This window comes from Nocardia sp. NPDC005825, assembly GCF_040630175.1.
Taxonomy (GTDB): domain Bacteria; phylum Actinomycetota; class Actinomycetes; order Mycobacteriales; family Mycobacteriaceae; genus Nocardia.
This window is the reverse complement of sequence record NZ_JBEXXC010000002.1, coordinates 519044-749729: the sequence shown is the minus strand read 5'-3', so window position 1 is coordinate 749729 and position 230686 is coordinate 519044. Positions and strand designations below refer to the sequence as shown.

The window sequence follows — 230686 nt, the reverse complement described above, 5'->3', positions numbered from 1 at the left end:
CGCCAGCGTGCCGACGACGCCGGGACATCCCCAGGCGAAGTTGAACTCGATCGGCAACGCCGCGAGATAGGTGTCGTGGCTGGTGACTCCGCACAGCTCGGTCGTCCGGTCCAGCTGGTAGGCGTAGTCGTCGTGGGTGCGTGGCACCAGCTTCGGCAAGGCCGTGGTGCCTCCCGAGAGGAGGAAGAAGGCGATGTCCGAGGGGTCGGCCGGGGGCGGTGTCCAGTTCTCGTCGATGCCGAGGTCGTCGACCGCGACCATGCCTTCGACGGACTCACCGGCCACGAAAAGCGTTTTGAGCGAAGGGTTCTCGCTCTGAACGCGCAGGGCGAGGTCCCGATGGTCGAAGGTGCGGTGGACATCGGGAAGCACGTAGTGAGTCGCTCCGGACAGCCGCATCAGGTGGGTGATCTCCGTATGCCGGTGGGCGATGAGCGAGAACACCGGCTTCGCGCCGAGCCGCAGCAGCGCGAAGACGATCGCGACGAATTCGGGCACGTTCGGCAGCTGCACCAGGACACGCTCGCCCGCGACCACGCCCCGGTGAGCGAAACCGGAAGCCAGCCGGAAGACCCACTCCTCGAGTTCCCCATAGGTATAGCGGCGATCGCCGTGAACCAGTGCGATGGCCTCGGAGTCGCGTTCGGCGGCTCGGGTGAGCAGGGCGTCGAGCGGCTCACCTCGCCAGATTCCCAATCGGCGGTACCGGGAGGCGGTGTCCGCGGGCCACGGGGTGCATCCGGTCAGCATGGCGATCCCCTAGGCGGCCGGAGCCGGGGCGAGGATCTCGACGACGGCCGCGCCGGCCTCCATGCCGACCGCCGTCGCGATCAGCAGCACATGATCACCGGGTCCGACCTGGCCCGACGCCCAGACGTGCTCGAGTCCGAGGAACAGATCCGCGGTCCCGGTGTGCCCGATGGTCCGGACGAAATCCCAGACCTCCTGCCGCTCCTCGATCTCCAGCGGCAACAGGAACATGGCCTCGAGGGAGTCACGGGCGAAGCCGAGGTGGCACACCTTCACGATCTTGTCCATGCCGATCCCGGCCTCGTCCAGCGTGCGCTGGGCGATCTCGGCCACGCGCAGGCCGAAGTTGCGGATCGGCGGAGCCTGACCCGCGGCCCACTGCTCGCGCACCTTCATGGCACGGTCGTCGAAGTTCAGACCGACGCCACGGGTGACGCCGGGCGGGAACAGCTCCTCACCGGCGCGGTGCAGCACCTCCATCGAGGAGTCCGACAGCGAGCCGACCGCGAGGACTTTCGCGAACCCGCCACGGCGCGACACGACCGCCGCCGATCCGGCGTCGGCGAGCACGAACAGCTTCGAGGCCCGCCACCGGTCGACCAGCGGAGTCGAGAAGTTGTCACCGGTCGTGATGAGCACCGCGTCGTGAGACGGGTTGGCCGCCAGCCGATTCGCCGCGGCCTCCAGGCCGGCCAGCATGCCGAGGCAGCCCTGTTTGATCTCGAGGGCCGGAACGGGACGGTCCAGGGTGTTGTTCAGGATGTAGTGGGCCGACGACCAGCCGTCGGGTCCCTGGTGATGGGTGTAGCTGTGCATCAGGGCGCCGATATCGTCCGCCTGGTGCCCGCTCGCCGCGAGCGCCTTCCGGGCGGCCGCGATCGCGAGTTCGGGCGCCGGGGTGCTCGCGCTCACCGCGATCGACTCCAGGCCCGATGCGGCCAGGGCCGCCTCGTCGTACCAGCCCGCCGCGACCGCCGACGCCGTCGGAATCAGTTCCGGCACTTCACTTCCGATGCCCGCCAGATACAGGTCTTGGGTCCGCATGGCGACAATCCGACCATCTCGGACGCCGGATCTCATGAGTAGTCGGTACTCAATTTTGTTGGCGTGGACAACTCCTCGCAAATTTGAGTAGCCGTCGTCCAACTTTGAGTAGCCTCACCTCTGGCACCGCCGTCGCCGACCACGGTAGTCATGAATACGTTCCGCCCGAGGAGTACTCATGACACAGGTTTCGACCGATCCCGCGCCGACCCGCCGCCCGGAGCTGGGCGACTGGTCGAGCTTCGACGAGCTCGCCGCGCTACAACGGGCCCGGCTGCCCGAGCTGTTCGAACGCGCAGCCAGATCCCCCTTCTACGGCAACCGATACGCCGACGGCGGCGCTCCGGTGGACGCCGCGGACTTCGATTCCCTCCCGCTGACCACCAAACAGGACCTGCGGGACTGCTATCCGTTCGGACTGCTGGCGACGGACCGCCGGGAGCTGGCCACCTACCACGAGTCCAGTGGCACCTCGGGCCGGCCCACCGCGTCGTACTACACCGACGAGGACTGGGTCGACCTCGCGGAGCGATACGCCCGCAAATGGGTGGGAATCACCCCCGACGACACGTTTCTGGTTCGGACCCCGTACGCGCTCGTGATCACCGGCCACCTCGCCCAGGCGGCCGGGCGGCTGCGCGGTGCGACGGTGGTGCCCGGAGACGCCCGGTCACTGGCCCTGCCGCTGGCACGGATCGTGCGGCTGCTCGTCGCGTTGGACGTGACCCTCACCTGGTGCAATCCCACCGAGGCCGTGATGATCGCGGCGGCGGCGCGGGCGGCCGGCCTGCGCCCCGACACCGACTTCCCTTCGCTCCGAGCGATGTTCGTGGCCGCCGAGCCCATGACCGCCGCGCGGAAGCGCCGGCTCAGCGAGATCTGGGGTGGCGTCGAGATCGTCGAGGAGTACGGCTCGACCGAGACCGGCACCGTCGCCGGTGAATGCCCGGACGGCCGTCTGCACCTGTGGGCGGACCGGGCGATCTTCGAGGTGTACTCCCCCGAGACCGGGCGGATCTGCACCGCGGGCCGCGGCCAGCTGGTGGTGACGCCGTTGTATCGCGAGGCCATGCCCTTGCTGCGCTACAACCTCGCCGACGACGTCGAGGTGAGCTACGACCGGTGTCCCTGCGGATGGGTGCTGCCGACCGTGCGGGTCCTGGGGCGCGCGGGCTTCGGCTATCCGGTCGCCGGTCGGACGGTCACCCAGAATCAGCTCGAGGAGCTGGTCTTCTCCCTGCCGCGCGAGTTCGACGTGATGTTCTGGCGCGCGCAGGCGACCCCGGAAGCCCTGCTGCTGGAGTTCGAAGCGCCCGACGACGTCCGCGAGTGCGCCGCACGCGAATTGGGCGACGCGATCGATGCGGCCCTCGGCATCCCGCACCGGATCTCGCCGCTGCCGCCGGGCACGCTCGTGCCGGCCGAGGCGCTCACCGCGCAGCGCGACATCCTCAAGGCCCGCTATCTGTTCGGCCCGGACGAATCCTGGGACAAAGCCCTGATGTACCAGTGACCCGCCGCGAATCGGCTGGGCCACAGTGAGAGAACGACGGAGAAGGCACGTGACCACAACAGAGTTTGCCGCCACCGACACTGTCGCGGACCCGGTGGCCGCGGTCAGCCGGCTGGCACGATCGGAACTGTTCGGCGACTACGTCGTCTACGAGCGCCCGGACGCGTGGGTCTTCGCGGCCGACCCGCTGGCGATCATCGAACTGGACACCGCCAAGGTCCGGGTCACCGCGAGCGGAACGACCACCGAGGAATCGTGGACCGGCCGCCCGGTGACCGCCCTCGAGCAGGCGATCGACCGCGCGCGTCTGAGCGATCCCACCGCCGCGACCGGCTCCGCCTACGGCTGGATCGGTTTCGAGTTCTGCGCCCACGCGCTGGCCGCCGAGCACCACCTCGCGCCTGGCATCACACTGGCGCACCTGATGATTCCCCGACTGGAGATCACCATCACCGCGGGCGAGGTGACGGTGTGGGGGGCGACCGCCGAGGAGGCCGCGCACATCGACGAGATCCTCGCCGCGCCGGTGGATCCGCTGCCGGTGGCCGACGCGGTCGACATCACCGCCGACACGACCGGCTACCGTCGGCGAGTCGCGACCGCCATCAAGGAAATCCGCTCGGGCCACTACGACAAGGTCATCCTGTCCCGCCGGGTCGACCTGCCCTTCCCGGTCGACATCGCCGAGACCTACCGCCTCGGCCGTGCCCACAACACCCCCGCGCGATCGTTCCTCCTCCGCCTCGGCGATCTCGAAGCGGCGGGCTTCAGCCCCGAACTGGTGGTGTCGGTCGACGTCGACGGCGTCGTGACCACCGAGCCGCTCGCCGGCACCCGCGCCTTCGGCCGCGGTCCCTCCGCCGACCGGGACGCGTGCGCGGACCTCCAGAACGACCCGAAAGAGATTGTCGAACACGCGGTGTCGGTCCGGGCCTCCTGCGCGGAGGTCGCCACGATCGCCGACCCGGGCACCCTCGCCGTCACCGACTTCATGTCCGTGCGCGAACGAGGCAGCGTCCAGCACCTCGCCTCGACGGTCCAGGGCCGCCTCGCCGCCCACCGCACCTCCTGGGACGCCCTCGAAGTCCTCTTCCCGTCGGTCACCGCCTCCGGCATCCCCAAACGCCCCTGCGTCGATGCCATCTTCCGCATCGACGGCTCCGCCCGCGGTCTGTATTCCGGTGCGGTCGTGACCCTCTCCCCCACTGGCGCCCTCGAAGCCACCCTCGTGCTGCGAGCGGTCTACCAGTCCGCGGGCGCCGCCTGGCTCCGCGCCGGCGCGGGCATCATCGCCCAATCCAACCCGGAGCGCGAGTTCGAGGAGACCTGCGAGAAGCTCGGCAGCGTCGCTCCCTACCTCATCGCACGGAGCTGAACCGCGCCGTTCCCGCCCCGCCCGTCCGAACCGACCTTTCGTCGGCGGGCGGGGTGGGACGGCTCAGCGCCCCGCGACGGTCAGCTGGTAGTCCGCCTCCAACAGCATCCATCCGCTCAGCTGTACCGACAGGTCGGGACTCAGGTTCTGCGCGGACGAGTGGGTGAGCTGGGCCAGGGCTTCCGGGTGTTCCGGCGCCGCGACCGCGCGGCGCCAGTCCATGCCGAACAGCGGCAGGCCGTGGACCTCCGCGCGATTGTCCCAGGCCGCACGCGCCGAGGCGTGCACGATCGACGCCGCGGTGGTATCGCCCAGTGCCAGTGCGGCATTCGCGAGGTACCGGGCGAGGATGCCCATGAACAGCCCGGAGTCGTCCTCGGCGGCGCCGGCGATCACCCCCGTCGGCGCGAGCCTGTTCCCGGTCGCGGCGATGAGCGCGGTCGCGCGGTCGTGGTGGACCGATTCGCCGGTGCGCACGGCCAATTCGGTTTCCAGCCCGATGGCCACACCCTGGCAGTAGGTCAGCAGGGTACGGTCCACTCGCCCATCGGACTCGTGGATGCCGTCGTAGATGAGGCCGCTGTCGGGATCGCGCAGCCGGGTGTGCAGGAAGTCGGCGAGCTGCCGGGCGCGCGGCAACTCGCCCAGCCGTGCCATGGCGATTCCGGTAGGACCGATCGCGGGGGTGTTGAAGTACTCGTCGCCGACGCGCCAGGGCACCGCGCCGACGGCCGGATTCCAGCCGCCGATCAATGCGGCCCGTAGGTCCCCGGCGGCGTCGCCGAACCGGACATCGAGTAGCCGATCGGCACGTTCGAGCGCCAATACCAGCCACGCCATATCGTCGTAGTACCGGTTGGTCCAGCCGGTCAGGTTGCGTGTCCGGATGCCCTGCGCGATGGCGGAGACCCGGTCCATCCGTTCGGGGGTGCGTGCGCGGGACGCGGCGTCGATCGCGCAGTCGAGCAGGTGGGCCTGCCACCAATAACACCACTTCACCAATGATCGATCGAACAACGACGACGGCCACGCCAGGGCGCCCAGTCGCGCGCCCGGCTGTCCCCACAGCGTGCGCACATGCCTGCCGACGATCGCCGCTTCCGCCAGCTCCGCCCGCTGCGCGCTCGCGGCGAGACCCGCCGAGTAGGGGGTCGCGTTCCGCGTGAGCGTCACCGCCTCGGTCGGCTGTGTCAGTGCGATGAGGGCGGTCGAGGCCCCGGCCGCGAAGAGCCGGCGTCGACTGATCCCTGTGTACCGGCGATCCATCCGCCTGATTCCTCTTGTCGGATCAACGATGTCCGGAGCCGGAGACCGTCCAGCAACAACCTGTCCAGTCCGTACGGTAGCCCGGCGGCAGACAACCGGCACTCCGGCCGGGAGGCCGGAGTGCCGGGGCAAGGTCGGCGGCCGGAGCCTCGTGCTCAGGTCAGTGACCAGGTACGAGCTCGGTCGCGCTGTGTCCAGAACCGGGTGTACCGGCCGCCGGCGGCCAGAAGTTCGTCGTGAGTTCCGCGTTCGGCTATGGAGCCGTCATCCAGGAAGAGGATCTGGTCCGCGTGCATGACGGTGTGCAGGCGGTGGGCGATGACCAGTACGGTGCGGTCCGCGGTGAGGGCGGCCAGCGCGTCGTGGACCGCTCGCTCGTTCTCGGGGTCGAGGGCGGCGGTCGCCTCGTCGAGCAGGACGACGGGCGCGTTCTTCAGGATCGCGCGGGCGATGGAAACACGTTGCCGCTCACCGCCGGACAGGGTCGCACCGCCTTCGCCGACCCGGGTCGCCCAGCCATCGGGCAGGCGATCGACGATCTCGGTGACCCGCGCCGCCTCGGCCGCGGCCCGTACCTGCGCGGCGCTCGCACCGGCGCGACCCAGGCGGATGTTCTCCTCGATGGTGTCCTCGAACAGGTAGACGTCCTGGAATACCACCGAGATTCGCGACATCAGATCGACCCCGGCGATGGATCGGATATCGGCTCCCCCGAGCGTCACGCGGCCCGCGTCGACGTCCCAGAAGCGTCCGATCAGGCGGCTGACCGTGGTCTTCCCGGAACCGGAGGGGCCGACCAGCGCGGTCGTGGTGCCCTCGGGAATGGTGAACGACACGTCCTGCAGGACGGGCTTGTCGCCGTAGCCGAATTCGACGGACTCGAACCGGATCTCGTTGCCCGCGGGCGTCGCCGGAGAGAGCGGTTCGGGCAGGACGGGTTCGGCCAGCAGCGCCACGACGCGATCCAATGCGCCGCCCGCGGACTTCAATGTGGAGCCCAGCACCGCCAGTTCCGCGATGGGCTCGGTGAATCGGGCGGCGAGCACCAGCACGGCCAGCAGGGTGGCGACATCGAGGCCGCGGTCGAGCACGAGGTAGGCGCCGAGCGCGATGACGGTGGTGAAGGTCGCCTGCACGGCCACGCTCAGCCCGACCAATCCCGGTACCGCGGTGGCCAATACCCGCCGCGCCGCACGGTGATCGGTCTGGAGCGCGTCCTCGAGCAGCCCGTCGCCGGCGCCGCGTCCGAACACTCGGATCACCGGCTGCAATTGCGCGAATTCGACCACGCGGCCACCGGTCTCCGCGCGGGACGCGGCACGCGCGGCATCGGCACGGCCGCTGAGCGTGACGCTCCAGCGGTAGACGAGGACGATCAGCGGAACCGTCACAGTGACTGCGACGGCCAGACGCCAGTCGAATACATACAGCGCCACCACCACGGTCGCAGGAGTGACGACGGTGTTGACCAAGGGGCGCAACAGGTGCGCGGGCACGCCCATGATGTCCATGACGCTCTTGGTGGCCAGCTGACCGACCATCCCGACGCGGTCGGCGCCGAACCAGCCCAGGGGCAGCGAGGCCACCTTGTCGCCCAGGCGCGCGTGCAGGCCGCGCGACAACGCCGCACCCACCCGGACACCGAGCTGCAGACTCACGTAGTACTCGAACGCGTAGAGCACGAGAACGACCAGCAGGACGTACATCCACGGCCACAACACCGAGCCGGGATCCGATCCGAAGAGAGTCTTCAGGATCGGCACCAGCAGCGCGAACGCGATGCCCTGCAACACCGCGCCGATCACCAGCGCGGCGAGCATATGCCGCAGGGCCCCGCGGTGTTCGGGTCCGACGACCGTCAGCAGTTTCCGGATCATGCCCCGGTCCTCTCCTCGATGCGCTGGTACTCGGCCCACATGCGGGCGTATCGCCCACCGGCGTCGACCAATTCGGTGTGACGGCCGCGCTCGGCGATCGCGCCGTCCGCGAGCACGACGATCTGGTCGGCCCCGGTCACGGTGGACAGCCGATGCGCGATCATCAGCACGGTCTTGTCCGCGGTGAGGCGCGACATGGCGTCCTGCACGGCGGCCTCGGACTCCGGATCGGCGTAGGCGGCCGCCTCGTCCAGGACGACGATGGGGCTGTCCGCGAGCAGCGCCCGGGCGATCGAAATCCGTTGTGCCTGACCGCCCGACAGCCGGGCGTCCAGTCCGATGACCGAGTCGTATCCGCGCGGCAGCGCCTCGATCTCCTCGTGCATCGCGGCCGCCTTCGCCATGGCGATGACCTCGTCGCGGCTCGCGCCGGGCCGGGCCATGGCGATGTTCGCCGCGACGGTGTCACGCAGCAGGCGGACGTCCTGGAACACGAAGGCCACGCGCCGATAGAGCTCCTCGGCCGCGATCTCCCGCACGTCCACGCCGCCGATCGTGACCGTGCCCGCGCTCACGTCCCGGAACCGCGGCACCAGGGTCGCGAGCGTGCTCTTGCCCGCACCCGACGGTCCGACCAGCGCCGTCGTCGTGCCCGCGCGAAGCTCCAGATCGATACCGGCGAGCACCTCGACCTCACCGTCGTAGGAACAGCGCACACCCTCGAGCCGAACCGTGTTGTCCTCCGGCACACGGGGACTCGCCGGCACCGGCAGGACGTCGGCCTCGAGCGTCGCCCGGACCTGCTCGGCGGCCGTCTTCGCCAGACTCAGCTCATAGCTCGCGTAGAACAGCGACAGCACCGGAGCGGTCAGGCCGACGCCCAGCAGCGTGAACGGCAGCAGGTCGACCGCTGCGAGCCAGCCCCGGGTCACGAACACCGCGCCGCCGCCGAGCACCACCGTCAGCACCACCACCGGTGACAGCACCACCTCGGCAATGGTTTTCGACGTCAGCGTCGACCGCACCCACGCGGTGAAGAACGCGGCGAACTCCTCGGCCGCCCGGGCGTACCGCTCGTGGGCGCGACGGGTCTGTCCGAAGATCTTGACCACCGCGATCCCCTGGACGAATTCCACTGCCCGGCCGTTGATCTCACCCATGGCCCGCCCGTACTCGGGCATGCTCTTGCCGATCGCGGCCGCGGTGACCGAATACAGACCCAGCCCGATCGCCAGCGGCAGGACGGTCACCACCGTCATCCGCCAGTCGACCCAGATCAGGTAGGCCAGCGAGGTCACCGGAACCACCACGGCGGAGGTGATCTCGAGCATGGAGTGGGCCACCAGGTGGTGCATCGCCTCCACGTCGTCGGTGACGACCTTCTTCACGGTGCCCGAATTGCGCTCGGAGAACCAGGCCAGCGGCACCTCGCCGAGCCGCCGTACCAGACGCCGCCGAATGTCCAGCTGCAATTCGTTGTCGGCGAAATGGGTGATGCCGCCGGCGGTGAGCAGCAGGACGGTTCGAACCAGCAGCGCGACCACGGCGACCACCACCCATCGCCAGGCGTCGTGGGAGCGGTCCGCTCCGGTTCCCACCAGCACGCGCCCCAGCTCCGCGATCGCGATGAAGGGCACGACCCCGGCGGCGGCGCCGAGTCCCTGCGCCAGCACCGCGGTGCGCAACCGCCATCGGATCGGTCGCAGGAGCTCACTCAATGTCGAACTGTTCTGTGCCATCACCATTCCCTGTTCAGACGGCGGCGCGCATGCGCTCCGCGGCGTCGCAGAGCTCGTGCCGACTGTGAATGCCGAGCTTGTGGTAACTGCGCTGCAGGTGATTTTCGACGGTCCGGATGGAGATGAACAGTCGCTCGGCGATATCCCGGTTCGACATCCCCTGTGCCGCCAGGGCCACGATCCCACGCTCGCGGCGGGTGAGCGTCGCGGAATGATTGCTGTGAGTGGCGAACGATACGGTGGTCATCGAACTCTCCTGCTGCTCTGGGTCTTACGGCGCGGGCAGGAACCCGCGGCGGACGAAATAGTCCGTGTAGGTGGCGAACAACGTCGCGTCGATGGGCGGGCACGTGATGTCGGCGCCGTCGGGCCCCGCGCCGCGCAGGAATCCCCGCGTGATCTCGTCGGTGAACGGCGGCTGCTCTTCCTGCTCCATCAGCATGGTGGTGCGGATGAGCGGGAACATGGCATTGTCGACGTCGGCCGAGATCGCCTTCAGCCATTTGATGATGCTGACCTCCGCGAGGTCGTAGCCCGCCGCGGCGATGAAGCCCTGGATGGTGGCCGAGTCGATGGCCTCCGGACCGATCGCGTGGTAGCTGCCGCCCACCGCCTCGTCGCGCCGTGACACGGCCACGATGGCCGAGCACACGTAGTCGACGGGGACGAGGTTCATCTTCAGCCGGAACCTGCGCGGGTAGACCCCCGCCTGGATGGAGCCGATGACGAAGCGCCACACGAAGTCGTTGCGCTGGCACGCGCCCGACCGCGAATCGCCCCACACCTGGGTGGGCCGGTGCACCGTGACCGGGACGCCACGCTCGCGGGCGGCTTCGATCAGCTGCTCGGCGACCCACTTGCTCTTGGTGTACCCCAGCGGCATCCCCTCGGCGGGCCCGGTGGGGTGGGTCTCGCCGCGCGGAGTCACATTGTCCCCGGTCTGACCGCTGAAGACGCCGGTGGTCGAAACATGGTGCAGCGGAGCGCAAGCCGCACCCGCGAAACGCAGCACCTCGTGGATCCCGGTGACCGTCGACTTGCGCAGCCACTTGTAGGGCGTGAGGAAGTTGACCTTGGCCGCGGTGTGGTAGATCGCGTCCACCCGTCCGGCGAGATCCAGGTAGTCCGCCTCGGACAGCCCCAGCCGCGGCAGCGTGATGTCGCCGGGCACGAGCTCGACGCGAGTCAGGTCGACCTGGTCGGTCAGGTCGTAGGACGCCAGGTTGGCGCGCAGCCGCTCCCGGGCTTTGTCCACCGAGTCGGCCCGCACCAGGCAGTGCACCGTCAGGTCGGCCGCGACCAGTTCGCGCAGCAGGAACACGCCGAGGAAACCGGTGGCCCCGGTGAGCAATACCGACTTCGTCTGCGCTGCCGGGGTCTTCGCGGTGAAGCCCTGAATGTCGTCCGCGAGCACGGTGTCCTCGGCGAACTGCGCGGCGTCGCCTTCGATTTCGAGCGATGTCATGTCCATGCCTTCCCGTTGTGATGGCTACGCGACGGCGGCGCGCGCCTGTTCGATCGATCCGCGCAGCAGGAACAGCGCCTCGGCGATGTCCTCGGAGCTGGCCACGATCGGCGGAATGAGACGCAAGACCTCGGGACGGCTCAGGCAGGTCGAGACGATCAGCCCGCGCTGGGCCAGACCGACCTGCACCTCACCGACGAACTCGGCGGAGTGGAAGTCCATGCCCCACAACAGGCCTTGGCCGCGCACCTCGGTGACGACCTCGGAATGGTCGGCGGCGATCGCCGCCAGCCCGGCGGCCATCTCGGCACTGATCCGCACGCCGTCCTCGACGTGCTCCTCGATCGTCGCGAGGGCGGGAGCGATCGCCGCGGTGCACAGGGGATGTCCGGAGAACGTGGCCGTGTGCAGCACCGGATCGGCAGCGAGCGGCGCGTACAGCTCCTGCGAGCACACCAGAGCCGACACCGGCACGACACCGCCGCCGAGCGCCTTGCCGAGCAGGACCGCGTCGACCGGCAGCCCCGCCGCCATGGCGAGCGAACGTTCACCGCAGCGACGCAGCCCGACCTGGATCTCGTCGGCGATCACGAAGGCGCCGGCCGCTTTCGCGTCCGCGCACCACCGCGCGAGGATCTCCGGGTCGAGCGCGGTCACACCGTTCTCGCCCTGCACCGGTTCGAAGATCAGCGCCGCGACATCGGTCTCGGCGACGACGCGGGCGACCGCGTCGGCATCGGCCGGATCCACGTGGACCGACCCGATCAGCAGCGGGCCCAGGGTGCCCCGGAACCGTTCGTGGTGCGTCAGCGCCAGCGCGCCGAGGGTCTTGCCGTGATAGGAACCCCGCACGGCGATAACGGTTTTCCGGCCCGTGGCCAGGCGGGCGAGTTTCACCGCCGCCTCCACCGCGTCCGCGCCGCTACCGCCGAGGTACACCTTCGGCAGCGTGCCGCCGAGGTGCTCGACGATCGTCTCCGCGGCCTGTCCGGGCAGGGGGTTGAGCACCGAACGGGTGGAGGTGGGCATCAGGTCCAGCTGCCGGCGGACCGCGTCGACCACCGCGGCATTGCGGTGACCGAGCAGGGCGACCGCGTAGGAGCCGAAGTCCAGTGCCTCACGCCCGTCCGAGAGGGCGACCCGGCAGCCGTGGGCGGACGCCTCGACGGCGCCCTGCCCGGTGAACTTGCCGGCCAGCGCCATGGAGGGTGAGAAGTGCCGCTTCACCCGCTTGAAGGTGGCCTTGGCGTCACCGTTGGTGATGTCGCTCATCGCATGTCCCCTACTGCTCGGCGCGAGCCACGATGGACCCGGCGTAGCCTTCGAGCGCCTTGGCGATGGCGGGGTGGATCATCTCGGCCACCAGCGGCATCCCGATGTCGAACTCCACGCTCAGTTCCAGCTCGTTCGGGTGGACCTGCCAGTAGCCCTGGTATTCCGCGAGATCGCCGTCGAGCTGGCGGAATTCGATGCGGCGCTGGTCGGCGGAGATCACGTCCTCCTGCTCCCATTCCATTTCCGAGCCCTTGAGCTCGACCACCCAGCTGCTGGTGCGGCGCTCGCCTTCGTCGTCGAGGATCTCCACCTCGTTGACGCCGGTCATGTAGGCGGGGTAGGAGGCGCAATCGAGCAGCACGTCCCACAGCCGCTCGGGCCGGCACGACAGGGCGTGCCGTGAGGTCATCGAGTACACGTGTTCGTTCCGTTCATTCGTCGGATCCGGCTTCGCCGGATGCCTGGAGCTGGATCTGCCAGTGCGAGAAGAGCTTTCGCTCGCCGTGCAAGCGCAGGAGCACCTCGGTGACGTGATCGATCTCGTCCACGTCGGTGCAGGTCTCGGTGGGGTGGAAGGTGCGCCAGACCCGTTCCAGGCACAGCAGCAGAACCGCGCCGTCGGGGAACGGGTCCGCCAGCACCGCACCGGAATTGACGGTCAGGTGGATGATGGCCGCGGCGGCGTGCAGCGCGCAGTACTGCTCGGCCAGGCGGTACAGCTCGGCGGAGGGCCCGTAGGCGCGACCCAGTCGCTGTTGCAGCTCACGCTGGTCGGTGGCCAGCCGGTCGACCTCACCCAACAGCAGAGCGGCCAGGTCGGCGGACTGCTCGAACCACGCGCGCTGTTCGCCCTCGCGGGTCGCGGCCAGCGCGTTCAACTTCTCGATCGCCGCCGGCAGGGCCAGCAGCACGAGGTCACCGTCGCGGCAGAACAGCTGCTGCTGCGCGGGAACCCATTCGTCGAGCTTGGCGTCGATGTCGAACATGAGCGCGACCTTGGCCTCGGCGGCCGCGCGCTGTGCCGGTGTCGCGGTCGCGGCCCGGGTCAGGATCGTCTCCAGCTGCGCGCCGACGCTCTTGAGGTTCACCACGGTATTGCCGTCGGCGAACACCGAGACCAGGATGTCGCGCAGCATCTTCTGGAAGATGCCGTAGTGCGGGTGCTCACGCAGGTACAGGCGTGCGCCCAGCACCAGGGACAGTTGCGACAGGGTGCGTTCCAGCGAGGTCGGCACGAAGTACTTGACGATCGCGGAGAAGATGCCCGCTTGTTCCGGGCATGCCTGCAGGCCGCGCACGCCGCCCGTCGCGACAGCTTCGGCCAGCAGCAGGTCGGCGAAGCTCTCGGCGATCTGGCGGCGGGTGTAGGGAATCTGGGCGACCTTCTGCCCGAAGATCTCCCGGGTGACGATGAAGTCGCAGGTCACCCGGAGCGCGGTGTCCGCCGCGCCGAGGGCGATGCCGCTGATGGTGGTGCGGGCGACCTGAGCGCTCTTGAGCACCAGTTCCAGGCCCTGGCCTTCCGCGCCGATCCGGTGGCTCTCGGGCACGAACACCCCGTCGAGCTGGATCCCGCTGAGGTCCAGCGCACGCAATCCGTGCAGTCGCTCGTTGGGCACTTCCCGTACGGATCCGGCCGGGCACAAACGCTTTTCGACCGCGAACACCGACCAGTCGCCGGGCCCGCCGCGGGCACCGGTCCGGGCGTGCACGGTGACCACGTCGGCGAGGGTCGCCACGCCGATCAGCCACTTCTCGCCGGTGAGCAGATATCCGCCGTCGGTCTTGTCGGCCCGCATGTCGTTGGACAGCACGTCGCTGCCGTGATGCCGCTCGGACAGGCCCCAGGCCATCTTCGCGCCATTGTTGATCATCGAGACGAAGCGGGTGCGCTGGTCGTCGCTGCCGCCGATCCAGGTGGGCATGAACGCGAGGTCGGTCAGCATGAGCGCGCTGGCCGTGGTGGGGTCCCGGCGCGCGACCAGGCGCAGCAGCAGGAAGCCGGTCTCGACATCGCCTGCGCGCCCGCCCCATTCGGCGGGCAGGCAGTACTCGTGGACGGCCTGCCGCTGCAGTTCGCCGACCAGTTCGTGCGGGAACTCCTCGAGCTCGTCGTACCGCAGAATCCGCCGGAACGACAGCAGGGTCGCCGGGTCGTGAGGATCGCCGAGATGACGTTCGAGTCCCTCGGCGAGCGCGATATTGTGCTGAACGGTCATGCCAGCATCCGTCCTTTCTCGTCTTCCGGGCACGGACGGGGTCCGGCCAGCTGAATCGGCGCCACGGAGAACAGCCGCTGCTCGCGCCACAACCGCGATACCGTGCGGAACGCGCTGTCCGCCAAGGGCATCGGGAGCCGGGCCGAACGCTCCGAGGCCCGGTCCAGCAGCAGAGCCAGCGCGGCCGTCAGCCAGCCGACAGCTCCCGGTGGGCAGCCGTAGAGCGAGCGGTGGCGGTTGAACCACCACAGATGCACGCAGGACGCGCCCGCGTGCAGATAGGCGATCCGGGCGGCCAGATCCAGCTGTGCCGCACCGCGTTGGGCGGAGGGCTGCGCGGCGATCTGCCGAATGTCGGCCGTCGCCGAACGCAGGGCGGCCTCGAGCTGTTCGAGCTTCTCGAGCAGCAGTGCCGCATCGGCTTCGAGCACGCCGCGATCGAGCACGACGGGGTCGAGACCCGCCCGGACCTCGGCGAGGACGCGCGCCAGGTCGCCGGTCACCACATCGCGCCCCCGGGTATTGAGCGCCAGCCGCTCGAACTCCAGGGGCGGCAGCTCGCGGCCCAGATCGAAGGTGGCCGCGAGCAATTCGGGATCGCGGGCGACGTCCTTCGCGTCCGCGAAGCAGTTCAGCTGCATCGACACCAGGCGCAGGTTCGCCGAGGGGCTGGTGTCGAAGAACCGGACGGCGGCATTGTCGGCGCGCAGCACGTCGAAGGCCCCCGCGGGGCCTTCGCGCAGCACGCTGCGGGTGCCGAGGACGTCGGCGCACCGCGCGAACACCTCCTCGGACAGTCCGGTGAGGACCGTCTTCAGCGTCCCCGACCACAGGCTCTGTGTCTCCGGGAAGGTGTGCATCGCGCGCACGCACGCCACCGCGGCGGCGTCGCAGGCGATCAGGGCGGCGGCCGCCGTCCCGAGGTCGCGGCGGTTGGCGGGGTGATGATCGACCGGGCGATTCGCGACCACGTGGCCGCGGGCGAATCCGAGCGTGAGCCGCAGCGCGCTGTCGGCCCCCGCCAGATTGGCGGCCGTACTGGTGGCCCGGACGATCTGCATCGCCTTCATCGCCGTTTCCATTCCGCGGCCGAGCTGTCCGACCAGCGCGTCGGCGGCCACCGGCACCCGCACGAAATGGAATTCGGCGAAGTGCGCGCCGCGCATACCCGCGACGCGCTGGAAGCGGATCGAGGTGGTGGAATCCTGTTCCGGCGAGGGCAAGTCGAGTGGGTGCTCGAGCAGCACGGCGCTGAACGCCGCCGGACCGCGTCCTCCGGTGTGGCCGATCACCAGCGCCGCCTCGGCGCGGCGGCCGAAGCCGGTGAGCCACTTCGTGCCGTCCAGGCGCCACCCGGTGTCCGACGGCGTCAACGCGCAGGTATTGGCGAGCAGGTCGCTGCCGTGGTCGGGCTCGGAGAACGCGAATCCGATGGAGCCGCCGCCACGCAGGAGTTCGACCACCCGGGTCCGCTGCGCTGCCGAGCCGGCCAGGAGAACGCAGGTGGCAGCGGTGATATCGATCATCGTGGCGGGCATGATGGTCAGGTCGCGGCGGGCGGCCACCCGCACCAGCGCGAACATCTCGTCGTAGCGCACCAGGTCGCCGCCCGCCTCCGCCGGGACGTAGGCCAGCCGCAGGGCCGGTCCCGCCGCCTCGGTCAGCGCGTCGGGAAACGAACCCTGCTCGGCCCGGGCGACCATCGCGGCGAATCCGCACGCGTTGTCCGGGTCGGCCGGATCCCCGAGCGCGGCGTCCAGTTCCGCCGCGGCCGAATACAGCTGGGCGGGTGTGTGATCCGCGACCGCGGTCACAGCTCGCTCCCGCTCTGTTCGGCCGGCGCGGGACGGAAGTCGCCGCACCCGCGCGGCATCCGGACGCCGGCCAGCGCCAGCTGGTGCACCCGGGAGGTGAAGGCGGCGCCGTCCATCAGGTTGCGCGCGACATCGGCGACGCGGCGGTTCTCGGCGGCGGCCAGGTAGGAGCCGCGGACCCATTCGTTGAAGCTGCCCATCGCCGGTCCGCACCAGATCTGGTAGTCCAGGGCGCGATCGGCCTCGCCCACGACCGCCCAGCGCGAGGCCATGCCCAGATACCACCGGAAGATCAACGCCATCTTCCGCTTCGGGTCGTCGGCGGCCCGCGTCAACTGGTCGGGGTCACGCCGGGTGAAGTACTCGACGACGTCCTGCCACACCTCCTCGACGGTGCGGCGCAGGATCTGTCCCTCGAGCCGAGCCAGCTCGGTGGCGGGCAGGGCGTCCAGACCCGGATAGGCGCAATAGATCTCGTAGAGGCGCTTGGCCCGCATCGCGAACATGGTGCCCTTCTTCAGCACCTGCAGCTCGACGCCGAGTTCGAACATGTCCGCGGCCGGGGCCATGTCGACATCGGCGACCCCGGCCTGCGCGAGCACGTGCCGAACCTCGCTGGAGGTGCCCGCCTCCAGGCAGGACTGGTTCACCGAGCCGGTGACGATGTAGTCGGCGCCCATCGCGAAGGCCGCGGCCGCGGCGATTGGCGTCCCGATGCCACCGGCGGCCCCGATCCGGACATCCAGGGGCAGGCCCAGTTCGTGACGCAGCTGGTCGCGACGGCGAACCAGCGACGGGAACAGGGTGGTCAGCGGCCGGCGGTCGGTGTGGCCGCCGGAGTCGGCCTCGGCGGTGATGTCGTCGGCCAGCGGGACCAGCCGGGCCAGCTCGGCCTGTTCGGCGGTCACCAGACCGGCGGCGACCAGCTCGGCGATCATGGCCTCGGGGGCCGGGCGCATGAACTTCTCGGCGACCTCGGCGCGAGACACCTTGGCGATCACCCGATTTCCGGTGATCACCCAGCCGCCGGCGGCGCGCGACAGCCCGGCCACCCGGTAGCGGACGATGTTCGGGGTGATGTCCATGAAGGCCGACGCCTCGACGCAGCGGACTCCGTAGCGCAGGAACAGCTCCACCGCGGCGCGCTCGAGTTCGGCTTCGCTGGGGCTGTGAATCAGGTTGGCGGCGTAGGGAAGTCCCGGGATCTCCGCCGCGAAGCGCTGCAGGGCTTCCTCGACGCGCGAGGGCAGCAGACCGGCCGCGCCGAAGGAGCCGAGGTATCCGGCCCGCGCCAGGGCGATCACGTAGTCCTCGGAGGCGATGCCACCGGCCATCGCGCCGCCCATGTAGGCGTACCGCACGCCGTGGTGCGCCCGGAAGGACTGCGACCCGAGGCTTTCGGGAACCATCGGCCCGACGGCCGCGACGACGGCCGCGTCGTCGAGGGGACGGTGCGTGCTGAGCCCGACGCCCTCGGGCGTGCGGACCACGTAGACGGGCGACTCGAGGTCGGTGAGGGTGTCGTAGCAGCCCTCGACGGTGGTGTGGACAATCGGCTCGACGAAGTCGTCGGTTCCGAGGGTGATGCTCATCGTTCGTCCTCTCGACGGTTGTGCACCTCAACGGCGATGTCTGTGATCTCGTAGATGCGCATGCCCGGCTTCCAGACATTGGCGTCGGCGATGACCAGCGCCCGGCCGTCCTCGCGCCGGATTTCCTTGATGTGCAGGTCGAAGGTCATCGGACCCTCGGTCCGCAGGATCTGCCCGCGGTACTTCCAGGTCATCGGCACCCCGACCGGCATGGCGAAGACCGGGTCGTCGAACTCTCCGCCGAGCCCCGCCTCGATGGCGTAGACCTGCAGCGCCTGGATCAGCGCCTCCACGCCCAGCGAACCGGGCATGACCGGGTCGCGGTAGAAGTGGCACTCGAAATACCAGTCGTCGTGGTCGATGTCGCGGTGGCCGCGCAGGTACCCCTGCTCGTACTTGCCGCCGCTGGCGACGATGTCCACGGTGTCGACCATGCGCAGGTGGCCGTCGGCCAGCCGCAGGCCCGGCCGCGAGAACCAGTCGTCGGCGCCGCGCACCGCGAGGGTGCGAATCGCGCTGGGCGGCAGGCTGTCCTGCTGATCCAGCCAGGGTGCGACGTACTTGCCGCCGTCGAGGCCGATCTGGTTGGCCAGGGCGTCAGCGGTGTGATAGCCGAACATGGACTCGCCCTGGTAGAAGAGCTCGCCGTCGGCGAACAACTCGTAGCTGAACTTCTGCAGCGAGGTGCCGGGCATGATCTGGTTGAAGGTCATGCGGGTGTGCTGGCGAATCGTCTTGCCGCGCAGGTCGATCTGCTTGACGACACCGGCGGTGCCGTCCAGGTTGCGGATATTGAGCTCCTGCTCGGGCGTGGCCAGGGTGGCGCCCAGGTAGTAGCCGAGCAGAATGGCCGCCTGCAGCGAGGACTCCATGTACACGCAGTTCGGCATGCCGGGGAAGGCGTTCTCGTGGAAGTACCACGCTTCCGGCGGGCAGTCGTACTCGGTCTCCATGGTGGCCCCGGACTTCAAGTGGCCACGGACGCCGCCGAATCGCATGATCCGGTCCACGAAGCGGAAGTCCCCGTTGGGGATGTAGGGCGCCTTGCGGTCGGCGTAGATCTCGAATTCCGGCCCCATGGCCGTGGCCAGATCGCCCTTGGCGGCGTGGGCCAGGTGCAGCTCGTTGATGAACGCGGGTTCGCCGTGGGCGTTGCGCCGGCCGAGGAAGGCCGGGATGCCGCCGGTTTCGGGCCGGTAGGGGGTGCCGGGCTTCTCGCGGACCTGCACGCCGAAGTTCTGCATGCTGATCATGGCCTTGTCGCCGTCGTAGACGACGATGTCGGCGATGACGGTGGGGCGCGGCAGCATCGACAGCTTGGTGATCTCGACGTGATACCGGAGGCTGCGCTGGCGGGGCGTGATCTGCCCGCGCACCTTGACCTGCGTCTTCAGGCCCGGCACGGACTGGAACTCGCCGTCGGGGACCACCAGGTGCATGCCCAGGTACATGGCGTAGACCTGCAGCAGCTGCACGCCGCCCTCGGCGACCAGGGAACCGGCCAGCACCGGGTCACCCGGGAAGTGGCACTGGAAGTACCAGCCGTCGGGGTCGAGGTGCTTGACCGCACTCAGCTCACCGATGCCGCACGGGCCGCCGAGCCGGTCGATCACGGTGATCTCGTCGATCATGCGCAGCATCGAATCCGGCAGGCGCAGTGAGCGATTGCTGCCGTCGGCGGTCTGGTCCCACGCCGGGCCGAAGACCTCGGCGGGGCGGCCCTGGGCGAGCAGTTCCAGATCGGCGCCCGACAGCGCGGTCCGGTCGGTGCGCTCCAGCGGCTTGAACCAGGTGCGGCTCATCGCTTCTCGCCGCTTGCGGTCGGCCGCGCTTGTCACCACGCCGAGGGAGTTCTCCAGCTCCGCGGTGGAGAAGAAGCCCGCGCAGGCGTTGAGCAGCTCGAGGATGAGCACGCCGTCGGCGTAGCAGCGGTAGTTGAAGAAGAACAGCAGGCTGTCGCCGTTCCAGACGAAGCGCGCGATATTGATCTCGTAGCGCAGCGTCTGCCCCTCGCGCGGGAGGCCCCCGTGGAAGACCAGCTCACTGTCGAGCAGGCGGTAGACGCGCTCGCCCTTGTTCCGGAAGTCGATGCCCAGGTAGCTGATCAGCAGCAGGTCGCACTGGCCGGCTTCGATGGTGACCGCGCACGGCACCAGACCGTCCACCGAGTACCAGGCGCCGACCGGCACGTCGTATTCGGTGGTGATCGACGCGGGCTCGTAGACGCCCGGCGTGCCGTTGATCTCGGTGACGCGGGTGACGAAGTGGTAGGGCGGCTCGGGCAGTCGCACCCGCACCGGGTAGGTGTCGTACTCGGCGAAGTCGGGACCGAAGACGTTCACCACCTTGCCGGAGGCGAACTCCAGCAACTGCGCCTCGTCCCACACCACCGGTCGGGCGGGCACATCCGGCACAGGCGGAAGGGGCGCGTCCGGCACGGCCGGAGGCACCGGTCCGCGGCTCGCCTCGAGGGCGTCGAGACTGGCCAGCGCCAGGGCGTTCTGCAGGCGCAGGAAGGATTCGTGCGCGTCGGAGACGCTGACCCGCATGGGCGCGATTACTCGGCTGCGCGCGGCGACCGCCTGCGGGGCGGCGATGGCCGGCTGCGGACGGCCGGTCGCCGGCTGCGGCTCGATCATGGCCGGCTGGACCTGGATCGCCGGGGCGGCAGGGGTCGCGGCGAGCTCGGCGGGACGACGGGACGGTAGATACACGAACGGTTCTCCCTCGATGACGATGGCATCCGGTTCGACGGTGATCGGAAGCAGAATCTGGACCTCGGCCTCGAAGGCGCGACGTGTGTTCGCCTCGGCCAGAACGGGTTCGGCCCGCTCGCGGACCCGCTGGACCAGCGATTCGCCGCCGCAGGTGACCGCGGCGCGGAAGGCGGGCCGGGCCGGGGCGGACTCGGCGGGGAACAGGCGGTCGAGGCGCACCTCGACCCCGTGGCTCACCAGCCGGGCCAGGGCGGCGCACACCGACTGCCCGGTGGACATGCCGCGGCGGTCCACCGAGACGGCGACGTGCGGACGGTCCCCGAGGGTGTCGCCGATCCAGCGGGTGCACGTCGCTCCCGGGCCGACCTCGATGAACACCCGGAAGCCGCGGTCGTAGGCGGTGTCGGTGAGGCGGGCGAAATCGACGGTGGTGCACAGGGTGTCGGCGATGCGGCGGGAGATGGTCGCGCGGTCCGACACCTCGACCAGTCCGTAGTCGAAGCTCGACAGCAACTCCAGGTCCGGTCCGGGCGCGCCCAGCGGGTGGTCGTTGAGGGAGGCGAACTCGGCGAACTCGGATTCCACCACGGCGCAGTGCATGACGTGGTTCGCGGGCGCTTTGGCGGACTTGCAGTCCAGCCGGGCGATGAGCTCGCGGACCTGCTCGGGGAAACCCGCCACGACCACTTCGCGCGGAGTGTTGATGTGGGTCAGGTGGACCCGGTCCAGGCCCGCCATCGCCGCACGCACCCGCTCGGCGTCGGCGAGCAGCACCTGGGTGGTCCATACTTCGCGGTCGGGCATGGAATCCGGCAGCTCCCACGCCGACCGGATGAGGCGTTTGGGTCCGCGCAGCTGGTCGATGAACAACGGCGAGCGGGTCAGCGCGACGTCGTCGCGGACGGCGGCGTCCCACACGTCCATGGCGAAGAGCATGCTGCTCTCCCCCAGGCTGTAGCCGAAGCCGCCGTGCGGGCGAATGCCCAAGGCGTCGCGCAACATCCGAGTAGCCAGTACGGCGGCGTTGGTGCCCAGGGCGAGCATGGTCGGGATCGACTCGATGAGTTCGCCCTCGTGCCGCATCAGGGCGGCGCGGTCGACACCGAGCGGGGCGGTCGGGAACAGCGCGGCATGCTTGTACTCGGCCCAGGGTGTGCGGGCGTCGCGCTCGAACTCCGAGAGCAGGCCCGGGAAGAGGGTGAACAGCTCGCGGCCCGCGCCGGGGTAGGCGGTGAAGGCGCCCGGGTAGACGAAGGCGATCCGGCCATCGGCCCCGGCCGGGCGCGGCGTGCAGTAGCTGCCCGCGGGCGTCGTCCAATCCCGCTCTGCCGCGATCGTTTCCGGCAGGTGCTTGACGGCCGCCGACAGCTCGCGGCGCAGCGCCGTCGCATCCGCGGCGACGATGGCCGCGACATAGCGTCCGCGACGGTCGGCCGTCGCCTGCTGCCGGGCCAGGTCCAGCGGGGTGGTCCCGGCGTCGAGCGCGTCCAGGCACGCCTGGGCGGCCGTGGCCAGGTCCCGGCCGCTGTCGCCGGACAGCCGCACCAGCAGTGGCGCGACCGAACCCGACCAGTCGAGGGTGTCGACCGGGGGGCGAGCGGGCGCGGCGGACAGGATGATGTGCGCGGCGGCCGCGCCGTCGACCGCGTGCACGGCGGCGACCAGGCGGTCCTCGACCCGGCGGCCCAGCCACGGGACGGGCCCGTCGAGCAGCCGCAGTGCGGAACCGGTGAATCCCGCTGTCGCGTCGGCCGTCTCGCCGATTCCGGCGGCGGCGGGCGGCAGCTCGCGGTGCCGCAGGCTCAGCGCCGCGGCGACCACGCCCACCAGCACGCTCGCCTGCTGGGTGTCGCCCACCAGCGGCGGGTGACCGGCCAGTGCGCAGCCGGGGACCTCGGCGCCCCGGTCGGGGTAGAGCCGGGCGAGCTCGCCGAGCCGTTCGGCATCGAGGTCGGCGGCCAGTTCCAGATAGCCGATGTCGTCCAGCGTCAGGTCGTGGGCGGTGAGCGCCGAGCGCACCTTGTCGGCCAGCGATTCCGGACCGGCGGCATCGGTCACCACCGCGTCGATGGTGAGCGGGGAGTCCGCCGCCGCCCGGGTGAGTACCACGGCCGCCGCGCCATCGCCCAGCACCGGGCGGACGCCGTCGGCGAGAGCCGTTCGCACGAGGGTGTTCTCGTAGCCGGCGGCCAGCTCGACACCGCCGACGAGCACGGCCTCCACGCTCGGATCGAGCAGCAGCAGGGACGCGATCTCGAGCGCGCGGGCGCCGCCGGTGGCATCGGCCGACACCGTGAAGGCCGGACCGGTGAAGTCGTGCGCGGAGGCGATGCGCGCCGCCATGACATTGCCGATGTAGCTCAGCACCTCGTTGGCGCCGATCGGGTCGTGCACGCCGGCGCGGACCGCGGCCTCGAGCCGGTCGAGCTCGTCGGCGGTGAGATCCAGTCCGGTGCGGGCGCATTCGGACCGCACGTGCGCGCCGATGTCGAAGCGGGCGCGGTGCGCGTGCGAACGCGGCTCCATCTCCATGGCGATCACCACGCCGATGCGGCGTTCGGTGCGGTCCTTGGCGGAGGTGGCGGCGAGTCCGGCCTCGGCCAGCGCCTCGTCGGCGGCCTCGAACAGCAGCAGGTGCTGCGGGTTGGCCTGGGCGAGTTCGGCGGGCGGCATGCGGTAGCCCCGCACGTCCACCTCGACGGAGTCGACGTACCCGGCGTCGGAGTCCGCGTCGAGTTCGGTGATCCGGAGCGATTCCGCTCCGTACCAGCGGGTTTCGGGGCGCGTCAGGAGCGCGGTACGTCCCGCGCGGCGGGCCCGGCGCAGGGCGGGCACACCGGCGACCTCGCCCACCCGGACGCCGAGGCCGCTGATCGCCATCCGGATCGGCTGCGGCGTGGCGCTGTCCGAGGCGGTGATCTCCGAGGCGGCGGACACCGCGTCGGTCAGCACCAGGTGAGCGTTGGTGCCGCCGAAGCCGAAGGCGGACACACCCGCTCGGCGCCCTCGCTCACCGGTGCCGGGCCACGGCTGGTTGGCCGTCACGAGCCGGTCGGCCGCGTGCTCCGCGCCGGTGGGCCGGATCGGCTCGGTGGCGGTCGGCGTGGCGGGAATGACGCCGTGCCGCATGGCCAGGATCGCCTTGAGGACACTGGTGAATCCGGCGACGGTGAGCAGGTGGCCCACATTGCCCTTCACCGATCCGAGTAGCGGCACCCGGTCCGCGCCGAAGAATTCGGTGAGCCCGCGCAGTTCGATCGGATCGCCGACCGGGGTGCCGGTCGCGTGACATTCGATGTAGTCGACGGTCTCGGGGTCCACGCCCGCGCCGTACGCCTGCCGGTAGGTGGCGAGTTGGCCGGAGATATTGGGCACCAGCGGATGTGCGCCGGCGCCGTCGTTGCCGAGGGCGATGGATTCCACCACCGCGTGGACGCGGTCGCCGTCGCGCACCGCGTCGGCGAGCCGCTTGAGCACCAGCACGCCCGCGCCCTGGCCGGTGACGATGCCGGTGGACGCCGAATCGAAGGGCTGGCTGACACCATTGCCCGGGTAGGCGTGCAGGTCGCTGAAGGACAGGTGGATCAGCAGCGGATCCGGGGCGCACACCGCGCCGGCGAGGACCACGTCGGCCGCGCCGGTGGCCAGGTAGTCGCGGGCCAGGCTCATGCTGTACAGCGCGGAGGAGCAGGCGGCGTCCAGCGCCAGGCGCGGACCGCCCAGGCCGAGCGCGTCGCTCAGCACGGTGGCGGGCAGCCCGGACGGCCACAGCGACCGCACCGGCGCGTCGGGCTGCCACGCCCGGGACTCGCTGTCCGGCAAGGGAAGTCCGGCCAGTCGCAGTCCCCGGCTGACGCCGGTGCGGAACATCGGCAGGCACAGCCCGACCGATTGCTCCGTGGGGAAGGAGTAGTTGCCGAGGACGAGTCCGGTGCGGGCGAGCGCCGGATCGTCCTCGGCGATCCCGGCATCGGCCAGAGCCTGCCGGATCGCATACAGCGGCCATCGGACCACCGCGCCGAGGCCCTCGAGGGTCTGCGCGTCGATGCGCAGGCCGTCGTGGTCCATTTCGGGTTCGGTCACGAAACCACCACGCACGGAGGTGATTCCGTGGGTCTCGTCACCCCACGCGCCCGGCGTGGCCGGGTCCGCGCCGAAGGTGTCGGCGGTGCCCGCCCGGCGCAGGTCGGCGCCGGCGAGCAGGTTGTCCCAGAACTGCTGGGGCGTGTTCGCGCCCGGGAGCAGGCAGCCGATGCCGACGATGGCGATCGGCGTACCGCTGTATGTGTCCGACATGGATGTCACACTGTCCGATCCGATTGATCCGTCAGGAATGGAATTTCGCGCCCAGAGCGGCGTCCGCCACCAACTGCACCGCCTCGAAGCGCAACAGCACGCGGCCGTCGCGAGCGCAGGCGGTGACCGTGCCTCTGGCCACTGAACCGCTCATCTGGAGGGCATCCACGACCACCAGGAATTCACCCGTCCCGGGCAGGGCGTCGTACACCTCGATCGCGCCGATCGCCGTCGGCAGGCTGTTCAGCCCGACGGTCCGATGCACCTGCACCAGTGCCGCTTGCAGCAGCAGATCGGCCGATTCCGGGGAGTACTGCCCCGCGGCGAATTCGCCTGCGCCGAGCCGCGACTCGACCGCACGGCACACCGCCACCAACCGCCCGTCCGCCGCCGCCACCGTGCCGGTGATCGCGGCCAGGGCCGGCCCGTGGAACAGCACGCCGTCGGTGTAGGCCGTGACCGGTTCGACGACGCTCAGATCGGGCAGGGTGAGAACCGGTGCGGCGCCGGCCGGTTCCGCCGGCGCCTGGGCGCGGAAGCGCGGGCGGCCGGTCGAGTCGGTGACCAGCACCTGCTCTCCCGTGACCGCCAGGTCCAGGTGCCGCGGCGCGTCCTCGTCGAGTACCACGCCCTTCAGGACCGAGAAGTCGGTCAGGCGGGTGGCCGGGACGCCGCGCAGACGCTGCGCCGCGCCCAGGATCGCACCCACCGCCGCAGTCGCCGGCAGCACCGGGATGCCGCCGATGGCGTGGTCGGCCAGCACCTCGTCGCCCGCCAGACCGGTCAGCGGCAACCGCAGTACCGTTGTCCCACTCGCGATCTCCCGCGGCGGCTTCGCCGACAGCGGCTGATTCGGCCCGACCACGACCACCACGTCGTGGGAGCGGGCCGCGCTGAACTGCTCGGCGAAGAAGTCCACGCCTGTCGGCAGCGGAATCAATGTGACACCGCGTTCGGCGAACATCCGCTCCAGCTCCGGAGTCACCATGCCGCCCGCCCAGGCGCCCCAGTTCACCGAGGTGACGCGGGTGGCCGGAAGGCGGTTGCGCAGGGCGGCGGCGACGCGGTTGAGCGCCTCGTTCGCACTGGCGTAGCTGGACTGCCCACGGTTGCCGAAGAATCCGGCGATCGAGGAGAACAGCACCACATGGTTCAGGCGGTCGGTACCGATGGCGTCCAGCACCGAGCGCAACCCGGCCAGTTTGGTCGCCAGCACCGGGCCGACGTCAGCGCTGCGCTGATCGACGATCGCCTTGTCCGCGAGCACGCCCGCACCGTGCACCAGGCCGGTGATCCGGTCCCGGTGCGGCGCCAGCGCGGCCGCGGTCGCCGCGGGGTCGGTCACGTCCACGGCCAGGTACTCCGCGGTCGCGCCGGTCGCCCGGACGGCCGCGAGGGTTTCCCGGATCTCCCGGCCCGCGATGAGCCCGCGGTAGACCCGCTCCACGTCGCGCGGCGTCGGCTTGGCGCCCGCCGCCCGCAGCTCGCCCACGATGGCGCCCTTGAGCGCGCCCTCGGGAACGCCTGCGGCCCAAGCGGGTTCGTCGTCGAGGGCACTGCGGCCCAGCAGCAGCAGACCGCTGCGGTAGCGCCGGGCCAGGCCGATGGCGCACGCCGCGGTGACGCCGCGGCCACCACCGGTGACCACCAGCAGATCCGCCGCCGTGGGCTCGGCGACCGAATCACCCTGCGGGAGCAGGGGGTCGGTGCCGTCCTCGACGGTCGCGGCCAGCGTGCGGCGGCTCAGGTCCGCCGCCACGCCGACCTCGACGGCCGAGGTGTCCGCGTCGGTGATCTCCGCGATCAGCTGGGCCACCGCCTGCGCGCCGGTGAGTTCCGGGCTCAGGTCGACGGCGCGGCAGAACAGCGAAGGCGCTTCGATCGCCAGGGTTTTCACCAGGCCCGGCAGTCCGCCGAGGAGTCCGGCGGCATCGCTGCCGCCGGACAGGCCCAGCAGTCCATCGATCCGGCTGACCGTCACGAAGGCCGCGCGTCCGTGTGCCGCGGTCCGTTCCAGCGGGCGCTGCACGGAAGCCGCCGTCAACAGCGCGGATTCGAGGGTCACGATGGACTCCGACCATCCGGCCGGGGCATCCGGAGCCAGGAACAGCACCAGATCCACCCGATCCGCCGGCGCCTCCGTGCCACGCTGCACGGTCCAGCCCGCCGCCTCGAGGGCGGCGGAGATCGGTGCGGTCAGGGCGCTGCCGTCGCCGGCGACCAGCGCCACCGGCTGCTCGGCGTACGCCCCGACCAGAGTGAGGACAGAAGGAATCTCGACAAGGCGCGCCTGCATCCGGCCAATCCGGGACGCGCCGTCAGCTTTTGGGAGAACCGCCTCCGCCCCGTTGGCACCGGCGAGCGCGCCGCTGATGAAGGTGACGATGCCACCCAGGGTCCGCAGCTCACCCATCTGCTCGGGTCCGGCCTGCGGGCTGTCGGGGAAGCGCTCCTGCAGCGCGCCCATGATCTCGACTCGCTTGATGGAGTCGATGCCGAGGTCGGCCTCGACGTCCATGTCCATGTCGAGCATGTCGGTCGGGTAACCGGTCTTCTCGGCCACGACCTCCAGCAGGGCCTGCTGGACGACCTCGGTGGGGTCACCGGCGGGGGCGGCGGCCGGGGCGGGCGCCGGAGCGACGGCGACGGGAGCGGGGGCCGGGGCGGCCGGAACCGCCGGAGCGGCAACCGGAGCGGCGGGGGCAGCGACCGGAGCGGCCGGGGCGACGACGGCGACCGGCTGCGCGACGGCGACCGGCTGCGCGACCGGGGCGGGCGCGGGAGCGGCGATGGCCTGGGTGTGGGCGGACTGACCCACGTTCAGCTCGGGACGCGGCAGGCGCTCGACCGGGCGGCGCACGGCCGGGGCGACACCGCCCATGCCGGCCTCGAGGTACGCGAAGCCCAGCAGCACCTCGCTGGCCTGGCTGTGCGCCTGGCCGATCGCGACGCTGTGGTCGCTGACCGAGGCCAGACCGGCGACGGTGCGGTCGGTCAGGTTGCCCTGCAGCGCGTCGTATTCCAGGATGCCGCTGAGCCTTTCGGCCACCCGCAGCTGGCTGCTCAGGTACTCGCGGTGCAGCGCGAGGTGGTCGCCCGCCATGGTGTCGGATCCAGTCGCCACCGGCGCCGCGGCCGGAGCCGGGGTGCCGCGGCCATTCCCGTTGCCGTTCCCCGGGGCCGGGGCCGGAGCGGCCTCCGGCCGGGGCACCTGATAGCCGTTCTCGAGAGCGTCCCGATAAGCGCCGCGGCGCTCCTCGGAGACGTAGTTGATGCCGTTCAACGGAATCCTCATTCCTTTGGTTTCGAGTACATCGGGGGCTGTGACGCTGTAGCGGTTGAATCCGGCCAGCGGCAGGCCCAGGACCGCGAGGCGGGCCGCGAGCTGCTTGAGCGAGCGGTCGCCGTCGCTGGCGGGGCCGGCGTCCGCGGCCAGCACCACGACGTCGTCGCGGTCGGCCAGGATCTTGCGCACCAGTCCGGAAAGCACTGACTTGGGACCGAATTCGACGAACACCCGGTACCCGGCCTCGTACATCTCGAGCACGCGCGGCGCGAACGAGACCGGCTGCGACAGCTGCTCGACCAGGACCGATCGGTTGCGGTCGAGATCGGCGCCGTACTCCGCGCCGGCGGTATTCGCGAACACCGGGATCGAGGGGGCGGCGCAGACCGCCTGGGCCACCGCGGCGCGGAAGGCCGAGACGCCGTGTGCGACATAGGAGGTGTGGAACGCCGCCGACACCGGCAGCAGGCTCGCGCCCAGGCCGAGCCGGTCGGCCTCCTCGGCGAAGGCGCGCACCGCGTCGGTGCCGCCGCCCACGACGGTCTGCTCGGGGGCATTGAGGTTGCAGATCACCACATCCGGGTGGGCCGCCAGCAGCTCGGTGAGCTGTTCGGCGCCACAGCGCAGCGCCGCCATGGCGCCCCGGTCGGACGCGCCCTCGGGCAGCTGGGCCATGGCCAGGCCGCGAGCCCGGGCCAGGCGGTGGAAGGTGTCCTCGTCCAGCGCGCCGGCCGCCCACAGGGCGGTGAGCTCACCGAAGCTGTGTCCCAGGGTGCCTTCGGCGTCGAAACCCAGTTCCAGCAGGTACCGGTACTGGCCGGAGGACAGCGCGCCGATCGCGGGCTGGGCGAAGTCCGTGCGGCGCAACGCCTCTTCCTGGCCCGCGGCCGTCTCGGGGTCGAAGGGCTGCGGCGGGTAGATCACCCGGCTCAGCGGCTCGGCGGGCTCCGAGATCCGGCTGGCGGCGTCGAGGGTGGCACGCACCGGCGGCACGGCCAGCGCGGTCCGCGCGCCCATGCCGACGTACTGACTGCCCTGACCGGCGAACAGCGCGGCGACCTTGCCGGGCACCGCGGCCCGGCGGCGGTACCAGGCGCCGCCCGGCAGCTCGAAGGCGTCGGCGTCGGGCTCGGTGCGCAACCGCTCGATCGCCTTGTCCCGCAGCGTGTTCAGCTCGGCCCGGTCACGCGCGACCACCGCCAGGCGGGCCTGCCCGGCCTCGATCGGCGCTTCCGGATCGCCACCCGACGGCTGCGCCGCGACCGCGGCCAGCAGTGCCTCGGCGTCGGCGCCCTGCCACACGTGCACCCGGTAGTCGCGGTGCAGCGCACGGGCATCCGCACCGGCCGGGTCGTATTCCTCGAGCACGCAGTGGAAATTGGTGCCACCGAAGCCGAACGACGAGATCGCCGCCCGGCGCAGGTCGCGATTCGGCTCGAGCAGCCAGGGCCGGGTCGAGGTGTTCACCCAGAACGGCGAGTTCGGGAAGTCGACGGACTCCTTGGGCTGCTCGACATTGATCGTCGGCGGCAGCACCTTCTGGTGCAGCGCCATCGAGAGCTTGATCAGCCCCGCCGCGCCGGCCGCGGCCTTGGTGTGGCCGATCTGCGATTTGACGCTGCCGACCGCGCAGAACTGCTTGTCGTCGCTCGCGTCGACGAAAACCTCACGCAGCGCCGACAATTCGGTCACATCGCCGACCGCGGTGCCGGTGCCGTGGCATTCCACCAGACCGACCTGCTCCGGGCCGAATCCGGCGTCGTCGTACGCGCGCTTCAGCGCGACGATCTGGCCTTCCTTGCGCGGGGCGTAGATGCTCTTGAAACGCCCGTCGCTGGAACTGCCGATCCCGCGCAGCACCGAATAGACGCGGTCGCCGTCGCGTTCGGCGTCTTCGAGCCGCTTGAGGGCCAGCATGCCCATGCCCTCGCCGATCATGGTGCCGTCCGACTTCTCGTCGAACGGGCGGATCATGCCGGACTTGGACAGCGCGGGGGTCTTGCTGAAGCACAGGTACATCAGGATGGTGTTCTCGGCGTCACAGCCACCGCTGATCATCAGATCGGCACGGCCGGACACCAATTCGGCCGCCGCCATGTGCACGGCGGCCAGCGAACTCGCGCACGCCGCGTCGACGGTGCAGTTGGTGCCACCGAGGTCGAAACGGTTGGCGATGCGGCCGGCGACGACATTGCCGAGCATGCCCGGGAAGGAGTTCTCCTCCCAAGGCGCGAAGGCCTTCACGAACTTCGCGGAGATCTCCTCGGCGTCCTGGTCGCTGAGCCCGCAGCTGCGCACGACCTCTTTCAGGACCGGCGTCTGCAGGCGCGTGGCCAGCGGCTGGGTGAGCGAATTCGCGCCGGTGATACCGAGAATCACGCCGGTGCGGCTCGGGTCGTACCAGGTCGAGTCGGTGGCGCCGGCGTCGGCGAGGGTCTGCTTGGCGACGACCAGGCTCAGCAGCTGCAGGACGTCGGTGACCTCCAGCTGGTTCGGCGGCAGGCCGAATTCGAGCGGGTTGAAGTCGATCGTCGGAATGAATCCGCCGCGCTTGACGTAGGTCTTGTCCGGCGCGCTGGGATCCGGGTCGTAGTAGTCCTCGATCCGCCAATGCGATTCCGGCACATCCTCGATGCAGTCTGCGGCCTCGACCACATTCGACCAGAATTCCGAGAGGTCGGCGGAACGCGGATACAACGCGCCCAGGCCGACGATGGCGATCGGCGTATCGCCGAGCTTCGTCCGATTGTCCATTGCACTATTCCTTGGCTGGAGCGTCGGTCAGGCCGCCGCGAGGCGGTCCTTCTCGGCGACGATGTAGCGGGCGAGTTCGGCGATGGTCGGGTGGTACCACAGCGCGGTGGTCTCCAGCTCGAAACCGAGCCAGGACTCCAGCTCGTTGCCCAGCACCAGGGCCTCGGTCGAATCCAGGCCGAAGGAATCGAAGAAATCGTCGAAGGAGATCTCGGACGGCTCTGCCTGCAATTTGAAGGCAATCTTCTCGGCCAGCCAGTCCTGAACCTGCTCGACGGTGAGATCGGGGGTGTCAACCTTGTCGGTCATGATCAAACTCCAACAAACTGTAGGTGATTCGGATCAGCGAGCGTTCTCGACGGAGAGGCTGCGTACGACCGCATCGGCGGCGGCCGCACCGGAATCGAAGCCGGACTCGTGGCTGCCCACGATGTCGATGCCCATCTTCCGCGAGTGGAAATACGAGCCGGCGAACTTCACGCGGGAATCACCGGCATTGATGGTGTGAATCTTGGACTGGAGAGCGCGCGCCTCGACCGTGAACACCGGGTGCCGATAGTCGAATTCGCGGATCATCCGCTCCGGAGCGACCTCGAACGGATAGTCGAGCGTCAGGAAGTAGTCGGTCTCACTGGTGAAGTCGTGCAACTGGTTCAGGTAATAGACGACCCAGGTGCTCATCTCGTCATTGCCGCCCGACCGCGCGTAATTCCAGCTGCGCCACTTCTCCCGGTCGGCCGGCATGCACGCGGCATCGGTGTGCAGGGCGGCGCGGGTGTGGTTGTAGCGGATCGCCGCCAGCATGCGCTGCGCCGGCGTCGGCTCGGCCAGCATGGCCAGCGCGTCATCGGCGTGCGCGGCGATGATCACCTCGTCGAAGCGCTCGGTCCCGGCCTCGGTGGAGACGAGCACGCCCTCCGCGTCCTCGGCCACCCGGTCGACGCCGGTGCCCAGCCGGAGCTGCTGACCGGCTTCGGCCAGGCGTTCCAGCGCGGCACGCACATAGTTGATGCTGCCGCCGGTCACCGTCCGCCACGGCGCGGTCCGCCCGCCCAGGCCCTCCCGGCCGTGGCCGAGGAAGAAGGCGATCACGGTGGCGGCGGGCATGTCCCAGATGCGGTCCGCGGGCACCGACCAGGCGGCGGTCGCCACCAGCACCACGAACCCGTACCGGAAGGTGTCGCTGTAGCCGTTGGCGGTCAGGTACTCGCCGAGCGGCATCTCGGCCTGCTTCCGGATGAAGTGCTTGGGCGACTCCTCGTAGAAGCGCTCGGCCTCCGCCCACAGCTGCACGAAGTCCTCGGGGTACTTCGCGCGAATCGCGGCCTCGTCCAGTTCGAAATCATCCGACACATAGCAGATTCCGGTGTCGGCATTGTTGAAACTGAAGCGGCCCGGGTGATCCTGGCCGGCTACTCCGAGATCGGCGAAGAACTTCGTGATCTTCTGGTAGTGCGGTTCGTTGTAGACGATGAATGCGGTGTCCAGCCCGAGGGTCCGGCCGGCGTCGGTCACCTCGACCGAATTGGCATGCCCACCGGCATTCGATTCCTTCTCGAATACGGTCACATCGGCGTGCCCACGCAGATGATAAGCGGCCGAGATACCTGCTATCCCAGCGCCGATCACAGCAACCTTTGCCATGCCCATCCCTTCACGGTTGATCACGATCGGGTATCACCATAAGCAGGAGGGTGGTCGGTGCAGAACGCCACAAAGGGAGCACCGAGCATGTATCCAAAGAGGCATTCGAGGCGAGACGGCAGTCTGCGAGACTGCGACCATGGCGATCCAAAGAACGACGTCTGTACGCCATTGGAAAACCGAAGCCTATCAAATAATTAACCTCGCGCGAACTATCCGCCTCTGTCTCGCGGAAGCGCGGCCATCCGTTCAATTCATGTTCGCATTACGTTTTGCCGCCGCATCGGCACTCGCCGCCCCGGCGTTCTCCTCGATACCGCTCAGCGCCTGGATCGACTACTCCTGTGCGATCACGGCGTGGTTTCTCGCAACGGTGTGCGTCTATCTGATGAACGGCATCGCCGACGGAGTAAACGATCGGATCAACGGAGTCGGGCGGCCGATCGGCCGCGGCGACCTGCACCCGGGCGACGCGGGCGCGGTCACCCAGCTGGCCGCGATCGTCGCGCTCCTGCTCGCCGTGCACGTCGGAATCGCCATGGCCGCCCTGGTTTCGGCGTTCCTCGTGCTCGGCTACCTCTACTCGACGCCCCCGATCCAGCTCAGCCGCACCTGGGGCGGCTCGAGCGCGATCGTCACCCTCGGCGGGCTGTGCACCTATCTCGCGGGAGGCGTGGCCATCCGCGCCCAGCTCACACCCGACCTGGTGGTGTTCGCGGTCGTGATGTCGTTGTGGATGGGATTGATCGGCGCGGTGGTCAAGGACTTCTCCGACGTCGCCGGTGATCGCGCGGCACAGCGGCGGGTGCTGACCCTGCTGGTCGGCGAGACGCCCCTGCGGAGGTGGGTGTCACTCGCCGCTGTCGGCGTCGCGACCGGCTTGGCGGTCGGCGCTTCCCGGCTGCCGAACCTCGAATGCCCCTGTGTCCCCATGGCGTTCGGCGCGGCGCTGGTGGTGGGCCACACGCTCACCACCAGCTATCGCGATCCACGGCCGGTGAGCCGGCGACCCTACCGCGCCTTCATGTTCACCCAGCTGACCACCAATCTCGGTGCGCTGATCAACGGCATCGCGGTGTGATCACCGCGGCGGGTACGGCGATCACTCCGATGGATACGACGCCGCCTCCGCCGGGTACGGAGCGATCAGTTTGGCCGCCGTCGCGCGATTGACCATGTCCAATCGCGAGACGGCCCCGAGCTTCCGGAAGATATTGCGCAGGTGCCGCTTCACGGTGCCCTCGGTGATACCGAGGGCATTGGCGATCTGCCGGTTGCTCAGCGCGCCCGCGACCTGTTCGACCACCTCGAGCTCCCGGTCGGTGAGCGTCTGATCCGGCTGCGGATCCCGCTCGGCGGCAACGGATCTCTTGTCCTCCTGCCACGACACGTAGACGACCATCTCGCCGCCCGCGTCAGCGGCGCGAATCGCCGACAGCAGCGTCTCCCGCTTGGCGCTCTTGTGCAGGTAGCCGGCGATGCCGTATTCGACGAGATCGCGGATCAGCGCCATGTCCTGATGCATGCTCACGATCAGCACCCGCGACTCGGGGCTGACCTTGCGCAGGGCGAGCAAGTTCTGCACGACGTCGCCCCCGGGGATCTCGACATCGAGGATCACGACCTTCGGGCGCAGGCGGGCCGCGTATTCCGCGCCCGCGTGGCCGTCGGCGGCCTGGGCCACCACGGTGATATCGCCTTCGCGGTCGAGGATCTCGCACAGCGCACCGCGCAGCATATTGTGGTCGTCGATCACCAGCACCGTAATCATCGCGCCCTCACCCCACGTCGATCAGCAGCGGGATCCACAGCGCGACGCGTGTTCCCATGCCGGGAGACGAACTGTGGGTGACCGATCCGGACAGCAACTCGGCCCGCTCCCGCATCGACTGCAACCCGTTCGCCCGCCGCGTCAGTGCCGGATCGAATCCGACCCCGTCGTCGACCACCCGGGCCCAGATCTCGTGGGGCGCTATATCGATTTCGACGGTGACCCGGGTGGCGCACGCGTGGGTGAAGACATTGCGCAGCGCCTCGCGCAGCACGAGGAACGTCTCGTCCATGATCTCGGCCGTGACCCACGACTGCGAGCCGTTGACCCGGATGTCGACCATCGGGGTCGTCCGCCCGACCGAACGCACGAAGGCCGTCAGCGCGTCCCGCAGGGAGTTTCCGCCCGCGTCGGTCCGCAAACCCGTGGTGATGGCCGACAGTTCCGCGATCGCGCCCGACAGCACGTCCACCGCGGCGTTGATTCCCGTGCAGCCCTTGGGATCTCCGGCAGCGATGATCTCCATCCGGTGCATCGCCAGGCTCAATGTGTTCCCCAGCCGGTCGTGCACCTCCCGCGCGAGCTTGCGCCGATCGGCGTCGTTGACGATGCGGATCTGGTCCAGCAGGAAGGCGTCATAGCCTTTTGCGCCGGCCTCCAGCCGAGCGAACAGGCTGCGGCTGAGCGTCGTCGCGACCGTGACGACCTGATCGCGCTCCCCCGATCCCGGCCCCAGCGCCTCGGCCACTTCGGCCATCACCAGCTCGTACATGATCATGGCCGCGCGCACCGAGCAGTCCGGACGGATTCCGCGGATACCTCGCCGCTCGGCCATTTTCACGAATCGCTCGACGGGGATCGCGGCCGCGCCCGCTTGGCCGGTCGCCAGCGACTCCGCGCACTCGTCGATGATCTGGCGCGCCTGCACGAGACATTCTTCCCAGACCGCGCTATCGGTGATCAGCGCGCTCCCAGCATGTTCCAACTCCAGGCGATAGCGATCGATCAGATACTGCCGTCGATCCTTCAAACGTGCGGCTGCAGACTCCGGCAGATTCGGCCTCATACATCAGCCCCGCCATGCTTCCCCACTTCAGCTAATCTTGCGCTATTGCTATCTCGCCGAAAAGTCCAGTGCCAACGCCATGTTTGCGCCACGATCACCATCGCCGATATCCCTCACGATTCCCACACACGAAGCACCGGGTTATCTCTCGGAGACATTCCCGAGTCAGCCAGTACTGTACCCAAGCATCCCCCGGTCATCGACCGATCCAGTAGCCCTCACCGGGCTACCGATGAGTTCGAGAATCGGGCAAAACACCTGGTCAGTTGCCCATTTCGAAGGGGTTCACACCGCGTTCACCCCAGCCCCCTCGATTTCACCGGGCACCCGGCACCGAACCCGCCCTCTCGGGGGCGCCCGGCCGACCGACAGGGTCCGCCGGGGCGCTCGTATTACGGCATCCTGAACACCGGAAAGCCGTTGCGGGAAAAGGAACATTCGCCATCCGCACGCGAGAATTGAGTAGTGGCGGATCAGGCTCCGGCCGATACGCTCAGTGCGTGTTCAGCCGCGGCAAGCTCGGAATACTCGCGATCGGTGTGGTGGCCGCACTCGGGTCGGCCGCGTGCACGGCCACCGACACCGGCGACGACGCAACAAAGGGCAATGTCACAGCTACGCTCGGGGACGCCAATCCGCAACCGATAGCATCGGACCCGCACCCGACGCTCCCGGTGACCGCTCACGGTTTCGACGGCACCGACGTCACGATCCGGGACGCGAGTCGCATCATCGCCGTCGACCGGTTCGGCACCCTCGCGCAGACCGTCTACGCGCTCGGCCTCGGCGGCCGGCTCGTCGGGCGCAGCATGTCCGCCAAGATCCCCGCGCTCGCCGGCCTGCCCAACGTCACCCCCGACGGCGAGTCCATGAGTGTCGAAGCCATTCTGGCCCTGAACCCGACCGTGCTGCTGACCGACGCCACGACCGCGACCCCCGCGGTGTTCGAACAACTGCGCGCCACCGGGGTGCCGATCGTCTTCTTCGACCCCGCCCGCACGGTGAACGGCACCGGCCCCCAGATCCAGGCGGTCGCCGACGCGCTGGGCGTCCACGATCAAGGCGTCGCCCTCGCCCAGCGCACGACCACCGAAATCAGCGCCGCGACCACGAATCTCCCCGCGACCGATCCGCGCGTGCGTATCGCGTTCGTCTATCTGCGCGGCACGGCCCTCACCATGCTCGCCGGCCCCGGCTCCGGCGCGGACGCGCTGATCACCGGCCTCGGCGCGGAAGACGCGGGAACCGCGGTCGGGCTGAGTGAACCCTTCGTCGCCATCACCAGCGAGGCGATGATCGCGGCCCGCCCGGACGTCCTCCTGGTCATGACCGACGGGCTCGAGTCGATCGGCGGCGCAGCGGGATTGCTCCGGCTCCCCGGTATCGCGCAAACCCCGGCCGGGCACGCGCACCGCATCGTCGACATGTCCGACAGCGTCCTGCTGAGTTTCGGCCCCAACACCGGAAGGGTGCTGGCGGCCCTGCGCCCGGCCGTGTACCGCTGACCGACCGAGATTCGGAGCTGGAATGGATCACCGCAGGCTGCACTACCTGGTCGTGGTCGCCGAGGAAGGCCAGCTCACCCGCGCGGCACACAGATTGCGGATGAGCCAATCCGCGCTGTCGAAGGTGATGCAGGGTTTGGAGAACGAGCTCGGCACCCAGCTCTTCCATCGAACTCGCCACGGCGTCGAGCTGACCGCCAGCGGAGTGGTCTTCCTCCCCCACGCCCAGCGCGCACTCGACGAACTGAATTCCGGCAGAGAAGCCGTGCGCGCCGTCCTGCAGGACGGCTACGGCACTGTGCGCGTGGGCATCGCCGACACACTGGGACTTCCCGCGGGCCTCGACGACGCGCTCGTAAAGATGCGCGACCGCCACCCCGCCTCGGTCCAGACCGTGGCCACCACCCCCGCGGAGGTGACCACGATGCTCCAGGACGGGCGGCTCGACCTCGCTCTCGTATCCGTTCCCGCCGAGCAGATGCCGGAACTGGAACTCGAACCCCTCGATATGGCACGGCTCAACCTGCTCTGCTCCGCCGATCACCGCCTGGCCCACCGACGCTCGGTTCGCATCGCCGACGTCGAGAACGAATCGTTCGCCGAGCTGTCACCGGAGTCCAGCGTTCGGCAGTGGGTCGACCGCCTCTATGCGCGCACCGGCGCCCGCCGCCGGATCTCCTTCTCCGACCTCGACGCGTTCACCGCCATCGACGCGGTGGCGAACGATCTCGCCGTGACCATCGCCCCGCACTCTCCGCTCTCCGAACGCCCCGACCTCGCCGTGATCCCACTCCGCGAGACCGAGGCGTACCTCGTGACCTACCTCGCCTGGCATCCGGACGCGCGCCTGGGAACCGCCGCCGAAATCTTCCGGGAGACACTGCGGGAATGCGCCTCCCGATGCGGCCGACCGGACCACATCTCTTCCTCTCGGCGAAGCGAATTCGATGCGGACCCCGTGTTCGCGCACGGACGCGGACCAGGGTGACCCACGGGTGCGATGGGCACTGCCGGAGCGGGACTGTTGCAGTACGGCAGTCACCGAGAGGAGCAGTTCCATGACAACCACCACGAGCACGTCGATCGAGCCGCGGTACCGCACGATCGACGGGTTGAAGATCCGCTACGCCGAGAGCGCGCCGCGCGAGAACCACGCGTTGCTGCTGAGCCCTTGGCCGGAGAGCATCCGAGCCTTCGACCAGATGTGGGGTCGCCTCGCCGAAGACGTGCATCTCGTCGCCGTCGACCTGCCCGGGTTCGGGCACTCCGAGGGCCGGGAGTCGCTGATGTCGCCGCGGGCGATGGGCGAGTTCGTCATCCGGCTCGCCGATGAGTTCGGGCTCGAGAATCCGCACGCCGTGGGCCCGGATGTCGGCACGGGCGCGCTGCTCTTCGCCGCGGCCGACCACCCCGGGCGCCTGCGCAGCATCGTCGTCGGCAGTGGCGGTGCGTCGTACCCGCTGGAGCTGGGCGGCATTCTCAACGACTGGGTGGTCGCACCGGACGTCGAGGGCTTCCGCGCGGTCGACCCGCGGATGATCGTCGAGGGCGCGGTCAGCGGCATCGAGCGCTACCGGCTGCCCGAGGATGTCCGGGAGGACTACCTGAGCTCCTACGACGGCGACCGGTTCGTGAAGTCGATGGCTTATGTCCGCGCCTATCCGACCGAGCTGCCGATCCTCGGCGAGTTGCTCGGGCAGATTCAAACCCCGGTCCAGATCATCAGCGGATTGTGGGACTGGGCTGTGCCGCCGAGCAATCACCGGTACCTGGATCAGCGGCTGCCCAAGAGCAAGCTGGACCTCATCGACGCCGGGCATTTCACCTGGGAGGACGCGCCGGACGTGTACGCCGACCTCGTGACGTCCTGGTGGCGCACGGGGCGCACAGGCGTGAGAGGACGGCCCGCGGGCGCTCGGACCACCGCTTCACCCCGAGCGTCGGTGTCGGTCCGGGGCAATTCCCTTGTCCGGGTGATTGTTTCGTGACGCCCGCAGTGGACCGGACCCGAATATGGATCCGGTCCACTGTCATCGACGAGTGAGGAGTGCGCCGCCGAGTTCACGCCGGGAACCGATGCCCAGCTTCCCGAACACCTTGCGCAGATGCCACTCGACGGTTCGCGCGCTGATGTAGAGCTCGGCCCCGATCTCCGGGTTGGTCTTGCCGTCGCGGGCCATGCGGGCGATCTGCTCCTCCTGCGGGGTGAGCTCGTCGACGGTGTCCACGGTGCGTTTGCGGACCTTCTCACCGGTGGCCAGCAGTTCGTGGCGAGTGCGTTCGGCGAACCCGTCCGCACCCATCGCGACGAACTCCTCGAACGCGGCCTTCAGCTGGTCACGGGCGTCGGCACGGCGACGCTCGCGGCGCAGCCACTCGCCGTACAGCAGCCGGGCGCGGGCCAGTTCGAAACGCAATCGGGTGTGCCCCAGCCGTTCCACGGCCTCCGCGTAGTCCTCCTCGCGACCGCCGACCAGCGCTCGTGACCGTGCGAGAAGTCCTGCTGCCCAGTCGGAATCGGGCACGGCGGCATAGCCGGCGAGCCGATCCAGCGCGCTCCGCGCCAGCTCGCGACGGTCGCTGCGAGCCGCGGCCTCGACCAGATCCGGGAGCGCCTGCGCGGTGAACGGCCCGAGATTCCCGCCGGCGGCGCGCTCCGCTGCTGCCGTCGCCTCGGCGTAATGCCCGAGCCCCAGGTGCAGCAGCGCCGTGGCACGCTGGGTGATCTGCTGCCCGAGTCCCTCCCCGCGGGCCGTGGCCTCGGCGGCGGCCGCCTCGAACACGGGGATCGCCTCGGAGGCATCGCCTCGATAGGCGAGCAGGAACAGGTCGCCGTACGAGGCGCGACGAGTGCCGGTGACCTCCTTGACGGTTTGCTCCTCCAGGCCGAGCTCGCGCGCCCGGTCGATGTCGCCGCGCCACAACGCGATCACGCGGCTCGCGTTGAGGGCGACCGCCAGTGGCGCGAGGGCGCCCGCGGCTCGCGACAGGCGAACGTGCCTGCCGCTGGCCATGTCCCAGGCTTCGAAATCCCACAGCGCCAGTGCGGCGTTCGCGACCAGAATGCCGCCGCGCAGGTATGTCTCGACCGGGAACTCGGGGTCGAGAAACGCGGTGACCGCGCTGCGCAGCATCGGGTGGGCGGTCGACGCGCCGTCGGTGACCAGCCGGGACAGACCCTCGATGAGATCATCGCCCGCCTCCGGGCCGGCCGGGTCGCGCGGTGCTGCGCACGCCGCCTTGGCGACCTCCTCCAGGCCGCCACCCGGATCCGCGAATGCGCCGGCCACCAGCGCCGCACCCCAGGCGTCGAGGTAGGTCTGCCGGGCCAACCGAATGTCGAGCGGTTCGAGCCGGCGGGCGGCGCGCAGCAGCGCCACCGGCGCCTCGCGGCCCGACCTGGCCGCGCGCTCGGCCAGCCCGCGCAACAGCTCGGCGCGGGCGGATTGCAGATCGTCGACCGCCGCGGCCTCGGCTTCGGCGAGCAGGGTGAGCGCGGCCTCGAACGACCCGGCATCCAGATGGGCCCGCGCCGCCGCCAAGGCTCGCTCCGCGCGGGGGCCGCGTTCGGCGGTCAGCGCCACCGACCGTTGCAACAGCGCGGCCCCGGCCGCCGCACCGCCCCGGATCTCGACGCGGGCCGCCGCCCGCTCCAGCGCGGCGGCGACCGCCTCGTCCGGTCCGACGGTCGCCGCGGCCCGGTGCCAGACGCGACGTTCGGCATCGGCGTGCTCGTCGGTCGCGTCGGCCAGCGCCAGATGCGCGGTGCGGCGTTCCTGCGCCGATCCGGCCGCATAGGCCGCCCATCGAATCAACGGATGCCGGAACCTGATCAGCGCGCCGATCTCGATGAACTGTTCCTGCTCGGCCGGCTCGGCGGCATCGGCCCCCAGGCCCAGCGACTGCGCGGCCCGCCACAGTAGGGTGGCGTCACCGGTCGGGTCGGCCGCCGCGAGCAGCAGCAACAGGCGGGTCGCCTCCGGAAGGCCGCGGATCCGACGCAGATACAGGTCCTCGAGCTCACCGACCCGGATACTCGGCAACGCGAATCCACCCATCAACCCGGCACGGCCGCCCCGGGACAACTCGACCAGCGCGAGCGGATTGCCGCGGGTCTCGGCGATGACGCGATCGCGCACGAGCTCGTCGATCCGGCCCGGCAACAACGATGCGAGCAGTGTTCGAGCGTCCTTGTCCGCCAAGCCGTTCAGAGTCAGCGTGGGCATCCCGGCCAGTGCCTTCGGTGCGGCGGGTTCGCGGACCGCGAAAACCATCAGCACCGACTCCGCGACGAGCCGCCGGGCGACGAAACCCAGAATCTGACCGGAGGTCTCGTCGAGCCACTGCGCGTCGTCGATCAGGCACACCAGCGGTTGCGCCGCGGCCGCCTCGGCGAGCAGGCCCAGCACGGCCAGACCGGTCACGAACTTGTCGGGTGCGGGTCCAGCGGTGTGCCCGAACGCCACTCGCAGAGCTTGGGACTGGGGCTCGGGCAGTGCGGACGCCAGCTCCAGCAGTGGCGCGCAGAGCTGGTGGAGGGCGGCGAACGGCAACTCCAGCTCGGATTCGATCCCGGCGATCCGGTCCACGCGACACCCGGAGGCGGTGTCGGCCAGGTAGCCGAGCAAGGTCGTCTTGCCCATTCCGGCCTCGCCGCGCAGCACCAGCGCCCGGCTCTCGCCGGTACGGATCGCGCGCACCGCGCGGTCCAGTTCGTCCAGTTCGCGCTCGCGCCCGCGGGGGGCGGTCGTCGGCCCTACAGTCGCCACATCGGCAACAGTAGGGCCGACGTCCGGGCTGACGCTACCGTCCGGCACGAGTCGCGTTCCGCTCCTCTATCGCCTTGACAGAGCTCCGGAATGCCTTCGGCAGCACGCCGCGTCCGACCGTGCCGAGGACGGCCCCCAGCAGCAGCCCCCGCAGGTTCTTGCCCTCCCGGACCACCGTGTAGTCGATGTCGGTGGTTCCGTCCGGGCGTGGGGTCAGGTCGTAGGTGTGCCCCGAATGACGGCCCCACGCATTGGATTCGGTGGTGGTGAGCACCACGTGCGCCGGGTTGGACCAGTCGTAGTGCAGCCGTTCCCAGGCGCCGCCGGAGCCTTCGGTCACGTCGGCGTAGTCCCGGCCCTCATCGTGGACCCGCAGCTGGTCGTCGGCGCTGTTGCCGAACAGCTCGGCCCGGCCGGGCCCGAAGTCGGTGAGACCCGCGATGAACTGCTGGGGTGTCACGGTGGTGGTCGCGTGCAGGTGCTGGGTAGTCATGTCGGTGTTGTCCTTTCACTCGGGGAGTTGGTCTCCGTGGGCTTCGGCGACCATGTACGCCGCGTACCACTCGGGCCATTTCTCGTCGTACTGCCCGCCGTTGCGGGCTTCGTGCTGACCGTGGGCGAGGGAGGCTCGGATGAGGGCCGCGGTCAGATCCGCGACCGACGCGTACTCGGTCGTGGTGGTCGCTACGCGTCCGGCGAACCGGCTGGTGACTTCTTGCAGCAGGTACCGGTTGCCGTCCGGGTCCCGGAATGTCGCGAACGAGCCGTAGCTGGCGTGGGCGTCCGCGGGTCCGGCCAGCCGAGCCTCCGAGCCCAGGTAGCCGAACTGCGCTCCGGGAGCGCCCGGATGGAAGACGTCGCTCACCTCGGCGCCCAGCGAGACGAGGGCGTCGTGTGCGGCCTGGATGTCGGAGACCACCAGATAGATGCCCTCGGCGGTGCCCGGGGTCTGCGCATTCACTTTGGCGCCGAACTGGATCGACGCGGGCGACCCGGGCGGCGTGAACTGCACGACCCGGAAGCTCCCGTCCGCGGATCCGAAGTCGGCGTCGAGCCGCCAACCCAGGTCCAGATAGAACTTCTTGGATTTGTCGACGTCCGAGACCGGGATCGTCACGGCCTCGAGCTTGAGATCCACCTTCGTGGTGTTCATGGTTTCCTCCTTGCTTCGGCGGCGACATCGCCGCGTCTGTCCTGACTTTCGCGCGCCTGCGAATCGATCGCACCAGGCAGGGACCCTGGTCCCTACCCGGCGAGGAACTCGTCGACGAGTCCCGCGAATTGCGGCGGGTACTGGAACAGGAAGCCGTGCGCCGCGTCGGGGAAGATCCGCAGGCGCGCGTCGGGCAGGATCACTTCCCGGTGTTCGGCGAGCTGGTCAACCAGGACGGGGTCCCAATTGTCGAGGGTGCCGCGGAAGTGCTGCAGGAACACCAGCGGGGGCCGATCGATCGCCGCGTGGCCGAATCGGCGGTAGGCGTAGCGGACTCCGTTGGCGGCCTCGATCGACAGGATCGGCGCGGTGAGCTGCGTGAGCTGGTGGTTTTCGGTGACGGTCATCGACATTGCTCCGTTCGGATGCGGTGGAGAGTTCGTCTGCCGATACCCACCATCGTCCGCCCGCGGTCCCTTGGCACCAGGGTGCGCCCCTGGTGTGCGCCCTGGCCGGTGTCAACCGAGCGCGAAGCCCGGGCCGGTGCTCTCCTGATCATCTGCCGGGACCCACGGCCGCGCGTGATCGGGCAATGGGATCCGCCAGCTCAGCTCGTCCGCGGTGCGCTCCGCGGTCGCGAGGAAGTCGCGGACGGCGCGGGTATTCGGCTCGTCCCGCCAGGCGATCGACCACGGGTAATAGGGCTGGATGTCAGCGGGGCGGTGGATGGCGATGCCAGCGTCGGCGTATCGCGTTGCGTAACTGGAGAATTCGAACAGATAGCCGCCCGCGGGAGCGCGGCGCCAGGCGGCCAGGCAGTTTCCGAAGGTGCCGGGATTGCCCAGCCAGTGCAGGGTGAGGTCGGTGTGGGCTTCGAAGGCGCGCAGGTATTGGCCGTGGGCGTTGAACAGGCCGGAGCCGGGCGGATCGCCGAACGCGTCGAGGCGGCGGTCGTGCAGGGATGCCGTGCCGGAGTCGACGTCCGCGCCGGGGCGGTCGACGAGGTACATCGGTTCGAGCCGCAGTGGCCGGTGTGACCAGCCGGTGGGGCGCTGGGCGACCATCGCCGCGGTGACGCGCAGGATGGCCACGTCGAGCCGGTTGTCGAGCAGGGCGTCGAGTTGACGGATGCTGTCGAGCGACGTTTCGACCAGCCGGACCTGGGGATGGCGGGCGCTGAAGGCGTCGGCGACCACGCGGCTGGTCTGCAATTCGAAAATGTGCGCGATGCGAACGAGATCGGTGTCGACCGGCGGCCGGCAGATGCGTTCGGCGAGGACCAGCAGATCCTGCGCGTCCACCAGGACCTTGCGGCCGTGTCTGGTCAGCGTGACGTGCCGGGAATCGCGTTCGAGCAACGTGAACCCGAGCTGATCCTCGAGCCTGCGGATCTGTTTCGACAGGGCCGGCTGGCTGATGTAGAGGCGGGCGGCGGCGCGACCGAAGTGCAGTTCGTCGGCCACGGCGACGAAGTAGCGGAGCGAGCGCAGATCCAGATCCATCGAAGCATCCACTCTGTCGGCTCGAACCGACGTCGCGTCCAAGGATGCCATATCGGTTATCGATCCGGGCCGAACCGGTCTTGGACGGTGACCGCCGGGCGGTGCTTGACTACGTGCACTGACGCTTGGGAGGAATCCATGCCGACACCGTCCCGCCCCGTTCTCTTCATTCACGGCCTGTGGCTGCACGCGAGCAGCTGGCAGCCGTGGATCGAATACTTCCGCGCCGCCGGGTACGACCCGATCGCACCCGGCTGGCCCAACGAACCCGACACCGTCGACGCCGCCCGCAAGGACCCGGATGCGGTGGCGGACATCAGCATCGAGCAGGCGACGGCCCATTTCCGTTCCGTCATCGACGATCTGGGCGCCCCGCCGATCATCATCGGGCACTCCTTCGGCGGACTGATCACCGAGAAGCTGCTCGGCGAGGGCCGGGGCGCCGCCGGCGTCGCCATCGATCCCGCGCAGATGAAGGGCGTGCTCCCGCTGCCCCTCGCACAACTGCGCGCCGGACTGCCCGCGCTGGGCAATCCCGCCAACCTGCATCGCGCGATCAGCCTGACCGCCAAGGAATTCCGATTCGGTTTCGGCAATGCGCTGACCGAGGAGGAATCCAACGAGCTGTACGAGCGCTGGACCATCCCCTCACCGGCACGCCCGCTGTTTCAGGCCGCCTCGGCGAATTTCGTCCTGCATTCCGAGGCGGCGGTGAACACCGCGAACTCCGATCGTGGCCCGCTGCTGCTGATCTCCGGGCTCGAGGACCACACGGTTCCCGACGTGGTGACGCGGTCGAGTCTGAAGCAGTACCGTGATTCCACCGCGGTCACCGAGTTGCGGCAGTTCCAGGGCCGAGGGCATTCGCTGACCGTGGACAGCGGGTGGCGCGACGTCGCGGACGCGGTCCTCGAATGGTTGTCCGGTCACGGTCTCTAACAGTCGTTCTGGATGGGAGCCGATATGAATCTGGGAATCGATGGCGCGCTGGCGGTGGTCACCGGCGCGGGCCGCGGTATCGGGCTGGCCGTGACCACGGCGCTGCTCGAGCAAGGAGCACGGGTGGTCGCCGGGTCCCGGTCGACCACCGAGGGTCTGCGAAAACTGCTCGACACCGGACGGCTGCACGTCGTCGAGGTCGACCTGTCCACGGCGGCCGGAGCCCGGGAACTGGGCGCCGCGGCAGCGGATCTCGGGTCGGTCGACATCCTGGTCAACAATGTGGGTGCGGTCACGCCCCGGCTGGACGGCTTTCTCGCGATCACCGACGAGCAATGGCTCGCGACCCTGACCCTCGATCTGATGTCGGCGGTGCGGGCCACCCGCGCGGTGCTGCCCGGCATGCTCGCCGCGCGGCGCGGTTCGATCGTCACGGTGAGCTCGGTGAACGCCACGCTGGCCGACCCCGGCGTCATGGACTACAGCGCCGCCAAGGCCGCCCTGACCAACTTCAGCAAATCGCTGTCCAAAGAGGTTGGGCCACAGGGCATCCGAGTGAACACGGTCAGCCCCGGCCCCGTCGCCACCGACCTGTGGCTGGGGGCCGAGGGCGTCGCCGCCGCCGTGGCCGCGTCCAACGGCGGCAGCGCCACGGCGGTCGCGGATTCCGTGGCCGCGCAGTCGGTCACCGGGCGCTTCACGCGGCCGGACGAGATCGCGGACCTGGTGTTGTTCCTGGCCAGCCCGCGCGCGGCCAATATCACCGGCACCGACGTCGTCATCGACGGCGGTCTCATCACGACCACCTGACCGCCGGGCCGGTTTCGACGGTCGACCGCTGCGCGCCGACCCGAGGCCGGGCCCTGGTCAACCGCTCGGGACGGTCCGCTCGAATTCCGCCAGCACCTGACGCAGGAACAGGCGCACCGATTCCGGGGTGGATACCGTTGCACCGGTGAGTGTTTCGATGACCGGGCGCAGTTGCGGGCCGGCGTCGACCACCAGGCGGACCAGTCCGAGTTCGGCGGCGCGGGTCAAGGCCGGGGCGAGCTGCTGTGCCGCCTGTGCCGAGCGGCCGGCGGCGGCCAGGCAACACCCGTACAGCAATTCGGCGTTCAGCAGCGCGTGGGGGCGATCCTGTGCGCGGATTCCGTTCACCATCTGCTCGGCGCGGCGACAGGCCTGCTCGGCCGCCGCGTCGGTCCCTTCGGCCAGCAGGAGCCGGATGGCCGAATCATGGGACAGCTCAGCGGTGATCGCGGCGCGGGCATCCGGCTGTGGCACATACGGCGCGAGGCGCTGCAGCCGGTCACGGTCCTCATCGGAGATCGGCAGCCCCAGGCGGACACGCTCGTTGAGCACCCGCGCCGCGAGCCGATCCAGGGCCAGATTCGTCGCGAGTTCGGCGCCCTGGTCCAAACGCTCACACACCGCGTCGAGATCTCCGCGGACGGCGGCCAACCGCGCGCCCGTTCCGCAGCTGGCGGTGAGGAACTCGATCGCGCCGGCCTCGAGGGTCGACCCGGCCGACAGCAGCTCCCGCGCCTCCACGAATTGTCCCTTCTCGTACAGCAATTCGCCCAGCAGGGCGCTGGCCAGCCGGGTCACGTACGACTCGGCCCCGGAGGAGAGAGCAAAGCGCAGGGCCGTCCGGTAGGCAGTTTCGGCCGCGGCGATATCGAGCTGCTCATACGCGGCGCTCCCGGCAATGCAATCGCAGTACACCGGCCCGAACGGCCCGCGCGCCCGATCCCGGATCGGTTCGATCCATCGATACCAGCGCCGCACGTCCGGGTAGTCGAAACGGTAGAGCGCGGACACCATCGCCACCACGGCGAGCGCGTGCGCCAGGAACGGGCGCACCGAATCGCGCACCTGCGCGAGCAACTCCTCCGGAACGGTGACCGGCCGGTCCGTGATCAACTCGGTGGCGGCGTGCGCCAGCCGCACCTCGAAGGCGACCTCGGCCGACCGGTCTTCGGCCCCCGGCTCGGCGGCCAAGGCCATATCGACGCGGTCGAGGGCGGCGAGCGCCGCGGGGGCGCGCTGCACGGCGATATTCGCCCAGGCGATGTGGAGCTGCAGACGCGGGTCCGCGGTGATCAGCGCGCTCGGCAACTTCGCCACCAGCCCCAGGAAAGTCGCCATTCGTGACTGTTCCATCAGCAGTTCCGCGTGATCGGCCACCACCGCGACCGCGAACTCGGGCGCTCCCGCCGCGAGCGCGTGATCGACTGCCTCGATGAGCATGTCGTGCGCGGCGAACCACTCCGCCGCTTTCCGGTGCAGTTCCTCGAGCAGCCCCGGTTGCAGGCGGGTCAGGCGATCGTGCAGGAAATCCGCGAACAGCCGGTCGTAACGGAACCATCGGAGATCATCGTCGATGCCGCGCAGGAACAGATCCCGCTGGCGCACCCGCTCGAGCATGTCCTGACCGGACCCGACCCCGGTCAACGCGACCGCCAAGTCCGCGTTGACCCGCTCCGGCACCGAGGTGCGCAAGACGAAATCGAGCAGATCGGGCTCGAGTCCGTCGATCACGTTCTCGATCAGATACTCGCCGATGGCATAGTGCCGCCCGGAGATCTGGTCAATGTACGCGCCCGGATCGTCGCGCCCGCGCAGTGACAGCGACGCCAGTTGCAGTGCGGCCGCCCACCCTTCGGTCGACTCGCGCAGCCGGCCGACTTCGGCATCCGAGAGGCACAGTTCGCCGAGATTCGACAGGAACGCCGCGGTTTCCTTTTCGTCGAATCGCAGATCCGATTCATCGATCTCGACCAGTTCGTCATGAACGCGCAGGCGCCCCAACGGAAGTCCGGTGCGACTGCGGCTGGTCACGACCACGATCAGGTGGTGACAGCCGTGATCGAGCAGGAATTCCATCGCGGCCACGGTGGCCGGGCTCGTCACCCGATGCCAATCGTCGATGATCAGCGCGACCGATTCACCACTGCTGTGCAGCTCGTCGATGAGCGTGGTCATCACGTGCCGCGCGGCATCGGTGCCGTATTGCTCGAGTTGACGCTCCAGATCCGTTGCCACGCCGGGATGTACGGAACGGATGGCGTCGATCACGTGCGAGAGGAACCACACCACGTTGTCGTCGTCGGTGTCGACGCCGAGCCAGGCGGTCCGCACGCCGTCCGCGGCGAGCAGGTCGACCACCTGTCCGGCCAGCGTGCTCTTGCCGAAGCCGGCGGGTCCGTGAATGAGCGTCAGGCGCCGCGTGCGGCCCGCTCGCAGGCGTCCGAGCAAGCGCTCGCGCGGAATCGGCGCGCGCGGCGAGCTCGGGGGCCGGTAACGCGTGGACGGCGTAGGAGACGTCCGGACCGATCGGGGCGCCGCGACCGGATCGGGTGCGGCGGCGACGGCCTCCGTCGCCGGTAGCGCGCCCTCGGCCGGCAGGGCCATCGAATCCACCGCGAGCCGGGACGAGAATTGGATGTTGCGCAGTCGATCACCGAATTCGTGCGCGTCGGCGGGCCGATCCTCCGGATTGTGCGCCATCGCCGATTCGAGCGCCGAGCACAGCGGTGCGGGGACTCCCCCGCGACGCAGATCGGGCACCGGTTCGGAGGTGATCCGCAGGAACTGCGCGACCATCGACTCGCCTTGGCGGCGTTGGAAGGCAGCGTGCCCGGTGAGCAGGCAGAACAGTGTCGCGGCCAGCCCGTAGACGTCGGCGGCCACCGTCGGTTCCGCGCCGCGCAGGACCTCGGGGGCGGTGAAGGCCGGAGTCCCCGCGATCATCCCGGTGCCGGTCTCGAACGCGCCGGCCACCCGGGCGATACCGAAATCGCTGAGCTGCGGTTCCCCGTAGTCGGAGAGCAGGATGTTCGCGGGATTGACGTCGCGGTGCACGATGCCGTGGGTGTGCGCGGCCGCCAGCGCCCCGGCCATCTTGACCCCGACCGACAACACCTCCTGCCACGGCATCGGCCCCCGGTCCCGGATCCGGGCCTGCAGCGAACCGAACCGATGGAACGGCATCACCAGGTAGGGGCGGCCGGAGACGGTGATATCGGCGGAGAGCACCTGCACGATGTGGGGGTGCCCGCCGAACCGGGCGAGGGCTCGCTGCTCGCGCAGAAAACGCGTTCGCTCGTCCGCGCCGGTCGTGGCGTCGAGCACCTTCACCGCGACCAACCGGTCCAGGGCCTCCTCGACACAGCGATACACGACGCCGAATCCGCCGCGGCCGATCTCCTGGGCGTCGTCGAGCCCCGCTGCGGCCAGTTCCTCGGCCACACCGATCCGCATATCGCGTTGCGTGCCCCCGGCCTCCGTGTCCCGCATGGCTCACACCGCCGTGACAGGGCTCTGCGAAGGGCTCTCCACGCGAGAACCGGCCCCGACACCTCGATCGTAACGCCGCGCTCGCCCGCGGCGGTGACGCTCAGCGTGTTCGCCGTGCCGCTCCGGTGATATTGCGGACCATGCCGCCGAAGATCAGGGCGTGGAACGGGGCGATGGCATGCCAGTAGAGGTGACCGGCGAGGCCGTGGGGTTCGAACAGGGCGCGCTGGCGGTAGTGCGCGCCGCCTCCGGAGGCCGGGGAGACCGACAGTTCCAGCCAGGCGCGGCCGGGGACCCGCATCTCCGCGCGGAGCAGGATCCGGTGGTCGCGCTCGAGGCGTTCGACCCGCCACCAATCCAGGGCGTCACCTTCACGCAGCCGGTGGGGATGGCGGCGGCCTCGGCGCAGGCCGGCGCCGCCCATCAGGCGGTCGATCCAGCCGCGCAGCGCCCAGGCCGGTGGGAAGGAGTACCAGCCGTTGGCGCCGCCGATCGCCTCCAGCACCGACCACACCGCTTCCGGGGTGGCGGACGTATCCTGTTCTCGCACATCGCAATACATCGAGCCGCCGGACCATTCGGGGTCGGTGGGCAGCGGGTTGGCCGGAGCGTGGGGCGGATTCGCGTCCGACCAGCGGGTGGGCACGTCCAGAGCTCGGACCCGCTGCAGGGCGAGGGCCACCGCGCGGCGATACGGCGTCGGCCCGCCCGGCGGGTCGGCGATGACCGTGGCGATCCGGTGGTCGGCGCAGATCACGTCGTTGACCAGTGATTCCATCAGCGGCACCGCGATCGCGCGCGGCACCGGGGTCACCAGGTTCACCCACTGGGCCGACAGCCAGGGTGTGAGAACCGGGACCGGCACGATCAGCCGGCGGGGTAGCTCGGCGACGGCGGCGTAGCCGCGCATCATGCCGAGATAGGTGAGTACGTCGGGGCCGCCGATGTCGAACGCGTCGTTCACGTCGTCCGGTAGGCCCGCGGCGGCGACGAGGTAGTAGAGCACGTCGCGCACCGCGATGGGCTGGATGCGGTTGCGCACCCAGCGCGGAGTCACCATCACCGGCAGCCGTTCGGTGAGGTAGCGCAGCATCTCGAAACTCGCGGAGCCCGAACCGATGATGACGGCGGCCCGCAGCACCACCGTGGGCGTCGTCGCCCGCACCAGGATCTCGCCGACCTCGGCGCGCGACGCGAGATGGCGTGAGAGTTCCTGATCGGCGGGCGTGATGCCGCCCAGGTAGACGATCCGCCGCAGTCCCGCACGGTCGGCCGCCGCGGCGACCGTGCGGGCCGCTTCCCGATCGACATGCTCGAAATCGGTGCGCGCCAAGGAATGCACCAGGTAGTAGAGGACGTCCTGCCCGGCCAGGGCGCCGCGGACGTCGTCGGGTCGGGTCACGTCGCCGCGCACCACGTCCACCCGATCGCGCCAGGGCACATCGTCGAGTTTTCCGACGTCGCGGGCGAGGACGCGCACACTGTGCCCGGCCGCCAGCAGTTCCGGCACCAGGCGGCCACCGATATAGCCGGTGGCTCCGAACACCACACACCGCACCGTAATCACTCCTTCCGATCATGAACAGGCACAATCAAGGCATGTCGCAGCGCCCGATATCCGCCCCCGAACAGACCGGTTTCTCGGTCCGCGCGGCGGCCGAACGGCTCGGCATCCCGACCGCGACCCTGCGCAGCTGGAACCGCCGCTACGGCATCGGCCCCGCCCAGGATCGACCCGGCCGCCACCGGCTCTACACCGAAGGCGATATCGCGCTGCTGACGCGGATGGTCGATCTGATCCGCGCCGGATCCACGCCCGCGGGCGCGGCGGCGGCCGCCCGCGGTTCCGCCCTGTCGCATGGTGATGCGGCCGCGCTGGTGTCGGCGGCCTTCGATCTCGACACCGACGTGGTCTGCGACCTGGTCGAGAAGCATCTGCGCATGTACGGGGTGATCGACACCTGGGATGGATTGTGCCGTCCGGCTTTCGCGAACATCGTCGGCCGCCAGCTCGCGGGCGAGGGCTGCGTCGATGTGGAACATCTGCTGTCGTGGGGCATCGTCGCGGCCCTGCACCGGACCGTGCCGCCCGCCACCGCCCGCCTGTCCGCACCGCTGATCCTCGCCTGCACCGGCGGTGAAACCCATTCCCTGCCATTGGAAGTGCTGCGCGCCGCGCTCGCCGAACGAGAGGTGGGAGCGCGCATGCTCGGGCCGGATGTCCCGACCGCGGCCCTGGCCGACACGCTGGCCCGCGTCCCGGCGCCCGCCACGGTGGTGCTGTGGTCGCAGCAAGAGGCGACGGCCCTCACCTCCGCGATCCGCGCCTGTGCCGACGCCCAGGCAATGGTCTATGTGGGCGGTCCCGGCTGGGACACCCTCATCCTGCCCGATTCCGCGCGGCGGCTCGCCGACCTCACCGAAGCGGTCGAACAGCTCAGCGCGTCCGCGGCGCGGTAAGCGCATCGAGCGCCTCCTCCAACGAGCGCAATCGCGAGACGCCGGTCTCGCTGCCGATGTGTTCCCAGCCCGGCCCGGCGACGAACACCGACCCGGCCCCGGCGGCGGCCACCCGGAGCGATTCGAGCGACGCGGTGCCCGGCGATTGCGACCACAGCACGACCGCTCCCGGGCGGTCCCGCCGGGACAGCGCGCGCTCGAGAGCCTGCGGCGGAACCGCCGCACCGAGCAGGAGCGCCGCGGTTCCGCCTTCGGCCAAGGCCGCGCGCAGGACTTCGAGTGGCAGCACATGCTGCTCTCCGGCGGTGCAGGCCAACACGATTCGCGGTTCCCCCGCCGCGTCCGCCACCGCCGGAACCGCCCGGTGCAGGCTCGTCGTGGACGCCCAGGACAGCAGGTGCTCGACCTCGATATAGCCTTCGCCGCGGCGCTGGCGATCGACGATCTCCGCGAAGGCGGGGCGGCACAACAGATTCCAGGTGTCGCCCACCCCGTGATGGGCCACATGGGCCGACAGCAGCGTCAGCAACCGGGCGACGTCCATGCCCTCCGCCGCGGCCAGCACCGGCCTGACATCGCCGCGGCGCGGGGCGGGTTCGGCGACGGCCCGAGCGGCCCGCGCGGCACTGCCGGGACTCGCGCCGGCCCGCACCAACTCGACCATGCGGGTGACCATCGCCAGGTCCGTCGAGGTGTAGGACCGGTGCTCGCCGGGCCGATGCCGCTGCGGGCCGATGCCGTACCGCCGATTCCAGCTGCGCAGGGTCGCCACGGGCACACCCACCCGCCGCGCGACCGCGCCCACGGTGAACTCGGCCACCGCGCCCGGCTGCGTCCCGCCCGGCCCGGATGTCACGTCCGCACCGCACCGCGCTGCCCGGCGGGATCGGCAGCGGTGCGCTCGCACAGCACGAGGTGCACGACATCGAGGTAGTCCGAACGGAATCCGGCCTCGGAGTACGCCAGGTACAACCGCCACATCCGTTGGAAGACCTCGTCGAATCCCAGCTCGGCGACGTGGTCGGCGGCGGCGGTGAATCGATCCAGCCACAGCCGCAGCGTGTGCTCGTAGTGGTGGCCCAGACTGCGGCGATGCGTGATCCGCAGGCCGGTGTGCGCCGAAAGGAGCTGGGCCAGCAGGGTTTCCGAGGGCAGGAATCCGCCCGGGAAGATGTACTCCTGGATCCAGGTGTGCGTTCGCCGCGCGGCCCGCAGGCGGTCGTGCGGCATGGTGATGACCTGCAGGGCGATGCGCCCGCCGGGTGCGAGCACCCGTTCGAGGGTGGCCAGGTAGCCGGGCAGGTAGTCGTATCCGACCGCCTCGATCATCTCCACCGAGACGACGGCGTCGTAGCGCCCGTCGACGCGACGGTAGTCGAGCAGCTCGATCGATACCCGGTCGGTCAGCCCGGCGGCCGCGATCCGCTGCCGGGCGTGACGCTGTTGCTCGGAGGACAGGGTGAGCGACCGGACCGTCGCGCCCCTGCGGGCCGCCCGCAACGCCAATTCGCCCCAGCCGGTGCCGATTTCGAGTACGGCGCTGCCCGGCCCGACCTCGGCGTCGTCCAGCAGCCGATCGATCTTGCGATGCTGCGCCGCGGCGAGATCGTCCCAGGTCGGCGCTGGTTCCAGGCGTTCGAACAGCGCCGCCGAATAGGTCCGGGTCTGGTCCAGGAAGGCCGCGAAGAAGTCGTTGGACAGGTCGTAATGGTGCGCGGCGTTGCGGCGGGCGCCGGCGGCGGTCGCCCTGGTGGCCCGCGGGTGTCGCGGGAGCAGCAGCGGCCGGAACATCTGCAGCGGCCGGGGTACCAGGGCGCGGATGTCGGCGGCCAGCACGGTCAGCACCGCGGGCAGATCCGGGGCGCTCCACTCACCGGCCATGTAGGCCTCCCCGAACCCGATGAGACCGGAGACCGCGATCCGCCGGGCGAAGGCGTCGGGATCGTGGAGCACCAGCCGGGGCGCGGCGGGATCGTCGAGCGCGCCGCCCCACAAGTCGCCACCGGGCAGCTCGATCCGCAGCGGAAGGCGTTGCGCCGCACGCTCGAACAGGGCCAGGACGACCGGGCGGCCGAGTGCGGACCGCACCCCGATCGGCACCGGCGGCGGTGCGATTCGGTGCGCGCCGGAGACGATGGGCGGCGGCGCGAACGAGGATCGTCTCATGTCAGAACCTCCCGGGAGACAGCCGACGGGCGGGGAGTGATGGGCAGGCCCCGGCGCCACAGCCGCAGGCCTTGCCAGCGGATGAGGGCGGTCACCCGCAGCGTTTCGAGCGGGTGCGCCGCCAGCACCCGAGTCAGGTTGCGCCGGTTCGCGGGAACCACCGGCCCGCTGACGGTCCCGGCGAATACGGCGCGACCGTCGGTTCCTTCCAGCGTGATCGCCACCCGGACCCGATCCGTGGGTTCCGGAGCCCGCAGCCGGTACCGGCCGGCGGCCGGAGTGAACGGGGACACGGGGAACTCCTTGGCCACCATCGCTTCCGGCCGCGCGGGCACCAGGTAGCGGTGCCGCTGGCCGTAGGTGTTGTGGACCTCGGCGATCACCCAGCGCAGCGTGCCGGTCGCGTCCTGGCACCAGTAGACGGTGAGGGGATTGAAGACGTATCCGAGTACTCGGGCGTTGGCGAGCATGAGGATGCGTCCGTCACCCGGTTCGATCCCGGCGGCGGCCAGGAAGTCGATCACGTTCGCGCGCAGGGTGGCATCGGGGTCGCCGAGGTGGTCGCGAGCCCGGAAGCTCGCGAACCACCGCCACGGCCACGACAGTGCGGGCAGCTCGTCCAGGTCGACCAGCCAGCTGTAACTGCGATAGGTGAACGCGTGCCGCACCGGTTCCAGTCGCGTGTGGTGAATGACGGTGCGCACCAGCCGCGCCCGGGTCATGACGGCTCCCGGATGACGGAAGCCGCGGTCGCCGGGCTCGCGTGCCACCGGCCGCCGATTCGTTCGGCGGCGCGCAGGCCCGACAGCGCGCCGTCCTCGTGGAATCCCCAGCCGTGGTAGGCCCCGGCGAAAGCCACGGTGTGGTCCCCGATTTCGGTGAGTCGGCGGCGCGCGATCATGGATTCGGGTGTGTACTGAGGGTGTTCGTAGTCCATGGTCGCGAGCACGGTCTCGGGCGCCACCCGGCCGTCGTCGCCGAGGGTGGCCAGGAACCGCCGATCACCTGGACCGTCGGGCAGGCGTTGCAGCCGGGTCAGGTCGTAGCTGACCTGGACCCGCTCCGGGGTGGCCGTGCAGTGCGGCAGGCGATAGTTCCAGGAGGCGCGCGCACCGGACCGCCGGGGCAGCACCGAATCATCGGTGTGCAGCAGCACTCGATTGACCGTATAGGGCAGCCCTGCGAGGATGTGCGACTCGGCGATGGTCGGCGAATCCAGCAGGCGCAGTGCCTGTTCCGGGTGGGTGGCGATGACCGCGGCGTCGAAGAACTCCACCTCGTCGGCGTCGTCGCGCACACCGACCGTGTGCGCGCCACGGTGCACCGAACGGACCGGAACCCCGGCGCGCACCTCGTGCAGGCGGGCGGCCACGGCCCGCACATAGCTCGCCGATCCGCCGGTGACGGTGCGCCAGGTCGGCGATCCGAACACGGTGAGCATGCCGTGATGGTCGAGGAAGGTGAACAGATAGCGGGCGGGGTAGCGCAAGGCGAGCCGTGGCGGACAGGACCAGACCGCCGCCACCAGCGGCACCATGAAATGGGCCGTGAAGTAGGGCGTGAAGGCACAGTCCGCGAGGAACTCGCCCAGGGTGCGCGGTTCGTCGGTGCCGGTGGCCAATTCAGCCCGCGCCAGCCGGTGGAAGCGGATGATCTCACCGAGCATGCGCAGATAGGGCCGCCGCAGCAGGGCGGCGGGTTCCGGGATCAGTCCGCGCGGCCCCTTCGCGCCGGCGTACTCCAGGCCACAGCCGTCGCAGCGCACCGACATCGACATGTCGGATTCCTGGGTGCGCACGCCCAGTTCGCCGAACAACCGCAGCAACGTGGGGTAGGTGCGGTCGTTGTGCACGATGAACCCCGAGTCCACGCCGAGGTCATCGCCGGAGCCGTCCGCGCGCCCGGGCAACCGATGGGTGTGGGCATGGCCACCGAGCCGCGAATCCGCCTCGTACAGCACCACTTCGCAGTCGCGGGCCAGCACCCAGGCGGCGGTGAGGCCGGACACTCCGCTGCCGATCACCGCGACGCGGCGGCGCGCCGCCCCGGTCAGCGCGCGCACAGCGGCTCGATTCGGTCGAAACCGCCGGTGACCGGCGAGGTCAGGAACAGACAGGGATCCATGCCGGCGGCGTCGATGCCCGCGCGGATGGCGCTCCACTGCCCGGCGTCGGGTACGGGCACGCGGGAGAGCACGAAACCGGCTGTGCGGCCGGGGTTCACGACGACCGACCAGCGGTAGTCGGGATCCAAGGCGGTGACGATGTAGTTGGTCGCCGGATCGGATTCGCCGCGGAAGCTCACTCCCAGTTGCGCATTGGTGGCCGGATCGGTGATGCGCGCGGTGCCGGTGATCTCGTCGCGGGTGCCGAGCCAGGTGGTGCAGGAGTTCCGCACGATCAGCCCGTCCGGCGTGGGGGTGTAGTCGGCCTGGGTGTCGCGCGCGCAGGCCAGGTTGAACGGCTGTGGGATCGCCGCGAGCTGCAGCCAGGTTCCGGTGTACCGGGACACCTCCAGCGTCGGCACCGGCGCCGGAGGTGCGGCGGCGGCCCGGGTGGCGAGCGGCCAGCAGGCGGGCAGGATCGCGGCCACGGCCGCGGCGCGCAGCCATCGGCGGCCGCGCAATGGACTGGTGTGCATGGTTCCTCCGCCGGTTCGGGCGTTGGCCGGTCGGTTGTTCCCGGCTCCAGGCTGTCGATGCTAGCATTCAATCGATGCAAAACCGATTCATCAACGGGAATCGACGCGAGGATCTAGCGGCGCGAGCGAGAGGCGAGACGACGGCATGAGCGCACACGACGTGTTCGACGACCTCCTGGACCGCTCGGTCCTGCTCGGTTACGGCCGCCTCGGCCACCGGCTCCGGAGCGGGTCATGGCCGCCCGTCCCCACCGACGCGCTCGGGGGCCGCACCGCCCTGGTCACCGGCGCGAACTCCGGGATCGGCAAGGTCATCGCGACCGGGCTGGCGGAGATCGGCGCGGCGGTCACCCTGGTCGTGCGCGACCACGCGCACGGCGTCGCCGCGGCGGCCGAGATCACCGCGGCCGTACCCGGCGCGGCGGTCACGGTCGCACACTGCGATGTCTCCGACCTGGCCGCCGTCCGTGATTTCGCGGCCGAGATGGTCCGGCAGGTCGATCGCGTCGACGTGCTGATCCACAACGCCGGAGTGCTGCCGCCGCGGCGCATCGAGAACCCCCAGGGCCATGAACTCTGCCTGGCGACCCACGTGCTCGGCCCTCTGCTGATGACCGAGGCGCTCACACCACTGCTGACCCGCTCGGCGGCGGCGCGGGTGATCCTGATGTCCTCCGGCGGCATGTACACCCAGGCCCTGCACCCCGGCGACATCGAGTACCGGGCCACTCCCTATCGCGGCGCGATTGCCTACGCACGTTCGAAGCGCATCCAGGTGGACCTCACCCCGATACTCGCCGATCGGTTTGCACCACAGGGCATTTCCGTGCATTGCATGCACCCGGGCTGGGTGGACACCCCCGGTATCTCGGCGGCGCTGCCCCGCTTCCGACGGCTGGCCGGACCGCTGCTGCGCACGCCCGAGCAAGGCGCGGACACCGCGGTCTGGCTGGCGGCCACCGACGTGCAGTCCGGGCGGTTCTGGCACGATCGCCGCGCCCGGCCGGAGCACTACCGGGCGCGGACCCGCACGTCGGCCGCCGACCGGGAACGGGTGTGGCAGTACTGCGCCGCGGCGGCGGGCCTACCCGCTCGGTGAACCCATCGAGGCTATCGATGCATAAACAGTGCAGTCGGCGGCCCCCGCCACGTCCAGTGGCCTTGCCGCGCGGGGTCGGCGGAGTCTACGGTCGAGGAACCCGGGCCGCAGGGAGTCAGCCGTGGCGTCGACAGTGCAGCGACGTGGCCCGATCGGCTTTCTGACCGATCGGTTCACCATCACCAGGCAGGAATGGCTCCGCCTGGCCGGGATCGTCGCGGTGGTCGTCGGGTTGCACGTGATCGGCTGGGGCACGCTGATCGGACTCGTAGCCCCGCAACACTTCAGCGTCGGCGACCGGACGCTCGGGTTCGGGGTCGGGCTCACCGCCTACGTGCTGGGCCTGCGGCACGCCTTCGACGCCGACCACATCGCCGCCATCGACAACACCACCCGAAAACTCATGCACGACGGGCAGCGGCCGCTGTCGGTCGGGCTGTACTTCTCGCTCGGGCACTCCGCCGTGGTGTTCGGGCTGGCGCTGCTGCTGTCGGTGGGCGTGAAGGCGGTGGCCGGGCCGGTGGCCGACGATTCCTCGGCGCTGCACCACTACTCCGGCGTGATCGGCGCCGTGGTGGTGGGCGGCTTCCTCTACCTCATCGCGATCATCAATCTCGTTGTGCTGGCCGGAATTCTGCGATCGGTGCGCGGGCTGCGGTCGGGCCGGTTCGACGAGGCCGAACTGGAGGACCGGCTCGCCGGACGCGGATTCGTGACCCGGCTGCTGGGCCCGGTGATGAAGTCGATCTCCCGCCCGTGGCAGCTGTTCCCGATCGGCCTGCTGTTCGGCCTGGGCTTCGACACCGCCACCGAGGTCGCGCTGCTGGTGCTGGCCGGGACCAGCGCGGCGGCCGGGCTGCCCTGGTACGCCATCCTGTGCCTGCCGGTGCTGTTCGCGGCGGGGATGAGCCTGCTCGACACCATCGACGGCACCTTCATGAACTTCGCCTACGGCTGGGCGTTCGCGCAGCCGCTGCGCAAGGTCTACTACAACCTCACCGTGACGGCGCTCTCGGTGGCGGTCGCCCTGATCGTGGGCACGGTCGAGCTGCTGAGCCTGCGCGGCGCGCCGTCCGACCCCGGCGGGATCGATTCGACGCTGCTCGGCTGCCTGGTCGTGGGGGTTTTCGTCGGCGCCTGGGTGATCGCGCTGGCCGGGTGGCGCTTCGGCCGCATCGAGCAGCGGTGGGCCGGTGCGCCCCGCGGGGAGACAACCGCCCGCGCACCCGAGGCCGGGGAGTAGCGTGGGTCTTCTCCGATCGTCGAATCGAGGCCTGTGTGCACGAGATGGCGATAACCTGCAGCCTGGTCGAGGCCGTGTGTGAACACGCGGCCGGTCGGCGGGTGCACGGTGTGACCGTCGAGGTCGGGGCGCTGTGCGCGGTGATCCCCGCCGCGATGGAGTTCTGTTTCGAGATCGCCGCGGAGGGAACCGTGGCCGAGGGCGCGCGACTCGAGATCGCCGTGATCGCGGGCAGTGCGTCGTGTCGATCCTGCGGCAACCGTTTCGAGGTCGCCGATCCGATCCTGTTGTGTCCCTGCGGCAGCGCCGACGTGGAAGTCACCGCGGGGCGCGAGCTGCGTATCCGGTCCCTGGAGGTGAGTCGGGAATGTGCGCCACCTGCGGCTGCGGTGATGACGGATCAGCCGTGATCACCGTTGTCCCCCACCATCGTTCACCCGAGCACGATCACGATCACGATCATCCGCACCGGCACGACGGCGACGCGGGGGACCATGTGCACGGGCACGGCCCCGGGCAGCACGTGCACCTCGCGCCGACCGAGACGATCACCCTCGAACAGAAGGTGCTGGCGAAGAACGACGCACTGGCCCAGGCGGTCCGGCGCCGGCTGGCCGAGCAGGCCATCCTGGCGATCAATCTGACCAGTTCCCCCGGCTCGGGCAAGACGACCCTGCTCGAGCGGACGCTGCGCGACCTCGCCGACACCTCGATCGCGGTGATCGAGGGCGATCAGGAGACCATGCTCGACGGCGAGCGCATCCGCGCGACCGGGCGTCCGGTGGTCCAGGTCAATACCGGCGCCGGATGCCATCTGGACGCCGCCATGATGGACAGCGCGCTCACGGCGCTCACCCCGGCCCCCGGCACGCTGCTGTTCATCGAGAATGTCGGGAATCTGGTCTGCCCCGCCCTTTTCGACCTGGGCGAGCACGCGAAAGTCGTCGTGATCTCGGTGACCGAGGGCACCGACAAACCGCTGAAATACCCCCACATGTTCGCCGCCGCCTCGCTGGTGCTTGTCAACAAAATGGACCTGCTGCCCTACGTGGATTTCGATGTGGAGCGGTGCCGCGAGTACGCGAATTCCATCCATCCCGGCATCGATGTGCTGCCGGTGTCGGCGACCACCGGAATGGGCCTGGACAGGTGGTACGAATGGCTGTTCGAACAGACATCCGCGCTGCTCAGCGATCTTGAGGAAGGTCTGCGCCGAGAATAGACTGGCGTGATCAGGGTCACATTTCGACGCGATTCCGTGCTGTATGGGAACCACGCAGGTGGCCACCAGCTTCTGAAGGGCGGCATTCATGCCAACTGGCGAAGCAGTCAAAGCCGAAGAGACGCTGATCCACGTCTTGTGGATCAACGCAGGCCTCAGTTGTGACGGTGACTCGGTGGCGTTGACTGCCGCCACCCAACCCAGTGTCGAGGAGATCGCTCTCGGATCCCTTCCGGGACTGCCGAAGGTCGCCGTCCACTGGCCGTTGATCGATTTCGAATGTGGCCCCGCCGGGGGCGCCGATGACTTCCTGGAATGGTTCTTCAAGGCCGACCGCGGTGAAATCGAGCCGTTCGTGCTGGTCGTGGAGGGCTCCATTCCCAACGAGCAGCTGCACACCGAAGGCTACTGGTGCGGGTTCGGCAACAACCCCGAGACCGGTCAGCCCATGACCACCAGCGAATGGCTGGATCGCTTGACGCCCAAGGCAACCGCGGTCGTCGCGGTGGGCACCTGCGCCACCTACGGCGGCATCCACGCCATGGCGGGCAATCCGACCGGAGCCATGGGCGTCCCGGACTATCTGGGCTGGGACTGGAAGAGCAAGGCCGGGATCCCGATCGTGTGCGTGCCGGGCTGCCCGATCCAGCCGGACAATCTCTCCGAGACCCTGACCTACCTGCTGTACATGGCGACCGGCCAGGCGCCGATGATTCCGCTCGACGAAGCGCTGCGCCCGAAATGGCTGTTCGGCGCGACCGTGCACGAGGGTTGCGACCGAGCCGGCTATTACGAGCAGGGCGATTTCGCGCACGAATACGGTTCGCCGAAGTGCATCGTCAAACTCGGCTGCTGGGGTCCGGTCGTGAAATGCAATGTCCCCAAGCGCGGTTGGCTCAACGGCGTGGGCGGGTGCCCGAATGTGGGCGGTATCTGCATCGGCTGCACCATGCCCGGTTTCCCGGACAAGTTCATGCCGTTCATGGACGAACCACCGGGCGGAAAGCTGTCCTCCGCCGCCTCCGGGCTGTACGGATCGGTGATCCGCAGCCTGCGCCACATCACAGAGCGCACCGTGGACAAGGAGCCGCACTGGCGGCATCGGGGCACCGAGCTCGAGACGGGTGCGCGACGCACCTGGTAGGAGAATTCCGATGACTCAGATCATTCCGGAACCCTCGCATCGCCTCATCGAGCCCGATTCGCTCGTGGAAATGGCGTGGGATCCGATCACCCGCATCGTCGGCAGTCTGGGCATTTACACCAAAATCGATTTCGCGAATCGCGAAGTGGTCGAATGCCACAGCACGTCGTCGATCTTCCGCGGCTACTCCATCTTCATGCGCGGCAAGGATCCGCGTGACGCGCACTTCATCACCAGCCGCATCTGCGGCATCTGCGGGGACAATCACGCCACCTGCTCGTGCTACTGCCAGAACATGGCCTACGGCGTGAAGCCACCGCACCTCGGCGAATGGATCGTCAATCTCGGCGAGGCCGCCGAATACATGTTCGACCACAATATCTTCCAGGAGAATCTCGTCGGCGTGGACTTCTGCGAGAAGATGGTCTCCGAGACCAATCCCGGCGTGCTCACGCTGGCGGAGAAGACCGCCGCCCCGCACGCCGACGCGCACGGCTATCGCACGATCGCCGACATCATGCGCGCGCTCAATCCCTTCACCGGCGAGTTCTATCGCGAGGCGCTGCAGGTCAGCCGGTACACGCGAGAGATGTTCTGCCTCATGGAGGGCCGCCACGTCCACCCGTCGACGCTGTATCCCGGCGGCGTGGGCACCGTGGCCACGATCCAGCTGATGACCGACTACATGTCACGGCTGATGCGGTACGTGGAGTTCATGAAGAAGGTCGTGCCCATGCACGACGACCTGTTCGACTTCTTCTACGAGGCCCTGCCCGGCTACGACCAGGTCGGTCTGCGGCGCACCCTGCTCGGCTGCTGGGGCTCGTTCCAGGATCCCGAGTTCTGCAATTTCGCCTACCGCGACATGGAGGACTGGGGACGGCACATGTTCGTCTCCCCTGGCATCGTCGTGGACGGCAAGCTGATCACCACCTCGCTGGTCGACATCAATCTCGGCATCCGAATCCTGTTGGGCAGTTCGTATTACGAGGACTGGACCGATCAGGAGATGTTCGTGACGCAGGATCCGCTGGGCAATCCGGTGGACCGGCGGCACCCGTGGAACCAGCACACCAACCCCAAGCCGCAGAAACGCGATCTCGAGGACAAGTACAGCTGGGTGATGTCGCCGCGCTGGTTCGACGGCACCGACCATCTGGCCCTCGACACCGGCGGCGGACCGCTGGCCCGCTTGTGGGCCACCGCGCTGGCCGGGCTGGTCGATATCGGCTACGTGAAGTCCACCGGCCACAGCGTGCAGATCAACCTGCCCAAGACCGCCCTGCGCGGGCCGGTCGAATTCGAGTGGAAGATACCGGCTTTCGGCTCGAACACCATCGAGCGGAACCGGGCCCGCACCTACTTCCAGGCCTACGCGGCGGCCTGCGCGCTGCATTTCGCGGAGCAGGCGCTCGGCGAGATCCGGGCCGGCCGCACCAAGACCTGGGAGGCGTTCGAGGTCCCCGACGAGGGCATCGGATGCGGATTCACCGAAGCGGTCCGCGGGGTGCTGTCGCATCACATGGTGATTCGCGACGGCAAGATCGCCAACTATCACCCGTACCCGCCGACGCCCTGGAACGCGAACCCGCGCGACAGCTTCGGCACGCCGGGTCCCTACGAGGACGCGGTGCAAGGTCAGCCCATCTTCGAGGAGAACGACCGGGAGCACTTCAAGGGGATCGACATCATGCGCACCGTGCGCAGCTTCGATCCGTGCCTGCCGTGTGGCGTGCACATGTATCTGGGCGGTGGCAAGTCGCTGAACCTGCTGCACTCCCCCACCCAGACGCCCGTCACCGAGTGACGAGGACCCCGACCGTGAGGAGGGACATCGATGGGAGACGATCGTCCGGCGGCGCGCGACGACCATTGGCGGCACGCCGGCGACCGGATCGAAGACCTCCTCGACGCGAGCTCCGCGGGCGGGCCGATCGCCCGCGAGCGCGCCGAACAACTCGTCGGTGAACTCGTCGAGTTGTACGGCGCCGGGCTGCACCGGATCGTCGAATTGCTCGCCGACGACGCGGTGCAGCGGCTGGCCGCGGACGAACTGGTGGCCAGTCTGCTGATCGTGCACGGGCTGCACCCCGACGACGTCCCCACCCGGGTGCGCGCCGCGCTCGACAGCGTCCGCCCCTATCTCGGCTCCCACGGCGGCGACGTCAGCCTGGTCCGGGTCGAGGACGGTGTGGTGTGGCTGGAGCTCTCGGGCAGTTGCCGCGGCTGCCCGTCGTCCTCGGTGACCCTGGAACTGGCGGTCGAGGAAGCCGTCCGTGCCGCGGCGCCGGAGATCGAGCGCATCGAAGTCGTTGCCGCGCAGACCGATTCGACCGCGGCCGTGATTCCGGCCGAGTCCCTGTTCACCCGGGTGCACGCCGCGCCCGCCGCCGACTGGGTCGCGGTGCCCGAGCTGGCGGAACTGAGTCCGGGCGAGGTCGCCGGATACGAGGTCGCCGGGCAGGCCCTGCTGGCCTGCCGCGTCGGCGACAACCTGCTGGTGTACCGCGATGCCTGCCCGGCGTGCGGCGGCTCGCTCACCGGCGCGCAGCTGCATCGGCGGCCCGGGTATCCGGTCGGCGACGCCGTGCTGCGCTGCCCGTCCTGCCGGGCGCACTACGACGCCGTGCACGCCGGGGACCGGCTGGACGGCGAGGGCCACCTGGGGCCCCTGCCGGTGCTGCTGCGCGACGGCGTGCCCACCGTGGCGGTGCCCGCGCTGGAGCCCACCGCATGAGCGCCTCGTTCTCGGTGCTGCGCCGACTCGCGAACCGGCCCGATCCCGGACCGGCCGGTGAGCGCTGCGAGATGTGCGCCGAGCTCATCGGCGCGCCGCACCGCCATGTGGTCGATGTGGAGAGCCGCCACCTGCAATGTGTCTGTACCAGTTGCTATCTGCTGTTCACCGAGCCGGCGGCGGCGCTGCGCTACCGCGCGGTCCCGGACCGGTATCTGGCGTTCGGGCAGACCGCGATCACGGCCGCCGAGTGGGACACACTCGAGATTCCGGTCGGTCTGGCGTTCCTGTTCGCGAATTCCGCACAGGGCCGGACGGTCGCGTTCTATCCGGGCCCGGCCGGCGCGACCGAGTCGGAATTGCCGCCCGAGCACTGGCGGGACCTGCTGCGCAACCACCCCGAACTCGACGTGCTCGCCGACGATGTCGAAGCGCTGCTGATCCGGATGCCCGGCAGCGCCGGGCGCGAGAGCCCCGGCGACTGCCTGCTGCTGCCCATCGACACCTGCTACGAGTTCGTCGGTCGAATGCGGTTGCTGTGGAAGGGATTCGACGGCGGCTCCGAGGCCCGCCACTACATCGACGAGTTCTTCGCGACCATGAACGCCCGTGCGGTCGCCCGAGGTGGTGGGCGGCCGTGAGCCCCGCCTACTCGATCACCTTCGCGGTGCTCGACATCAAACCCGAGCCCTACGCCATCGGGCCGGCGCTGTCGGCGCGCGTCGGGATCGCGGCGCTCGGCGAGGAACCGGTGCACGCCATCGCCTTACGGGCCCAGGTCCGCATCGAACCCAATCGGCGCGCCTACACCGACGCCGAGGGCAGCGGGCTGCTCGATCTGTTCGGCACCCGCGACCGCTGGCACGACACCCAGCGAACGTTCCTGTGGATGCACACCACGACCACGGTGCCCGGTTTCGCCGGCGGCGCCGAGGTGGACCTGCCGCTGCCGTGCACCTACGACCTCGAGGTGACCGGATCGAAGTACCTGCACGCCCTGCGGGACGGGACGGTGCCGCTGTTGTTCCTGTTCAGCGGGACCGTGTTCTTCAAAGGGGCGTCGGGTTTCTCGGTGCAGCAGATCCCGTGGGATCGCGACGACCGCTTCGACATGCCCGTGTCGGTGTGGCGGCAACTGATGGACACCCACTACCCCGACACCGGCTGGGTGCGGATGCGGCGGGAGACCGTCGACGCCCTCACCGCCTACAAGTCCGGGCACGGCTTTCTCGACTACGACCAGGCGGTCACCGAACTGCTGTCGGCCCCGTCGCGGGAGCAATCGTGAGCGGGCACCAGCCCGGCGACGTCCGCGACCAGGCGCGCGCGGTCGCCGATGCCGTGCTGTACGAGGGCTACCTGCTGTACCCGTACCACGCCAACGCGCGAAAGAACCAGTCCCGCTGGCAATTCGGGGTCCTGGGTCCCGAGGGCGCGGACGCGGCGGGCTTCGGCGAGGAGTCCGCGCTCGCCGCGCAATTCCTGGTCGACGCCGGCCCCGCCGCGACCCTGCGCCTGACGGTCCGGTTCCTGCAACTGCAACGCCGCACCGTCGAGGACGTCACCGGGCAGACGGTGCCGGAACTGCGCGCGGGCGCGCGAGCCTGGACCGGCTGGGACGAGGCCGTCGAGCAGGAGATCGACTCGGGGCCGAGACCGTTGTCGGACACCACGTTCCGCATCGACATCGACGGCGGGGTGGACATCGAGGACTTCGCCGACGACGACGGCACCCCCTTCGGCAGCCTCGTGCGCACCCGCCGCACCCTGACCGGCCTGGCCCAGACCGTCGTCGAGCCGGCCGGCCGCTATCAGCGGATCAGTGTCACCGTCCGCAATCTCGGTGTCCCCGCGATCGACAAGGACGATGCCGTCACCCGATCCTTCCTCGGCGCGCACGTGCTCTGCGAGCTGCGCGACGGCGTCTTCCTCTCGCTCATCGACCCGCCAGAGGACGCCGTCGACGCGGCCGAGGCCTGCACCCAGCGCCGCTGCTTTCCCGTGCTCGCGGGTCCCGAGGGCACCGAGGACCTGCTGCTGATCTCACCGATCATTCTCTACGACCATCCCCGCATCGCCGAGCAGAGCGCCGGTCCGCTGTTCGATTCCACCGAGATCGACGAGATCCTGACGCTGCGCGTACTCACCCTCACCGACGAGGAGAAGGATCAGGCCCGGGCCACCGATCCGCGCGCCGCCGAACTGATCGACCGCTGCGAGGCCATGACACCTGAGAGCATGCGGGGACTGCACGGACTGCTGCGCGACGACAGCCTGCCGCGCGACGACAACAAGTTCCTGGACGCCGCACCGGGCTCGCCGCGCGTCCTGCCCGCCCTCGACCCGGACACCCCGTGGTGGGATCCGTTGTCCGACACCGCCGTCGACCCCGACTCCGACACCGTCGTGATCGGCGGCACGCCCGTCGCCCGGGGCAGCCGGGTGCGGTTGCACCCCTCCCGCCGAGCCGACGCGCAGGACCTGTTCTACGCGGGCCGCACCGCACGCGTCGCCTCGGTGCACGAGGACGTCGACGGGCAGCTCCACCTGGCGGTGGTCGTCGAGGACGATCCCGCCGCCGAGATGCACGAATGGTACGGCCGCTACCTGTATTTCGCGCCCGACGAAGTCGAACCGATCGAGAAAGGAATCCCGCCATGGAAATCGTAGGTGTGATCGCCGTCGTGCTCGTGGCCCTGGCAGCGCTGCTGGTGGCAGCGGTCGGCATCCGGTCGATACCGGATGTGCGCCGATACATACGAATCCGGCACATGTAGCGGGGTGAGTCCCACGACGAGAGTGCTGGTCGCCGGCATCGGCAACATCTTCCTCGGAGACGACGGGTTCGGCTCCGAGGTGGTGCGGCGCATGCCGGCGAGCACCGAACCCGAGGTGCGCGTGACCGATTACGGCATCCGCGGCCTGCACCTGGCCTACGACCTGCTCGACGGCTGGGACGCGCTGGTGCTCGTCGACGCGCTGCCCGACCGCGGCGCGCCCGGTCAGGTCGATGTGTTCCACGCCGATCCGGGTGGCGACGCCGCCGGTCTCGACGCGCACGCCATGCACCCCGACGCGGTCTTCGCCGTGGTGCGGGCGATGGGCGGGACCATTCCGCCGACGGTGATCGTGGGCTGCCAGATCAGCTCGGTCGCCGACCGCATCGGCCTGACCGACCCCGTGGCCGCCGCGGTCGACCCCGCGCTGGCCGCCGTCGAATCCGTGGTGACCGCGCTGCGGCACCCGCAGGAGGTGTGAACGATGTGCCTGGGCATCCCCGGCCGCGTCGTCGGACCGGTCGAGGGCTATCACGGTCAGATCGCGCTGGTCGACGTCTCCGGCGAGCAGCGGACCGTGAATGTCGGCCTGCTGGAGGACGATCCGGCCGGGCCCGGCGACTGGGTGATCATCCACATGGGCTTCGCGGTCGAGAAGACCGACGCGGCCGGGGCCGCCGCCGCGCTGGCGGGGCTACGGCTGATGGGGTCGGGTGAGGAGCCGTGACCGGGGCCCGGGTCCGGCGGCGGATCATCGTCGGCGGCGTGGTGCAGGGCGTCGGGTTCCGGCCCTTCGTGTACACCACGGCGGCCGAGCTGGCGCTGAGCGGATCGGTGTGCAACGACAGCGCGGGAGTGGTCATCGAGATCGAGGGCGCGGCCGACGGCGTGGACGCCTTCGTCGCGCGTCTGCGGGACCGCCCGCCGCCGCTGGCGGTCGTCGAGACCGTCGAGCAGACCGCGATCCCGCTCCGCGGCGGAACCGGATTCCACATCGCCGGCACCACCCGGGGCGAGGGGCGCACCCTCGCGTCGCCCGATGTCGCGATCTGCGCGGAATGCGCCGCCGAACTCCAGGATCCGGGCAACCGGCGCTACCGGCACCCGTTCATCACCTGCACCAACTGCGGCCCGCGGTTCACCATCATCGCCGCGCTGCCCTACGACCGCCCGCAGACCTCGATGGCCGGGTTCGCCATGTGCGAGACCTGCGCGCGCGAGTACGCCGATCCCGGCGACCGCCGCTTCCACGCGCAGCCCATCGCCTGCAACGAGTGCGGGCCGACCCTGACCTTCTCCGACCCCGAGGCCGCGGAGCCGTTGCGCGCGGCACGGAATATGCTGCGCGACGGCGGAATCCTGGCCGTCAAGGGCATCGGCGGCTATCACCTGGCCTGCGATGCCGCCGACAGTGCCGCGGTGACGGAGCTGCGGCGCCGGAAACGCCGGGGCGACAAGCCGTTCGCGGTCATGGTGCCCGATCTGGCGACCGCCGCGGCCATCGCCGAGGTGGATGCGACGGCCGCCGCCCTGCTCACCGGCCCGGCCCGTCCCATCGTGCTGCTGCCGCGCCGGACGTCCACGTCCGAGGACCCCGACGCGCCGCCGCTGCCCGTGGACGCGGTCGCGCCGCACAACCGCGATCTCGGAGTGATGATCGCCTACACGCCGCTGCATCTGCTGCTGTTCGGACTGCCCGGCGATGCCCCCGGCCCGCGCGTGCTGGTCATGACGTCGGGCAACCTCGGCGGAGAACCTATCTGCCACACCGACTCCGACGCCCGGGAACGACTGTCCGGGCTCGCCGACGCCGTCCTGTCCCACAATCGCCCGATCCTGGTGCCGTGCGACGACTCGGTGGTCAAGGTGGTCGACGGCGTCGAGGTGCCGTTCCGGCGCTCGCGCGGCTACGCGCCGCTGCCGCTCGCGCTGCCGATGCCCGCCGCGCCGACCCTCGCCGTGGGCGCGGACCTCAAGAACACCTGCGCCGTCGCCGACGGCCGCTACGCCTGGCTGAGCCAGCACATCGGCGACATGGACGACGTCGCGACCCTGCGCGCCTTCACCTCCGCCGAAAGGCATCTGGAGAAACTCACCGGCGTCGCCCCGCAGCAACTGGCCGCCGACGCTCATCCCCGCTACCGGTCCACCGCCTGGGCCGCCGAACACGCGGGCCCCCGGCCGATCCGGCTGGTGCAGCACCATCACGCGCACGTGGCGGCCGTCATGGGTGAGCACGGCCTGGACGCGAGCGCGACCGTGCTCGGATTCGCCTTCGACGGCACCGGTTACGGGCCCGATCGCGCCATCTGGGGCGGGGAGGTGCTCGCCGCGAGCTACAAGGGGTTCCGGCGTCTGGCGCACCTGCGCTACGTGCCGCTGGCGGGCGGCGACCTCAGCGTGCAGCGGCCGTATCGAATGGCGCTGGCGCACTTGCGGTCCGCGAACCTCGGCTGGTCGCCGGATCTGCCGTGCGTGCGCGCCTGCCCGCCGCGCGAGCGGCAGGTGCTGGCGCATCAGCTCGACACCGGGCTGGGCTGTGTGCCCACCTCCAGCATGGGCCGGTTGTTCGATGCCGTCGCCTCGCTGTGCGGGGTGCGGCACGAGGTCGACTACGAGGCGCAGGCCGCTATCGAGTGGGAAGGCCTGTCCCGTGACGCCGACCCGGGCGAGGTCGCCTATCGGTTCGCCCTGCCCGGCAACCCCGTCGACGAGACGGCCGCCATCGATCCGGCGCCCGTGCTCGCCGCGGTGATCGCCGATGTGCGCGGCGGAGAGCCCGCCGGTGTCGTCGGCGCGCGGTTCCACGCGGGCGTCGCGCGTCTGGTGCTGGATCTGGCGTTACGCTACGGCGATCCGGAGCAACCGGTCGCATTGTCCGGCGGCGTGTTCCAGAACGCGCTGCTGCTCACGACCGTGCTGCGGCTGCTGCGCGAGCACGATTTCCATGTCCTCACCCACCATCGCGTGCCACCCAACGACGGTGGGATCGCGTTCGGCCAGTTACTCGCCGTCGCGGCGAGCTGAGCGGAAGGAGAACAGCGATGTGCCTGGCAGTCCCCGGCAAAGTACTCAGCGTCCACGAGCGGGACGGCACGCGGATGTCGGTGGTCGACTTCGGCGGCGTCCAGAAGGACGTCTGCCTGCAGTACATCCCGGACATCGCCGTCGGCGACTACGTGATCGTGCACGTCGGCTTCGCCATCCAGCGGCTCGACGAGGAGTCGGCCATGCAGACGCTCGCCGAGTTCGAACACCTCGGCGTGCTGAAGGAGGAATTCGGCGACGGATTCGCGATCGCCGCAGCCCAGGCCGGAGTGGCCAACCCGGAAACCACCCCGACCGCCGATCCGGAGGTGACACCATGAAATACCTCGACGAATTCAGTAATCCGGAACTGGCGAAGCTGCTGCTGGATCGGATCCGCTCCACCACCACGCGGCGCTGGTCGATCATGGAAGTCTGTGGCGGGCAGACGCATTCGATCATCCGCCACGGCATCGACCAATTGCTGCCGGACCAGATCGAGATGATCCACGGCCCCGGCTGCCCGGTCTGCGTGACCCCGCTGGAGTTGATCGACAAGGCGCTGGCCATCGCCGCCCAGCCGAATGTCATCTTCTGCTCGTTCGGCGACATGCTGCGCGTGCCGGGCAGTTCCAAGGATCTGTTCCGGATCAAGAGCGAGGGCGGCGACGTCCGCGTCGTCTACTCACCGCTCGACGCGCTCGAACTCGCCCGCGCCAACCCCGACCGCCAGGTCGTGTTCTTCGGCATCGGGTTCGAGACCACCGCCCCGGCCAACGCCATGACCGTCTACCAGGCGCAGAAGCTCGGCGTGCGCAACTTCTCGCTGCTCGTCTCGCATGTGCTGGTGCCCCCGGCGATCGCCGCCATCATGGAATCGCCGAGCTGCCGGGTCCAGGCCTTCCTGGCCGCCGGGCACGTGTGCACAGTGATGGGCACCGCCGAATATCCGCCGCTGGCCGAGAAGTACCGGGTTCCGGTGGTGGTCACCGGATTCGAGCCGCTCGACATTCTCGAGGGCATCCGGCGCACCGTGGACCAGCTCGAACACGGCCGCCACGAGGTGGAGAACGCCTACCGGCGCGCGGTCACCGCCGAGGGCAATCCGGCCGCCAAGGCCATGCTCGAGGACGTCTTCGAGATCACCGACCGCGGCTGGCGCGGCATCGGGGTGATCCCGCAGAGCGGCTGGCGGCTCTCGCCGCGCTACCGCGAGTTCGACGCCGAACACCGGTTCGCGGTCAGCGATCTGCACACCGAGGAGTCGCCGATCTGCCGGTCGGGCGAGGTGCTGCAGGGCCTGATCAAACCGCACGAGTGCGCGGCCTTCGGCAAGGAGTGCACACCGCGTAATCCGCTCGGCGCCACCATGGTGTCCTCCGAGGGCGCCTGCGCGGCCTACTACCTGTACCGGCGGCTGGACCTGCCCGCGGAGGTGGCTCATGCCTGACGTGGTCGGAACCGGCAATGGCGCCGTCGATTTCGAGAACTGGGTGTGCCCGATGCCGTTGCGGGACTCACCCACCATCGTGATGGGGCACGGTGGTGGCGGCGCGATGTCCGGCGAGCTGATCGAGCATCTGTTCCTGCCCGCGTTCGGGGCGGCGGCGCAGGCCGGGCTCGGCGACTCGGCGGTCGTGACGGTCGGCGAGACCCGGCTGGCGTTCAGCACCGACTCGTTCGTGGTGAAGCCGTTGACGTTTCCCGGCGGATCCATCGGTGATCTGGCCGTCAACGGCACGGTCAACGATCTGGCGATGTCGGGGGCGCGGCCGCTGGTCCTGTCGACGGCGTTCATCCTCGAAGAAGGCACGCCGCTGGTGCGGATCGCGGAAGTGGCCTCCGCCATGGGCACCGCGGCGCTGGGGGCCGGGGTCGCGCTCGTCACCGGCGACACCAAGGTCGTCGACGCCGGCCACGGGGACGGCATCTACGTCAATACCGCGGGCATCGGCGTGCTCGATCCCGGCGTCGACATCCGGCCCGAACTCGCCGCGCCCGGCGATGTGGTGATGGTCAGCGGGGAGATCGGATTGCACGGTGTCGCGGTATTGTCCTGCCGCGAGGGACTCGAATTCGGGACCACCGTGTGCAGCGACACCGCTCCCCTGCACGGTCTGGTCGCGGCGATGCTGGCCACCGGCGCGACCGTGCACACCATGCGCGACCCGACGCGCGGCGGACTGGCCGCCAGCTTGAACGAGATCGCGCGCGCCGCGGGCGTGGGAATCGCGTTGGACGAGAACACGATTCCGATCCCGCCCGGGGTCCGCGACGCGTGCGGGCTGCTCGGCCTGGACCCGCTGTACGTGGCCAACGAGGGCAAGCTGGTGGCCTTCGTGCCCGCCGCGGACGCGGATCGAGTGCTCGCCGCCCTGCGCGCCCACCCGCTCGGGGTGCACGCCGCGATCATCGGCCGCTGTGTGGCCGAGCATCCCGGCATGGTGACCGCGCACACCGCGCTCGGCGGTACGCGAGTCGTCGATCTGCCCGCCGGAGAACAGCTTCCCCGCATCTGCTGACCGCGCCACCCCACCCACGGAGGCCCGCCATCACCGTCCCCCGCCCGGATGCCACGCTCTCCCGGCCGCCCGATCCGGCGGCCGGGGAGCTGATGTTCGCGCGCTACGCCTACGCCCCGAACGCGCTGGGCTACTGCGGACCACCCGATACGACGGCGCTGCGCGACGGATCACCCGCGCTCATCCGGGCCGCCGCCCGGCGCTTCACCGGCGCCTGGCCCTACCTGCGGGTCATGTCCGCCATGACCGGCATCGCCGACCCCCTCGACCTGCGTCTGGTCGAATCCTATTGGCACGGCGGCGGAATCGGCTCGACCCTCGACACGGACGCCTTCTACGACGCACTGCTGGCCATCCTGGGCCCGGCCGCAGGCCACTACTGGAGTCACCTGACCCCGCGGCTCGCCCCCGAGGCCGCCCCCAACCACTGCTTCCACGTCTTCGGCGTCTACCCGTGGAGCCGGATGCTCGCGACCGCGGCCGCCCCCACCGCCCTGGACATCCTCGACAAGTGCCGCATCACCCCGGCTCTCGTGGTGGCCCGTGACGGCTCCCGGGTCCGGCTGGAGGCTCGCGGCCTGACCTGGGACGGCCACCACCTCGACCTGGGCCCACCCGCCGCACGAACCGTGACCCTCGCTCTCGACGGCCGCCTGACGATGGACCCGCGACACGGGGATCTCGTCGCGCTCCACTGGGATCGAGTGACCGCGCCCCTGAACGGGACTCGCGCCGCGGACCTGAACGACAGCACCCTCCGACAGCTGGCCGCGACCAACCATCGCCTCGACATCGACAAGTAGCCGGGTCGGTGCCGCCGACCGTTTTCGAAACATCCGGGAGCAATACGACAATGGGAGAATCAGTGGTGTACTTCAAGCGATCCGCCACCGTCATCAGCTGCGTGATGGCCGGGGCGGCGCTTTCCCAGGCCGCTGCATTGTCGGACCCTCCCGGATGGATCGGAACCGGCTCGTCCCAGGGACCGGGCGTCGGTTCGGCGCAGCCGCCTGCTTCCGATCCGCAGAGCGATGCGGCGCGATCCGGTGTACTCGAACTCGTGAACGGCGAACGCGCGCAGCATGGATGCGGCGCACTACGGCCCGACGCGCGTCTGCAGAACGCGGCACAGCGCCACACCGACGACATGGCCGATCGCGTCTACTTCGATCATCGCGACCCCGACGGGTGGATGCCGAACCAGCGAGTCGTGGCCGCAGGCTATCTGTGGCGCACCGTCGGCGAGAACATCGCCCGGGGCCAGGTCGACGCCGCCGAGGTGATGGCCGAGTGGATGTCGAGCCCCGGCCACCGCGCCAATATCCTCAATTGCGCCTACACCGATATCGGCGTGGGAGTCCACTTCGGCGCCGATGGACCGTTGTGGACACAGAATTTCGGCGCGCCGCTCCTATGATCCGCGAACAGTCCTCGGCGACACCGACGAACGCGGGCGGCTGATGGCGTCGATGCGGGCGTGGCGGGTGACGCATCCGGGTCCGATCGACGGGGAGCCCCTGTCGTCGGAACGCGTCGACGTGCCCGAGCCCGGGCCGGGCGAACTGCTCGTCCGGGTGCTCGCCTGCGGGGTCTGCCGCACCGACCTGCATGTCACCGAGGGCGACCTGGCGGTCCACCGGCCCCACGTGGTGCCCGGCCACCAGGTGGTCGGGACGGTGACCGCGCTCGGCCCGGACACCGGGTCCGAGTTCGCCGTCGATGACCGGGTCGGCATCGCCTGGTTGCGGCACACCTGCGGCGCGTGCCGGTTCTGCCGCCGCGGCGACGAGAACCTGTGCCCGCGTTCGCGATACACCGGCTGGGATGCCGACGGCGGCTACGCCGAGTACGCGGTGGTTCCGGCCGACTACGCCTTGCCGCTGCCCTCGGGCTACGGCGATATCGAGCTCGCGCCCCTGCTGTGCGCGGGGATCATCGGCTATCGGGCGCTGCGGCGCGCCGCGCTGCCGCCGGGCGGGCGGCTGGGGATCTACGGGTTCGGCGGCAGCGCGCACCTCGCGGTGCAGGTGGCACTCGCCCAGGGCGCGCAGGTGCACGTCATGACCCGCGACTTCGCCGGCCAGCGCCTCGCCCGGGAACTCGGTGCCGCGTCGGCGCAAGGGGCGGTGGAACCGCCTCCGGAACAGCTGGATTCGGCGATCCTCTTCGCACCGGTCGGCGAGCTGGTGTTGCCCGCGTTGGAGGCCCTGGATCGCGGCGGCGTCCTGTCCATCGCGGGTATCCACCTCACCGACATCCCGGCGCTGAACTATCAGCGACATCTGTTCCAGGAACGCGAGATCCGCTCGGTCACCGCGAACACTCGCGCGGATGCGCGCGAGTTCCTGACCTTCGCGGGCGCGCATCACCTCGAGGTCATCGCGCACCCGTACCCGCTCGCGGAAGCCGATCGCGCACTGCGGGATCTGGCGCACGGGCGGTTCGCGGGCGCGGCCGTCCTGGTTCCCTGAACCGGCGCGTTTGCTGCCACACTGCACGGGTGACCCTGTTGCGCCGCGTCATTCGCGTCCTGTCGGCCTTCCTGCTGGTGACAGCCGTCGGCACCACGGGGTACCGGTTACTGGGGTTCGGGTACCTCGACGCGCTGTATCAGACCGTCACCACGATCACGACGGTCGGTTTCCGCGAGGTCCATCCGCTCGGTCCGGTCGGCCAGGTATTCACCATGGCGCTCATCCTGTTCGGCGCGGGCACCGTGTTCTATATGTTCGGTGTCCTGCTCGAGGCACTCATCGAAGGTCATGTACACCAACATCTGGAACGGCGGCGCATGAACAACCGGATCGAACGACTGCGCGGACACGTCATCGTGTGCGGCTGGGGCCGCGTCGGGCATTCGACAGCGCAATACCTCAGCGGTCTCGGCAAGGAGATCGTGGTGGTGGATCGTGACCCGCAACGCCTGGAGAACCTCGAATTCCCCTACATCCTGGGCGATGTCACCGACGACGCCGTCCTCGAGGCCGCGGGCATCGGGCACGCCCAGGCCCTCATCGCCGCCTTGGACAGCGACGCCGACAACGTCTACGTCACCCTGTCGAGCCGGGCCCTGCGCGGCGATCTCATCATCATCGCCCGCGCCCGCACCGAGAGCTCCAAATCCAAACTGCTGCGCGCCGGCGCCAACCGCGCGGTCAACCCGCAGCTCATCGGCGGCCGGCGCATGGCCGCCTTCGCCCTGCAACCGAATGTCGCCGAATTCCTCGATGTGGTCATGCACGACGAGAATCTCGAATTCCGTATCGAGGAAATCGAGATCGGCCCCGACTCGCCGCTGCTGGACCGCACCGTCGCCGATGCCGTGCCCCGCCACGCCGGCAGCGCGCTCGTCCTGGCGGTCCGCACCGACGACGGCCGATTCCTGGCGAACCCCGACGGCGACACCCGGCTCCGGACCGGAACCGTTCTCATCGCGCTCGGCACCCAGCCGCAACTGGATTCGATCCGCGCCGTCACATGTCGGCGGTATGCCGTCTGACACCATCGATCTCACGCGGGCCCGAGCCGGCCGCGCGGCTCACCGATCCGCCGGTCCGCGTCACGCGCCGCGCGTGATGACGATCGGGCACTCGACACTGTGCAGCAGGGCGTTGCTGGTGGAGCCCAGCAGCATGCCGGTGAAGCCACCGCGGCCGTGGCTGCCGACGACCACCAGCTGCGCGTGCTCGGATTCGTGCACCAGGGATCGAACCGGCCTGTCCTTCACCAGGATTCGCCGAATCGGCACATCGGGGTAGCGTTCGGCGTATCCGGCCATCTCGGCGGCGAAGGTCGCGTGCTCGTGCTCCTCCTGGAGCTCCCAGCCGGGGATCGGCATATCGGGTCCGCTGACGTCGGTCCAGGCGTGCAGGGCCGTCACGCCGGTCTTGCGCAGTGACGCCTCCTCGAACGCGAGCTCCAGCGCGGGGACGCTGTTCGCGGTGCCGTCCACGCCGACCAGCACCGGCTGGCGGGCCGAGACCGGGTCCGCGGCGGCGGTCGCGTGGATCACGGCGACCGGGCAGTGCGCGTGGTGGGTCACCGCGGAGGTGACCGATCCGAGCAACCCGCGGCGCAACGCGCCCAGCCCGCGGCTGCCGAGCACCACCATCCGGGCGTGGCGCGACAGCTCGATCAGGTGCGGGATGATCGGCTCGGCGGTGACCTCCGACGACATCGGGACGCCCTCGCCGGACAGCGTCTCGGACGCGATCCGGGTCGCCTCACCCACGATCCGCTCGCCCTCCAACTCCAGGCCCGCCATGGCCGAGGCGTCGAGCGCCGCGGTCGGCGGGAGCCCGGCCGCCGCGCCGAGCGAGGTGACGATCCGCAGCGGGCACCCGTGACGGGCCGCGTCGAGCGCCGCCCATGCCACGGCCTGATACGAGACGGCCGATCCGTCCACCGCGACGACGATCGCGGGATTGGGATCCGCCTGCGGGACGCTGTTCTCGGTCATGTTCGACTCCCCTGTTCCGATACCTTCGCCGTTGTTCTCCGACCGGTTTCACCGGGCCCACGGGCCACCATCGAAGGGGCCCGCGCCGCCTGTCCGGGCAATACCCACGCCCGCTCGTCCCAAGCCCCACTCCGCGCGCTCCACGCCGGGCCACCCAGGTGACGAACGTCCCTGATCAGCGGGCGGAAAGCCCGTATGTTCCGCGTCGGCGGGCGAGAACACTCGGAGCATGACCACGATGAACGCCATCCCGCGCGCCGTCCCCGACCATCGCACCCTGCTGTCGGCGATGCGCCTGGCGTCGCGCGCGCCCTCGGTGCACAACACCCAGCCCTGGCGGTGGCGCTTCGACGGCGAGCGCCTGCGCCTGCACACCGACCCGGACCGGGTGCTCGCCGCCGCGGACCCGCAGGGCCGGCAGCAGGTGATCAGCTGCGGCGCCATGCTGCACCACGTCCGCACCGCCTTCGGCGCGTGGGGCTGGCACACCGACACCACACGCTTGCCCGACCCGTCCGATCCGGGCCGGCTCGCCGAGATCGGCTTCCGGCCCTGGCCGGATCCCCCGGCCGGACTGGTCGCGCGAGCGGGGGCCATCGATCATCGCCGCACCGACCGCCTGCCCATGGACCCGCCCGCGCACTGGGAGGACATCGCTCCCCGGCTGCGCATGCTGGCGTCCCCGCACTACGTCGACGTCGACGTGCTCGACGAATCGGTGCGGCCCCGACTGACCGCGGTCTCCGAGCAGGCGGCGGCCCTGCGCCGGCACGACCAGATGTATCAGGCCGAAATCGGCTGGTGGTCAGGACATTCCGGATTCCCCGAGGGGGTCCCCGCCGATGCGCTGATCTCCGACGCGGAACGCGCTCGGGTCCGGGTGGGCCGGGACTTCCCGTCCGTTCCGCACTCCGCCCGCCGCCCCGCCCTCGAGGATCACGCCCGGCTGGTCGTTCTCAGCACCCCCGACGATTCGGCCGCGGGCTGGCTGGCGACCGGCGAGGCCCTCTCCGCGATCCTGCTCGAATGCACCGTGGCCGGACTGGCGACCTGCGCCCTCACCCACATCACCGAATTGCCCACGGGGCGCAACATTCTCACCGGATTCCTGTCCCGGCCGGGCAAGCCCCAGCTGGTGATTCGCATCGGAACGGCCCCGGCCGACGAGCCCGAACACCCGCCGACGCCACGCCGCTCCCTGACCGACACCCTCACCCTCGACCGACACTGACCGGCATGCCGAGCCGGAGGAAACCGGCGACGGCGAGGAAGGCGCGGGCCGTGGTCAAGGGCATCAGCCTGTCGGGACATCCAGTCCGGCAACGATTCCCAGATCTCCGTCATAGCGCCGGTAGAGCAGGCGGCCGCGCCGGTCGGACGGATCGGTGAAGAACAGGAACGGCAGTCCGTGACCGCACAGCCGCGCGGTCGCCTCGGCCTCGGTGAGATCCCTGGTCGGGCGGGAATTCAGGGTGAGCGGCCGCCAGGCCGCGGACGCCGGCGGCCGCATCCGGCGCTGGCGCGCCATCCGCACCCCCACCGGCCCGGCCCAGTACACGACCGAGTCCTCGCCGGTCTCGGCATCGGTGAACAGATGCGCGTCGAAGTCCAGGGCATCCATGGCCGCGACCGCGGTGACCGGATCCAGCACCTCGAGGCGGCAGGACTTCCGCCGGGCGATGGGACGCGCCTCGCTCACCGTCGCCAGCAGCGCGCGCCCCGGGTCGGGAGTCCAGCGCGGGTCGGAATTTCCGGTGAGCCGGTCGAGTTGGCGGTCGAGCCGCTCGGCGGCGAAGGTCAGCGCGAAGCCGCCGGGGCCCTCGGCCTGCACGCGTATCTCGGTGCCCGCGAACCGCGCGTTCACCTGCGCGACGGTCGAACCGCCGAAACTTCCACTCCTGGTGAGCCGGACGCTCGCGGGCGACTCGATATGGTGTCGCCGCAACACACCCCGGATCATCCGATCGGCCCGGTTCTTCTCCGTGGCGGTGATCGGGCCACGCGCCATCACCGCGACCCCTGGACCAGCCGCCGCCGCCCGTTGCGTATTCATCGATGACGCCCCTGTTCCCTACCACTTGCGCCGAATCCCAACGCCCCCATGCCACCATCCGGCGATCACCCCGGAACAGGGTCCAAGGTCCCCCCGCGAGTCACTTCCCTTCGATCTCGGTGGCCGGGTCCGGCCAGCGCCAGTCCGCGATCTCGGGCGGGTCGATGCCGTACCGGCGGGCGTAGAGGTCGGCGGCGTCGCCCCGCTCGATCAGCCATTCGGTCAGCGGCGCGCATTGTTCGGCCAGGCGGGGCACCTCGGCGAGGGCGGCTGCCGCGAGGGTGAAACGGTCGATGCCGTTCATCGCGCACATGCTGAACGGTGTTGTGGTGGTGCCGTTGTCGGTGAAGCCGTGGACGTGCATGCGGTCGTGGCCCGGGCGGCGGTAGGCGATGCGATGAATGAGCCAGGGGTAGCCGTGGAAGGCGAAGATCACCGGCGCGTCGGTGAAGACGGCGCGGTAGTCGTCGTCGGAGATGCCGTGCGGGTGGCGGTCCGGCGGGAACAGGCGCGCCAGGTCCACCACATTGACCACGCGGACCGCGAGGTCCGGCACCAGGTCCCGCAGCAGCGCCGCCGCGGCGAGGGTCTCCTGGGTGGGGACGTCGCCGGCACAGGCGAGCACGACCTCGGCCGGGCGATCGGAATCGGTGCCGGCCCAACGCCACACGCCCAGTCCGCGTTCGCAATGCAGCCGAGCCGCGGTGTCGTCGAGGTATTGCAGCGCGGGCTGCTTGCCCGCGACGACGACATTGACCCGGCCCCGGCTCCGCAGGCAGTGGTCGAACACGTGCAGCAGGCAGTTGGCGTCCGGCGGCAGGTACACCCGGCTGACCTCGGGGCGTTTACTGAGGACGTGATCGATGAAGCCGGGGTCCTGATGGGAGGCCCCATTGTGGTCCTGCCGCCACACGTGCGAGGTGATCAGGTAGTTGAGGCTGGGAATCGGCTCGCGCCAGGCGAATTCGGCCGCCATGCGCAGCCATTTGGCATGCTGCACCACCATCGAGTCGATGACGTGCGCGAACGCCTCGTAGGTGGAGAAGACCCCGTGGCGGCCGGTGAGCAGGTACCCCTCGAGCCAGCCCTGGCACAGGTGTTCCGACAGCACCTCGAAGACGCGGCCGTCCGGGGACAACCGGTCGTCGCCCACCAGACGCCGCCCGCGCCAGCGCCGTCCGGTGACTTCGAGGATGGCGTCGAGTCGGTTGGAGGTGTGCTCGTCCGGGGAGAAGAACAGCAGATTGCGGGGATTCTCGACCAGCGCGTCCCGCAGATAGCGGCCGAGCACACGCGTCGACTCCGCCGATTCGGTTCCCGGCGTGGCGAATCCGACGCTGTAGTCGGCCGGGGACGGCAGCCGCAGATCGACGCTGTCGTGGCCGTGCGCGGCGCGGTTCGCGCTCATGCGCAGCCGTCCCGGGTGCAGGCCCGCGATCCGGTCCACCGGATGGCCGTCGGCGTCGAAGAGTTCCTCGGGGCGGTACGAGCGCAGCCAGTCCTCCAGTTGCGCCAGGTGTTCCGGGTTCTCCCGGACTCCGGCCAGTGGGACCTGGTGGGCCCGGAAGGTGCCCTCGACGGGGACGCCGTCGACCGTCGCCGGGCCGGTCCAGCCCTTCGGGGTGCGCAGCACGATCATCGGGCGGCACGGGTCGCGCGGCCCGAGCCCGCGTGCGGCGTCGTCGCGGATCTCGCGGATTCGTTCCATCGCCTCGTCGAGCACGATCGCGTACCGGTCGTGGACCTCGGCCGGATCGGAGCCCTCCACGTGCATGGGCTCCCAGCCCTGCGCGGTGAGCATGGCGTCCAGTTCGCTGCGCGACATGCGTGCCAGCAGAGTCGGATTCGCGATCTTGTAGCCATTGAGGTGCAGGATCGGCAGCACGGTCCCGTCGGTGACGCGATCCAGGAACAGTGATCCGTGCCAGCTGGCGGCCAGCGCGGCGGTCTCGGCCTCGCCGTCGCCGATCACGCAGGCCACCACCAGATTCGGTTGATCCAGGGCCGCACCGGTGGCGTGGGCGAGCGAGTAGCCCAGTTCCCCGCCCTCGTGGATGGAGCCCGGCAGGTGCGGCGAGGCATGACTGGGCACCCCGCCCGGGAACGAGAACTGCCGGAACAGTTCCCGCATCCCGGCCAGGTTCTGCCCCACCTCCGGATGCCGCGCCGAATAGGTGCCCTCGAGCCAGGTCGCGGCGGTGAGGGCCGCCGCGCCGTGCCCCGGGCCGAGGACGAACAGCATCTCCTGCCCGGTGCGCATGATGACGCGATTGAGGTGGGCGTAGGTCAGGGTCACCCCGGGCACGGTGCCCCAGTGCCCGATCAGCCGCCGCTTGATGTGTTCGGGCCGTAGCCTTTCCGACAACAGCGGGTTGTCCGTGAGATAGATCTGACCGGCGGCCAGGTAGTTCGCCGCCCGCCACCACGCGTCGAGATCGACCAGGTCGTCCCGGACCGCGGCGCCCGCGGCGGGCATGGTCCGCGTCATCGCTTCGCCTCCGTATCCTCGGCGTGCACCACCATCACCGGGCAGTGCGCGCGCTGAACCAGGCTGTGCGCGGTGGATCCGAGCAGCAGGCCCACGAATCCGCCACGGCCCCGATTGCCGACCACGACCAGTTGCGCGGTCTTCGACAGTTCCCGCAGCCGGTCGGCGGGCCCGGCCAGACACACCTCGCGGGTCACCGCGACATCGGGGTACTTCTCCTGCCAGCCCGCCAGCCGCTCGGCCAGCACCGCCGTTTCGACGCCCTCCAGATCACCGGTCACCGCGAGCATCGCCTCGCCCGCGAATTGTCCGGTGTCCCAATCACTCCAGGCGTGCACGGCGACCAGGCCCGTGCCCCGCTCGGAGGCCTCGGCGAACGCGGCGCCGAGGGCGGCATCGCCGATCCGGCTGCCGTCCACCCCGACCACCACCGGACCGGAGCCACGGACCGCGTCGCCGAGTTCGGGATCGGGCCGCACCACGACGACCGGGCCGCGCGCGTGGCTGGTCACCGCGAACAGGGTGGACCCCAGGTGCGCGAGTGTTCCCGCGGTGCCGGACGCCCCGATCACCACCGCGAACGCGTCGGCACTGTGGTCGATCAGCAGTTGCGCGGCGGTGTCGCCCGCCATCGACGACGAGACCGGGACCCGCGGGTCGTACTCGCCCGCGGCGATCACCGCGCGCACGAGCAGCGCCTTGCCCGCGGCTTCCACACTGTCGATCAGCGGCTGCGTCACGACCGCGTACGCGCCGATGCCGCCGGTGAGGCCCACCAGGTCCAGCCCGTGGACGATGTGCAGGCGGCGGCCGTGCCGGGCGGCGTACTCGGTCGCCCAGCGCAGGGCCCGTGCCGCGCCCGGCGATTCGTCCACGCCGACGACGACGGGCGCCGTGGCCAGGCGATGCGGATCGTCGTAGTGCTGCTGTGCCATCGTGACCTCCTGGGTGAGGTGGATCCGTCGGCGCCCGGACCGGGCCCGTCTCCCCCACGGTAGGAACATGGCGGCCCCGCTGACTGCGGGCGATCGTCCTCGAACCAGGGACCAAAGGCCCTGCTGCCCGCCGCGTCCCGCAACGAGGCTGATCACCATGGCTTCCATCTCCTCGCACGCCGTGGCGACCGTGACCCTGGTCCTCGGTTCGCTCATGGTCGTCGCGATCCCGGCGGCCACCGATTACCTCTCCTACTGGGCGCGGCTCTACGGCGCGGTGCTGGTCTACCTCGCGTTCGTGGAATACCTGGCGGTCGCGATCGGGCTGGTCCGATGGGGCGTAGGTCACTTGCGGTCCCGATCGAACGAGGACCAACGGCCCCTGCGGCCGTGACCTCCCGCGTCCTAGCGTGAGTTCATGAGTCCACTACCCAGCGGCGACACGATCGAGCAGGCCGTCCGGCTGTCCGGTCGAGCGCCCTCGCTGCACAACAGCCAGCCGTGGCACTGGGTCTTCGACGGCGCCGCCCTGCACCTGTATTCGGTGCGCGAGCGCCTGCTGCCCGCCACCGACGCCTCCGGACGGCAACTGCTGATCAGCTGCGGTCTCGCCCTGGGTCACCTGCGGGCCGCGCTCGCGGCGACCGGGTGGCAGACCCGGGTCGCCTACTTCCCCGATCCCACCCGCCACGATCACCTGGCGACGGTCACCTTCGAGCCGGCGCGCATCGTCACCGACGCCGACCTGGATCGTGCGGCCGCCATCGAGATCCGGCACACCGACCGGCTCCCGTTCACCGCCCCGGAGAACTGGCGGGACTTCGAACCCGTCCTGCCGGTCCTGGTGGATCCGCATGACGCCGTCGTCACCGTCCTGCCGCCGGAGGCCCGCACCGAGCTGGCGCGGGCCTCGCGGCTCACCGCGGCCATCCGCCGCTACGACTCCGGCTATCAGGCCGAATTGCAGTGGTGGGCAGGGCATTCGCTGGCAGCCGAGGGCATTCCCCCGACGGCCCGGGTGTCCGCCGAGGAGCGGGCGCGCGTCGAGGTGCACCGGGTCCTGCCCGCCGTCGACGGCGAACCCCGTCGCCCCGAGATCGACGAGGACCGTGCCATCGTGGTCGTGCTGTCCGGCCGCGACGACTCCATCGGGCTGGTGCGCGGCGGCGAGGCGCTGTCGACGATCCTGCTCGAATGCACGGTCGCGGGCTACGCCACCTGCCCGCTGACCCATGTCACCGAGGTGCCGCGCGCTCGCGCCATGATCCGGGAGCTCACCGGCCTCGACCAGCCGCCCCAGGTGCTGATCCGCATCGGCGGCGTGCCCGCTCCGGAACGGCGGCAGCCCCGCACGCCACGGCTGCCGCTGGCGCGGATCCTGGACGTCACCGCGGAATCTGCGAGCTATCGTCGACAGTGACACCCGAAGGAGCTGAGAACCGGTCATGATCACCGTCTTTCTCGTGGACGACCACGAGATCGTCCGCCGCGGGCTCGTCGATCTGCTCGACAGCGACCCGGACCTCACCGTCGTCGGCGAGGCGGCCGACGCCGCCCAGGCGCTGGCCCGGATCCCCGCTCTGCAGCCCGACGTCGCGGTCCTCGACGTGCGGCTGCCCGACGGCAACGGGATCGAACTGTGCCGGGATCTGCTGTCCCGCCTGGACACCCTGCGCTGCCTCATCCTCACCTCGTTCACCGACGAACAGGCCATGATGGACGCCATCCTGGCCGGGGCCAGCGGCTACGTCGTGAAGGACATCAAGGGGATGGAACTGGCCAAGGCGATCAAGGAGATCGGGGCCGGCCGCTCACTGCTGGACAACCGGGCGGCCGCCGCGCTCATGGACCGCTTGCGCCGCAGCACCCAGGCCGACGGCCCGTTGGCGGGGCTCACCGAGCAGGAGCGCAAACTCCTCGATCTGCTCGGCGACGGGCTCACCAACCGGCAGATCGCGGAACGCATGTTCCTCGCCGAGAAGACGGTCAAGAACTACGTGTCCCGGCTGCTCGCCAAACTGGGGATGGAACGCCGGACCCAGGCCGCCGTCTACGCCTCGAAGCTGCGCGGTGACCATCCCCGTCCGCTGTAGACGTCCTCCGAAACGCCGGTGGCGCTCGGGTTATCCCGCCTTCTTCGCCACCAGCCGCACCCCGGTCACCAGGGTCGGCTCGATGGCGACGATCGAGTCCATCACCCCGTCCACCCACGGGTGCAGCAGGGCCTCGTAGCGCGCGACGCGTTCCGGATCGGTCACCGTGCGGGCGATGCCCGTCACCACCACCGACCACCCCAGCTGGGCGACCGGATCGATGTCGTCGGCCTCGTAGGCGACCACCACATTCGCGTCGGCGCGCACCGTCGAGGTCAGCCGTGAGGTGAGCCGGGTCCGCACGACGACGATCTCGCCCTCGTCGACCAGATGATTCACCGGCCGGACGGCGGGCAACGCGTCACGGGTGAAGACGACGCGCCCGATCGGCACGCTCGCCAGCAGACGCAGCGCCTCCTCGCGGCCCATGGCCACGGTGGCGCGGGTTTCGTGGACGCGCATGAAACTGACAACACCTTTCCTACCGGTCTCCCCGCCTGATGCGTTTCCCCTGACCAATGTCAGCATCGCGACACGCGGTACCCACAGGGCCGAAGGTCCCGTCTCGGACGTCCTTCCGGCACCCGCGCTCGCCTTGGGCCCACACCGCCGGGACCTTCTCCTCTGTGGCCCGGCCGCTTCCGTGCGCAGGCTGGTGGGACGAACTATTCGGAGGAGGCCGCGATGGAATACCGGGTCAACGTGTGCGAGACGCCACCGCAGGCGGTCCTCCGGATGCCGTTGGAGATCCGTCCGAACCTGTTGAGCGAGGGCATCATCGGCGGCATGGGCCGGCTCACCGAGGTCGCGGAGAAGGCGGGCCTCACCGCGAACGGCGCACCGACCATCACCTTCCATCGGGAACTACCCGCCGTCGGCGGCATCGTCGTCGACTTCGGGCTCCCGATCGAGGCGGCCCCGGCACTCGGACCGAGTTCCGGTGCACAGCTGGTCATCCAGTCCCCCACGCTGGTGGCCCGCACCAGTCACCGGGGCAGCTATCGCGACATCGACGCGGCCTATCGCGCGCTCCGGGAGTGGTTGCGGCAGGCCGGGTATCGCGCCGTCGGCCCGCCGACCGAGGCCTACCTGATCGGACCCGACGAGGTGAGCGATCCCCGGCGGCTCATCACCGAGATCCGGATACCGGTCGCCCCGGCCCCCGCCATCGCCGTGCACCTGGCGACCGGGTTCCCCGACGCCGTGGAGCTGACCCGGACGGCGTTGCGCGAGCGGGGATTCGGCGTCGTCACCGAATTCGACGTGCAGGCGGCACTGCGGGACCGGACCGGCGAGCACATCGAGGAATACCTGATCCTGGGCGTCTGCAACCCGCACCTCACCAGCCTCGCCCTGGCGACCGACCGCGAAGCCGGACTGCTCATGCCCTGCACGGTGGTGGTGCGGGCCGACGAGACCGGCGTGCTGGTCGAGGCCGTCGATCCCACCCTGCTCGCCCAGGTCCTGGCCCGGCCGGAACTGGCCGCCTCGGCCGAGGAGATGCGACGGATGCTCGCGGGCGCACTGGCGGGTCTGGCCCATCCCGCCGCCGCGGCGGGCTGACCCCGCCGATCGGTGATCACTACCGCGCGAACGCCCGGCTAGGATCGGGTTACATCGCGCGCGGATCCCCCATGTACAGGAAGACGATATGACCGTTGAGCCTCAGGACGGCTCCTACTCGGTACGCGACACCCTCTCCCAGCTCCGCCTCCGGGAACTACTCGTCGAGGTCAAGGACCGGGTCGAGAAGATCATCGACGCGCGTGACCGCATGGACGGCCTGGTCGAGGCCATGCTCGCGGTGACCTCCGGACTGGACCTGGACCAGACCCTGCGCACCATCGTGCACACCGCCATCAGCCTGGTCGACGCCCGCTACGGCGCCCTGGGCGTGCGCGGGCAGGATCAGCACGGGCAGGATCCACTCGAACAGTTCATCTACGAGGGCATCGACGAGGAGACGCGCGCCCGGATCGGCGAATTGCCCGAGGGCCGTGGCGTTCTCGGGCTGCTGATCACCCAGCCCAAGACCATCCGCCTGGACAACATCGCCGACCATCCGTCGTCCGTGGGCTTTCCCGCCAACCATCCGGCCATGCGCACCTTCCTCGGCGTCCCGGTCCGCATCCGCGACGAGGTGTTCGGCAACCTCTATCTGACCGAGAAGGCCGGCGGGCAGCTGTTCACCGAGGACGACGAGGTGATCGTGCAGGCGCTCGCCGCGGCCGCGGGCACCGCGATCGACAATGCTCGGCTCTACCAGTCCAGCCGCACCCGGCAAGCCTGGATCGAGGCGACCCGCGATATCGCCACCGAATTCCTGGCCGGAACCGATCCGGCGGAAGTGCTCGCACACGTCGTGGCGCGCGCCCGCACGCTCACCGACTCGGCCTGGGCATTCCTGGCCCTCGACGACGACCCCGACCGCGACCTCGACGAGGTCGACGGACTGCGCATCAGCCAGTGTTCGGGCCCCGACGGGCGGACGTACAGCGGGTTCGTCCGCACCGACGGGACCACGGTGGGGCGCGCGTATCGCCAGGGTCTGCCCCAAAGTCTCGACGACAGTGACGATCTCGGCCTCGACACCGCGCTCGACGCCGGACCGTCGCTGGTGCTGCCGCTCAACGCGCAGGACTCGACCTTCGGTGTACTGGTCCTGGTCCGCCCGGCCGGCGCCGTCCGGTTCTCGGACGAATTGCAGGATCTCGCAGCGGCATTCACCGGTCAGGCGGCCCTGGCCATCCAGCTGTCCGAGGCGCAGCAGCGGATGCGGGAACTCGACGTGCTCACCGATCGCGACCGGATCGCCCGGGATCTGCACGATCACGTCATCCAGCGACTGTTCGCGGCGGGGCTGAGTCTGCAGGGCACCGTCGCCCGCGCCCGCTCGGCCGAGATCCGGGGCCGCATCTCCGATGTCATCAACGACCTGCAGGACGTGGTGCAGGAGATTCGGACCTCCATCTTCGACCTGCACGGCGGCTCCGACACCAGCACCCGGCTGCGGCAGCGGATCGAGGAGGTCATCCGCAAGCACACCGCCGACACCGGGCTGCGGACCTCGCTGCGGATCTCGGGGCCGCTGTCGGTGGTGGGCGCCGACCTGGCCGACCACGCCGAAGCCGTGGTGCGCGAAGCGGTCTCCAACGCGGTCCGCCACGCGAAGGCCGACACCGTCACGGTGACCATCGACGTCTCCGACGACCTGACCGTGCTGATCGCCGACGACGGCCGCGGCATCCCGGCGAACGTCACCGCCAGCGGCCTGCAGAACCTGGCCTGGCGGGCTGAACAGATGGGCGGCACGTTCGCCTTCGGCGGCAACCCCGACGGTCCGGGGACCCTGCTGCGGTGGGCGGTGCCGTTGCGGTGACGCTCACCGCTCCACCGACGTCACGGGCTCCAGCGGCCGCACGACCTCGTCCAGGGGCAGCCGGGGTGCGGCCGGGACCGGGTGCGCGCTGGTCGCCGCCCAGCCCATGCGGATGATCAACTGCGGATAGCCGAAGTCGCGCAACAACTCCCGGCGGATCCGGGTCCGCACGCCGGCGATCTCCAGCGGTTCGCTCAGCGCGCAGGTGGCCAGCCCGCGCGCCGTGGCTTCCAGCAGCACCGCGCTCGCCGCCTCACCGGCGCGGAGCCAGCCGTCCCGGTCGTCGGCGGCGGTGCACACCAGCACCATCCGGGCCGCCTCCTCACGGTCGCGGACGACCGCCTCGGGCAGGCGCGGATCGCCGAAGGGCCGCACTGTCGGGTCGGCCGACACCACCGCGTTGCGTGCGGGCACACCGTGCGGGCTCGCGTGATGTCCACTCCACCGCGCCAATTCGGCGCCGTAGGCCGCATCGCCCCGGTGCGCGATCGCCGCGTCCACGAAGGCGCGCAGCAGGCGCGCGTGCTCACCGGTCGCATCGACCTCACGGACCTGGACGCCCGACACCACGCCACCGGCGGCGGCGATCGCCGAGACCTGCGCGGACGGCACCTCCCAGGAGGTGAAGCGCCGACGGTCGCTGCGCCGCTGCGCGATCGCCCGGGCGGCGCGCACGGCCGTGTCGTCGGCGGCGACGGGGTGCATGTCCAGCGACGCGAGATGCCGCGGCTCCGCGGGGTTCGGGAACCGGTGCACCTCCGTCTGCCAGCCGAACGCGCGCAACGCGACCCGCAGATGATGCAGCGCCGCACCGCAACTCACCATCAGTTCCCGGCCGTCGGGGTCGGTGTGGGGCAGCCGGCGGCTGTCGTCGGCGTACAGGTGCACCGTGGTGTCCCCGATCCGCCACAGCCACGGCTGAGTGTTGTGCACCGATGGGGCCCGCACCGCCAGCGCCAGGGCGGCACGGACGGTATCGAGATCGGGGTGTGCCGACATCGCCTGTCCTTCCTAGGAATTCGCGTACCTATGCATTCAGGATGGCCCGATATCGGGCCGTCGGTGACGGCCGAAAGTCACTGTCGTCCGGGGTCTTCGGCCCGGATTCGCTCAGACCCGCGCGGCCTCGCGCGCGAGTGCGCGGTCGCGCTGTTCCTCGAAACGCGGAATCTGATTCCGGGCGAGGTGCTCGAGGAATCCCGCCAGGCGTTCCCGGGCCTGCTCGCCGCGCGGCCCGAAGTCGTCGCGATCGAAGATGTTCCACTGCCGCATGACCGGCTGCAGCACCTCCTCCAGATGCTGGCGCAGATCGTAGATGCCGTGCTTGGCCATGAGCACGCCGTGGCGGCGGAAGTTGGGCATTCCGGCGCCCGGCATCCGGAAGTTCTCCACGATCAGATCGATGGCCTCCATCGCCTGATCGGGCACCAGATCCAGGGCCGCGCCGCACAGGGTGCGGTAGAAGATCATGTGCAGGTTCTCGTCGAGGGCGACGCGCTGCAACATCCGATCGGCGATCGGGTCGTCGCACACCGCGGCGGTATTGCGGTGACTGATCCGCGTCGCCAGCTCCTGGAACGACACGTAGGCCACCGAATACAGAAATCCCGCCTGCCCCTGCGCGGTGACCTGATCGACGGGCGGGGCGAAGCCGTTCGTCATGTGCGCCATCCGGTCGTTCTCGAGCGCGACGGGATCGACGCCCCGCGTGACCACCAGGTAGTCGCGCAGCACGATGCTGTGCCGGGCTTCCTCGGCGGTCCAGCGACCCACCCAGGAACCCCACGCGCCGTCCCGGGAGAAGTTGTCCGCGATCTCCCGGTGGTAGGAGGGGAGATTGTCCTCGGTGAGCAGATTGGTGATCAGTGCCGCCTTGGCCACCTCCGACAGCTGCGATTGCTCGGGCTCCCAGTCGATTCCGCCCAATTGCGCGAAGTTGCGGCCCTCGTCCCAGGGGACGTAGTCGTGGGGATGCCAGTCCTTGGCCATCGACAGGTGCCGGTTCAGCGCTGCCGCCGCCTCGGATTCGAGCTCGGTGAGGATCTCCAGCTGGGTCAGATCACGCGCCAACGGATTGTCCGCCTTTCTTTCCGGGGAAGAGAACGTGTGACGAGGGTTCGAAAATGCGACTACTCGACGTCCGCGGCGACGAGGCCGAGGTCGGCGTCGTAGCGGCGGTACAGCAGCCGCCCGCGGCCGGTGTCCGGATCGACGTGGAACAGGAACGACGATCCGATCTCGCAGACCCGGTGAACCGCTTCGTTTTCGGTGATCACCGGTGCCGGGCGTGGGTTCACGACGAACGGCACGTCCGTGCCGATGGTCGTGCGAGGAGGGTGGACGCTCCGTGTGCGCGCGAGTCGCAGCCCTGACGGACCGGCCCGGTAGACGACGGCGTCCTCGCCGGTCTCGATGTCGATGAAAAGATGCGCGTCGTAGTCCATCGCATCCATCACCATGACCGCGTGCAGCGGTGAGAGGGTCTGCAGCGGAACCGGTTTACGCCGCACGATCGAGCCCGGCAGCGGCGCGTCCAGCGGCCTGCGCGCGGGGTCCGGCCAGGGTCGCGGCTGCCACGCCTTCCGCGAGGCCAGAATCTGATGCTCCAGCCGCACGACCACGGGCAGGGCGTCTCCGCGCCCGTGGGTCAACGTCTGCACCCGCACCGCGGCGCCGTCCACCGTCAGGTTCACCTGCGCCAGGAACGGCCCGATATCGCAGTTCGGCGCTGTGATCCGCAGCCGCGCACCGTCTCCCACCCGCATCCGCCGCAGCTGACGTCCCACCGCCCCGGCGAACCGCTCCGCTTCGAGCACCGGCACCCGGCCGCGAGCGACGACGACCACCTCGGGGAACGCCATCGACGTCCACGCCTCCGACGCACGTAGCATCGCACCACCTCCACGTTCCCGACACCCGGATGATCACCGTCCACGCCGAGATTGCCGCTCCGCGTGCGGCTTCGAGAAGAGCCGAAGGTCCCGCGATGTGCGGACCTTCAGCAGACCCACCGGCAGCGAACGGACCCGGCGGCGACGGAAGTTGGGCATTTGCGAAGGGCTCCCGCCGCCGCGGGTCGAGACCGCCCCGAAGCCGGGCTCAGCGACCCGGGGCGACTACGGGCCCGAAGACGACCCGCAGATCACGCGCGCACGGTGCCGATTCGGTCCTGTTGCATCACAACCGAATCGGTACGCGTCGCACGATCGCGACGTTAGCTGACCGGCGGCTGACTCACCCCGACGATGCAGCCGATCGAGGACTTCTCGGGACTTTGGTCCCTAGGTCGTCAGGCGAGGTTGCGCCGCCCGGCCTCCTGGTGCGTCGATGACGTAATTCGGGTCCAGCTACTCCGGCGGGGCGGTGCGGGTGCGGCCGTCATCGGTGCGGTAGCCCAGGGCGTAGCCCGGGCAGCGGTCGATCACCTCGACGATGTCGTCGACCGTGCCGGCGAACGGGTCGATCCAGGGGCGGCGATCGCGGTCGAGGTTGCCCCGGGGTGGCGCGACGCGGGCACAAAAAAGCCCGCGCGGTGATGCGCGGGCTTCCTCGTGGTCGACGACTTAGATGGCGCGGACCTGCTGGGCCTGCGGGCCCTTCTGGCCTTCGCCGATTTCGAACTCGACGCGCTGACCCTCATCGAGCGACTTGAACCCGGAGCCGGTAATCGCGGAGTAGTGGACGAAGACATCGGCGCCGCCACCGTCCTGGGCGATGAAGCCGAATCCCTTTTCGCCGTTAAACCACTTCACAGTGCCTTGCGTCATTACTGAATGCGTTCTTTCTGTAGCGAGCCGGGCGATCAGTTCGACAGCCCGTTCTCAGCCTTAAAGAATGCCACCTTTCGGAAATAATCTCTAACAATCGTGCCTGAGCACACACTCAGGCCAGTGCGGTATGCATCTCCCAGATCAGCACCTCGGCAGGCTCGAGCGCGGTCACAGAGTGCCCGCCACCTGCGGATATGCGCACCGCGTCGCCCTGAGACAGCCTGCCGGAGCCCTCGAAATCCACCGATCCGCGGGCCACGAAGACATGGCCGTACGGCGCGTCGGGGACCTGGATGGCGTGGCCGGGGTCGAGCCTCGCCACGTGGAAGGCGGCTCCACTGTTGCCGATCGCGATGGCCGTCCGATCGCGGTCCCGGCGCATCCCGGACGCGACGGTGACCAGACTGTTACCGGTCAACCGGTCGGCGATATCCAATTCCTGATAGCCGGGGGTCACCCCGGACTCGTCGGGCGGCACCCACATCTGCACGACATGCAGCCGCTCCCGCTCCAGATAGCCCGCGCCATTGCGCTCCGAATGCATGATTCCGGCGCCCGCGCTCATGCGCTGCGCCATGCCGGGATGGATCAGACCGGAATTGCCCGCCGAATCCTGGTGCACGACAGTGCCTTCCAGCACCCAGGTCACGATCTCCATATCCCGGTGCTGATGGGTGTCGAACCCCTCGCCGGGATCGACGATGTCCTCGTTGTGGATCAGGAGCAGGCCGTGCGCGTTCGCCGCCAGATCGAAGTTGCCGGTCGCGGGAAACGACTGCCGGGAATCGAGCCACCCGCTCCGCCACCGCCACCGATCCGCGGCCGGGACCACCCGGACCTCCGATTCACGCACCGCCATCGCTCACCTCCACCAGCCGACCCCTCCCGCCTCTGTAAGCCGGACGGGCGGCCGGGCATTCCCGGCCGAGCCACGCCTCACACCGCACCGCGGCGGTGATCGCCGGCGTGGCCCGGCGCGGGCGCGGCGGCTCAGGACAGATCGGCTCGCAAGGAGGCCAGGATGTCGGCGGACCGTTCGACGAACAGCAGGTGACCGGCGTCGGGCACGAGGTGCAGGCGGGCTCGCGGGAGGGCCGCGGACAGGCGGGTGGCATCGGCCGCGGGGACGTTGCCGTCGGCTTCGCCGTGCCAGACCTGGACGGGGGCGGTCACCTCGGTCAGGTCGAAACCCCAGTCGCGGGTGAAGACCAGGCGGATGTCGGCGGCGAAACCGCGGCTGCCCTGTTCGAAGCTGCGGCGCAGGTTGGTGTCGAGTTTGGCGGACAGCTCCGGGTCGGCTTCGACGCGGTCGCGGTCCACGGGGGCCATCTGCGAGACCAGGCCCGCGACGCCGTTGCGGCGGCGGATGACCACCGACATCTCGAGGGCCATGGGGTGGACCAGGAACGGGACGCGGCGCAGGACGTTCAAACCCTTGCGCCGGCGCAGCGCCACCGGGTCGAGATCCTCGGCGGCGGGCTGTTCGCTCGTCGGAGCGGGGGCGGACACCAGGGCCACGCCGGTGACGCGGTCGGGCAGGCGGGCCGCGATGGCGAGGGCGAACGGGCCGCCGCCGCTCACGCCGATCACGCCGAAACGGTCGAGGCCCAGCCGGTCCGCCAAGGCGGCGACGGTGGCCGCCCAGTCGGCGACCTGCTCCCCCGCCGGTAGCGACGATTCCGCCATGCCGGGGCGGTCGACCGCGATGACGCGGACCCCGGCGGCGGCTCCGGCTTCGGCGAAAGCCTCACCCTCGACATGCGTTCCGGGGACGCCGTGGCAGTACAGCACCGGCATCCCATCCCCCGCACCGTACTCGGCGTAACTCACCCGGCAGTGCGGCAAAGCAATCGTTCGCGACACGGCAGCACTCACGTCGGCCAGCCTAGGCGAAACCTGCCCCCAACAGGTCAAACAACGTTGTTCCACACGGGGGCAGGGCAATTCGGGCCGAACGGACAGCCCGACGCCGGGAGGTCACCGCGGCTCGAGCAGCACCACCGGAATCAACCGCCCCGCCGCACGCTCCTGATAGAACGCGAAGTCCGGCATCGCCGCCACGAACCGCGGCCACCACCGCTCCCGTTCGTCCGCGGTCGCCACGCGCGCCCGCACCGGCCGCACCGTGCCGCCGACCCGCACGACCGTGTCCGGGTGCGCGAGCAGATTGTGGAACCAGGCGGGATGTTCCGGCTCCCCCGCCTTGGACGCGGCGACCGCCAGCACGCCATCCGCCTCGACGTACATCAGCGGGGAGGTCCGGTGCGCCCCGCTGCGCGCGCCCACGTGGTCCAGCAGCAGGATGCGGCCGCCCCGCCAGCCCGGCACCCGCCCGCCGATCCGGCCGCGCGACCACCGATAGACGCGTACGTGCACTGTCGTGGATCGACGACCCAGGTAGATGCCGCGACGATTCGCGAATCGCGAACCCGCCGAGACCATTCGACCGAACAGCGCCATACCGCCAGTAAACACGACACCCGATCCCCGAGCCCTGCCCCGCACCGACCGACCTGTTCCGCTCACGGGGATTCGAGACACGTCACCAATGCGCCTGCGTCCCACTGACGCCGCCTCGAGCGACTTTTCCGTTACCGGCACACATGCGCCTGACCAGTGACGTTGCCGGATCCGCGAAACGCCGGGACTATCGAAGGGGAGGGCTCAATGCCGTCGAGATGCGTTGGGGCAGGGTGGCCCGAAGGTAACAAGTGGCGAAACTCAATGAGCGGCCCAGTGTGTCGCCCTTGCGCGGACCGGTTGGGCCGACCGACAGTGAGAGGGTCGCCGCCTGATGAGCGAATACACGGCAAACGCCGTGTTGGTGCCGAACCGCACCGGGTCGCGCGCGCCCGACACCGAGCCCTGGCAGAGGAACCGGCACGGAAGGATCGAAGGCGATGACCGATATGACCATCGACGCGGCGGTCGGCCGCACCCCGTTCGCGCGACCCACGGTGGGCGTGTCGGCCATACCGGACCGGACCATACCGGCCCAGGCCGCGGCGGCGCGGCCGTCGACGGTCTGGGAGAAGGCCAAGACCGCACTGGTCACCAGGACTCTCGGACACCGCCAACTGGTCACCGCTCCGCGCCTGGTGATTCCCTTCGGCGACAACGGCCTCGCCTTCCGCGTCTCGTCGTTCGCGGCGGAAGCCGAGCAACTCGCCCTCGACCCCCGCGTGCTGGTCCAGCCCGGCGACTGGCGCGGCAACCCGGCCGTCGGTAGCCGTCAGCTCATGGGCCACGCCAACCTGGTCCCCGAGGGCGACCTGCTCCCCAAGGTGGAAGCGGCGATCGAAGCCAAGTACGGCTGGCGCACGTCACTGGCCAAGGCCGCCCACCGTCTCGCCCACGGCTCCGCCCCGTACGGCAATATCGTCGTCCTGGTCACCGTCTTCGAACCCGGCCCCCTCGCGCTCCCTCCGGTCGGCTGACCACGCAGGCCGACGCCGCATCCGACACCTCGCGGCGTGGCTAGCCTTGTGGCGCGGCGGGTTTCGTCGTCACCCAGTGGGTGACGGGAAGTTGGGGGCGCCAGGCGGTGAAGCCGCCGAGGGGTTCGGCGCGGTAGATCTGGAAGCGGCGCAGGGTGCCGCCGTGCTCGTCGGCCAGCCGCAACAGGAGGCTGTCGGATTCGGCGGTGACCGCGCTGGCGACCAGGCGGCCGCCGGGACGCAGGCGGGACCAGCAGGCGTCGAACATTCCGTCCTGGGTCAGGCCGCCACCGATGAAGATCGCGTCGGGGGCCGAGAGGTCGGCGAAGGCATCGGGGGCCGGGCCGCGGACATCGACGCCGGGGACGCCGAGAGTGGCGGCATTGGCGGCGATCTGCTTGCGGCGGCTCTCGACTCGTTCGAACGTGACCGCCCGGCAGGACGGGTGGGTGCGGCACCATTCGATCGCGATGGTGCCGGATCCGCCGCCGACGTCCCACAGCAGTTCGCCGGGCGCGGGGGCCAGCGCGGCCAGGGTGAGGGCCCGCACCTCCGATTTGGTGAGCTGGCCGTCGCCGTCGTAGACCTCGTCGGGGAGGCCGGGCACCCGGGTCAGACGCGGTGCCGACGGGTCCGCAACACAGTCGATCGCGATGATGTTCAACGCATCACCGAGAGGGTGATCCCAGCGGGCGGCAGTGCCGGTCACCAGGCGTTCGGCGGGGCCGCCGAGCTGTTCCAGGACCGTCAGCGCCGACTCACCGAATCCATTGCGCGCCAGCAGCTCCGCCACCGCGGCCGGGGTGTGCTCATCGGAGCTGAGGACGAGAATCCTGCGGCCGGACGACAATTCCGGGAGCACGGTCTCCACGCGACGGCCGACCGCGCTGACGACCGGTGTCGCATCCAGCGCCCAGCCGAGGCGGGCGCAGGCCAGCGACACCGATGACGGCTGCGGCAGCACGCGCAGCGCTTGGGCCCCAACCAGTTTCGTCAGGGTCACGCCGATGCCGAAGAACATGGGGTCGCCGCTGGCGAGGACGCCCAGCTTGCGGTCCGCGTACTCGCGCAGCAGGCCCGGGAGGGCGGGCACCAGAGGCGAGGGCCACGCCACCCGCTCCGCACCGGTCTCGCCCTCGGGGATCAGCGCCAATTGCCGTGTGGAGCCCAGCAGTACGCCGCAGGCGGCGATCTCGCGCCGCGCCGGACCGCCCAGGCCGTCCCAGCCGTCGGCCCCGATCCCGATCACGGCGATCGGGACCGACGGCACGGGAAGCTCGGTCATCGGCGGGCCCGCCGCCACAGCGCGTACGGGGTGAAGCGCATGGCGATGAACAGCAGCCGAATGCGGCGCGGCACATCGACTTTGCGGGCGCGCCGGTACAGGCTCGCCACCACCGCGTCGGCCACCTGGTCCGGGGTGCTCGACATGATGGCGGGCTTCATGCCCGCGGTCATGCGGCCGATCACGAAGCCGGATCGCACCATCAGCAGGTGCACACCGCTGCCCTCGAGGGCCATCTGCAGGCCGGTGGCGAAGCCGTCCAGGCCCGCCTTGGCCGACCCGTACACGTAGTTGGCGCGCCGCACCCGCACGCCGGCGATGGAGCTGAACACCACGATCTGCCCGTCGCCCTGCTCGCGCAGCAGGTTCGCCAGACTGGTCAACACGCTGACCTGCGCCACGAAATCGGTCTGCACGATCGCGACCGCGTGTTCGGGATCCTGTTCGGCCAGCGCCTGATCCCCGAGGATTCCGAAGGCCACCACGGCGACACCGATGCGCCCGTGCTCGGCGATGATCTTCTCCAGCAGCGGCTGATGCGAGGCCATGTCGTCGGCGTCGAACTCGACGCAGTGCACCGCCGCCGCCTCCGCGATCAGCAGCTCCTTGGTCTGCGCCTGTAACCGGTCGGCGCCGCGCGCCGCGAGAATGACCTCCCGGCCCGGCGACAGCCGGCGCGCGACTTCCAGCCCGATCTCACTGCGCCCACCCAGCACCAGTACGACGCCCTTGTCGACGTCCCGCGATCCGAAACCCATGGCCCACAGTGTGCCACCCGGGCACCGCCGCCCGGTGCGCCCGACGGCGGATTGCTAGCGTCGAATCATGACCAGCACCGCCGCACGCCCCGAACTGTCCCCCGCCGCCGCCGACTTCGTCACCGAGCGTCACCTGGCCACCCTGTCCACGCTGCGCTCCGACGGCACCCCGCACGTCGTCGCCGTCGGCTTCACCTGGGATCCGGAGGCCGGGATCGCCCGCATCATCACCAACGACGGCTCGGTGAAGGTCAACAATGTGCGCCGCTCCGGGTACGCGGCGGTGAGCCAGGTCGACGGCCCGCGCTGGATCACCCTCGAGGGACCGGCCACCGTGCTCGACGACCCGGCCGCGGTGGCCGACGCCGTGGACCGCTACGCCGGCCGCTACCGCCAGCCTCGCGAGAACCCGACCCGCGTGGTCATCGCCATCCAGGTCCAGCGCGTGCTGGCCAGCAGCGTGTTCAAGCCGGGTGCCCCCGCTCTCGGCCACTGACCTGCCGCGGGGGCTCGGCGGTTACAGCCGGGTCAGCCCGTGGGGACGCTTGTTCATCGACTCGCAGCCGTCCGCGGTGACGATGACGATGTCCTCGATGCGGGCACCCCACTGGCCGGGGAAGTAGATGCCCGGCTCGATGCTGAACGCCATGCCCTCCCGCAGGACCAGATCGTTGCCCGCCACGATGTAGGGCTCCTCGTGCACCGACAGGCCGATGCCGTGGCCGGTGCGGTGCACGAAGTAGTCGGCGAGCTCGGCCGCGGCCAGCACGTCGCGGGCGGCGGCGTCGATGGATTCGGCGGTGACGCCCGGGCGGACGGCCGCCACCGCGGCGGCCTGGGCGCGTTCCAGCTCCGCGAACTGGGCCGCCACCTCCTCGCTCGGCTCGCCCAGCACGTAGGTGCGGGTGGAGTCGGAGAAGTAGCCGGGTTCGACCGGTCCGCCGATATCGATGACCACCACGTCGCCGGGCTCGATCACGCGGTCGGACACCATGTGGTGCGGGTCCGCGCCGTGCGGGCCGCTGCCGACGATGACGAAGTCGGCCTCGGTGTGGCCCTCCTCGACGATGGCGGCGGCGATGTCCGCGCCCACCTCGGCCTCGGTGCGGCCGGGGCGCAGGAACTCACCCATGCGGGCGTGCACCCGGTCGATGGCCGCGCCCGCGCGCCGCAGGGCCTCGGTCTCGCTGGGGTCCTTGCGCATTCGCAGCTCACGCAGCAACGGGGTGGCCGAAACCGGTAGCGAGCCAAACTGATCGGCGATGGGCAGCAGGTGCAGGGCGGGCATCACATCGGTGACCGCCACGCGCGCACCGGCATTGAGCACGTTCTTGACGATGCGGTACGGATCGACCCCGTCGACCCAGTCCACGATCTGCAACCCCAGCTCCCCGGCCGCCGACCCCTTCAGCGAGGCCAGCTCCAGCTTCGGGATCACCACCGAGGGCGTCTCCCCGCTGGCCGGGATCACCAGGCAGGTCAGCCGCTCGAACGACTGTGCCCGAGAGCCCATGAGAAACCGCAGGTCAGGCCCGGGAGTGATGAGCAGCGCGTCCAGATGCGCATCCCTGGCCAACCGCGCGGCGCGCTCCAACCGCGCCCCATAGACCTCCGCCGCGAACCGTGACTCGTCATGAGAGCTCATGCCATCCGACGCTACTCCCCCGCCCCGCCACCCTCCAGCCACCACCGAACTTCGCACCCCCACCACCGGGTGCCCCCACCGCCGCAGCACCCGACCGCCCTGCCGCCGAGCACCTTTCGACCCGCGAATACCCCCACGTGTGTGCGGCGTCGTACCGTTCGGCCCGCCCGCGGCCCACTCGCCGCAACCAGCCCGCGAGTCCGTCGACTCCCCGCGGCGCCATCCCCGCGCTGTCGGGGGCGAACGGTAGGGTCGTGCGCTATGAGCAACCCTGCCGCCGGTCCGCTGTTGCTGCTCGATGGGGCCAGTCTGTGGTTCCGGGCGTTCTACGCGATCCCGGAGAAGATCACCGCGCCCGACGGGCGGCCGGTGAACGCGCTGCGCGGGTTCACCGACATGATCGCGGCGCTGGTCAAGCAGCACGCGCCGAGCCGGCTGGTGGTGTGCCTGGATCTGGATTGGCGGCCGCAGTTCCGGGTGGACCTGCTGCCGTCGTACAAGGCGCACCGGGTGGCCGAGGACGCGGGCGAGCCGGTCGCGGGCGTGATCGCGGAGGAAGTCCCCGACACCCTGACACCGCAGGTCGACATGATCATGGAACTGCTCGAGGCGGCGGGGATCGCGACCGCGGGCGCGGCGGGTCTCGAGGCCGACGACGTCATCGGGACGCTGGCCACGCGGGAGGGCGCCGACGAGGTGATCGTGGTCAGCGGCGATCGCGATCTGCTGCAACTGGTCCGCGATACACCGACGCCGCCGGTGCGGGTGTTCTATGTCGGGCGCGGGCTGGCGAAGGCAGAGCTGTGGGGTCCGGCCGAGGTGTCGTCCAAATACGGTGTGCCCGAACATATCGCGGGCCCCGCGTACGCCGATATGGCGACGCTGCGCGGCGATGCCTCCGACGGCCTGCCGGGTGTGGCCGGCATCGGCGACAAGTCCGCCGCCCAGCTGATCACCAAGTTCGGCTCGGTGGAGGCGCTGCGCGAGGCTGCCGCCGACCCGGACTCCGATCTCGCCAAGGGCGTGCGCGCGAAACTCGTTGCCGCCGATGACTATCTGAAGGCCGCGGCCCCGGTGGTGCGGGTCGTCCGCGACGCCACCGTCGAATACTCCGGCCCCGACCTGCTGCCGCTCACCCCGGCCGACCCGGAGCGACTGGCCGCGCTGGCCACCGCCTACAATGCCGAGAGCCCGGTCAAACGCCTGCTCACCGCCATGGCCAAACGGTCCGCTTCCTGATCGAAATCACCCGCTGCCACACAGCGGTAGCGGGCCACCCCGGCGCGCGATCAGCGGCAGTGGTCAAGCCGACCGCGATCAGTGGCGGATCGGGCCTACCGGCCAGGTTTCGGGCTTGCCGTCGAGATCGGTGATGGCGGCTTCGGTGAAGTAACCGTCCTGCACCTTGCGCAGCGTCACGTGGGTCGCGCCGCTGGCCGTGTGCCCGGCCGCGCAACTGGGCTCGCACACCCGCCGGTATTCGGTGCCGTCACCCTCGGCGGTGTCGGGACCCCAACTGCTCCAGGTGATGTCGCGGACGCTGAGCCCGCCGTCACCGCACGCCAGCAGCATGCTGCCGGGTTTCTCCACGGTGTGGTTGGTGATGCAGTCGTTCACGACCGGCGCGGGTCCGTCCGCCCCCGCGAACGGCGTGGATGCCAGGCCCACACTCGCGACGACAGCCGCGGTGGCGGTCCAGCCGATGGTTCGAAAAGTCGAGTTCATAACGCCCCCCGATCACGATCAACCGAAAGAATTTCGGCCCACATTACCCGCCGAGCGCGATCAGACAACCCCTGGCAAACAAATGGGCCCGGCCGCGATCCCAATCGCGCCCGGGCCCAACAGCTTTGCCCCGAAAATCAGTTCGGGCGGCCGACCTCGTAGGTGCCGTCATCCTTGGTGATCTTGATGGTGACCTTCTTGCTCTCGCCACCGACCTTGAGCGTGCAGTCGAAGGTCTTGTCGACCTCGACCTTCTGCCCCGACGGGCACTTCACGTCCTGCACGTCGTCGATGCCGTAGGTGTCCTTGAGGACCTTCTGCACCCCGGACTGCACGGCGCTGTTGTCGAGCTGGTCCTTGCTCAGCAGCCAGGCCAGACCGCCGCCGACCGCGGCCAGCACCACGACGACCGCGGCCACCACGCCGATGATCACACCGGTCTTCTTCTTGCCCGCGGGCGCCTGCTGACCGGGCTGCGGCCACTGCTGCCCGGCCTGCTGGTTCCAGTCCTGCTGGCCCGGCTGTCCCTGCTGCGGCCACTGCGGCTGCGACTGCCCCCACTGCTGCTCACCCTGCGGCTGCTGCTGCCACTGCGGCTGGCTCTGCCCCCACTGCTGGGCCGGCTGCTGCGGCTGCGACTGCCCCCAGGGCTGGGCGGGCTGCTGCGGCTGGGACTGTCCCCACGGCTGCTGGCCGGGCTGCTGCTGCGACGGATCGCCCCACTGCGCGGTCGGCTGGGCGGGCTGCTGACCGCCCCACTGCTGAGTCGGTCCGGCGCCGGGCGCGGGCTGCTGTCCGCTCCACTGCAGGGTCGGATCGTTGTTGCCCCCCGCCGGGGCGTCATTCGGTCCGTACGGGCCGCTCATCTGCTTGCCTCCAATAGCAATCCGTTGTACTCACGCTAGCCCCCCGAGCGGGAACACGCGCATGCTCCCGCTGCGGTCGGTACATCCAAGAATCAAAGCACAGTCGTATCTACTACGCCGCGTCCACGGCTACGACACCCCGGCGGATGGCGCGCACCGCCTTGCTGGCCGTGGCCGCCACCTCGACGTCGTCGGCGGTGTTGTGAATCTGGTCGAGCAGGTCGATGACCTGGCGGCACCAGCGCACGAAATCGCCCGCGGAGAGCGCGTTTCCGCGATCGCCGCTGGCGAGCAGGGCGTCGGCGAGGTCGTCGCCGCGCGCCCAGGTGTAGACGCCCGTGACGAAACCGAGGTCGGGTTCCCGGGTGGGCTGCAGCCGGTGCCGGGACTCGTCGGAGCGCAGCTGCGACCACACCCCGATGGTGGCGTCCACCGCGCGCCGGATGGGCGCGGTGGGCCCGGACGCCCCCAGGTAGCCGCCCTCCTGCCGGGACTCGTACACCAGGATCGACACCACCGCGGCCAACTCGGCCGGGCCGAGCCCGCGCCACAGCCCCTGCCGAAGGCTTTCCGCGACAACCAGATCCGCTTCGGCGTAGATCCGGGCCAGCCGCCGCCCGTCCTGGGTGACCTCGCCGTTCTCGACGTAGCCGCGTTCCTCGAGCAGCCCGAGGATGCGGTCGAAGGTGCGCGCGAGGGAGTTGGTGGTGGCCGCCACCTGCTGGCGCAGGTGCTCGGTCTCGCGTTCGAGGCGGTTGTAGCGTTCCCCGATGCGCGCCAACTGCTCTCGATCGGGCCGCGCGTGTGCCGGATGGTTGCGCAGCGCCCGCCGCAGGGTCTGCAGGTCGCGGTCGTCGGCGGCCTTGGACTTGCCGGCGGTGCGGGGGCGGCGCGGCATGGTGATGCCGGTGCTGCGCAGCGCCGAGGCCAGATCGCGACGGACCCGCGCGGTGCGGTGGTCCACGTGCTTGGGCAGCCGCAACCGGCCCAGCGATTCGGCCGGGGTGGGGAAGTCGGCGGCCGAGACGCGACCGGCCCACTTGTCCTCGGTGAGCACCAGCGGACGCGGATCCCCCGGTGTCGCATCGGGTTCCAGGATCACCGCCAGCCCCTGCCGGCGGCCCGACGGAATCGCCACCACGTCGCCGCGCCGCAGCGCGGTCAGCGACGACACCGCGGCCTGGCGCCGGTCGGTGCGGCCCTGGCGTTCCAGGTTCCGTTCCCGGTCGCGGATGCGTTCGCGCAGCTGGATGTATTCGAAGAAGCTCTCGTCCCCGAGCTGCGAGCGCAGCTTGCGCAGCTGCGCCTCGTTGCGTTCGATCCCGCGCACCAGACCCACGACCGACCGGTCCGCCTGGAACTGGGCGAAGGAACGCTCCAGCAGCGCACGCGATTCCACCGCGCCCATGCGATCGACCAGATTGATCGACATGTTGTAGCCCGGCCGGAACGACGACCGCAGCGGATAGGTCCGCGTCGAGGCCAGACCCGCGACCGCGCTGGTGTCGACCTCGGGCTGCCACAGCACCACCGCGTGACCCTCGACGTCGATGCCGCGCCGCCCGGCGCGCCCGGTGAGCTGCGTGTACTCCCCCGGCGTCAGTTCGGCGTGGCTCTCGCCGTTGAACTTGACGAGCCGTTCCAGCACCACCGTGCGCGCGGGCATGTTGATGCCCAGTGCCAGTGTCTCCGTGGCGAACACCGCGCGCACCAGTCCGCGCACGAACAGGTCCTCGACGGTGTGCCGGAAGGCGGGCAGCATGCCCGCGTGGTGCGCGGCGAACCCGCGGTGCAGCGCCTCGCGCCACTCCCAGTAGCCGAGCACCTCGAGGTCGCTCTTGGGCAGGTCCCCGGTGTGCTTCTCGATGATCTCGTCGATCAGCGCGCGATCGTCCTCGCGGGAGAGGTCCAGGCGCGAGCGCACGCACTGGGCCAGTGCCCCATCGCATCCCGCGCGGCTGAAGATGAAGGTGATGGCGGGCAGCAGCCCCTCGTCGTCGAGCCGGGAGATCACCTCGGGGCGCGGCATGGGCCGGAACGAGCGCCGCGGCCCGCCGCGACCACGCCCGGGCACGCCCCAATTGTCCATCCGGTCAACGGATTCGCGGTGCTTGATGTAGCGCTGCAGATCCTGGTCCACGACCACCTTGGCGTCGCTGGACTTGGGGTCGAACAGGTCGAACATGCGCTTGCCGACCATGACGTGCTGCCACAGCGGCACCGGCCGGGTCTCGTCGACGATGACCGCGGTGTCGCCGCGCACGGTCTCCATCCAGGCGCCGAACTCCTCCGCGTTGGAGACCGTGGCGGACAGGCTGACCAGGCGCACCTCGGGCGGCAGGTGCAGGATGACCTCTTCCCACACCGCGCCGCGGAAGCGGTCGGCCAGGTAGTGCACCTCGTCCATGACGACGTACGAAAGCCCGCGCAGCGCATCCGATCCCGCGTAGAGCATGTTGCGCAGTACCTCGGTGGTCATCACCACCACCGAGGCGTCCGGATTGATGGACTGGTCACCGGTCAGCAACCCGACCTCGTCGCGCCCGTAGCGCGCGGTGAGGTCGGCGAACTTCTGGTTCGACAGCGCCTTGATGGGCGTCGTGTAGAAGCATTTGCCGCCCGAGGCCAGAGCCAGGTGTACCGCGAACTCGCCGACCACCGTCTTGCCGGCGCCGGTGGGCGCGCAGACGAGCACACTGTGCCCGCCCTCGAGCGCCGCGCACGACTGCCGCTGGAACGGATCGAGCTCGAATTTCAGTTCGGCGGTGAATGCCGCCAGTTCGCCAGTGAGCGACCTAGATGTCACGCGTCAGAGGGTATCGGAGTAATCCGACACGACTCCCGTGGTTTTCTCCACCGGTGTGGCGCTCACCGGCTCGGCGCCGGGCACCGGGGTCGCGGCGTCCACGCCGCCGGGCGCGGTATCGAGCGGGGAGGCCTCGTCGTCGGCGAGCTTGTCCCAGGCCTGCGCGTTGCGGGCCTTGCGCTTGTCGTTGATCCGCGCGACCTGCACCGCGATCTCGAACAGCACGGTCAGCGCGAACGCCAGCGCCAGCATGGAGATCGGATCCTGCGGGGTCACGATGGCCGCGAACACGAACAGTCCGAAGATCAGCCCGCGCCGCCACTTGGTGAGCCGCTCGTAGGTCAGCACGCCGAGGAAGTTCAAACCCACGATGAGCAACGGCGTTTCGAAGCTGACGCCGAAGATCACCAGCAGTTTGATGATGAAGCTGAAGTACTGCGAACCCGACAACGCCGTGATCTGGACATTGTTGCCGATGGTCATCAGGAAGCTGAGCGCGTGCGCGACCACCCAGTAGGCCAGCACCGCGCCCGCGACGAACAGCGACGCGCCGGCCGCCACGAACGCGATCGCGTACTTGCGTTCCTTGGCGTACAGGCCCGGGGTGATGAACGCCCACAGCTGGTACAGCCAGAACGGGCTGGCCACCACCACGCCGGCGGTGGTGCCGACCTTCAAGCGCAGGGTGAACTGCTCGAACGGCGCGGTCGCCAGCAGTCGGCAGGCGCCGTCGGAGCTGAGATTGGCCCGCGAGGAGGCCGGGAGCGCACAGTAGGGGCCGCGCAGGATCTCACCGAGGCTCTCGATCCCGAACAGGGTGTGCGAGTACCAGAAGAACCCGAACAGGGTGCCGATGGCGACCCACGCCAGTGCGATGAGCAGGCGTTTGCGGAGCTCCGAGAGGTGCTCCACCAGGGACATGGTGCCGTCGGGGTTCGTACGGCGCTTGCTGCGCCGGGGATCGAACGGGATGCGAATACGCATGTGAGTGTGACTGCCTCCGCCTTACGGCCACAGAAGACGTGGGCGCGGGTGCGCCCCCGGACCCGGACAACACCGCATCCGGGATGAGCTCGCGCTCATCCCGGATGGTGGCCGATTCAGGCCTTCTGCTGGTCGTTCGGCTGTGCCGCGGGCTGCTGCACCGGCTGGGCGGGCGGCAGCTGCGCCGGCGGCTGCACCGGCTGAGCCTGGGCCTCGGGAGCGGCCTCACCCGTCTTGCCCTCGTTCTGCATCTGGCTGACCTCGGTCTTGAAGATGCGCATCGAGCGACCCAGGCTGCGGGCCGCGTCCGGCATGCGCTTCGAGCCGAAGAACAGCAAGAAGATCAGCACAACGATCAGCAAGTGCCACGGGCTGATGGCGCCTGTCATTCCATTACCTCCAAAGACTTGGTGAGTCCGATGCTACCGGACCCGCATACCGCGAACCTCGTTGTCAACCCTCGTTCGCCGCGTCGTCATCCACGGCGTCCTCGAGTTGTGCCAGCAATTCCGCTCCCGACCAGGTGCGCCGGTCGCCGTTCTCCGCGGCTGTCACGAGTTCTATCAGCTTCTGGTTCACCGGCGTGGGTATTCCTACCATGGCACCGAGGCTGACGATTTCTCCGCACAGCCAAGGGATTTCGGTGGCACGCCCGGCGGCCAGGTCGTCGGCCATGGACGAGCGGGCCATCGGATCGATAGCCAGCACACGTCCGGCAACCCGACGGAAGACCCCGTCGGGGACGGTCAGCAGGCGCGCCATCGCCTCCGGCGGCAGCGGGGTGAGCCGGGCTGGGCGGATACGGGCGGCCGCCATGGCGGCGAGCGCCTCGCGCTGGGCCAGGGCCAGGCAGCGCCGGTAGTCGCGGGACCCGAGTTCCTCGCGCAGCGGACGGCCCGACAGCGCGTTGATCGGGTTGTTCAGGTTGAGCAGCAGCTTGGCCCACTGGATGGACAGCAGGTCGGCGTGGCGCTTGAACCCCAGACCCGAGCGGGCGAAGACGCCGGTGAACCGGGTCAACACCGGATCGTCGGCGATGTCCACGGTGCCCGCGGTGCCGCGGTGGAAGCGGCCCTCGCCGCGGTGGACCACGTTGAACATCACCATGCCGGGCAGCACCACGCAGGTGGGCAGGATCTCCCGGATGACCGCGTCGTTGCCGATGCCGTTCTGCAGGCTGAGCACCACGGTGCCGGGTGCGAGCACCCCGGCCAGTTCGGCGGCGGCGGTGGCGGTGCCCGCGGACTTGACGGTGATCAGCACCAGATCGGCCTCGTCGGTGGGCTCGGTGGCCGTCCGGAACGCGGTCGGTTCGACGGTGACGTTCTTGCCGTCGAGGTCGGTGAGCCGCAGGCCGTGCGCGTTCAGCTCGTCGAGGACGCGCGGGCGGCCCACGAAGGTCACCTCCGCGCCCGCCGCGGCCAGCCGCCCACCCACATAACACCCGATGCTGCCCGCGCCGAGCACCGTCACCCGGAAACTCAAGCGGGACCGACCTCCTCGAGCCCGGCGAGATTCCCGAGCCCGGTGCCGTCGAGTCCGGCGTAGGCGGCCAAGGCCGAACTGGACCGCTCCCGCACCGCGGTCACCAGTTCGGCGGGGCCGAGGACGGTGACGCCCGCGCCGAAGCCGAGCAGCAGCCGCGCCATCCAGTCCAGGGTGGCGAAGCGCATGGTGGCCTCGAGGCTGCCGTCGGGGTGGGTGGTGACCTTGTGCATCGGGTACTGCTCGAGCACCCACGCGTAGTCGGGGCGAATCAGCAAGCGCGCCAGCGGGACCGCGGGATCGTCGACGAACAGGTCCAGCGCCGCGGACTCGTCGAGCGCCGCCTCGGCCGGCGGGCGCGCGGGCTCGTCGAGCTCGGTGGCCTCCTCGATCCGATCGAGGCGGAACAGACGCACGCCCTCGGCTTGCCGGCACCACGCCTGCAGGTAGCTGTTGTTGTCCACCAGCACGATTCGGATCGGGTCCACGACGCGCTCGGACACCACATCGCGGCTGGCCGAGTAGTAGACCAGGCGCAGCGCGTGGTCGTGCTCGACGGCGGACCGGACGGTCGCCACCGCGGGCGCCTCCACCGGCGCGGGTAGCGCCGGGCCCGCGAATTCCCGCCCGGAGATGGCCGATTCGATCTTCGCGGTGGCCGCGTGCGCGGCGCTCGGATCCACCATGCCCGGCAGATCCGCGATCGAGCGCAGCGCCACCAGCAGCGCGGTCGCCTCCAGCGAGGTCAGCCGCAGCGGGCGGTCGATGCCCGCGCTGAAGGTGACCTCGATGCTCTCCTCGGAGAACGACAGGTCGATCAGGTCGCCGGGCCCGTAACCGGGCAGGCCGCACATCCACAGCTGGTTCAGGTCGGTCATCAGCTGCTTGGTGGTGACGCCGAGTTCGGCCGCCGCCTCCGCCGCACCGATACCCGGGTTGGCCTGGAAGTACGGAATCATATTGAGCAGCCGGGCCAGCCGGGTCGACAGGCGGCTGCTCGCCGCCGCGCTGCCCCGCCGGTCCTTGGCGCCCTCCGACGCCCGGGCGCCGTCACCCTTGCGGGCATTGTCGATCACGCTGTCTCCCCGGCGTTTCCGCGACGCGTCCGCACTCACGCCGTCACCTCCGTCCGCTCCAGCACCGACTTCAGGCGCGCGATCACGTTGTCGCGCAGGTCTTCCGGCGCGAGCACCAGCGCGTCCGCGCCGAGTCCGGTGATGAGCCGGGCCAGCCAGTCGCGGGACCGGATCGGCACCTCCACGATCGAGCCGGGCCGCCCGCCCAGCACCCGGTCCTCCATGACCGGTCCGAGGCGGCGGATCTCCTGGCCGCGGCCCTGCGCCACCCACACCGTGGCCGATCCGGTGATCGGCGACTGCGCGGTGACCTCGGCGACCACGGCCCGCAGGTCCAGGTCCTCGGGCTTGTGCACGGCATTGGCCGGGCCGTACTCGGTGACGTCCTCGTCGATGCGGGAGATGCGGAACACCCGCTGCGCGTCGCGCACATTGTCGTGCGCGACGAGGTACCAGCGGCCGTGGTGGGTCACCACACCCCAGGGTTGGACATCGCGTTCGACCGGATCCCCGTGCGACTGCCGATGTTTGAACCGCACCGACCGACCGGCATCGATCGCGGCGAGCAGCTTGCCCAGGACCGGCTCCGAGCCGCGCGTCCGGGCCGGCACCGCGGGCACCGCCGACACCCCGGCGTCGGGCTCCACGTGAATACCGGCCGCGCGCAGCTTGAGCAGTCCGCCCTCGGCGGCCGCCGCCAGCTCCGGCGACTCCCACAACTGCACGGCCACCGCGACCGCGGCCGCTTCCTCGCTGGTCAGATCGATGTCGGGGAGCTCATAGGCATCCCGGTTGATGCGGTAGCCCTCGACACTCGACAACCGGCTCACCGGTCCGATCTCGAGGGGTATGCCCAGATCGCGCAGCTCGTTCTTGTCGCGCTCGAACATCCGGCTGAAGGCCTCGTCGCTCGCGGACTCCTCGTACCCGGCGACCGACTCCCGGATCCGCTCCGCGGTCAGGAACTGCCGGGTGGACAGCAGCGCGATAACCAGATTCATCAACCGCTCGACCTTGGATATCGCCACCCCGTAGAGAGTAATGGGAGTGTCGCCGAGGTGACGCATGGGCGGTCGCGTTTTTCCCCTAACCGCCCCCATAACGCGCGGAACGGGCCGCGAACCGAGTGGTTCGCGGCCCGCTGCGCTCTGCCTACATGGAGGCGATGAGCCGGTCCACGCGCTCGTCGACCGAGCGGAACGGGTCCTTGCAGAGCACCGTCCGTTGTGCCTGGTCATTGAGCTTGAGGTGGACCCAGTCGACGGTGAAGTCGCGGCCCGCCTCCTGCGCCGCGGTGATGAAATCGCCGCGCAGCTTGGCCCGGGTGGTCTGCGGCGGCGTGGTGACCGCCGCGTCGACCGCGTCGTCCTCGGTGATCCGCTTGGCCAGACCCTTGCGGGCGAGCAGGTCGAAGACGCCGCGACCGCGCTTGATGTCGTGGTAGGCCAGATCCAGCTGGGCGATCTTGGGATCGGACAGCTCCATGTTGTAGCGGTCCTGGTAGCGCTGGAACAGCTTGCGCTTGATCACCCAGTCGATCTCGGTGTCGACCTTGGCGAAGTCCTGCGCCTCGACCGCGTCGAGGGTGCGGCCCCACAGATCCACCACCGCGTCGACCTGCGGGTCGCGGTCGCGGTTGCGCAGGTGCTCGACGGCGCGGGCGTAGTACTCGCGCTGGATCTCGAGCGCCGACGCCTGCCGCCCGCCGGCCAGCCGGACGGGCCGACGACCGGTGAGATCGTGCGACACCTCACGGATGGCGCGAATCGGGTTGTCCAGAGCGAAGTCTCGGAACGCGACGCCCGCCTCGATCATCTCCAGCACCAGCGACGCCGTGCCGACCTTCAGCATGGTCGTCGGTTCGGCCATGTTCGAGTCGCCCACGATCACGTGCAGGCGCCGGTACTTCTCGGCGTCGGCGTGCGGCTCGTCGCGGGTGTTGATGATCGGCCGCGACCGCGTGGTCGCCGACGACACCCCCTCCCAGATGTGCTCGGCCCGCTGCGACAGGCAGAAGGTCGCCGCCTTCGGCGTCTGGAGCACCTTCCCGGCCCCGCAGATCAACTGCCGGGTAACCAGGAACGGCAACAGCACGTCGGAGATCCTCGAGAACTCCCCGGCCCGGACCACGAGGAAGTTCTCGTGGCAGCCGTAGGAGTTGCCCGCGGAGTCGGTGTTGTTCTTGAACAGGTAGATATCGCCGCCGATACCCTCCTCCGCGAGCCGCTGCTCGGCGTCTATGAGCAGATCCTCCAGGACCCGCTCGCCGGCGCGGTCGTGAGTGACCAACTGCACCAGGCTGTCACATTCGGCCGTGGCGTACTCCGGATGGGAACCGACATCGAGGTAGAGCCGGGCACCATTACGAAGGAACACGTTCGAGCTACGGCCCCAGGAAACTACCCGGCGGAACAAGTACCGGGCCACCTCGTCAGGACTCAACCGACGGTGACCGTGGAACGTGCACGTCACCCCGAATTCGGTCTCGATCCCCATGATTCGTCGCTGCACCCTATCGACATTACAGCGGAATAGTGCCCGGTAACGGCCTTGTCGGAGCACTGATGCAAACGTATTCACAACGATTTAGCACGGGGTGCAACGCGGCACGCGCTCTACCCTGCGAAAAAGCAAGGCTCCTTTGCACTCTGCTATTGAGAGTGCAAAGGAGCCTTATCCCGAATAGCGGGATTTGCCTACGTCGCCGGGGCCCTAGGACGGGTCCCCGCCCGACGGCTTGTCGGCTTCGGCGGCCGCTTTCGCGTTCGGCGCCTTGCCGGTGATCAACTCCGACAGCGCGGCACCCTGGACCCGGCGGAACGCCCGCCGCGGCCGGGACTGCTCGAGGGTTGCCACCTCCAGGGAGGAGACGCCCACGGTGCGCTGCTTGTCCTTGTCGCCCTCGGGCACGGCCTTCTGCAGCGCGGCCACCGCCGTGGTGATGGCCGAATGCAGGTCCATGCCCGGCTTGTACGAAGCCTTGAGGGCGGTGGTGATCGGGTCGGTGTTGCCGCCCATCACCACGAATTCGCGTTCGTCGACGATCGACCCGTCGAAGTTGATGCGATACAGCACCGAGTTCGAGGTCTGCTCGGGGAAGCCCACCTCGGCGACGCAGATCTCCACCTCGTAGGGCTTGAGCTGGTCGGTGAAGATGGTGCCCAGGCTCTGGGCGTACAGGTTGGCCAGGAACCGGCCGGTCACGTCGCGGCGATCGAACTGGTAGCCGCGCAGGTCGGCCTGCAGGATGCCCCCGCGGCGCAGCGCCTCGAACTCGTTGTACTTGCCGACCGCGGCGAAGCCGACCCGGTCGTAGAGCTCACTGATCTTGTGGAGGGTGGCCGAGGGGTTCTCGGCCACGAACACCACGCCCTTGTCGTAGACCAGCACGATGACCGAGCGGCCGCGCGCGATGCCCTTGCGCGCGAGCTCGGTCTTGTCGCGCATGATCTGTTCGGCCGACGCGTAATACGGCAGTGTCATGCTTCGCCGATCCCCTCTGCCGCCAGCGCGGCCCGCTCCTCCACCATCGCCCGGGTGATCTCCTTCAGGCGCTCGTCGGTGACCTCCACGGTGCCCTCGGAGTCGATGACGATGGCCGTCGGGTAGATATTGCGCATGGTGTCCGGACCGCCGGTGGCGGTGTCGTCGTCGGCGGCGTCGAAGAGCGATTCGATCGCGATCCGCAGCGCCCGGTCCTGGTCGAGGCCGCGCGCGTAGGTCTTCTTCAGCGACGATTTGGCGAACAGGGAACCCGACCCCACCGCGGTGTACCCGAACCGCTCCTCGCTGCGCCCGCCGACCACGTCGTAGGACACGATCCGCCCGGACTTGTCCGGGTCCTGCGCGTCCGGGTCGAAGCCGACCAGCAGCGGGACCACCGCCAGCCCCTGCAGGGCGGCGGGGAGGTTGTCACGCACCATCTTCGACAGCTTGTTGGCCTTGCCGGCGAAGGTGAGGGGAACGCCCTCGATCTTCTCGTAGTACTCGAGCTCCACCGCGAACAGGCGGATCATCTCGATCGCCATCCCCGCGGTACCGGCGATGCCGGCCGCGGAGTAGGTGTCGGTGATGTACACCTTCTCGATGTCACGCTGGGCCAGCAGGTTGCCCTGGGTGGCGCGGCGGTCGCCCGCGATCAGCACCCCGCCGCGGTAGCTGACCGCGACGATGGTGGTGCCGTGCGGAGCGATGTCCGACGGCACGCCCGGATTCGGGTGCGTGCCGCCGGATCCGATTCCGTTGCCGGGCAACAGTTCCGGAGCGTGTAAACGCAGGTACTCGGAGAAAGAGGATTGGGCGAACCCCAACTGGAGCCGCAGGGGGTCACCTTGGGTCACTGGCCGCCCTTCTGCACATATGCGCGGACGAAGTCCTCCGCGTTCTCCTCGAGCACGTCGTCGATCTCGTCGAGCAGGTCGTCGGTTTCCTCCGCCAGCTTCTCGCGACGCTCCTGTCCAGCCCCACCGTCGCCGACCGGGCCCTCGTCCTCGTCGCCGCCACCGGCGCGCTTGGTCTGCTCTTGTGCCATAGCAGCCGACCTCCTCTGTGATCATCGGCGAGCACCGGAGAAGACCCGATGCTCGTGCCGTCAACAGTACCCACCAGCGGGGACAACATGCCGGATTAAACGTCATTGTGCTGTGCCCGCGATCTCTCCGCCGCCATGTCGCGGACACGAAAAAGGGGTACGGGGTTCAGTTCCCGTACCCCTCTCACGTGGGCCTAGTGGGTCAGCTGGCGCACCAGTTCCGAGGCGGTGTGCACACCGTCGAGGAGTTTGCCGACGTGGGACTTGGTGCCGCGACGCGGTTCCAGGGTGGGAATCCGCACGAGCGAGTCGCCGCCCAGGTCGAAGATCACCGAATCCCAGCTGGCCGCCGCGATATCCGCGCCGAACCGGCGCAGGCATTCGCCGCGGAAGTAGGCGCGGGTGTCGGTGGGCGGGTTGGTCATGGCGTCGGTGACCTGCTGCTCGGTGACCAGCCGCTGCATGGAGCCGCGCGCCACCAGGCGGTTGTAGAGGCCCTTGTCCAGGCGCACGTCGGAGTACTGCAGGTCGACCAGGTGCAGCTTGGGGGCGGCCCAGGACAGGCCCTCGCGCGAGCGCATGCCCTCGAGCAGGCGCAGCTTGGCGCACCAGTCCAGCAGGTCGGCGCACTCGAGCGGGTCGCGCTCGAGCAGGTCGAGCACGTGGGCCCACTTCTCGATGACGTCCAGCACCCGCGGGTCGTCGTTTCCGGTGCGGTCCATGAACTTCTCGACCCGGTCGAGGTAGATGCGTTGCAGCGCAAGGCCGGTCAGCTCGCGGCCGTCGGAAAGGGCAACGGTGGCACGCAGAGTCGGGTCGTGGCTGATGGTGTGCACGGCGGTGACCGGGCGGGCCAGCTGCAGATCCGAGAAGTCCTCACCGGCCTCGATCATGTCCAGCACCAGCGAGGCGGTGCCGACCTTGAGGTAGGTGGACCATTCGGCCAGGTTGGCGTCGCCGATGATGACGTGCAGCCGGCGGTACTTGTCGGCGTCGGCGTGCGGCTCGTCGCGGGTGTTGATGATGCCGCGCTTGAGGGTGGTCTCGAGACCGACCTCGACCTCGATGTAGTCCGCGCGCTGCGACAGCTGGAAACCGGGGGTGTCACCGGACTGGCCGATGCCCACGCGCCCGGAACCGCACACCACCTGCCGGGAGGCGAAGAACGGGGTCAGGCCCACGATGATCTGATTGAACGGGGTCTCCCGGCTCATCAGGTAGTTCTCGTGGGTGCCGTAGGAGGCGCCCTTGCCGTCCACATTGTTCTTGTACAGCTGCATGCGGGCCGCGCCCGGCACGCTGGAGGCGTAGCGGGCGGCGGCCTCCATGACGCGTTCACCGGCCTTGTCCCAGATCACGGCGTCGAGGGGGTCGGTGACCTCGGGCGCGGAGTACTCCGGGTGGGCGTGGTCGACGTAGAGGCGGGCCCCGTTGGTGAGGATCATATTGGCCGCCCCGACCTCGTCGGCGTCGATCACCGGCGCGGGCCCGTTGAGCCTGCCGAGATCGAAACCGCGCGCGTCGCGCAACGGCGATTCCACCTCGTAATCCCAGCGTGTGCGCTTGGCGCGCGGCACGCCCTCGGCCGCGGCGTAGGCCAGCACCGCCTGGGTGGAGGTGAGAATCGGGTTGGCTGACGGCTCGGTCGGCGTCGAAATGCCGTACTCGACCTCGATTCCGATGATGCGCTGCATGGCTTCGAGCCTAGGCGAAAGGCGGGCCCGGACGCGGCCGGACTGTCCGGGTCGGTCTCATTCGCGAGTCGTATGCCGGATCGTCCTCGCGGGTGATCCGCCCGGGACCGGCGCGACGGCACAATCACCTGCATGGTCGAATCGGCTCCCCTCCCCCGCCCGCCGCACCCGGTCACCGCCGTCGCCGACGACCCCAACCCCGTACCCGCCCAGCCTGTTTCGAGCCGGGTGGCCGCGCTCGACGTGCTGCGCGGCATCGCGATCCTGGGCACCCTGGGCACCAATGTCTGGATCTTCACCAATGCCGAAGGGCTGCTCGGCTACATCGCGCGCAGCGACGAGCCGCACGGGGCGTGGCTGTGGATCGAGCGATTCCTGCAGCAACTCGCGCAGGGCAAGTTCCTGGGGCTGCTGACCATCATGTTCGGCATCGGGCTGGCTATCCAGCAGCGATCGGCGGCGCGGGGCGGACGCTCCTGGCCGGGCAGCTATCCGGTGCGGGCGGGCCTGCTGTTCCTCGACGGCCTGCTGAACTTCTTCCTCGTCGCCGAGTTCGACGTGCTGATGGGCTACGCGGTCACCGGCCTGGTGGTGGCGTTCATCCTGGCCACCGGTCCGAAGGCGCAGCGGCGCTGGCTCATCGCGCAGGCGAGCGTGCACATCACGCTGTTGTCGCTGTTCGCGGTGGCGATCGCGGTCGGATCGCCGGATGATTCCGGCCCGCGCCGGGCGCTGGATCCGAATCCGTACGCGGACGGCTCGTTCTGGGATCTGGTGGCGTTCCGGTGGGAGCACCTGCTGGTGTTCCGGCTCGAACCGCTGCTCATCTTCCCGATGTCCATCGCCCTGTTCCTGCTGGGCGCGCGCCTGTTCCGGGCCGGGATCTTCGAGCCGGGCGGCGCGCGAATCCGCAAGCGGCTCATGCTGATCGGGTTCGGCATCGCCGCGCCCGTCGACCTGGCGCTGGGCCTGATCGGCGGCGATCTGATCCTGCTGGCCCGCTACGGCACCGCACCCGTGGTCTCGCTGGGGCTGCTGGCCCTGGTCGCCGAGGTGTACGCGCATCGACCCCGGCCGGGCTGGGTGGGCCGCCGCTTCGGCGAGGTCGGGCGAATGGCGTTGAGCTGCTACATCCTTCAGAACCTGGTGGCGGGATTCCTGTGCTACGGCTGGGGTCTGGGCCTGGCGAGCCTGGTGTCGGCGAATGCCCGGGTGCCGTTCACGGTGGGGATCTACGTGCTGGTGTGCGCGCTCATGCTGACCTTCGCGCACTTCTGGCTGCGGCGCTTCGAGCGCGGGCCGGTCGAGTGGCTGTGGAATCGCAGCTATCTGGCCCTCACCGGCGGGGTGCGGGGCTAGTCGACCTCGTCGATGGAGCGCAGGTAGGGCGCCTGGCCGTCGATGCAGGAGGAGAGCCGGTAGAGCGAATGCGCCGGCACGAAATCGACGAACTGCTCGCTGCCGGAGGAGCCGCCGCCGTCCGAGTCGTGGTACTCGCACTGCATGTAGCCGGAGACCACGTATTCGGTGTCGGTGTCGTTGCGGCAGTCCAGGACGTCACAGTGCAGTCCGGCGGGCAGGTCGGCGCCGGCGCCGGCGGAGGCGGCCGGAGCCAGTGCGGCCCCGGCGATTCCGGTGAACACGGCCAGCCGGGCCAGAGTGCGTGCAGCCATCGGAGTCCTCGGGTCGATCGACGTCACGCCCGCGCCGCCTCGGTACGCGAGAGCAGGTCGGCGACGACGGTGTCGCGGGTCAGCGGCAGGTCCAGACTACGGGCATTGCCCTCGAGCAGCGACAGCACCGATTCGGTGAGGATGCCCTCGATGTGCTCCGAGGACAGGCCGGGGGCCGCGCGCCAGCTGTTGACCACGCCGTCGACGAAGCCGACGGTGCCGAAGGCCATGGGGCGGGCCCGGTTCCGGTCGATGCCGAACCGGCGCAGGGTGTCGGCGAACAGGTCCGCGAGCCGCCCGCCGATGCGGTCGCGGGCTCCGGCCAGCGCGGTGGAGGATTCGCCGTGCGGGTCGGCGGCGGTGAGGAAGCGGTGCAGCTGGGGGTGGCGTTCCACCCAGCCGACGTAGGTGCCGACGGCTCCGCGCACCAGGTCGCGGACGGTGCCGTCGGGGTGCAGGCGCGGCATGAGTTCGGCGGTGAGGCCGTCGAGGATGTGGCGGCGGATGGCTTCGTCGAGGTCGGTGCGGCCGTCGAAGTGCCGGTAGACGACCGGGCGTGGAACCGACAGGCGGTCGGCGATCTGCTGGACGGAGATCTCGGTGCCGTGCTCCTCGATCACGGCCAGCGCGGCGTCGAGCATCTCGACGCGGCGGCGGGCCTTGTGATCGTCCCAGCGCGTACTGCGGCCGTCGGCGCCCGGCGGCGCGGGTTTGCTGCGTCGGGTCCCGGTCACGCGCCTCACGATACCCACCTCCGCATTGACCGTGACAGCCTGTACCACTAATCTGAGTGTAACAGCCTGTATCAGTAATAGTCGGGAGCTGTCATGGGCGACAACGCGGTCTCCACACCTGCGCGCGACCTCGCCGGGCGCGAGTCCTTCGCCCAGCGTTTGCTGGCCGGATCGGTGAAGAAGTCCTACGACCCGGTCGTCGATCTGGACTGGGACGCCCCGCTGGATCCGGACAAGCTCTTCCTGCCGCCCGAGGTCATCTCCCTCTACGGCACCCCGCTCTGGGACGCCATGACCCCCGAGCAGCGCCGCGAACTCTCCCGCCAGGAACTCGCCAATGTGCTCTCGGTCGGCATCTGGTTCGAGAACCTGCTCAATCGCCTGCTGCTGCGCGAGCTCATGGCCGGCGACCCGACCTCGCGGCACGCGCACTACACGCTCATCGAGATGGGCGACGAATGCCGGCACATGATGATGTTCGGCAAGCTCATCGACCGCATCGAGGCGCGGCCCTACTGGCCCAACCGGTTCGAGCGCTGGACCATCAGCGCATTGCAGCAGCTGCTGCGCGGATCCATGGTCTGGGTGGGGGCGCTGGTCGGTGAGGAGATCTTCGACGCGCTCCAGCGCCGCACCCTCGACGATCCGCAGTTGCAGCCCTTGGTCGCGCGGGCCATGCGCATCCACGTCACCGAGGAGGCGCGGCACATCGGGTTCGCGCGCGACGCCCTGGCACACCGGGTGCCGGGGATGTCGAAGACCGAAATGCGTTACACGCGACTGTGTGTCGCGGTGGCCGCGCCCCTGTTCGTCCATCTGATGACCAACTGGCACATGTACGCCCGCGCGGGCATCGAGAACGGGCGGGCGGCGCGCCGGATGGCCCGCGCCAACCCGCATTCGCGGCGCGCACTCGGACTGGGCGCGGCGAATCTCGGCGCGTTCCTCGACAAACAGGGCCTGATGGGGCCGATCGGGAAGCGCGTGTGGCGGCGCCGAGGTCTGCTGTGAGATTCCGGCGGGGCCGCCGCGATCCCCGGCCTCGGGCCGACCCGGAGGACTTCACCGAACCCGAACCGGCGCCGGACTATTCGGGTCCGGCACTACTGGACGCCCCGGGCATCGAGGTCGCGGTGCGAGTCGCGCTGACCGGCCAGCTGGATCCGACCGACGGCCAGTTCCATTGGTACGGGCAGGTTTCCGCCGACGACGACGCGACGCTGCCCGAACCCGGTCGCGGTCAGGTCTTCCTGACCGTGCCGGGCCGGGCGCCGGCGCCCGGCGTGCTCCAGGAGCGCGACCCGTGGGGCCATCTGCGCATCGCCGGAATCGGCGCGCCGCCGTTCGAGCTGTAGCGCAACGCCTTTCGACGCGCTAGCGGGTCAGGCCGATGAAGTCGGCCATGGCCTCGACGGAGTAGGCGAAGAACGGTCCGGCCGGGTCCATGCTGTTGTCGAGCTGACCGAACAGTTCGAAGGTGACCGTGCCGTAGAGCTGCGTCCACGCCATGACCGCACGGACCACCGCGACCTCGGGCAGACCGGGTGTGACCTGCTCGGCGATGCCCGCGGACTGGGCGGCCAGCACCGGATCGACCGGCCCCTCCGGCACCGTGAGACTGGCCGACTTCCAGGCCCGGTTGACCACGCCCAGCGCGGCCACCGGTACCCGGGAGGCCGGGCCGACCGTGGATTCCGGGGCCCGGTAGCCGGGCACCGGCGAACCGTAGACCAGGGCGTATTCGTGCGGATGGGCCTTGGCCCAGTCCCGCACCGCGTGCGAGATCCCCCGCCACTGGGCCCGGGGCGTGTCCGCGGCCGCGACCGCGTTCTCGACCGCGTCGGCGATGCTGTCGTACGCCTCGATGATGAGCGTGGTCAGCAGGTCGTCGCGGCTGGGGAAGTAGCGATACAGCGCCGAGGACACCATGCCCAGTTCGCGGGCGATGGCCCGCAGCGACAGCGCGGGGGCGCCGGATTCGGCGAGCTGCCGGCGCGCGGCGTCGGTGATCTCGCGGGTGATCTCGGCTCTGGCCCGGGCGCGGGCGGTTCGGGGGACGCTCATCCCGATAGTGTGCCACGTTTCGGATCACCCGAATATTTCGAGAGCACTGCTCTTGACATTCCGCGAGGCGTGCATGCACACTGATCACAACAGAGAGCACCGCTCTCGCAGAGTGAAGGAAGATCCCATGGACGCCCACACCGCCGCCACCCGCTACATCGGCCCCACCGGTCTCGACCCCTACATGAACCGCTTCTTCAACATGCTCCCCAAGCTCGGCATCAGCGTCGCGGGCTCGCGGCTGCTGGCGGTGCGCGGCCGCAAGTCCGGCGAATGGCGCACCACCATGGTCAATCTCCTGACCGTCGACGGCGCCCGCTACCTGGTCGCCCCGCGCGGCCACACCCAGTGGGTCCGCAACCTGCGGGTCGCCAAGACCGGCGAACTGCGCCTGGGCCGCAAGTCCGAGACCTTCACCGCCATCGAACTCCCCGACGCCGACAAGATCCCCGTCCTGCGCGCCTACCTCGACCGCTGGGGCTGGGAGGTCGGCCGCTTCTTCGAGGGCGTCACCAAGGACGCCACCGATGCCGAATTGGCCGATATCGCACCGGGATTCCCCGTCTTCGTCCTGAACTGACCGATCACCCCGAATACAACTCGCCCCGGCAAGGCCGCTGCCTTGCCGGGGCGTTTCGCTGTCCCGATGCGAATCCACCCGCGCCGAGCACGGGTTCCGGGCCGGTAGGCCGGCCGTCAGCGCAGTTCGTCGAGGGTTTCGTTGTCGCGGGCGACGAAGGCGCGGCCGTCGGCGGTGAAGACGATCGGGCGCTGGATCAGGCGGGGGTGCGTGGCCAGGGCCTCGATCCAGCGGTCGCGGTCGGCGGGGGTGCGGCCCCAGGAGGCGACGCCGAGTTCCTTGGCCTGGGCCTCGGCGGTGCGGGTGATGTCCCACGGTTCGAGGCCGAGTTTGGCCAGGGCGGCGCGGATTTCCTCGGCCGAGGGCGGATTGTCGAGGTAGCGGCGCTCGACGTAGTCCGAGCCGGTTTCCTCGAGCACCGCTTTGGCCGTGCGGCTCTTGGAGCACTGCGGGTTGTGCCAGATTTCGGTCGCCATGCCGCCAGCCTAGGCGGCGGCGCCGACTCCCCCGGTCACCGGCACGGTCAGGACGTACCGACCGGCACGATCAGACGCCGGGTGACCCGACGGTCACAGCCAGTCGACGACCCAGCGGTAGGGGCGCATCCAGTACAGACCGCCGTCGGGAATCGGCGCGCCCCAGCGCTGTTCGGCCTGGGTCAGCTGCCAGCGGTATTCGGGGGCGGGTTCGCCGCCGTGGATCTCGAGCAGGTGCCGCCGCCAGCTGCCGATCATGGCGGGGACGACCTGGCGGTCGTTCTCGTAGGCCCACTCCACGTTTCGGGTCATGAGGCTGTCGACCGCGTGGTTGGCGGCGTTCGGGTCGCCGCTGCTCAGCGAGTGCAGGAACGCGGCCACCAGGTTGTAGGCGATGGCGTCGTGCACCGAGGTCTGACCGTTCTCGAGCGACCAGATGCCCAGGTAGGTGGGCCCCTGCTCGTCGATCCACACCGAATGCGCCTCGCCGACCCGATTGTCGAAGATGAGCGCGGTGAGCAGGCCCAGGGTGGCCTTGCCCATGATGAGCGGGTCCGGCCGCCCGGTGCCGACGGCGTCGTCGATCAGCGCCCGGTAGGCGGAGGCTGCGATACCCGGCCGGTTGGCGTCCATCAGCGCGTCGGCGGTCGCACCACCGGCGAGCTGCTCGGCGGGCGGCTGCGCCGGACCCGCGGCGAGCTGCGGCGCGCCGTCGCCGACCCGCAGGTACTGGGTCGCCATGGCATCGGACGCGGCGGCCGGGTCGAGCGGCGGCAGGCCGGGCACCGGGCCGGACTGCGCGGCACCGAAATCGGCTCCCGGCACGCCGGGTTCGAGCTGCGCGCCAGCGGGTTCCAGCGGCGAGAACGCCTGATCAGGCTGTGCCGCGCCGGGTTCGGGGAATGCCGGACCGGGTTCGGGGAACAGTGCGCCCGGTTCGGGGAACAGCGCGCCCGGTTCAGGAAAGAGTGCGCCCGGTTCGGGCAGCATGGCGCCGGGTTCGATCAGCGGAGCGCCGTTGCGGAGCGGGTCCTCGAGGCCGAGGTCGATGGCGAGCGGGTCGCGCAGGGCGGGCGCGGTCTGCAGATATTCCAGTGCCACCCGGGCGAATTCGTTGTCCTGGGTCTCGAGCCATTCGCGCCCGGCCCGCAGGGTGTCGATCAGGTGTCCGCCGACGCCCTGTTCGATGGCGGCGCACAGCGCGTAGTACCCGTAGCCGCGGTAGTCGTCGTGGCCGACGCCCTCGGTGATCAGCAGTTGCGCATATCTACTTGCCAGGTCGTGTCTTTCGATGTCGCCGAGCAGGGTGCAGGCGGTCATGGCCGCCATCAGTACCTCGGCGTGTTCGCCATGGGCCCGGCGCAGGTCGATGCAGCGGTCGGCCATGAGGACGGCGCTGTCGGGCAGGTCCTGCTGGGTGGCGGCCTCGACGGCCATGGAGTACATGGTGGCGAGGGTGGCGGGCGGGATATCGGCCGGGTAGCGGGCCGGGCCGTGTTCGGCCAGGTGCAGGGCCTGGGCGTAATCGCCCGCGGCGAAGGCGGATCGGAAGCGGTAGGAGACGATCCAGCCGTATTCCTTGGGATCGGGGACCCCGGCCAGCTCGTCGTCGAACGCCGACAACCGCGCCAGCGCCTCCTCGGCCCGGCCGGTCTCCAGCATGCCGCTCGCCTCGTTCATCACCTCGACGAACGCATTTCGATCCATGGCCTACTCGCCTTCCCGCATATGTCAGCCCCGGATCGTATGACCGCACCACGACCCCGCGCGGTCACTGAGGTCAAGGTCATAGTTTGACGCCACCCCACATGACCACGCGTTGTCATTCGCGTGGCACGTTGTGTCACAACGGTATTCCCGCACCTCGACACGAACCCGCCTCCCTGCGGGCCACTCTCGCGTCGCGGCCGATCCGTCCTGCCCCCAATCTAACGACAACACACCGAACGAACCCGCAACTACTCTCGGCGCGTCTCGTAGGACGATTTCGGAAGCGGTTTCGGAGCGCCGGGGCTGGCGGGTGAGCGCGTGCAGGTGCCGGCCAATTCGCTCGGTTCGCCGCGTTGGACGCTGGGCGGCACCTACCGGATCGGCTTGCGTCTGGTGACCGGTGCGTGGAAGGTCGAGGTCATGGTGATGACCGCGCAGTGGGCCGACGGCGACAAGGACATCACGTACCTGGTGTCGGGCGGGCAGCGGCCGACGGCCGTGTAGCGGCTGTGGGAAGGGGAATCGGGGAGGGCTGTATCTCTCTCCCCTTTCAACATATATCGCAGTGGGGGGCTTGCGGCAAGGCCCCCGTGGTGGCGCACAATCGCTGGCCGAGGGCTGCGGCCTGCGCGAATGGCGCGTGGGCGGCGGCCGGGGACCGGCTGGGCGGAAGGTGTGGTGCTGATGTCTGATCAGGGATACGAGAACGAACTGCGCTCCGAGCGCGAGTACGTGGCCGGGCTGTACGGGCGGTTGGACGCCGAGCGGGCGCGGGTGCGCGGCCGGTACGGCGAGACGCTGACCGTGCGCGGCAATGCGACGGTGCTGGTGGAGCGGGATGCCGAGGCGCGGGCGCTGGCCAAGGAGATGACCCGGCTGGGTGTGGCCGACAACGGCCTGTGCTTCGGCCGTCTCGACAGCGAGACCGGTGAGCACGCCTACATCGGCCGGATCGGCATCTACGACGAGACCAACGAATTCGAGCCGCTGCTGCAGGATTGGCGCGCCCCGGCGTCGCAGGCGTTCTACACCGCGACCGCCGCGACCCCGGAGAATATGCGCCGACGTCGCCAATTCCACACGCGTGGGCGCGATGTGGTGGATTTCACCGACGAGGTGTTCGGCCGTCCCGGGGACGGGGAGCGTGGTGACGCGGCGCTGCTGGCGGCGGTCAACGCACCCCGTGGTGAGGGCATGCGCGACATCGTGGCGACGATCCAGGCCGAGCAGGACCGGATCATCCGGCTCGATCACCCGGGTGTGCTGGTGATCGAGGGCGGGCCGGGCACCGGCAAGACCGTGGTGGCGCTGCACCGGGTGGCGTATCTGCTGTACACCCAGCGCGAGCAGATGGAGCGCAACGGCGTGCTCGTGGTGGGCCCGAATACGGCCTTCCTGAAGCACATCGGGCGCGTGCTGCCGTCGCTGGGCGAGACCAACGTGGTGTTCACCACCACCGCGGATCTCATGCCCGGCGTGCACGCGACCGCGGAAGACGTTCCGGAGGTGGCGCGGCTCAAGGGTGCGCTCGGCATCCTCGAGGTTCTGAAAGCGGCCATCGCGGACCGGCAGCGGGTGCCGTCCGAGCCCGTGGCATTGGAGCTCTCGGACGTGACGGTCCGCATCGGCGCGGACATCGCGGACTGGGCGCGGTCGGAGGCTCGCGAGAGCGGCCTGCCGCACAATCTGGCCCGCGCCACTTTCGTGGAGGTGCTCACCTGGGCGCTGACCGAGCGCGCGATCGCCCGCATCGGTCAGGGCTGGCTCACCCGTGAGGACCGCGAGGCGTGGGAGAACATGCGCACCGACCTGCGCACCGAGCTCGCCGAGCACGACGGCTTCACCGCCCTGCTCGACGAGCTGTGGCCGGCGCTCACGCCGGAACAGCTACTGGCGGAACTGTTGTCGTCGACCGACCGCCTGCGCGCGGCGGGCGCCGACCAGTCGCTCTGGCGGGCCGAGGGCGAGGCGTGGACGGTCTCGGATGTCCCGCTGCTCGACGAGCTGGCCGACCTGCTGGGCCGCGACACCTCCGCCGAGGAGGCCGCAGCCGAGCGGGAACGCAAGGCGCAGGCCGCCTATGCCGAGGGCGTGCTGGATCTGCTGGTGAGCCGCGCCGACCATATGGACGACGAGGACCACCTGTTCGCCACCGACATGCTCTACGGCGAGGACCTGGCCGAGCGTTTCCTCGAACGCGACACCCGCGAACTCGCCGAACGCGCTGCCGCGGACCGGGATTGGACCTACCGGCACATCGTGGTCGACGAGGCCCAGGAGCTGTCGGCGATGGACTGGCGGGTGCTGATGCGCCGCTGCCCGGGTCATTCCTTCACCGTGGTGGGCGATCTCGCGCAGCGCCGGTCGGCGGCGGGCGCGACGTCGTGGGGAGCGATGCTGGACCCGTACGTTCCGGGCCGCTGGCAGTACCGCTCGCTGACCGTGAACTACCGCACCCCCGCGGAGATCATGGCGGTCGCCGCGGCCGTGCTCGCCGACTTCTCCCCCGACGTCATCCCGCCGGAGTCGGTGCGCGCCTGCGGCGTCCAGCCGTGGGCGCGGCAGCTGGCGACCGACAAGATGCCTGCCGCCATCGAGGAATTCGTCCGCGACGAGGCCGACCGCGAGGGCACCAGCATCGTGATCGGCCCGCCCGGCATGCCGGGCGCGGTCCCCGCCTCGGAGACCAAGGGCCTCGAGTTCGACGCCGTCCTGGTGGTCGAACCCGAGCACATCCTCGCCGACGGCGAGCGTGGCGCGGCCGAACTGTATGTCGCCCTCACCCGCGCCACCCAGCGCCTGGGCGTCCTGCACCGGGGCCCGCTCCCGCGCGCTCTGGCCGGGCTCTACACGTCGAAGTAGAGCTCGAATTCGTAGGGGTGCGGGCGCAGGTTGATCTCGGCGATCTCGGTGTCGCGCTTGAGGCGGATCCAGGTGTCGATGAGGTCCTCGGTGAACACCCCGCCCTGGGTGAGGTAGTCGTGGTCGGCCTCGAGGCGGTCGATGACCGCTTCGAGGCCGGCGGGGGTCTGGGTGACCTCGGCGGATTCCTCGGGGGTGAGTTCGTAGAGGTCCTTGTCGACGGGCAGGGCGGGCTCGATCTTGTTGATGATGCCGTCCAGTCCGGCCATCATCATGGCGGCGAAGGACAGGTACGGGTTGCCCGAGGAGTCGGGGCAGCGGAATTCGAGGCGTTTGGCGCGGGCATTGCTGCCGGTCACCGGGATTCGCACGGCGGCGGAGCGATTGCGCTGGCTGTAGACCAGATTCACCGGGGCCTCGTAGCCGGGGACGAGACGCTTGTAGGAGTTCACCGTCGGATTGGTGAAGGCCAGCAGTGACGGCGCGTGGTGCAGCAGCCCGCCGATGTAGTGCCGGGCCAGGTCCGACAGTCCGGCGTAGCCCGCCTCGTCGTAGAACAGCGGGGCGCCGTCCTTCCACAGGGATTGGTGCACGTGCATGCCGGACCCGTTGTCGCCGAAGAGCGGTTTGGGCATGAAGGTGACGGTCTTGCCGCCCGCCCAGGCGGTGTTCTTGATGATGTACTTGTAGAGCATCAGGTCGTCGGCGGCGGCGAGCAGGGTGTTGAACCGGTAGTTGATCTCGGCCTGTCCGGCGGTGCCGACCTCGTGGTGGCCCTTCTCCAGTTCGAATCCGGCCTGTTGCAGGTGCGTGCACATGCGGTCGCGCAGATCGACGTCGGCGTCATAGGGGGCGACGGGGAAATAGCCGCCCTTGGGCCGGACTTTGTAGCCGCGGTTGGGAGTTCCGTCGGGATTGACTTTCTCGCCGGTATTCCAGTCCGCCGACGACGAATCCACTTCGTAGAAGGCCCGGTTCATGGTGGTGTCGTAACGGACCGTGTCGAAAATGTAGAACTCGGCCTCGGGACCGAAATAGGCGGTGTCGGCGATTCCGGTGGAGCGCAGGTATTCCTCGGCCTTGCGGGCCACATTGCGCGGGTCACGGCTGTAGGCGGCGCGGGTGTGCGGGTCGTGCACGAAACAACTGATATTGAGGGTCTTGGCGGTGCGGAACGAATCCAGTTGCGCGGTCCGCAGATCCGGCAGCAGCAGCATGTCGGATTCGTGGATGGCCTGGAAGCCGCGCACCGACGAGCCGTCGAAGGCGATGCCGTCCTCGACCAGCTCCGGGCCGAACATGCTCGCCGGGATCGAGAAATGCTGCTGGATGCCGGGGACGTCGCAGAAGCGGACGTCGACGTACTCGACTTCCTCGGCGTCGATGTAGTCCTGTACTCCGTTGACGGTAGGGGTGATCACCGCTGCCTCCTCGTGGCCGCGCACGCCTACCCGATCGGACGGCCCGGTCGGGGTCCGGCGGTCCTGTTCGTGCTAAAACGATACGTCGCGGAGACACCGGCAAGGACGCGAATGCGCTTGTGCACCAAGATCATTCGTTGCCAAGATCGACACACCGATATCGGTGTGGGACCGACGGCTCCGACCCGTCTTGCCCGCTCCCTCGCATTTGGCACACTGCACAAATCACCGGTCACAGTTCTTCTCCATTGCCCCTGGTCCACCCCGCATAGTGTGCGATCTGCTGGAAACCGTGAGTTCAACATCGGTAGCGGGAACGGCCCCGCGCACCATGGTCGAGGCGTTCCAGGCCACCGCCGCCCGCTATCCGGACGCGGTCGCGTTGCGCACGCTCGGCGGCGCGGTGTCCGTCACCTGGCGCGAGTACGCCGATCGGGTGCGCGCCATCGCCGGCGGTCTGGCCGCGCTCGGCGTCGGCCGGGGCGACACGGTGGCGCTGATGATGACCAACCGGCCCGAATTCCACCTGTGCGACACCGCGATCCTGCACACCGGCGCGACCCCGTTCTCGGTGTACAACACCAATCCGGTCGAGGTGCTGGCCTACCAGTTCACCAATGCGGGCAACCGGGCCGTGATCTGCGAGGCGCGGTTCGCGCCGCAGGTCCGCGCCGCGGTGGCGCTGGCCGCCGCCCAGGGCGCGACCGTGGAACACGTGATCTGTGTCGACGAGGCGCTCGCGGGGTGCGTCGCGCTGGCGGAGATCGAGGCCACCGCGCCGGACCGGTTCGACTTCGAATCCGCCTGGCGCGCCGTGGCTCCCGAGAATCTGCTCACCATCGTCTACACCTCCGGCACCACCGGCCCGCCCAAGGGTGTGGAACTCACCCACACCAACTTCCTCGAGAATGCCCGCGTGGTGGACGAGTTCGGCGGCGGCTCCCCCGCCGACCGGGTGATCTCCTATCTGCCCGACGCACACGCCGCCAATCGCTGGCTCTCGCACTATCTCTCGATCCTGACCGGCGGCGAGATCACCACCTGCCCGGATCTGAAGCAGGTCGCCGCGGCGCTGTCGGAGGTGCATCCGACGGTGTTCATGGGGGTGCCGCGGGTCTGGGTGAAAGTCAAAGCGGCGCTGGAGGAACGCTTCGCCGCCGAACCGAGCCCGATCAAACGCCGCCTCATCGCCTGGGCGATAGCGAGCGGCCGGGCGCGAGCCCGCGCGGCGTCGGACGGACGCACGCTGAACGTCCTGGACACCTGGCAGTTCCGGCTGGCGGATCGCCTGGTGCTGTCGGCCGTTCGAGAGCAGCTGGGGCTGGACCGGATTCGCATCGCCGTCACCGGCTCCGCCCCGATCCCGAAGGACACCCACGAGTTCTTCCTCGGCCTGGGCCTGCCGCTGTGCGAGGGCTACGGCATGACCGAGTGCACCGCGGGCGCGACCATGGACCGCCCGGCGCACATCAAGATCGGTACCGTCGGCACCGCGTTCCCCGGCACCGAGGTCGCCATCGCCGACGACGGCGAGGTGCTGGTGCGCGGCGGCAGCGTGATGCGCGGCTACCGCGGCGAGCCCGCCAAGACCGCCGAGACCGTGGACGCCGAGGGCTGGCTGCACACCGGCGATATCGGCGAACTCGACGCCGAGGGCTTCCTGCGGATCGTGGACCGCAAGAAGGAACTCATCATCAACGCGGCCGGCAAGAACATGTCGCCGACCAATATCGAGAACGCCGTCACCGAGCACACGCCCCTCGCGGGTGCGGTGGTGGCCATCGGCGAGGGCCGCGCCTACAACACCGCGCTCATCTGCCTGGACCCCGACCTGGCCGCCGCGTTCGCCGAACGCCACCAGCTAACCGAGCGGGACATCACCGCCCTGGCCCGCGATCCGCGCGTGCTCGCCACCCTCCAGGAAGGCGTGGACGCGGCGAACGACAAGCTCTCACGGGTGGAGCAGATCAAGAGATTCGCGGTGCTGCCGGACGTGTGGGCCCCGGGCTCCGATCACCTCACGGCGACCGGAAAACTCCGGCGCAAACCCATAGCTATCACCTACGCCGCTACTATCGAGTCGCTGTACGGGTAGTAGGAGAGTTATGCACGCGCGATTACGGGATCGGACGCTCGAGGAGCTGTACCGACGCGCTGTCGTGGCGCGCGCGGAATTCCCCGCTCTCGCGCCGCCCTACCCCAAGCTCCCGGAATCCCTGGTGACCAGCGGTTTCGAGCGCGGCACGGCCTTGAACGTGGACCTGTTCTTCGAGTTCCTGCGCACCGGCGTGCCGCCCTCGCCCGAGGACACCGCCGAGGTCGTGCAGATCGCGGTGAGCCGCATCCGCGACGGCGAGACCCTCGAGGAAGTGCTCGAGCGCTACAGCCTGGGCGCGGAGCTGATCTGGTCGCGGGTGCGCGAGACCGCCCACGGACCCGAACGCGAGCTCCTCGACGATGCCGCGATCTCCCTGCTGCGCTACATCACTCTGCTCACCACCCGCATCGCCACCGCCTGCGTACAGCGCGCCCACGACCCGCGCTGGGAGTTGCTGGAACGCCGCCGCGCCATTGCCGACGCGCTGCTCACCGGCCGCGACCCCGTCGAGTGGGCGGGCGAACCCGCGGTGGCGGTGCCCGACGCGTTCCTGCTCGCCGCCTTCCGGCTCGGGTCCGCGCGTGGTGGCGACTCGAGCGAACTGCGCCACCGCGTCGAAGCCGTCCCGGGCGTGTTCCTGCGTCTGGACAGCGGCGGCTGGACGGCCCTGCTGCCGCTGCACCCCGGCGACGACGGCACGGCGACCCTGGCGGCGCTCACCGCGCGCCTGCCCGGACCCGGCCGGCTCGCGCTGGGGCAGACTGCACAATCCGAGCAGCCGCGTTCGGCCGCGCCCGCCCCCTTCTGGGTCGGCGTCGCCACCGCGGCGAGCCGCGCCGCGATCCCCGAAGCGTTCGCCGAGGCGCGCACGCTGGCCGAGCTCGGCCGCTGCCTGGGACGCCCGCAGCCGGTGTGCCGCCGCGCGGACCTGATGTTCGAATACACCGTCGCCGCGGGCGGTTCCGCGCGCCCCGGGCTGGCGGCCGTGCTGGAGCCGCTCGACAGCCAGACGGTGCTGACCGAAACCCTGGACGTCTTCGTCGACACCGGCTTCAACCAGCTGGCCACGGCCCGCCTGCTCAACGTCCACCGCAACACCGTCACCTACCGCCTGGCCCGCGTGCACGAGCTGACCGGCCTGGATCCGCACCGCCCGACCGACGCCATGACCCTCTCGGCCGCCCGCATCGCACGGCGCCTCGAAACCGCCTGCTTCGCACCGTAGTTCGCGACCGCCCGAGCGGCCGGCACGCGGCCGGACCCGAGAGTTCCCCGCCGGCTGCGCCGCGCCGGCCACTGCCTGCAGCGCGTCGCGGTCGCCCCGGCACACCCGGGAGACGGCCGCCCCGGGGTTTGGTCGGCTGCACAATGCCCTCCGCCACACTCTTGGCGATTGCCGATACCGGCGCGCGGGCACTGTGCGGTGTGCTGAACACCGACGACGAGGTCATGCGGCGCGGCATCCGGTCCGCGCCCGCCGGGACCTCCCGACCATCCGCAGAGGTACTTCGTTGAGTAGCACCTTCCGGCCGCGCCGCTGCCGCCTGGCCCCCTGGGCCGTGGCGGGCTTCTCCGCGCTGGCCATGACCATCGCCGCCACCACGCCGACGGGGGCCGCGCCCGTGTTCGGGCCGGTGCCCGACGCGCCCGCGAACTTCGGCCTGCCCTCGGACTACCAGCCCACGCCGGCGCGGTACGGAGTGGGTTATCACCTGGGACAGGTGGTTTCACTGGCCGACGGCACCCAGCTGCAGGCCGAGGTGCGGTATCCGACCGATCCGGCGACCGGGCAGCGGGCCGCGGGCGAGTTCCCGGTGGTCGTCAATTTCACCACCTACGGCGCGGTGGCCAGCGCGCTGACCGCCGCCATCACCTCGGTCATCGACGAACTCCACATCCAGCTGCCCGATCAGCTGAAGGACGCCCGCCGGGTCATCAATCAGGCCACCTCCATGCAGGACATGCTGGTCCGGCACGGCTACATCGAGGTGACCGCGGACGTGCGCGGCACCGGCGGCTCGACCGGCGCGTGGAGTCCCGCGTCGCAGCAGGACGGCAAGGACGGGGTGGAACTGGTGGACTGGGCGGCCAAGCTGCCCGGATCCAACGGCAAGGTCGGCATGTACGGCTACTCGTTCCCGGGCCTGTCGGCCATGCGCACCGCCGAGACCATCGGACCGGATTCACCGTTGAAGGCGATCGTGCCGTTCGCGGTGCCCAACAATATCTTCGACGAGGTGCTCGATCACGACGGCATGATGAGCCCGCTGCTGCTGACCGTCATCTCGCTCATGGTCCCTTACCTGAGCCTGATCGGCCCGTTCCTGACCGCGCCGCTGTCGCCGCAGACCTTCCTGAAGTCCCTCGGCGATCACCTCGCCGCCCTGGTCGGCCCCGACACCAGCACCGTGAAACTGCTCTTCGACGCCTACACCGGCGGCGCCACCGCCTACGACAACTCCTGGTGGCGCGAGCGGCGTTTCGAGACCGACCTGCACAACCTGGTCGACAACGGCATCGCCATGTACCAGGTGGACGGCTGGTGGGACCTGTATCAGGAAGGCGCGGTGCGCAATTACGCGCAGTTGCAGAACCTGGCCGCCGGACGTGACCAGTTCGCCCCGATGGCCGCCGATCAGCAGGCCGACGGACGCTACCAATTGCTCATGGGCCCTTGGTATCACGTCGGCCTGGGCCTGGGCCCGGGCTCGCGGATGGACACCGACCAGATCACCCTGGCCTGGTTCGACCGGTGGCTCAAGGACATTCCCAACGGCGTCGACGAGACCCGTACGCCACTGCACGTCATCGACGCGAACAACACCGCCGCCGACACCGCGCGCTATCCGTTCGAGCAGACCACCGTCGAGCAGCGCTACTTCGACGGCGACCGCCTGGTCGCGGACAGGCCGACGGCCGTCGACGCCTCGGATCGGCTGACCTACACCGGAATCGACAACATCTGCAACCGCGAGACTCTGGGCCAGTGGGCGGCGGGCCTGTTCGACTTCGTCTTCCGGGTCTTCACCGTCTCCAATCCGTGCACCGAGTGGGTACAGAACCCGACCGCCGGACTGCGCTACACCATGGACCCGGTGACCGAGCCGACCATGCTGGCCGGGCCGTCGGCCGTCACCCTGTACGCCTCCTCCACCGGTTCCGACGCCGCCTTCCAGGTGTGGCTCGACGATGTCGCGCCGGACGGGACGGCCGTGAACATCACCGGCGGTTCGCAATTGGCCAGTCAGCGCACCCTCGACGACGGCAAGACCTGGCGCGGCGGCGACGGCACCGTGTACGCGCCCGAGCACACCGTGCTGAAGGAGAACGAGCAGCTGCTCTCCCCCGGCGACGTGGTACGGATGGAGATCAAGATCCGCCCCGCCTTCCACCGGCTGGAACCCGGCCACGCGCTGCGTCTGCGCATCGCCAGCGGCACGTTCCCGTCGACCATCCCGAACCCGGCCGATCTGGGCCGCCTGCTGGGCACCTCACAGCAGATCCAGCGGACCGCCGCGTACCCGTCCGCGCTGGTGGTGCCGCTCGGTCCGGCCGCGGCGTTCGGGCGCTAGCCCCGTCGCGGTCGCCGGTCCTTGCGGTCACCGCCGCCCAGCCGCGAAGATCGACCCCGTGACACAGTGAGGCTCTCGACGTTTCGGAGGTTCTCGATGCTCGAACCGCGCCAGGGCGGTTTCCGGCGGGCGCGCCGCCGCTCGACCGGCTCGGCCGACGGCCTGCCGACCCGTTCCGCGGCCCGCACCGCCAAGATCACCGCGCTGCCGGTGGCCTATGCCGCGCGCCGGGTGGGCGGGCTCGGGCGGCGGGCGCTCGGAACACCGTCCCGCGAGGTCGAACTCGATATCCAGGCGCGCACCGCCCAGCACATGTTCGAGGTGCTGGGCGAACTCAAGGGCGTCGCGGCCAAGCTGGGTCAGCTGCTGGCGCTCTACGAACTGGCGTTGCCGCCGGAGCTGGGCGAGCCGTATCGGGAGGCGTTGACGCGGCTCCAGGATTCGGTGCCCGCGATGCTGCCCGCCGCGGTCGACCGGGCCATGGCGGCGTCGATGGGCGACCGGTGGCGGGATCGGTTCGCCGAGTTCGACACTCGCGCGGCGGCCGCCGCCTCGGTGGGACAGGTGCATCGCGCGGTGTGGCCGGATGGGCGACGGGTCGCGGTGAAGCTCATGTATCCCGGGGCGCGGGCGGCGGTCGCGACGGATCTCGAGCACATGCGCCGGCTCGCGCCGCTGGCCAAGGTCTTCGCCCCGGACCTCGACACCCGGGCGGTGACCGAGGCGTTCGCCGCCTGCATCGGCGCGGAACTCGACTACGCCGAAGAGGCGGCCACGCAACGGATCTTCGCCGCCGCCTTCGCCGGCGACCCCGACTTCCACATCCCGGCGGTGGTGGATCAGCAGGGCGACGCGCTGGTCACCGAATGGCTCGACGGGGTCCCGCTGCACCGGGTGATCGCCTCGGGCACGCCCGCCGAGCGCACTCGCGCAGGACTGCTGGTGACGCGGTTCGTCATGGCGAGTTTCGCGCGGACCGGGCTGCTCTACACCGATCCGCACCCGGGCAATTTCCGGATGCTGCCCGGCGGCCGCCTGGGCGTCCTGGACTTCGGCGCGTGCTCACCGTTCCCGGCCGAATTCCCCACGCTGGTGGGCGATATCGGCGAGGCGGCCCTCAACGGCGGCCCCGCCGACCTGGAGGCGGCGCTGCGCACGCACGGATTCGTGCGCCCGGAACGGGAATTCGCGATCGCCGACCTGGTCGGCATGGTCGACCCGATCGTGGACCTGTACCGGCACCGCGACGCCCACCTGACCCAGGCGTGGCTGCGCGCCCAGGTGCGGCGCGCCACCGAACCGAGCCTGTCCAATGTGTCGCGCCACCTCACCACGCCGCCGGAGTACGCGCCGATCGGTCGCACCATCCTGGCCGCCACCGGCGTGCTCTGTCAGCTCGGCCTGCACGGTCCGCTGAGTGACGAACTGGTCGCTCCGCTCCCGCGATTGGCAGAAGCGGTGCGCACCTGCCGCGAACGCGAGGCGGCCGCGGCGGCGGTGGTCCGGCCGATCACAGGTGCATCCACTGCGGCCACACCTGTGACCACGGCTTCTTCCGGCCCGAGCACTTCCAGATGGTGACGTCCTGGGTGTTGCCCTTGAACCCGAGGCGGGTGTCGACCTTGCCGACCGGGTCGACGTGCTCGAACTGGCTGCGCAGCACCGCCTCGTAGCCGCCCACGGCCAGCACCACCGAGGCGTCGTCGGGCGGGGTCCCGAAGTAGCCGAAGCCGCGGCTGGGACTGTAGAGCGGCGGCAGGTGCGTGCGGCCGAACTCGTCCAGAGCGCTGGCCTGCCAATAGGTGTCGGTGATGATGACGGCGCGTTCACGCTCGGCGGGGCTGAGCGCGTCGAAGGCGCGGGTCACCTCGTCGGTGAGTTCGTGCCAGCCGAAGGACCCGTAGACGCCGATATTGATCGCCGCCTCGGCATCGTCCTTGGGCGGATGCACCTCCTCGGCGGGCCGCCACGGCGTCGAGTACAGCGTGAAAGCCGTTGCGCCCACGGCGAGTACGGCGATGCCCGCGGTCAGCACCCGCCGCCACAGCGGTGCGATGCGCTCGGCGGTGCCGACCACGCCGACCGCGCCCGCCGCGAGCATGACCGCGTACATGCCCGCCGCGTAGTAGATCCGCCCGCCGGTGATCAGGAACGCCGCGAACAACAGCAGCAGCGTGACACCCAGGAACCGGTAGGGCCGCAGCACATCCCAGCGCAGCAGCACCCACAATCCCCACAACAGCAGCAGCGCTCCGAGGTATCCGGCCAGGCTGATCGACATGGGCAGGAACAGCAGCCGCCCGCCCAGGATCCCCTGTTCGGAACCGATCACCCCGCCCATCTTCAGCTGCGGCCACCCATGGCGTTCCTGCCAGACGAGTTCGGGCACGGTGGCCAGCACCACGATCGCGCCGCCGGTCCACAACAGCGGCCTGCGCACCAATTCCCGCGGCCCGCACAGCATGCTGCTGATCACGACGGCGATCCAGAAGAACGGGATCAGCCACTTCACCTGCATGTCGACGGCGGTGACGAGGGCGGCGGCCAGCAGCAGCCAATCGTTGCGGGTCCGCACCCAGCGCACCACCAGCCAGGTGATGATGACCCACAGCGCGGTATCGACGGCGTTGGTGGTGAGCATGGTGCCCTGCAACAGCAGGAACGGTGAGCTCGCGTAGCCGATGGCCGCCAGCAGCTGCGCCCAGCGGCCGCCGTCGAACTCGCGGGCCAGCAGGGCGCACAACACGATCGCGGTCACCGTCAGCGCGACCGCGGGCAGCCGCAGTACGAAGTAGGACTCCGGCGCGATGGTGTCCATGAGCCGCGCCAGCAGGGGCAGCACCGGACCCTGGTCGGCATAGCCGAACGCCGGGCGGCGGCCCGCGGCCAGGAAGTACAGCTCGTCGCCGAAGTAGCCGTAGCGGCGCGCGGACAGCAGCAGCACCACGGCTGCGGGCACCGCGACCGCGGCCACGGTCAGCCAGGCGAACGGCGGCCGCTCCACGGGCTTGGCATGCCGTCCACCACCGTTCGACCGGGCCGGTCGATCCACCACATCGGTCAACGCGCGCTCCTCGCCACCGGATCATGCTGCGAACACTCGAAATCTACAGCTTCTTTCGAGCAAATTTCGGACGCGCCACCGCGCCGTTCGACGCCGAACGCCATCGAGTCGCCGCCGCCGACCCGAACCGGGTCTACGCCGAGGGCATCGGGTAGGCCGGGGCCGGTGTCCCGGCACGCTCCGGCGCCGGCTCGACTGCGAAGCCTATACTCGATGCCGGGTGTGACTGCCGTGCAACGCATTTCAGCGAAGGAGGTCGGCGTGACCGACCAGAAGCCTGCCACCAATCCCTACGGAACCCCCAGCACCACGGGCCCCGAGCCCATCCGCGGGTATCAGAACCTGCTCAATGTCTTCATCCGCGGCCTGCTGCGCGCGCCGGTCCTGTCCGGCCAGGTCGGCAAGCGGTTGTGCGTCCTGCACGTGGTGGGCCGCAAGTCCGGCAAGCGATACGACGTGCCGCTGGCCTACACCCACCACGAGGGCGACATCCTCATCGGCACCGCCAAGCACCCCTGGGTGAGCAATATCCGCAAGGACGTCCCCCTGGAAGTGTCGTTCGGCGGCCCGAAGCACACCGCCGACGCGGAGGTGCTCGCCGACGAGGACACCGTCATCCGGCTCTCGGAGGCCATCGCCCGCCACAACAAGCAGTGGGCGAAATTCAACGGGATCGGATTCGACGCCGACGGCACTCCGAATCGGGCCGACGCCTACCAGAGCTGGCGGCAGGGCTGCGTCATCATCCGACTCCGGGTGCGCTGAACGGTCGCCGGCTCGCCCCGAACCACCCCCGGCAAATTTCGAGCATGCCTCCTGTCAGCGGTCCACGGGCCGGGCCTGGACGTAGTCCGCCGCGTTCAGGCCCACCAGCACCTGCCGCACCAGCGGCGGCGCCCAGGACGCGCTGGCGTCGTGCCCGAGCACCGGATCGGTGAGGGTGACGGTGCGCCCGCGGGTCTCGAACTCGAAGCTGCCCGCGGCGCGAATGTTCTTCAGCCAGTCCACGTCCCGCCCGTAGGTCAGCGCGATCCGGTAGCCGTCCTCGCGCCGGAAGACCATGACCGGAGACCGGTACACCCGTCCCGACTTGCGCCCCCGGTGCACCACGACCCCGAACAGCGGCGTGACGCGCGCCGCGATCCCCAGCACCGGATTACTGATCCGGCGATTGATCCTCGCCAGTGTCCGCGGCAGTGGCATGGTCTCGTCCTCCCTGACGAAAACGGTTGCGCCCCTGAGGCTACGCCGCCACGCGGGCCCCGGCGGCGCCCTCGCGACAGCGGGTGGAACCGCGGCGCGCCGCGATACTCGACCGTACCGCTCGCCCGCCCGGCGGCATCGATAAAGTGCTGTTCAGAGCGCCGGGTCCCGCGGCGCGACAGCGAGGAGGGCCCGGATGCCGGAGATGATCGCGGTGTACGACGCGGTCGGACACGAGGTCGGCGCGCAGGAGCGCGCCGCGGTGTACGAGCGGGGCCTCTGGCATGCCAGCGCAGGCGTGCTGGTGCGCTCGCTCGACGGGTCGAAGGTGTACGTGCACAAGCGGACCGACACCAAGGCGGTCTTCGCGGGCATGCACGACTGCCTGGCCGGCGGGGTGCTGGGACCGGGCGAGGATCCCGCCGAGGCCGCGGTCCGCGAACTGGGCGAGGAACTGGGCATCGTGCTGGGACCGCACGACGACCGGCCATTGCCGCTGGCCGCCGCGGCCTGGGACGGCGAATGGGAGGGACGGCCCATGCGCTGTCACCTGTTCGCCTACGAGCTGCGCTACGACGGCCCGATCACCCATCAGCCCGAGGAGATCGTGGACGGCTGGTGGTGGAGCGACGAGGAGCTGCGCTCCTATCTGGAGGACCCGCACTGGCCGTTCGTCCCCGACACCCGGGTGCTGATCGGCGATCTGCTGCGCTGAACCGGCGTCACCGGCCGCCCGCGGGCGCGGCGCAGTTGCCCGCGGCGGGCTCGCCGCGCAGGCGTTGATCCAGCCAGTCCATGGTCGCGGGGTAGGAGCTGACATAGGCGGCGAGATGCTCACCACCGACGATGTTCTTCGTCGCCGCCACCCCCAGCCCGCACTGCTCGCGCCACAGTTCCTCGGCCTCCGACACCGGAACCCACGGATCGTGGACACCGTGGTAGATGAACAGTGGCACACCCGATTTCCGGCCCTGCATGCTCAGCTGCTGGAACACCGATTCGGCCGCCGCGCTGTCGAGGGGCTTGTCGACCTTGGCCATGATGTCGACCGGGATGGGCGCGATCCCGAGCGCACCGAAACTGCCGCTGCAGTTGTCCTTGATCGGCGAGGTCGCCAGCCACTGCGCCGCGTGGTTCATCAGGCCGAGGATCTCCGGGTGCTCGCGGCCGAGCGCGAGCACGGTGCTGAGCAGGAACGCGGAGATGTAGGAGCCGTCGAAGGTGTGGGCGAAGCGGCGATAGTCGCTGACCAGTCCCCCGAAGCTCGCACCCGCGTAATACGGGAGCAGCTCCGGTGCGTAGTCCGATACCAGCATGGCCGCGGCGTTCGACGCGATCGCTCCGCCGGAGTAGCCGGTCGAGGCGAAACGACTGCCGCCGAACCGATCCGGGGCGAAGCCGCGCACCGCGCGCATCGCGTCCAGCACATTGTGCCCCGCGACCGACGGCTCCGAGTAGGCCATCAGCGGCCCCTCGTGGTCGGGAATGATGAGCGCGTACCCGTGCTCGAGCGCCCAGGTGGTCGGTGACGGCGTGAAGTCGTTGCCGGTCGGCACTTCCATGCCGTGGGCCATCACGTACCCGGGGGTGCACCGCTTGTTGAGCGAATTGGTGGCGGGCGCGTTCACCAGCACCGGCTGCGGCCCGGGCCCGGCCCATTCCTTCGGCGGCAGGACCAGGGTGGCGGTGCCGATCGAGGGCTCGCCCGCGGAGTTGGTGGTGCGGAACTTCAGCAGGGTGGCGCGTGAGATACCCGTGAGGTTCAGCAGCAGCATGGTCGGCCGCGCCGAGTCCGTCACGTCCCGCCACTCCAGAATCTCACCGGGCTCGTAGCGGGCGAGATCGGCGGGCCAGGCGTCGAACAGCGGATCCCCGGTCGGCGGGGACTGCACGGCGTTCCACAACGCCGTCAGCTCGGGCGGCAGATCCTCCGGCGCCGCGACCGGCCGCGACGCGCGCGGAACCAGGTTCAGCGGCGCGGGCACATGCTCTTCGATCCACTGCTGTAGCGGATTCGGTACCCCGGCGGACGGCGCCACCACCCCGGGCGGCTGCGAATCGGTCTCCGCTCTCGCGGAGACCTGCCCCAGGGTCATCGAAAGACTCAGAACCACGATCGTTGCGGTCAGCTGCCTCACGAGTGATCAAGCTACGACATGACACCCCGAGAACGCGGGAGGCTGCCGCGGAAATGCCGAAAGCCCACCGAATCCCGCGCGATTCGATGGGCCCTCGGTTTCTTGCTACGTTCAGGCGGTCGGCTGGGTGCTACCACCGGCGCTGCCGCTGAACAGACCCGTGATGGTCTTGATCAGAACTGCAGCCAGGAAATCCTCAGCGGATCCGGTCACTTGCTACTCCTCATCTATCCATGACATGTCGGGTATGTGAATCATCCACGGTTCACAATCAAAGGGAAGGCCTTTGTCCGGGGAACTTTCAGCAACCCGACCGGAGTTACACGGTAGAACGCGTTTCATCTGCGTTTATATCGGTTTGATAAAAGTGTGATCTACATCACAATCAATCGTGGACTGTGGCATCGGTCGCGGGCGCGAGGCGCGGCAGGACCGATTCGCCGTACGCGTCGAGGGTCGCGGTCTTGGCGTCGTGCTGCAGGTAGACCGCGAACTGGTCGACGCCCAGCGCCTCGAGTTCCCGCAGGCGGGTCAGGTGCTGGTCGGAGGTGCCGAGCACGCAGAACCGGTCCACGATCTCGTCGGGCACGAAATCGGCGTGGGTGTTCCCGGCCCGGCCGTGCTCGTTGTAGTCGTACCCGTGGCGGCCCGCGATGTAGTCGGTCAGCGCGGCGGGCACCTCGGAGTGCGTGCCGTAGCGGGCCACGATCTCGGCAACATGGTTGCCGACCATCCCGCCGAACCAGCGGCACTGCTCGCGCGCGTGGGCCAGGGCCGCCGGCGTGCCGTCGGTGATGTAGGCCGGGGCCGCCACACAGATGGTGATCGCGCCCGGATCGCGGCCCGCGCGTTCGGCGGCCGCGCGCACGCGCGCGATGGTCCAGGCGGTGATGTCGGGATCGGCGAGCTGAAGAATGAACCCGTCGCCCACCTCCCCGGCGAGCTCCAGGGCGCGCGGCCCGTATCCGGCCACCCACACCGGCAACCGCGACTCGCTCGCCCACGGGAAGTGGATCACCGTGTCCCCGATCCGCGCGCTGCGGCCATTGCCCAATTCCCGGATGACGCCGATGGATTCGCGCAGCGTCGCCAGGTTCACGGGCCGGCCGCCCAGGGTGCGCACGGCCGAATCACCGCGGCCGATCCCGCAGACGGTGCGATTGCCGAACATGTCGTTGAGGGTGGCGAAGGTGGACGCGGTGACCGTCCAGTCCCGGGTGGCCGGATTGGTCACCATGGGCCCGACCACGACACGCCGGGTGGCGGCCAGGATCTGGCTGTGGATGACATACGGCTCCTGCCACAGCAGGTGCGAATCGAAGGTCCACACGTGCGAGAACCCGTGCGTCTCCGCGATTCTGGCCAGTTCGATCACCCGGGAGGCGGGCGGGTTGCACTGCAACACCACACCGATGTCCATGCCGGAACTCTCCCCTCGAAGCCGATGGTCAGATGAGACTCTGCGACAGACCGCGTTTCAGGAATCGGCCGTGCCCGGCGCTGCCCAGATACTGCCCGCCGTCGACGATCACCCGGCCGCGCGCGAGCACGGTGTCCACGTGGCCGTCGATCTCGAAGCCCTCGTAGGCCGAGTGATCCATGTTCATGTGGTGGGTCTTGCCGACCCCGATGCTGGTGTGCCCGTTCGGATCGTAAATCACCACATCGGCGTCCGCCCCGGGGCTGATCACGCCCTTGCGCGGGTACAGCCCGAACATCCGGGCCGGGGCGGTGCAGCACACCTCCACCCATTTCTCGAGCGAGATCCGGCCGTCCTTGACGCCCTGGAACATCAGGTCGAGGCGGTGTTCGACACCGCCGATCCCATTGGGGATCTTGCTGAAATCGCCGAGCCCGAGTTCCTTCTGGTCCTTCATGCAGAACGGGCAGTGGTCGGTGGCCACGGTGGAGACATCGCCGGTGCGGATGTAGCGCCACAGCTCGTCCTGATGCCCTTCGGCGCGGGCGCGCAAGGGGGTCGAGCACACCCATTTCGCGCCCTCGAATCCCGGTGCGGCCAGATTCTCCTCCAGGGAGAGGTGCAGGTACTGCGGGCAGGTCTCGCCGAACACGTTCTGCCCCTTGCCCCGCGCCTCGGCGATCTGTTCCAGGGCCTGCTTGGCGGAGACGTGCACGACGTAGAGCGGCGCACCGGTCAACTGCGCCAGCATGATCGCGCGGTGCGTCGCCTCCTCCTCCATCTGCCACGGCCGGGTCAGTCCGTGATACACCGGGGCGGTCTCGCCGCGAGCGAGGGCCTGCGCGACGAGCACATCGATGGCGATCCCGTTCTCGGCGTGCATCATCAGCATCGCGCCCAGGTCACCGGCGGTCTGCATGGCGCGCAGGATCTGCCCGTCGTCGGAGTAGAAGACGCCGGGGTAGGCCATGAACAGTTTGAAACTGGTGACGCCCTCGGCCACCAATTCGCTCATGCCCTTCAGGGATTCGGCGTCCACCGAACCGACGATCTGGTGGAACCCGTAGTCGATGGCGCAGCGCCCGTCGGCCTTCTCGTGCCACAGCGCCAGGCTGTCCTGCACCCGCTCCCCCGGCTTCTGCACCGCGAAGTCGACGATGGTGGTGGTGCCGCCCCACGCCGCGGCGCGTGTCCCGGTCTCGAAGGTGTCGGAGGCCTCGGTGCCGCCGAAGGGCAGCTGCATGTGGGTGTGCGGGTCGACACCGCCGGGGATCACGTACTTGCCGGTGGCGTCGATGACGGTGTCGGCGGCCGCGGCCAGATCGGCGCCGAGCGCGGTGGCGCCCGGCCGGATCACCGCGGCAATGGTTTCGCCGTCGATGAGGACGTCGAGGAGCTGGGTTCCGGTGGCGGACACCACGGTTCCGCCGTGGATGAAGGTGATGCTCACGGCTCCACCAGCTTTCCGTAGGCGTCGGGGCGGCGGTCGCGGTAGAAGGCCCAGCGGTCGCGTACCACCTTGATCAGGTCCATGTTCAGGTCGCGCACGAGCAGTTCGGGCGCGGTGTCGGAGGCCACCTCCCCCACGAACTGGCCCTCCGGGTCGACGAAGTAGCTGGTGCCGTAGAAATCGTCGTCCCCGTATTCCTCGATGCCCACCCGGTTGATGGCCCCGATGAAGTATTCGTTGGCCACCGCCGAGGCGGGCTGTTCGAGCTTCCACAGATAACTCGACAGGCCGCGTGAGGTTGCCGAGGGGTTGAACACGATCTCCGCGCCCGCCAGGCCCAGCGCCCGCCAGCCCTCGGGGAAATGCCGGTCGTAGCAGATGTAGACGCCGATCCGGCCGACCGCGGTATCGAAAACGGGCCAGCCCAGATTTCCGGGCCGGAAGTAGAACTTCTCCCAGAACCCGTTCACGTGCGGAATGTGGTGTTTGCGGTATTTGCCGAGATAGCGGCCGTCGGCGTCGACCACCGCCGCGGTGTTGTAGAGCAGGCCGGGCTGTTCCTGCTCGTACACCGGCAGCACCATGACCAGGCCGAGTTCGCGGGCCAGCGCCGCGAATCGCTCCACGGTCGGTCCCGGCACCGATTCGGCGTAGTCGTAGAACGCGGTGTCCTGCAATTGGCAGAAGTACGGCCCGTAGAACAACTCCTGGAAGCAGATCACCTTCGCCCCGGCCGCCGCCGCCTGACGCGCGTAATCCTCGTGCGCCTTGATCATCGACTCTTTGTCGCCGGTCCAGCTCGTCTGCACCAGCGCCGCTCGCACATTCGCCATCTCCTGATGGTCCACCTCCGGCGATGGCGGGCAGGTAAAACACGGCGACATTTGGGGAACAGTTTCCCGGCCAGTGGGCAAGATCGAATACCGGGCGACCGAGCGAGCGTTAGGAAGGGATATGGACAATCTCCCCGACCGCCTCGCCCTGCGCGAACTGACCGAGCGTTACGCGGCCCATGCCGATCGCCGCCGCGACGCCGCCATCGCCGAACTCTTCACCGAGGACGGCACATTGGTCATCGACTGGGGAACCGGCCGGCCCGCCACCACAGTTCGCGGGCGCGCCGAGATCGAGGCGGCCATGAAACCCCTCGACCGCTACCGCGCAACCCAGCACCTCATCGCCAATCAGCTGCTGGACTTCGCCGGCGACGCGGTCCGCGGCGAGACGTATTGCACCGCTTCCCATGTCTACGACGACGCCACCGGTCCCCGGATCTTCGTCATGAACATCCGCTACGCCGACACCTTCGCCCGCGACGGCGAGCGCTGGCTGTTCCGGGAACGCCGCCTGCACGTGGACTGGACCGAGGACCGCGCGCTGGTGTGATACTGATGCGCGCAGTGTCTATCGACGTTCCATGGAGGGGTACATGAAAACGATCGCCCGCACCGTCACCCGCCTGACCGCCGCGGCCGTCGTCGCCGGGGCCGGGCTCACGCTCGGCACCGGCTCCGCGGCTGCCGAGGAGTGGCCGGTGCAGCAGCCCAACAGCCCGATCTACGTCTTCGAAGCGCACAACTTCCTCACTCCCGCCGACCTCGATTACTGGAACCCCCTGGTCGACCGGGCCCGCCTGACCTCGCCCTTCGGCAATTCGACCCGGATCGTGTGCTCCGGCTTCCACGGCGTCACCACCAGTTGCTTCCAGGCCGACGCCGACGGCAACCCGCACCAGCTCAAGCGGCTGCCGATGAACTACCCCAATGTCACCGGCTACCTGGCCCCCGGCGGCGGGGTCAGCCACTGGGTCTACCCGGGCTTCATCCCCGGAAGCTGAGCCCCGGCCGCGACTTCCGCGCAGACGAAGAGGCCCGCCTCCGAAAGGAGGAGGGCCTCTTGGCTTTTCCGAACCTTACAGGTACTGACCCGTGTTGGACTCGGTGTCGATGGCACGGCTGGCGCTGGCGTTCTTCCCCGTCACCAAGGTGCGGATGTAGACGATGCGCTCGCCCTTCTTACCCGAGATGCGAGCCCAGTCATCGGGATTCGTGGTGTTGGGCAGGTCCTCGTTCTCGGAGAACTCGTCCACGATCGAATCGTAGAGATGCTGGATGCTCAGACCCGGGTTGCCGGTTTCCAGGACCGACTTGATGGCGTACTTCTTGGCCCGGTCCACGATGTTCTGGATCATGGCGCCGGAGTTGAAGTCCTTGAAGTACAGGACTTCCTTGTCACCGTTGGCGTAGGTGACCTCCAGGAAGCGGTTGTCGTCGCTCTCGGCGTACATGCGGTCCACCACGCGTTCGATGGTGGCCTGCACGCACTTGCCGCGGTCGCCGTCGAACTCGTTGAGATCGTCGGAGCGCAGCGGGAGCGTCTCGGTCAGGTACTTGGAGAAGATGTCCTGCGCCGCTTCGGCATCGGGCCGCTCGATCTTGATCTTCACGTCCAGGCGGCCGGGCCGCAGGATCGCGGGGTCGATCATGTCCTCGCGGTTGGAGGCGCCGATCACGATGACGTTCTCCAAGCCCTCGACACCGTCGATCTCCGAGAGCAGCTGCGGCACAACGGTGGTCTCCACGTCGGAGGAGACGCCCGAACCGCGGGTGCGGAAGATGGAGTCCATCTCGTCGAAGAACACGATCACCGGGGTGCCCTCGGACGCCTTCTCGCGGGCCCGCTGGAAGATGATCCGAATGTGGCGCTCGGTCTCACCCACGAACTTGTTGAGCAGCTCGGGGCCCTTGATGTTGAGGAAGAACGACTTGGCTTCCTTGGCATCCTCACCGCGCGCCTCGGCGATCTTCTTGGCGAGCGAGTTGGCGACGGCCTTGGCGATCAGCGTCTTACCGCAGCCGGGAGGACCGTAGAGCAGCACGCCCTTGGGCGGGCGCAGCGCGTACTCGCGGAACAGATCCTTGTGCAGGAACGGCAATTCGACGGCGTCGCGGATCTGCTCGATCTGGCGGGACAGGCCACCGATGTCCTCGTAGTTGACATCCGGGACCTCTTCCAGCACCAGGTCCTCGACCTCGGCCTTGGGGATCCGCTCGAAGGCGAAGCCGGCCTTGGTGTCGACCAGCAGCGAATCACCCGGGCGCAGTTTGCGGATCGGGCGATCGGGGTCCTCGAGGTCGTCCACGTCCACCAGTGCGGACAGCGGACCGGAGAGCCAGACCACGCGCTCCTCGTCGGCGTGCCCGACGACCAGGGCCCGGCGGCCGTCGTCGAGAATCTCACGCAGCGTGCCGATTTCGCCGATGGCGTCGAAGTGCCCGGCCTCCACCACGGTCAGCGCCTCGTTCAAGCGAACGGTCTGGCCGTAGGTGAGGGTGGTGGTGTCGATGTTCGGCGAACAGGTCAGCCGCATCTTGCGTCCGGAGGTGAACACATCGACCGTCTGATCGTCGTACACACCGATGAGAACGCCGTAGCCCGAAGGTGGCTGGCCGAGGCGATCCACTTCCTCACGGAGAGCGACCAGTTGCTGGCGCGCTTCCTTGAGGGTGTCCATCAACTTGGTGTTGCGAATCGTCAGCGAATCAACACGCGCTTCCAATTCCCGTGTGCGATCGGGCGTGTCGGCGAGTTGCCTCCGGAGTGCAGCTGCCTCGGCACGTACGGCCTCGAGTTCCCTCCAGGCTGCCGAATCCGAATGTTCGATGGGGCTCATGATGCTGCTCCTCCCAGTCCCGGTCTATCAACGCTACCGGGCTCTAACCGTTCCCGCTTTCCGACATGGTTTCGTCGTGATCACATCTAGGCTGCGGCCCACGGGCCGGACAGGCATGTTAGCCTGCCCTAACCTGTTTCCGGCGAGTTAACGCCGACCCGAGCCGAAAGGTGCCGTTGATGCTCCTTCCCACCAGTCGTACTCCTGGTATGCGCAACGTCTCCCGGACGCTTCGTGTTTCCGTGGCTACCGTCGCGGCCCTCGCGGCCGTTACCGCAACTGTGACCGCATGTAGCTCCGACGACAAGGGTTCTTCGCCCACGAATACGTCCGTGTCTTCGGCCGCCGCCGCGCCCGCGCCGACCGCGGAGAGCCTGCAGAGCGTCCTCACGGCCTTCGCCGACCCGGCAAAACCGGCCGCCGACAAAGCCAAACTAGTCGTCGACGGCGACAAGCGTCTCGGAAATATCGAGACCATGAACCAGGGACTCGCGCATTACCAGGTCAGTTTCGCCGTCGGCGAGATCAAACAGGACGGCGCCAAGGCCGACGCCAAGGTCGGCGTGACCTCCCCGCACGGCACGATGCCCGACGTCCCGATGTCGTTCCAGTACGCCGACGGCGCCTGGAAGCTGTCCGACGCGGGCGCCTGCACCGTCCTCGGAATGGCCCGCGCCGCCTGCCAGTAAGGGCGGCCGGCAAACCGATGGCACCCCGGGGCGGGCATCACGTGACTGCCCGCGCCGAGGTGCCATCAGTGCGTTCGAATCAGCCCTTGGAGGGGCGGCGCTGCGGGCGCGGCGCGGTGACGCCCTCGGCCAGGCGGCGGGCCTTCACCAGGAAGGCGGTGTGGCCCTGCATGCGGTGCTCGGGGCGCACGGCCAGGCCGACCACGTGCCACGGGCGGACCATGGACTCCCACGCGGTGGGCTCGGTCCAGCAGCCCTGGCGGCGCAGACCCTCGACCACCTCGGACAGCTGCGTGGTGGTGGCCACGTAGGCCAGGAAGACACCGCCGGGGATCAGCGCCTTGGAGACCGCCTCGAGGGCCTCCCAGGGCTTGAGCATGTCCAGGACCACCCGGTCGACCTGCTCGCCGGCGTACTCGGTCACATCGCCCAGGGTCAGTTCCCAGTTCTCGGGGCGTTCGCCGAAGAATCGCTCGACATTCTTGACGGCGTGCTCGGCGTGGTCCTCACGGATCTCCCAGGAGATGACCTTGCCCTCGGGGCCGACCGCGCGCAGCAGCGAGCAGGTCAGCGCGCCCGACCCGGCCCCGGCCTCGAGCACCTTCGCGCCGGGGAACATGTCACCCTCGTGCACGATCTGGGCGGAGTCCTTGGGGTAGATGACCGCCGCGCCGCGCGGCATGGACAGCACGTAGTCGGTGAGCAGGGGGCGCAGCGCCAGGTAGGGGGTGCCCTTGGCGGAGTTCACCACGCAGCCCTCGTCGGCGCCGATGAGGTCGTCGTGGTTGATGTGGCCGGCGTGGGTGTGGAACTCCTTGCCCACCTCCAGGATCACCGTGAACTTGCGCCCCTTGGCGTCGGTCAGCTGTACCCGGTCACCGATCTGGAAAGGGCCGGTCCGTCTGGCCGTCATGAAACTCCGTTCTGCGTGCTGTCGTGAAACGTGCGTCGCTGCGATTGTGCTGCGGCGAATTCGTGCGCACCTTGTCGGTGCCTGCGTTTAGCCTGCCAGGTATGTCGGTCGACGCGATCAGTACCCCGGAGACAGAGCGGTTCGCGCCGCGGGGACCCGCGCTGTCCCCTTCGCGTGCAATCGATTTCAAGCAGTGCCCGCTCAAGTACCGGCTGCGGGTGATCGATCAGATCCCCGAGCCGCCCTCGCGGGCGGCGGTGCGCGGCACGGTGGTGCACGCCGTGCTGGAGGCGCTGTTCGGGCTGCCCGCCACCGAGCGGGACGTGGCGGCCGCGGCCGCGCTCGTCGAACCCGCCTGGACCGGGGTGCGCGAGTCCCGGCCCGAGGTGGAGTCGCTGATCCCGGACGAGGAGCTGCCCGGGTTCCTGGCCGAGGTGCGCAAGCTGGTGGACGTGTACTTCCGGCTGGAGGATCCGGCCGGGTTCGAGCCCGAGTCGTGCGAGACCTTCATCGAGGCCGATCTGCCCGACGGCACCCCGCTGCGCGGCATCGTCGACCGGATCGACCGCTCGGCCGACGGTGAGCTGCACGTCATCGACTACAAGACCGGCCGCGCCCCGGGCCTGGCGTACGAGACCCGGGCGCTGTTCCAGCTGAAGTTCTACGCCCTGGTCCTGCTCCGCACCCAGGGCCGGGCCCCGGCGCAGCTGCGGCTGATGTACCTGGCCGACGGCGTCACCCTGACCTACGCCCCGGATCCGGACGAGCTGCTGCGCTTCGAGCGGATCCTGTCGGCGCTGTGGGCGGCCATCGTCACCGCCGCCGAGACCGGCGAGTTCCCGCCCAGCCCGGGCTGGATGTGCCAGTACTGCGATTTCAAGCGACTATGCCCCGAATTCGGCGGCACGCCACCGCCTTTCCCGTCCGGTCAGGACGAGCCGGAACCCGGCCCGGCCTGACCCGGCGGCGGGATCAGAAGGCGCGGCAGGACCGGATGTCGGTGGCCAGGATGGCCTTGGCGCCCAGGTCGGCGAGCTGGTCCATGAGCTCGTTGCCGTTCTTGCGCGGCACCAGCGCGCGCACCGCGACCCAGTCGGGATCGGTGAGCGGGGACACCGTCGGCGACTCCAGACCCGGAGTGATCTCGACGGCCCGATCCAGCAGCGCCTTGGGGCAGTCGTAGTCCAGCATCAGGTACTGCTGGGCGAAGACCACGCCCTGGATGCGGGCGACGAGCTGGTTGCGGGCCTTGTCGTTCTGGTCCGCGCCCTTGGCCTCGATCAGCACGCCCTCGGAGTCGCACAGCGACTCCCCGAAGGCGACCAGGTTGTGCTGGCGCAGGGTGCGGCCGGAGCCGACCACGTCGGCGATGGCGTCGGCGACACCGAGCTGGATGGAGATCTCGACCGCGCCGTCGAGGCGGATGACCTCGGCCTCGAGGCCGCGCGCCTTCAGATCGCCCCGGACCAGGTTCGGGTAGGAGGCGGCGATGCGCTTGCCCTGCAGGTCCTCGACCTTCCATTCGCGCCCGGCGGGGGCGGCGTAGCGGAAGGTGGAGCGGCCGAAGCCCAGGGCGAGCCGTTCCTGCACCGGCGCACCGGAATCCAGGGCCAGGTCGCGGCCGGTGATGCCGAGGTCGAGCTCACCGGAGCCGACGTAGATGGCGATGTCCTTGGGCCGCAGGAAGTAGAACTCGACCTGGTTGACGGGGTCGAGCACGCTCAGTTCACGGGAGTCGGTGCGCTTGCGGTAACCCGCCTCGGTGAGGATGCCGACGGCGGATTCGGACAGGGCGCCCTTGTTCGGGACTGCGACGCGAAGCATGGGGAGGTCCTTTCGGAAGGGGAAGGGAAGACGGGGCCGACGGGGGACGAAACGGCCGCTCCGCACGGGGTGTGCGGAGCGACCGGTGCGTCACAGATGTCGGTACACGTCCTCGAGCCGCAGCCCGCGGCCCACCATCAGCACCTGCACCCAATACAGCAGCTGCGAGATCTCCTCGGAGAGCTCGTCGTCGCTCTGGTACTCGGCCGCGATCCAGACCTCGCCGGCTTCCTCGAGCACCTTCTTGCCCTGCGCATGCACGCCGGCGTCCAGGGCGGCGACGGTGCCCGACCCCTCGGGGCGGTTGGCGGCACGATCCTGCAGCTCGGCGAACAGGGCTTCGAAAGATTTCACGGGGAGTGATTCTCTCAGACGAGCGCACACTCCCCGCAATCGGTTATACGGTGAGCAGTTCGGTGAGTTCGGCCACGGCCACCCGCAGCTGGTCGGCGAACTCGTGCATCTGCTGCGCGACGTGCTTGGGCGTGGCCAGGTAGAGGTTCCAGCGGTCGGGCAGCAGCACGTAGGCGATGCCGATGCACTTGGGGCTGGTGGAGCCGAAACCGAAGTACTGGATGTTGACCGACGGCGCGGAGCTGGTGCTCAGGTAGTCGTCGCGGGTGACGGTCCAGCCGGGGCTGTCGAAGAACGGCATCGCCTCGGTCGCGCCGAGCTCTTCGCCGCGACGGCGCTGGATCCACTGCAGCTCCCACAGGTGCTGTTCGGGGGCCTCGCCGCGCTGGCATTCCTGGGCGCGGCGCACATGCGCCTCGGCGGCGGTGCGCAGGGCCACCAGTTTGCGGTCCCGGTCCACGGCCGGATCCTCCATGGCGGCAACGAAATCCAGCATCTCGTGGGTGATGACGCGCATGGCCTCGGTGCGGCCGTTGCGGAACTGGCGGGTGGCGATGGACTCGTAGGTCGCCCCGTTGAGGCCCTTGCTGCGGCGGTGCGCGAGCTGGTAGCTCAGCTGGGCCAGCGCGTCCGGGGAGATGCCGAGCTTCTTGGCGCGCTGGGTGCCGAAGTCGAACGACACCGTGGAGGTGGCGGTGTCGGCGGCGAACTGGGCGAACGAGGCGGCGGCGGAGGCGATCTCGGTGCGGGCCTCGGGGCCGAAGGTGAACTCGACGGGTTCGACGGCGGGCAGGCCCTGCGCCTGCGCGCCGGATTGCGCGGCGTGGTCGCCGACGGGCGCTTCGAGCAGGGTGTCGACGAAGGACAGGATGGTGGTGCCGTCCAGGCCGCAGTGCTCGACATTGATGCCGGCCTCGCCGTCGGCGAAGACGACGAACGACACCGCCTTGTCGAACCAGCGATTGCCGCTGTCACCGTGCAGCAGCTGGTCGCAGGCGTGCAGGGTGTCGCGGGGCGCGAAGTCCTCGAGGCAGACGCAGAACAGCGCGGTCTCGATGGTCTCGAAGGCCGCGGCGTTGGCGGGGCGCAGGGCGGTGTAGAGCGGGGCCCAGTCGGCGCGCGCCATGGTGGTGAGGTGCCCGGCGGCGGAGTTGGTGGCGGCCCGGCGGGCCCCGGCCTTCATGACCGCCCGCAGGCCGTCGGTGAGGTCCTCGGGGGTGTGCGGGACACCGCCGGCGCCGATGACGTCCATCCGGAACATGTTGCCGCGGTAGAAGACAACGATGTGGCGGGCGTCGGAGTGCCCGGGCCAGTCGTCGCTGTAGGGCACGCGCACGGTGTCCTGCGGTGCGCCGGGAATGCGCGTTTCGGAGAACAGGAACTTGTTCTGCGCCATATTGAGTCGCGTGCCGCGCTGGGTGGCGGGCGGGATCTCCTCGGCGTCCAGGCGCAGCTTGTAGTTCACCGCCGCCGAGATCAGGGCCGCGGCACGTTCGCTCTGCTCGGAGCCGGTGGAGGAGGCCAGCGCGGTGTCATCGCGGAACAGGAAGAAGAAGTTGGCGTTCAACGCGATTCGGTCGCGGCGGCCCAGGTAGCGGGAGGGCCAGAACTCGTCGAGCCAGCTGCCGACGCCCGGGGTGGCGTCGAAGCGCTCGAGATCCGCGTGCAGGGTGCGGGCGGGGCCCTCGGGGCGCAGCAGGTCCTCGACGGTGGCGGCGGTGGCCGCGTACTCGTCGGAGGTCAGCAGCGGCGCGCACCAGTGCAGGAAGCGGGTACAGCTCTCCTCCAGGGTGGGCAGCGGGACGCGGGGCAGCTGCTCGTCGAAGGCGAAGGTGCTGTCGCTCAAGGGGTGTCCTCATGGTCGATGGGGTTGGGGCAGCCTGGCTGTGCACACGTGTCACCGTCCCCCGGCGGTCACGCCACCATTCTTGCCATCGTTACCGTCCGGGCGCCACATTTTCGCGCGAAACCGCCACGGACCGACCAGGATGTGGTTTTACTGCGCGACAAGAGTTTTCATGCGGCTATCCGGCTTGTCCGAACCGACCGGTCTCGTTCACACCGGGTCGCCGAGTTCTTTCACCACCCGCGGCACCTCGTCGGCGGGCAGGTAGCAGCCGGATTGTTCGAAGCCGCCGATGGTGTGGACCTTGTGATCGGCGTACCCGATGCGCAGGAAGTCGTCACCGGCCAGGCCGTGCACGGCCCAGTCGAAGGCCACCCGGGCGCGGGCGACGATGGTGCGCAACGCCATGAGGTGGTAGCCGCGCGCCACGAATTGCGCCGGCACGCCCCGCAATCCGAGCCCGAGCGGCCGGGCCAGCGCGTCGCGCCCGCCCAGGTCGACCACCATGCCCAGGTCCGGATGCCGGTAGGGCGCGGGCGTTTCGCCCCGCAGCGCGGCGACCAGGTTCTTGCCCAGGTGCCGTCCTTGGCGCATGGCGTGCTGCGCGGTCGGCGCGCAGACCTGACCGTCGCCTTCGGCGGTGTCGGGGACCGCGGCCGCGTCGCCCATGGCCCACACGCCCGGCAGGCCCGGGACCGACAGGTCGGCTTGGGCGATGATGCGGCCCTTGTCGGTTTCCGCGCCCAGATGCGCGGCCAGGGGGCTGGGGGCGACCCCGGCGGTCCACAGCACCGTGCGGGACGGGATGAATCGGCCGTTGGTGAGTTTCACGCCCTTGGCGGTGACTTCCGCGGCGGAGGCGCCGGTGATGAGTTCGATGCCGCGTTCGGCCAGAATCCTTTTCGCCTCGGCGCCGAGCTTGTCGCCGAGTTCGGGCATGATGCGGTCGCCGCGGGTGACCAGGTGCCAGCGCACCATCCCCGACTCGACCTCGGGGAAGAAGCGTCCGGCGGCGGCGCGGCAGACCTTGTTGAGGACCGCGGCGGTCTCGGTTCCGGCGTAGCCCGCGCCGATGGTGACGAAGTTCAGCCGTTCCTGGTCCTCGTCGAGCCCGCCGCGCATGGCGGCGATATCCAGCTGCCGCAGCACGTGGTCGCGCAGGTACATGGCCTCGGCCAGGGTCTTCATGCCGAATCCGTGCTCCTGCAACCCCGGAACGTCCATGACGCGGGTGATGGAGCCGGGCGCCAGGACGAGGTGGTCGTATTCCAGGGCGGTTTCGACGCCGGAGGTGCGGGCACGGCGCACCACCACCCGCCGGGTGCCGGGCTCCACGCCGACGGCCATGCCGGGCACCACTTCGGTGCGGCGCAGCAGCCGGCGCAGCGGCACCGACACCGAGCGCGGGTTGAGGGTGCCGGAGGCGACCTGCGGCAGCAGCGGCAGATACAGCAGTCCGGCGTCCGGGGAGACGAGCTGGACGAACGCCTCCTCGGGGCGGAGGCGTCGCTCCAGATAGCGGGCGCATTCCACGCCCGCGAATCCACCGCCGATGATCACGATCTTCGCTGGTGCCACGACTTCACCGTAGCTCGTACCGCCCGTTTCGAGGTGAATCCCGCGATTTCCGGGTCCGCGGGATCAGTGTTCGCGCTCGGTACCGGGTTTCGGTCGCGACAGGTACAGCTGGGCGTAGAGCCAGCCGTCGGATTCGGCGTCGGTGGTGTCGATTCCCTTGCCCGCCAGGGCGTTCAGCACCCGCGCCCGTTCGTCCGGGGAGGCGAAGCGCCGCTGCCGGTACACGCCGGGGGCCCGTTCGGTGTGGTAGCCGAGGGTCTCCAGGTGGGCGGCGATGGGGTCGAAGGCGAACATCCGCAGCACGAAATGCGCCATCCACGGGAGTTTCCCGCCGTGCGCGCGGGCCACCCGCAGCAGGGTGTGCTCGGTGATGTAGCCGATACAGCCGGTGGAGATGATCAGATCGGCCCCGGCCAGCGTCTGTCGCTGGGCTTCGGTGGGTTCGGCCGATTCCAGGTCGGCGTGCACGACCTCGTCGAGGAAGCCCGCGGCGTGGCCGTAGTCGAGGGCCGGGCGGGAGGCGTCCATGCCGATGAAGCGGACTCCGGGCAGCCGATCGCCGGAGCGCAGCAGGGCGCGGTCCCGGTCGAGCAGGGCGGCGGTGTCGTCACCGTCGCGGCCGCGGTAGTGGCCGGACAGTTCGGTCATGGTGGTGTCGAGACGCAGCAGGGCCGCGTTGACGCCGTAGGAGCAGCCCAGGTCGAGGACCGCGGGGGTGGCGATGCCGGTGGCGGACCGGTATTCGTCGAGCAGTTTCTGGAAGTGCGGCTTCGCCAATTCCGGTATCTGGTAGTCCAATTCGGCCATACGGGCGTAGTACTGGCGGGGATCGGGCCGATCGTAGATGTCGTCGAAGGAGGCTTTTCCGGTGGAACTGTGTAACGAAACCGGCACGCGCTGGTCCCCTCTCAGTCGAGCAATCGGTCGCCGCGGATCTCGCCGACCGCCAGATGATCCGGCGTCACCCGCCCGAACAGCTGCCGGGTCCGTTCGGCGGTGCCGATCAGTCCCGGACTGTCGCTGTAGGCGAAGATCGCCGAATGCCGTTGCACCGCACCGTGTACCGGTGCGACCCGGTGCAACGAGAACCTTCCCTGGAACAACTGCAGGTCGCCGGGCCGCAGGGCCAGCCGGCGGATGAACCGTTCCCCGTCGCCGGTGAGCACGGCGCGCACGTCGGCGAAGTTCTCCGCCTCCCGCGACCGGATGCCCGGGCAATACTCGAACACCCCACCGTCTTCCGGCTCCTGGGTGAGCATGCTGACGGTGAATTCGTTGGTGTCGAAGTGCCAGGGATGCGACTGCCCGGGCGCGACCACATTGAGGCACAGTCCCGCCAGCGGATCGCTGTACTCGTGCAGGTCGGCCAGCCCGAAGCAGTCGGCCACGAACCGCTGGAACCGGGTGTCGACGTAGAGGCGATGGATCAGCGCCGCACGCGGAATGAGATCCCGTGCGACGAACGCGTTTCCACGCTGCAGCACGATCCGACCCGGGTGATCGGTGGGCAGCCCCGCGTCGAAGGGAATGTTGTACGCGTTGACGTTCTCGACGGTGTAGTGCGCCCGCGGAGCCAGTTCCTCCCCCTCGCTCCGCAGCGTCTCCACCAGCTCGGGCCGGATGAACCCGCGCAGGACGCAACATCCCCCCGCCGCCAGCTCGGCCCGCGCCCCCGCCACCGCCCGCAGCCACCCGTCACTCCCCGGCGAATCCAGTGGATACCGCCCGACATCCACCCCCGGCACGCTCCCCTGCCCAACCGCAACCATGGGCCCATTCTTACGAACCGACCGCCCGACACGCCCGAAAAGTCCGCCGATTGTGAATTGCCACTTTTCCTGCGCCCCACCAGTTTTGATGTGGTAATGGCACCGCCGGGCAACGTGTCGCACGCCGTTTGACAACCGCGTTCAGAGAGGTATACCGGTAGTGAGAGGACCGGTCGCATGGGCAGTCGCGGATCGTGGGAGACCGTCAACCGGGCACTGAATCGGGTGTCCGGGCCGGGCAGGCGCGGGACCGAGTGGACGACCTATCTGTGTCCGGTGCACGAGGCGGACGGGCGGCGGCATCGGGCCTCACTGGGAGTGGTCTACAACCTGTCGCGGCAGCGGACGGTCGTGCGGTGCTTCGCCGGTTGCTCGGACGTGGAGGTGTTGGCGCGCATCGGATTGCGGGTGCGGGATCTGTTCGACGCGCCCCCGGAGCCGAGGGCGGGACAACGGCGGAACCCGCCGAAGCCCGCGCTGGCGGATCGGGCGATTCTTGCGGCGGGGCTGGCGCTTTCGGTGCATCGGAAGGACCTCGGGCCGCGGATCGGGCGGCCGCGACGAATGGCGGCGTACGTGTATCGGTGGCCGGACGGGAGTGCGGCCGGGTGCGTGGTGCGGGTGCGCACATTGCATCGGCAGGGGTACGTGAAGTCGTTCTATCAGCGGCGGCCGACCGAGAACGGGTGGGAATTCGGGGGTTTCGCGTGGGTGCCGTTCCAGCTGCCGGAGGTGATCGAAGCGGTGGCGGAGGGGCGCGACATCTTCGTGTGCGAGGGCGAGGCAGATGTGTTGACCGCGACGCGGGCGGGGTTGACGGCCACCTGCAATGCCGGGGGTGCGAGCGGGTGGTACCGGGAGCACGCGGAGTGGCTGCGGGGCGCGCGGCGGGTGTGGGTGGTGGCGGATCGGGATGCGCCGGGGTACCGGCACGCGGCGCGGGTGGCGGAGTCGCTGGTCGATGCGGTGGCCCAGCTGCGGGTGGTGCAGGCCCGGGACGGGAAGGATCTGACCGATCACTGCAATGCGGGGCATCTGGTGTCGGAGTTGGATCCGGTTCCGGTGCTGGACGCGCACTTTCGCGAGAAGTGAGTCAGCCGGCGGTGGTGACGGCGCGCTGGTAGCGGGTGATCAGGGTGCGCAGGGCGGTGACCAGTTCCGGGGAGTCGACGATGTCGAAGTCGGCGTCCAGCAGGCCCAGGTAGAGGGCGAGCATCTCGGGGTGGTCGGAGCCGGGTTCGAAGGCGCAGCGCCGCTCGTCGAGCTCCTCGATGTCGATCGGGATCGGGATGCGGGCGCGGACGTGGGCGGCGGACGCGTGCACGATGACGCGGGCACGGAAATGCCAGGTGGCGGAGCCGATTCCGCGCTCGACGAAGGCGGCGATCTCCGGGTCGGGCGGCAGCGGGCGCGGGGTGAAGCGGGGGCCCGCGGGAGTGCGGGGATCCATGCGGTCGACGCGGAAGGTGCGCCAATCGGCACGGTCGAGGTCCCAGGCCAGCAGGTACCAGCGCTGGCGGTGGTTGACCAGGCGGTACGGCTCGACCGAACGGCGCGCGGCGGCGCCGCCGTGGGTGCGGTAGTCGAAGCGGAGGCGTTCGTGGTCGCGGCAGGCGGCGGCGATGGCGGTGAGCGCGTCGGGGCTCACGCGCGGGCCGCGCAGCGGTACGGGCAGGGCGTGCTGGAAGGCGCTCACGCGGTGGCGCAGCCGTGACGGGAGGATCTGCTGGAGTTTGGTCAGCGCCCGCAGCGAGGTCTCCTCGATCCCGAGGATGGAACCGCTTGCCGCGGTGCGTAATCCGATCGCCACGGCGACGGCCTCGTCGTCGTCGAGCAGCAGCGGCGGCAGTGCGCCGCCGTGCCCGAGCCGGTAGCCGCCGTCCACGCCGGGCCGCGCCTCCACCGGATACCCGAGTTCGCGCAACCGGTCCATGTCCTTGCGGATGGTGCGCCCGGTGACCTCGAGGCGGGCGGCGAGTTCGGGCCCGGTCCAGTCCCGGCGGGATTGCAGCAGCGAGAGCAGTCGCAGCAGCCGGGCGGAGGTTTCCAACATTCGCCGATCCTATCCGCCTATTGCGGAACGAAACGTTCCTCGATTGCTCCTACCGTGGGTGCCGAGCGCAAGATGAAGAGCCTCGGAAGAGATCTTCCCAGTGATCGGAACACCGTCATGAGCACCGAGATTCACCCCTTCCACCTCGATGTCCCCCAGTCCGAGATCGACTACCTGCACGATCGTCTCGATCGCGCCCGCTGGGCCGCCCAGCTGCCCGGCACCGGCTGGGAGCGCGGCATCCCCGAGGCCCGGCTGCGCGAGCTCACCCGGTACTGGCGCACCGAATTCGATTGGCGGGCGCAGGAAGCGAAGCTCAACGCCTTCCCCCAGTTCACCACCGAGATCGACGGCCAGACCATCCACTTCCTGCACGTCCGCTCGCCGCGCCCGGACGCGCGCCCGCTGCTGATCACCCACGGATTCCCGAGCTCGGTCGCCGAATTCCTGGGCCTGATCGGCCTGCTCACCGATCCGGCCGAGGGCCCGGCCTTCCACGTGATCGCACCCTCCCTGCCCGGATACACCCTGTCCACCCCGCTGTCGGGAACCGGCTGGACCATGGCGCGCACCGCCCGCGCGTGGATCGAGCTGATGGCCCGCCTGGGGTACGACCGCTACGGCGTGCACGGCGGCGATGTAGGCAGCGGGGTGTCGGGTCTGGTCGCGGCGCTGGACGGCGAGCATGTGACCGGCGTGCACGTGGTCACCGATCCACTCACCGCCGCGAATGTCGCGACCTTCCTGCCGGGCATGGCTGAGGGCCTGGACCCGAACGATCCGGTGGACAAGGTGATCCTGGACCGGATGGACACCTTCCGCCGGGAAGGCTCGGGCTACCTGGCGATCCAGAACTCCCGCCCGCAGACCATCGGATACGGCCTGGTGGATTCGCCGCTGCTGCAATTGGCCTGGATCGCCGAGAAGTTCGAGGCGTGGACCGATCTGCCCATCGATCGCGATCAGCTGCTGACCACGATCAGCCTGTACTGGTTCACCGGGTCGGGCGTCTCGGCCGCGCACACGCTCTACGAGCAGGCGCATTCCTCGGAGTGGGGTGCGCCGCCCGCGGTGCCGCAGGGGTTCGCCATCTTCGGCGCGGACGAGACGGTGCGCCGGGTCGTCCCGGCCCCGGCCGATGCCCACTGGTCGGAATTCGAACGCGGACTGCACTTCCCGGCCATGGAGGACCCGGCCGGCCTGGCCACCGATCTCCAGGCCTTCTTCGGCCCCTTGCGCTGAGCCCGCTCAGGTGGTGGTGATGCGCCGGTCCAGTTCCGCGATCAGGCGTTTCACCGCCACCGTCCGGTAGGCGTCCTCGACGATCTCGGTGATCTCGTCCCAGTCCACGTCGACATCCAGATACACCCCGAGCCATCCGCGATGCCCTACGTACGGCGGCCGGTAGAACCGTCCCGGCTCGGCCGCCACCAGTTCCTCCTGCACCCCGGCCGGTGCCGCGCACCAGAATCCGACCCGTTCGTCGTGGTGGTGGTCGGCGAACATGACGAACATCTTCTTCCCGCCCGCGAACCACGCGGGTTCGCCGTGGCTGACGCGTTCGCTCACCTCGGGCAGCCCAGCGCACACGCCGCGCAGCGATTCCAGCACCCTGTCCATATCCGCAGGGTAGGCCACCCGGACCGGCCCGCCTTGGACGAATGGGAACGGGTCAGGAATTCGCGCGCACGAGGTCCTTCAGGTGCGCGAGTTCGAGCCCGACCAGGCTGTCGCGGAAGGCGCGGCCGGGCGCGTCCGGCACCGGGACCTCACACGGCACCACCAGCAGCGCGCATCCGGCTTCCTGCGCCGCGATCGATCCGGTCGGCGAATCCTCGATGGCCACGGTGAATTCCGGTGCCACGCCGAGCAGTTGCGCGGCCCGCAGGTACACGTCGGGCGCGGGTTTGCCGTGCGGCACCTCGTCGGCGCACACGGTGGCCCCGAAGTACTCACGACCGATGGTGTCGAGCCCGTACTCGGCCAGCGACCGCTTGGTATTGGTGACCAAGGCCATCGGCACCCCGGCCGCCCGCAGCAGATCGAGGGCTTCCCGCGCGCCCGGCCGCCACGGCACCGGCCCCTGGAACAGTTCGGTCACCCGCGCTTCCATCCAGTCCGAGGCCCGCTCGACCGCCTCGGGGGTGTGCTCGATGCCGAGCCCCTCGAACAAGATCCGGTACGCGTTCGGCCCGGACGCCCCGATCAGTGCGTGCCGCACCGTGTCGGTCAGCTCGCGCCCGTACTCCCCCGACAGCTCACGCAACGCCATGTCCCAGAGCTTCTCCGAGTCCAGCAGCGTTCCGTCCATATCCCACAACACCGCGTCCAACCGCGCCACCGACCCGAGCTCCTTCCGCACACCCTGACCCGCTCCGGCCCCCGCCACACACGGATCGCCGGCCCCGCCGAGCGCGGAGCCGGTCCACCCTACCGGGATCCGGTTACAGGCCCGAGGCCGCGATCTGCATGCGCCCGCCCGAGGAGTCGGTCTGGATCCAGCGGTTCTCGGTGGACACCTTCCCGTAGGTGTCGACATAGGTGAGCGTGACCACCGCGCGATGGTCGCCCTGCGGGGTGATCGCGCCCACGCTCACCGAGCGGATGGTGCTCCAGAACTGCGCATAGGCGTTGTATCCGCCGGTGGCCGACTGGTATCCGGGCGAGAGATTCGCCCACGCGCCGCCGACATTGCCGGGCAGCATGCCGTAGTAGCCCTGGATGAACGAGGCGATCGAGGCGGCGGACGGCGGACCGGCCGGTGTCGTGGTGGGCGGGGTCGTCGTCGGATGCGCCGAGGAACTCGGGGCCGCCGACGAGGACGCGGCGGGCGTGGTGGCCGGGGCCTGGGTGGCCGCGCCCGCGCCGCTGTTGTTGGTGGGCTGCTGCCCGCCGTCGGCCGGGCCGATGTTCTCCGGCGAGGTGGCCCGGATCGACGCCGGGGCCGAACCGCCCTGGTCCGCCTGCGGCGTGCCGCCGCCGTTGCCGTTGACCGCCAGGGCGATCACGACGGCCAGCACGATCGCGCCGACGACGCCGACCGCCACCAGCGCCAGCTGACGCGAATTGCGTTCCCCGCCACCGGTTCGCACACCGGAGCCGATTCCCGGCGGCGGCACGGTGCCACGCCCGCCCGTCGACATGTCGACATGCATGGTGGGGTCGGCCGCATTGCTCGGCGCACCCGTCCGCGAGCCCGGCAGCACGGTCGTGGCCGCCGAAGCGTCCACGGCGGCAACGGCGTTCGCCGGCGGCAGCACCTTGGTCGGCTGGACCGGCACGGCCGGAGCCCGCCCCTCGGCGACCGCGTGCAGCCGTTCGGCGGCCTGTTCCATGGTGGGCCGGTCCGCCCCGTCGGCGGCGAGCAGATCCATCAGCACCGGCGCGAGGGTCGCGGCGTTCGCGGGCCGCGGCACCTGCGCCCGCGCCACCGAATGCAGTACCGCGAGCGGGTTGTCGCCCTCGCCGAAGGGCGGCTTGCCTTCGACGGCCGCGTACAGCGTCGAGCCCAGAGCGAAGACGTCGGAGGTCGGTTCCGGGTTCTCCCCGCGCGCCACCTCGGGCGAGAGGTAGGCGGGAGTGCCCGCCAGGAACCCCGTCGAGGTGACGGTCACGTCGCCGGTGGCCCGGGAGATGCCGAAGTCGGTGATCTTCACCGTCCCGTCGTCGGCGACAAGGATATTGGCGGGCTTCACATCGCGGTGCACGATGCCGGCCTTGTGGGCCGCGGCCAGCGCCTCGGCGACCTTGGCCCCGATCCGGGCCACCTCGACCGGCGGCAGCTGCCCCTTCTCCCGCATGAGCGCGGCCAGGCTGGCCGCGTTCACGTACTCCATGACCAGCCAGGGCTGGCCGTCCTCCTCGGCCACGTCGAACACGGTGACGGCATTGGGGTGGTGCAGGCGCGCGGCGATGCGCCCCTCACGCATCGCCCGCATCCTGGCCTCCACGGCCTGCGACCGGGTCAGGCCCGGCGTCAGCAGCAGCTGCTTGACCGCGACGGTGCGTCGCAGCCGAACGTCGGTCGCGCGCCACACGACCCCCATCGCACCGGTGCCGATCGGATCCGTTAGTCGGTACCGCCCCGCAATCAGCCGGTCTGAGCTCATGTGGTTGTACCCCTCCTGCTGGCTTTCGCGCCGGGCACCCTGCCACCCTGCGCGAAAGCCCGAAACCTGGTGAAGATATTAAGCGTTGAAGTACTTGGCTTCCGGGTGCAGCAGCACGAACGCGTCGGTCGACTGCTCCGGATGCAGCTGCAGCTCCTCGGAGAGGATCACGCCGATTCGGTTGGCGTCCAACAACTCCACGAGCTTGGCCCGATCCTCCAGTTCCGGGCAGGCCCCGTAACCGAACGAGTACCGTGCGCCACGGTAGCCGAGTTTGAAGTAGTCGAGCACATCGGCGGGGTCCTCGTCCGCGACGGAATGTCCGTCCAGAGTCAGTTCTTCCCGGATGCGGCGGTGCCAAAACTCCGCGAGCGCCTCGGTGAGCTGCACGCCGATGCCGTGCACCTCGAGGTAGTCGCGGTAGTTGTCCTCCTTGAACAGGACATTGGCGAAGTCCGCGATGGGCTGGCCCATGGTGACCAGCTGGAACGGCATCACATCCACCTGACCGGTCTCCAGCGCGCGCTCACGCGAGCGGATGAAGTCGGCGATGCAGAGGAACCGGTCGCGTTGCTGACGCGGGAAAGTGAACCGGAAGCGTTCCGGCGCATCGGGTTTCGGCTCGGTGAGAACAATCACATCGTCGCCCTCGGACACCGCCGGGAAGTACCCGTACACCACCGCGGCGTGCTGCAGCACACCCTCGGCGATCAGCCGGTCCAGCCAATACCGCAGCCGCGGACGGCCTTCGGTCTCCACCAGGTCCTCGTACGACTGCCCCTCGACGCCGCGCTGGCCCCGCAGGCCCCACTGTCCCAGGAACAGCGCGCGCTCGTCGAGCAGCCCGGAGTACTCGCTCAGCGACAGGCCCTTGATGATGCGCGAGCCCCAGAACGGCGGCGTCGGCACCGGCAGGTCCGCGGCCACGTCCGAGCGCTCGGGCACCACGATCGGCGCCTCGGCGGCCTTGCGTTCGGCCGCGATGCGCTTGGAACGCTCGTGCCGCGCCTTGCGTTCGGCGGCCTTCTCGCGTTCGGCGATGGCCTCCGGCGAGTTCGGATCCAGCCCGCCGCCGCGCTTGCGGGTCATGATCTCGTCCATCAGGTGCAGGCCCTCGAAGGCGTCACGCGCGTAGTGCACGTCGCCGGCGTAGACCTCGGTCAGATCGTTCTCCACGTATGCGCGGGTCAGCGCCGCACCGCCGAGGAGCACCGGGAACTGTTCGGCGACACCGCGCGAATTGAGTTCCTCGAGGTTCTCCTTCATCACCACGGTCGACTTCACCAGCAGCCCGGACATGCCGATGACGTCGGCCTTCTTGTCCACGGCGGCGTCGAGGATGGTCGAGATCGGCTGCTTGATACCGAGATTGACGACCTCGTAGCCATTGTTGGACAGGATGATGTCGACCAGGTTCTTGCCGATGTCGTGGACGTCGCCCTTGACGGTGGCGAGCACGATGCGGCCCTTGCCGGAGTCGTCGGTCGCCTCCATGTGCGGCTCGAGGTAGGCGACCGCGGTCTTCATGGTCTCGGCCGACTGCAGCACGAACGGCAGCTGCATCTGCCCGGATCCGAACAGCTCGCCGACGGTCTTCATGCCCGACAGCAGGGTTTCGTTGATGATCTGCAACGGCGGCACCTGCTGCATCGCCTCGTCGAGATCGGCATCCATCCCGGCCTTCTCGCCGTCGACGATGCGGCGGGCGAGCCGCTCGAACAGCGGCAGCGCCGCCAGCTCCTCGGCGCGTGACGCCTTGGAGGAGGCAGTCGAGACGCCTTCGAACAGCGCCATCAGCTTCTGCAGCGGGTCGTAGTCCTCGGTGCGGCGGTCGTAGACCAGATCGAGCGCGACCTGCCGCTGCTCCTCGGGAATCCGTGCCATGGGCAGGATCTTGGAAGCGTGCACGATCGCCGAATCCAGACCGGCCTGGACGCACTCGTGCATGAACACCGAGTTCAGCACCTGCCGCGCGGCCGGGTTCAGGCCGAAGGAGATGTTCGAAAGACCCAGCGTGGTCTGCACATCCGGGTGCCGCTTCTTGAGTTCGCGAATGGCCTCGATGGTTTCGATGCCGTCGCGGCGCGACTCCTCCTGACCGGTGCCCAGGGTGAAGGTCAGCGTGTCGATGATGATGTCGGAAGCTTCGAGGCCCCAGTTGTGGGTGATGTCCTCGATCAGCCGCTCGGCGATGGCCACCTTGTGCTCGGCGGTGCGCGCCTGGCCCTCCTCGTCGATGGTCAGCGCGACCACGGCCGCACCGTGCTCGGCGACCAGCGCCATGGTCTGCTGGAACCGCGAATCCGGTCCCGCACCGTCCTCGTAGTTGACCGAGTTGATGGCGCAGCGGCCACCCAGATGCTCCAGACCGGCCTTCAGCACCGGGGTTTCGGTGGAGTCCAGCATGATCGGCAGCGTCGAGGAGGTCGCCAGCCGGGAGGCCAGCTCGGTCATGTCGGCGGCGCCGTCACGGCCCACGTAGTCCACGCACAGGTCGAGCATGTGCGCGCCGTCGCGAGTCTGGTCCTTGGCGATGTCGAGGCACTTCTGCCAGTCGCCGGCCAGCATGGCGTCACGGAAAGCCTTGGAGCCGTTGGCATTGGTGCGCTCACCGATCATCAGAATCGAGGCGTCCTGCTCGAACGGGACCGCAGAGTAGATCGAGGACACGCTCGGCTCGTGGACCGGGTTCCGCTTGGCCTGCTCGACCTCGCGGACCGCCTCGGCCATCTGCCGGATGTGCTCGGGTGTGGTGCCACAGCAGCCGCCGACCAGCGACAGTCCGAACTCGGACACGAACTGGGTCATCGAGACGGCCAGATCCTCGGCGCTCAGCGGGTACTCCGCGCCCTTGGCGCCCAGCACCGGCAGACCGGCGTTCGGCATCACCGACACCGGCAGCTGCGCGTGCTTGGACAGATGGCGCAGGTGCTCGCTCATCTCGTCCGGACCGGTGGCGCAGTTCAGCCCGATCATGTCGATGCCGAGCTTCTCCAGCGCGGTCAGCGCGGCGCCGATCTCGGAGCCGACCAGCATGGTGCCGGTGGTCTCCATGGTGACGTGGGTGATGATCGGGATCCGGCGGCCCGCCTTCAGCATGGCGTTGTGGCTGCCGGTGACCGCGGCCTTGACCTGCAGCAGGTCCTGGCAGGTCTCGATGAGGATCGCGTCGGCGCCGCCGTCGAGCATGCCGAGCGCGGCCTCGGTGTAGGCGTCGCGCAGCGAGACGTAGGGCGCGTGGCCCAGGGTGGGCAGCTTGGTGCCCGGGCCCATCGAGCCCAGCACGTAGCGCGGGGTGCCGTCGGCGGAGGGGCCCATCTCGTCGGCGACCTCGCGGGCCAGGCGGGTGCCGCGCTCGGACAGATCGCGGATCCGGTCGGCGATGTCGTAGTCGGCGAGGTTGGGCAGATTGCACCCGAAGGTGTTCGTCTCGACGGCGTCGGCACCGGCCTCGAAGTAGGCGCGGTGGATGTGTCGCAGCACGTCGGGGCGGGTTTCGTTGAGAATTTCGTTGCAACCCTCGAGGCCGCGGAAATCGTCGAGGGTGAGATCCGCGGCCTGTAGCATCGTGCCCATCGCACCGTCCCCGATAACGACACGCCGTCTGAGCGTGTCCAGGAAGGTGGTGTCGAATTCGGCGCGGCTGCGTACAGACATGTACTCAAGAGTAGTGGGAAGCAGCGACAATCCCCGCGTCGGTGTGGTGTCGCGGCGCGACTCGCACATTGCGCGTCGCATGCACACGGGGTCTTGCCACACATTAGGCTGACCTGGTGAACGCCAGTGAATCCCCGGTGCCACCCGAATCGGACCTGCCCACGCTGCGGGATCCGGTGCTCGTGGCCGCCTTCGAAGGCTGGAACGATGCCGCCGACGCCGCCAGTGGCGCGGTCGAACATCTGGAACTGATCTGGGACTCCCAGCCGCTGGCCGAGCTCGATTCCGAGGACTACTACGACTATCAGGTCAACCGCCCGACCGTGCGCCAGGTCGACGGTGTGACGCGCGAGATCGTCTGGCCCTCGGCCATGCTCTCGGTCTGTTCTCCCCCCGGCAGCGACCGGGACGTGGTGCTGCTGCGCGGGGTGGAACCGAATATGCGGTGGCGCAGCTTCTGCAATGACATTCTCGAGTTCGTGGAACAGCTCGGGGTGTCCACGGTGGTGATCCTCGGCGCATTACTGGCCGATACCCCGCACACGCGGCCGGTTCCGGTCACGGGGACCGCCTATAACAAGGAAGCCGCGGAGCGCTTCAACCTCGAGCAGACCCGCTACGAGGGACCGACCGGGATCACCGGGGTGCTGCAGGACGCGTGCGTGCGCGCGGGTGTGCCGGCCATCTCCTTCTGGGCCGCGGTGCCGCACTACGTGTCGCAGCCGCCCAACCCGAAGGCGATCATCGCCCTGCTGCACCGGGTCGAGGACGTGCTCGATGTGGAGGTGCCGCTGGGCGCGCTGCCCGAGCAGTCCGAGGAGTGGGAGGTCGCGGTCAACGAGATGACCGCGGGCGACGAGGAGATCGCGGAGTACGTGCGCTCGCTCGAGGAGCGCGGCGACGCCGAGGTCGACATCAACGACGCCATGGCGAAGATCGACGGTGATGCCATCGCCGCCGAGTTCGAGAAGTACCTGCGCCGTCGTGGTCGGGGTGGCTTCGGCCTCTGACCCCTTCATCCCACTATGTCCGCTTCATGCATGCCCGCTTCAGGGTGAATGTCCCGAAATAGCTCGAAAATCATTGCCGCACCCGCGTTCTCGACGCGGGTGCGGTGGCGTTTCGGGCGGTGTGCCGAGCTAGTGCTCGACGGTCCAGACCTGGGCGGAAGCCTCGTGGGCCAGTTTCGCGATCAATAGGTCACGCGGAATGGTCTGGCCCGCAAGGTGATCGAGCGACGGCACCACCACGTGGTGCGCGTCGGCCCGCTTCAGCTCGGCGGTCAGCTCCGCGAACGCGGTGCCATCGCCGGCGGTCGATTCATGGAAGGTGGCGGCGAAGCAGAGGCCCGCGGACTGAGCGAGCCCGCACATGGCGTTCTCCAGCTCGTCGCTGCGGCCGTCGGCCAAATCGTCACGCACGTACCCATAGATCAACGCTTCCACCCGAACCTCCGTTGGATTGGGGATCGCTGTCCTGACGTGTGCCCTGGTAAACAGTTTGGCGTACTTGCGAATGCAATTGCAGATGTCAACCCACTGACATCCAGATGCCCTATCCGGGTCCATCCGCCGTTAACTGGTGAGATACTACAACTCGTGTCCGCCGGTGACGATCGACCTGTCTGGGCTGTCCGAATGCGTGCCGAACGTGATGCTCGGGGGTGGTCACAAGCCGACGCCGTGCGCGCGATGCGCGCCAAGTCGAGCCACAACCTGCCCACCGACAGCACACTGTTACGTAACTGGCGGCGTTGGGAATCCGGCGAATCGCGGCCCGACGATTTCTACGCCCCGATCATCGCGGCCTCTTTCGACACTGTGACGGCGGCGTTCTTCCCGAAGACCCGGCCCAATCGGGACGACGAGATGCTCTCGGCAACCGGACTGGACACCCTGGAATTCATTGGGCGGCTACGAATGTCCGATGTGTCGGCTTCCACGCTGGACGCCATCCGCATCACCGCCGACCGGCTCTGCTCGGACTACCCGTGCGCCGATCCGCACGAACTGCACGCCGACGGCACGGCCTGGCTGCGCCGCATCACCTCGTTGCTGGACGGCAGACTCACACTGGCCCAACATCGTGAGGTGCTGGTGCTGGCCGGATGGGTCGCCCTGCTGGTCGGCTGTGTCGACTACGACCTGGGCTGGCGCACCGCCGCCGAGGCCACCCGCCGCGCGGCGCTGTCGCTGGGCCAGGAGGCCGACCACGCCGAAATCATCGGCTGGGGAGCGGAAATGGCCGCCTGGTTCGCCCTCACCCAGGCCAACTACAAGGGCGCCATCGATGCCGCGGAGGCCGCGCACGCCACCACCGGCCACCTGGGCGTGGGTGTCCAGCTGGCCGCCCAGCGCGCCAAGGCCTGGGCCCGCCTGGGCGATCGCCGCGAGGTGGAAAAGGCGCTCACCCAGGGCCGTTCGATCCTCGGGGCGATCGAGCACCCGGCCAATCTGGACAACCACTTCGTGGTGGATCCGCAGAAGTTCGACTTCTACGCCATGGACTGCTGCCGGGTCGCCGGGGACGACCGGCTCGCGGAAACCTATGCCCGCCAGGTGATCGCGACCTCCACCCGCCCCGACGGCAGCATCCGCAAACCCATGCGGGTGTCCGAGGCGCATCTGACCCTGGCCGTGGTCGCGGTGCGCGATCGCAATCTGGAGCTCGCACTCGACGAGGGCATGCGCGCCTTCGCGGGCAAGCGGCGCTCGCTGCCCTCGCTCATGTGGATCGCGGGCGAGGCGGCGCGGGAGATGGTCGCGCGCTTCCCCGGAGATCCGCGCACGAGAACCTATCTCGACCAGCTGCGCTCGCTCGCGGGCTGAACGCGCGCCCCGGCCGTGTTCCACGGCGGCTGTCGCGGGGCCTGGGTACGCTCCAGCGCATGGACTTCAGTCTCTGGACCTGCGCTGCCCGAGGGCACGAGACCTACGCCCCGACCGAGCCCGAGCTGAAGGCACGACTCCACGTCGCCACCCCGGCGGGCGAATCCTGGCGTTGTCTGCGCTGCGGCGATTTCGTGCCGGGCGAGCCGCGCCGCAGCGGTCCCGCCGACGACGCGCCGGAGGTGCCGCGCGGGCACCTGCTGCGCGACCGCATCATCATGCGACTGCTGGCGGCCGAGCGGGTCGGCCGCGCGCTGGTGCTGATCCTGCTCGGCGCGGGCGTGCTGAAGCTGCGCGGTTCGCGTGAGCACTGGAAGGCCAGCTGGGACAAGGACCTTCCGCTCATCCGCCAGCTCGCCGACCAGATCGGTTTCAACCCCGACCATTCCAAGATCATTCGGGGCATCGACACGGCGTTCACGCTCTCGCCGACGATCCTGATCTGGATCGCGGTCGCGCTGTTCGCCTACGCCACCATCCAGCTCGTCGAGGCCGTGGGCCTGTGGCTGGTCAAGCGCTGGGGCGAGTACTTCGCGGTGGTGGCGACCAGCCTGTTCCTGCCGCTCGAGGTGTACGAGTTGACCGAGAAGATCACCTTCCTGCGGGTGGCCGCGCTGCTGGTGAATCTGGCCGCGGTGATCTGGCTGCTGTGGAGCAAGTCCCTGTTCGGCCTGAACGGCGGCGCGGCCAAGTACTACGCCGAGCACCACTCCGAGAGTCTGATGACCGTCGAACGCGCCGCCGTCGCAGCCGAATCCGACCTGCTCGCCGCGAAGGCCGGTGCCCCGCACCAGTCCTGATCAGGCGGGCAGGTCCAGTCCCTTGGCCAGCACCGGCCACGACTTCAGCAGCTCGTCGCGGAACACGCCCCAGGAGTGGGTGCCGTTGGCCGGCAGGTCCACGGTGGCCGGAATGCCGAGTTCGGTGAGCTTGGCGGCGAGGTTGCAGGTGCAGTAACCGGTGGCCGCCTCGACGGTGCCGTCGAAGATCATGTGCGCCATGAAGCCGAGCGCGCCCGGGTAGATGACGTACTTGCCGTCGACCACGTCGTACTGCCCGGGCAGGCCGTTGCCCGCCGACAGGTAGAGCTCGATGCCGCGCAGCCGGTCGGCGTGCAGGTACGGGTCGTTGTCGGCCCACATCGGGTCGTCGGACGGACCGTACATATTGTCGGCGTCGCCGCCCTCGCTGGCGACGACGATCCGCGCGAACGCCTGACCGATCGGGTCGCTGGTCTGCACACAGCCGCTGTAGGTGGCCGCGGCCCGGAACAGGCCCGGCTTGGCGAGGGCGAGATTCAGCGCCGGGGTCGCCGACATCGACACCGCCGCAATGGCATTGCGGCCATTGGTGCGCAGGCCCGCGTCGATCAGCGGGGGCAGTTCCTCGGTGAAGAAGGTCTTCCACTTGTTGAGGCCCAGCAGCGGATCCGGTGCGCGCCAGTCGGTGTAGTAGCTGGCCAGGCCGCCGGTGGGGACCACGACATTGACGTCCTTGGCGCCGAGGAAGTCGAAGACCTCCGGCACCTGGGTCTTCCAGTTCCGCACGCCGTAGCCGGCGTCGGTGCCGTTGAACAGGTACAGGGTGGGTCGCGGCTTCGAGGTGTCGCCGGGGCGCAGCACGTCCAGGTGCACCGTCTTGTCCATGGCCGCCGAGTACACCTCGAGCGACAGGTTGCGGTCGTCGATGATGTTCGCGCTCACCACTTTCGACGCGTCGACGGTGGTCGCGGCGGTCAGCTGCGCCGCGGTATCGGCGATGGGGCCACCGGCCGCCTCGGGCTCCGCGCCCGCTGTCCCCGGCACGGTCGCGGCGATCGCCAGACACCCGACGACCACCGCGTCCCGCAGTCGATTCCGCACAGCCGCTCCCACTCTCGTCGAACAGGTGAGAGGGACTCTGCCACATATCGACCCGCGATCAGGGCGTGACGATATTGAAGTTGGGGTCGGGCTTGTCCATGACGTCCACGAGCTGCTTCAACTTGGCCGGATCACCGGTGGCCTTGATCGCCCCGGAGGCGACCTCCTTCACGAAGTCCTTGCTGCGCGTCATCACCGCGATGAGTTCGAGGCGCGGCAGGGTGAAGGTGGCGTCGGCGGCCGGGCCCTTGAAGTCCGGCGGCACCACGTAGTGGATGAGCACGCCGTTGCGCAGTTCGGTGCGGTAGGTCTTGTTCTCCTCCGGGATCACCCAGTCGTTGACCAGGTGCAGGTCCCACGCCTTGGGCCCGTTGATCTGGAAGGCCGCGGCGTCGAAGACCTGGTCCACGCTCAGCGCGCTGATCATCGACGCCGAGTTGGCCTTGGTCGGGGTTCCGAAGTTGCCGTTGCGCAACTCGTAGGCGCCGGAGAGGAAGAAGTTGCGCCAGGTGCCGTTCTCGGAACCGTAGCCGAGCTGCTCGAAGGCGCTGGCCTGCAACATCTTCGCCTTCTCGTTGTCGGGCTCGGCGAAGATCAGGTAGTTGAGCACCTGGACGCACCAGCGGTAGTCGCCGTCGGAGTAGGCCTTGCGGGCCACCTTCAGCACGCCGCTCGCACCGCCCATGGCGTCCACGTGCCGCTTGCCCGACTCGACCGGCGGGTGCTCCCACAGATGCGCGGGATTGCCGTCGAACCAGCCCATGTAGCGCTGGTACACGGCTTTCACGTCGTGGCTGACCGACCCGTAGTAGCCGTGGTTGTACCACTTGCGCTCGATCGCCGGCGGCATCTGGATCTGCTCGGCGATCTCGATGCCGGTGTAGCCCTGATTGAGCATGCGCAGGGTCTGGTCGTGCAGGTAGGCGTAGGTATCGCGTTGCAGCGACAGCCATTCGGTGAGTTTGTCCGACCCCCAGGTGGGCCAGTGGTGCGAGGCGAACGCGACATCGGAGACGCCCGCGAACATGGTGATGGTCTCGGTCAGGTACTGCGACCACACGTGCGCGTCGCGAACCAGCGCGCCGCGCAGGGTGAGCAGGTTGTGCAGGGTGTGGGTGGCGTTCTCGGCCATGCACATGGCCCGGAAGTCCGGGAAGTAGAAGTTCATCTCCGAGGGGGCCTCGGTGCCGGGCGTGATCTGGAAGACCATGCGCACCCCGTCGATGGTCTCCTCCTGCCCGGTGCGGGTGATGTCGCGGTTGGGCGGGATGAGGCTGACGGTGCCGGTGGAGGTGGTCATGCCCAGGCCCGCGCCGACCTGGCCCTTGTCCCCGCGCGGCAGGGCCGCGCCGTACATGTAGGCCGAGCGGCGCGCCATGGCGGTGCCCGCGAAGATGTTCTCCGCGACCGCGTGTTCGACGAAGCCCTGCGGCGCGAGCACCGGAATACGGCCCGAGGCAGCGTCTTCGGCGGTGATGACGCCCAGCGCGCCGCCGAAGTGGTCGACGTGGGAGTGGGTGTAGATCATGCCGGTGATGGGTTTGTGCCCGCGGTTGGCGAAGTACAGGTCCATGCCCGCCTTGGCGGTCTCGGTGGAGATGAGCGGGTCGATGACGATGACGCCGGTGGCGCCCTCGATGATCGTCATGTTCGACAGGTCCAGGCCGCGGATCTGGTAGATGCCCGGAACCACTTCGTAGAGGCCCTGTTTCACCACCAGCTGCGACTGCCGCCACAGCGACGGATGCACCGAGTTGGGACAGCTGCCCTGCACGAAGCCGTAGGAATCGTTGTCCCAGACGACGGTGCCCTTGGCGTCGGTGACCCGGTCGGGTTGCAGTTTGGCGATGAAACCCTTGTCGGTGTCGGTGAAATCCTGGGTGTCGGAGAACGGCAGCGAGGACTGCGCCTTGGAGTGCTGATCGGTGACGTGACCGCTGGGGCCGACCGGATCCTTGGACGTCGCCTCGGCCGCGGACCCGTTGTCGCCGTCGCTGTCACAGCCGGTCACGGCCGCGCCCACCCCGACCACCGCGAGCGCCGCCGCACCCACCCCGAATACCCCGCGCCTGGACACCGTGAAGCGTCCCGGTGTGCGGTCGTCCCCCTGGTTCGTGCGGTTCTCGTCGGTCATCGGCGCGCTCCTGTCTCCATGCGTTGAGGTGCGTGGCAGAAAGATTTGCCGGATATTCGCCAGCCGATCTGCCATGCCGTCAGCCTACCTTGCTATTGCAGTGTTGCTGCAATAGCGTGGCCGTATGACCTGACCCATACGCCGGGACCTGCGCGTGAGCGGTCCGGCCCGATGTGATCGGATTCCCCCATGAGTGAGGGCAAAGGCGACGGTCCGCGGCGACGGCGCAATCCGCCGCAGACCCGCAGGGCCATCATCGAGGGCTTGCTGTCGGCGGTGCACGAGGGCGAGTTCGACCCCACCACCCGCGATATCGCCGAGCGGGCCGGGGTGTCCGAACGCAGTATCTTCGTGCACTTCCCGTCTCGCACCGCGCTGCTCACGGCCGCGGTGGACCAGCAGTCCGAGCAGGTCGAGGCGCTGATCGCGGACATCGATCCGGACCGGCCGCTGGAACAGCGCATCGACACGGTGGTGCGGCAGGGCGAGGCGATCTTCCGGTTGCAGCGCGAGCCGCGGGTGCTGGGCCTGATCGAGTCGCTGCGCACGCCGGCGGTCGATGCCCGGATGCGGCTGACCGACAAGCGGATTCGCGAGGCGCTGGCCCACGGCTTCGCCCCCGAGCTGGCCGCCGACACCGGTGAACAGTTGCTCGACCTGCTCGACGCCACCATCGGCTGGCCCTACCGACACCATCTGATCGACCGCCGCGGGCTGTCGGCGCGGGCCGCGTCCGAGGCGGTCCGCCGTACCCTCACCACGCTGCTGTCGCGCGGAAACTGAACCGACCACCCGGATTTCGTAGCGGCCGCACGGGTTCCGGCCCCTGCCCGAGTGGTCTCGAAACCATCCGCCTAGGTGGTAGCCGATGGTGCGCCAGGAACGAAGAACGCGATGAACAACGCCACCGCGCATACGGCCAGGACCACCGCCGTGGCCATGGCCACGGCGCGCGGGCCGTGCTCGCGATGTCCGTGGTGCAGGGAATTGTTGCGCGCGAAGCTGATCCCCGCGAGCAGCAGCAGTCCGGCCGCCGCCAGCGCGGGTCCGATAGCCGCCGGGTGCCAGCCGCTGGCGGCTGCGTGATTCACGAACAGCGCCGATGTGCCCATGGCGGCGATGGCGGTGCGCCGCCAGGCCAGCGCGGTGCGTTCGGAGTAAAAGGTGGGCGCTTCGGTCATGTCCACACCGTCGCGACGGCCGCGAAGATCGACACGACGGCGATGCCTGCCGCCAGGATCGGCACGAGCAGCGTGTTCCCGAGCGCGTCGCCGCGGGTCATGCGGGCCTGCACGTCCCGCCAGTGCGTGTACGCCCCGACCGCGAGCGTGACCGCCAGCACGATGCAGCTCAGCGAGAGCGCGCGCCGGATCCCGGCGTGGTGGAACGGCTGCACCAGGGTGTGGACCGCGACGCCGGCGGCGAGCAGCCCGAGCGAGGTGCGGATCCACGCGAGGTAGGTGCGTTCGTTGGCGAGAGTGAAGCGGTAGTCGAGCGGCTGCTCCGCTTCGTTCGCCGGCTGGCCCTGGTCTTCCACCCTCACCACCTGTCCGATAGCGCTGTCGCGGTCGCGGCGCACGAGCCGGCCGCCGACCCGATCATGACACGAATCGGGCCGAGAACGACGACACCGCAACTGCGGGCATTCGCCCGCAATTCGAGGCCGTGGCGCGTCGCGATCCCGTACGATCCCGGTTTACCTGCCGAACAACGGATTTCCCGGCGGAGGCACGCCATGCAGTATCGGCCCACCGCACCGCAAGTGCTGGCGGCGCTCGCGGAGCTCCTCGAATCGAGGCTGCTGCCCGCCCTGCCGCCGGAGCTGCGCCATCAGGCCCGGGTCGGTGCGCATCTGGCCCGCGTGCTGGAACGGGAGCTCACCGTCGAGCCGCCGCCCGAATCCGACACGCCGGTCGACGAGTTCGACGACGCGGCGCTGTGGGCCGCGCTGGTTCCCGTGGTGCGTGCCGATCTGGCCGTGGCCAAACCCGGTTACGACGCGTGGGAAGGCGAATGACCGGCGAGCTCGCGGCGGGCCTGGCGCGCTTCCTGTCCGACGACATCGGCCGCGCGGTGACGGTGTCGGACCTGCGGCCGCTGTCGGCCGGCGCGCGGCGGCGCAATGTCGCCTTCGACGCCGATCTGGGCGGGTGCGTGCTGCGTCTGGTCGCCACGCTGGTGCCCGGCAGCATTCAGCTGCTGCCGGTCGAGACCGAGGCGGGCGTGCGCGAAGTGGCGCGCGAGCACGGTGTTCCGGTCCCACACGTGCTGGCGGTGTGCACCGATACCGGCTATACGGCCGAGCCCTTCCTGCTCTCCGAGCGTCTCGACGGTGAGACCGTGCCGCGGCGGGTGCTTCGTCTGGTCCACGACGCCGGGATCGGGGACCTGGTGGCCGGGCAGCTGGGTGCGGCGATGGCGCTGCTGCACGCGATCGACCCGGCGCTGGCCTCTCCCGACCTGCCCGGCGACCCGGACGAGGATCCCGCGGAAGCGTTTCTCGCGCAGGCCGAATCGACGGTCGCCCGCCTGCTCCCCGACCGCCCGGTCTTCGCGTTCGCCCTGCGCTGGCTGGCCCGGCAGCTGCCCGCGGCCCCCGATCGGCGCACCCTGCTGCACACCGATATCCGCAACGGCAATCTGATCGTCGGCCCGGACGGCCTGCGCGCGGTGCTGGATTGGGAGGGTGCGCGGCGTTTCGGCGATCCGATGCGCGACGCGGCCTGGTCGGCGCTGCGGATGTGGCGGTTCGGTGTCGACGACCGCGAATTCGGCGGTTTCGCAGGCCGCGATCGATTCATGCGCGGATACACCGGCGCCGGCGGCGATTTCGATTCCGACCGATTCCGCTGGTGGAAGGTGGCGGGCACGCTGGCGTGGGGCGCCATGCTCGCCGAGCAGGCCGCCGCGTTCCTGGACGGCACCGTGCCCGACATCGTGATGGCCGCCAGCGGGCGGCGCATCCCCGAGATCGAATGGGATCTGCTCATGCAGCTCCGCCCGACCGGATCGAGGTGACCCGCCATGGATTTCGAACTCCCCGAAGCACTGCGCAAGTACCTGGCCGAACTGGACGAGTTCATCGACAACGACCTGGCGCCGCTGGAACGGTCCGGCGACAACCGGCGCTTCTTCGACCACCGCCGGGAGGACGCCCGCACCGACTGGGATCGCGGCGGCCTGCCCAGCGCCGAATGGGAGGCGCTGCTGGCCGAGGCCCGCCACCGCGCCGACGCCGCCGGGCATCTGCGCTACGCCTATCCCGCCGAGTACGGCGGCCGGGGCGGCTCCAATCTCGATATGGCCGTGATCCGGGAGCATCTGGCCCGTCGCGGCCTGGGGCTGCACTGTGATCTGCAGACCGAGCACGCGGTCGTCGCCAACAATGTCGGACTGCTGCTCATGCACGAATACGGTTCGCCCGCACAGAAATCGGCGTGGATCGACGGTCTGGCCACCGGCGACCGGTTCTTCGGCTTCGGCATCACCGAACCCGCCCACGGCTCCGATGCCACCTTCATGGAGACCACCGCCGTGCGCGATGGCGATCACTGGATTCTCAACGGCGAGAAGACCTTCAATACCGGTATGCATCACGCCGAGGCGGACCTGATCTTCGCCCGCACCTCCGGCAGTCCCGGCGACGCCACCGGCATCACCGCCTTCCTGGTCCCGGTCGGCGCTCCCGGCTTCACGGTCGCCGAGTTCCTGTGGACCTTCAATATGCCCACCGACCACGCCCACGTCGTTCTCGACGATGTCCGCGTCCCCGACACGGCGGTCTTCGGCCGGGAGGGTCGCGGTTTGGCCGTGGTCCAGCACTTCTTCAACGAGAACCGGCTCCGCCAAGCGGCATCCAGCCTGGGCGCCGCCCAGTACTGCATCGACGCGTCCATCGCCTACGCCAACCAGCGGAGCACCTTCGGCACTCCCCTGTCCGCCAACCAGGCCATCCAGTTCCCGGTGGTGGAGTTGAGCACCCAGTGCGAGATGCTGCGCACCCTGATCCACAAGACCGCCTGGTCCATGGACCGCTACGGGCCGTTCACGCAATCCGCGCAGGTCTCCATGTGCAACTACTGGTCCAACCGCCTGTGCTGCGAGGCCGCGGACCGCGCCATGCAGATCCACGGCGGCCTCGGCTACTCCCGCCACACCCCGTTCGAGCACATCTACCGCCACCACCGCCGGTATCGAATCACCGAGGGCAGCGAGGAGATTCAGATGCGCCGCGTCGCGGGCTACCTGTTCGGTTTCATGCGCCAGTCCACCCCCAAGGGCGTCTGAGAGCTACTTCAGCAGCCGCTGCTCGTTGGCGACCGCGACCGCCGCGGCCCGGGTGTCGACACCGAGCTTGTCGTAGATGCGGCCCAGGTGGGTCTTCACCGTCGCCTCGCTGACATGCAGGGCGCGCGCGATCTCGCGATTGCCCAGACCTTGGGACAGCTGGGCGAGGATGTCGAGTTCGCGGGCGGTCAACGCGGGCTGCGGGTTGCGCATGCGGTTGAGGACGCGGTCGGCGATCGGCGGGGAGAGCGCGGTGCGGCCCTGGGCGGCGGCATGGATGGCGGCGAAGAGTTCTTCGGGCCGTTCGGCTTTGAGCAGGTAGCCGGTCGCGCCCGCGGCGATGGCACGGGTGATGTCGGCGTCGGTGTCGAAGGTGGTGAGCACCAGGATGTAGGGGGCGGGCCGCACAGTGGTGGTGATGCGGCGGGTGGCTTCGATGCCGTCCATGTCGCCGCCGAGCTGCAGGTCCATCAGGACGACGTCGGGGTGCAGGCGTTCGGCGAGGGCGACAGCCTCGGGGCCGCTGCCCGCCTCGCCGACCACCTCGATGTCGGAGGCGCTGCCGAGCAGGGCGCGCAGACCCGCGCGGACCACCGCGTGGTCGTCGCAGAGCACCAGGCGGACAGGGGTTTTCGCGTCGGTCACGGCCGCTCCAAGGGGACTTCGGCGGAGACGACGGTGCCGTCCCCGGGGGCGGATTCGACGGTGAGGACACCGCCGAGCTGGCGCAGGCGGGCGCGCATGGCGGGCAGGCCGTGGCCGCGGTCGGCGGCGGTGGGCAGCGTCGCCGGGTCGAAACCCGTTCCGTCGTCGGCGATGTCAAGGACCAGGCGGTCGCCGAGATCGGTGAGGGTGATGGTGACGGTGTTGGCTTCCGCGTGCTCGCGCGCATTGGCCAGCGCGCCCTGCGCGATCCGCAGCAGCGCGGCCTCCACCCCCGCTGGCAGGCCCACCGCCGCGCCCTCGACGTGCACGCGCACGGTGAGGGTGTCGCCGCCCTCCCGCCGCGCCATCGCCTCCAGTGCCGCGACCAGGGAGCCGCCCGCGGCGAGGTCGGTCGGGGCGAGGTCGTGGACGAAGCGGCGGGCCTCGGCCAGATTGTGTTCGGCCACCCCGGCCGCGCCGCGCACGTGCTCACGAGCCGCGCCGGGATCGCTGTCCCAGATCCGGTCGGCGGCCTGCAACAGCATGCGCTGGCTCGAAAGCCCTTGCGCGAGGGTGTCGTGGATCTCCATGGCCAGGCGCTGACGTTCGGCGAGGGTGCCCTCGCGGCGTTCGGTGGCGGCCAGTTCGCGGCGGGTGGCGCGCAGGTCGTCGATGAGCGCGGCCTGCCGTTCGGTGGTGCGCAGCAGGCCCAGGAACAGCGCGGTGGTCAGGGCGGCGACCGCGGGCGGGGCCAGCAGCAGGTTCGGGTCGATCCAGCCCGCCAGCTTCAGCTGCGCCCACACCACGAAGGCGGTCAGCCCGGCGACCAGGGCCAGCGCCACCCGCACCGGCAGGATCCGCAGCCCGGTGTAGAGCAGCGGGACCGCGCACCACGCGAAACTCGGCGCCAGCACGACCAGTACCGCCCAGCCCGACACCAGCAGCGCGAACCACACCAGCCGTTCGGAGGCGCGCAGTTCGCTCACCACATAGAGCACGGCCAGCGCCAGCGAGAGCCCGATCACCCACGGCATGCGCGGACTCTCGGGATGCCGCAGCACGAATCGCAGCAGCGACGCGGCCAGCAGCACGTAGAAGGCGCTGTGCACGATGGTGCCCAGCAGCCGGGTGTCGTCCCGGGACGACGGCATGCGAGCACCTCCTCGGCGACAGCGACGGGCAAACACCCTCATTCTGCCGCGCGCGCACGGCCGTCCGGGTCATCCGATCGGTTGATACGGGGTTCGGCCGGATCGCGCGCCGAATCCCAGCCACTGCGCCGATGTGCCGGGCCGTTCCGGGCCGCACGCTGGATGACGAACCCAGCGAACAGCTTTCACCCGAATCCCAGGAGGATGTCATGACCCCCGAGCAGCCCACGAACCCCACTCGCAAGCGCCTGATCATCGGCGGCGCGGTCGCGGCCGTCGCGGCGGCCGGGGTGATCGGCGTGGTGTCGGTCAACGCCCAGGATCCCGACCCGGGCACGAAGACTCCGGTCGCCGCCGATGTGGCCAATGGCAACCTGGCGCAGAGCACCCACCTGACCATCGCCGCCGCCACCAAGGCCGCGCAGGCCGCCCTGGACGCCGCGGTCAAGGAGAACCAGCACGTGACGGTCGCGGTGGTGGACCGCGACGGCAATACCGTCGTCACCCTGCGCGGCGACGGCGCGGGCCCGCAGTCCTACACCTCCGCCCAGCAGAAGGCGTTCACCGCGGTGTCGTGGAACGCCCCGACCTCGGTGCTGGCCAAGCGTCTCGACGGCGCGCCGCACCTGGCCGACATCGACGGCACCCTGTTCCTGGGCGGCGGCGCGCCGGTCACCGCCAAGGGCGGCGCGCCGATCGCGGGCATCGGTGTCGCGGGCGCGCCGAGCGGCGATCTGGACGAGAAGTTCGCGCAGGCGGGCGTCGCCGCGCTGGGCAACTGATCGTCCGGTTCACACCTCGTCATCAGGACCGTGAGCGGCGGAACCGGTCACCCTGGCCCGATCGGGCGCGCCGACACTCGGCACGATTCCGAACCGGTCGGCAGGGGGTACTAACCTTCTCCCGGTGACCGAGTCCGCTGACGGATTGCTGCCCGACCCGAAGGGGGTCGGGTCCGAGGAGATTCCAACCGCGGAGAGGCGCAGCGACGCCGACCGGCTGCGGTTGTTCTCCTTCGCCACCGCCGAGAAGCGGGCCGACTACCTGTGGGTTCTCCGCGCCTTCGATACCGCCCGCGCCGCCTATGTGGTGCTGCTGCACGCCTCCGACGTGGCCGACACGCTCGAACGTTGCCCGGGCGCGCCCGCTCTCACCGCCACCGAGGTCGGGCCGCTGCTCGAACAGCTGCATCACTGGGGCGTGCTGGAACGCAGTTACGACGGCACCCGCGCGGCCACCCTGGCCGAGTACCGGAACCGGCACTTCGTCTACCAGTTCTCCCAGGCCGGATATCAGGCCTTCCGCGCGGTGTCCGATGTGCTCGAGGCCCGGCTCGACGAGGCCGCGCTCTCGCGGCTGGTGCTGCCGGAACTGCTCGCGGATCTGCACACCCTGGCCGAGGCCAACAAGAGCGCCGACGCCCCGCGCGTCTACCGGGTGCTGAACCGGCTCGACCGGGCGCTCACCGACCTGGCCGAACGCGCCGCGCACTTCTATCTGACCCTGGGCGATCTGGTCCGCACCACCGAGGCCACCCCCGAGGCGTTCCTCGCGCACAAGGACGCGCTGCTGGCGCACATGCGCGAATTCTCCATGGACCTGGCGCGTTTCGCGCCCCGGCTGGCCACCGCCATCCGCGAGGTCGAGGACACCGGCGTCGAGGACCTCATCGAACGCGCCGCCCGCTGCGACGAACGGGTGCTGCTCGACCCCGAAGAACGCCAAGCCGATTGGCGAGCCCGCTGGCAGGGCCTGCGCGGCTGGTTCATCGGCGACGACGAGGGCGGGCTCACCGAATGCGAGCGGCTGCGCGAGGCCACCATGAGCGCCATCGCCGCTGTGCTCTCGCTGCTGCGGCGGGTGACCGAGACCCGCAAGGGCGGCGTCAGCCGCGAATCCGCGCTGCGGCACCTGGCGGGCTGGTTCACCGCCGCCCCCAGCGCGGACGCCGCGCACGCCCTCTACGACGCGGTGTTCGGTCTGGGACGGCCCCGGCACCTGTCCATGCAGCATCCCGACGCCGACGTGATCCCGGCCATCCGATCCTGGTGGGACGCACCGCCGTTGGAGATCGCCCGCACGCTCGCCGAGACCGGGCGGCCGCCCACGCCGGGCGCACCCGCGCGGCTGCAACGCAATGACGCCGGCATCCGGCGGCTGCGCCAGGCCCAGCTGGACGCCCAGCGCGCCCGCGCCGAGGCCGCGCGCTCGCTGGCCACCGCCGACCTCTACGACCGGGAACTCGACGAGGGCGAGACCGAGGTCCTGCTGAAACTGCTGGACGCCGCCTCCACCGCGTGGGTGCCGGTGAGCGGCCGGGTGCCGGGCACCTCCGGTTCCGACAACGGCGTCACCCTCACCGTCTCCGAACACGCGGGGTCCACGCTGGTCCGAACCTCCAAGGGCGTGCTGTACCTGAACAACCGACGCCTGGAAGTGCGCGAGACGGCCGCGCTGCGGGGACGCAAATCCCCTGCGGCGCAGAAGGATCGGGGCGGCTCACCGCCACCGTTCGACGAGCCCGACGGCCAAGGCGGGGAGGTCGGCTGATGCACGCGCGCACCATCGATTCACTCGCCCTGGACAGCTACCAGCGCGCCGCCCGGGTCATCCTGGCCAACCATCTGGTCACCCGCGCCTACCCCGACCGGATCGCGCTGCCGCTGCTGCGGCGGTGGGCGACCGAACTGCGCGAGGATCTGGCCGAACTGTTCGGCTATCGCCTCGAGGTCACCGAGACCACCGCGCGCCTGTTCCCGGTCCTCGACGAGCTCGACGCCGGCCGTCCCGCCCGCACCACCGGCGACCGCGTCTTCGACCGCCGCCGCTACGCGTATCTGGCGCTGGCGCTGGCCGCGCTGGGCCGCGCCGGGGATCAGATCACCTTGTCGGAGTTGGCCGATCAGGTGGCCGCCTACACCGAACGGGTCGACGGGCTCGAGCTCGCGCCGGACCGGGCCGCCGATCGCGACGCCTTCGTCGACGCGGTGGGCTGGCTGGCGGCGCGCGGCGCGGTCACCCTCGCCGACGGTGACGCGGGCGGCTGGGCCAGCGACCCCGAGGCCGGGGAGGCGCTCTACGACATCGACCGGTCCATCGTGTTCGCCCTGTTCCGGCCGCCGCGCGCGCTCCAGCACCTGCAGAGCGTGACCGGGCTGCTGTCGGAGGCGGCGGGCGGCGCGGCCGAAACCCGTTCCCCCGCACCGGCCGCCGCGGCCCGCAGGGTGCGCCGGGCGCTGGTCGAGAAGCCGGTGGTCTACGCCGACGAACTCGACGAACCCGAACGGTCGCTGCTGGCGCAGGAGAAACTGGTCACCGAGGTCGAGTACCTGACCGGGCTGCGAGCCGAGCGGCGCGCGGAAGGCGTTGCGCTGATCGACAGTTCGGGCCGGCTCTCCGATGTGCGGTTCCCGGGCACCGGCACGCTCGCCCAGGTGGCGCTGCTGCTGGCGGGCGAGATCGCGGACCTGGTCCTCGACATCGACAATCCGGTCGAGCGCAGGCCGCGCCCGGAACGCCCGTACACCGATCTGGTGGAACAGCTCGACAGCGCCATCCCCGTCACCACGGTGTTCGCGCCGCTCGCCGATCCCCTGGATGTGTTCGGCGCCCAGGAGGATTCGGACGAGCCCGCCGAGGAGCCCGAGATCCCGGAGTTCCCGTTCCTGGAATCGTCGTGGATCCGCGACACCGTGAAGATGCTCACCGACCGCTACGGCAATACCTTCGCCGCGCAGTGGCAGGCCGATGTCGCGGGCCTCACCGGCGAAGTGGTGTCGCTGCTGGAACGGCTACGCCTGGTGGAGCTGGTCGACGGCGGGCTGCTCATCCTGCCCGCGCTGGCCCGCTATCGGGGCGCGATCGTGACCATCCGCACCCGCGCGGAGTCCGAATTGTTCCTCTCCCCCACCGAACTCGGCGCGGACGACGCGCCCACCGACAGCACCGCGGGCACTGCGTCCAATAGCACAGCGGGCACTGCGTCCGACAGCACAGCGAAGGGATCGGGGAACTGATGGCCGACCACATTCACGGTGGAGTGCGCTTCGTCCCGACCCGGGCGGGCATCATCAACCTCTGGGACTACCGCGACCAGGAATTCTGCTTCGCCGACGGCCGCCTGGTGCTGCGCGGCCCCAACGGCTCCGGCAAGACCAAGGCCCTCGAGGTGCTGTTCCCGTTCGTGCTGGACGGCCGTATCGAGCCGCGCCGCCTCAACCCGTTCGCGGGCGAGGAACGCACCATGAAGTCGAACCTGCTGTACCGCAAGCAGGAATCGGCCTACTCGTACGTGTGGATGGAGTTCGCGCGCGGCGACTGGGACTCCCCCGAGACGGTCACCATCGGCATCGGTATGCGCGCCACCCGCTCCAACGACAAGGTGACGCGCTGGTACTTCGTCGCCGACGGCCGGGTGGGCGTGGACTTCTCGCTGCTGGGCCCCGACGACCGGCCACTGACCCGCAAGCAGCTGGCCGAGCAGATCGGCTCCGACACCATCGTGGACCGGCCGGTCGAGTACCGGGCGGCCATCGACGCCCGCATGTTCGGGCTCGGGCAGCAGCGCTACGACCAGCTGATCAATCTGATCCTGACGCTGCGCCGCCCGCAGCTGGCCAAGAACCTGGACCCGCGCGGACTCTCGCAGGCGCTCACCGACGGCCTGCGCCCGCTCGACGAACAGCTGATCCTCGACGCCGCGCGCTCCTTCAGCGATATGGAGGAGGTCGGGCGCACCCTCGAGGGTCTGGTGCAGGCCGACACCGCGACCCGCGATTTCGTCACCGTCTACCGGAAATACCTGGCCGTGCAGGCGAAGACGGACGTCGACCAGGTGCGGACGCGTCTGGACACGGTCACCCACGCGGGCACCGCCCTGCACGCCGCGGCGGCCCTGCGCACCCGCCGCGACACCGAACGCGCCGCCGCCGAGACCCGCGCCGAGGACGCCGACCGCGCCTACGAACAGGCCCTCGCCGACCGCGAGACCCTGCAGCGCTCCAGCGCCTACGAGGGCAAACAGCAGCTCGACGATCTCGCCGACGCGGTGCGCCGCCTGGAGACCTCCGCCGCGGTCCACCACGACAAGGCGCTGAAATCCCGTCAGACCGTGGACCAGCGGCTCGAGGAGGCCGAGCGGGCGCAGGCGGCGGTCGCCCATGCCGCGTCGGCGCTGTCGCGCGGCGAGGACGAATTGCGTTCGGTCGCCGAGGAAGCCGGTATTCCCTGGACCACGCTGCCGGAATCGGCGCGCGCCGACCATCTCACCACCACGGTCCGCTCGCACGCCGAGGAACGCGACGGCGACGTCCGCGCGGTCCGGCGGGCGCTGACCCTGGTGGACCAGGCGGGCACCGAACGCACCCGCGCCGAGCGCGCCTCCGGCCGCGCGGTGGAACTGCGTGATGCCGCGGCCGCCGAGCTCGCCGAGGCCGAAGCCGCTGTCGCGCTGGCCCGTTCGAACACCGCGATCACCCTGCGTGACTGGTGGGACACCCACCGCGAGGTGTACACCCCCGTCCGCACCGGACTGTTCGAGGCGCTCAACGAGGCCCTCGGTGAGGTCGGCACCGAACCGCTCGCCCGCGGCGGCGGCGCACCGAACGGCCGCGCCAAGAAGGGCGAGAACGCGTCCGGCGCGGAGACCCCCGCGACCGGCGCATCCGCCGGGGCCGCACCGGGTGCCGAGGCCGCGCTGGAGGACCTCCCCGTCCCCGCGACCCCCGCCGAGGTGCTGGCCGAGCGCACCGAACCGCTCACCGAGGAGATCCGCGGCCGCCGCCAGGAGGCGCGCGCCCGCGCCGCGCAGGCCACCGCCCGCGCGAGCGAACTGCGGGCCGAACGGGAGCGGGTGGCGGCCGAACGCGACGACGCGCCACCGGCTTTCGCGGCCCGCACGGACGCGCGCGCGGAGCGTCCCGGCGCGCCGCTGTGGCGTTCGGTCCGCTTCGCCGACGGTGTCGCGCCGCAGCAGGCCGCCGGGCTCGAGGCGGCGCTGCAGGCCGCGAACCTGCTCGACGCGTGGGTCTGCGCCGAGAGCGAGCTGCCGCCGCACGCGTCCGACCAGTTCCTGGTGCCGCTGCCGCCCGAACAACGGCCCAGCGGGCGCACGCTCGCGGATGTGCTGGTCGTGGAGGACGATTCACCGGCGCTGACGGTTCCCCGGGAGACCGTCGCCGGGGTGCTCGCCTCGATCGCCCTCTACGAGTCCCCGCACGCGGCGGCCACCGGTGCGGGAGCGGAGAAGGCGCACATCGTCTCCGGGGCCGCCGCACAACCGGTCGGCGTCGAGGGGCAGCTGACCATCGCGACCGACGGCCGCTATCGCCAAGGCGTCCAGTCGGGTCGGCACGTGAAGACCGACGCCGAGTTCGTCGGCGCCACCGCCCGCGCCCGCCGCCGCGAATTGCGGCTGGCGGAATTGGCCGCTGCCGTCGAAACGGCCGTCGCCGAGGCCGAGACCGCCCAGACCGAGGAGCAGGCCGCCACGGCCGAGCTGGGCCGTATTTCGGCCGCCGCCAAGGCGCTTCCGCGCACCACCGCCGTCACCGCCGCCCTGCGCGGCGTGGCCGAGGCCGCGGGCATGCTGCGCTCGCGCTCGGAGGCGGCCGCGCAGGCCGAGCGGGATCTCGATCAGGCGGTGGCCGAATACACCAACGCGGACAAGAAGGTCCGGGCCATCGCCGCCGACCATCGCGCGCCCCGCGATCCGGTCGAGCTGGACGCGCTGGCGGCCGCGGTCCGGCACTTCGAGAACGCCGGAACCGCGCTGCTGCGCCTGCGCGGCGACCATCAGCGCGAACACGAGCGGGCCCGCGAGGCCGGGGACCGCCTCGACGAATCCAAGGATCTGGCCGAGGCGTTCGCCGAGGAGGCCGAGGCCGCCCGCTCCGGATACGAAGAGCAGCTGCGCAAACTGGAGACCCTGCGCGAGGCGCTGGGCGCCGGGGCCGCCGACATCGATCGCGAACTGGAACTGGCCCGCGAGCGCATCGACGCCGCCCGGACCGAGCAGAAGGCCGCCCGCAAGGCCGCCGCCGAGGCCATCGAGGCGGTCGGCGCCGCCGAGGGCGCGCACCGCGCCGCCCACGACACCCTGGGCACCGCGCTCACCGAATTGCTCGCCGACGTCCGCCATCTCGCCCCCTACGCGCGCCCGGACCTGCTCAGCCTGCTGGGCGCTCCGGCCGACAGCCGCTGGCCCGCGAGCGACGCCGCCTGGTCCACCCCCGAGCAGTTGCTGTACCGCATCGAGAACGGCGATCCGGAGCAGGAACCGGCCGTACTGCCCGCCGAGGTGGCCGCCCTGTTCGAGAACCTCGCCACCGCAACCGCTTCGGTGCGCGCGGGCGAGGCGGCCCGCAAGGCCACCCGCAGCGCGGTCACCACCGCCCTGCAGGAGTTCGACGCCGCGCTCGCCGCCGCGCGCCAGGACTACCGCCTGCACTGGGACGCCGCCGACGGCCTCACCGTGGTGCAGGTGCACGACGACCACGGACTGTCCGCGCTGGCCGATTTCGCCGAGCGCATCGGCGCGGCCCGGCGCGATCAGGAACTGCTGCTCACCGACGCCGAGCGCCGCATCCTCGAGGACGCGCTGCTGACCGGGCTGGCCCAGCAGATCCACGAACGCACCTCCGACGCCCGCGATCTCATCTCCCGCATGGGCGCGGAGATGAAGCAGCGCCGCATGTCCTCGGGCAACACCATCGGCGTGCACTGGGTGCTGGCCGACAACCTGTCCGAGCCGGCGCGCGCGGTGTGCAAGCTGCTCGACCGCGACTCCGCCGACCTCACCCCGGAGGACCTGTCGACCGTCCGCGCCTACTTCGCGGCCGAGATCCGCACCGCCCGTGCCGCGCACCCGGAGCGCTCGTTCCCCGAAATCCTCGCGGCCACCCTCGATTACCGCACCTGGCGGGTGTTCTCGTTCACCATCCTCACCGCCGACGGCACCGAGGACCGCCTCACCGTGGCCCGCCACAGCGCGCTCTCGGGCGGTGAACAGTCGGTCTCGCTGCACCTTCCGCTGTTCGCGGCCGCGCACGTGATGCTCGACTCCGCCGACCCGCAGGCGCCGCGCCTGCTGGCGCTGGACGAGGCGTTCGCGGGTGTCGACGACAACGGCCGCAGCGAACTGCTCGGGCTCTCGGTGCAATTCGACCTCGACCTGTTCATGACCGGCTACGACCTCTGGATCACCTACCCGCACGTGCCCGCCTGCGCGCACTACGATCTGGCGCACTCGGCGGCCGAGAACACCGTCAGCGCCACACTGCTGGTGTGGGATTCGGACGATCTGCTGGCCGAGCACGACGGCACCGACCTCACCTCCGCGCTCGGCTCCCCCAACCGGCGGCGCCTGCCGCACGGGCTGGAGGGCGCGATCCCGATGGACGAGGAACTCGAACTGACCGATTGACGCGATCCGGGCGTCGGCAACCCCACTGGACACCGGCCGTGGCGGCGGGTTCGTCCTGCCCGGACGGACACCCCAATCCGCGTGTCGCAGTGCGGCGCGCCGTAAGGATTGGACCAACGGCAAACCAACAGTTTCGCGGTTGGGCGTGTATCGACTAGAAATGTCTTCCGTGCCTACCGGAATCACGTGCCAGCCATCGGGAGTCCCTGGACGGGGGACCAATTGACGATCGACAACCCGCGCGAGGACGACGTCACCCAGCTGGCGCTACGGGTCGAGAAGGCCCGCGGCCGGCTGGCCTACCAATACGATCCCGCGCTGACCGACGCGCTGTCGGAGAACGAGCTCGTCGCCGAGCGCGACCTCGCCGAGCGCATCCGCGAGCAGGAGCGCGCGCAGCGCTGGAAGTACGCCGAGGCCTCGGCTGCCGCGGCGGATCGCGCCCGCCAGACCACCGAAGAGATTGAGAAGGCCGACATTCGCGACTTGCTGCTCGCCCGCAAGGCGATCGCCGCGCAGCGGCGGGAATCGAGCCCGCACGCCAAACTGGCGTCGCTGTACAAGCATCGGGCGTGGAGCCAGCGCGCGCTCGCCGGTGTCGTCGCGGCCGGCATGCTCTGGTCCGCGGTCAACGTGCAGCACAACATCGCCCCCGGCGGCGCCTCCGATCCCCTCTACTGGTTCAGTTACCTGCTCGAAGGCATGATCTCGGTCTGCCTCGTGATCATCATGATCGGCACCAACAAGGTCGCCGAATGGGGTGTGATCGACAGCCGCCGCCAGGTCGTGGTGGCCGAGATGGCGCTGCTGAGCCTGACCGTCATCCTCAACACCTACCCGTACCTGAAGAACGGCAGCTGGTACGACGTGGCGGTGCACGCCATCGCGCCGGTGATGATCGGTGTGGCGCTGCTGATCCACAATGCCGCGGCCTCCCGGTACGGCCTGGCCATCGTGCGCGCCACCGACCAGATCCGGGACCTGCCCGATCCGGGTGAGCAGATCCGGCGCGCCATGCCGACCGTCGTGGCCTGGCCGACCCGCCCGACGCCGCCGTCCGCCGGCGGCACCGCCACCGCCACCGGACCCGCCGCGCTGACCGCAGGGCCCGGCGAGGCCGAGAAAACCGTTGACGCAGAAGCACAAGTGGTCGAACCTCGGCCCACCGCCAAGGCCGAAAGCCAGGCGGAACCCGCGAAGTCTGCGGACAAGGAGCGTCGCTCGGCGACGGGCAAAAGTCGCAAGTCCGACGAGGACGAACGGTCACCGCTCGCCGATCTGACCGATCCCGTCCCTCCGCTGAATGTCTATGACACCGGCCAGTTCCGGATCGCCGAGACCCTCGAGCAGGAACTCGCCGAACTGCAGGCCGCCCGCCGCCGCGCCCGCGCCGCGTCGCGCCCCCGCAATGGCACCGCCGTCGACGACTGAGACCCGAACGACTGCGCTCGTGACCTGACGAACGCAATCGACCCCGGTACCGCTGGTGCGGCGCCGGGGTCGATTCGTGTGCGGATCAGGTGGATCGGATGATCGGGATCCCGCCGACCGGGTCAGTGCCCGCCCGGCCGGGCCGGGTCGACCGGCACCACGACCGCCGAGCGCGGCTGGGCCGGAGTGCCCACGTGCTGGAGGTACCCGAGCCAGCCGGTGCCCACGAAGACCGCGAGCAGCACCGCGGTGGGGAGTTCGAAGAACAGCCAGCTGGTGGCGAAGAAGATGTCTCTCCACGGGTGAGCGGGCCGCTGAGCGATGCGGACGGGCGGGCGCTGGTGCCGGAGCGTGCCGTGATTCGAGCGGTACTGCCTGCCCTGCCTGCCCACCGTGCCTCCGTTGCTGAAGAAGTGCCGAACCAGGATGTCGAGCCCCGCGCCGTGCGCACACCGGTGAACGAGCCGTCGCCGTGCGCACTCGCACCAGGCAGTATGCCGAACAGAACGAACATTCGGGTCGTAATGACCGAATATTCCGGTGCGTCGGGCGGATTGCTCCCGACTAACCGGACAATCCCGAAAAATTGCGCAGGACAACGTGATTACGATCGGCCACACTGCCCAGCGCGTGATCCGGGTGCAGTCCAAGATATTGGCTGCGCGTGCGGGTGCTCCAGCGCCGCGCCGCCTCGGACCGGGTCTTGTAGAAGTTGATCGTGTAGCCGCCCTCGTAGACGCGGATCAGGGTGTATCCGCCCGGATACTCCTTCACCGCACCCACTTCCAGGAATTCCACGCCGACCCCGGAATCCGGGCGGGTGCGCCGATTCCGGTGGGTGTGCCCGCTGTGGTGCAGGAACACCCCGGGCGCGCTCGCGTACAGGGCGTGCAGCGCGGCCGCGTTGGAGCGGTCCAGCACGAACCCGGGCCCGCCCGGATTGCTCACGGCCGCATGCCGGGTGACCGGATGGTGGCCGAAGATCAGTGTCGGCCGGTCGGGTTCACCGCGCAGCAGTTCGCGCAGGTGGGCCAGTTGCGGCGCGGCGAGGGTGCCGCCCGCGCCGCGCACCCGGGTGGTGTCGAGGCCGATGAGCCGCAGTCCACCCGCGAAGTACTCGACCAGCCGGTCGCGCGGCTGGAAGACCTCGCCCCAGTGGTCGGGCTCCTCCGGCGGCCGGACATCGTGATTTCCCCGGCACACGAAGTAATCCCGGCCCAGCTCGCCCCATTCGTCGAGGCGGGCGCGGACGCCCTTCGACTGCTCGGCGGTGCCGGAATCGGTCAGGTCGCCCGCCACCACCAGCTGATCGGCGGCCCGGTCGGGCAGGCGCAGATCCTCGAGCAGGGCGGTGAGCATGAAGTCGGGATATTCGTCGGTGCCGTGGCGCAGGCCCTCGAACAGGCCCGCGAACAAGCCGCTGGCGGGTTCGCCGTAGTGCAGGTCGTTGGCGAGGGCGATGGTGCGGATCAGCCGCCCGGGCGGCGGGGTGGCGGTGGTGAAAACACCGGTGGATTCGGGTGTTCCGGATCGCCGGGTCACCAAGGTGCGGGCGGGCACGGCGCGGCGGCCGTCGGAGTACGCCTCGAACCGATAGGCGCGGCCCGGTTCCAGACCCCGGATCTCCGCGTAGTGGTAGGGAGTCCGGCGCCCCTCGGACAACCAGGTGCGCGGTTGCCCGCGTCCGTCGGCGGGGGCCAGGCGCACCTCGGTGTCGGCGGGGACCGGGCGCAGCCGCCCGGCTCGGTTGCGGGCCCGGGTGGTCCAGGTCAGGATGGCCGAATCAGCGGTCACCGTCACCAGTTCCAGATCCGAGGCCACCACCGTCTCCTGCGGTGTTCGGGTCCGGTCGGCGAAGATCGGGCGCGGCGTGCGCACGGCGACCGCGGCCGCCCCGCTCGCCGCATTGGCCAGCCACATGGTTCGAAGTCGCGGTTCCAGCATCACATCTCCGTCCGCTGTGCTCCCCCACCAGCGACGATATGGCGTGCGGTTGAACCGCCAGATGCCCGGACATGACCGATCGGCTTCCGGTTCCGGACATTCAGGTCGAGTCCGGGTGGGATCGGTCATCTCCGGGCGGCCGGACGTTCACCGGCGGGAGGACATCAGAACGGCTTGGTCGGCAGGTACTTTCCGTCCAGGGTGATGACCGCGCGCTCGCCGCCCTCGGGGTCGGCGACCTTCTTGACGTCCAGGCGGAAGTTGATGGCGGAGATGATGCCGTCCCCGAACTGCTCGTGCACCAGGGCCTTCAGCGTGGTGCCGTAGACCTGCAGCATCTCGTAGAAGCGGTAGATGGTCGGGTCGGTGGGCACGCCACCGGGAATCGAGCCGCGCAGCGGGATGGTCTGCAACAGCCGCGCCGCGTCGGCATCCAGGTCGAGCAGCTCGGCCACGGCCAGCGCCGACTTCTCCGGCAGCGGGTGCTGGCCCAGGATGGCGGCGGTGGTGAAGGCGGGCGAGAGTCCGGCGGCGTCGGCGATCTGCTGCCAGGTCAGGTCCTTGGCGATCTTGGCGGCGACGGCGGCGTCGGCGAGGGCTTCGCGGGCGGTCGGATCGAACTGTGCGTGCACCATGAGGGTGTCTCCTTCTTGTGAGGGCGAGAATTCTTGCGAGCGGAACGGTTGGCGAGGTCTGTCAGGCCGCGAGAGTGCTGAACTCTCCGTCGGAATCGAGCGCCTCGACGCGCCCGGAGCCGATGTCGTACACCCAGCCGTGCAGGGTGAGGGTGCGCCGGGCCAATGCCCTGGCCACCGCCGGATGGGTGGCGAGATTGGCCAGCTGCGCCACCACATTGTGGCGAACCAGCGCGGAAACCGCTGCGGCGCCGCCGATCTCGGGATCGACCGCCGCCCGCGCGGCATCGGCGTGCCGCAGCCAGCCCGCGACCGCGGGCAGCCCCGACAGGTCCTGCCCTTCGGCCAGCGCGGTCATCGCCCCGCACGCCGAGTGCCCGCACACCACGATGTCGCCGACCCCGAGCACGCCCAGCGCGTACTCGATACTGGCGACCACACCGCTGGCCGCGCCGGGGGTGTGCGGCGGGACCAGGTTGCCCGCATTGCGGATGACGAACAGCTCCCCCGCTTCGGCGGAGGTGATGAGTTCGGGCACCACGCGGGCGTCGGAGCAGCCGATGAACAGCGCACCCGGGCGGTGGTCGCCGGCCAGGCGGGCGAACAGCCCCGCCTTGCCGGGGAAGACATCGCGCTGGAACCGTCCGAGACCGTCTGCGAGGTTCGGCATGGGAACTCCTTCCGAGTGCGGGGGCCCCGTGCGGGCCGATGCCATTCACCCTGCCCGACCTGTAGCTATAGTGTCCAAGACTTGATATCGATGGGCATCATTGTTGTCATCTATAGTCGGGCTGTGACCCCGGAACTCCGCCATCTGCGCTACCTGCTCGCCGTCGCCGAGCACGGCAACTTCACCCGCGCGGCCGAGGACCTGCACGTCTCCCAGCCGACGCTCTCCCAGCAGATCCGCCAACTCGAACGGCTGGTGGGCGTCCCACTACTCGACCGCACCGGCCGCTCGGTCCGCCTCACCGACGCGGGTGCCGTCTACGTCGAGCATGCCCGCCGCGCCCTGCGCGAGCTGACCGCCGCCGACCGCGCCGTCCACGATGTCGAGGATCTCGCCCGCGGCGCCCTGCGCCTCGCGGTCACCCCGACCTTCACGCCCTATCTGGTCGGACCCCTCGTCGCCGACTTCCACGCCAACCACCCCGGCATCACCCTGGACGTGAGCGAAAGCGCCCAGGAGGCAATGGAATCCGCCATCCTCGCCGACGACATCGACCTCGGCATCGCCTTCCTCGGCACGACACCGCCCGGCATCGAGGCCACCCCGCTCTTCGAGGAGGACCTGAGCCTGGTCGTCGGAGAGCACAGCACCACCCACTCACCCCTGCCCGTCGCCGCCCTCGCCGACCAGGAACTGGCCCTGCTCAGCCGCGACTTCGCCACCCGTGGCCACATCGACGAATACCTTCGCGCACACGCGGTGACACCGCGAATCGCCGTGCAGGCCAATGCCGTCCAGTCGGTCATCGAGATCGTGCGCCGCACCGCCCTGGCGACCGTCCTGCCTCCCCCGATCGCCGCCGCCTACCCCGGCTTGCGCCCCATCGACCTCGATCCCCCGCTGCCCACTCGCACCGTCGCCCTGCTCCGCCGCGAACGGGCCTATCGACCTGCCGCCGCCCGCGCCTTCACCGATCTCGTCCGCCAGTGGGTCCGTGACCGCCTGCCCGCCCCGCGAATTCCCGGTGCGCCGTCGGCGTAATCGGGCCGCTCCCCCACACCGACCTGCCGAGACGTCAGTTTCCGCCGGTGCCAACGCAATACAGAGCAGGCGAGCACGTGAAATGACATGCTGTGGTCCACCGAACTCGATGCGGGTTCAGGGGGGCAGGAAGCACGATGGCAGACACGAGACCGGCTTACGACGACCAAGGGCTGCTCGATCGGATCGGCAAGGCCGCACGGGAGGCCGACCTGGGCGCTCACCGACAGGTGTACGCGCGCATGCTTCCCACGGTGCGGCCTTCGATACTGCTGTGCGGCGTCCTGGCTGTGGTACTGGCGGTGGCCACCGTCATGCTCACGGTCGAATTGTTCACGCGCACAGACGGCGACCAGCTCAGCGACATCGGGGGCCTGGTGTGCTTCGGGCCCTTCTTGCTGGCGTTCGGCTACGCCTTCATCTCGCACATGTACATGAGCCTGTTCGGCCCCGCCACATTCCGCGCGGTCCGGCTCGACCTCTATGAGCGCGGCCTCGTCTCCGCGGACGCCGACCGACTGCGCGTCCTGCGCTACGACACCACCGAGATTCGCCAATCCTTGGTCCGGGAGATGCTGTACGGGGTGTTCGAGACCAGAACCACCCACGACTACGAAGTGCTCGACATCGCAGGCGAGAAGTTCAGCCTCAAGGACTTCTCGCAGGGCGGGCCACCCGACGCCATCCGCTGGGGCGCGGCCATCCAGGACGCCGTTCAAACGGCCCAACTGCCCATCGCCGCCGAAAAGCTGCGCCGGGGCGACCACGTGTCTTTCGACCGCCTGTGGCTGACCGCGCGCGGTCTCGGCGATGAAGACAAAACCATCCCGTGGCCCGACGTCCGTCACATCGAGATTCGCGACGGCCGCCTCCGAGTCCACAAGACCCGCCGCCTGTTCACTGCCTGCCCGGTCCGCGAAATCCCCAACCTGCACCTCTTCCTGACATTGGCCCGCGATCTGATGGCGCAGAACCAAGGGCCGGGCGTCGCCGCGCCCGCGTACACGGCACCGGATTCTCCGGCGAGCCCAGCCGACAACTTCCCCACCCTGCTCGCCATGGTGATCGGCGACAAGACAACCGCGGAGGCCCTGATCGCCGTCGAGCGCGACCGACTCCCCACCGCCGACCGCGCAACCTGGATCGCACGAGCCATCGACCGCCTACGGCAGGAGCGGGAACGGCGCAACTGATTCGCGGGATCTTCGATAGGAGACCGCGCCGACGTCAGCGACCGGATCGCAAGAGCTGTCGAACGCATGCCCAGGGACGGCGGTAGTCGAAATCGAGTACGGTTGTCTGGGTTCCGAATATTGGTGAGGCACAAGATCGCTAGGGGCTTCATGTCGACGCTGGGACGACCGGGCTCGGTGCTCGCCGGCCGCTACCGGTTGATCGAGAAGCTGGGCAGTGGCGGGTTCGGGACGGTGTGGAAGGCGCGCGACGAGCGGTTGCGGGTCGATGTCGCGGTGAAGGAAGTGCTGCTCCCATACACCGAATCGAGCGCGGAGCACGCCGAGCGAGTGGCGCGCGCCGAGCGCGAGGCCCGCAATGCCGCACGGCTGCGCGATCATCCGAATATCGTCGGTGTCCTCGATGTGGTCGCCGACGGCTCGACGCCGTGGATCATCATGCGACTGGTGTCCGGCCGATCGCTGAAACAGCAACTCGACAGCGATGGGCCGGTGGCCGTCGCGGAAGCCACCACCATCGCCGGCGCCTTGCTGGAGGCCCTGCGGGCCGCGCATGACGCCGGTGTGGTCCACCGCGATATCAAGCCCGGCAATATCCTGCTCGCCACCGGAGGCGAAGTACTGCTCACGGATTTCGGGACCGCCCGCCATCATTCCGACAACACGCTCACCGCCAAGGAGACGTTGATCGGTTCGTTCGAGTACATGGCGCCCGAACGCATCGACGGCGACGACACCCCGGCCGGCGACCTGTACTCCCTCGGCGTCACGCTCTATCAGGCGGTGGAGGGGATTTCCCCGTTCCGCCGCGACACCATTCACGGAACGATGAAAGCGGTGATGTTCGGCGCGGCACCCGCACCCGCCCGCGCCGGGCATCTCAACCAGCTCATCGCCCGTCTGATGGACAAACGGCCCGAACTACGCCCGTCCATTCCCGACGCGCTGACCCTGCTGTCGGGCCGGACGCCCTCGGCGCTGACCCCGAAACCGGAAGTTTCCAAGGACAATTCACGCCCCACGGGAGGCAGCCGCAGACGCGGCGAAGTCCGCCAGCTCTTGGCCCGTGCCCGCGATCATCAGAAGCGTGGCGATATCGGCGAAGCCGAACGCCTGCTCCGCCAGGCCGCGGCACTGGACGACGCCCTCTCCATGTCCTTCCTCGCGCGCCTCCTCGAAAACCGCGGCGCCCGCACCGAAGCCGAACGCTGGTACCGCCGAGCCGCCGAGAACGGCGAAACGCTCTCGATGCTCACCCTCGGACACATGTGCATGAAAACCGGCGACCTCAACCAAGCCGCCTACTGGTACCGGCGCTACGCTGACCACGGCCACATCCTCGGAAAGGTCCACCTCGCAACGGTTCACGAGGCCCGCGGTGAAGAGGACCGCGCCGAACTCCTGTACCGCCAGGTCGAACAGGACGGCGATATGGTCGCCCTGAAAGCCCTCGGCGACCAATGGAAATCCCTGGGCCGCACCGACGCCGCCAAACGCGTCTACCGCAAATCCGCCCAAGCCGGCTACGCCCCCGCGAAGGCAGCCCTCGAAGGCCTGCCCCCGCGTTAGGAGCGGCCGGATCGGGTCCGCCACCTCGCCACCATTCACATCGCTGCCATGGTGACTCCCCGGCAGCAGCGCTGACGACGGCGATCGCCGTGCCCCACTCGCACCGAAACTCCGCCGCCCGTACTGCGTCGTTCATCGCGTGCCAGTCGTGCGAAGTTTTCACGATCCCAGTGTGCCGATCCGAAGATCCGACGTGCACAGCAACTAGCCCTCGGCGCCACGTCGAGACACGTCCTACGCCTGCCCCGTCTCGAACCGGCTGACCTTCCCGTTGTCGACGGTGAACCGCCAGGCGGTCCGCATCGCACCCCAGGTGTCATTGCGATAGTTCGCGACCAGACCGAGCCCGTCACCCGTTTGTGTCAACACATCCATATGACCTTCGGACGAGAAGATCTCCCGCTCGGTCCAGTCCGCGATATCCCGGTCCGACCCATCATCGGACATCGTCGCCCCAAGCGTGAGGGCCGATTCGAAGGCATTGCGGTCACCCGCGTTCACTGCGGCGACAAACGCCCGCACCGCAGGTTCTGTCAGCTGATCGAGGGCGATAGTCATGAGCACACTCCCTTGATTCGACAAGCGATGGACTCGACGAATCGATGATCGCATGTCGGCCCACCCCACAATCGGCCACCCTCATCGGCGGCACCCCGCCCCAGCGCGTGAACGTGCACGACTGACCGACGGGCGGCGACATGTCGGTATGCCTAGGCTCGATGGGTGCGGTCATCGGAGGATCTGAAGCGTTGTTGGCTCGTGGAGTCGCGGCAGCTATTTGCCCGGCCCGAGACGTGGGCCCGGTCCGGACCGGAGATGGAATCGGTGGCAGGTGGCCGACTTCGAGATCTCTGTTACCTGGACGACCGAGACGATGAATATGAACACCTTCGAGAATCGTTGCGCCGCTTCGGAAAACTAGGAGTACACGGCCCTTTCGCTGCGACCTTCGGCGTGGATGGCCGCTGCACAGCCGAGGTCGCATCGGTGTACGCCGAGCTCTACCACCAGTTGGGCTACCTCCAGGTCGAGCGCCGGCTCGACACCGACGAATGGCTGCCCCTGACTCGCGTGCGGGAGTGGGCAGACGATCGCGACTTCCGCCGCAGCGAGGTGGAAGCCGCCTTCGGCACACCGAGTCTCAGGGTGGGTACGCGCGTGTCATGCTACGCACCAGCCGACGACGGACCGTGGGTGTTCTTCGATACCTGGGACGAACCCACTCCGCGGTATTCGCCCGGAAAGGGCCGCTTCGACAGCGAATGCGACCCCGATCCCTTGGTACGCAGTATCCGTGTGCCCGCATCGGATTTCGAGTCAGGTCTCGTCTTGACCTTGTACGGCAGGGTCCTGCGCTGGGGACCGGGCTGGTGGATCCATCACGCGAGCGACGCCCACACCGAGGAGACAGCCGCGATCGCAGACCAACTCCGGCGAATCGAAAACGCTGACCCTTCTGAGAGGCAGCTTCGGCGCTGACAATCCCGCTGGGTCTCACCAGCCATCAGCAGTGGCGTCTTCCGAGGCGGGCCCAGGTCGTCTGTCGTTGCTGTCCAAGTCGATCACCGAAAGTGGTTCGGCATCAATAACCTCGGTGATGAGGCCGGATTCCTCGAGCCCATCCAAATCCCGCCCCACCGCCGCGAGCATGTCGCTCGGCGTGATCACGGGCCCAGCCCATCCGTCCGAACCGAGCAGCGCCCACGACCCGTCCTGGTAGCAAACCCACCCGACATGGTCGCCCTCGTGCAGTAGCGCCAAGATGTCCTCGATAGTCACGGCATAGCCTCGCTCGCGGCGGGTCCAGTCCGGGCGGCGGTTGCCCTCTGGCCCGGTTCCGGAGTGTCGAGTAGTGCGCGACCGCGCCTGCCGATCGCGAAGCGTGATCCTGTGGACGTCAGCATCCACGCGTTGCCGCGTTTGCCCATGGTGCCGACGGTAAAGCCCTTGGCGGCCAGCGATCTGATGCCGGTCTGAGCGCTGCGGACGGATATGCCCGCGGAGCGTGCGATCTGGTCCATCGTGAGCGGGCCGCCGGCTGCGAGCACGCGCATCACCCTGGCTTCTGTCGTGTTCACGGAAGGTCCCCTCCCGAGCCTCGATGCGTAGCTCCCGGGTTCGGAAGCTGATTCCCAGAATGTCACTGGTCAATGTCCCAAAACACGTCATTCGAGGGGACATTGCAAAGACATTTTCTGTCTCCAAGAGGACAAAGACTCCCAAGTTCGGGCGTAAGATGGTGCGGCATGACATCCCCACTTCGCCTGGCGCGCTTGAGTCTTGGCTACCGATCGCAGGAGGATCTGGCGAAGGCCCTCAACGAAACCGCTCGGAGCATCGGCCTCCGCATCGCGGTGACCAAGAAGACCATCGGGCGATGGGAATCGGACGCACCGCCATGGCCGCAGGCCGACCACGCTCAGGCCCTGCAGGCCTTGTTCAATCGGCCGATCGCCGAGCTGGGCTTCACCTCATCCCGCAGATCCGGCTCCGAATCGTCTCGCCCGCAGGCGATCGGAAACCGCGAGACCTGGGCATCCCGACATGCGGGCGCGATACCGGGGACGCTGCCTCAGTCGGTGGCATCGGACTTCATGTCCGCGGCGGCCGCGTACCGCCGCATGTATTGGTCGGTGCCCGCTGACCGTCTACAGCAGCTGGTGGCCACACACTCCGCGCTGGGATGGGATCTGCTGGAACAGGTTCCGGGGTCCGGCCAGAAGTTGATGGCGCGCGCCGTCGCCGAAACCAGTCTCTTGACAGGTCGGCTGGAGTTCTTCGATCTGCAGCAGCCGCAACTCGCGGTGGCGAGTTTCGGGCTCGCGCTGCGAGCGGCGGGCCGTGCCGACGACGCGCTGCTGGGTGCGGCGACCCTGGCGCACATGGCATTCGCACCCGCGTTCGCCAACGACAGCGATGACCCTCGACCCCAACGGCTCGAAGCCGCACGCGAAAGTCTGCGCGGTGCACGCGTGTTCGCCGAACGCGGGGACGCAGGCGCGGAGATGATCGCGTGGCTGGACGCGGTCGAGGCCGAGGTCGAAACTCGCATCGGCGGTGTCGATCGCGCACTCGAACTGCTCGATCACGCCGAACGGACATACGCCGAACACGACCCGGACGAGGCCCCGAGCCCGGTATGGCTGGACTGGTTCTCGCCCGCACGACTCGCTGGTTTCAAGGGCAACACCCAGATCGCCGCCGGCCAGGGCACGGCCGCACGTGACACGCTCGAGCGGGCGCTAGCGGACCTGCCCATCGACGCGATCAAGCAGCGCGCGGTGCTCTACGCGGACCTGGCTGCCGCTGAGTCGCTCGACCGGAATCCGGAGAAGGCGTGCGCGCATCTCGGCAAGGCGCTGGAACTGCTCGGCGAGCACTGGTACGCGACCGCGATGGACCGCGTGCGAACCGTCCGGCAGACCCTCCGGGAATGGGACTCGCTCCCCGCGGTACGCGACCTCGACGATCAGCTGTACAACTGGCACACCATGATCAGATCGCTGGCCACCTAAGCATTCTCTGCGGCAACAATTTCCGGTAGTTCGTGGAGGTCGCGGATCCTCCAGTCCGACAGTTCCGCGACCTCCGGCAAGTCTCGCTGAATCCACCCCCACGGCCCGCGCTGGATGTACGCGGTCCGCATACCCACCGCCTTCGCGGGCGCGATGTCGTTCTCGACGCGGTCACCGACATAGACGATCCGGTCAGCCGCGCAGGGTGCGACCTCGACCACCTTCTCGAAGAACTCGACCGCGGGCTTCTGGACACCCCAATCGTCCGATGTGGCGATGAAATCGGTTGGCAGGTCCAGACTTCGAAGGATCGAACCTGATCGAACAGTCTGGTTCCCGACGATCCCGACCCACACACCCAAGTCCCGCAGTTTCGACAACGCGGGCCGGACATCGACGTAGAGGTCCTCTTCCCCATACGTTTCCGGCTGCCCTGCCCGCGCCCGCGCCTCGCGCTCTTCCGCCAGATCGAAGCCGGGCCGAAACACCTGAAACGCCTCGCGATAATCCTTGCCCTGAGCGATCGTCGCACCGAAAACGGAAACGAACGTGTGCCTCGGCACCCCGAGCCAATCAGCCCACGTGCCGTACTCCCGCGTCTCATCTACGAGCGTTTCCCCGACATCGAACACGACAGCCTCGATCATTGGCCACACGCTACCCGGCACCGATCGACGCTCAGCGGCCGATCGCCCGGCGTGCTTCGTCAGCGTGACCGGTGCAGGCTACCCGGTGCCACTGGTCAATGGTGATGAGCGGGCATTCGCTAAGTTCCCCGAACGGATTTGCGGTTCCTCGGTCCGGACCGAGCGCCGCGAAGGACGTGACCAGGTAGCTGACGTCTCACTCCCCATGCCATCGATTCCGGATGGCATGGGGATGCCAGGGGCAATTCGAAATGAGTGGGCACACCCTGCAGTTCTTGGCCACGGGCGCCGAGGTCGGTCAACCGCACGCTATTCGGTGCGGGTTCAGGCGGTCATGCCGCACCGCGCCAGGTTACGGCTGCCCGCACCCGCGCTGACCGTTTCGCTCAGCGCGGTATGCGGCAGTAGCGGATGTCTGTGATGCTGCTGGGTGTCTTGGACGGAGTGGATGACTGCTCGAAGGCTAAAGTCGGATTCATGAAAGACCGACCCGTTCTCGTCGTGGCCTTGATCGGGGGCTTCATCGGCGCAATGCTGTCGAGTCCGTTCGCTGTGTACTTCGGCTTCGGCACTCCTGCGCTCGCTACCGCCATTGTCGGGGTGGGAATCTTCCTGGCTGGAGGCATCATGTTCGGCGGCCTCTGCGCTGCACTGGTATGGGCCGTCAGGTCTGATCGGCGTAACGGTGGTTACCGCTGTCGCAGTGAGCGCCGGGCATAACTTTTCGAAGCTCGTTTCGTGCGACACATATCCCATGCTGGACTTCTGGTTTCGTGCCAGCCAGCCCGCGATCTGCTGCGGCGACCAGCGGGCGGTGAGTTTCTCGGCCACTATCTGCGCCAGTTTCGGATCCTGGGAAAGTTTGGTCGGTTTCGGTCGCACCACTCGCGCCCAGGCCGCCCGGTCTGCGGGCAGGGCTCGATAGGCGAAGCGACCGCCATGGCCGCTGACCTCCCGCGAGATCGTTGACGGGGCTCGTCCTAAGCATCGCGCGATCGCTCGCAAGGAGTCCCCGGCAGCGAGGCCGCGTGAGATCTCTTCGCGTTCAGCCAGACTCAACCGCAGCGAGTTTCGGTGACGCGCCGCAGGCCGGACACCGCCGCAGCGTTTGAGCAGTTCCCGCACCGTCGAAGGATCCCGGCGCATCTCGCGGGCCAGGACCTTGATCGCTTGCCCGGATCTCCAACGTCGCCACACTTCCTCGATCTCGGGTTCGGTCAACGGTATCCGCTTCTCCGACAACAGTCTCGTCGAGGCCATCACGCATCACATCCCCGCTCCACCCGGACATATCCAGTGTTGCGCTACACCATTGAGACCACAGGCAATACCGGACGTTCTGCACCGCACCAGGTTTCCGGACGCCGGCGCCAGGCGCTGGCCGGTTCGGTCAGCGCGGTATGCGGCAGATGAGTACGTTTGCCGCATCGGCTGAAACCTCCTGTGCTGAGGCTGTGCCGGAATCCTGTTGCCGATCCGCAGCGCACCCGACACACTGCCCACGTGAATGACGGAACCTCGCTGGACGACATGATCGTTGCGGAGAAGGTGGTCCAAGCCCTCCGTGCCATCAAGACTGAAATGGGCTGCAGCCTCCACGAAGCTATCGACGAGTTCGACCTGCGTTACCGCCGTCTGAGAGCAGAACGGCCAGACGATTTCACGCTGCCGCACGGCGAATACGGGCGCAACGTCTACACCTGAGCGCCAAGACTGCCGGGCCTACAGCACAGGTCATCTACCTCGCGGCCAGCGCGCTATGCGGCCTGACAGGACGTTCGATGCCGATCGAGCTGCTGGCGGTGAACGGGTATCGTACGGCGGTGGCGAGCGGATCGTTGACGCAGTGAATCGTCGCGGCCCTGCCGAGATCGATGGTGTTCGGAGGGGCGATGGCGACTGGTGCGACCCGTGTGGAGTTGGCCCGGGAACTGAGGACTGCGATGTGCGTCGACCGCGGTTTCACGATGCACCGGGAGGATGACGGCTACCTCTTCCGCAAAACCGTTGAGGGCGAGCAGTTCTCGGCCATCCTGGAAATCCTCGCCGACCTGGTTCTGACGTACGACGAGCTGCGGTTGACCGGTGTGGCATCGCTGGCTGTTCCTGCTTTGCAGGATGCTGTGGACGCGGTACCCGAGGCCGCGGTCAGCAATTTCGACCTGCACACCGGCCGGCCCTACTCCACTGAGATCGCGATCGAAAGCTTCGGGCGTCGAGGCAGTTTCGGAGGATCCGAACAGGAGATTCTAATCGAGACCGACGACGACATCGGCCCGGCCGTCGAGGAGTTCGTTGAAATCGTGGACGGACCGGTAGAGGCCTGGGTGGCCGCAAGGCTGCAAATCCAGCCTCTGATCGATGGCGTGGTGTCCGAGGACAGCCATAGTCACCCACAGTTTGTCCGAAGGCTCATCTTGCTGTTGCTGCTGCTGCATCGCGCCGATGACGCGGTGCAGGTCATGGATGCACATCTGGGGGCGAAGCTGCACCTCGGTGAGCGAGAGTCACGAGCGCCGAAATTCGAGCAGCACCTACTCGATTCCTCCGACGCCTACCGGCGTGCCAGGGAGATCGCTCACGCGTAGCCGTGGTGCACGGCCGAGCCCCGAGACGACTTGTGCACGACCACAGGTCGTTGGGCATGGTCCGAACATCGCGTCATCGGAATTACAGCTCACGCGAGCTAGTTGAAGCTGGGAGTCTTTCGGCTACCCCACGTTGGCTGGAATCTGAGCGCATCACCCGTCAGCGAGGTGTCCCTGACCACGTAGTCGGGCCAGGATACTGCGAATGAACAGTGTGCTGGGGTGATCAGGGCCGAAGGCCGGTTCGATGTCTGCCAGGGCGCGTTCATAGAGTTGACCGGCGTCGGACAGACGATTTGCGCGCTCATAGCCTTCGGCGAGGACGCAGCGGGCGACAAAGGTGTCAGGGTGGTCAGCGCCCAGCAACTGTTCGCACTCGGTCATGGCCAATTCCAGGAGGGAAAGGGCTTCGGTGAGCCGGCCTGAGGACTGGTAGGCGGTGGCGAGATTATTTCGGGCGGTGAGAGTGTGGGGGTGGTCGATGCCCTGAATGCGTTCTCGGGCATCCAAGGTGAGCTCGAACAGTTGAACGGCTTCGGCAAGTCGGCCCGCGGACTGGTAAGCCGCAGCAAGGTTGTTGCGCGAGGTGAGGGTGTCGGGATGGTCGACGCCCAGAATGCGTTCTCGGGCATCCAAGGTGAGCTCGAACAGTTGAACGGCTTCGGCAAGTCGGCCCGCGGACTGGTAAGCCGCAGCAAGGTTGTTACGCGAGGTGAGGATGGTCGGGTGGTCGGTGCCCAGAATCCGCTCGCTGTCGTCGATCGTGAGCTCGAATAGCGCGATAGCTTCAGTGAGGCGTCCGGTCGACTCGTAGGCCGCGGCGAGGTTGTTACGCGAGGAGACGATGCTGGGATGCTCTATGCCCAAGGCCTCGGTGCTGTCTGCAAGAGCCCGCTCGTAGAGAGGAATCGCCTCGGCGAACCTGCCGACGGAGCGATAGGCATCGGCGAGATTGTTGCGCGAGGTGAGGGTGTCGAGATGGTCGATGCCCAGGACGCGCTCCCGGTCGGCGAGCGTGCGTTCATACAACGGGATCGCTTCGGCGAACCGCCCGACAGAGCGATAGGCAAGGGCGAGGTTGTTTCGAGTGGTGAGGGTGCGGGGGTGGTCGGTGCCCACTGCTCGCTCGCTATCGATGAGCGCGCGTTGGATGTAATCGATGGCTTGGTTGTGTGAGCCCTGGTCGTCGAGAAACTGCCCGGTCAGGTTCAGGATGTCGGTGGTGGTTGCCAGAAGGTTCGCGTTGTTGTGGTGGTCGTGGTGAGCGATGAGTGTGTCGACGTGCGGCAGCAAGCGTCGCCAGGTAGCCCATGTGCTCGGGTGCGGGTGTCCGGGTAGCGCGCGAAGCAAGACAGCGGCCGCATCGGCATGCGCTCGTTCGAGCGCAGCCTCCGAGTCGTGCAGATTGTCGATGTCCGGGGTGCGGGCGACTGCTTGCACGAGCCGGTGGATCGACACGCTGGCTGAGCCCGAATGGACAGAGATCATGTTGTAGGCGGCGAGCGCACCGATCGCGGCGTGGAGTGCGGGTGGAGCGGCCAGTCCGGCGAACAGGTTGACGGGAATGTCGTCGGGGGCGAACCAGGCCAGCCTTCGAAGGACGTCGATAGCGGCAGGGTGAGCGGTCGTCACTTTGTCGACGGTCACCTGCCAGATGCGGGCGATCGTGCGTTGAGGATCGGTTACTTCGGCGCCGTGCTGGAACATCTCGGCGGGATACAGGGACAGCATGGTGAGATAGTCGCGGGGTGTGAGCAGCGGGTTTTGCGCAAGGTAGGCGCCAGCCTGATCGATGGCCAACGGCAGATGGCCCAAAGCCGCGCACAGCTCGGAGTCCCCATCGGAGTTTCGAGGCCCGTCGATAGTCATCGTGTCGATGAGCAAGGCGACCGATTCGTCCGGGTCCAGAACATCGATCCTGACGATCGTGGTCGCGGTCTGCCAGCCGGTCGCGCGGCGACTGGTGATGAGGATTCTGCCGCTGTGAGCGCGGGCCAGAATATCGGCGATGTCGCTGTGGTTCTCGACGTTGTCGAGCACCACCAGCCAATCGTGGTGGGTGGACAGCCATTGCAGGGCGCGGTCGGCAAGCTGTGCCACCGTCAGCGCTTGCGCCAGCACGGGCTGCAGCGCTGTCGCGAACTCTGCCAATCCGCGCTCGACGCTGGCGGCGGTGTCGGCGGTGATCCATCGCAGGGGTGCGTGTCCATGATCGCGCGTGGCTGCCCACTGAGCCACCAGCGTTGTCTTACCGATCCCACCCAAGCCGTGCACGGCCTGCACCAGCACTGGACCCGACACCAACAGCGCGGCATCCAGCCGTTCGAGTTCACGCTCACGGCCGACGAAATGTGTTGGCTGCACCGGCAGATTATCGATTCCCGGTGGAGCGTCGATCTCGGCGATCGGTCGCAGGGCTTCGAGCGGCAGATTGACCACGCGAGCACCGTCACCGGTTTGTACAGGCCCAACCGCAGATCCCGCGCCGATCGCGACCGACCGGGCACCAGAAGCGTGTACGCCCACCTCCTGATCGAGCGAAGGAGGTTGTGATAGCTGGTTGTTCGGGTGTTTCCCTGTAAACCACGACACGTCAGATTCGCTAGTTGTAGTGGTCGCCCGTCGATATGTCGCCACCCGTGTCGCCCTCGACGACGATCGAACGCGTACCTGCCGCGGTCACCGAACCGGGCGTGGGCAAATTACCGTTCGTCCCTGGGCTGTTCGTTGCCACTGTCACCGGCGGAGTACCGGTATTGCCTGTGCTGATGGAACCGGTCGCGTTCCCGCGTAGGGCCACACTGCGCTCCCCTGTCGCGGCGATGGCCGGCGAAACCGGACCGTCGGCTTGTCGTCGAAGCTGCCATAGCGACGCGGCGAACCCGGTCACGGTCAGCCCAACGACCACCAGCCACCACCACCATTTCGCCGCGCCATCAGTGGCCATGTTCACAGCGACCGCTGTGCCTGTGCCGACCGCTGCCACTGCCGCTGTCGGCAGCCCGACGCGTACGAGTACAAATCCCGTCGAAGCCACCGGATGTCTCCTGTTCGCGCCGACCATTCCTATTGCTACAAGGCTAATCTCACTCGATTCAAGATGATTCGAAACGACAGACACTCCCTGTACTACCGGCGGACGCCGTGGCCGTCCTGAATCGAGCGATCAGCGGTATGTCAGGACGTCCTTGCCCATGTGCCACCAATCCGACCCGCGGGTGCGACGGCATGGTGAGAAGATCCTTCACACGATGACATACCTGAAGGCAGTTGCAGTTCGGTACGAAGACGATCATTTTCCGGGGTGGATCGAGGCTCAGTTCCAGCAGGCGGACGGAAGCACCGCCGGTTTCGTCGCGAAGGTGCCCGAATTCCTGGAGTACGACCAACTGACTCGCGACGCCGCGTATCCGATCCCCTTGGAACTCACGTGCGACCTTGTGAGCATCGACCGAGACCGCCAGGTCGCCACGATCGACCTCTGCATAGGTGTCGGCCGATACGAGGTGGCGCTCGACCAGCTCGGTAGCCCGCCCGACGCCTGAAGTCACACCTACCGGGTGCTGACGACGTGCAGTCGGCAGACTCAGATGTCCCTTGCCCGTTGATCTTCCACGCTTCCCGCGCTGGACAGTCCGGTCAGCGCAGCATTCAGCAGTTGACGATGTTCGCGTTCAGTCACCAACCGCCGACAACCAGCCACTCCGTTTGGAACGCCGCAGGAGGTATCCGAACAGCTTGGAGGCTCGGGTCGTTCGAGAGTTCATCCATGCTGGGGACCGGCTCCTCGTCCAACCGCGTGAGTTCGGTATCGATGGATCCTCCAGCGAGTCCTGTGCGACCATCCGGAAATCGCTGGATCTTCCGAAACTCGATGCATCGTTGAACAGCTCAGAGAGCGTCACCAGCGGTTCGTTACCCGCGGCGTTGGTCCGCGTGACCTGGAGATACCACATACCCGGTTCGGGCGGCACGAAGTCGGCTGCGATCGCTTCGGCGGCAGCAGCGTTCATGTCTCGTTCCAGCGAGCATTGAGGCGTGCGAGCTTGTCGGGATTGCCGATGGCGCGGATCGCGACCACGTGGTTGTCATGGGACTCCAACGCGATCACGACCATGACTCGGCCCACCAGTGACACGACCACCCCTGGCTCGCCGTTCACCGACACGACCCGGAAGTCGGCGCCCGCTCCGAATAGTGTTCTGGCGAGCGTGACGCCGACCAGCTCGGCGCCGACCAGTGGTCCGAGGGGGGCGCCGGCGACTCGCCCGCCGGAGTCGAATTCGCCGACCACGTCGTGAGCGAGTACCTCCATCAGTGCCGCCAGGTCGCCGGTGGTGCAGGCGTGTGCAAATCTCTCGGCAACGGCGCGCGCCTGTACCGGTGAGACCTCGAACCGCGGCTCAGGGTTGTCGCGCAGCGCGGCTCGAGCACGACTGGCCAGCTTCCGGGCCGCGGCCGGTGAGCGGCCGACCACCCCAGCGATCTCCTCGAAGCTCACTCCGAAGACATCGTGGAGCACGAACGCGACACGTTCGGCGGGGCTGAGGACGTGCAGCGCCGCCACAAGCGCCAGGCGCACGCTGTCGTCGAGGGTGACCTGATCCGCTGGGTCGAGATCGGTGCCGGCCGGCTCGACGAGCGGTTCGGGCAGCCACGGCCCGACGTAGCGGGCCCGGGTGCGGTCGGCGCGCAGCCGGTCGAGGCAGACTCGGCCCGCGACGGTGACCAGCCAGCCCTCGACATCGTCGATGCCCTCGCAGCCGTGGCGGGTGAGTCTGGCGAAGGTCTCCTGCACGGCGTCTTCGGCGTCGACGAGGGTACCGAGCATGCGGTAGGAGACGTCGAGCACCCGCCGCCGGTGCAGGTGCCAAGCCTGCTCGATGATGTCGCTCATACATACCTCCGACGAATGAGCCTGGTGAAGTGTGACCGTCACACACGACCGCGCCGACACGTCCTCAGAGATATGACCCTTACTACCAAACCCACTCGGCCTGACTGGCTTACCACGCAGGATTGGCCCCACCCGCTGTACGCGTTCGATCTCGACGGGCGCCGCGTCGTCTACACCGATACCGGCGGTGACCGTCCGGTCCTGCTCATGGTCCACGCCGGACTCTGGTCGCTGCTGTGGGCCGATCTGATCAGCCACCTCGAGGACCGGTACCGGTGCGTGACCCTCGATCTGCCTGGAACGGGACTCTCTGATCCCGGCGAGGCCACAGTGGCATCGGCCGCGCACACGATCACATCATTCATCGACCATCTCGACCTCGACGCCGTGACACTGGTCGTACACGACCTCGGGGGCCTGGCCACACTCGCCGCTGTACACGATCGAGTCGACCGCGTGGCCGCACTGGTCGCCATGAACACCTTCGGCTGGCGGCCCCGCGGCATGCTGTGGCTCGCACTGCGATTCTTCGGCTCGGAGCTGATGCGGGAGGTCAACGCATGGCTCGGGTTGCTCGCCTGGGCGAGTGGGACAAGGTTCGGTGTCGGCAGACAATGGAACCGCACCCGTAAGACTGCGTGGCGACGTGGTCTGCACGACCGCGACCGTCGCCGGTTCTTGCACCGAATGTTTCGCGACGCGACCCGCGACCGCGCCACCGCGACACGCGCAGAAAGCACAGTCACCGCGCTGGCCGGCCGACCGATGATGACGGTATTCGGCCGACTCGGCGACTACTTCTTCTTCGTTCGCCGTTGGCGGCGTCTGTTCCCGGGCCTGACCAGGGTCACCGTGCCCTGGGGGCTGCACTTTCCGATGGCCGACAACCCGCAGCTCGTGGCCGATGCCATCGACCGCTGGCACCGCAGCCATGTGGACCGTGCATCGCATCGATGCCCGTTATGACGAATCAGCGTTCGCTGGCGTCGGGGAGGCGGGCGGGGCAGGGGGTGTTGGGGGTGGTGGCGAGTTCGAAGTGCCACCATTCGTTGTCGTACATGCGGCACAGGCCCCAGTGGGAGCCGTTGGCCTCCAGCCATTGCGCGCCTTCGATCGGGCCTACGTCGATGGCCTGGCCGCTCACGTGGGTGGATTCGTTCGGGGGGAGCACCCAGCGCCGGGCCGCCTCGGGGCTGCCGTAGGTCTGTAAGCCGTCCTCCCAGAGGGCTTCCTGTTCGCCGGGAGTGCGGTAGCCGGAGGTGATCCAGAGGGTGACGCCTTCGGCGTTGGCTTCGGCGGCTGCGGCGGCGTAGGCGGCGGCTAAGTGGGGGTCGAGGCCGTCGGTGCCTGAGGCGATGGCCTTGGCGGACGGGATGGATTCGGGGGCAGCCTGGTCCGGAAGTTGTTCGGCGGCAGCGCGGGTGGCGGTCACCACCGTGACCGAGCCGCCGACCAGTCCCGCGCCGGCGAGCACGGCCAGGGCAGCCGCACGGCGGGATCCGGTGGGGCGCCGCCGCTGGACAGGGTCAGGACCGGCCAGTCGCATCCGCACGCCTCCAGGTTCGATGTTCAGGATCGGGTATACCGGAAACCGGTCCGGTCGGTTCACGGTTTTCGGTGCCCGCCAACCGATTTCACTGATCAGCGTTGACTCGCGTCGGGTAGTCGGGCGGGGCAGCCGAAGCCGGGGACCGTGGCAAGCTCGAAATGCCACCACTCGTTGTCGTACATCCGGCACAGGCCCCAGCGGTTCCCGTTGGCTTCCAGCCATGCCGCGCCCTCGCGCGGCCCGACATCGATGGCCTGCCCGCTCACGTGTGTGGACTCGTTCGGCGGCAGCACCCACCGGCGCGCGGCGTCCGGACTCCCATAGGTCCGAATTCCGTCCTCCCACAACGCTTCCTGCTCGGCGGGCGTCCGATAGCCCGACACGATCCACAACGGCACGCCCTGCGCCTGGGCCTCGCCCTGGGCGAGCCGGTAGGCGAACGCGAGCAGCGGATCGAGACCGTCGGTCTCCGCCGCGACCGGCGCGGTGGACGACGCGACAACGCCTGCGGGAGAGGTCATGTCGTCAGGGGCGGCACGGGCGACCGCCGGGGTCAGCACCGCCACCGTCAGTGCGGCGGCGCACCCGAGCAGGGTGGCCCCGCGCCGGATGGATCGGGGCCCGAGGGCGGCGGGTGCGGTGGCTGTGCGCCCGGCGGTGTTCCGCCGGGGCGCAAGGTTGTCCGAATACCGCATCCGCCTGCCTCCTGGGATCAGACGCGCTCCTTGGAGCGCTCGCGCACGCGCAGCGCGATCGGCTTCGAGGTCTCGGCGAAGAAGTCGTTGCCCTTGTCGTCGACGACGATGAAGGCGGGGAAGTCCTCGACCTCGATCTTCCACACGGCTTCCATGCCGAGCTCAGGGTATTCGAGGACCTCGACGGACTTGATGCAGTCCAGCGCCAGGCGCGCGGCGGGGCCGCCGATGGAGCCGAGGTAGAAGCCGCCGTGCTCCTTGCACGCCTTGGTGACCTGCGCGGAGCGGTTGCCCTTGGCCAGCATGACGTGCGAGCCGCCAGCGGCCTGGAACTGGTCGACGTAGGAGTCCATGCGGCCCGCGGTGGTGGGGCCGAACGAGCCGGAGGCGTAGCCGTCGGGGGTCTTGGCCGGACCGGCGTAGTAGACGGCCATGTCGCGCATGTACTGCGGCATGGGCTCGCCCGCGTCCAGGCGCTCCTTGATCTTGGCGTGCGCGATGTCGCGGGCCACGACCAGCGGGCCGGTCAGCGACAGGCGGGTCTTGACCGGGTACTTGGAGAGCTCGTCGCGGATCTCCGACATCGGCCGGTTCAGGTCGATCTTGACGACGTCGCCGCCGAGGATGGCGTCGGTCTGCTCCGGAAGGTACTGCGCCGGTTCGCGTTCCAGCTGCTCGAGGAACACGCCCTCGGGGGTGATCTTGGCCAGCGCCTGACGGTCCGCCGAACAGGACACGGCGATCGCGACCGGGCAGGACGCGCCGTGGCGGGGCAGGCGGATGACACGCACGTCGTGGCAGAAGTACTTGCCGCCGAACTGCGCGCCGATGCCGAAGGACTGGGTCAGCTTGAAGACCTGCTCCTCGAGCTCGAGGTCGCGGAAGCCGTGCGCGGCCATCGAACCCTCGGTCGGCATGTTGTCCAGGTAGTGCGCGGAGGCGTACTTGGCCGTCTTCAGCGCGAATTCGGCCGAGGTGCCGCCGATCACGACCGCCAGGTGGTACGGCGGGCAGGCCGCGGTGCCCAGCGAGCGGATCTTCTCGTCCAGGAACTCCAGCATGCGATCGGGGTTCAGGATCGCCTTGGTCTCCTGGTACAGGAACGACTTGTTGGCCGAGCCACCACCCTTGGCCATGTACAGGAACTTGTACGACGGCTGCGCGGGATCACCCTGGTTGGAGTACAGCTCGATCTGCGCGGGCAGGTTGTTGCCGGTGTTCTTCTCGTCCCACATATTGATGGGCGCGAGCTGCGAGTAGCGCAGGTTCAGCTTGGTGTACGCGTCGAACACGCCGCGCGAAATCCATTCCGCGTCATCGACTCCGGTGAGCACGCCCTCGGACTTCTTGCCCATCACGATCGCGGTGCCGGTGTCCTGGCACATGGGCAGGATCCCGCCCGCGGAGATATTGACGTTCTTCAGCAGATCCAACGCCACGAACCGGTCGTTGCCGCTGGACTCGGGATCGTCGATGATCTTGCGCAGCTGCGCGAGGTGCGCGGGCCGCAGGTAGTGGCTGATGTCGTGCATCGCCTCCGCGGTCAGCATCCGCAGCACCTCGGGCTCGACCTGCAGGAAGGTGCGCCCGTTCGCCTCGAACGTGCTCACGCCCTCGGTGGTGAGCAGCCGGTACGGCGTGTCGTCCTTACCGATGGGCAGCAGATCCGAGTACAGGAAATCAGGCGCGGTCACGAATCGGACTCCTCGAGCAGGGCTGGGGGCTGGTCAGCCGACGGTTCAAGCACAGTGACTCTATCCAGCACCCGGCGAGCCCCCGCCGACAGGTATAGATTGCGCGGCCGGGAGGTGTGCGCCGCACCACCGTCAGGTACAGGTTGCACCTTCAACCGAGCAGGTGTTACCTGTCCATGATGTGCTTGTCGGCGGCGGGGAGGACTTGGCATGGTGGCGGAACCCGGGAGTGGAACTGTGGCGCAGACCCGTTGGCTCGATGATGTCGAGATGCGCGCGTGGCTCGGATTCGTGTTCACCCGCGATCTGATCGCCGCCGCGGTCGGGCGCGATTCCCTACGCGAATCCAATCTGACCTACGTGGAGTACACCGTGCTGGCCAGGCTGGCCGACACCCCGGATCACCGCCGGTCCTTCGCCGAGCTGGCGGCCGTGCTGGAGTGGTCGCAGAGCCGGTTGTCGCATCAGATCACCCGGATGGAGAAGCGCGGGCTGGTGGCGCGGGAGTCGATTCCCGACGACGCGCGCCGCACCGCGGCGGTGCTCACCGACAAGGGTGTGCATGTGCTCGATTCGGCCGCGCCCGCGCACGTGGACAGTGTTCGCCGCCACATGGTGGATGTGCTCGATCGTGGCCAGCTGGCCGCGCTGGCCGACATTTACGACACCTTGCTGGCCCATCATCGCGGCGCCGAACCCTCACTCGGCCGGGCCGAGACCCGTGAGCGGCACACCTGACCCGAAATCGCCTGCCCACCTCGGTTTGGTTTGGCACCCATCGGGTAGTGGGTAAGACTAGGCTCGGCACCGGCTTCCCATGTGGGTCGGCACCGAGCACACGGCTGGCTACGGTCGTGGAAGTGAGCACCCGACCTGGCCTTAGCGAAAGGGGCAGGAGTTTCCATGTCCGACGTGTCCATCGGTCTCTCGGCGGATTCGCTGCCCGCGGGTTCCGTCGACAATCTGCTCCCGCAGCTCGTCGAGCACCTGCGGCAGAACCGCACCGAACTTCGCGAGGAGTGGGCCCGTCGCATCACCGATGCCCAGCTGCTCACCGCCATGACCCCCGAGGAGATCTTCTCCGAAGCGACCTCGGTCTACGACAACTACGTCGAGGTGCTCGAGACCGGTAGCGTCGAGGCGCTGCAGGCCTACGCGCGCGACCTGTCCGAACGCATCATCCCCCGAGGCGTCGAGACCGACGAGGTCGTCGGCATCGTGCTCCTGCTGCGAGACGTGCTGGCGCGCAGCCTCTTCGAGAAGTACCAGTCCGACTTCGAGCTGCTCAAGCTGGTTCTCGACGCCTACGAACCGGCCGCGAACCGGATCGCCAACACCGTGGCCGTGTCCTTCGTGCAGGAGCGCGAACGCGTCATCCGCCAACAGCAGGAGGCGATTCGCGAGCTGTCCACCCCGGTGCTCCAGGTGCGTGAGCAGCTGCTCATCCTCCCCATCATCGGTGTGCTGGACTCGCAGCGCGCCCGGCAGCTCACCGAGCAGCTGCTGCGCGCCATTCGCGCCAACCGCGCCAAGGTCGTCGTCATCGACATCACCGGTGTGCCCGCGATCGACTCCACGGTGGCCAACCACCTGGTGCAGACCGTCGACGCGTCGGGCCTGATGGGCGCCAATGTCATCATTACCGGCCTGTCGTCGGAGATCGCGCTTACCCTGGTCACCATCGGCCTGGATCTGTCGAAGATGAATGCCGTCGGTGACCTCCAGGGTGGCATCGAAGAAGCGGAGCGGCTGCTCGGCTACGAGGTGTCGCGCGTCACCGATCGCGACGGACGGTAACCAGGGCGGGGCACATGCCGGTACCCATTCTTAAGCAGGGCACCTATCTCATCGCGTCGGTGCAATCAGCGCTCACCGATGCCGATACAGAACGCCTGCAAGACGATCTGATGACCTACGTCAGCAGATATCGCGCACAGGGCATCATCGTCGATGTCACCGCAATCGACGTAATGGACTCCTTTGCCGCCAGATCGCTGCGTACCATCGCCCACATGACCAAGCTGCGCGGCGCGGAGACGGTCATCGTCGGCCTGCAACCCGAAGTCGCTTTCGCCATGGTGCAATTGGGACTCACCTTCGAGGGCATGCACACCGCACTGGACCTCGAAGAGGGCTTGTTCTGGCTGAACGACAAGATCAAGGGCAGAGGCCAACGAGACGGTCGTGATCGTGGCCGCTGACGACGTGGTGATCGCGGTGACCGTGTCCAACGACATCGTGACCGCTCGGCAAGCGGGGCTGGAGTTGGCTGCCAAACTCGGCTTCTCGCTCTCCGATCGCACCATGATCGCGACGGCCATTTCCGAAGTGGCGCGCAATATCACCAGCTACGCCGGCACCGGGGAGATCCGGCTGGCCGTGCAGGATCGCGACGGCCGGCGCTCGATGGTGGTGCAGGCCAAGGACAATGGTCCCGGCATTCCCGACATTCCACGTGCCATGGAGGACGGCTATTCCACCGGACGCGGTCTGGGCCTGGGCCTTCCGGGCTCACGACGCCTGATGGACGGCATGGTCATCAACTCCCAGCCCGGCCAGGGCACCCTCGTCGAGATGTGGAAGTGGGTGCCCAACGGTGCGTGAGGACGGTTACGTCGGCGCGGTCGAATGGGCCGTCGCCGGACGCGCCCTTCCCGGGCAACGGGTTTCGGGCGACCGCTCGGTGGTGCTGGACGCGGGCGGCGGTTCCGTGCTCTTCGCCGTGCTGGACGGTCTCGGTCACGGCGCGGCCGCGGCGGACGCCTCGGACCGAGCCGCGCAGGTGCTCGCCGAGAACCGCGCCGAGCCCTTGGACGTGCTGATGCTGCTGTGCCACCGGGCCATGAGCGACACCCGCGGCGCGGCGGTCTCGTTGGCGCTGTTCGATTCTCGCGACCGGGTGCACTGGCTCGGGGTCGGCAATGTCGAATCCCGCATCGTGGCCGCGGCTCCCGGCAAGCCCGCCATCCGGGCGACGGTCCTGCTCTCGGGCGGCATCGTCGGCTATCTGCTGCCGCCGAACCTGCAACCGCAGACGGTGCCGGTGCGTCCAGGCGACCTGCTGCTGATGTCGACCGACGGCATCACCTCGAGCTTCGCCGACGCCGTCGACCTGTCCAAGCCGACCTCGGAGATCACCGCCGAGATCCTGGCCCGCCACGCCAAGGACACCGACGACGCGCTGGTGCTGGCGGCCCGCCACCGCGGGCAATCCCATCCCTCCCAACCCATTCCGAGTGTGAAGCCATGAGGCCGTAGTGAGCGCGGTACTGGCCGCTTTCCGCGAGGCGTACGCCGCCGCGCTGCGACTGCACCTGCGCGCCCCCGATCAGAACACCCTGGCCGAGGGCTACGAGCTCGGCCGCCGCGCGCTGGTGGAGGGGGTGAGCATCCTCGATCTGACCGAGCACCACTACCGGCTGCTCGAACAGGAGGGGCTGGGTCCCGCGCCCGACGGCACCGATCGCGGTGAGGCCGCCCTGGAGTTCCTGCTCCAGACCATGGCGGCGCTCGACGTGGCCACCCGCGGCTTCCTCGACGGCACCCGCCGCTACGAGCAACAGCGGTCGCGCGCCGACGATCTCGCGGGCCGCGACGCCTTCCGGACCGCGCTGGTGGAGTCGCTGCAGGACGGGTTCTTCGTCGTCGACGCCGAAGGCACACTGATCGAGGTCAATTCGGCGTTCGGCGCGCTCACCGGCTACGGCCCCGACGGCATCCCGTACCCGCTCCCCCACCCCTGGACCGACCCCGAGTCACCGCGCTACCCGGACCTGGGCACCGAGGCCGCCCGGTTCGTGATGCCCATCCGGCATCGGGACGGACGGCAACTGTGGCTGGCGGTGTCGACGTCCTCCCTGGTGAAACCCGAGAACGGGGAACGGGTTTTCGTCGGCACACTGCGTGACGTCACCGCCGAGCACGATGCCCAGGCCCGCGATCAGGCGGTGTCGCGGCTGGCCACGGCGGTCGGCGCGGCCACCAGCGTGGTCGAGGTGCTCACCGTCGGACTCGAGGAGCTGCGCCGCGCGGTCGGCGCGGAAGCCGCGGTGGTGTCGGTGTGGCCCAATCACCACACCGGGCCGGAACTGTATGTGTCCGAGGACAATCAGTACACCGCCACAGGCCTGGCCCCGCACATCACCCAGCCCATCCGACTGCGCGGCAGCGGCGACGCCGAACCGATCGGCGGCGCCGAGTCGCGCCGCGTGCTCGACGCCCGTGCCCGCGCCCTGCTCGACCGCGCCCGATTGCAGCCCGGCCGCAGCATGTTCGCGATTCCCGAGGACGTGTCCAGCTCCGAGGGCATCGTCGCGCCGCTGGGCGAGAGCGGGGATTCGGCACTGTGGCTGCGCTTCTCCGCGCCGCGGGTGATCACGCCCGGCGACTGGGCGCTGTTCTCGCTGCTGATCGGGCATCTGAGCCTGGCGGTGCAGCGGGCTCGCAACTTCGACCAGGCCCGCTCCACCTCGCTGACCCTGCAACGCGCCATGCTCGGCCCGATCGAACTGCCGCCGCGGTTCTCGGTGCACTACGAGCCCGCGCTGCCGCCGCTCGAGATCGGCGGCGACTGGTACGACGTGGTGCGCCTGGAGGACGGCGCGATCGGCGTGGTGGTCGGCGACTGCGTCGGACGCGGTCTGTCGGCGGCGGTGGTGATGGGCCAATTGCGCACGGCCGCACGAGCCCTGCTCCTGCGCGGCGCGGGCCCGGCGCAGCTGCTGGCCGAACTCGACACCGTGGCCGCCCGGATTCCGGGGGCCATGTGCACGACGGTGTGCGCGGCCATCCTGGATCCGGTGCGCGGGCTGGTGCGCTACTCCAATGCCGGGCACATGCCGCCGGTGCTGGCCGAGCCCGGCAAACAGGGCCGGCTGCTGGAGGGCGGGCGCGCGTTCCCCTTGGCCACCTTCGACATTCCGCGTCGCCCGGAAGCCACCACCGCCATGGCGCCCGGCGCGACGCTGGTGCTGTTCACCGACGGCCTGGTGGAGCAGCGCGGCGTCGACATCGACGACCGCTTCGTGGAACTGGCAGACGAATTGTCGCGCGTGGCAGCGCAATTGCCGCGCGAGGTGGCCGATTCGGTGCTCTCGCGCCTGCGTCCCACCGGGGGCTACGACGACGATGTCGCCATGGTGGTGTACCGGCAGCCGCCCGCCCCGCTGCGCCTGGACGTGCCCGCCGACGCCCGGGAACTGTCGCATCTGCGGCGCGCGCTGCGGTCCTGGCTGACCGCCGCGGCCGTGCCGCACGATCTGGCCGTGGATCTGGTGTCCGCGGCAAACGAGGCGTGCAGCAACAGCATCGAGCACGCGTATCTGGGCGGTGAGCCCGGCCGGGTGCGGCTGAGCGCCGACTGCGGGGTGGACACCCTCACCATCGAGGTGTCCGATACCGGCGTGTGGCGGCCGCTGCCCGCGGATCCGGGCAACCGCGGCCGCGGGATCGCCATGATGCGGGCGCTCACCGATCAGCTCGACATCGACCATTCCGGCCCGGGCACCCTGGTCCGGATGTCGGTGAGACTCGTGGCCGCGTCCTTCTCCGCGGCCGGGAGAATGTGAATCAGGGCCTGCCGTCACGCCTTCGGCAGGCGGCCCACCTGCGAGCCAGTGCCGATGTGGCAAACGATGCAGCACGAACGGACGGATCATGGCAGATTTGAACAACGTGACCACTAATTCCGCAGACGGCCACCCCTTCGCCGAAACGATGACCACCTCGGTCACCCGCACCGACGAGGCCACCGTCCTCACCGTGACCGGCGAAGTCGACCTGGCGACCGCCTCCGCTCTGGAGAGCGCCCTCGACGCCGCCCTGGCCACCGAGCCCGCCGCCCTCGTGATCGACCTGACCGCCGTCAGCTTCCTCGCCTCGGCGGGGATGGCGACCCTGGTCAGCGTGCACAAGCGGGCGGGCGGTACCCGCCTGGTCGTGGTGGCAGACGGGCCCGCCACCAGCCGTCAGCTGAAGATGACCAGCCTGGACCAGGTGTTCTCGCTGCATTCCACCCTCGACGACGCGCTGGGTTCGCTGCGCTGAGCCGGTGCGCCCGGCGTGTGTGGCGCGGGCGCACCCCTCCGACGAAACGACGAAGCCGAGTCCGGATCACCCGGACTCGGCTTCATTGTTCACACGGAGCTGTCAGAGGAGCTCGCGCAGCTGCTCGATGAGCTTCACGCGCTCGGCGGGGGTGCCCGCCATCGGCACCACATTGAGGACGGTGACACCGGCCTCGCGGAACGCGGCGACCCGCTCCTTCACGAACCCGGCCGAGCCGATCAGGTTGATGTCGCGGACCAGATCGTCCGGCACCACCTTGGCGGCCTCTTCCTTGCGGCCCGCCAGGTACAGCTCCTGGATGCGGTCCGCCTCGGCGCCGTAGCCGTACTTGGTGGCCAGCGCGTGGTAGAAGTTCTTGCCCTTGGCGCCCATGCCGCCGATGTAGAGGGCCAGGTGCGGCTTGATGCCGTCGCGCCAGCCGTCCACATTGTCGCCGATGGCCAGGGCCGGACCGGCGTAGATGTCGAGGTCGCCCAGGGCCGGATCACGCTTGGCCAGACCGGCTTTCACCGAGTCGCCCCAGACCGCGTCGGCCTTCTCCGGCAGGAAGAAGATCGGCTGCCAGCCCTCGGCCATCTCCGCGGCCAGCTCGACGTTCTTCGGGCCGAGCGCGGCCAGCAACACCGGAATGTTGTCGCGCACAGGGTGATTGATCAGCTTGAGCGGCTTGCCCAGCCCGGTGCCCTCGCCCTCGGGCAGCGGGATGTTGTAGTACTTGCCGTTGTATTCCAGGCGCTCGCGCTTCCACACCTTGCGGCAGATCTCGAGCACCTCGCGGGTGCGGCCGATCGGCGCGTCGTAGGGCAGGCCGTGGAAGCCCTCGATCACCTGCGGGCCCGAGGCGCCCAGGCCGAGGATGTAGCGGCCGTCGGAGACGTAGTCCAGGCCGGCCGCGGTCATGGCGGTCAGCGTGGGGGTACGGGTGTAGAGCTGCAGGATGCCCGAGGCCAGCTGCACCCGCTCGGTCTTCGCGGCCAGGTAGCCCAGCGCGCTCACCGCGTCGAACGAATACGCCTCGGGCACGAACACGATGTCCAGGCCCGCCCGTTCGAGGTCGGCGACCTCGGCGGCGATCTCCTTGAAGCCGTCGGTGTAATTGATCGACAGTCCGATACGCATGATCCGGACAATACCCAACTATTTGCATACCTACTGCGGGCGGGTCGCCGTATTGGCGAAGTGACAGCGGGCGGGTTGCCGGCGGCGGCGCGGCGGCCGGTAGCGTAGGCGGCGAAATCACCCGAATTCCGGGTAATACCAGCAGGACTGCCAAGGGAGGCCACCCCGCATGACTCAGGACACCACCACGTTCGGTGACTCGACACTGCGGGGGTACCTGGACCAGCTGGCCGCCAAGGTGCCCGCGCCCGGCGGCGGCGCGGTCGCGGCACTGCACGCGGCCCAGGGCGCGGCCCTGGTGGCCATGGTGGCGCGCTACACCACCCGCGCCAAGGACGCCGACAATCGCCCGGTCATCGACCGGATCATCGCCGCGGCCGACATCGCAAGGGAGCGCTCGCTGGCGCTGGCCGACGCCGACGCGGCCGCCTTCACCGCGGTCGGCGCGGCCTACAAGCTGCCCAAGGAGTCCGAGGCCGAGCAGGCCGCCCGCGGCGAGGCGATCACCGCCGCGCTGCTGCAGGCCGCCCGGGTGCCGGCCGCCGTGGTCGCCGAGGCCGACGAGATCGTCTCCCTCGCAACGGAACTGCTGCCCATCGGCAACCCCAATGTGGTGACCGATATCGGCGCGGCGGCCGACTGCGCCCGCTCGGCGGCCGCCAGCTCGCAGCTGAACATCGCGATCAATGTGGCTTCGCTGGACGCGGGCGCGGGCGCGGAGTTCGCTCCGGTGTTGAAGCAGATCGAGGAAGTCATCGCGCGCGCCGATGCGCTGCACGACGACGTTGTGGCGGCCATCACCCGCTGATCACGCGATTCCGCCTCGCGGTGCCCCGTTCCGAATCGGAACGGGGCACCGTTTCGTTGCGCCACCTGCGCGGTTGCTCCCGAGCCTCCCACTACCCGCCTACCCGAAAACGACAAAATACCCACGCCGGTACAATTGTCACGAACCGGAAACATTTCCGGATGGAACTCAAGATCAAGTTCTAATCTGAGTAACCAAGCCCCACACCCTCTCGAAGGGACGGAAGAATGCGGAAAGCGATTCGCTCTCTGTTCGTCGCAAGCCTTGTCGCCGCGGCGGCCGCGTTCGGTTCCGGAGCCGCCGGCGCGGCCCTACCGGCATCCAATCTCCCAGCGGTCCAGGCGATCTCGCCGGGCCCCGGCCAGGTGGTCGGTATCGCGGCTCCCGTGACCGTCCAGTTCGCGGACGCCGTCACCGACCGCGCCAAGGCCGAACGCTCGGTCGACGTGAAGGCCGAGAATTCCCTCGCGGGACAGTTCTCCTGGCTCGACGACCGGCAACTGGTGTGGACCCCCACGCGATATCTCCCCGTGTCCTCGCCGATCACGGTCTCGGCGGGTCGCGATCAGATCAAGTTCCAGACCAATGGCGGCACCACCGCGGACGCCGACATGTCGGCGCACACGTTCACGGTGTGGGTCAACGGCGTGGCCCGCACGATGCCCGCCTCCATGGGCAAGCCGGGCCGTGAGACCCCGGTCGGCACCTTCCCGGTGATGTCGCGCGAGCGCTCGGTCACCTTCGACTCGCGGACCATCGGCATCCCGCTCAACGATCCCGAGGGCTATCTGATCACCGGTGAGTTCGCCGAACGGCTGACCTCCGGCGGCGTGTACGTCCACTCCGCCCCCTGGTCGGTGGACTCGCAGGGCAACTCGAACGTCAGCCACGGCTGCATCAACCTCGCACCCGCCGACGCCGAGTGGTACTACGACAACGTCTCCATCGGCGACCCCGTCACCACCCACTGGTGAGGCGCCACCTCTAGAAACGAGTTCAGGGAGCGCTCGGCGCGTGGAATCGGCCCGATTCCCGCGCTGAGCGCTCCCTTATTTCTGTCTGCGCGGTCCGGGATCAGCGACCGGATTCGGCGGCCTGGACCACGTGGCGCATGAGCAGCGCGGTGGTGACCGGGCCGACGCCGCCGGGGACCGGGCTCAGGGCCGCGGCCTTGCCGGTGACCGACTCGGCGTTCACGTCGCCGGTGATATTGCCGTTGTCGTCCTCGTTGGTGCCGACGTCGATGACGACCGCGCCCTCGCGAACGTGGTCGGCGGTGATCAGGCCCGCGCGGCCGACCGCGGCGACCACGACATCCGCGGCCGAGGTGACGGCCGGCAGGTCGGTGGTGCGGGAGTGCGCGATGGTGACGGTCGCGTTCTCGGCCAGCAGCAGCTGCAGCAGCGGCTTGCCGACCACGTTCGAGCGCCCGACCACCGCGACGTGCCGGCCTTCCAGCGGCACCTGATGGAACTTGGCCAGTTCCACGACCGCCTCGGAGGTGGCGGGCGGGAAGCCCGGCAGACCCGCGGCGAGCAGGCCCAGCGACAGCGGGCTCACGCCGTCGACGTCCTTGCCCGCGGCGATGGCGGAGCTGACGTCGTCGAGGCCGACGCCCTTGGGCAGCGGGGTCTGCAGCATGATCGCGTCGACCGAGGTGTCCCCGGACAGCTCGGTGAGCTTGGCGCGGATCTCCTCCGCGGTGGCGTCGACGCCGAGATCGATGTTCTCGCAGGCGATTCCATTGCGCTCGGCGGCGCGGTTGAGCGACTTCACGTACCAGGCGCTGGCCGGGTCGTCGTTCGGGATCACGAGCGCCAGGCGCGGTGCGGCGCCCTGCTCGGCGAGGGCGGCGGCGCGCTGCTTGGTGTCGGCGTTGATGGCGGCGGCGAGTTCCTTGCCGATGAGCGAAGTCGTATCCACGGGTGCACAGCTTATCCCGCGTCGGGACCGGCCCCGTCCCGCGTGTCCGCAATGTCCGTCCGGAACGTCGGCCTGTCCGGTCCGCTGCGTCCGCATTGTCCGGAGCGCGGCCGGCGCGTCCCGGCCCCGCGACGGAACCGAACTCGCGACTTCATATGGGCAAATACCCGACAACCGCCGTGTTCAGTCGTATCGTGTCTCCATCCAGCACTGGGCCAATAACTAGCTACTCCATGGATTTGCCAGCAAACGCATGCGTGACACCCTCCGAAAGGTCGACAGCAGTGCAGATCGCCAGGCGCTTTCCCACCCTGCTCGCGGCAGCGGCCGCGACCATCGCCATCCTCGGCACCGGCACCGCGCACGCGGATCCCGCGGCGCTGTTCAACTCCGCACAGGACAACTTCACCAGCGGCAACGAGGCGGCCGGTCTGTCCGACCTGCGCCAATTGCTCAGTGAATCACCGGATGACGCGCAGGCGCTGGCCCTGCAGGCGATCTGGTCGGACTACAGCGGCGACATCATCACCCGCGAGCTGGCGATGAACCGCCTCAACGGCGTCGACGGGCGACTCGCCGACGGCACCCGGAACCTGTTCCGCGCCATCGGCGCCGCCGTCGGCACCCTGCCCAACCCGATCCCGGCCATCGCGGGCCCGCAGACCGGCATCGCGGTGCTCGGCTACGGCCTGCTCCCCGACGGGGCCATGCGCCCCGAGCTGGTGAACCGCCTCCAGGCCGCCTGGCTGCAGGCCCTCGCCTCCCCCTTCTCCCCCATCCTGGTGACCGGCGGCAATCCGCAGAACGGCATCACCGAGGCGGCGGCCATGCAGGGCTGGCTGATCGGCCACGGCATCCCCGCCAACCGCATCCTCACCGACCACCGCGCCGGCTCCACGGTCCAGAACGCGCTGTTCGGCGTGCAGATGCTGCGCGACGCGGGCGCGACCAGCGCCATCGTGGTCACCTCCCCCAACCACATCCGCCGCGCGGTCGCCGACTTCATCGTCGCGGGCATGCCGGTCGTCGGCGCCACCACCTCCCTCGAGCAGCTCGTCTCCCAGCTGCCCCCGCCCGCCCGCAGCGGCCAGCGCGGCATCTACCTCGACACCACCCGGACCCTGCGCATCCCCACCGAACGCTGACCTTCCCGTCCGGACCCGCTCGCGCACCGCGGGTCCGGACGTGCACAATGACGCGGTGCCCGCTTCCGACACCGACACCCTGGTCGCACGCCTGCGTGCGGCCGGTTGCGTCTTCGCCGAGGACGAAGCGGCCCTCCTGCTCGACGCGGCGACCGACGCCGACCACCTGGAAGCGCTTGTCACCCAACGCATCGCGGGATTCCCCCTCGAACACCTCCTCGGCTGGGCCGAGTTCCGCGGCCTCCACGTAGCCGTCGCCCCGGGTGTCTTCGTGCCCCGTCAGCGCACCGGCTTCCTGGTCGAACAGGCAGTAGCCCTGGGCCGCACCGTCATCCGATCCGACCGAGCCGGCGCCGCTGCCGACGAGCCGCTGATCGCGCTCGATATGTGTTGCGGCTGTGGGGCGCTCGGCATGTCCTTCCTGAGAGAGCTCGCGGAGCAAGGGATTCGGGTCGACCTCACCGCATCCGATATCGAACCGGCGGCCGTGGACTGCGCGCGGGAGAACCTCGCGACGGTCGGCGCACGCGTGGTCGAAGGCGACCTCTTCAACGCGGTCCCCTCGGATCTTCGTGGGCGCGTCCACATCCTGCTCGCGAACACGCCCTACGTGCCCTCCGAGCACATCGCCGGGATGCCGCCGGAAGCCCGGGATCACGAACCTCGCCGGGCCCTGGACGGCGGCGAGGACGGGCTGGATGTCCTGCGACGCATCGCGACCGTCGCGCGCGACTGGCTCGCTCCCGGCGGCCATCTACTGGTCGAGGAGAGCGAGGAGCAGGCTCCGGCCGCCGCGGTGATCATGCGAGAGCATGGCCTCACCGCTCGAATCGCGGAGTGCGAAGACATGGGCGCCACCGTGGTGATCGGCACCCGGGCACCGCGTTCGGCAACCGATCCGGCCATGAGACGCTAGCCGGTGGTGTGGTTCGGCCCGGATCCGTTCGTCGCTCAGTCGGTCTCGAATGCTCTGGCCGCGTCCCGCTGCAGGTCGCTGTAGGACTCCTTGCCGACGCTCACGATGACTCCGTAAACGGTGCCGTCGGTGAACGTCCCCGGGTGCCGGTACTGCTGGGAGACGTTGTCCCCGCTGTCGTAACCGACGCAGAGCCCGTCGCCGGTCAGGGTGAAGGTGCCGATCTGGGCCCGCATCGGTCCGGTCGCGACCGGCTTGTCGTCGACGTAGAGCGTTGTGGTGCCCAAGGATTCGCCGTACTGGCCGGCCTTGTCCCGCACGAATTCCATGCCCACGGTGTGTTTGCCCGTCGGCAGCGGTGGTGAGACGAAATCCTGCTCGGGCGGGATGCCGAGGAAGTTGTAGACGTAGTGCAGCACACCGTCCTTGACGAACAGCACATGCCCACCGAACCGAGAACCGTGCGCGAAGATCACCCCTTCGGACTGCGGGGTGAGATCGACATCGGCGACGATCTTGTAGGACTTGCCGCGGATATTCACCGCGATGGCCTCGGGAATGGGCGCGGCATCGGGGTAGTAGATATAGGTGTCGCGGGGCGGCTCCGGATTCGGCCGCTCGACGGCCAGGAGTTCGGTCGCGGTGCGATCGTCGAGGGGCAGGACGAAGTTGTCCCTGGCCTCCTCGTCCCAGGCCGCGATCAGCTCCTTCAGCTTGTCCGGGTGCTGATCGGCGAGGTTCTTCGATTCCGAGCGGTCCTCGTCGACGTGGTACAGCTCCCACTTGTCCTGGTCGAAGTGCCCCTTGTCGCTGATCGGCGCGTGCAGCGCCGAGGCCCGCCAGCCGTTCTCCCAGATACCGCGGGTGCCCAGCATCTCGTAGTACTGGCGTTTTCGGGTGGTGGGTGCGTCGGCGTTGTCGAAGGTGTACCGCATCGAGACACCGTTGATCGGGTACTGCTTGACACCGCGGTTTTCCTTCGGCATCTCCAGCCCGATGACATCCAGGATCGTGGGCGTGATGTCGATCGCGTGATGATATTGGTGCCGGATCTGCCCCTTGGCCTTGATTCCTTTGGGCCAGTGGATGATCAGCGGGTCGCAGGTGCCGCCGGAGTACTCCGAATAGCGCTTGAACATCTTGAAAGGGGTGGAGAACGCCACCGCCCAGCCGGTCGGGTAGTGGTTGTAGGTGGCCGGGGTGCCCAGCTGGTCGAGCAGCGCCATGTTCTCGGCGAGATCGTCGGGATAGCCGTTGAAGAATTTGTTCTCGTTCACCGAGCCGTTCGGGGATCCCTCGCCGGAAGCGCCGTTGTCCGCACAGTAGAAGATGATGGTGTTGTCCATCTGGCCGGTCCGCTCCAGATAGTCGATGATGCGCCCGATCTGCATGTCGGTGTATTCGGAGAATCCGGCGAACACTTCGGCCATGCGGGAGAACAGACGCTTCTCGTCGGCATTGAGGGTGTTCCACGGCCGCATCGCGTCCGCGGGAACCGCCACGTCCTCGGGTAACGGGTTGATCGGGGTCATCGCCGTGCCCTTGGGCATGATGCCCTTGTCGATCATCCGGGCCAGCACCCAGTCGCGGTAGGCCTCGTAGCCGTCGTCGAACTTGCCCTTGTATTTGTCGGCCCATTCGGTCGGAACCTGGTGCGGCGCATGATTCGCGCCCGGGCAGAACCACATGTACCAGGGCTTCGACGGATTGGTCGACCGCTGGTCGCGCAGCATGCGGAGCGCGTTGTCGGCGAGGTCCTTCGACAGGTGATAGCCCTGCTCGGGGCTGTAGGGCTGGTCGATGAACCGGTTGTCCTCGACCAGGTCCGGGTACCACTGGTTGGTTTCGCCGCCGAGGAAACCGTAGAACCGGTCGTACCCTTTCTGCAGCGGCCATTCCGATTTGCTGCCACCGCTGGAGACGTCTTCTATCGGCACGTTGTGTTCCTTGCCGAGCCAGAAGGTGCTGTAGCCGTTGTCCTGCAGGACCTGCCCGATCGTGGCGCATTGGGCCGGCAGCCGCGCGGCCGAGCCGGGGAATCCGGTGGAGCCCTCGGTGATCGACGCGAAACGGTTGACGTGATGGTTGCGGCCGGTGAGGAAGCAGGACCGAGTGGGCGAGCACAGGGCGGTGGTGTGCCACTGGGTGTAGGTCAGGCCGTTGTCGGCCAGCTTCTGCAGGGTCGGCATGTTGATCCGCCCGCCGTACGGCGACCAGGACGCCAGACCGGTGTCGTCGAACAGGATCACCAGGATGTTGGGCGCGCCATCCGGAGCCTTCTTCAGCTCGAACGGCTTCCAGTCCGGTGTGGAGTCGCGGACGTCGAGTTCGATCTTGCCGTCGAAGCCGTCGTTGATCCCGGTCCCGTATCCGGGTGGCCCGTCGCTGTTCGAGTTGCCGCAGGCGGCGAGCAGCGGGCCTGCGACCGCGGCGCCCGCCCCGGCCGCCGCGATACCCCGCAGCATCCCGCGCCTGGACACTTTGGCGCCCGGAGCCTCGGTCTCGCGGCCAGATCGGACCTCTGGGTTCTGATCCTCATCACTCGGCTGCATTACTGCAGGCTAGAGACGAATCGGAAGCAAACGCGCGAGGCACACCGGGCGGTCCTGTGACAGCGCGGTCAACTGGGAAACCCGGTGTGTCCTCGGTTTCAGCCCGCCTCGAGGGATTTGCGGATCTCGGCCTGGATCTCGAGTTGCGCCCGCGCCGCCGTCAGCCCCGCGGAGACCTCGGCGGCGGTGCGCTGGGTGGCGGCCGAAACATATTGCGCCACCGCGGCTTCGATGGATTCGACGGCCTGGGTGGCGGTCGCCCGCTGCTCGGTCAGGGCGGCGGCGGGCAGGGCCGCCATGGCGACCAGACGGTCGTCCCAAGCGAGTGCGGCCTGCTCGAGTTCGGCGCGCAGCACGATGGTGGTGGCGTCGTCGAGGGTGTCGGCGGTGTGCAGGGCCCGGATGGCGTCGCGCAGGCGACGGTGCAGGCGCGGCTCCGGGTCGTGCGAGCCCGCCCACGAGGCCGGGGCCCGGGTCGGCGTGCCCGGCACCACCTGGTTGGCGATGGCGGTCGAGGCCCGCTGACCGCGCGACACCAGGACGATGCCACCGGCCACGGCGGCGATCAGGATCAGCGCGATGGCTAGGAAGATCAACACGGTCGGTTCCGCTCTGCTCGGTGAGTCATCGATGGGTGGTGGGGCGCGTGGGCACGACGGTGGAGTGGCTCGGCCCGTTCGGATGACGGGTGGGCGTGTGATGTCCACGCGCCACGGCGAACGCCACCACCACCGCGACGATCACCGCCAGCACGGCCAGGATCGCGGCGATGATCTTCGCCTTGCTCCACGGCCGGTCACCGGACACCTGCCCGGTCAGGCCGTTGATGTACACCTGATAGGTCTTGTCCATGTAGACGACCGTGAGCAGCCAGATCGGCAGCAGCACATGCTTGTACGCCAGCCAGTTCCAGTTGGTGTTCAGCTCGTGGATGCGCTGGTGGTCGCCGCCGATGTCGGAGCGCACGCTCGACTCGATGGCCGACTCGATCCGCTGCTGCGCCTCCGGGAACGACTCCTCGGCGTCCTTGTCGTAGGTGCGGCACAGGTGCCCGGCCACGAACTCCGGCGAGTAGGCGCGCGCCTGCTCCACCGGCCACGGCTCCAGCGACCGGATCCGGTCCCGGTTCAGATTCTCGTTGGCCAGCACCGGCAGGTCGGCGAACTCGTTGCCGACCTCACCGGCCACCGGATGCCATCGCGTGTGGGTCTCGTAGATCGGATCGCCGTCCTCGTCGGTCCCGACCCGCACCTGATAGTCGTCGCCGCGCTCACCCTGATACCAGCTCGCGGTATCCGCGTCATAGGTGAAGTACGCGGTGTACAGACTCGAGAAGGCCCCGATCCGCCGGTACTTCCGGAAGTTCGACGGCGCGAACCACCGCTTCGACACCCACTTCTCGACCAGTTCCCGAGCCTGCTTCTCCCCCACCAGGAACGGCACGACACCGTCCACCGGCAGCCGAGCGGGCGCGTTGTGCACGTCATCGCGCTGAATCGGGGTGGCGCAGTAGGGGCATCGAGTGGCGGTCAGACTCCCGTTGAATCCCGTGGTCCCACCGCAGTTCTGGCACTTCACCTCCCACTCGCCGGTCACCTGCGGCCCCGACGCCTGCCCCTGCAACTCGCGCAGCGCCGCCATCGCGGGCGCCAATTCCCGAGCCTGCACCGGCACGTTCGGCGCGGTCACCGGCGACCGATTCCCGCAGCTGGGGCACAACAGATCCTGCCCCGCCGGATCGAACACCAACTGCGCACCACACGCCGAACACGGATAGGTCCGAGTCATCTCGGTGCCGTGCAACATGGCTCGATCCGGCGCCACCGGCTGCGCCTGCGGCCCAGGAGCTCCCACCCCGTGCTCGGGCTCGCTCGCCCCCGGAATGAATACCGGAGCCACAACCATCGGCTGCGGCATCGCCCCCATCGGAGCCCGCATCGGCGCATGGGGCGCGAATCCACCCGGCAGCGGCGGCGGCACCGCTCCCCCCTGGGCCATCGGCGGAACTCCACCGTGGCCGGCTCCCGAACTCGGAAGCGGCGGTGGCACAGGGGATCCCGCTGTCCCCGGCAACGGCGGAGGGGCGACAGCGCCGCGCGGCGGCATCGCAGCACCCTGAGGCATGGGCGGGGCACCGGTCGCGCCGTGCGGCGGAAGCGGGGGCGGCACAGGGTTTCCCGCGACGGGCAGCGGCGGTGGCGTCGTCCGTCCGGGCTGTGCGGCGCCCGGGAGCGGCGGAGGCGCGGAGGGGGTCGCCGCGTCGCCGCCGGGGTGGGCCGGGACGGGAGGGGTCCACTGGCGGGGTTCGGCGGTGTGCGGGGCCGCGTCGCCGCCGGGGAGCGGGGGCGGGCCCGCGGGGCGCTGTGGGGGCTGGTGGTCGTTCATGTGCGCTCACTCGGTGCGGCGGACTCGACGGTCACGCCATTGCGGTGGAAGGTGTTTCGGGACGCACCGAGTCGTCGGGCGTTCGATCGGGCGGGTGACCGGATTCGGGTACGGCGAACCGACCCGTCGGCGGTCATGGGCCGACGGGTGGTCCGGGCGGGTCCGGTTGCGGTGGTCGCCGTTACTGCGGGGGCAGCGGGGGCGGGGTGCCGGGCAGCGGCGGCGGGGTCGCGAAGAGGGACTGCAGCGCCGGGACGGTGGCGGCCGGGACCCAGCCCGGCATGCCCTCCGTCCACACATTGGTGTCGCGGGTCAGCTGGCCGCCCGAAACGTACTGGCGTAGCTGGTCGATCGGGAACGGGCCCGCGGCCTGGCCGCCATTGTCGAAGTGGAACTGTTGCTGGCCCGGCAGCGGCGGCGGGGCCTGCTGCGGCGCGGGCTGGGCGTAGCCGCCCTGCTGGGGCTGGCCGTAGCCGGGTTGCGGCTGCATGCTGCCCTGCATGGCGCCCGCCATCTGCCCGCCGAGCACGACACCCATGCCGGCCTGCATGGCGGCTCCCATTCCCCCGCCGGGGTTCTGGGCGGCGGCGAGCATGGCGTCGGCGGCCTGCATCTGCTGGTACCGGTTGAGGTCGACATTGTTCATGAACCCGCCGGCCTCGACGCCGCGCGCGACGCCGCGGGTCATGGCCTGCTGGATCTCCTCGGGCAGCGAGATGCTCATGGTGACGCCCTCGACCCCGACACCGAAGCCGGACAGTCGCTGGCCCACGAATTCACGCAGCTTGTCGGACAATTCGACCTGGCGGCCCTGCAGGTCGATGGCTCCCAGCCCGCTGGCCAGCACCATGTCGGAGAACGCCAGCGCGACATTGGCCCGCAGCTGCTCGCTGAGCGCCTCGGCGTCGACCTCGGCATTGGTGCCGATCATCTGCCGCAGGAACACCTCGATATCGGTGACCCGCACGTTCGCGGTGCCGTTGGCGCGGATCTGCACCATCCGGAAGTCGGGGTCGCGCACGGTGACGGGCTGCGGTGTGCCCCACCGCATATCGGTGACCGCGCGGGTATTGACGTAGTACACCTCGGACCGGAACGGCGAGTTGAACCCGTGCCGCCACCCCTGCAGGGTGGACATGATCGGCATGTTCTCGGTGGTCAGCGTGTAATGCCCGGGACCGTACTTGTCGGCGAGCTGACCCCGATACACGAAGACGGCCTGCTGCCCCTCCCGGACGATCAGCTCCGCGCCGTTCTTGATCTCGTTCTCGTACCGCGGAAACCGCCACGCCAGCGTGGTGCGGCTGTCATCCAACCATTCGATGATGTCGACGAATTCGCCGCGAATCATGTCGAACAGACCCATCGAGTTCTCTTTCCTCCCTCGGGCGCGACCCTCCGCCCCGGCCGAGTATGGCACAGGACGGCGACGCGCCAGTCACCGTCACGTGGCTATCGAGCGAACCACGGGCAGCGTTAATGATCCCGTACGACCCTGTGCCCCACACCCTTTCCCACCCTGGTCGCCCACCGGCGCCCGCGCGTCGGCGCGGACGCGGCCGATCCGGATCGAGCACCTCGCCGGACAACCCCTCGGATGGTCTCTCGATCGCGATTGGTCGCGGTGTGGACACTGGCGAGTGTCGACACGGACAAGAGATACAGAAACTTCCCAGCAACCAAGATTTCCGGTGTTAACGTTGCGCTCACGGCCCCGATGACCTGTCAGGCACCACTGACAGCAACTATCTGGCGCGCCGCCATAGTCGCGACCTGGAGGAGTAGAACCCAGATGCTGGCATCCATCGCCCGCTCGGCAGCAGTAGCCGCGGTAGCCGTCCCGCTGCTGACCCTCGCAGCCCCGTCCGCCTCCGCGGCCGAGCCCGCTGCCCCGGCCCCCGCCCAGCCCGCGGCGCTGCAGAACATCGACGCCCCCTACATCTCGATCACCATCTGCCTCCACATCCCGACCCCCGGCTCCGCCACCCTGGACTGGTGCTGGCCGTAACCCCGACTGCCGCACCTCCGACGGCCCGCCCGATTCCGATCGAGCGGGCCGCCGTCATTCCCGAACCAACCCGCAACGGCCGGAACGCCGTGCGGCAGCGACCCGTTCGTGGCGCGGGCGCGATCAGGGGGTGGGTACCTTCACCTCGATTTCGCCGCCGAGGTGGTAGCCGTCGGCGAGACGGAGGTTGTCTCCGCTCCAGAACCTGCCCGGGTCGTACCAGTTCGGGCGCTTCTGCGGCAGCAGGCCCATGGCCTGGTAGGTCATGGCGACGATTTCCGCGCAGTACGCGTTCTCCAGTCCCGCAGTGGTTTCGGGCGTGCTGGATCGTTTCGGCCGGGGCACTCGGCCGCGCAGCCACCGGCCGGCGAGCGCGGTCGTGGAGGGAAACGGCATGCCGTCGAGCCGGGCCACCGTGCGCAGCGCGGCGTCTTCCATCTCGCGGGTGACCGGGCGATCCAACTGCCGCGTCCAGGCCTGCTGCTCATACTCGTTGCCCCAGCGCATGACCGCGGCCCGCAGGTCGTGCAGCTGCGCGCCGCGGTGGTGGTTCCCGGACCAGACGTCGGGCAGCGACCGGCCGAGCTCGGCGTGCCAGATCAGCGCCGGCAGGTCGTCGATGACCACCGCCATGCCGACGTGGTTGACCGGGCTGTTGGTCAGTCCGCGGATCGCGCGGTCCGCACCGGAATGCCCACGGAACAACCACAGATCGCCGGTCCTGGTGAGTTCCGCCGCTTCGTCCAAACCGATACTCGACACCGCTTCGCGTGACACAACCGCTAGCCTAGGCGCATGCGATGGTGGAAGGTGCTCGGCTTGGCCGGAGCCGCGGGAGTCGCCGCGACCGGAGTGGTGATCGTGCGCTCCGAACGCAAACGCCGCGCCTACACGCCCGACGAGATCCGCGACCGGCTCCACGCCCGCCTCGAGGATCGCCCCGCGTAGCCCCGAAACCTTTGTGGTTCACCGCTTTTCGGCGCGCGCGTAGTGCGCCTGGCGCATGAGGTCGAGCAATTCGGCGGGCATGTCGGTGATCGGGTGGGCGTAGGCGGCGGCGAGGTCGACCGGTGTGGTCATGTGGACCGTCCAGCCGTGCCGAGCCAGCCAGTCGCCCGGATCGGCGCGGGCGTCGTCGTACAAGAGGTCGCTGACGTCCAGGCTGCCGAAGGGGTTGCTGCCGAAGAACTTCTCCTCCGTATCGGCGAAGTTCTGCGGGTCCACGGTGCGGGCGAAGTCGTCGGTGGCCACGCTGCTGCCGGGTGCGGACAGCGCGTCGATGCGTTCGAACAACGCGTCGTGCGCGGGACCCGGCAGGAACGGCAACAGCCCCTCGGCCGACCACGCCGTCGGCTGACCCGGATCGAATCCGGCGGCGGTGAGCGCTGCGGGCCAATCCTCGCGCAGATCGATCGCGACCACGCGGCGATCGGCCTTGGCCCGCGCACCGTGCTCGGCGAGGACCCGGTCCTTGAACTCCAGCACCCGAGGCTGATCGATCTCGAAGACGACCGCGCCCGCGGGCCAATCCAGCCGGTACGCCCGCGCGTCCAGACCGGACGCCAGGATCACCGCCTGCCGCACACCTTCCTGGAACGCGGCGGCGAAGAACTCGTCGAAGTACCTGGTCCGGACACCCATGAACCGCCCGAACCGCCTGACATCGCCCACCGACTCCGGGTCGGCCAGGATGCCCATGAAGTGCGGTTCACCGGCCGCTTCGACGAACCAGGCCGCGTAGTCGTCGCGGATCATCGGCTCGGGATCGATCGTCTCGAGCGCGCGGAACGTGGCCACGCCCAAGGCGGTCAGGCCCACGCTCGTCACTATGTCCCAGCTGTCCCCGTCGGTTCGCATCAAGGTCACCCCATCGGTGTCGGAGGTCGTCCGAGCCGGCCCGGGCGGAGCCACGGACCGATAACCACCCCGTCGATTCTGCGCCCATAGCGAAGCTCCGGCAACCGACTGGACACCTACCGACGCCAGATGCCGCGCGATCCGGTGCAGGTTCCACTACGTCCTGTTTCACCACGAAGATGCAGCCGATAACAACCGGCGGGTCAGCCCGATCTCTCCGTCGCATTCCCCGCACAGCCGCCAGTTCTGACAATCAGCAATGTTCCGGCAAGTCAGATGGCGAACACCACCCGACCAGGTGGCCGGGTGGTGTCGGGGCGTCGCGCCGGAGCGCATTCGTCGTTCGGCGCGAATCCCTACTTGCGCCCGGTGAATTCGTCCATCGAGTGGTAGACGCCCACCGTGTTGAGGTAGAAGTCGCGTAGCTTCAGCGGCAGCAGACCGGAGATGGCGCGGTTGAGGCGGGAGGTCCAGGGCAGGACCACCAGGGCGGAGCCCTTCTTCATCTCCGACCAGGAGGTGTCGACCACTTCCTCCTGCTCCAGGATCGGGGTGAACCAGAAGCCCTTGGCGCCGTCGAACATTCCGGTGTTGATGTAGGTCGGGCAGACGGTCGTGAACCGCACGTGCTCGGTGCCGGACTGCTCGAGTTCCAGGCGGACCGAGTCCGACCAGCCCAGCGCCGCCCACTTGGAGGCGGCGTAGACGCTCATGCGCGGGTTGGAGACCAGGCCCGCGGAGGAGGCGATATTGAGCACGCGCGCCTCGACGCCGGTGTTGGCGACCATGGCGGGCAGGAACTCGAGGGTGATGTACATGGGGGCGAGGGAGTTGATCGCCATGGTCTTGTCGATGTCGGCGCGGTTGTCGGTTTCCCAGAAGTAACCGTTGCCGCGCACGATGCCGGCATTGTTGACCAGCACGTCGATGCCGCCGACCTCGGCGCGCACGGCCGCGCCCGCCTCGGCGATGGCGTCGCGGTCGGACACGTCGACCACGTAATGGTGGATGCGGCTGCCGCCGAGGGCCGCGAGCTCTTTCGCGGTCTCCTTCAGCGTCACCTCGTTGATGTCCCACAGCACGACGTCGGCGGCCTGCTCGGCCACCGCCCGCTGCGCGAACGACTTGCCCAGACCCATGGCGGCGCCCGTGATCAGGACCCGCTTACCGGCAACGGTCTTCATAACCCCTTGTTCCCCTGTCGAATGGTCGGCGGAATCACTTCTGCCGCAGTGTCTTCATGACGTTCAGGTAGAGCGTCATGGTCTTGGCCCACAGTTGCTCCGACATGCCCGGCAGCGGCGCGATGGGCAGCACCCGCTGCACCGCGATGGTCTGGGTGTCGATGTATTTCAGCAGGCCCTCGGGTCCGTGGCGGCGACCC

Annotated in this window: 207 protein-coding genes and 1 pseudogene (2 of these 208 cut by a window edge); 91 read left to right on the top strand and 117 right to left on the bottom strand. The window is 69.4% G+C overall.

All coding sequences use genetic code 11. The annotated features are described in order from the left end of the window. Positions 1-750, bottom strand: partial view of an AMP-binding protein gene (locus ABZ382_RS08070; RefSeq protein WP_357085609.1) — the 5' portion only. 858 nt of this gene lie to the left of the window's left edge; only the first 750 of its 1608 coding nucleotides appear in the window; its start codon is at positions 748-750; its stop codon lies off the left edge, out of view. A 9-nt stretch (positions 751-759) separates the two neighbouring features. Further along, positions 760-1794: a ketoacyl-ACP synthase III family protein gene (locus ABZ382_RS08065; protein ID WP_357085607.1), complete on the bottom strand. Its 1035-nt coding sequence runs from the start codon at positions 1792-1794 to the stop codon at positions 760-762. A gap of 178 nt (positions 1795-1972) precedes the next feature. Between ABZ382_RS08065 and ABZ382_RS08060 the strand changes: the two genes are divergently transcribed. Both ABZ382_RS08060 and ABZ382_RS08055 read left to right on the top strand, forming a co-directional pair. Beyond that, on the top strand, positions 1973-3307 hold the full coding sequence (locus ABZ382_RS08060; RefSeq protein WP_357085605.1) for an AMP-binding protein: 1335 nt from the start codon (positions 1973-1975) through the stop codon (positions 3305-3307). Between the two features lie 49 nt (positions 3308-3356). Then, a complete protein-coding gene (locus ABZ382_RS08055) occupies positions 3357-4682 on the top strand; it encodes a salicylate synthase (RefSeq protein ID WP_357085603.1) in 1326 nt (441 codons plus the stop codon). Between the two features lie 63 nt (positions 4683-4745). Here ABZ382_RS08055 and ABZ382_RS08050 read toward each other — a convergent pair whose 3' ends face one another. The 14 genes from ABZ382_RS08050 to ABZ382_RS07985 all read right to left on the bottom strand — a co-directional run bounded on the left by ABZ382_RS08050 (position 4746) and on the right by ABZ382_RS07985 (position 32626). Further along, entirely contained in the window at positions 4746-5948 is a 1203-nt protein-coding gene (locus tag ABZ382_RS08050; protein ID WP_357085601.1) for a glycoside hydrolase family 76 protein, read from the bottom strand. Between the two features lie 155 nt (positions 5949-6103). Then, a complete protein-coding gene (locus tag ABZ382_RS08045; RefSeq protein ID WP_357085599.1) occupies positions 6104-7825 on the bottom strand; it encodes an ABC transporter ATP-binding protein in 1722 nt (573 codons plus the stop codon). Next, positions 7822-9564: an ABC transporter ATP-binding protein gene (locus ABZ382_RS08040; protein WP_357085598.1), complete on the bottom strand. Its 1743-nt coding sequence runs from the start codon at positions 9562-9564 to the stop codon at positions 7822-7824. The genes ABZ382_RS08045 and ABZ382_RS08040 overlap by 4 nt, the downstream gene beginning before the upstream one ends. Positions 9565-9577: 13 nt before the next feature. Beyond that, positions 9578-9811, bottom strand: a complete 234-nt coding sequence (locus tag ABZ382_RS08035; RefSeq protein WP_357085596.1) for a LuxR C-terminal-related transcriptional regulator — start codon at positions 9809-9811, stop codon at positions 9578-9580. A gap of 24 nt (positions 9812-9835) precedes the next feature. After that, positions 9836-11029, bottom strand: coding sequence for a thioester reductase domain-containing protein (locus tag ABZ382_RS08030; protein WP_357085594.1), 1194 nt, complete (start codon positions 11027-11029; stop codon positions 9836-9838). A 24-nt stretch (positions 11030-11053) separates the two neighbouring features. Beyond that, on the bottom strand, positions 11054-12301 hold the full coding sequence (locus ABZ382_RS08025) for an aspartate aminotransferase family protein (protein ID WP_357085592.1): 1248 nt from the start codon (positions 12299-12301) through the stop codon (positions 11054-11056). Positions 12302-12311: 10 nt separating this feature from the next. After that, a complete protein-coding gene (locus ABZ382_RS08020) occupies positions 12312-12713 on the bottom strand; it encodes an SRPBCC family protein (RefSeq protein ID WP_357085591.1) in 402 nt (133 codons plus the stop codon). 22 nt (positions 12714-12735) lie between these two features. Next, positions 12736-14523: an acyl-CoA dehydrogenase family protein gene (locus tag ABZ382_RS08015; RefSeq protein ID WP_357085589.1), complete on the bottom strand. Its 1788-nt coding sequence runs from the start codon at positions 14521-14523 to the stop codon at positions 12736-12738. Continuing rightward, entirely contained in the window at positions 14520-16337 is a 1818-nt protein-coding gene (locus ABZ382_RS08010) for an acyl-CoA dehydrogenase family protein (protein ID WP_357085587.1), read from the bottom strand. The genes ABZ382_RS08015 and ABZ382_RS08010 overlap by 4 nt, the downstream gene beginning before the upstream one ends. Further along, positions 16334-17929, bottom strand: coding sequence for a PfaD family polyunsaturated fatty acid/polyketide biosynthesis protein (locus tag ABZ382_RS08005; protein ID WP_357085585.1), 1596 nt, complete (start codon positions 17927-17929; stop codon positions 16334-16336). Before ABZ382_RS08005 ends, ABZ382_RS08010 begins: the two co-directional genes overlap by 4 nt. After that, positions 17926-24942, bottom strand: a complete 7017-nt coding sequence (locus ABZ382_RS08000; protein ID WP_357085583.1) for a beta-ketoacyl synthase N-terminal-like domain-containing protein — start codon at positions 24940-24942, stop codon at positions 17926-17928. The genes ABZ382_RS08005 and ABZ382_RS08000 overlap by 4 nt, the downstream gene beginning before the upstream one ends. A gap of 31 nt (positions 24943-24973) precedes the next feature. After that, positions 24974-30982 (bottom strand): SDR family NAD(P)-dependent oxidoreductase, encoded by a 6009-nt coding sequence (locus tag ABZ382_RS07995; RefSeq protein WP_357085581.1) that lies wholly within the window; start codon positions 30980-30982, stop codon positions 24974-24976. A gap of 27 nt (positions 30983-31009) precedes the next feature. Further along, positions 31010-31291, bottom strand: coding sequence for an acyl carrier protein (locus tag ABZ382_RS07990; protein WP_357085580.1), 282 nt, complete (start codon positions 31289-31291; stop codon positions 31010-31012). A 33-nt stretch (positions 31292-31324) separates the two neighbouring features. Beyond that, the gene (locus ABZ382_RS07985; RefSeq protein WP_357085578.1) at positions 31325-32626 is read right to left on the bottom strand and encodes an FAD-dependent oxidoreductase; all 1302 of its coding nucleotides are present in this window, start codon (positions 32624-32626) and stop codon (positions 31325-31327) included. A gap of 256 nt (positions 32627-32882) precedes the next feature. Between ABZ382_RS07985 and ABZ382_RS07980 the strand changes: the two genes are divergently transcribed. After that, positions 32883-33707: a UbiA family prenyltransferase gene (locus ABZ382_RS07980; protein ID WP_357085576.1), complete on the top strand. Its 825-nt coding sequence runs from the start codon at positions 32883-32885 to the stop codon at positions 33705-33707. A 21-nt stretch (positions 33708-33728) separates the two neighbouring features. Here ABZ382_RS07980 and ABZ382_RS07975 read toward each other — a convergent pair whose 3' ends face one another. Next, entirely contained in the window at positions 33729-34397 is a 669-nt protein-coding gene (locus tag ABZ382_RS07975; RefSeq protein WP_357085574.1) for a response regulator transcription factor, read from the bottom strand. Between the two features lie 7 nt (positions 34398-34404). Next, complete coding sequence (locus ABZ382_RS07970) at positions 34405-35325, bottom strand: ATP-binding protein (RefSeq protein WP_357085572.1); 921 nt, start codon at positions 35323-35325, stop codon at positions 34405-34407. Between the two features lie 638 nt (positions 35326-35963). Between ABZ382_RS07970 and ABZ382_RS07965 the strand changes: the two genes are divergently transcribed. The 3 genes from ABZ382_RS07965 to ABZ382_RS07955 all read left to right on the top strand — a co-directional run bounded on the left by ABZ382_RS07965 (position 35964) and on the right by ABZ382_RS07955 (position 38956). Next, complete coding sequence (locus ABZ382_RS07965) at positions 35964-36968, top strand: ABC transporter substrate-binding protein (RefSeq protein WP_357085570.1); 1005 nt, start codon at positions 35964-35966, stop codon at positions 36966-36968. A gap of 22 nt (positions 36969-36990) precedes the next feature. After that, positions 36991-37956 (top strand): LysR family transcriptional regulator, encoded by a 966-nt coding sequence (locus ABZ382_RS07960; protein WP_357085568.1) that lies wholly within the window; start codon positions 36991-36993, stop codon positions 37954-37956. A gap of 70 nt (positions 37957-38026) precedes the next feature. Then, positions 38027-38956, top strand: a complete 930-nt coding sequence (locus ABZ382_RS07955) for an alpha/beta hydrolase (protein ID WP_357085566.1) — start codon at positions 38027-38029, stop codon at positions 38954-38956. Positions 38957-38998: 42 nt separating this feature from the next. Here the strand turns inward: ABZ382_RS07955 and ABZ382_RS07950 are convergent, their stop codons facing one another. The 5 genes from ABZ382_RS07950 to ABZ382_RS07930 form a co-directional block, all read right to left on the bottom strand. Further along, the gene (locus ABZ382_RS07950) at positions 38999-41737 is read right to left on the bottom strand and encodes an AAA family ATPase (RefSeq protein ID WP_357085564.1); all 2739 of its coding nucleotides are present in this window, start codon (positions 41735-41737) and stop codon (positions 38999-39001) included. A gap of 34 nt (positions 41738-41771) precedes the next feature. Then, positions 41772-42230, bottom strand: a complete 459-nt coding sequence (locus tag ABZ382_RS07945; RefSeq protein ID WP_357085562.1) for a hypothetical protein — start codon at positions 42228-42230, stop codon at positions 41772-41774. Positions 42231-42245: 15 nt separating this feature from the next. Further along, a complete protein-coding gene (locus ABZ382_RS07940) occupies positions 42246-42890 on the bottom strand; it encodes a VOC family protein (protein WP_357085561.1) in 645 nt (214 codons plus the stop codon). Positions 42891-42982: 92 nt separating this feature from the next. Further along, positions 42983-43297: a hypothetical protein gene (locus tag ABZ382_RS07935; RefSeq protein ID WP_357085559.1), complete on the bottom strand. Its 315-nt coding sequence runs from the start codon at positions 43295-43297 to the stop codon at positions 42983-42985. A 111-nt stretch (positions 43298-43408) separates the two neighbouring features. Next, positions 43409-44392 (bottom strand): LysR family transcriptional regulator, encoded by a 984-nt coding sequence (locus tag ABZ382_RS07930; protein ID WP_357085557.1) that lies wholly within the window; start codon positions 44390-44392, stop codon positions 43409-43411. A gap of 138 nt (positions 44393-44530) precedes the next feature. On the opposite strand from ABZ382_RS07930, the gene ABZ382_RS07925 reads away from it, so the two are divergent. Continuing rightward, a complete protein-coding gene (locus ABZ382_RS07925; protein WP_357085555.1) occupies positions 44531-45331 on the top strand; it encodes an alpha/beta fold hydrolase in 801 nt (266 codons plus the stop codon). A gap of 24 nt (positions 45332-45355) precedes the next feature. Continuing rightward, on the top strand, positions 45356-46141 hold the full coding sequence (locus ABZ382_RS07920; RefSeq protein ID WP_357085553.1) for an oxidoreductase: 786 nt from the start codon (positions 45356-45358) through the stop codon (positions 46139-46141). A 57-nt stretch (positions 46142-46198) separates the two neighbouring features. Here ABZ382_RS07920 and ABZ382_RS07915 read toward each other — a convergent pair whose 3' ends face one another. Together ABZ382_RS07915 and ABZ382_RS07910 are read right to left on the bottom strand one after the other, a co-directional pair. Then, positions 46199-49630 (bottom strand): protein kinase, encoded by a 3432-nt coding sequence (locus ABZ382_RS07915; protein ID WP_357085551.1) that lies wholly within the window; start codon positions 49628-49630, stop codon positions 46199-46201. Between the two features lie 100 nt (positions 49631-49730). Continuing rightward, entirely contained in the window at positions 49731-51179 is a 1449-nt protein-coding gene (locus ABZ382_RS07910) for an SDR family oxidoreductase (RefSeq protein ID WP_357085549.1), read from the bottom strand. A 50-nt stretch (positions 51180-51229) separates the two neighbouring features. On the opposite strand from ABZ382_RS07910, the gene ABZ382_RS07905 reads away from it, so the two are divergent. Continuing rightward, on the top strand, positions 51230-52090 hold the full coding sequence (locus ABZ382_RS07905) for a MerR family transcriptional regulator (RefSeq protein ID WP_357085547.1): 861 nt from the start codon (positions 51230-51232) through the stop codon (positions 52088-52090). Here the strand turns inward: ABZ382_RS07905 and ABZ382_RS07900 are convergent. The 5 genes from ABZ382_RS07900 to ABZ382_RS07880 are packed head-to-tail and all read right to left on the bottom strand — an operon-like array spanning position 52068 to position 56896. Then, positions 52068-52946, bottom strand: a complete 879-nt coding sequence (locus ABZ382_RS07900) for a MerR family transcriptional regulator (RefSeq protein WP_357085545.1) — start codon at positions 52944-52946, stop codon at positions 52068-52070. The two genes, ABZ382_RS07905 and ABZ382_RS07900, sit on opposite strands and share 23 nt — an antisense overlap. Next, positions 52943-54256: a class I SAM-dependent methyltransferase gene (locus ABZ382_RS07895; protein WP_357085543.1), complete on the bottom strand. Its 1314-nt coding sequence runs from the start codon at positions 54254-54256 to the stop codon at positions 52943-52945. Before ABZ382_RS07895 ends, ABZ382_RS07900 begins: the two co-directional genes overlap by 4 nt. Next, positions 54253-54978, bottom strand: coding sequence for a DUF1365 domain-containing protein (locus ABZ382_RS07890; RefSeq protein WP_357085541.1), 726 nt, complete (start codon positions 54976-54978; stop codon positions 54253-54255). The genes ABZ382_RS07895 and ABZ382_RS07890 overlap by 4 nt, the downstream gene beginning before the upstream one ends. Continuing rightward, entirely contained in the window at positions 54975-56318 is a 1344-nt protein-coding gene (locus ABZ382_RS07885) for an FAD-dependent oxidoreductase (RefSeq protein ID WP_357085539.1), read from the bottom strand. The genes ABZ382_RS07890 and ABZ382_RS07885 overlap by 4 nt, the downstream gene beginning before the upstream one ends. Beyond that, positions 56306-56896 carry a lipocalin family protein gene (locus tag ABZ382_RS07880; protein WP_357085537.1) on the bottom strand — a complete coding sequence of 197 codons (591 nt, stop codon included), beginning with the start codon at positions 56894-56896 and terminating at the stop codon, positions 56306-56308. The genes ABZ382_RS07885 and ABZ382_RS07880 overlap by 13 nt, the downstream gene beginning before the upstream one ends. 145 nt (positions 56897-57041) lie before the next feature. On the opposite strand from ABZ382_RS07880, the gene ABZ382_RS07875 reads away from it, so the two are divergent. From ABZ382_RS07875 to ABZ382_RS07780, 20 genes are all read left to right on the top strand, one after another. Continuing rightward, a complete protein-coding gene (locus tag ABZ382_RS07875; protein WP_357085535.1) occupies positions 57042-57995 on the top strand; it encodes an SDR family NAD(P)-dependent oxidoreductase in 954 nt (317 codons plus the stop codon). Positions 57996-58128: 133 nt separating this feature from the next. Continuing rightward, positions 58129-59238 carry a HoxN/HupN/NixA family nickel/cobalt transporter gene (locus ABZ382_RS07870; protein WP_357085939.1) on the top strand — a complete coding sequence of 370 codons (1110 nt, stop codon included), beginning with the start codon at positions 58129-58131 and terminating at the stop codon, positions 59236-59238. A 35-nt stretch (positions 59239-59273) separates the two neighbouring features. Next, positions 59274-59648, top strand: a complete 375-nt coding sequence (locus tag ABZ382_RS07865) for a hydrogenase maturation nickel metallochaperone HypA (protein ID WP_357085533.1) — start codon at positions 59274-59276, stop codon at positions 59646-59648. Continuing rightward, entirely contained in the window at positions 59606-60460 is an 855-nt protein-coding gene (hypB, locus tag ABZ382_RS07860) for a hydrogenase nickel incorporation protein HypB (RefSeq protein WP_357085531.1), read from the top strand. Before ABZ382_RS07865 ends, hypB begins: the two co-directional genes overlap by 43 nt. 88 nt (positions 60461-60548) lie before the next feature. Next, on the top strand, positions 60549-61604 hold the full coding sequence (locus ABZ382_RS07855; protein WP_357085530.1) for a hydrogenase expression protein HypE: 1056 nt from the start codon (positions 60549-60551) through the stop codon (positions 61602-61604). 10 nt (positions 61605-61614) lie between these two features. Beyond that, positions 61615-63411 carry a nickel-dependent hydrogenase large subunit gene (locus ABZ382_RS07850; protein WP_357085528.1) on the top strand — a complete coding sequence of 599 codons (1797 nt, stop codon included), beginning with the start codon at positions 61615-61617 and terminating at the stop codon, positions 63409-63411. Between the two features lie 30 nt (positions 63412-63441). Next, on the top strand, positions 63442-64341 hold the full coding sequence (locus ABZ382_RS07845; protein ID WP_357085526.1) for a NifU family protein: 900 nt from the start codon (positions 63442-63444) through the stop codon (positions 64339-64341). After that, the gene (locus ABZ382_RS07840; protein WP_357085524.1) at positions 64338-64982 is read left to right on the top strand and encodes a DUF5947 family protein; all 645 of its coding nucleotides are present in this window, start codon (positions 64338-64340) and stop codon (positions 64980-64982) included. Before ABZ382_RS07845 ends, ABZ382_RS07840 begins: the two co-directional genes overlap by 4 nt. Beyond that, positions 64979-65629 (top strand): DUF6084 family protein, encoded by a 651-nt coding sequence (locus tag ABZ382_RS07835; RefSeq protein WP_357085523.1) that lies wholly within the window; start codon positions 64979-64981, stop codon positions 65627-65629. Before ABZ382_RS07840 ends, ABZ382_RS07835 begins: the two co-directional genes overlap by 4 nt. After that, positions 65626-67011, top strand: coding sequence for a hypothetical protein (locus tag ABZ382_RS07830; RefSeq protein ID WP_357085521.1), 1386 nt, complete (start codon positions 65626-65628; stop codon positions 67009-67011). Before ABZ382_RS07835 ends, ABZ382_RS07830 begins: the two co-directional genes overlap by 4 nt. A 111-nt stretch (positions 67012-67122) precedes the next feature. Continuing rightward, complete coding sequence (locus ABZ382_RS07825; protein ID WP_357085519.1) at positions 67123-67599, top strand: hydrogenase maturation protease; 477 nt, start codon at positions 67123-67125, stop codon at positions 67597-67599. Positions 67600-67602: 3 nt separating this feature from the next. Then, positions 67603-67845, top strand: coding sequence for a HypC/HybG/HupF family hydrogenase formation chaperone (locus ABZ382_RS07820; protein ID WP_357085517.1), 243 nt, complete (start codon positions 67603-67605; stop codon positions 67843-67845). Then, entirely contained in the window at positions 67842-70145 is a 2304-nt protein-coding gene (gene hypF / locus ABZ382_RS07815; protein WP_357085515.1) for a carbamoyltransferase HypF, read from the top strand. Before ABZ382_RS07820 ends, hypF begins: the two co-directional genes overlap by 4 nt. A gap of 17 nt (positions 70146-70162) precedes the next feature. Beyond that, positions 70163-70486, top strand: a complete 324-nt coding sequence (locus ABZ382_RS07810; protein WP_357085514.1) for a HypC/HybG/HupF family hydrogenase formation chaperone — start codon at positions 70163-70165, stop codon at positions 70484-70486. After that, positions 70483-71595, top strand: coding sequence for a hydrogenase formation protein HypD (gene hypD, locus ABZ382_RS07805; RefSeq protein ID WP_357085512.1), 1113 nt, complete (start codon positions 70483-70485; stop codon positions 71593-71595). Before ABZ382_RS07810 ends, hypD begins: the two co-directional genes overlap by 4 nt. Beyond that, positions 71588-72667, top strand: coding sequence for a hydrogenase expression/formation protein HypE (gene hypE, locus ABZ382_RS07800; RefSeq protein ID WP_357085510.1), 1080 nt, complete (start codon positions 71588-71590; stop codon positions 72665-72667). The genes hypD and hypE overlap by 8 nt, the downstream gene beginning before the upstream one ends. An 89-nt stretch (positions 72668-72756) precedes the next feature. Continuing rightward, positions 72757-73470 (top strand): DUF6390 family protein, encoded by a 714-nt coding sequence (locus ABZ382_RS07795; protein ID WP_357085937.1) that lies wholly within the window; start codon positions 72757-72759, stop codon positions 73468-73470. Between the two features lie 104 nt (positions 73471-73574). Next, on the top strand, positions 73575-74084 hold the full coding sequence (locus ABZ382_RS07790; RefSeq protein ID WP_357085508.1) for a CAP domain-containing protein: 510 nt from the start codon (positions 73575-73577) through the stop codon (positions 74082-74084). Positions 74085-74136: 52 nt separating this feature from the next. Beyond that, entirely contained in the window at positions 74137-75138 is a 1002-nt protein-coding gene (locus tag ABZ382_RS07785) for a zinc-binding alcohol dehydrogenase family protein (RefSeq protein WP_357085935.1), read from the top strand. A 29-nt stretch (positions 75139-75167) separates the two neighbouring features. Then, entirely contained in the window at positions 75168-76166 is a 999-nt protein-coding gene (locus ABZ382_RS07780) for a potassium channel protein (RefSeq protein ID WP_357085506.1), read from the top strand. Between the two features lie 60 nt (positions 76167-76226). On the opposite strand, the gene ABZ382_RS07775 is transcribed toward ABZ382_RS07780, so the two are convergent. Then, a complete protein-coding gene (locus tag ABZ382_RS07775) occupies positions 76227-77126 on the bottom strand; it encodes a universal stress protein (protein ID WP_357085504.1) in 900 nt (299 codons plus the stop codon). Between the two features lie 229 nt (positions 77127-77355). Here ABZ382_RS07775 and ABZ382_RS07770 point away from each other — a divergent pair, with 229 nt between their 5' ends. Then, the gene (locus tag ABZ382_RS07770) at positions 77356-78357 is read left to right on the top strand and encodes a hypothetical protein (protein WP_357085503.1); all 1002 of its coding nucleotides are present in this window, start codon (positions 77356-77358) and stop codon (positions 78355-78357) included. Between the two features lie 63 nt (positions 78358-78420). On the opposite strand, the gene ABZ382_RS07765 is transcribed toward ABZ382_RS07770, so the two are convergent. The 3 genes from ABZ382_RS07765 to ABZ382_RS07755 form a co-directional block, all read right to left on the bottom strand. Further along, positions 78421-79179, bottom strand: coding sequence for a sigma 54 modulation/S30EA ribosomal C-terminal domain-containing protein (locus tag ABZ382_RS07765; RefSeq protein WP_357085501.1), 759 nt, complete (start codon positions 79177-79179; stop codon positions 78421-78423). Positions 79180-79279: 100 nt separating this feature from the next. Continuing rightward, on the bottom strand, positions 79280-81667 hold the full coding sequence (locus ABZ382_RS07760; protein ID WP_357085499.1) for a phosphoketolase family protein: 2388 nt from the start codon (positions 81665-81667) through the stop codon (positions 79280-79282). Continuing rightward, entirely contained in the window at positions 81664-82602 is a 939-nt protein-coding gene (locus ABZ382_RS07755; protein WP_357085497.1) for a universal stress protein, read from the bottom strand. Before ABZ382_RS07755 ends, ABZ382_RS07760 begins: the two co-directional genes overlap by 4 nt. 157 nt (positions 82603-82759) lie before the next feature. On the opposite strand from ABZ382_RS07755, the gene ABZ382_RS07750 reads away from it, so the two are divergent. Genes ABZ382_RS07750 through ABZ382_RS07740 form a run of 3 tightly spaced genes read left to right on the top strand, consistent with a single transcriptional unit; the run spans position 82760 to position 84695 of the window. After that, positions 82760-82996: a hypothetical protein gene (locus tag ABZ382_RS07750; RefSeq protein ID WP_357085495.1), complete on the top strand. Its 237-nt coding sequence runs from the start codon at positions 82760-82762 to the stop codon at positions 82994-82996. 24 nt (positions 82997-83020) lie between these two features. After that, positions 83021-84022 carry an NAD(P)H nitroreductase gene (locus tag ABZ382_RS07745; protein WP_357085493.1) on the top strand — a complete coding sequence of 334 codons (1002 nt, stop codon included), beginning with the start codon at positions 83021-83023 and terminating at the stop codon, positions 84020-84022. Between the two features lie 25 nt (positions 84023-84047). Then, positions 84048-84695 (top strand): response regulator transcription factor, encoded by a 648-nt coding sequence (locus tag ABZ382_RS07740; RefSeq protein WP_357085491.1) that lies wholly within the window; start codon positions 84048-84050, stop codon positions 84693-84695. A 30-nt stretch (positions 84696-84725) separates the two neighbouring features. Here ABZ382_RS07740 and ABZ382_RS07735 read toward each other — a convergent pair whose 3' ends face one another. Then, positions 84726-85157, bottom strand: coding sequence for a pyridoxamine 5'-phosphate oxidase family protein (locus tag ABZ382_RS07735; RefSeq protein WP_357085490.1), 432 nt, complete (start codon positions 85155-85157; stop codon positions 84726-84728). Between the two features lie 222 nt (positions 85158-85379). On the opposite strand from ABZ382_RS07735, the gene ABZ382_RS07730 reads away from it, so the two are divergent. Further along, the gene (locus tag ABZ382_RS07730; protein ID WP_357085488.1) at positions 85380-86258 is read left to right on the top strand and encodes a DUF302 domain-containing protein; all 879 of its coding nucleotides are present in this window, start codon (positions 85380-85382) and stop codon (positions 86256-86258) included. A gap of 88 nt (positions 86259-86346) precedes the next feature. Beyond that, positions 86347-88074, top strand: coding sequence for a GAF domain-containing sensor histidine kinase (locus ABZ382_RS07725; RefSeq protein ID WP_357085486.1), 1728 nt, complete (start codon positions 86347-86349; stop codon positions 88072-88074). A gap of 3 nt (positions 88075-88077) precedes the next feature. On the opposite strand, the gene ABZ382_RS07720 is transcribed toward ABZ382_RS07725, so the two are convergent. The 8 genes and pseudogenes from ABZ382_RS07720 to ABZ382_RS07685 form a co-directional block, all read right to left on the bottom strand. Further along, positions 88078-89073 carry an NAD(P)H nitroreductase gene (locus ABZ382_RS07720; RefSeq protein WP_357085484.1) on the bottom strand — a complete coding sequence of 332 codons (996 nt, stop codon included), beginning with the start codon at positions 89071-89073 and terminating at the stop codon, positions 88078-88080. Between the two features lie 111 nt (positions 89074-89184). Further along, positions 89185-90144, bottom strand: a complete 960-nt coding sequence (locus ABZ382_RS07715; RefSeq protein ID WP_357085482.1) for an acyl-ACP desaturase — start codon at positions 90142-90144, stop codon at positions 89185-89187. A 59-nt stretch (positions 90145-90203) separates the two neighbouring features. Next, on the bottom strand, positions 90204-90965 hold the full coding sequence (locus ABZ382_RS07710) for a sigma 54 modulation/S30EA ribosomal C-terminal domain-containing protein (RefSeq protein ID WP_357085481.1): 762 nt from the start codon (positions 90963-90965) through the stop codon (positions 90204-90206). Positions 90966-91421: 456 nt separating this feature from the next. Next, positions 91422-91547, bottom strand: a pseudogene (locus tag ABZ382_RS07705) ((4Fe-4S)-binding protein); the annotation flags it as partial. Between the two features lie 90 nt (positions 91548-91637). Continuing rightward, positions 91638-91841 carry a cold-shock protein gene (locus ABZ382_RS07700; protein WP_357085479.1) on the bottom strand — a complete coding sequence of 68 codons (204 nt, stop codon included), beginning with the start codon at positions 91839-91841 and terminating at the stop codon, positions 91638-91640. Between the two features lie 115 nt (positions 91842-91956). Then, a complete protein-coding gene (locus ABZ382_RS07695; protein ID WP_357085477.1) occupies positions 91957-92703 on the bottom strand; it encodes a pirin family protein in 747 nt (248 codons plus the stop codon). Between the two features lie 131 nt (positions 92704-92834). Next, positions 92835-93719: an alpha/beta hydrolase gene (locus ABZ382_RS07690; protein WP_357085475.1), complete on the bottom strand. Its 885-nt coding sequence runs from the start codon at positions 93717-93719 to the stop codon at positions 92835-92837. Between the two features lie 102 nt (positions 93720-93821). Next, positions 93822-94304, bottom strand: a complete 483-nt coding sequence (locus ABZ382_RS07685; RefSeq protein ID WP_357085473.1) for a nitroreductase family deazaflavin-dependent oxidoreductase — start codon at positions 94302-94304, stop codon at positions 93822-93824. A 440-nt stretch (positions 94305-94744) separates the two neighbouring features. Between ABZ382_RS07685 and ABZ382_RS07680 the strand changes: the two genes are divergently transcribed. Beyond that, entirely contained in the window at positions 94745-95281 is a 537-nt protein-coding gene (locus ABZ382_RS07680) for a hypothetical protein (protein WP_357085471.1), read from the top strand. Between the two features lie 40 nt (positions 95282-95321). Here ABZ382_RS07680 and cbiE read toward each other — a convergent pair whose 3' ends face one another. Next, positions 95322-96566 (bottom strand): precorrin-6y C5,15-methyltransferase (decarboxylating) subunit CbiE, encoded by a 1245-nt coding sequence (gene cbiE / locus ABZ382_RS07675; protein ID WP_357085469.1) that lies wholly within the window; start codon positions 96564-96566, stop codon positions 95322-95324. Continuing rightward, a complete protein-coding gene (locus ABZ382_RS07670; RefSeq protein WP_357085467.1) occupies positions 96563-97324 on the bottom strand; it encodes an SDR family NAD(P)-dependent oxidoreductase in 762 nt (253 codons plus the stop codon). The genes cbiE and ABZ382_RS07670 overlap by 4 nt, the downstream gene beginning before the upstream one ends. Positions 97325-97391: 67 nt before the next feature. Here ABZ382_RS07670 and ABZ382_RS07665 point away from each other — a divergent pair, with 67 nt between their 5' ends. Continuing rightward, a complete protein-coding gene (locus tag ABZ382_RS07665; protein WP_357085465.1) occupies positions 97392-97820 on the top strand; it encodes a PPOX class F420-dependent oxidoreductase in 429 nt (142 codons plus the stop codon). A gap of 21 nt (positions 97821-97841) precedes the next feature. Here the strand turns inward: ABZ382_RS07665 and ABZ382_RS07660 are convergent, their stop codons facing one another. Continuing rightward, positions 97842-98969: a Xaa-Pro peptidase family protein gene (locus ABZ382_RS07660; protein WP_357085463.1), complete on the bottom strand. Its 1128-nt coding sequence runs from the start codon at positions 98967-98969 to the stop codon at positions 97842-97844. Between the two features lie 261 nt (positions 98970-99230). On the opposite strand from ABZ382_RS07660, the gene ABZ382_RS07655 reads away from it, so the two are divergent. After that, positions 99231-100208 (top strand): 5'-3' exonuclease, encoded by a 978-nt coding sequence (locus ABZ382_RS07655; protein ID WP_357085461.1) that lies wholly within the window; start codon positions 99231-99233, stop codon positions 100206-100208. Between the two features lie 78 nt (positions 100209-100286). Here the strand turns inward: ABZ382_RS07655 and ABZ382_RS07650 are convergent, their stop codons facing one another. From ABZ382_RS07650 to dop, 13 genes are all read right to left on the bottom strand, one after another. Then, complete coding sequence (locus tag ABZ382_RS07650; protein WP_357085459.1) at positions 100287-100694, bottom strand: hypothetical protein; 408 nt, start codon at positions 100692-100694, stop codon at positions 100287-100289. Positions 100695-100831: 137 nt separating this feature from the next. Further along, positions 100832-101560: a DUF4333 domain-containing protein gene (locus ABZ382_RS07645; protein WP_357085457.1), complete on the bottom strand. Its 729-nt coding sequence runs from the start codon at positions 101558-101560 to the stop codon at positions 100832-100834. 112 nt (positions 101561-101672) lie between these two features. Beyond that, the gene (locus ABZ382_RS07640) at positions 101673-104366 is read right to left on the bottom strand and encodes an RNA helicase (protein ID WP_357085455.1); all 2694 of its coding nucleotides are present in this window, start codon (positions 104364-104366) and stop codon (positions 101673-101675) included. Positions 104367-104369: 3 nt separating this feature from the next. After that, positions 104370-105344, bottom strand: a complete 975-nt coding sequence (gene tatC / locus ABZ382_RS07635; protein ID WP_357085933.1) for a twin-arginine translocase subunit TatC — start codon at positions 105342-105344, stop codon at positions 104370-104372. 122 nt (positions 105345-105466) lie between these two features. Next, complete coding sequence (gene tatA / locus ABZ382_RS07630; RefSeq protein WP_357085454.1) at positions 105467-105739, bottom strand: Sec-independent protein translocase subunit TatA; 273 nt, start codon at positions 105737-105739, stop codon at positions 105467-105469. A 64-nt stretch (positions 105740-105803) separates the two neighbouring features. Next, on the bottom strand, positions 105804-106835 hold the full coding sequence (locus tag ABZ382_RS07625) for a 2-dehydropantoate 2-reductase (protein WP_357085452.1): 1032 nt from the start codon (positions 106833-106835) through the stop codon (positions 105804-105806). After that, positions 106832-107824 (bottom strand): YafY family protein, encoded by a 993-nt coding sequence (locus ABZ382_RS07620; RefSeq protein ID WP_357085931.1) that lies wholly within the window; start codon positions 107822-107824, stop codon positions 106832-106834. Before ABZ382_RS07620 ends, ABZ382_RS07625 begins: the two co-directional genes overlap by 4 nt. Before the next feature lie 122 nt (positions 107825-107946). Further along, positions 107947-108939 carry a YafY family protein gene (locus ABZ382_RS07615; RefSeq protein WP_357085451.1) on the bottom strand — a complete coding sequence of 331 codons (993 nt, stop codon included), beginning with the start codon at positions 108937-108939 and terminating at the stop codon, positions 107947-107949. A gap of 124 nt (positions 108940-109063) precedes the next feature. Beyond that, positions 109064-110422, bottom strand: coding sequence for a Pup--protein ligase (gene pafA / locus ABZ382_RS07610; protein WP_357085449.1), 1359 nt, complete (start codon positions 110420-110422; stop codon positions 109064-109066). A gap of 201 nt (positions 110423-110623) precedes the next feature. Beyond that, on the bottom strand, positions 110624-111394 hold the full coding sequence (gene prcA / locus ABZ382_RS07605) for a proteasome subunit alpha (RefSeq protein WP_357085447.1): 771 nt from the start codon (positions 111392-111394) through the stop codon (positions 110624-110626). After that, entirely contained in the window at positions 111391-112251 is an 861-nt protein-coding gene (prcB, locus tag ABZ382_RS07600) for a proteasome subunit beta (protein ID WP_357085445.1), read from the bottom strand. The genes prcA and prcB overlap by 4 nt, the downstream gene beginning before the upstream one ends. Beyond that, positions 112248-112442 (bottom strand): ubiquitin-like protein Pup, encoded by a 195-nt coding sequence (locus tag ABZ382_RS07595; protein WP_033089305.1) that lies wholly within the window; start codon positions 112440-112442, stop codon positions 112248-112250. The genes prcB and ABZ382_RS07595 overlap by 4 nt, the downstream gene beginning before the upstream one ends. Positions 112443-112636: 194 nt before the next feature. Beyond that, a complete protein-coding gene (dop, locus tag ABZ382_RS07590) occupies positions 112637-114136 on the bottom strand; it encodes a depupylase/deamidase Dop (RefSeq protein ID WP_357085443.1) in 1500 nt (499 codons plus the stop codon). A 132-nt stretch (positions 114137-114268) separates the two neighbouring features. Between dop and ABZ382_RS07585 the strand changes: the two genes are divergently transcribed. Further along, positions 114269-115495, top strand: coding sequence for a DUF418 domain-containing protein (locus ABZ382_RS07585; RefSeq protein ID WP_357085441.1), 1227 nt, complete (start codon positions 114269-114271; stop codon positions 115493-115495). On the opposite strand, the gene ABZ382_RS07580 is transcribed toward ABZ382_RS07585, so the two are convergent. Together ABZ382_RS07580 and ABZ382_RS07575 are read right to left on the bottom strand one after the other, a co-directional pair. Continuing rightward, entirely contained in the window at positions 115492-115809 is a 318-nt protein-coding gene (locus ABZ382_RS07580) for a hypothetical protein (RefSeq protein WP_357085439.1), read from the bottom strand. The two genes, ABZ382_RS07585 and ABZ382_RS07580, sit on opposite strands and share 4 nt — an antisense overlap. A gap of 23 nt (positions 115810-115832) precedes the next feature. Then, complete coding sequence (locus ABZ382_RS07575; RefSeq protein ID WP_357085437.1) at positions 115833-116543, bottom strand: TetR/AcrR family transcriptional regulator; 711 nt, start codon at positions 116541-116543, stop codon at positions 115833-115835. A 93-nt stretch (positions 116544-116636) separates the two neighbouring features. Here ABZ382_RS07575 and ABZ382_RS07570 point away from each other — a divergent pair, with 93 nt between their 5' ends. Together ABZ382_RS07570 and ABZ382_RS07565 are read left to right on the top strand one after the other, a co-directional pair. After that, positions 116637-117554, top strand: a complete 918-nt coding sequence (locus tag ABZ382_RS07570) for a diiron oxygenase (RefSeq protein WP_357085435.1) — start codon at positions 116637-116639, stop codon at positions 117552-117554. Further along, on the top strand, positions 117551-117898 hold the full coding sequence (locus ABZ382_RS07565; RefSeq protein ID WP_357085433.1) for a DUF4873 domain-containing protein: 348 nt from the start codon (positions 117551-117553) through the stop codon (positions 117896-117898). The genes ABZ382_RS07570 and ABZ382_RS07565 overlap by 4 nt, the downstream gene beginning before the upstream one ends. A 19-nt stretch (positions 117899-117917) precedes the next feature. On the opposite strand, the gene ABZ382_RS07560 is transcribed toward ABZ382_RS07565, so the two are convergent. Next, positions 117918-118607 (bottom strand): TetR/AcrR family transcriptional regulator, encoded by a 690-nt coding sequence (locus tag ABZ382_RS07560; RefSeq protein ID WP_357085431.1) that lies wholly within the window; start codon positions 118605-118607, stop codon positions 117918-117920. A gap of 127 nt (positions 118608-118734) precedes the next feature. On the opposite strand from ABZ382_RS07560, the gene ABZ382_RS07555 reads away from it, so the two are divergent. Beyond that, the gene (locus ABZ382_RS07555) at positions 118735-119187 is read left to right on the top strand and encodes a nitroreductase/quinone reductase family protein (protein WP_357085429.1); all 453 of its coding nucleotides are present in this window, start codon (positions 118735-118737) and stop codon (positions 119185-119187) included. A 116-nt stretch (positions 119188-119303) separates the two neighbouring features. Here ABZ382_RS07555 and ABZ382_RS07550 read toward each other — a convergent pair whose 3' ends face one another. Together ABZ382_RS07550 and ABZ382_RS07545 are read right to left on the bottom strand one after the other, a co-directional pair. Continuing rightward, the gene (locus ABZ382_RS07550; protein ID WP_357085427.1) at positions 119304-119663 is read right to left on the bottom strand and encodes an arsenate reductase family protein; all 360 of its coding nucleotides are present in this window, start codon (positions 119661-119663) and stop codon (positions 119304-119306) included. 93 nt (positions 119664-119756) lie between these two features. Continuing rightward, positions 119757-121370 carry a hypothetical protein gene (locus ABZ382_RS07545; protein ID WP_357085425.1) on the bottom strand — a complete coding sequence of 538 codons (1614 nt, stop codon included), beginning with the start codon at positions 121368-121370 and terminating at the stop codon, positions 119757-119759. A 321-nt stretch (positions 121371-121691) separates the two neighbouring features. Between ABZ382_RS07545 and ABZ382_RS07540 the strand changes: the two genes are divergently transcribed. After that, positions 121692-121877: a hypothetical protein gene (locus tag ABZ382_RS07540; RefSeq protein WP_357085423.1), complete on the top strand. Its 186-nt coding sequence runs from the start codon at positions 121692-121694 to the stop codon at positions 121875-121877. 180 nt (positions 121878-122057) lie between these two features. Beyond that, positions 122058-124235: an RNA polymerase recycling motor ATPase HelR gene (gene helR, locus ABZ382_RS07535; protein ID WP_357085421.1), complete on the top strand. Its 2178-nt coding sequence runs from the start codon at positions 122058-122060 to the stop codon at positions 124233-124235. Here the strand turns inward: helR and glnA are convergent. Then, positions 124220-125656 (bottom strand): type I glutamate--ammonia ligase, encoded by a 1437-nt coding sequence (gene glnA, locus ABZ382_RS07530; protein ID WP_357085419.1) that lies wholly within the window; start codon positions 125654-125656, stop codon positions 124220-124222. The genes helR and glnA overlap by 16 nt on opposite strands. A gap of 331 nt (positions 125657-125987) precedes the next feature. Here glnA and ABZ382_RS07525 point away from each other — a divergent pair, with 331 nt between their 5' ends. The 4 genes from ABZ382_RS07525 (at position 125988) to ABZ382_RS07510 (ending at position 132907) form a co-directional block, all read left to right on the top strand. Beyond that, positions 125988-127751, top strand: coding sequence for an AMP-dependent synthetase/ligase (locus ABZ382_RS07525; protein ID WP_357085928.1), 1764 nt, complete (start codon positions 125988-125990; stop codon positions 127749-127751). Positions 127752-127761: 10 nt separating this feature from the next. After that, positions 127762-128979, top strand: coding sequence for a helix-turn-helix domain-containing protein (locus ABZ382_RS07520; RefSeq protein ID WP_357085417.1), 1218 nt, complete (start codon positions 127762-127764; stop codon positions 128977-128979). A 286-nt stretch (positions 128980-129265) separates the two neighbouring features. After that, on the top strand, positions 129266-131326 hold the full coding sequence (locus tag ABZ382_RS07515) for a CocE/NonD family hydrolase (RefSeq protein ID WP_357085415.1): 2061 nt from the start codon (positions 129266-129268) through the stop codon (positions 131324-131326). A 96-nt stretch (positions 131327-131422) separates the two neighbouring features. Beyond that, positions 131423-132907 carry an AarF/ABC1/UbiB kinase family protein gene (locus ABZ382_RS07510; protein ID WP_357085413.1) on the top strand — a complete coding sequence of 495 codons (1485 nt, stop codon included), beginning with the start codon at positions 131423-131425 and terminating at the stop codon, positions 132905-132907. Here ABZ382_RS07510 and ABZ382_RS07505 read toward each other — a convergent pair. Further along, complete coding sequence (locus ABZ382_RS07505) at positions 132837-134381, bottom strand: glycosyltransferase family 39 protein (protein ID WP_357085925.1); 1545 nt, start codon at positions 134379-134381, stop codon at positions 132837-132839. The two genes, ABZ382_RS07510 and ABZ382_RS07505, sit on opposite strands and share 71 nt — an antisense overlap. 32 nt (positions 134382-134413) lie before the next feature. Here ABZ382_RS07505 and ABZ382_RS07500 point away from each other — a divergent pair, with 32 nt between their 5' ends. Further along, positions 134414-134545 (top strand): hypothetical protein, encoded by a 132-nt coding sequence (locus tag ABZ382_RS07500; protein WP_357085411.1) that lies wholly within the window; start codon positions 134414-134416, stop codon positions 134543-134545. Between the two features lie 106 nt (positions 134546-134651). Next, complete coding sequence (locus tag ABZ382_RS07495; protein WP_357085409.1) at positions 134652-135155, top strand: nitroreductase/quinone reductase family protein; 504 nt, start codon at positions 134652-134654, stop codon at positions 135153-135155. 54 nt (positions 135156-135209) lie between these two features. Here the strand turns inward: ABZ382_RS07495 and ABZ382_RS07490 are convergent, their stop codons facing one another. Continuing rightward, positions 135210-135593 carry a nitroreductase family deazaflavin-dependent oxidoreductase gene (locus ABZ382_RS07490; protein WP_357085407.1) on the bottom strand — a complete coding sequence of 128 codons (384 nt, stop codon included), beginning with the start codon at positions 135591-135593 and terminating at the stop codon, positions 135210-135212. A 196-nt stretch (positions 135594-135789) separates the two neighbouring features. Between ABZ382_RS07490 and ABZ382_RS07485 the strand changes: the two genes are divergently transcribed. Then, entirely contained in the window at positions 135790-136308 is a 519-nt protein-coding gene (locus tag ABZ382_RS07485) for an NUDIX domain-containing protein (RefSeq protein ID WP_357085405.1), read from the top strand. Positions 136309-136315: 7 nt separating this feature from the next. Here ABZ382_RS07485 and ABZ382_RS07480 read toward each other — a convergent pair whose 3' ends face one another. The 4 genes from ABZ382_RS07480 to ABZ382_RS07465 all read right to left on the bottom strand — a co-directional run bounded on the left by ABZ382_RS07480 (position 136316) and on the right by ABZ382_RS07465 (position 141434). Further along, entirely contained in the window at positions 136316-137731 is a 1416-nt protein-coding gene (locus ABZ382_RS07480; RefSeq protein ID WP_357085403.1) for a lipase family protein, read from the bottom strand. Positions 137732-138116: 385 nt separating this feature from the next. Continuing rightward, on the bottom strand, positions 138117-139151 hold the full coding sequence (locus ABZ382_RS07475; protein ID WP_357085401.1) for a TIGR03842 family LLM class F420-dependent oxidoreductase: 1035 nt from the start codon (positions 139149-139151) through the stop codon (positions 138117-138119). 28 nt (positions 139152-139179) lie between these two features. Beyond that, complete coding sequence (gene hydA, locus ABZ382_RS07470) at positions 139180-140601, bottom strand: dihydropyrimidinase (protein ID WP_357085399.1); 1422 nt, start codon at positions 140599-140601, stop codon at positions 139180-139182. Beyond that, positions 140598-141434 carry a nitrilase-related carbon-nitrogen hydrolase gene (locus tag ABZ382_RS07465; RefSeq protein WP_357085397.1) on the bottom strand — a complete coding sequence of 279 codons (837 nt, stop codon included), beginning with the start codon at positions 141432-141434 and terminating at the stop codon, positions 140598-140600. The genes hydA and ABZ382_RS07465 overlap by 4 nt, the downstream gene beginning before the upstream one ends. A gap of 121 nt (positions 141435-141555) precedes the next feature. Between ABZ382_RS07465 and ABZ382_RS07460 the strand changes: the two genes are divergently transcribed. After that, a complete protein-coding gene (locus ABZ382_RS07460; protein ID WP_357085395.1) occupies positions 141556-141987 on the top strand; it encodes a nuclear transport factor 2 family protein in 432 nt (143 codons plus the stop codon). 43 nt (positions 141988-142030) lie between these two features. Then, positions 142031-142438: a hypothetical protein gene (locus ABZ382_RS07455; RefSeq protein WP_357085393.1), complete on the top strand. Its 408-nt coding sequence runs from the start codon at positions 142031-142033 to the stop codon at positions 142436-142438. A 75-nt stretch (positions 142439-142513) separates the two neighbouring features. On the opposite strand, the gene arc is transcribed toward ABZ382_RS07455, so the two are convergent. Next, positions 142514-144274 (bottom strand): proteasome ATPase, encoded by a 1761-nt coding sequence (gene arc, locus ABZ382_RS07450; protein ID WP_357085391.1) that lies wholly within the window; start codon positions 144272-144274, stop codon positions 142514-142516. A 332-nt stretch (positions 144275-144606) separates the two neighbouring features. Here arc and ABZ382_RS07445 point away from each other — a divergent pair, with 332 nt between their 5' ends. Next, complete coding sequence (locus tag ABZ382_RS07445) at positions 144607-144963, top strand: hypothetical protein (protein WP_357085389.1); 357 nt, start codon at positions 144607-144609, stop codon at positions 144961-144963. Between the two features lie 79 nt (positions 144964-145042). Here ABZ382_RS07445 and ABZ382_RS07440 read toward each other — a convergent pair whose 3' ends face one another. Next, on the bottom strand, positions 145043-145876 hold the full coding sequence (locus tag ABZ382_RS07440; RefSeq protein ID WP_357085387.1) for a tRNA (adenine-N1)-methyltransferase: 834 nt from the start codon (positions 145874-145876) through the stop codon (positions 145043-145045). Between the two features lie 101 nt (positions 145877-145977). On the opposite strand from ABZ382_RS07440, the gene ABZ382_RS07435 reads away from it, so the two are divergent. Further along, a complete protein-coding gene (locus ABZ382_RS07435) occupies positions 145978-146835 on the top strand; it encodes a RecB family exonuclease (protein WP_357085385.1) in 858 nt (285 codons plus the stop codon). Between the two features lie 13 nt (positions 146836-146848). Here the strand turns inward: ABZ382_RS07435 and hisG are convergent, their stop codons facing one another. The 6 genes from hisG to ABZ382_RS07405 form a co-directional block, all read right to left on the bottom strand. After that, on the bottom strand, positions 146849-147700 hold the full coding sequence (hisG, locus tag ABZ382_RS07430) for an ATP phosphoribosyltransferase (RefSeq protein ID WP_357085383.1): 852 nt from the start codon (positions 147698-147700) through the stop codon (positions 146849-146851). Between the two features lie 90 nt (positions 147701-147790). Continuing rightward, entirely contained in the window at positions 147791-148054 is a 264-nt protein-coding gene (locus ABZ382_RS07425; protein ID WP_357085381.1) for a phosphoribosyl-ATP diphosphatase, read from the bottom strand. 43 nt (positions 148055-148097) lie between these two features. Further along, a complete protein-coding gene (locus ABZ382_RS07420; protein ID WP_357085379.1) occupies positions 148098-149900 on the bottom strand; it encodes a choline/carnitine O-acyltransferase in 1803 nt (600 codons plus the stop codon). 210 nt (positions 149901-150110) lie between these two features. Beyond that, positions 150111-151478: an FAD-dependent oxidoreductase gene (locus tag ABZ382_RS07415; RefSeq protein ID WP_357085377.1), complete on the bottom strand. Its 1368-nt coding sequence runs from the start codon at positions 151476-151478 to the stop codon at positions 150111-150113. Between the two features lie 63 nt (positions 151479-151541). Further along, the gene (locus ABZ382_RS07410) at positions 151542-152372 is read right to left on the bottom strand and encodes a class I SAM-dependent methyltransferase (protein WP_357085375.1); all 831 of its coding nucleotides are present in this window, start codon (positions 152370-152372) and stop codon (positions 151542-151544) included. A 14-nt stretch (positions 152373-152386) separates the two neighbouring features. Next, entirely contained in the window at positions 152387-153247 is an 861-nt protein-coding gene (locus ABZ382_RS07405; protein ID WP_357085373.1) for an arpA protein, read from the bottom strand. Between the two features lie 177 nt (positions 153248-153424). Here ABZ382_RS07405 and ABZ382_RS07400 point away from each other — a divergent pair, with 177 nt between their 5' ends. Beyond that, positions 153425-154339, top strand: coding sequence for a toprim domain-containing protein (locus ABZ382_RS07400; RefSeq protein WP_357085371.1), 915 nt, complete (start codon positions 153425-153427; stop codon positions 154337-154339). Position 154340: 1 nt separating this feature from the next. Here ABZ382_RS07400 and ABZ382_RS07395 read toward each other — a convergent pair whose 3' ends face one another. Then, a complete protein-coding gene (locus tag ABZ382_RS07395; RefSeq protein WP_357085369.1) occupies positions 154341-155300 on the bottom strand; it encodes a YafY family protein in 960 nt (319 codons plus the stop codon). 117 nt (positions 155301-155417) lie between these two features. Between ABZ382_RS07395 and ABZ382_RS07390 the strand changes: the two genes are divergently transcribed. After that, complete coding sequence (locus ABZ382_RS07390) at positions 155418-156542, top strand: epoxide hydrolase family protein (RefSeq protein WP_357085367.1); 1125 nt, start codon at positions 155418-155420, stop codon at positions 156540-156542. A gap of 6 nt (positions 156543-156548) precedes the next feature. Here ABZ382_RS07390 and ABZ382_RS07385 read toward each other — a convergent pair whose 3' ends face one another. From ABZ382_RS07385 to metH, 4 genes are all read right to left on the bottom strand, one after another. Continuing rightward, positions 156549-156920, bottom strand: coding sequence for an MmcQ/YjbR family DNA-binding protein (locus ABZ382_RS07385; RefSeq protein ID WP_357085365.1), 372 nt, complete (start codon positions 156918-156920; stop codon positions 156549-156551). Between the two features lie 52 nt (positions 156921-156972). Continuing rightward, the gene (locus ABZ382_RS07380; RefSeq protein WP_357085363.1) at positions 156973-157641 is read right to left on the bottom strand and encodes an HAD family phosphatase; all 669 of its coding nucleotides are present in this window, start codon (positions 157639-157641) and stop codon (positions 156973-156975) included. A gap of 103 nt (positions 157642-157744) precedes the next feature. Further along, on the bottom strand, positions 157745-159409 hold the full coding sequence (locus ABZ382_RS07375) for a serine/threonine-protein kinase (RefSeq protein ID WP_357085361.1): 1665 nt from the start codon (positions 159407-159409) through the stop codon (positions 157745-157747). Positions 159410-159487: 78 nt separating this feature from the next. Next, positions 159488-163066: a methionine synthase gene (metH, locus tag ABZ382_RS07370; protein WP_357085360.1), complete on the bottom strand. Its 3579-nt coding sequence runs from the start codon at positions 163064-163066 to the stop codon at positions 159488-159490. 116 nt (positions 163067-163182) lie between these two features. On the opposite strand from metH, the gene ABZ382_RS07365 reads away from it, so the two are divergent. Next, positions 163183-164076: a PAC2 family protein gene (locus ABZ382_RS07365; RefSeq protein WP_357085358.1), complete on the top strand. Its 894-nt coding sequence runs from the start codon at positions 163183-163185 to the stop codon at positions 164074-164076. A 129-nt stretch (positions 164077-164205) separates the two neighbouring features. Here ABZ382_RS07365 and ABZ382_RS07360 read toward each other — a convergent pair whose 3' ends face one another. Beyond that, positions 164206-164511 (bottom strand): hypothetical protein, encoded by a 306-nt coding sequence (locus ABZ382_RS07360; protein WP_357085356.1) that lies wholly within the window; start codon positions 164509-164511, stop codon positions 164206-164208. Between the two features lie 192 nt (positions 164512-164703). Here ABZ382_RS07360 and ABZ382_RS07355 point away from each other — a divergent pair, with 192 nt between their 5' ends. Together ABZ382_RS07355 and ABZ382_RS07350 are read left to right on the top strand one after the other, a co-directional pair. Then, positions 164704-165894, top strand: coding sequence for an XRE family transcriptional regulator (locus ABZ382_RS07355; protein ID WP_357085354.1), 1191 nt, complete (start codon positions 164704-164706; stop codon positions 165892-165894). Positions 165895-165953: 59 nt separating this feature from the next. Further along, a complete protein-coding gene (locus ABZ382_RS07350; RefSeq protein ID WP_357085352.1) occupies positions 165954-166754 on the top strand; it encodes a DUF2127 domain-containing protein in 801 nt (266 codons plus the stop codon). Here ABZ382_RS07350 and ABZ382_RS07345 read toward each other — a convergent pair whose 3' ends face one another. Together ABZ382_RS07345 and ABZ382_RS07340 are read right to left on the bottom strand one after the other, a co-directional pair. Continuing rightward, positions 166755-167816 carry an alpha/beta hydrolase family protein gene (locus ABZ382_RS07345; protein WP_357085350.1) on the bottom strand — a complete coding sequence of 354 codons (1062 nt, stop codon included), beginning with the start codon at positions 167814-167816 and terminating at the stop codon, positions 166755-166757. Between the two features lie 58 nt (positions 167817-167874). Further along, positions 167875-169950 (bottom strand): alkyl sulfatase dimerization domain-containing protein, encoded by a 2076-nt coding sequence (locus ABZ382_RS07340; protein ID WP_357085349.1) that lies wholly within the window; start codon positions 169948-169950, stop codon positions 167875-167877. 189 nt (positions 169951-170139) lie between these two features. Here ABZ382_RS07340 and ABZ382_RS07335 point away from each other — a divergent pair, with 189 nt between their 5' ends. Continuing rightward, complete coding sequence (locus tag ABZ382_RS07335) at positions 170140-170733, top strand: TetR/AcrR family transcriptional regulator (RefSeq protein ID WP_357085347.1); 594 nt, start codon at positions 170140-170142, stop codon at positions 170731-170733. A 71-nt stretch (positions 170734-170804) separates the two neighbouring features. Here ABZ382_RS07335 and ABZ382_RS07330 read toward each other — a convergent pair whose 3' ends face one another. Beyond that, positions 170805-171131, bottom strand: a complete 327-nt coding sequence (locus ABZ382_RS07330) for a DUF202 domain-containing protein (protein ID WP_357085345.1) — start codon at positions 171129-171131, stop codon at positions 170805-170807. Then, entirely contained in the window at positions 171128-171487 is a 360-nt protein-coding gene (locus tag ABZ382_RS07325; protein ID WP_357085343.1) for a DUF202 domain-containing protein, read from the bottom strand. Before ABZ382_RS07325 ends, ABZ382_RS07330 begins: the two co-directional genes overlap by 4 nt. Positions 171488-171685: 198 nt before the next feature. Between ABZ382_RS07325 and ABZ382_RS07320 the strand changes: the two genes are divergently transcribed. The 3 genes from ABZ382_RS07320 to ABZ382_RS07310 are packed head-to-tail and all read left to right on the top strand — an operon-like array spanning position 171686 to position 174237. Beyond that, positions 171686-171967 (top strand): hypothetical protein, encoded by a 282-nt coding sequence (locus ABZ382_RS07320; protein WP_357085342.1) that lies wholly within the window; start codon positions 171686-171688, stop codon positions 171965-171967. Then, positions 171964-172968: a phosphotransferase family protein gene (locus ABZ382_RS07315; protein ID WP_357085340.1), complete on the top strand. Its 1005-nt coding sequence runs from the start codon at positions 171964-171966 to the stop codon at positions 172966-172968. Before ABZ382_RS07320 ends, ABZ382_RS07315 begins: the two co-directional genes overlap by 4 nt. A 6-nt stretch (positions 172969-172974) precedes the next feature. Beyond that, positions 172975-174237: an acyl-CoA dehydrogenase family protein gene (locus tag ABZ382_RS07310; protein WP_357085338.1), complete on the top strand. Its 1263-nt coding sequence runs from the start codon at positions 172975-172977 to the stop codon at positions 174235-174237. A gap of 3 nt (positions 174238-174240) precedes the next feature. Here the strand turns inward: ABZ382_RS07310 and ABZ382_RS07305 are convergent, their stop codons facing one another. Together ABZ382_RS07305 and ABZ382_RS07300 are read right to left on the bottom strand one after the other, a co-directional pair. Beyond that, positions 174241-174882 (bottom strand): response regulator transcription factor, encoded by a 642-nt coding sequence (locus ABZ382_RS07305; protein WP_357085336.1) that lies wholly within the window; start codon positions 174880-174882, stop codon positions 174241-174243. Continuing rightward, positions 174879-176033: a sensor histidine kinase gene (locus ABZ382_RS07300; protein WP_357085334.1), complete on the bottom strand. Its 1155-nt coding sequence runs from the start codon at positions 176031-176033 to the stop codon at positions 174879-174881. The genes ABZ382_RS07305 and ABZ382_RS07300 overlap by 4 nt, the downstream gene beginning before the upstream one ends. A 209-nt stretch (positions 176034-176242) precedes the next feature. On the opposite strand from ABZ382_RS07300, the gene ABZ382_RS07295 reads away from it, so the two are divergent. The 5 genes from ABZ382_RS07295 (at position 176243) to ABZ382_RS07275 (ending at position 185886) form a co-directional block, all read left to right on the top strand. After that, positions 176243-176815, top strand: a complete 573-nt coding sequence (locus tag ABZ382_RS07295) for a heme-binding protein (protein WP_357085332.1) — start codon at positions 176243-176245, stop codon at positions 176813-176815. A gap of 181 nt (positions 176816-176996) precedes the next feature. Next, positions 176997-178583, top strand: coding sequence for a TIGR02677 family protein (locus ABZ382_RS07290; protein ID WP_357085922.1), 1587 nt, complete (start codon positions 176997-176999; stop codon positions 178581-178583). Then, positions 178583-180049: a TIGR02678 family protein gene (locus tag ABZ382_RS07285; RefSeq protein WP_357085330.1), complete on the top strand. Its 1467-nt coding sequence runs from the start codon at positions 178583-178585 to the stop codon at positions 180047-180049. Before ABZ382_RS07290 ends, ABZ382_RS07285 begins: the two co-directional genes overlap by 1 nt. Continuing rightward, positions 180049-184455 (top strand): SbcC/MukB-like Walker B domain-containing protein, encoded by a 4407-nt coding sequence (locus tag ABZ382_RS07280; RefSeq protein ID WP_357085328.1) that lies wholly within the window; start codon positions 180049-180051, stop codon positions 184453-184455. Before ABZ382_RS07285 ends, ABZ382_RS07280 begins: the two co-directional genes overlap by 1 nt. A gap of 222 nt (positions 184456-184677) precedes the next feature. Beyond that, complete coding sequence (locus ABZ382_RS07275; protein WP_357085326.1) at positions 184678-185886, top strand: hypothetical protein; 1209 nt, start codon at positions 184678-184680, stop codon at positions 185884-185886. 122 nt (positions 185887-186008) lie between these two features. On the opposite strand, the gene ABZ382_RS07270 is transcribed toward ABZ382_RS07275, so the two are convergent. The 4 genes from ABZ382_RS07270 to ABZ382_RS07255 all read right to left on the bottom strand — a co-directional run bounded on the left by ABZ382_RS07270 (position 186009) and on the right by ABZ382_RS07255 (position 189135). Then, positions 186009-186278 carry a hypothetical protein gene (locus ABZ382_RS07270; protein ID WP_357085324.1) on the bottom strand — a complete coding sequence of 90 codons (270 nt, stop codon included), beginning with the start codon at positions 186276-186278 and terminating at the stop codon, positions 186009-186011. A 172-nt stretch (positions 186279-186450) separates the two neighbouring features. Then, complete coding sequence (locus ABZ382_RS07265) at positions 186451-187830, bottom strand: metallophosphoesterase (protein ID WP_357085322.1); 1380 nt, start codon at positions 187828-187830, stop codon at positions 186451-186453. A 164-nt stretch (positions 187831-187994) separates the two neighbouring features. After that, positions 187995-188465 carry a cyanase gene (cynS, locus tag ABZ382_RS07260; protein ID WP_357085320.1) on the bottom strand — a complete coding sequence of 157 codons (471 nt, stop codon included), beginning with the start codon at positions 188463-188465 and terminating at the stop codon, positions 187995-187997. A 61-nt stretch (positions 188466-188526) separates the two neighbouring features. Continuing rightward, the gene (locus ABZ382_RS07255; RefSeq protein ID WP_357085318.1) at positions 188527-189135 is read right to left on the bottom strand and encodes a carbonic anhydrase; all 609 of its coding nucleotides are present in this window, start codon (positions 189133-189135) and stop codon (positions 188527-188529) included. Positions 189136-189225: 90 nt separating this feature from the next. On the opposite strand from ABZ382_RS07255, the gene cynR reads away from it, so the two are divergent. The 3 genes from cynR to ABZ382_RS07240 all read left to right on the top strand — a co-directional run bounded on the left by cynR (position 189226) and on the right by ABZ382_RS07240 (position 192938). Beyond that, complete coding sequence (cynR, locus tag ABZ382_RS07250; RefSeq protein WP_357085316.1) at positions 189226-190176, top strand: transcriptional regulator CynR; 951 nt, start codon at positions 189226-189228, stop codon at positions 190174-190176. Between the two features lie 137 nt (positions 190177-190313). Next, complete coding sequence (locus ABZ382_RS07245) at positions 190314-191369, top strand: DUF6585 family protein (protein WP_357085314.1); 1056 nt, start codon at positions 190314-190316, stop codon at positions 191367-191369. Positions 191370-191519: 150 nt separating this feature from the next. Continuing rightward, positions 191520-192938, top strand: coding sequence for a serine/threonine-protein kinase (locus ABZ382_RS07240; protein ID WP_357085312.1), 1419 nt, complete (start codon positions 191520-191522; stop codon positions 192936-192938). Positions 192939-193172: 234 nt separating this feature from the next. On the opposite strand, the gene ABZ382_RS07235 is transcribed toward ABZ382_RS07240, so the two are convergent. Continuing rightward, positions 193173-193496, bottom strand: coding sequence for a nuclear transport factor 2 family protein (locus ABZ382_RS07235; protein WP_357085310.1), 324 nt, complete (start codon positions 193494-193496; stop codon positions 193173-193175). Between the two features lie 429 nt (positions 193497-193925). Here ABZ382_RS07235 and ABZ382_RS07230 point away from each other — a divergent pair, with 429 nt between their 5' ends. Further along, positions 193926-194417 (top strand): hypothetical protein, encoded by a 492-nt coding sequence (locus ABZ382_RS07230; protein WP_357085309.1) that lies wholly within the window; start codon positions 193926-193928, stop codon positions 194415-194417. Between the two features lie 15 nt (positions 194418-194432). On the opposite strand, the gene ABZ382_RS07225 is transcribed toward ABZ382_RS07230, so the two are convergent. Both ABZ382_RS07225 and ABZ382_RS07220 read right to left on the bottom strand, forming a co-directional pair. Then, on the bottom strand, positions 194433-194717 hold the full coding sequence (locus ABZ382_RS07225) for a hypothetical protein (protein ID WP_357085307.1): 285 nt from the start codon (positions 194715-194717) through the stop codon (positions 194433-194435). Further along, on the bottom strand, positions 194714-195016 hold the full coding sequence (locus ABZ382_RS07220; protein ID WP_357085305.1) for a hypothetical protein: 303 nt from the start codon (positions 195014-195016) through the stop codon (positions 194714-194716). The genes ABZ382_RS07225 and ABZ382_RS07220 overlap by 4 nt, the downstream gene beginning before the upstream one ends. Positions 195017-195184: 168 nt before the next feature. On the opposite strand from ABZ382_RS07220, the gene ABZ382_RS07215 reads away from it, so the two are divergent. Beyond that, positions 195185-196453 (top strand): helix-turn-helix transcriptional regulator, encoded by a 1269-nt coding sequence (locus ABZ382_RS07215; protein ID WP_357085303.1) that lies wholly within the window; start codon positions 195185-195187, stop codon positions 196451-196453. Here the strand turns inward: ABZ382_RS07215 and ABZ382_RS07210 are convergent. Next, complete coding sequence (locus tag ABZ382_RS07210; RefSeq protein WP_357085301.1) at positions 196450-197100, bottom strand: HAD family hydrolase; 651 nt, start codon at positions 197098-197100, stop codon at positions 196450-196452. The genes ABZ382_RS07215 and ABZ382_RS07210 overlap by 4 nt on opposite strands. A 324-nt stretch (positions 197101-197424) precedes the next feature. Next, entirely contained in the window at positions 197425-198321 is an 897-nt protein-coding gene (locus ABZ382_RS07205) for a helix-turn-helix domain-containing protein (protein ID WP_357085300.1), read from the bottom strand. Between the two features lie 282 nt (positions 198322-198603). On the opposite strand from ABZ382_RS07205, the gene ABZ382_RS07200 reads away from it, so the two are divergent. Together ABZ382_RS07200 and ABZ382_RS07195 are read left to right on the top strand one after the other, a co-directional pair. Next, the gene (locus tag ABZ382_RS07200; protein ID WP_357085298.1) at positions 198604-198804 is read left to right on the top strand and encodes a hypothetical protein; all 201 of its coding nucleotides are present in this window, start codon (positions 198604-198606) and stop codon (positions 198802-198804) included. Between the two features lie 188 nt (positions 198805-198992). Beyond that, positions 198993-199688 carry a hypothetical protein gene (locus tag ABZ382_RS07195; protein ID WP_357085296.1) on the top strand — a complete coding sequence of 232 codons (696 nt, stop codon included), beginning with the start codon at positions 198993-198995 and terminating at the stop codon, positions 199686-199688. 153 nt (positions 199689-199841) lie between these two features. On the opposite strand, the gene ABZ382_RS07190 is transcribed toward ABZ382_RS07195, so the two are convergent. Continuing rightward, positions 199842-202127, bottom strand: coding sequence for a tetratricopeptide repeat protein (locus tag ABZ382_RS07190; RefSeq protein WP_357085294.1), 2286 nt, complete (start codon positions 202125-202127; stop codon positions 199842-199844). Positions 202128-202290: 163 nt separating this feature from the next. Beyond that, positions 202291-202635: a hypothetical protein gene (locus tag ABZ382_RS07185; RefSeq protein WP_357085292.1), complete on the bottom strand. Its 345-nt coding sequence runs from the start codon at positions 202633-202635 to the stop codon at positions 202291-202293. Positions 202636-202939: 304 nt separating this feature from the next. Between ABZ382_RS07185 and ABZ382_RS07180 the strand changes: the two genes are divergently transcribed. Beyond that, positions 202940-203233: a hypothetical protein gene (locus ABZ382_RS07180; RefSeq protein WP_357085291.1), complete on the top strand. Its 294-nt coding sequence runs from the start codon at positions 202940-202942 to the stop codon at positions 203231-203233. Positions 203234-203366: 133 nt separating this feature from the next. Here the strand turns inward: ABZ382_RS07180 and ABZ382_RS07175 are convergent, their stop codons facing one another. Together ABZ382_RS07175 and sigJ are read right to left on the bottom strand one after the other, a co-directional pair. Beyond that, on the bottom strand, positions 203367-203564 hold the full coding sequence (locus ABZ382_RS07175; RefSeq protein ID WP_357085919.1) for a hypothetical protein: 198 nt from the start codon (positions 203562-203564) through the stop codon (positions 203367-203369). Between the two features lie 133 nt (positions 203565-203697). Continuing rightward, complete coding sequence (gene sigJ / locus ABZ382_RS07170; protein WP_357085289.1) at positions 203698-204585, bottom strand: RNA polymerase sigma factor SigJ; 888 nt, start codon at positions 204583-204585, stop codon at positions 203698-203700. Between the two features lie 15 nt (positions 204586-204600). Between sigJ and ABZ382_RS07165 the strand changes: the two genes are divergently transcribed. After that, a complete protein-coding gene (locus tag ABZ382_RS07165) occupies positions 204601-205551 on the top strand; it encodes an alpha/beta hydrolase (RefSeq protein WP_357085287.1) in 951 nt (316 codons plus the stop codon). Between the two features lie 4 nt (positions 205552-205555). Here ABZ382_RS07165 and ABZ382_RS07160 read toward each other — a convergent pair whose 3' ends face one another. The 3 genes from ABZ382_RS07160 to ABZ382_RS07150 form a co-directional block, all read right to left on the bottom strand. Then, positions 205556-206137, bottom strand: coding sequence for a M15 family metallopeptidase (locus ABZ382_RS07160; RefSeq protein ID WP_357085285.1), 582 nt, complete (start codon positions 206135-206137; stop codon positions 205556-205558). 89 nt (positions 206138-206226) lie between these two features. Then, positions 206227-206655 carry a M15 family metallopeptidase gene (locus ABZ382_RS07155; protein WP_357085917.1) on the bottom strand — a complete coding sequence of 143 codons (429 nt, stop codon included), beginning with the start codon at positions 206653-206655 and terminating at the stop codon, positions 206227-206229. 191 nt (positions 206656-206846) lie between these two features. Next, positions 206847-208523 (bottom strand): fumarate hydratase, encoded by a 1677-nt coding sequence (locus tag ABZ382_RS07150; RefSeq protein ID WP_357085283.1) that lies wholly within the window; start codon positions 208521-208523, stop codon positions 206847-206849. 237 nt (positions 208524-208760) lie between these two features. Between ABZ382_RS07150 and ABZ382_RS07145 the strand changes: the two genes are divergently transcribed. From ABZ382_RS07145 to ABZ382_RS07115, 7 genes are all read left to right on the top strand, one after another. Continuing rightward, complete coding sequence (locus tag ABZ382_RS07145) at positions 208761-209261, top strand: MarR family transcriptional regulator (RefSeq protein ID WP_357085281.1); 501 nt, start codon at positions 208761-208763, stop codon at positions 209259-209261. A gap of 165 nt (positions 209262-209426) precedes the next feature. Beyond that, positions 209427-210320 (top strand): STAS domain-containing protein, encoded by an 894-nt coding sequence (locus tag ABZ382_RS07140; protein WP_354832015.1) that lies wholly within the window; start codon positions 209427-209429, stop codon positions 210318-210320. A gap of 14 nt (positions 210321-210334) precedes the next feature. Then, positions 210335-210724, top strand: a complete 390-nt coding sequence (locus tag ABZ382_RS07135; protein WP_357085279.1) for an STAS domain-containing protein — start codon at positions 210335-210337, stop codon at positions 210722-210724. Next, the gene (locus ABZ382_RS07130; RefSeq protein ID WP_357085914.1) at positions 210714-211127 is read left to right on the top strand and encodes an ATP-binding protein; all 414 of its coding nucleotides are present in this window, start codon (positions 210714-210716) and stop codon (positions 211125-211127) included. Before ABZ382_RS07135 ends, ABZ382_RS07130 begins: the two co-directional genes overlap by 11 nt. Beyond that, positions 211120-211773 (top strand): SpoIIE family protein phosphatase, encoded by a 654-nt coding sequence (locus tag ABZ382_RS07125; protein ID WP_357085277.1) that lies wholly within the window; start codon positions 211120-211122, stop codon positions 211771-211773. The genes ABZ382_RS07130 and ABZ382_RS07125 overlap by 8 nt, the downstream gene beginning before the upstream one ends. Before the next feature lie 7 nt (positions 211774-211780). Then, entirely contained in the window at positions 211781-214090 is a 2310-nt protein-coding gene (locus tag ABZ382_RS07120) for a SpoIIE family protein phosphatase (protein WP_357085275.1), read from the top strand. Between the two features lie 148 nt (positions 214091-214238). After that, positions 214239-214568, top strand: a complete 330-nt coding sequence (locus ABZ382_RS07115; protein WP_357085912.1) for an STAS domain-containing protein — start codon at positions 214239-214241, stop codon at positions 214566-214568. Positions 214569-214670: 102 nt separating this feature from the next. On the opposite strand, the gene ABZ382_RS07110 is transcribed toward ABZ382_RS07115, so the two are convergent. Next, the gene (locus ABZ382_RS07110; RefSeq protein ID WP_357085273.1) at positions 214671-215708 is read right to left on the bottom strand and encodes an LLM class F420-dependent oxidoreductase; all 1038 of its coding nucleotides are present in this window, start codon (positions 215706-215708) and stop codon (positions 214671-214673) included. Between the two features lie 169 nt (positions 215709-215877). On the opposite strand from ABZ382_RS07110, the gene ABZ382_RS07105 reads away from it, so the two are divergent. Together ABZ382_RS07105 and ABZ382_RS07100 are read left to right on the top strand one after the other, a co-directional pair. Then, entirely contained in the window at positions 215878-216516 is a 639-nt protein-coding gene (locus tag ABZ382_RS07105) for a cyclodeaminase/cyclohydrolase family protein (RefSeq protein ID WP_357085271.1), read from the top strand. Between the two features lie 227 nt (positions 216517-216743). Further along, positions 216744-217490: a L,D-transpeptidase gene (locus ABZ382_RS07100; RefSeq protein ID WP_357085269.1), complete on the top strand. Its 747-nt coding sequence runs from the start codon at positions 216744-216746 to the stop codon at positions 217488-217490. A gap of 100 nt (positions 217491-217590) precedes the next feature. Here ABZ382_RS07100 and ABZ382_RS07095 read toward each other — a convergent pair whose 3' ends face one another. Then, on the bottom strand, positions 217591-218439 hold the full coding sequence (locus ABZ382_RS07095; RefSeq protein WP_357085267.1) for a bifunctional 5,10-methylenetetrahydrofolate dehydrogenase/5,10-methenyltetrahydrofolate cyclohydrolase: 849 nt from the start codon (positions 218437-218439) through the stop codon (positions 217591-217593). A gap of 284 nt (positions 218440-218723) precedes the next feature. On the opposite strand from ABZ382_RS07095, the gene ABZ382_RS07090 reads away from it, so the two are divergent. Next, positions 218724-219584 carry a YdcF family protein gene (locus ABZ382_RS07090; protein ID WP_357085266.1) on the top strand — a complete coding sequence of 287 codons (861 nt, stop codon included), beginning with the start codon at positions 218724-218726 and terminating at the stop codon, positions 219582-219584. A 55-nt stretch (positions 219585-219639) separates the two neighbouring features. After that, the gene (locus tag ABZ382_RS07085) at positions 219640-220500 is read left to right on the top strand and encodes a putative protein N(5)-glutamine methyltransferase (protein ID WP_357085264.1); all 861 of its coding nucleotides are present in this window, start codon (positions 219640-219642) and stop codon (positions 220498-220500) included. 35 nt (positions 220501-220535) lie between these two features. On the opposite strand, the gene ABZ382_RS07080 is transcribed toward ABZ382_RS07085, so the two are convergent. The 4 genes from ABZ382_RS07080 to ABZ382_RS07065 form a co-directional block, all read right to left on the bottom strand. After that, a complete protein-coding gene (locus ABZ382_RS07080) occupies positions 220536-222965 on the bottom strand; it encodes an arylsulfatase (RefSeq protein WP_357085262.1) in 2430 nt (809 codons plus the stop codon). 185 nt (positions 222966-223150) lie between these two features. Next, the gene (locus ABZ382_RS07075; RefSeq protein WP_357085260.1) at positions 223151-223651 is read right to left on the bottom strand and encodes a hypothetical protein; all 501 of its coding nucleotides are present in this window, start codon (positions 223649-223651) and stop codon (positions 223151-223153) included. A 25-nt stretch (positions 223652-223676) separates the two neighbouring features. Beyond that, entirely contained in the window at positions 223677-225050 is a 1374-nt protein-coding gene (locus ABZ382_RS07070; RefSeq protein WP_357085258.1) for a hypothetical protein, read from the bottom strand. 568 nt (positions 225051-225618) lie between these two features. Beyond that, positions 225619-226803 (bottom strand): SPFH domain-containing protein, encoded by a 1185-nt coding sequence (locus ABZ382_RS07065; RefSeq protein ID WP_357085257.1) that lies wholly within the window; start codon positions 226801-226803, stop codon positions 225619-225621. 426 nt (positions 226804-227229) lie between these two features. On the opposite strand from ABZ382_RS07065, the gene ABZ382_RS07060 reads away from it, so the two are divergent. Further along, the gene (locus tag ABZ382_RS07060) at positions 227230-227445 is read left to right on the top strand and encodes a hypothetical protein (protein WP_357085255.1); all 216 of its coding nucleotides are present in this window, start codon (positions 227230-227232) and stop codon (positions 227443-227445) included. Between the two features lie 123 nt (positions 227446-227568). Here the strand turns inward: ABZ382_RS07060 and ABZ382_RS07055 are convergent, their stop codons facing one another. Next, on the bottom strand, positions 227569-228222 hold the full coding sequence (locus tag ABZ382_RS07055; protein ID WP_357085253.1) for a hypothetical protein: 654 nt from the start codon (positions 228220-228222) through the stop codon (positions 227569-227571). An 18-nt stretch (positions 228223-228240) separates the two neighbouring features. Here ABZ382_RS07055 and ABZ382_RS07050 point away from each other — a divergent pair, with 18 nt between their 5' ends. Continuing rightward, entirely contained in the window at positions 228241-228393 is a 153-nt protein-coding gene (locus ABZ382_RS07050; protein ID WP_357085251.1) for a hypothetical protein, read from the top strand. A gap of 18 nt (positions 228394-228411) precedes the next feature. On the opposite strand, the gene ABZ382_RS07045 is transcribed toward ABZ382_RS07050, so the two are convergent. The 3 genes from ABZ382_RS07045 to ABZ382_RS07035 form a co-directional block, all read right to left on the bottom strand. Beyond that, the gene (locus ABZ382_RS07045) at positions 228412-229302 is read right to left on the bottom strand and encodes a class I SAM-dependent methyltransferase (protein ID WP_357085249.1); all 891 of its coding nucleotides are present in this window, start codon (positions 229300-229302) and stop codon (positions 228412-228414) included. Positions 229303-229658: 356 nt separating this feature from the next. Next, positions 229659-230486: an SDR family NAD(P)-dependent oxidoreductase gene (locus tag ABZ382_RS07040; protein ID WP_357085247.1), complete on the bottom strand. Its 828-nt coding sequence runs from the start codon at positions 230484-230486 to the stop codon at positions 229659-229661. Between the two features lie 34 nt (positions 230487-230520). Then, positions 230521-230686: the final stretch of a succinic semialdehyde dehydrogenase gene (locus ABZ382_RS07035; protein ID WP_357085245.1), read on the bottom strand. It continues 1406 nt past the right edge of the window; 166 of the gene's 1572 nt are visible here — the last part of the coding sequence; the start codon falls outside the window, past its right edge; its stop codon occupies positions 230521-230523.

Excerpts from the sequence above, each read along its gene's own strand:
- ABZ382_RS08065 (WP_357085607.1), bottom strand. The coding sequence starts at position 1,794 with ATGCGGACCCAAGACCTGTATCTGGCGGGCATCGGAAGTGAAGTGCCG.
- ABZ382_RS08060 (WP_357085605.1), top strand. The coding sequence starts at position 1,973 with ATGACACAGGTTTCGACCGATCCCGCGCCGACCCGCCGCCCGGAGCTG.
- ABZ382_RS08050 (WP_357085601.1), bottom strand. The coding sequence starts at position 5,948 with ATGGATCGCCGGTACACAGGGATCAGTCGACGCCGGCTCTTCGCGGCC.
- ABZ382_RS08045 (WP_357085599.1), bottom strand. The coding sequence starts at position 7,825 with ATGATCCGGAAACTGCTGACGGTCGTCGGACCCGAACACCGCGGGGCC.
- ABZ382_RS08040 (WP_357085598.1), bottom strand. The coding sequence starts at position 9,564 with ATGGCACAGAACAGTTCGACATTGAGTGAGCTCCTGCGACCGATCCGA.
- ABZ382_RS08035 (WP_357085596.1), bottom strand. The coding sequence starts at position 9,811 with ATGACCACCGTATCGTTCGCCACTCACAGCAATCATTCCGCGACGCTC.
- ABZ382_RS08030 (WP_357085594.1), bottom strand. The coding sequence starts at position 11,029 with ATGACATCGCTCGAAATCGAAGGCGACGCCGCGCAGTTCGCCGAGGAC.
- ABZ382_RS08025 (WP_357085592.1), bottom strand. The coding sequence starts at position 12,301 with ATGAGCGACATCACCAACGGTGACGCCAAGGCCACCTTCAAGCGGGTG.
- ABZ382_RS08020 (WP_357085591.1), bottom strand. The coding sequence starts at position 12,713 with ATGACCTCACGGCACGCCCTGTCGTGCCGGCCCGAGCGGCTGTGGGAC.
- ABZ382_RS08015 (WP_357085589.1), bottom strand. The coding sequence starts at position 14,523 with ATGACCGTTCAGCACAATATCGCGCTCGCCGAGGGACTCGAACGTCAT.
- ABZ382_RS08005 (WP_357085585.1), bottom strand. The coding sequence starts at position 17,929 with ATGAGCATCACCCTCGGAACCGACGACTTCGTCGAGCCGATTGTCCAC.
- ABZ382_RS08000 (WP_357085583.1), bottom strand. The coding sequence starts at position 24,942 with ATGTCGGACACATACAGCGGTACGCCGATCGCCATCGTCGGCATCGGC.
- ABZ382_RS07995 (WP_357085581.1), bottom strand. The coding sequence starts at position 30,982 with ATGGACAATCGGACGAAGCTCGGCGATACGCCGATCGCCATCGTCGGC.
- ABZ382_RS07990 (WP_357085580.1), bottom strand. The coding sequence starts at position 31,291 with ATGACCGACAAGGTTGACACCCCCGATCTCACCGTCGAGCAGGTTCAG.
- ABZ382_RS07985 (WP_357085578.1), bottom strand. The coding sequence starts at position 32,626 with ATGGCAAAGGTTGCTGTGATCGGCGCTGGGATAGCAGGTATCTCGGCC.
- ABZ382_RS07980 (WP_357085576.1), top strand. The coding sequence starts at position 32,883 with ATGTTCGCATTACGTTTTGCCGCCGCATCGGCACTCGCCGCCCCGGCG.
- ABZ382_RS07975 (WP_357085574.1), bottom strand. The coding sequence starts at position 34,397 with ATGATTACGGTGCTGGTGATCGACGACCACAATATGCTGCGCGGTGCG.
- ABZ382_RS07960 (WP_357085568.1), top strand. The coding sequence starts at position 36,991 with ATGGATCACCGCAGGCTGCACTACCTGGTCGTGGTCGCCGAGGAAGGC.
- ABZ382_RS07955 (WP_357085566.1), top strand. The coding sequence starts at position 38,027 with ATGACAACCACCACGAGCACGTCGATCGAGCCGCGGTACCGCACGATC.
- ABZ382_RS07945 (WP_357085562.1), bottom strand. The coding sequence starts at position 42,230 with ATGACTACCCAGCACCTGCACGCGACCACCACCGTGACACCCCAGCAG.
- ABZ382_RS07940 (WP_357085561.1), bottom strand. The coding sequence starts at position 42,890 with ATGAACACCACGAAGGTGGATCTCAAGCTCGAGGCCGTGACGATCCCG.
- ABZ382_RS07935 (WP_357085559.1), bottom strand. The coding sequence starts at position 43,297 with ATGACCGTCACCGAAAACCACCAGCTCACGCAGCTCACCGCGCCGATC.
- ABZ382_RS07930 (WP_357085557.1), bottom strand. The coding sequence starts at position 44,392 with ATGGATCTGGATCTGCGCTCGCTCCGCTACTTCGTCGCCGTGGCCGAC.
- ABZ382_RS07925 (WP_357085555.1), top strand. The coding sequence starts at position 44,531 with ATGCCGACACCGTCCCGCCCCGTTCTCTTCATTCACGGCCTGTGGCTG.
- ABZ382_RS07920 (WP_357085553.1), top strand. The coding sequence starts at position 45,356 with ATGAATCTGGGAATCGATGGCGCGCTGGCGGTGGTCACCGGCGCGGGC.
- ABZ382_RS07915 (WP_357085551.1), bottom strand. The coding sequence starts at position 49,630 with ATGCGGGACACGGAGGCCGGGGGCACGCAACGCGATATGCGGATCGGT.
- ABZ382_RS07905 (WP_357085547.1), top strand. The coding sequence starts at position 51,230 with ATGTCGCAGCGCCCGATATCCGCCCCCGAACAGACCGGTTTCTCGGTC.
- ABZ382_RS07895 (WP_357085543.1), bottom strand. The coding sequence starts at position 54,256 with ATGAGACGATCCTCGTTCGCGCCGCCGCCCATCGTCTCCGGCGCGCAC.
- ABZ382_RS07890 (WP_357085541.1), bottom strand. The coding sequence starts at position 54,978 with ATGACCCGGGCGCGGCTGGTGCGCACCGTCATTCACCACACGCGACTG.
- ABZ382_RS07880 (WP_357085537.1), bottom strand. The coding sequence starts at position 56,896 with ATGCACACCAGTCCATTGCGCGGCCGCCGATGGCTGCGCGCCGCGGCC.
- ABZ382_RS07875 (WP_357085535.1), top strand. The coding sequence starts at position 57,042 with ATGAGCGCACACGACGTGTTCGACGACCTCCTGGACCGCTCGGTCCTG.
- hypB (WP_357085531.1), top strand. The coding sequence starts at position 59,606 with ATGTGCGCCACCTGCGGCTGCGGTGATGACGGATCAGCCGTGATCACC.
- ABZ382_RS07855 (WP_357085530.1), top strand. The coding sequence starts at position 60,549 with ATGCCAACTGGCGAAGCAGTCAAAGCCGAAGAGACGCTGATCCACGTC.
- ABZ382_RS07850 (WP_357085528.1), top strand. The coding sequence starts at position 61,615 with ATGACTCAGATCATTCCGGAACCCTCGCATCGCCTCATCGAGCCCGAT.
- ABZ382_RS07845 (WP_357085526.1), top strand. The coding sequence starts at position 63,442 with ATGGGAGACGATCGTCCGGCGGCGCGCGACGACCATTGGCGGCACGCC.
- ABZ382_RS07840 (WP_357085524.1), top strand. The coding sequence starts at position 64,338 with ATGAGCGCCTCGTTCTCGGTGCTGCGCCGACTCGCGAACCGGCCCGAT.
- ABZ382_RS07820 (WP_357085517.1), top strand. The coding sequence starts at position 67,603 with ATGTGCCTGGGCATCCCCGGCCGCGTCGTCGGACCGGTCGAGGGCTAT.
- ABZ382_RS07810 (WP_357085514.1), top strand. The coding sequence starts at position 70,163 with ATGTGCCTGGCAGTCCCCGGCAAAGTACTCAGCGTCCACGAGCGGGAC.
- hypD (WP_357085512.1), top strand. The coding sequence starts at position 70,483 with ATGAAATACCTCGACGAATTCAGTAATCCGGAACTGGCGAAGCTGCTG.
- hypE (WP_357085510.1), top strand. The coding sequence starts at position 71,588 with ATGCCTGACGTGGTCGGAACCGGCAATGGCGCCGTCGATTTCGAGAAC.
- ABZ382_RS07790 (WP_357085508.1), top strand. The coding sequence starts at position 73,575 with ATGGCCGGGGCGGCGCTTTCCCAGGCCGCTGCATTGTCGGACCCTCCC.
- ABZ382_RS07785 (WP_357085935.1), top strand. The coding sequence starts at position 74,137 with ATGCGGGCGTGGCGGGTGACGCATCCGGGTCCGATCGACGGGGAGCCC.
- ABZ382_RS07775 (WP_357085504.1), bottom strand. The coding sequence starts at position 77,126 with ATGACCGAGAACAGCGTCCCGCAGGCGGATCCCAATCCCGCGATCGTC.
- ABZ382_RS07770 (WP_357085503.1), top strand. The coding sequence starts at position 77,356 with ATGACCACGATGAACGCCATCCCGCGCGCCGTCCCCGACCATCGCACC.
- ABZ382_RS07765 (WP_357085501.1), bottom strand. The coding sequence starts at position 79,179 with ATGAATACGCAACGGGCGGCGGCGGCTGGTCCAGGGGTCGCGGTGATG.
- ABZ382_RS07760 (WP_357085499.1), bottom strand. The coding sequence starts at position 81,667 with ATGACGCGGACCATGCCCGCCGCGGGCGCCGCGGTCCGGGACGACCTG.
- ABZ382_RS07755 (WP_357085497.1), bottom strand. The coding sequence starts at position 82,602 with ATGGCACAGCAGCACTACGACGATCCGCATCGCCTGGCCACGGCGCCC.
- ABZ382_RS07750 (WP_357085495.1), top strand. The coding sequence starts at position 82,760 with ATGGCTTCCATCTCCTCGCACGCCGTGGCGACCGTGACCCTGGTCCTC.
- ABZ382_RS07745 (WP_357085493.1), top strand. The coding sequence starts at position 83,021 with ATGAGTCCACTACCCAGCGGCGACACGATCGAGCAGGCCGTCCGGCTG.
- ABZ382_RS07740 (WP_357085491.1), top strand. The coding sequence starts at position 84,048 with ATGATCACCGTCTTTCTCGTGGACGACCACGAGATCGTCCGCCGCGGG.
- ABZ382_RS07735 (WP_357085490.1), bottom strand. The coding sequence starts at position 85,157 with ATGCGCGTCCACGAAACCCGCGCCACCGTGGCCATGGGCCGCGAGGAG.
- ABZ382_RS07730 (WP_357085488.1), top strand. The coding sequence starts at position 85,380 with ATGGAATACCGGGTCAACGTGTGCGAGACGCCACCGCAGGCGGTCCTC.
- ABZ382_RS07725 (WP_357085486.1), top strand. The coding sequence starts at position 86,347 with ATGACCGTTGAGCCTCAGGACGGCTCCTACTCGGTACGCGACACCCTC.
- ABZ382_RS07720 (WP_357085484.1), bottom strand. The coding sequence starts at position 89,073 with ATGTCGGCACACCCCGATCTCGATACCGTCCGTGCCGCCCTGGCGCTG.
- ABZ382_RS07710 (WP_357085481.1), bottom strand. The coding sequence starts at position 90,965 with ATGCTACGTGCGTCGGAGGCGTGGACGTCGATGGCGTTCCCCGAGGTG.
- ABZ382_RS07700 (WP_357085479.1), bottom strand. The coding sequence starts at position 91,841 with ATGACGCAAGGCACTGTGAAGTGGTTTAACGGCGAAAAGGGATTCGGC.
- ABZ382_RS07695 (WP_357085477.1), bottom strand. The coding sequence starts at position 92,703 with ATGGCGGTGCGTGAATCGGAGGTCCGGGTGGTCCCGGCCGCGGATCGG.
- ABZ382_RS07685 (WP_357085473.1), bottom strand. The coding sequence starts at position 94,304 with ATGGCGCTGTTCGGTCGAATGGTCTCGGCGGGTTCGCGATTCGCGAAT.
- ABZ382_RS07680 (WP_357085471.1), top strand. The coding sequence starts at position 94,745 with ATGACCGATATGACCATCGACGCGGCGGTCGGCCGCACCCCGTTCGCG.
- cbiE (WP_357085469.1), bottom strand. The coding sequence starts at position 96,566 with ATGACCGAGCTTCCCGTGCCGTCGGTCCCGATCGCCGTGATCGGGATC.
- ABZ382_RS07670 (WP_357085467.1), bottom strand. The coding sequence starts at position 97,324 with ATGGGTTTCGGATCGCGGGACGTCGACAAGGGCGTCGTACTGGTGCTG.
- ABZ382_RS07665 (WP_357085465.1), top strand. The coding sequence starts at position 97,392 with ATGACCAGCACCGCCGCACGCCCCGAACTGTCCCCCGCCGCCGCCGAC.
- ABZ382_RS07660 (WP_357085463.1), bottom strand. The coding sequence starts at position 98,969 with ATGAGCTCTCATGACGAGTCACGGTTCGCGGCGGAGGTCTATGGGGCG.
- ABZ382_RS07655 (WP_357085461.1), top strand. The coding sequence starts at position 99,231 with ATGAGCAACCCTGCCGCCGGTCCGCTGTTGCTGCTCGATGGGGCCAGT.
- ABZ382_RS07650 (WP_357085459.1), bottom strand. The coding sequence starts at position 100,694 with ATGAACTCGACTTTTCGAACCATCGGCTGGACCGCCACCGCGGCTGTC.
- ABZ382_RS07645 (WP_357085457.1), bottom strand. The coding sequence starts at position 101,560 with ATGAGCGGCCCGTACGGACCGAATGACGCCCCGGCGGGGGGCAACAAC.
- tatA (WP_357085454.1), bottom strand. The coding sequence starts at position 105,739 with ATGACAGGCGCCATCAGCCCGTGGCACTTGCTGATCGTTGTGCTGATC.
- prcA (WP_357085447.1), bottom strand. The coding sequence starts at position 111,394 with ATGACACTGCCGTATTACGCGTCGGCCGAACAGATCATGCGCGACAAG.
- ABZ382_RS07595 (WP_033089305.1), bottom strand. The coding sequence starts at position 112,442 with ATGGCACAAGAGCAGACCAAGCGCGCCGGTGGCGGCGACGAGGACGAG.
- dop (WP_357085443.1), bottom strand. The coding sequence starts at position 114,136 with ATGCAGCGCATCATCGGAATCGAGGTCGAGTACGGCATTTCGACGCCG.
- ABZ382_RS07585 (WP_357085441.1), top strand. The coding sequence starts at position 114,269 with ATGGTCGAATCGGCTCCCCTCCCCCGCCCGCCGCACCCGGTCACCGCC.
- ABZ382_RS07580 (WP_357085439.1), bottom strand. The coding sequence starts at position 115,809 with ATGGCTGCACGCACTCTGGCCCGGCTGGCCGTGTTCACCGGAATCGCC.
- ABZ382_RS07570 (WP_357085435.1), top strand. The coding sequence starts at position 116,637 with ATGGGCGACAACGCGGTCTCCACACCTGCGCGCGACCTCGCCGGGCGC.
- ABZ382_RS07560 (WP_357085431.1), bottom strand. The coding sequence starts at position 118,607 with ATGAGCGTCCCCCGAACCGCCCGCGCCCGGGCCAGAGCCGAGATCACC.
- ABZ382_RS07555 (WP_357085429.1), top strand. The coding sequence starts at position 118,735 with ATGGACGCCCACACCGCCGCCACCCGCTACATCGGCCCCACCGGTCTC.
- ABZ382_RS07550 (WP_357085427.1), bottom strand. The coding sequence starts at position 119,663 with ATGGCGACCGAAATCTGGCACAACCCGCAGTGCTCCAAGAGCCGCACG.
- ABZ382_RS07545 (WP_357085425.1), bottom strand. The coding sequence starts at position 121,370 with ATGGATCGAAATGCGTTCGTCGAGGTGATGAACGAGGCGAGCGGCATG.
- helR (WP_357085421.1), top strand. The coding sequence starts at position 122,058 with ATGTCTGATCAGGGATACGAGAACGAACTGCGCTCCGAGCGCGAGTAC.
- ABZ382_RS07525 (WP_357085928.1), top strand. The coding sequence starts at position 125,988 with ATGGTCGAGGCGTTCCAGGCCACCGCCGCCCGCTATCCGGACGCGGTC.
- ABZ382_RS07520 (WP_357085417.1), top strand. The coding sequence starts at position 127,762 with ATGCACGCGCGATTACGGGATCGGACGCTCGAGGAGCTGTACCGACGC.
- ABZ382_RS07510 (WP_357085413.1), top strand. The coding sequence starts at position 131,423 with ATGCTCGAACCGCGCCAGGGCGGTTTCCGGCGGGCGCGCCGCCGCTCG.
- ABZ382_RS07500 (WP_357085411.1), top strand. The coding sequence starts at position 134,414 with ATGCTGCGAACACTCGAAATCTACAGCTTCTTTCGAGCAAATTTCGGA.
- ABZ382_RS07490 (WP_357085407.1), bottom strand. The coding sequence starts at position 135,593 with ATGCCACTGCCGCGGACACTGGCGAGGATCAATCGCCGGATCAGTAAT.
- ABZ382_RS07485 (WP_357085405.1), top strand. The coding sequence starts at position 135,790 with ATGCCGGAGATGATCGCGGTGTACGACGCGGTCGGACACGAGGTCGGC.
- ABZ382_RS07475 (WP_357085401.1), bottom strand. The coding sequence starts at position 139,151 with ATGGACATCGGTGTGGTGTTGCAGTGCAACCCGCCCGCCTCCCGGGTG.
- ABZ382_RS07465 (WP_357085397.1), bottom strand. The coding sequence starts at position 141,434 with ATGGCGAATGTGCGAGCGGCGCTGGTGCAGACGAGCTGGACCGGCGAC.
- ABZ382_RS07460 (WP_357085395.1), top strand. The coding sequence starts at position 141,556 with ATGGACAATCTCCCCGACCGCCTCGCCCTGCGCGAACTGACCGAGCGT.
- ABZ382_RS07455 (WP_357085393.1), top strand. The coding sequence starts at position 142,031 with ATGAAAACGATCGCCCGCACCGTCACCCGCCTGACCGCCGCGGCCGTC.
- arc (WP_357085391.1), bottom strand. The coding sequence starts at position 144,274 with ATGAGCCCCATCGAACATTCGGATTCGGCAGCCTGGAGGGAACTCGAG.
- ABZ382_RS07440 (WP_357085387.1), bottom strand. The coding sequence starts at position 145,876 with ATGACGGCCAGACGGACCGGCCCTTTCCAGATCGGTGACCGGGTACAG.
- ABZ382_RS07435 (WP_357085385.1), top strand. The coding sequence starts at position 145,978 with ATGTCGGTCGACGCGATCAGTACCCCGGAGACAGAGCGGTTCGCGCCG.
- hisG (WP_357085383.1), bottom strand. The coding sequence starts at position 147,700 with ATGCTTCGCGTCGCAGTCCCGAACAAGGGCGCCCTGTCCGAATCCGCC.
- ABZ382_RS07405 (WP_357085373.1), bottom strand. The coding sequence starts at position 153,247 with ATGGTTGCGGTTGGGCAGGGGAGCGTGCCGGGGGTGGATGTCGGGCGG.
- ABZ382_RS07400 (WP_357085371.1), top strand. The coding sequence starts at position 153,425 with ATGGGCAGTCGCGGATCGTGGGAGACCGTCAACCGGGCACTGAATCGG.
- ABZ382_RS07395 (WP_357085369.1), bottom strand. The coding sequence starts at position 155,300 with ATGTTGGAAACCTCCGCCCGGCTGCTGCGACTGCTCTCGCTGCTGCAA.
- ABZ382_RS07390 (WP_357085367.1), top strand. The coding sequence starts at position 155,418 with ATGAGCACCGAGATTCACCCCTTCCACCTCGATGTCCCCCAGTCCGAG.
- ABZ382_RS07385 (WP_357085365.1), bottom strand. The coding sequence starts at position 156,920 with ATGGACAGGGTGCTGGAATCGCTGCGCGGCGTGTGCGCTGGGCTGCCC.
- ABZ382_RS07375 (WP_357085361.1), bottom strand. The coding sequence starts at position 159,409 with ATGAGCTCAGACCGGCTGATTGCGGGGCGGTACCGACTAACGGATCCG.
- metH (WP_357085360.1), bottom strand. The coding sequence starts at position 163,066 with ATGTCTGTACGCAGCCGCGCCGAATTCGACACCACCTTCCTGGACACG.
- ABZ382_RS07355 (WP_357085354.1), top strand. The coding sequence starts at position 164,704 with ATGCGTGCCGAACGTGATGCTCGGGGGTGGTCACAAGCCGACGCCGTG.
- ABZ382_RS07350 (WP_357085352.1), top strand. The coding sequence starts at position 165,954 with ATGGACTTCAGTCTCTGGACCTGCGCTGCCCGAGGGCACGAGACCTAC.
- ABZ382_RS07340 (WP_357085349.1), bottom strand. The coding sequence starts at position 169,950 with ATGACCGACGAGAACCGCACGAACCAGGGGGACGACCGCACACCGGGA.
- ABZ382_RS07335 (WP_357085347.1), top strand. The coding sequence starts at position 170,140 with ATGAGTGAGGGCAAAGGCGACGGTCCGCGGCGACGGCGCAATCCGCCG.
- ABZ382_RS07330 (WP_357085345.1), bottom strand. The coding sequence starts at position 171,131 with ATGACCGAAGCGCCCACCTTTTACTCCGAACGCACCGCGCTGGCCTGG.
- ABZ382_RS07320 (WP_357085342.1), top strand. The coding sequence starts at position 171,686 with ATGCAGTATCGGCCCACCGCACCGCAAGTGCTGGCGGCGCTCGCGGAG.
- ABZ382_RS07315 (WP_357085340.1), top strand. The coding sequence starts at position 171,964 with ATGACCGGCGAGCTCGCGGCGGGCCTGGCGCGCTTCCTGTCCGACGAC.
- ABZ382_RS07310 (WP_357085338.1), top strand. The coding sequence starts at position 172,975 with ATGGATTTCGAACTCCCCGAAGCACTGCGCAAGTACCTGGCCGAACTG.
- ABZ382_RS07300 (WP_357085334.1), bottom strand. The coding sequence starts at position 176,033 with ATGCCGTCGTCCCGGGACGACACCCGGCTGCTGGGCACCATCGTGCAC.
- ABZ382_RS07295 (WP_357085332.1), top strand. The coding sequence starts at position 176,243 with ATGACCCCCGAGCAGCCCACGAACCCCACTCGCAAGCGCCTGATCATC.
- ABZ382_RS07285 (WP_357085330.1), top strand. The coding sequence starts at position 178,583 with ATGCACGCGCGCACCATCGATTCACTCGCCCTGGACAGCTACCAGCGC.
- ABZ382_RS07280 (WP_357085328.1), top strand. The coding sequence starts at position 180,049 with ATGGCCGACCACATTCACGGTGGAGTGCGCTTCGTCCCGACCCGGGCG.
- ABZ382_RS07265 (WP_357085322.1), bottom strand. The coding sequence starts at position 187,830 with ATGCTGGAACCGCGACTTCGAACCATGTGGCTGGCCAATGCGGCGAGC.
- cynS (WP_357085320.1), bottom strand. The coding sequence starts at position 188,465 with ATGGTGCACGCACAGTTCGATCCGACCGCCCGCGAAGCCCTCGCCGAC.
- ABZ382_RS07255 (WP_357085318.1), bottom strand. The coding sequence starts at position 189,135 with ATGCCGAACCTCGCAGACGGTCTCGGACGGTTCCAGCGCGATGTCTTC.
- cynR (WP_357085316.1), top strand. The coding sequence starts at position 189,226 with ATGGGCATCATTGTTGTCATCTATAGTCGGGCTGTGACCCCGGAACTC.
- ABZ382_RS07245 (WP_357085314.1), top strand. The coding sequence starts at position 190,314 with ATGGCAGACACGAGACCGGCTTACGACGACCAAGGGCTGCTCGATCGG.
- ABZ382_RS07240 (WP_357085312.1), top strand. The coding sequence starts at position 191,520 with ATGTCGACGCTGGGACGACCGGGCTCGGTGCTCGCCGGCCGCTACCGG.
- ABZ382_RS07235 (WP_357085310.1), bottom strand. The coding sequence starts at position 193,496 with ATGACTATCGCCCTCGATCAGCTGACAGAACCTGCGGTGCGGGCGTTT.
- ABZ382_RS07215 (WP_357085303.1), top strand. The coding sequence starts at position 195,185 with ATGACATCCCCACTTCGCCTGGCGCGCTTGAGTCTTGGCTACCGATCG.
- ABZ382_RS07210 (WP_357085301.1), bottom strand. The coding sequence starts at position 197,100 with ATGATCGAGGCTGTCGTGTTCGATGTCGGGGAAACGCTCGTAGATGAG.
- ABZ382_RS07195 (WP_357085296.1), top strand. The coding sequence starts at position 198,993 with ATGGCGACTGGTGCGACCCGTGTGGAGTTGGCCCGGGAACTGAGGACT.
- ABZ382_RS07185 (WP_357085292.1), bottom strand. The coding sequence starts at position 202,635 with ATGGCCACTGATGGCGCGGCGAAATGGTGGTGGTGGCTGGTGGTCGTT.
- ABZ382_RS07180 (WP_357085291.1), top strand. The coding sequence starts at position 202,940 with ATGACATACCTGAAGGCAGTTGCAGTTCGGTACGAAGACGATCATTTT.
- sigJ (WP_357085289.1), bottom strand. The coding sequence starts at position 204,585 with ATGAGCGACATCATCGAGCAGGCTTGGCACCTGCACCGGCGGCGGGTG.
- ABZ382_RS07165 (WP_357085287.1), top strand. The coding sequence starts at position 204,601 with ATGAGCCTGGTGAAGTGTGACCGTCACACACGACCGCGCCGACACGTC.
- ABZ382_RS07155 (WP_357085917.1), bottom strand. The coding sequence starts at position 206,655 with ATGACCTCTCCCGCAGGCGTTGTCGCGTCGTCCACCGCGCCGGTCGCG.
- ABZ382_RS07140 (WP_354832015.1), top strand. The coding sequence starts at position 209,427 with ATGTCCGACGTGTCCATCGGTCTCTCGGCGGATTCGCTGCCCGCGGGT.
- ABZ382_RS07135 (WP_357085279.1), top strand. The coding sequence starts at position 210,335 with ATGCCGGTACCCATTCTTAAGCAGGGCACCTATCTCATCGCGTCGGTG.
- ABZ382_RS07115 (WP_357085912.1), top strand. The coding sequence starts at position 214,239 with ATGACCACCTCGGTCACCCGCACCGACGAGGCCACCGTCCTCACCGTG.
- ABZ382_RS07110 (WP_357085273.1), bottom strand. The coding sequence starts at position 215,708 with ATGCGTATCGGACTGTCGATCAATTACACCGACGGCTTCAAGGAGATC.
- ABZ382_RS07105 (WP_357085271.1), top strand. The coding sequence starts at position 215,878 with ATGACTCAGGACACCACCACGTTCGGTGACTCGACACTGCGGGGGTAC.
- ABZ382_RS07100 (WP_357085269.1), top strand. The coding sequence starts at position 216,744 with ATGCGGAAAGCGATTCGCTCTCTGTTCGTCGCAAGCCTTGTCGCCGCG.
- ABZ382_RS07080 (WP_357085262.1), bottom strand. The coding sequence starts at position 222,965 with ATGCTGCGGGGTATCGCGGCGGCCGGGGCGGGCGCCGCGGTCGCAGGC.
- ABZ382_RS07070 (WP_357085258.1), bottom strand. The coding sequence starts at position 225,050 with ATGGCCCAGGGGGGAGCGGTGCCGCCGCCGCTGCCGGGTGGATTCGCG.
- ABZ382_RS07065 (WP_357085257.1), bottom strand. The coding sequence starts at position 226,803 with ATGGGTCTGTTCGACATGATTCGCGGCGAATTCGTCGACATCATCGAA.
- ABZ382_RS07060 (WP_357085255.1), top strand. The coding sequence starts at position 227,230 with ATGCTGGCATCCATCGCCCGCTCGGCAGCAGTAGCCGCGGTAGCCGTC.
- ABZ382_RS07050 (WP_357085251.1), top strand. The coding sequence starts at position 228,241 with ATGCGATGGTGGAAGGTGCTCGGCTTGGCCGGAGCCGCGGGAGTCGCC.
- ABZ382_RS07045 (WP_357085249.1), bottom strand. The coding sequence starts at position 229,302 with ATGCGAACCGACGGGGACAGCTGGGACATAGTGACGAGCGTGGGCCTG.
- ABZ382_RS07040 (WP_357085247.1), bottom strand. The coding sequence starts at position 230,486 with ATGAAGACCGTTGCCGGTAAGCGGGTCCTGATCACGGGCGCCGCCATG.